At 48.9% G+C, this 230,686-nt stretch carries 192 protein-coding genes and 8 tRNA genes (2 of these 200 running past the window's edge); 106 read left to right on the top strand and 94 right to left on the bottom strand.

Features of this window, described 5'->3' with window-relative positions; genetic code table 11:
• From DYD62_RS02875 to DYD62_RS02865, 3 genes are all read left to right on the top strand, one after another.
• On the top strand, nucleotides 1-150 hold the 3' portion of the coding sequence (locus tag DYD62_RS02875) for a hypothetical protein (RefSeq protein ID WP_132038601.1). It extends 99 nt beyond the left edge of the window; only the last 150 of its 249 coding nucleotides appear in the window; the start codon falls outside the window, past its left edge; it ends in the stop codon at nucleotides 148-150.
• A gap of 169 nt (nucleotides 151-319) precedes the next feature.
• The gene (locus DYD62_RS02870) at nucleotides 320-826 is read left to right on the top strand and encodes an SMI1/KNR4 family protein (protein ID WP_115225988.1); all 507 of its coding nucleotides are present in this window, start codon (nucleotides 320-322) and stop codon (nucleotides 824-826) included.
• Between the two features lie 134 nt (nucleotides 827-960).
• A complete protein-coding gene (locus DYD62_RS02865) occupies nucleotides 961-1,230 on the top strand; it encodes a transporter substrate-binding domain-containing protein (RefSeq protein ID WP_115225987.1) in 270 nt (89 codons plus the stop codon).
• 77 nt (nucleotides 1,231-1,307) lie between these two features.
• Here DYD62_RS02865 and DYD62_RS02860 read toward each other — a convergent pair whose 3' ends face one another.
• Nucleotides 1,308-2,921, bottom strand: a complete 1,614-nt coding sequence (locus DYD62_RS02860; RefSeq protein ID WP_165928588.1) for a methyl-accepting chemotaxis protein — start codon at nucleotides 2,919-2,921, stop codon at nucleotides 1,308-1,310.
• A gap of 322 nt (nucleotides 2,922-3,243) precedes the next feature.
• Nucleotides 3,244-4,707: an amino acid permease gene (locus DYD62_RS02855; RefSeq protein ID WP_115225985.1), complete on the bottom strand. Its 1,464-nt coding sequence runs from the start codon at nucleotides 4,705-4,707 to the stop codon at nucleotides 3,244-3,246.
• A gap of 226 nt (nucleotides 4,708-4,933) precedes the next feature.
• Here DYD62_RS02855 and DYD62_RS02850 point away from each other — a divergent pair, with 226 nt between their 5' ends.
• The 4 genes from DYD62_RS02850 to DYD62_RS24195 all read left to right on the top strand — a co-directional run bounded on the left by DYD62_RS02850 (nucleotide 4,934) and on the right by DYD62_RS24195 (nucleotide 9,164).
• A complete protein-coding gene (locus tag DYD62_RS02850; RefSeq protein ID WP_115225984.1) occupies nucleotides 4,934-6,247 on the top strand; it encodes a Na+/H+ antiporter family protein in 1,314 nt (437 codons plus the stop codon).
• Nucleotides 6,248-6,969: 722 nt separating this feature from the next.
• Nucleotides 6,970-7,800, top strand: a complete 831-nt coding sequence (locus DYD62_RS02845; RefSeq protein WP_115225983.1) for a purine-nucleoside phosphorylase — start codon at nucleotides 6,970-6,972, stop codon at nucleotides 7,798-7,800.
• Between the two features lie 2 nt (nucleotides 7,801-7,802).
• Nucleotides 7,803-8,999 (top strand): MFS transporter TsgA, encoded by a 1,197-nt coding sequence (gene tsgA, locus DYD62_RS02840; protein ID WP_115225982.1) that lies wholly within the window; start codon nucleotides 7,803-7,805, stop codon nucleotides 8,997-8,999.
• A gap of 39 nt (nucleotides 9,000-9,038) precedes the next feature.
• Nucleotides 9,039-9,164, top strand: coding sequence for a hypothetical protein (locus DYD62_RS24195; RefSeq protein ID WP_267896105.1), 126 nt, complete (start codon nucleotides 9,039-9,041; stop codon nucleotides 9,162-9,164).
• 8 nt (nucleotides 9,165-9,172) lie between these two features.
• On the opposite strand, the gene DYD62_RS02835 is transcribed toward DYD62_RS24195, so the two are convergent.
• From DYD62_RS02835 to DYD62_RS02825, 4 genes are all read right to left on the bottom strand, one after another.
• Nucleotides 9,173-10,216: an FUSC family protein gene (locus DYD62_RS02835; protein WP_115225981.1), complete on the bottom strand. Its 1,044-nt coding sequence runs from the start codon at nucleotides 10,214-10,216 to the stop codon at nucleotides 9,173-9,175.
• 86 nt (nucleotides 10,217-10,302) lie between these two features.
• Nucleotides 10,303-10,707 carry a peptide-methionine (R)-S-oxide reductase MsrB gene (gene msrB, locus DYD62_RS02830; RefSeq protein ID WP_099399261.1) on the bottom strand — a complete coding sequence of 135 codons (405 nt, stop codon included), beginning with the start codon at nucleotides 10,705-10,707 and terminating at the stop codon, nucleotides 10,303-10,305.
• 229 nt (nucleotides 10,708-10,936) lie between these two features.
• Nucleotides 10,937-11,074, bottom strand: coding sequence for a hypothetical protein (locus tag DYD62_RS23560; protein WP_165928587.1), 138 nt, complete (start codon nucleotides 11,072-11,074; stop codon nucleotides 10,937-10,939).
• A 70-nt stretch (nucleotides 11,075-11,144) separates the two neighbouring features.
• The gene (locus DYD62_RS02825; protein WP_115225980.1) at nucleotides 11,145-11,960 is read right to left on the bottom strand and encodes an alpha/beta hydrolase; all 816 of its coding nucleotides are present in this window, start codon (nucleotides 11,958-11,960) and stop codon (nucleotides 11,145-11,147) included.
• A gap of 62 nt (nucleotides 11,961-12,022) precedes the next feature.
• Here DYD62_RS02825 and DYD62_RS02820 point away from each other — a divergent pair, with 62 nt between their 5' ends.
• From DYD62_RS02820 to DYD62_RS23555, 3 genes are all read left to right on the top strand, one after another.
• A complete protein-coding gene (locus tag DYD62_RS02820; RefSeq protein WP_115225979.1) occupies nucleotides 12,023-12,349 on the top strand; it encodes a hypothetical protein in 327 nt (108 codons plus the stop codon).
• A gap of 125 nt (nucleotides 12,350-12,474) precedes the next feature.
• The gene (gene htpG / locus DYD62_RS02815; RefSeq protein ID WP_115225978.1) at nucleotides 12,475-14,376 is read left to right on the top strand and encodes a molecular chaperone HtpG; all 1,902 of its coding nucleotides are present in this window, start codon (nucleotides 12,475-12,477) and stop codon (nucleotides 14,374-14,376) included.
• A gap of 261 nt (nucleotides 14,377-14,637) precedes the next feature.
• Nucleotides 14,638-14,775 (top strand): hypothetical protein, encoded by a 138-nt coding sequence (locus DYD62_RS23555; protein ID WP_165928586.1) that lies wholly within the window; start codon nucleotides 14,638-14,640, stop codon nucleotides 14,773-14,775.
• Between the two features lie 145 nt (nucleotides 14,776-14,920).
• Here the strand turns inward: DYD62_RS23555 and DYD62_RS02810 are convergent, their stop codons facing one another.
• From DYD62_RS02810 to DYD62_RS02800, 3 genes are all read right to left on the bottom strand, one after another.
• Nucleotides 14,921-15,499, bottom strand: a complete 579-nt coding sequence (locus DYD62_RS02810; RefSeq protein ID WP_115225977.1) for a hypothetical protein — start codon at nucleotides 15,497-15,499, stop codon at nucleotides 14,921-14,923.
• A gap of 79 nt (nucleotides 15,500-15,578) precedes the next feature.
• The gene (gene hisC, locus DYD62_RS02805) at nucleotides 15,579-16,652 is read right to left on the bottom strand and encodes a histidinol-phosphate transaminase (RefSeq protein WP_115225976.1); all 1,074 of its coding nucleotides are present in this window, start codon (nucleotides 16,650-16,652) and stop codon (nucleotides 15,579-15,581) included.
• Between the two features lie 105 nt (nucleotides 16,653-16,757).
• Nucleotides 16,758-16,842, bottom strand: a tRNA-Leu gene (locus DYD62_RS02800).
• Nucleotides 16,843-17,133: 291 nt separating this feature from the next.
• On the opposite strand from DYD62_RS02800, the gene DYD62_RS02795 reads away from it, so the two are divergent.
• Nucleotides 17,134-17,634: a hypothetical protein gene (locus DYD62_RS02795; RefSeq protein WP_115225975.1), complete on the top strand. Its 501-nt coding sequence runs from the start codon at nucleotides 17,134-17,136 to the stop codon at nucleotides 17,632-17,634.
• Nucleotides 17,635-18,075: 441 nt separating this feature from the next.
• On the opposite strand, the gene DYD62_RS02790 is transcribed toward DYD62_RS02795, so the two are convergent.
• A complete protein-coding gene (locus DYD62_RS02790; protein WP_115225974.1) occupies nucleotides 18,076-20,076 on the bottom strand; it encodes an LTA synthase family protein in 2,001 nt (666 codons plus the stop codon).
• A 204-nt stretch (nucleotides 20,077-20,280) separates the two neighbouring features.
• Here DYD62_RS02790 and yiaY point away from each other — a divergent pair, with 204 nt between their 5' ends.
• The 6 genes from yiaY (at nucleotide 20,281) to DYD62_RS02765 (ending at nucleotide 25,488) form a co-directional block, all read left to right on the top strand.
• Entirely contained in the window at nucleotides 20,281-21,432 is a 1,152-nt protein-coding gene (gene yiaY / locus DYD62_RS02785) for an L-threonine dehydrogenase (protein WP_115225973.1), read from the top strand.
• 225 nt (nucleotides 21,433-21,657) lie between these two features.
• Nucleotides 21,658-21,861, top strand: a complete 204-nt coding sequence (locus tag DYD62_RS02780; RefSeq protein ID WP_115225972.1) for a hypothetical protein — start codon at nucleotides 21,658-21,660, stop codon at nucleotides 21,859-21,861.
• Nucleotides 21,862-21,959: 98 nt separating this feature from the next.
• Nucleotides 21,960-23,264: a 23S rRNA (uracil(1939)-C(5))-methyltransferase RlmD gene (gene rlmD / locus DYD62_RS02775; protein ID WP_115225971.1), complete on the top strand. Its 1,305-nt coding sequence runs from the start codon at nucleotides 21,960-21,962 to the stop codon at nucleotides 23,262-23,264.
• Between the two features lie 138 nt (nucleotides 23,265-23,402).
• On the top strand, nucleotides 23,403-23,546 hold the full coding sequence (locus tag DYD62_RS23550) for a hypothetical protein (RefSeq protein ID WP_165928585.1): 144 nt from the start codon (nucleotides 23,403-23,405) through the stop codon (nucleotides 23,544-23,546).
• Nucleotides 23,547-23,565: 19 nt separating this feature from the next.
• Nucleotides 23,566-24,132, top strand: coding sequence for an ankyrin repeat domain-containing protein (locus DYD62_RS02770; RefSeq protein WP_115225970.1), 567 nt, complete (start codon nucleotides 23,566-23,568; stop codon nucleotides 24,130-24,132).
• Between the two features lie 933 nt (nucleotides 24,133-25,065).
• On the top strand, nucleotides 25,066-25,488 hold the full coding sequence (locus DYD62_RS02765; protein WP_115225969.1) for an META domain-containing protein: 423 nt from the start codon (nucleotides 25,066-25,068) through the stop codon (nucleotides 25,486-25,488).
• A 166-nt stretch (nucleotides 25,489-25,654) separates the two neighbouring features.
• Here the strand turns inward: DYD62_RS02765 and bioH are convergent, their stop codons facing one another.
• The 4 genes from bioH to DYD62_RS02745 all read right to left on the bottom strand — a co-directional run bounded on the left by bioH (nucleotide 25,655) and on the right by DYD62_RS02745 (nucleotide 31,493).
• Complete coding sequence (gene bioH / locus DYD62_RS02760; RefSeq protein WP_115225968.1) at nucleotides 25,655-26,434, bottom strand: pimeloyl-ACP methyl ester esterase BioH; 780 nt, start codon at nucleotides 26,432-26,434, stop codon at nucleotides 25,655-25,657.
• Between the two features lie 165 nt (nucleotides 26,435-26,599).
• Complete coding sequence (gene bioF / locus DYD62_RS02755) at nucleotides 26,600-27,751, bottom strand: 8-amino-7-oxononanoate synthase (RefSeq protein ID WP_115225967.1); 1,152 nt, start codon at nucleotides 27,749-27,751, stop codon at nucleotides 26,600-26,602.
• Between the two features lie 308 nt (nucleotides 27,752-28,059).
• A complete protein-coding gene (locus DYD62_RS02750) occupies nucleotides 28,060-28,554 on the bottom strand; it encodes a putative pterin-binding protein (RefSeq protein ID WP_115225966.1) in 495 nt (164 codons plus the stop codon).
• 20 nt (nucleotides 28,555-28,574) lie between these two features.
• Complete coding sequence (locus tag DYD62_RS02745) at nucleotides 28,575-31,493, bottom strand: HD domain-containing phosphohydrolase (protein ID WP_115225965.1); 2,919 nt, start codon at nucleotides 31,491-31,493, stop codon at nucleotides 28,575-28,577.
• 712 nt (nucleotides 31,494-32,205) lie between these two features.
• Between DYD62_RS02745 and DYD62_RS02740 the strand changes: the two genes are divergently transcribed.
• Nucleotides 32,206-33,261, top strand: coding sequence for a M35 family metalloendopeptidase (locus tag DYD62_RS02740; RefSeq protein ID WP_115225964.1), 1,056 nt, complete (start codon nucleotides 32,206-32,208; stop codon nucleotides 33,259-33,261).
• A 66-nt stretch (nucleotides 33,262-33,327) separates the two neighbouring features.
• Here the strand turns inward: DYD62_RS02740 and DYD62_RS02735 are convergent, their stop codons facing one another.
• Nucleotides 33,328-34,815, bottom strand: coding sequence for a glycoside hydrolase family 13 protein (locus DYD62_RS02735; protein ID WP_115225963.1), 1,488 nt, complete (start codon nucleotides 34,813-34,815; stop codon nucleotides 33,328-33,330).
• Between the two features lie 115 nt (nucleotides 34,816-34,930).
• Nucleotides 34,931-35,728: a MerR family transcriptional regulator gene (locus tag DYD62_RS02730; RefSeq protein ID WP_115225962.1), complete on the bottom strand. Its 798-nt coding sequence runs from the start codon at nucleotides 35,726-35,728 to the stop codon at nucleotides 34,931-34,933.
• A 217-nt stretch (nucleotides 35,729-35,945) separates the two neighbouring features.
• Here DYD62_RS02730 and DYD62_RS02725 point away from each other — a divergent pair, with 217 nt between their 5' ends.
• Nucleotides 35,946-36,431 carry an RNA polymerase sigma factor gene (locus tag DYD62_RS02725; RefSeq protein ID WP_115225961.1) on the top strand — a complete coding sequence of 162 codons (486 nt, stop codon included), beginning with the start codon at nucleotides 35,946-35,948 and terminating at the stop codon, nucleotides 36,429-36,431.
• Nucleotides 36,428-37,399 (top strand): FecR family protein, encoded by a 972-nt coding sequence (locus tag DYD62_RS02720; protein WP_115225960.1) that lies wholly within the window; start codon nucleotides 36,428-36,430, stop codon nucleotides 37,397-37,399. Before DYD62_RS02725 ends, DYD62_RS02720 begins: the two co-directional genes overlap by 4 nt.
• Before the next feature lie 34 nt (nucleotides 37,400-37,433).
• Here the strand turns inward: DYD62_RS02720 and DYD62_RS02715 are convergent, their stop codons facing one another.
• Nucleotides 37,434-39,065, bottom strand: coding sequence for a methyl-accepting chemotaxis protein (locus tag DYD62_RS02715; RefSeq protein ID WP_115225959.1), 1,632 nt, complete (start codon nucleotides 39,063-39,065; stop codon nucleotides 37,434-37,436).
• A 315-nt stretch (nucleotides 39,066-39,380) separates the two neighbouring features.
• On the opposite strand from DYD62_RS02715, the gene DYD62_RS02710 reads away from it, so the two are divergent.
• From DYD62_RS02710 to DYD62_RS02660, 11 genes are all read left to right on the top strand, one after another.
• A complete protein-coding gene (locus tag DYD62_RS02710; RefSeq protein WP_165928584.1) occupies nucleotides 39,381-42,287 on the top strand; it encodes a TonB-dependent receptor in 2,907 nt (968 codons plus the stop codon).
• Nucleotides 42,288-42,472: 185 nt separating this feature from the next.
• Entirely contained in the window at nucleotides 42,473-45,379 is a 2,907-nt protein-coding gene (locus DYD62_RS02705) for a TonB-dependent receptor (protein WP_165928583.1), read from the top strand.
• 109 nt (nucleotides 45,380-45,488) lie between these two features.
• On the top strand, nucleotides 45,489-46,070 hold the full coding sequence (locus DYD62_RS02700) for a biliverdin-producing heme oxygenase (RefSeq protein ID WP_115225956.1): 582 nt from the start codon (nucleotides 45,489-45,491) through the stop codon (nucleotides 46,068-46,070).
• Nucleotides 46,070-47,209 (top strand): TonB family protein, encoded by a 1,140-nt coding sequence (locus DYD62_RS02695; protein WP_115225955.1) that lies wholly within the window; start codon nucleotides 46,070-46,072, stop codon nucleotides 47,207-47,209. The genes DYD62_RS02700 and DYD62_RS02695 overlap by 1 nt, the downstream gene beginning before the upstream one ends.
• Before the next feature lie 633 nt (nucleotides 47,210-47,842).
• Nucleotides 47,843-48,277: a DUF2846 domain-containing protein gene (locus tag DYD62_RS02690; RefSeq protein ID WP_115225954.1), complete on the top strand. Its 435-nt coding sequence runs from the start codon at nucleotides 47,843-47,845 to the stop codon at nucleotides 48,275-48,277.
• Between the two features lie 586 nt (nucleotides 48,278-48,863).
• Entirely contained in the window at nucleotides 48,864-50,252 is a 1,389-nt protein-coding gene (locus tag DYD62_RS02685) for an amidohydrolase (RefSeq protein ID WP_115225953.1), read from the top strand.
• Nucleotides 50,253-50,554: 302 nt separating this feature from the next.
• Entirely contained in the window at nucleotides 50,555-51,301 is a 747-nt protein-coding gene (locus DYD62_RS02680; protein ID WP_115225952.1) for a substrate-binding periplasmic protein, read from the top strand.
• Nucleotides 51,302-51,326: 25 nt separating this feature from the next.
• On the top strand, nucleotides 51,327-51,842 hold the full coding sequence (locus tag DYD62_RS02675; protein ID WP_115225951.1) for a GNAT family N-acetyltransferase: 516 nt from the start codon (nucleotides 51,327-51,329) through the stop codon (nucleotides 51,840-51,842).
• A gap of 36 nt (nucleotides 51,843-51,878) precedes the next feature.
• Nucleotides 51,879-52,217: a hypothetical protein gene (locus DYD62_RS02670; RefSeq protein ID WP_132038600.1), complete on the top strand. Its 339-nt coding sequence runs from the start codon at nucleotides 51,879-51,881 to the stop codon at nucleotides 52,215-52,217.
• 23 nt (nucleotides 52,218-52,240) lie between these two features.
• Nucleotides 52,241-53,056 (top strand): polysaccharide deacetylase family protein, encoded by an 816-nt coding sequence (locus tag DYD62_RS02665; RefSeq protein WP_115225949.1) that lies wholly within the window; start codon nucleotides 52,241-52,243, stop codon nucleotides 53,054-53,056.
• A gap of 52 nt (nucleotides 53,057-53,108) precedes the next feature.
• Nucleotides 53,109-53,474: an MmcQ/YjbR family DNA-binding protein gene (locus tag DYD62_RS02660; RefSeq protein WP_115225948.1), complete on the top strand. Its 366-nt coding sequence runs from the start codon at nucleotides 53,109-53,111 to the stop codon at nucleotides 53,472-53,474.
• Here the strand turns inward: DYD62_RS02660 and DYD62_RS02655 are convergent.
• The 3 genes from DYD62_RS02655 to DYD62_RS02645 form a co-directional block, all read right to left on the bottom strand.
• A complete protein-coding gene (locus tag DYD62_RS02655; RefSeq protein WP_115225947.1) occupies nucleotides 53,464-54,273 on the bottom strand; it encodes a substrate-binding periplasmic protein in 810 nt (269 codons plus the stop codon). The genes DYD62_RS02660 and DYD62_RS02655 overlap by 11 nt on opposite strands.
• A gap of 163 nt (nucleotides 54,274-54,436) precedes the next feature.
• Nucleotides 54,437-55,831, bottom strand: coding sequence for a branched-chain amino acid transporter BcaP (bcaP, locus tag DYD62_RS02650; RefSeq protein ID WP_115225946.1), 1,395 nt, complete (start codon nucleotides 55,829-55,831; stop codon nucleotides 54,437-54,439).
• Nucleotides 55,832-56,210: 379 nt separating this feature from the next.
• A complete protein-coding gene (locus DYD62_RS02645) occupies nucleotides 56,211-57,449 on the bottom strand; it encodes an MFS transporter (RefSeq protein WP_165928582.1) in 1,239 nt (412 codons plus the stop codon).
• A 50-nt stretch (nucleotides 57,450-57,499) separates the two neighbouring features.
• On the opposite strand from DYD62_RS02645, the gene DYD62_RS02640 reads away from it, so the two are divergent.
• A complete protein-coding gene (locus tag DYD62_RS02640; protein WP_115225944.1) occupies nucleotides 57,500-58,267 on the top strand; it encodes an AraC family transcriptional regulator in 768 nt (255 codons plus the stop codon).
• A gap of 209 nt (nucleotides 58,268-58,476) precedes the next feature.
• The gene (locus DYD62_RS02635; RefSeq protein WP_132038599.1) at nucleotides 58,477-58,719 is read left to right on the top strand and encodes a hypothetical protein; all 243 of its coding nucleotides are present in this window, start codon (nucleotides 58,477-58,479) and stop codon (nucleotides 58,717-58,719) included.
• A 92-nt stretch (nucleotides 58,720-58,811) separates the two neighbouring features.
• On the opposite strand, the gene DYD62_RS02630 is transcribed toward DYD62_RS02635, so the two are convergent.
• The 9 genes from DYD62_RS02630 to DYD62_RS02590 all read right to left on the bottom strand — a co-directional run bounded on the left by DYD62_RS02630 (nucleotide 58,812) and on the right by DYD62_RS02590 (nucleotide 67,316).
• The gene (locus tag DYD62_RS02630) at nucleotides 58,812-60,929 is read right to left on the bottom strand and encodes an ATP-binding response regulator (RefSeq protein ID WP_115225942.1); all 2,118 of its coding nucleotides are present in this window, start codon (nucleotides 60,927-60,929) and stop codon (nucleotides 58,812-58,814) included.
• A gap of 4 nt (nucleotides 60,930-60,933) precedes the next feature.
• On the bottom strand, nucleotides 60,934-61,404 hold the full coding sequence (locus tag DYD62_RS02625) for a putative pterin-binding protein (protein WP_115225941.1): 471 nt from the start codon (nucleotides 61,402-61,404) through the stop codon (nucleotides 60,934-60,936).
• 256 nt (nucleotides 61,405-61,660) lie between these two features.
• Nucleotides 61,661-62,803: a glycerophosphodiester phosphodiesterase gene (locus DYD62_RS02620; protein ID WP_115225940.1), complete on the bottom strand. Its 1,143-nt coding sequence runs from the start codon at nucleotides 62,801-62,803 to the stop codon at nucleotides 61,661-61,663.
• A gap of 230 nt (nucleotides 62,804-63,033) precedes the next feature.
• A complete protein-coding gene (locus DYD62_RS02615; protein WP_115225939.1) occupies nucleotides 63,034-63,438 on the bottom strand; it encodes a hypothetical protein in 405 nt (134 codons plus the stop codon).
• 267 nt (nucleotides 63,439-63,705) lie between these two features.
• Nucleotides 63,706-64,167, bottom strand: coding sequence for a pentapeptide repeat-containing protein (locus tag DYD62_RS02610; RefSeq protein ID WP_115225938.1), 462 nt, complete (start codon nucleotides 64,165-64,167; stop codon nucleotides 63,706-63,708).
• Between the two features lie 35 nt (nucleotides 64,168-64,202).
• On the bottom strand, nucleotides 64,203-64,802 hold the full coding sequence (locus DYD62_RS02605; RefSeq protein WP_115225937.1) for a hypothetical protein: 600 nt from the start codon (nucleotides 64,800-64,802) through the stop codon (nucleotides 64,203-64,205).
• A 96-nt stretch (nucleotides 64,803-64,898) separates the two neighbouring features.
• Nucleotides 64,899-65,357, bottom strand: coding sequence for a type II secretion system protein GspG (locus DYD62_RS02600; RefSeq protein WP_115225936.1), 459 nt, complete (start codon nucleotides 65,355-65,357; stop codon nucleotides 64,899-64,901).
• A gap of 105 nt (nucleotides 65,358-65,462) precedes the next feature.
• A complete protein-coding gene (gene gltS / locus DYD62_RS02595) occupies nucleotides 65,463-66,665 on the bottom strand; it encodes a sodium/glutamate symporter (RefSeq protein WP_115225935.1) in 1,203 nt (400 codons plus the stop codon).
• Between the two features lie 282 nt (nucleotides 66,666-66,947).
• Nucleotides 66,948-67,316 carry an Mth938-like domain-containing protein gene (locus DYD62_RS02590; protein ID WP_115225934.1) on the bottom strand — a complete coding sequence of 123 codons (369 nt, stop codon included), beginning with the start codon at nucleotides 67,314-67,316 and terminating at the stop codon, nucleotides 66,948-66,950.
• 160 nt (nucleotides 67,317-67,476) lie between these two features.
• Here DYD62_RS02590 and DYD62_RS02585 point away from each other — a divergent pair, with 160 nt between their 5' ends.
• From DYD62_RS02585 to thrC, 3 genes are all read left to right on the top strand, one after another.
• Nucleotides 67,477-68,715: a pyridoxal phosphate-dependent aminotransferase gene (locus DYD62_RS02585; RefSeq protein WP_115225933.1), complete on the top strand. Its 1,239-nt coding sequence runs from the start codon at nucleotides 67,477-67,479 to the stop codon at nucleotides 68,713-68,715.
• A gap of 14 nt (nucleotides 68,716-68,729) precedes the next feature.
• Nucleotides 68,730-70,040, top strand: a complete 1,311-nt coding sequence (locus tag DYD62_RS02580; RefSeq protein ID WP_115225932.1) for a homoserine dehydrogenase — start codon at nucleotides 68,730-68,732, stop codon at nucleotides 70,038-70,040.
• Between the two features lie 106 nt (nucleotides 70,041-70,146).
• Nucleotides 70,147-71,559, top strand: coding sequence for a threonine synthase (gene thrC, locus DYD62_RS02575; protein ID WP_115225931.1), 1,413 nt, complete (start codon nucleotides 70,147-70,149; stop codon nucleotides 71,557-71,559).
• Between the two features lie 289 nt (nucleotides 71,560-71,848).
• Here the strand turns inward: thrC and DYD62_RS02570 are convergent, their stop codons facing one another.
• The 10 genes from DYD62_RS02570 to DYD62_RS02520 form a co-directional block, all read right to left on the bottom strand.
• Nucleotides 71,849-72,412, bottom strand: a complete 564-nt coding sequence (locus DYD62_RS02570) for a hypothetical protein (RefSeq protein WP_115225930.1) — start codon at nucleotides 72,410-72,412, stop codon at nucleotides 71,849-71,851.
• A 273-nt stretch (nucleotides 72,413-72,685) separates the two neighbouring features.
• Complete coding sequence (locus DYD62_RS02560; RefSeq protein ID WP_115225928.1) at nucleotides 72,686-73,786, bottom strand: ABC transporter ATP-binding protein; 1,101 nt, start codon at nucleotides 73,784-73,786, stop codon at nucleotides 72,686-72,688.
• Nucleotides 73,787-73,874: 88 nt separating this feature from the next.
• Nucleotides 73,875-74,714: a carbohydrate ABC transporter permease gene (locus DYD62_RS02555; RefSeq protein ID WP_233702860.1), complete on the bottom strand. Its 840-nt coding sequence runs from the start codon at nucleotides 74,712-74,714 to the stop codon at nucleotides 73,875-73,877.
• 18 nt (nucleotides 74,715-74,732) lie between these two features.
• Nucleotides 74,733-75,608: a carbohydrate ABC transporter permease gene (locus DYD62_RS02550; RefSeq protein WP_233702129.1), complete on the bottom strand. Its 876-nt coding sequence runs from the start codon at nucleotides 75,606-75,608 to the stop codon at nucleotides 74,733-74,735.
• 97 nt (nucleotides 75,609-75,705) lie between these two features.
• Nucleotides 75,706-76,950 (bottom strand): ABC transporter substrate-binding protein, encoded by a 1,245-nt coding sequence (locus DYD62_RS02545; protein ID WP_115225927.1) that lies wholly within the window; start codon nucleotides 76,948-76,950, stop codon nucleotides 75,706-75,708.
• 179 nt (nucleotides 76,951-77,129) lie between these two features.
• Nucleotides 77,130-78,392: an ABC transporter substrate-binding protein gene (locus DYD62_RS02540; protein ID WP_115225926.1), complete on the bottom strand. Its 1,263-nt coding sequence runs from the start codon at nucleotides 78,390-78,392 to the stop codon at nucleotides 77,130-77,132.
• A 491-nt stretch (nucleotides 78,393-78,883) separates the two neighbouring features.
• The gene (locus DYD62_RS02535; protein ID WP_115225925.1) at nucleotides 78,884-79,624 is read right to left on the bottom strand and encodes a GntR family transcriptional regulator; all 741 of its coding nucleotides are present in this window, start codon (nucleotides 79,622-79,624) and stop codon (nucleotides 78,884-78,886) included.
• A gap of 20 nt (nucleotides 79,625-79,644) precedes the next feature.
• Entirely contained in the window at nucleotides 79,645-80,523 is an 879-nt protein-coding gene (locus tag DYD62_RS02530; RefSeq protein WP_115225924.1) for a glucosamine kinase nucleotide-binding domain-containing protein, read from the bottom strand.
• Between the two features lie 326 nt (nucleotides 80,524-80,849).
• Entirely contained in the window at nucleotides 80,850-81,533 is a 684-nt protein-coding gene (locus tag DYD62_RS02525) for a phosphoadenylyl-sulfate reductase (protein WP_115225923.1), read from the bottom strand.
• Between the two features lie 24 nt (nucleotides 81,534-81,557).
• Nucleotides 81,558-82,334, bottom strand: coding sequence for a sulfite exporter TauE/SafE family protein (locus tag DYD62_RS02520; RefSeq protein ID WP_115225922.1), 777 nt, complete (start codon nucleotides 82,332-82,334; stop codon nucleotides 81,558-81,560).
• Between the two features lie 184 nt (nucleotides 82,335-82,518).
• On the opposite strand from DYD62_RS02520, the gene cysB reads away from it, so the two are divergent.
• From cysB to DYD62_RS02465, 11 genes are all read left to right on the top strand, one after another.
• Nucleotides 82,519-83,454 (top strand): HTH-type transcriptional regulator CysB, encoded by a 936-nt coding sequence (cysB, locus tag DYD62_RS02515; RefSeq protein ID WP_115225921.1) that lies wholly within the window; start codon nucleotides 82,519-82,521, stop codon nucleotides 83,452-83,454.
• Between the two features lie 83 nt (nucleotides 83,455-83,537).
• Complete coding sequence (locus tag DYD62_RS02510) at nucleotides 83,538-84,353, top strand: hypothetical protein (protein ID WP_115225920.1); 816 nt, start codon at nucleotides 83,538-83,540, stop codon at nucleotides 84,351-84,353.
• 89 nt (nucleotides 84,354-84,442) lie between these two features.
• Nucleotides 84,443-84,988, top strand: a complete 546-nt coding sequence (locus DYD62_RS02505) for a GbsR/MarR family transcriptional regulator (RefSeq protein WP_115225919.1) — start codon at nucleotides 84,443-84,445, stop codon at nucleotides 84,986-84,988.
• 84 nt (nucleotides 84,989-85,072) lie between these two features.
• Nucleotides 85,073-85,462, top strand: a complete 390-nt coding sequence (locus DYD62_RS02500; RefSeq protein WP_115225918.1) for a thiol-disulfide oxidoreductase DCC family protein — start codon at nucleotides 85,073-85,075, stop codon at nucleotides 85,460-85,462.
• A gap of 46 nt (nucleotides 85,463-85,508) precedes the next feature.
• Nucleotides 85,509-85,796, top strand: a complete 288-nt coding sequence (locus DYD62_RS02495) for a hypothetical protein (RefSeq protein WP_115225917.1) — start codon at nucleotides 85,509-85,511, stop codon at nucleotides 85,794-85,796.
• Between the two features lie 105 nt (nucleotides 85,797-85,901).
• On the top strand, nucleotides 85,902-86,117 hold the full coding sequence (locus tag DYD62_RS02490; protein WP_115225916.1) for a hypothetical protein: 216 nt from the start codon (nucleotides 85,902-85,904) through the stop codon (nucleotides 86,115-86,117).
• The gene (locus DYD62_RS02485) at nucleotides 86,114-87,373 is read left to right on the top strand and encodes an SDR family oxidoreductase (RefSeq protein WP_115225915.1); all 1,260 of its coding nucleotides are present in this window, start codon (nucleotides 86,114-86,116) and stop codon (nucleotides 87,371-87,373) included. Before DYD62_RS02490 ends, DYD62_RS02485 begins: the two co-directional genes overlap by 4 nt.
• Before the next feature lie 138 nt (nucleotides 87,374-87,511).
• Nucleotides 87,512-87,979 carry a DUF2269 family protein gene (locus DYD62_RS02480; protein ID WP_115225914.1) on the top strand — a complete coding sequence of 156 codons (468 nt, stop codon included), beginning with the start codon at nucleotides 87,512-87,514 and terminating at the stop codon, nucleotides 87,977-87,979.
• 22 nt (nucleotides 87,980-88,001) lie between these two features.
• Complete coding sequence (locus DYD62_RS02475; RefSeq protein ID WP_115225913.1) at nucleotides 88,002-89,444, top strand: TIGR01777 family oxidoreductase; 1,443 nt, start codon at nucleotides 88,002-88,004, stop codon at nucleotides 89,442-89,444.
• Nucleotides 89,444-89,974, top strand: coding sequence for a DUF4166 domain-containing protein (locus DYD62_RS02470; protein WP_115225912.1), 531 nt, complete (start codon nucleotides 89,444-89,446; stop codon nucleotides 89,972-89,974). Before DYD62_RS02475 ends, DYD62_RS02470 begins: the two co-directional genes overlap by 1 nt.
• A gap of 596 nt (nucleotides 89,975-90,570) precedes the next feature.
• Entirely contained in the window at nucleotides 90,571-93,021 is a 2,451-nt protein-coding gene (locus tag DYD62_RS02465) for a PEP-utilizing enzyme (protein ID WP_115225911.1), read from the top strand.
• Nucleotides 93,022-93,114: 93 nt separating this feature from the next.
• Here the strand turns inward: DYD62_RS02465 and DYD62_RS02460 are convergent, their stop codons facing one another.
• Nucleotides 93,115-93,966: a penicillin-binding transpeptidase domain-containing protein gene (locus DYD62_RS02460; RefSeq protein ID WP_115225910.1), complete on the bottom strand. Its 852-nt coding sequence runs from the start codon at nucleotides 93,964-93,966 to the stop codon at nucleotides 93,115-93,117.
• Between the two features lie 203 nt (nucleotides 93,967-94,169).
• On the opposite strand from DYD62_RS02460, the gene DYD62_RS02455 reads away from it, so the two are divergent.
• Entirely contained in the window at nucleotides 94,170-95,729 is a 1,560-nt protein-coding gene (locus DYD62_RS02455; protein WP_115225909.1) for a hypothetical protein, read from the top strand.
• A gap of 26 nt (nucleotides 95,730-95,755) precedes the next feature.
• Here the strand turns inward: DYD62_RS02455 and DYD62_RS02450 are convergent, their stop codons facing one another.
• Nucleotides 95,756-96,355 carry a TIGR02117 family protein gene (locus DYD62_RS02450; protein WP_165928581.1) on the bottom strand — a complete coding sequence of 200 codons (600 nt, stop codon included), beginning with the start codon at nucleotides 96,353-96,355 and terminating at the stop codon, nucleotides 95,756-95,758.
• Nucleotides 96,356-96,768: 413 nt separating this feature from the next.
• Here DYD62_RS02450 and DYD62_RS02445 point away from each other — a divergent pair, with 413 nt between their 5' ends.
• From DYD62_RS02445 to DYD62_RS02430, 4 genes are all read left to right on the top strand, one after another.
• On the top strand, nucleotides 96,769-97,320 hold the full coding sequence (locus DYD62_RS02445) for a cysteine hydrolase family protein (protein ID WP_115225907.1): 552 nt from the start codon (nucleotides 96,769-96,771) through the stop codon (nucleotides 97,318-97,320).
• A 260-nt stretch (nucleotides 97,321-97,580) separates the two neighbouring features.
• Nucleotides 97,581-98,477, top strand: coding sequence for an EamA family transporter (locus DYD62_RS02440; protein ID WP_115225906.1), 897 nt, complete (start codon nucleotides 97,581-97,583; stop codon nucleotides 98,475-98,477).
• A gap of 67 nt (nucleotides 98,478-98,544) precedes the next feature.
• On the top strand, nucleotides 98,545-99,510 hold the full coding sequence (locus tag DYD62_RS02435; protein WP_115225905.1) for a GlxA family transcriptional regulator: 966 nt from the start codon (nucleotides 98,545-98,547) through the stop codon (nucleotides 99,508-99,510).
• A 423-nt stretch (nucleotides 99,511-99,933) separates the two neighbouring features.
• On the top strand, nucleotides 99,934-100,767 hold the full coding sequence (locus DYD62_RS02430; RefSeq protein WP_115225904.1) for a hypothetical protein: 834 nt from the start codon (nucleotides 99,934-99,936) through the stop codon (nucleotides 100,765-100,767).
• A 123-nt stretch (nucleotides 100,768-100,890) separates the two neighbouring features.
• Here DYD62_RS02430 and DYD62_RS02425 read toward each other — a convergent pair whose 3' ends face one another.
• The 4 genes from DYD62_RS02425 to DYD62_RS02410 all read right to left on the bottom strand — a co-directional run bounded on the left by DYD62_RS02425 (nucleotide 100,891) and on the right by DYD62_RS02410 (nucleotide 104,107).
• A complete protein-coding gene (locus DYD62_RS02425; RefSeq protein WP_132038597.1) occupies nucleotides 100,891-101,844 on the bottom strand; it encodes a hypothetical protein in 954 nt (317 codons plus the stop codon).
• 95 nt (nucleotides 101,845-101,939) lie between these two features.
• Nucleotides 101,940-103,022: a DUF3667 domain-containing protein gene (locus tag DYD62_RS02420; RefSeq protein ID WP_115225902.1), complete on the bottom strand. Its 1,083-nt coding sequence runs from the start codon at nucleotides 103,020-103,022 to the stop codon at nucleotides 101,940-101,942.
• 187 nt (nucleotides 103,023-103,209) lie between these two features.
• The gene (locus DYD62_RS02415) at nucleotides 103,210-103,404 is read right to left on the bottom strand and encodes a YgaP family membrane protein (protein WP_115225901.1); all 195 of its coding nucleotides are present in this window, start codon (nucleotides 103,402-103,404) and stop codon (nucleotides 103,210-103,212) included.
• 130 nt (nucleotides 103,405-103,534) lie between these two features.
• Complete coding sequence (locus DYD62_RS02410; protein ID WP_115225900.1) at nucleotides 103,535-104,107, bottom strand: 3'-5' exonuclease; 573 nt, start codon at nucleotides 104,105-104,107, stop codon at nucleotides 103,535-103,537.
• Nucleotides 104,108-104,264: 157 nt separating this feature from the next.
• On the opposite strand from DYD62_RS02410, the gene DYD62_RS02405 reads away from it, so the two are divergent.
• Both DYD62_RS02405 and DYD62_RS02400 read left to right on the top strand, forming a co-directional pair.
• Nucleotides 104,265-105,476: an NAD(P)/FAD-dependent oxidoreductase gene (locus DYD62_RS02405; protein WP_115225899.1), complete on the top strand. Its 1,212-nt coding sequence runs from the start codon at nucleotides 104,265-104,267 to the stop codon at nucleotides 105,474-105,476.
• Between the two features lie 50 nt (nucleotides 105,477-105,526).
• A complete protein-coding gene (locus tag DYD62_RS02400) occupies nucleotides 105,527-105,817 on the top strand; it encodes a putative quinol monooxygenase (protein WP_115225898.1) in 291 nt (96 codons plus the stop codon).
• Between the two features lie 26 nt (nucleotides 105,818-105,843).
• Here the strand turns inward: DYD62_RS02400 and DYD62_RS23545 are convergent, their stop codons facing one another.
• The gene (locus DYD62_RS23545; protein ID WP_172476475.1) at nucleotides 105,844-106,008 is read right to left on the bottom strand and encodes a hypothetical protein; all 165 of its coding nucleotides are present in this window, start codon (nucleotides 106,006-106,008) and stop codon (nucleotides 105,844-105,846) included.
• Nucleotides 106,009-106,105: 97 nt separating this feature from the next.
• Between DYD62_RS23545 and DYD62_RS02395 the strand changes: the two genes are divergently transcribed.
• The 12 genes from DYD62_RS02395 to DYD62_RS02335 all read left to right on the top strand — a co-directional run bounded on the left by DYD62_RS02395 (nucleotide 106,106) and on the right by DYD62_RS02335 (nucleotide 119,569).
• Nucleotides 106,106-106,594 (top strand): MarR family winged helix-turn-helix transcriptional regulator, encoded by a 489-nt coding sequence (locus tag DYD62_RS02395; protein ID WP_276527783.1) that lies wholly within the window; start codon nucleotides 106,106-106,108, stop codon nucleotides 106,592-106,594.
• Between the two features lie 136 nt (nucleotides 106,595-106,730).
• Nucleotides 106,731-107,150, top strand: coding sequence for an organic hydroperoxide resistance protein (locus DYD62_RS02390; protein WP_115225897.1), 420 nt, complete (start codon nucleotides 106,731-106,733; stop codon nucleotides 107,148-107,150).
• A 224-nt stretch (nucleotides 107,151-107,374) separates the two neighbouring features.
• Nucleotides 107,375-108,166 (top strand): substrate-binding periplasmic protein, encoded by a 792-nt coding sequence (locus tag DYD62_RS02385; RefSeq protein WP_115225896.1) that lies wholly within the window; start codon nucleotides 107,375-107,377, stop codon nucleotides 108,164-108,166.
• Between the two features lie 303 nt (nucleotides 108,167-108,469).
• Nucleotides 108,470-109,201 (top strand): YebC/PmpR family DNA-binding transcriptional regulator, encoded by a 732-nt coding sequence (locus DYD62_RS02380; protein WP_115225895.1) that lies wholly within the window; start codon nucleotides 108,470-108,472, stop codon nucleotides 109,199-109,201.
• A gap of 90 nt (nucleotides 109,202-109,291) precedes the next feature.
• On the top strand, nucleotides 109,292-111,124 hold the full coding sequence (locus DYD62_RS02375) for an adenylate/guanylate cyclase domain-containing protein (RefSeq protein WP_115225894.1): 1,833 nt from the start codon (nucleotides 109,292-109,294) through the stop codon (nucleotides 111,122-111,124).
• Nucleotides 111,121-111,636, top strand: coding sequence for an SH3 domain-containing protein (locus DYD62_RS02370; protein ID WP_115225893.1), 516 nt, complete (start codon nucleotides 111,121-111,123; stop codon nucleotides 111,634-111,636). The genes DYD62_RS02375 and DYD62_RS02370 overlap by 4 nt, the downstream gene beginning before the upstream one ends.
• Before the next feature lie 2 nt (nucleotides 111,637-111,638).
• The gene (locus tag DYD62_RS02365; protein ID WP_115225892.1) at nucleotides 111,639-112,499 is read left to right on the top strand and encodes a M48 family metalloprotease; all 861 of its coding nucleotides are present in this window, start codon (nucleotides 111,639-111,641) and stop codon (nucleotides 112,497-112,499) included.
• 503 nt (nucleotides 112,500-113,002) lie between these two features.
• A complete protein-coding gene (locus DYD62_RS02360; RefSeq protein WP_115225891.1) occupies nucleotides 113,003-114,298 on the top strand; it encodes an aminopeptidase P N-terminal domain-containing protein in 1,296 nt (431 codons plus the stop codon).
• A gap of 432 nt (nucleotides 114,299-114,730) precedes the next feature.
• Nucleotides 114,731-115,900: an FAD-dependent monooxygenase gene (locus DYD62_RS02350; protein ID WP_115225889.1), complete on the top strand. Its 1,170-nt coding sequence runs from the start codon at nucleotides 114,731-114,733 to the stop codon at nucleotides 115,898-115,900.
• A 320-nt stretch (nucleotides 115,901-116,220) separates the two neighbouring features.
• The gene (locus DYD62_RS02345; RefSeq protein ID WP_115225888.1) at nucleotides 116,221-117,990 is read left to right on the top strand and encodes an ABC transporter ATP-binding protein; all 1,770 of its coding nucleotides are present in this window, start codon (nucleotides 116,221-116,223) and stop codon (nucleotides 117,988-117,990) included.
• 81 nt (nucleotides 117,991-118,071) lie between these two features.
• Nucleotides 118,072-118,827, top strand: a complete 756-nt coding sequence (locus DYD62_RS02340) for a substrate-binding periplasmic protein (RefSeq protein ID WP_115225887.1) — start codon at nucleotides 118,072-118,074, stop codon at nucleotides 118,825-118,827.
• A 316-nt stretch (nucleotides 118,828-119,143) separates the two neighbouring features.
• Entirely contained in the window at nucleotides 119,144-119,569 is a 426-nt protein-coding gene (locus tag DYD62_RS02335; protein WP_132038596.1) for a UPF0158 family protein, read from the top strand.
• Here DYD62_RS02335 and DYD62_RS02330 read toward each other — a convergent pair.
• Nucleotides 119,559-120,470 (bottom strand): LysR family transcriptional regulator, encoded by a 912-nt coding sequence (locus tag DYD62_RS02330; protein WP_115225885.1) that lies wholly within the window; start codon nucleotides 120,468-120,470, stop codon nucleotides 119,559-119,561. The two genes, DYD62_RS02335 and DYD62_RS02330, sit on opposite strands and share 11 nt — an antisense overlap.
• A gap of 101 nt (nucleotides 120,471-120,571) precedes the next feature.
• Here DYD62_RS02330 and DYD62_RS02325 point away from each other — a divergent pair, with 101 nt between their 5' ends.
• Both DYD62_RS02325 and DYD62_RS02320 read left to right on the top strand, forming a co-directional pair.
• Nucleotides 120,572-120,826, top strand: a complete 255-nt coding sequence (locus DYD62_RS02325) for a DUF2798 domain-containing protein (protein WP_115225884.1) — start codon at nucleotides 120,572-120,574, stop codon at nucleotides 120,824-120,826.
• A gap of 1 nt (nucleotide 120,827) precedes the next feature.
• A complete protein-coding gene (locus DYD62_RS02320) occupies nucleotides 120,828-121,259 on the top strand; it encodes a carboxymuconolactone decarboxylase family protein (RefSeq protein ID WP_115225883.1) in 432 nt (143 codons plus the stop codon).
• A 232-nt stretch (nucleotides 121,260-121,491) separates the two neighbouring features.
• Here the strand turns inward: DYD62_RS02320 and DYD62_RS02315 are convergent, their stop codons facing one another.
• From DYD62_RS02315 to metE, 3 genes are all read right to left on the bottom strand, one after another.
• Nucleotides 121,492-122,679, bottom strand: a complete 1,188-nt coding sequence (locus tag DYD62_RS02315) for a hypothetical protein (RefSeq protein ID WP_115225882.1) — start codon at nucleotides 122,677-122,679, stop codon at nucleotides 121,492-121,494.
• 217 nt (nucleotides 122,680-122,896) lie between these two features.
• Nucleotides 122,897-123,403: a GAF domain-containing protein gene (locus tag DYD62_RS02310; RefSeq protein ID WP_115225881.1), complete on the bottom strand. Its 507-nt coding sequence runs from the start codon at nucleotides 123,401-123,403 to the stop codon at nucleotides 122,897-122,899.
• A gap of 501 nt (nucleotides 123,404-123,904) precedes the next feature.
• Nucleotides 123,905-126,247 (bottom strand): 5-methyltetrahydropteroyltriglutamate--homocysteine S-methyltransferase, encoded by a 2,343-nt coding sequence (gene metE, locus DYD62_RS02305; RefSeq protein ID WP_115225880.1) that lies wholly within the window; start codon nucleotides 126,245-126,247, stop codon nucleotides 123,905-123,907.
• A gap of 414 nt (nucleotides 126,248-126,661) precedes the next feature.
• Between metE and DYD62_RS02300 the strand changes: the two genes are divergently transcribed.
• The 3 genes from DYD62_RS02300 to DYD62_RS02285 all read left to right on the top strand — a co-directional run bounded on the left by DYD62_RS02300 (nucleotide 126,662) and on the right by DYD62_RS02285 (nucleotide 130,854).
• Nucleotides 126,662-127,597: a LysR family transcriptional regulator gene (locus DYD62_RS02300; protein ID WP_115228178.1), complete on the top strand. Its 936-nt coding sequence runs from the start codon at nucleotides 126,662-126,664 to the stop codon at nucleotides 127,595-127,597.
• A gap of 322 nt (nucleotides 127,598-127,919) precedes the next feature.
• Entirely contained in the window at nucleotides 127,920-129,449 is a 1,530-nt protein-coding gene (locus tag DYD62_RS02295) for a thioredoxin family protein (RefSeq protein ID WP_115225879.1), read from the top strand.
• A gap of 553 nt (nucleotides 129,450-130,002) precedes the next feature.
• Nucleotides 130,003-130,854 carry an AraC family transcriptional regulator gene (locus DYD62_RS02285; RefSeq protein WP_165928580.1) on the top strand — a complete coding sequence of 284 codons (852 nt, stop codon included), beginning with the start codon at nucleotides 130,003-130,005 and terminating at the stop codon, nucleotides 130,852-130,854.
• Nucleotides 130,855-130,915: 61 nt separating this feature from the next.
• On the opposite strand, the gene DYD62_RS02280 is transcribed toward DYD62_RS02285, so the two are convergent.
• The 4 genes from DYD62_RS02280 to DYD62_RS02265 form a co-directional block, all read right to left on the bottom strand.
• Nucleotides 130,916-133,471 carry a TonB-dependent receptor gene (locus DYD62_RS02280; protein ID WP_115225876.1) on the bottom strand — a complete coding sequence of 852 codons (2,556 nt, stop codon included), beginning with the start codon at nucleotides 133,469-133,471 and terminating at the stop codon, nucleotides 130,916-130,918.
• Between the two features lie 310 nt (nucleotides 133,472-133,781).
• Entirely contained in the window at nucleotides 133,782-135,659 is a 1,878-nt protein-coding gene (dsbD, locus tag DYD62_RS02275; protein WP_115225875.1) for a protein-disulfide reductase DsbD, read from the bottom strand.
• Between the two features lie 143 nt (nucleotides 135,660-135,802).
• Nucleotides 135,803-137,638, bottom strand: a complete 1,836-nt coding sequence (locus tag DYD62_RS02270) for a sensor domain-containing diguanylate cyclase (RefSeq protein ID WP_207916276.1) — start codon at nucleotides 137,636-137,638, stop codon at nucleotides 135,803-135,805.
• 229 nt (nucleotides 137,639-137,867) lie between these two features.
• Nucleotides 137,868-141,302, bottom strand: coding sequence for a DUF748 domain-containing protein (locus DYD62_RS02265; RefSeq protein ID WP_115225874.1), 3,435 nt, complete (start codon nucleotides 141,300-141,302; stop codon nucleotides 137,868-137,870).
• 361 nt (nucleotides 141,303-141,663) lie between these two features.
• Between DYD62_RS02265 and DYD62_RS02260 the strand changes: the two genes are divergently transcribed.
• The 6 genes from DYD62_RS02260 (at nucleotide 141,664) to DYD62_RS02235 (ending at nucleotide 146,960) form a co-directional block, all read left to right on the top strand.
• Nucleotides 141,664-142,779 (top strand): hypothetical protein, encoded by a 1,116-nt coding sequence (locus DYD62_RS02260; protein ID WP_115225873.1) that lies wholly within the window; start codon nucleotides 141,664-141,666, stop codon nucleotides 142,777-142,779.
• A 64-nt stretch (nucleotides 142,780-142,843) separates the two neighbouring features.
• Nucleotides 142,844-143,377 carry an ATP-dependent protease subunit HslV gene (gene hslV, locus DYD62_RS02255; RefSeq protein WP_115225872.1) on the top strand — a complete coding sequence of 178 codons (534 nt, stop codon included), beginning with the start codon at nucleotides 142,844-142,846 and terminating at the stop codon, nucleotides 143,375-143,377.
• A gap of 218 nt (nucleotides 143,378-143,595) precedes the next feature.
• Complete coding sequence (locus DYD62_RS02250; protein ID WP_115225871.1) at nucleotides 143,596-144,411, top strand: response regulator; 816 nt, start codon at nucleotides 143,596-143,598, stop codon at nucleotides 144,409-144,411.
• A gap of 133 nt (nucleotides 144,412-144,544) precedes the next feature.
• Nucleotides 144,545-145,510 (top strand): biotin--[acetyl-CoA-carboxylase] ligase, encoded by a 966-nt coding sequence (locus DYD62_RS02245; RefSeq protein ID WP_115225870.1) that lies wholly within the window; start codon nucleotides 144,545-144,547, stop codon nucleotides 145,508-145,510.
• Nucleotides 145,507-146,247: a type III pantothenate kinase gene (locus DYD62_RS02240; protein ID WP_115225869.1), complete on the top strand. Its 741-nt coding sequence runs from the start codon at nucleotides 145,507-145,509 to the stop codon at nucleotides 146,245-146,247. The genes DYD62_RS02245 and DYD62_RS02240 overlap by 4 nt, the downstream gene beginning before the upstream one ends.
• Nucleotides 146,244-146,960: an SPOR domain-containing protein gene (locus DYD62_RS02235; RefSeq protein ID WP_115225868.1), complete on the top strand. Its 717-nt coding sequence runs from the start codon at nucleotides 146,244-146,246 to the stop codon at nucleotides 146,958-146,960. Before DYD62_RS02240 ends, DYD62_RS02235 begins: the two co-directional genes overlap by 4 nt.
• A gap of 29 nt (nucleotides 146,961-146,989) precedes the next feature.
• Here DYD62_RS02235 and DYD62_RS02230 read toward each other — a convergent pair whose 3' ends face one another.
• The 10 genes from DYD62_RS02230 to gmk all read right to left on the bottom strand — a co-directional run bounded on the left by DYD62_RS02230 (nucleotide 146,990) and on the right by gmk (nucleotide 155,193).
• Nucleotides 146,990-147,316, bottom strand: coding sequence for a hypothetical protein (locus DYD62_RS02230; protein WP_115225867.1), 327 nt, complete (start codon nucleotides 147,314-147,316; stop codon nucleotides 146,990-146,992).
• Nucleotides 147,313-148,662: a flagellar assembly protein T N-terminal domain-containing protein gene (locus tag DYD62_RS02225; protein WP_115225866.1), complete on the bottom strand. Its 1,350-nt coding sequence runs from the start codon at nucleotides 148,660-148,662 to the stop codon at nucleotides 147,313-147,315. Before DYD62_RS02225 ends, DYD62_RS02230 begins: the two co-directional genes overlap by 4 nt.
• Complete coding sequence (locus tag DYD62_RS02220; protein ID WP_115225865.1) at nucleotides 148,663-149,073, bottom strand: LPP20 family lipoprotein; 411 nt, start codon at nucleotides 149,071-149,073, stop codon at nucleotides 148,663-148,665. It lies immediately after the preceding gene.
• Between the two features lie 390 nt (nucleotides 149,074-149,463).
• Entirely contained in the window at nucleotides 149,464-150,144 is a 681-nt protein-coding gene (gene trmB, locus DYD62_RS02215; RefSeq protein WP_115225864.1) for a tRNA (guanosine(46)-N7)-methyltransferase TrmB, read from the bottom strand.
• Nucleotides 150,145-150,413: 269 nt separating this feature from the next.
• Entirely contained in the window at nucleotides 150,414-151,202 is a 789-nt protein-coding gene (locus DYD62_RS02210; RefSeq protein ID WP_115225863.1) for a thiazole synthase, read from the bottom strand.
• Between the two features lie 67 nt (nucleotides 151,203-151,269).
• Nucleotides 151,270-151,470: a sulfur carrier protein ThiS gene (gene thiS / locus DYD62_RS02205; RefSeq protein WP_115225862.1), complete on the bottom strand. Its 201-nt coding sequence runs from the start codon at nucleotides 151,468-151,470 to the stop codon at nucleotides 151,270-151,272.
• A 59-nt stretch (nucleotides 151,471-151,529) separates the two neighbouring features.
• Nucleotides 151,530-151,880: a DUF3147 family protein gene (locus DYD62_RS02200; protein ID WP_115225861.1), complete on the bottom strand. Its 351-nt coding sequence runs from the start codon at nucleotides 151,878-151,880 to the stop codon at nucleotides 151,530-151,532.
• Between the two features lie 62 nt (nucleotides 151,881-151,942).
• Nucleotides 151,943-154,132 (bottom strand): RelA/SpoT family protein, encoded by a 2,190-nt coding sequence (locus tag DYD62_RS02195; RefSeq protein ID WP_115225860.1) that lies wholly within the window; start codon nucleotides 154,130-154,132, stop codon nucleotides 151,943-151,945.
• A 51-nt stretch (nucleotides 154,133-154,183) separates the two neighbouring features.
• A complete protein-coding gene (gene rpoZ / locus DYD62_RS02190; RefSeq protein ID WP_046351075.1) occupies nucleotides 154,184-154,390 on the bottom strand; it encodes a DNA-directed RNA polymerase subunit omega in 207 nt (68 codons plus the stop codon).
• Nucleotides 154,391-154,569: 179 nt separating this feature from the next.
• A complete protein-coding gene (gene gmk / locus DYD62_RS02185) occupies nucleotides 154,570-155,193 on the bottom strand; it encodes a guanylate kinase (RefSeq protein ID WP_444542814.1) in 624 nt (207 codons plus the stop codon).
• Nucleotides 155,194-155,478: 285 nt separating this feature from the next.
• Between gmk and DYD62_RS02180 the strand changes: the two genes are divergently transcribed.
• The 7 genes from DYD62_RS02180 (at nucleotide 155,479) to DYD62_RS02150 (ending at nucleotide 164,622) form a co-directional block, all read left to right on the top strand.
• The gene (locus tag DYD62_RS02180) at nucleotides 155,479-156,894 is read left to right on the top strand and encodes an efflux transporter outer membrane subunit (RefSeq protein ID WP_115225858.1); all 1,416 of its coding nucleotides are present in this window, start codon (nucleotides 155,479-155,481) and stop codon (nucleotides 156,892-156,894) included.
• A gap of 261 nt (nucleotides 156,895-157,155) precedes the next feature.
• Nucleotides 157,156-158,259 carry an efflux RND transporter periplasmic adaptor subunit gene (locus DYD62_RS02175; RefSeq protein WP_207916273.1) on the top strand — a complete coding sequence of 368 codons (1,104 nt, stop codon included), beginning with the start codon at nucleotides 157,156-157,158 and terminating at the stop codon, nucleotides 158,257-158,259.
• A gap of 767 nt (nucleotides 158,260-159,026) precedes the next feature.
• A complete protein-coding gene (locus DYD62_RS02170; RefSeq protein ID WP_115225857.1) occupies nucleotides 159,027-162,077 on the top strand; it encodes an efflux RND transporter permease subunit in 3,051 nt (1,016 codons plus the stop codon).
• A gap of 68 nt (nucleotides 162,078-162,145) precedes the next feature.
• Nucleotides 162,146-162,697 carry a DUF723 domain-containing protein gene (locus tag DYD62_RS02165; protein WP_115225856.1) on the top strand — a complete coding sequence of 184 codons (552 nt, stop codon included), beginning with the start codon at nucleotides 162,146-162,148 and terminating at the stop codon, nucleotides 162,695-162,697.
• 248 nt (nucleotides 162,698-162,945) lie between these two features.
• On the top strand, nucleotides 162,946-163,200 hold the full coding sequence (locus DYD62_RS02160; RefSeq protein WP_115225855.1) for a hypothetical protein: 255 nt from the start codon (nucleotides 162,946-162,948) through the stop codon (nucleotides 163,198-163,200).
• Complete coding sequence (locus DYD62_RS02155) at nucleotides 163,193-163,744, top strand: GNAT family N-acetyltransferase (protein ID WP_233702859.1); 552 nt, start codon at nucleotides 163,193-163,195, stop codon at nucleotides 163,742-163,744. Before DYD62_RS02160 ends, DYD62_RS02155 begins: the two co-directional genes overlap by 8 nt.
• Before the next feature lie 2 nt (nucleotides 163,745-163,746).
• The gene (locus DYD62_RS02150; protein ID WP_115225853.1) at nucleotides 163,747-164,622 is read left to right on the top strand and encodes a polymorphic toxin-type HINT domain-containing protein; all 876 of its coding nucleotides are present in this window, start codon (nucleotides 163,747-163,749) and stop codon (nucleotides 164,620-164,622) included.
• A 294-nt stretch (nucleotides 164,623-164,916) separates the two neighbouring features.
• Here the strand turns inward: DYD62_RS02150 and DYD62_RS02145 are convergent, their stop codons facing one another.
• The 6 genes from DYD62_RS02145 to DYD62_RS02120 all read right to left on the bottom strand — a co-directional run bounded on the left by DYD62_RS02145 (nucleotide 164,917) and on the right by DYD62_RS02120 (nucleotide 172,583).
• The gene (locus DYD62_RS02145) at nucleotides 164,917-167,598 is read right to left on the bottom strand and encodes an EAL domain-containing protein (RefSeq protein WP_165928579.1); all 2,682 of its coding nucleotides are present in this window, start codon (nucleotides 167,596-167,598) and stop codon (nucleotides 164,917-164,919) included.
• Nucleotides 167,599-168,112: 514 nt separating this feature from the next.
• Nucleotides 168,113-168,871 carry a ChaN family lipoprotein gene (locus DYD62_RS02140; protein ID WP_115225851.1) on the bottom strand — a complete coding sequence of 253 codons (759 nt, stop codon included), beginning with the start codon at nucleotides 168,869-168,871 and terminating at the stop codon, nucleotides 168,113-168,115.
• A gap of 530 nt (nucleotides 168,872-169,401) precedes the next feature.
• Nucleotides 169,402-170,043 (bottom strand): NAD(P)-dependent oxidoreductase, encoded by a 642-nt coding sequence (locus tag DYD62_RS02135; RefSeq protein WP_165928578.1) that lies wholly within the window; start codon nucleotides 170,041-170,043, stop codon nucleotides 169,402-169,404.
• 99 nt (nucleotides 170,044-170,142) lie between these two features.
• Complete coding sequence (hutX, locus tag DYD62_RS02130) at nucleotides 170,143-170,640, bottom strand: heme utilization cystosolic carrier protein HutX (RefSeq protein WP_115225849.1); 498 nt, start codon at nucleotides 170,638-170,640, stop codon at nucleotides 170,143-170,145.
• Nucleotides 170,641-171,115: 475 nt separating this feature from the next.
• On the bottom strand, nucleotides 171,116-172,405 hold the full coding sequence (gene hutW / locus DYD62_RS02125; protein WP_115225848.1) for a heme anaerobic degradation radical SAM methyltransferase ChuW/HutW: 1,290 nt from the start codon (nucleotides 172,403-172,405) through the stop codon (nucleotides 171,116-171,118).
• A complete protein-coding gene (locus DYD62_RS02120; protein WP_132038594.1) occupies nucleotides 172,377-172,583 on the bottom strand; it encodes a hypothetical protein in 207 nt (68 codons plus the stop codon). Before DYD62_RS02120 ends, hutW begins: the two co-directional genes overlap by 29 nt.
• A 340-nt stretch (nucleotides 172,584-172,923) precedes the next feature.
• On the opposite strand from DYD62_RS02120, the gene DYD62_RS02115 reads away from it, so the two are divergent.
• The 5 genes from DYD62_RS02115 (at nucleotide 172,924) to DYD62_RS02095 (ending at nucleotide 179,702) form a co-directional block, all read left to right on the top strand.
• Nucleotides 172,924-175,059 (top strand): TonB-dependent hemoglobin/transferrin/lactoferrin family receptor, encoded by a 2,136-nt coding sequence (locus DYD62_RS02115; RefSeq protein WP_165928577.1) that lies wholly within the window; start codon nucleotides 172,924-172,926, stop codon nucleotides 175,057-175,059.
• A gap of 430 nt (nucleotides 175,060-175,489) precedes the next feature.
• Nucleotides 175,490-176,536, top strand: coding sequence for a hemin-degrading factor (locus DYD62_RS02110; RefSeq protein ID WP_115225845.1), 1,047 nt, complete (start codon nucleotides 175,490-175,492; stop codon nucleotides 176,534-176,536).
• A 4-nt stretch (nucleotides 176,537-176,540) separates the two neighbouring features.
• Nucleotides 176,541-177,350, top strand: coding sequence for a heme/hemin ABC transporter substrate-binding protein (locus DYD62_RS02105; protein WP_115225844.1), 810 nt, complete (start codon nucleotides 176,541-176,543; stop codon nucleotides 177,348-177,350).
• 312 nt (nucleotides 177,351-177,662) lie between these two features.
• The gene (locus tag DYD62_RS02100) at nucleotides 177,663-178,685 is read left to right on the top strand and encodes a FecCD family ABC transporter permease (protein ID WP_115225843.1); all 1,023 of its coding nucleotides are present in this window, start codon (nucleotides 177,663-177,665) and stop codon (nucleotides 178,683-178,685) included.
• Between the two features lie 228 nt (nucleotides 178,686-178,913).
• On the top strand, nucleotides 178,914-179,702 hold the full coding sequence (locus DYD62_RS02095) for a heme ABC transporter ATP-binding protein (protein ID WP_115225842.1): 789 nt from the start codon (nucleotides 178,914-178,916) through the stop codon (nucleotides 179,700-179,702).
• Nucleotides 179,703-179,846: 144 nt separating this feature from the next.
• Here the strand turns inward: DYD62_RS02095 and DYD62_RS02090 are convergent, their stop codons facing one another.
• The 3 genes from DYD62_RS02090 to prs all read right to left on the bottom strand — a co-directional run bounded on the left by DYD62_RS02090 (nucleotide 179,847) and on the right by prs (nucleotide 183,220).
• The gene (locus tag DYD62_RS02090) at nucleotides 179,847-180,800 is read right to left on the bottom strand and encodes an MBL fold metallo-hydrolase (RefSeq protein ID WP_115225841.1); all 954 of its coding nucleotides are present in this window, start codon (nucleotides 180,798-180,800) and stop codon (nucleotides 179,847-179,849) included.
• Nucleotides 180,801-180,896: 96 nt separating this feature from the next.
• A complete protein-coding gene (locus DYD62_RS02085; protein WP_115225840.1) occupies nucleotides 180,897-182,363 on the bottom strand; it encodes a nicotinate phosphoribosyltransferase in 1,467 nt (488 codons plus the stop codon).
• Nucleotides 182,360-183,220, bottom strand: a complete 861-nt coding sequence (gene prs / locus DYD62_RS02080; protein WP_115228175.1) for a ribose-phosphate diphosphokinase — start codon at nucleotides 183,218-183,220, stop codon at nucleotides 182,360-182,362. Before prs ends, DYD62_RS02085 begins: the two co-directional genes overlap by 4 nt.
• A gap of 184 nt (nucleotides 183,221-183,404) precedes the next feature.
• Here prs and DYD62_RS02075 point away from each other — a divergent pair, with 184 nt between their 5' ends.
• Entirely contained in the window at nucleotides 183,405-184,088 is a 684-nt protein-coding gene (locus tag DYD62_RS02075) for an NUDIX domain-containing protein (RefSeq protein ID WP_115225839.1), read from the top strand.
• A gap of 80 nt (nucleotides 184,089-184,168) precedes the next feature.
• Here the strand turns inward: DYD62_RS02075 and DYD62_RS02070 are convergent, their stop codons facing one another.
• Entirely contained in the window at nucleotides 184,169-185,035 is an 867-nt protein-coding gene (locus DYD62_RS02070; protein ID WP_115225838.1) for a YicC/YloC family endoribonuclease, read from the bottom strand.
• An 85-nt stretch (nucleotides 185,036-185,120) separates the two neighbouring features.
• Between DYD62_RS02070 and DYD62_RS02065 the strand changes: the two genes are divergently transcribed.
• The 5 genes from DYD62_RS02065 to DYD62_RS02045 all read left to right on the top strand — a co-directional run bounded on the left by DYD62_RS02065 (nucleotide 185,121) and on the right by DYD62_RS02045 (nucleotide 190,068).
• Nucleotides 185,121-186,089 carry a serine/threonine protein kinase gene (locus tag DYD62_RS02065; RefSeq protein ID WP_099398207.1) on the top strand — a complete coding sequence of 323 codons (969 nt, stop codon included), beginning with the start codon at nucleotides 185,121-185,123 and terminating at the stop codon, nucleotides 186,087-186,089.
• Entirely contained in the window at nucleotides 186,086-186,991 is a 906-nt protein-coding gene (locus DYD62_RS02060) for a PP2C family protein-serine/threonine phosphatase (protein ID WP_115225837.1), read from the top strand. The genes DYD62_RS02065 and DYD62_RS02060 overlap by 4 nt, the downstream gene beginning before the upstream one ends.
• Complete coding sequence (locus DYD62_RS02055; protein ID WP_115225836.1) at nucleotides 186,991-187,668, top strand: heparan-alpha-glucosaminide N-acetyltransferase; 678 nt, start codon at nucleotides 186,991-186,993, stop codon at nucleotides 187,666-187,668. The genes DYD62_RS02060 and DYD62_RS02055 overlap by 1 nt, the downstream gene beginning before the upstream one ends.
• Nucleotides 187,669-187,849: 181 nt before the next feature.
• Nucleotides 187,850-188,566, top strand: a complete 717-nt coding sequence (gene rph / locus DYD62_RS02050; RefSeq protein WP_115225835.1) for a ribonuclease PH — start codon at nucleotides 187,850-187,852, stop codon at nucleotides 188,564-188,566.
• Nucleotides 188,567-188,799: 233 nt separating this feature from the next.
• On the top strand, nucleotides 188,800-190,068 hold the full coding sequence (locus DYD62_RS02045; protein WP_115225834.1) for a nitronate monooxygenase: 1,269 nt from the start codon (nucleotides 188,800-188,802) through the stop codon (nucleotides 190,066-190,068).
• An 80-nt stretch (nucleotides 190,069-190,148) separates the two neighbouring features.
• On the opposite strand, the gene tgt is transcribed toward DYD62_RS02045, so the two are convergent.
• The 3 genes from tgt to queA all read right to left on the bottom strand — a co-directional run bounded on the left by tgt (nucleotide 190,149) and on the right by queA (nucleotide 193,380).
• Nucleotides 190,149-191,264, bottom strand: a complete 1,116-nt coding sequence (tgt, locus tag DYD62_RS02040) for a tRNA guanosine(34) transglycosylase Tgt (protein WP_115225833.1) — start codon at nucleotides 191,262-191,264, stop codon at nucleotides 190,149-190,151.
• A gap of 216 nt (nucleotides 191,265-191,480) precedes the next feature.
• Nucleotides 191,481-192,326, bottom strand: a complete 846-nt coding sequence (locus DYD62_RS02035; protein WP_115225832.1) for an HDOD domain-containing protein — start codon at nucleotides 192,324-192,326, stop codon at nucleotides 191,481-191,483.
• Nucleotides 192,327-192,351: 25 nt separating this feature from the next.
• Nucleotides 192,352-193,380 carry a tRNA preQ1(34) S-adenosylmethionine ribosyltransferase-isomerase QueA gene (gene queA / locus DYD62_RS02030; RefSeq protein WP_115225831.1) on the bottom strand — a complete coding sequence of 343 codons (1,029 nt, stop codon included), beginning with the start codon at nucleotides 193,378-193,380 and terminating at the stop codon, nucleotides 192,352-192,354.
• Nucleotides 193,381-193,585: 205 nt separating this feature from the next.
• Between queA and aroQ the strand changes: the two genes are divergently transcribed.
• From aroQ to accC, 3 genes are all read left to right on the top strand, one after another.
• Nucleotides 193,586-194,041: a type II 3-dehydroquinate dehydratase gene (gene aroQ / locus DYD62_RS02025; protein WP_115225830.1), complete on the top strand. Its 456-nt coding sequence runs from the start codon at nucleotides 193,586-193,588 to the stop codon at nucleotides 194,039-194,041.
• A gap of 47 nt (nucleotides 194,042-194,088) precedes the next feature.
• On the top strand, nucleotides 194,089-194,550 hold the full coding sequence (accB, locus tag DYD62_RS02020) for an acetyl-CoA carboxylase biotin carboxyl carrier protein (protein WP_099398199.1): 462 nt from the start codon (nucleotides 194,089-194,091) through the stop codon (nucleotides 194,548-194,550).
• 78 nt (nucleotides 194,551-194,628) lie between these two features.
• On the top strand, nucleotides 194,629-196,005 hold the full coding sequence (gene accC / locus DYD62_RS02015; RefSeq protein WP_115225829.1) for an acetyl-CoA carboxylase biotin carboxylase subunit: 1,377 nt from the start codon (nucleotides 194,629-194,631) through the stop codon (nucleotides 196,003-196,005).
• Nucleotides 196,006-196,050: 45 nt separating this feature from the next.
• On the opposite strand, the gene DYD62_RS02010 is transcribed toward accC, so the two are convergent.
• Both DYD62_RS02010 and DYD62_RS02005 read right to left on the bottom strand, forming a co-directional pair.
• A complete protein-coding gene (locus tag DYD62_RS02010; protein WP_132038593.1) occupies nucleotides 196,051-202,563 on the bottom strand; it encodes a response regulator in 6,513 nt (2,170 codons plus the stop codon).
• 265 nt (nucleotides 202,564-202,828) lie between these two features.
• Nucleotides 202,829-203,017, bottom strand: a complete 189-nt coding sequence (locus tag DYD62_RS02005) for a hypothetical protein (RefSeq protein ID WP_115225827.1) — start codon at nucleotides 203,015-203,017, stop codon at nucleotides 202,829-202,831.
• Between the two features lie 91 nt (nucleotides 203,018-203,108).
• Here DYD62_RS02005 and DYD62_RS02000 point away from each other — a divergent pair, with 91 nt between their 5' ends.
• Nucleotides 203,109-204,035, top strand: a complete 927-nt coding sequence (locus DYD62_RS02000; protein ID WP_115225826.1) for a LysR family transcriptional regulator — start codon at nucleotides 203,109-203,111, stop codon at nucleotides 204,033-204,035.
• Nucleotides 204,036-204,117: 82 nt separating this feature from the next.
• Here DYD62_RS02000 and DYD62_RS01995 read toward each other — a convergent pair.
• From DYD62_RS01995 to alr, 9 genes are all read right to left on the bottom strand, one after another.
• Nucleotides 204,118-204,192: transfer RNA gene (locus tag DYD62_RS01995), tRNA-Glu, on the bottom strand.
• A gap of 52 nt (nucleotides 204,193-204,244) precedes the next feature.
• Nucleotides 204,245-204,321: transfer RNA gene (locus tag DYD62_RS01990), tRNA-Arg, on the bottom strand.
• A 23-nt stretch (nucleotides 204,322-204,344) separates the two neighbouring features.
• Nucleotides 204,345-204,419: transfer RNA gene (locus DYD62_RS01985), tRNA-Glu, on the bottom strand.
• A 51-nt stretch (nucleotides 204,420-204,470) separates the two neighbouring features.
• Nucleotides 204,471-204,547, bottom strand: a tRNA-Arg gene (locus DYD62_RS01980).
• A 71-nt stretch (nucleotides 204,548-204,618) separates the two neighbouring features.
• Nucleotides 204,619-204,693: transfer RNA gene (locus tag DYD62_RS01975), tRNA-Glu, on the bottom strand.
• A 51-nt stretch (nucleotides 204,694-204,744) separates the two neighbouring features.
• Nucleotides 204,745-204,821: transfer RNA gene (locus DYD62_RS01970), tRNA-Arg, on the bottom strand.
• 8 nt (nucleotides 204,822-204,829) lie between these two features.
• Nucleotides 204,830-204,922 (bottom strand) — tRNA-Ser (locus DYD62_RS01965).
• Nucleotides 204,923-205,171: 249 nt separating this feature from the next.
• Entirely contained in the window at nucleotides 205,172-206,398 is a 1,227-nt protein-coding gene (locus tag DYD62_RS01960; RefSeq protein ID WP_115225825.1) for an aspartate kinase, read from the bottom strand.
• A gap of 330 nt (nucleotides 206,399-206,728) precedes the next feature.
• Complete coding sequence (alr, locus tag DYD62_RS01955; RefSeq protein ID WP_115225824.1) at nucleotides 206,729-207,802, bottom strand: alanine racemase; 1,074 nt, start codon at nucleotides 207,800-207,802, stop codon at nucleotides 206,729-206,731.
• Between the two features lie 299 nt (nucleotides 207,803-208,101).
• On the opposite strand from alr, the gene lplT reads away from it, so the two are divergent.
• The 3 genes from lplT to DYD62_RS01940 are packed head-to-tail and all read left to right on the top strand — an operon-like array spanning nucleotide 208,102 to nucleotide 213,555.
• Nucleotides 208,102-209,394 (top strand): lysophospholipid transporter LplT, encoded by a 1,293-nt coding sequence (gene lplT, locus DYD62_RS01950; RefSeq protein ID WP_115225823.1) that lies wholly within the window; start codon nucleotides 208,102-208,104, stop codon nucleotides 209,392-209,394.
• Complete coding sequence (locus DYD62_RS01945; RefSeq protein WP_115225822.1) at nucleotides 209,387-210,502, top strand: efflux RND transporter periplasmic adaptor subunit; 1,116 nt, start codon at nucleotides 209,387-209,389, stop codon at nucleotides 210,500-210,502. The genes lplT and DYD62_RS01945 overlap by 8 nt, the downstream gene beginning before the upstream one ends.
• Nucleotides 210,499-213,555, top strand: a complete 3,057-nt coding sequence (locus DYD62_RS01940) for an efflux RND transporter permease subunit (protein ID WP_115225821.1) — start codon at nucleotides 210,499-210,501, stop codon at nucleotides 213,553-213,555. Before DYD62_RS01945 ends, DYD62_RS01940 begins: the two co-directional genes overlap by 4 nt.
• Nucleotides 213,556-214,090: 535 nt before the next feature.
• On the opposite strand, the gene DYD62_RS01935 is transcribed toward DYD62_RS01940, so the two are convergent.
• From DYD62_RS01935 to DYD62_RS01915, 5 genes are all read right to left on the bottom strand, one after another.
• Nucleotides 214,091-215,404 carry a sodium-dependent transporter gene (locus tag DYD62_RS01935; protein WP_115225820.1) on the bottom strand — a complete coding sequence of 438 codons (1,314 nt, stop codon included), beginning with the start codon at nucleotides 215,402-215,404 and terminating at the stop codon, nucleotides 214,091-214,093.
• Nucleotides 215,405-215,641: 237 nt separating this feature from the next.
• Complete coding sequence (locus tag DYD62_RS01930) at nucleotides 215,642-216,955, bottom strand: sodium-dependent transporter (protein ID WP_115225819.1); 1,314 nt, start codon at nucleotides 216,953-216,955, stop codon at nucleotides 215,642-215,644.
• Nucleotides 216,956-217,299: 344 nt separating this feature from the next.
• The gene (locus DYD62_RS01925; protein WP_165928576.1) at nucleotides 217,300-218,616 is read right to left on the bottom strand and encodes a sodium-dependent transporter; all 1,317 of its coding nucleotides are present in this window, start codon (nucleotides 218,614-218,616) and stop codon (nucleotides 217,300-217,302) included.
• A gap of 487 nt (nucleotides 218,617-219,103) precedes the next feature.
• Nucleotides 219,104-221,878, bottom strand: coding sequence for a collagenase (locus DYD62_RS01920; protein ID WP_115225817.1), 2,775 nt, complete (start codon nucleotides 221,876-221,878; stop codon nucleotides 219,104-219,106).
• 169 nt (nucleotides 221,879-222,047) lie between these two features.
• Nucleotides 222,048-222,638: a HutD/Ves family protein gene (locus DYD62_RS01915; protein ID WP_115225816.1), complete on the bottom strand. Its 591-nt coding sequence runs from the start codon at nucleotides 222,636-222,638 to the stop codon at nucleotides 222,048-222,050.
• A gap of 90 nt (nucleotides 222,639-222,728) precedes the next feature.
• Here DYD62_RS01915 and DYD62_RS01910 point away from each other — a divergent pair, with 90 nt between their 5' ends.
• The 4 genes from DYD62_RS01910 to DYD62_RS01885 all read left to right on the top strand — a co-directional run bounded on the left by DYD62_RS01910 (nucleotide 222,729) and on the right by DYD62_RS01885 (nucleotide 229,716).
• Nucleotides 222,729-223,073: a YkgJ family cysteine cluster protein gene (locus DYD62_RS01910; protein WP_115225815.1), complete on the top strand. Its 345-nt coding sequence runs from the start codon at nucleotides 222,729-222,731 to the stop codon at nucleotides 223,071-223,073.
• A gap of 481 nt (nucleotides 223,074-223,554) precedes the next feature.
• The gene (sbcD, locus tag DYD62_RS01900) at nucleotides 223,555-224,766 is read left to right on the top strand and encodes an exonuclease subunit SbcD (RefSeq protein ID WP_115225813.1); all 1,212 of its coding nucleotides are present in this window, start codon (nucleotides 223,555-223,557) and stop codon (nucleotides 224,764-224,766) included.
• Nucleotides 224,763-228,161, top strand: a complete 3,399-nt coding sequence (gene sbcC, locus DYD62_RS01895; RefSeq protein ID WP_115225812.1) for an exonuclease subunit SbcC — start codon at nucleotides 224,763-224,765, stop codon at nucleotides 228,159-228,161. The genes sbcD and sbcC overlap by 4 nt, the downstream gene beginning before the upstream one ends.
• A gap of 529 nt (nucleotides 228,162-228,690) precedes the next feature.
• Nucleotides 228,691-229,716 (top strand): SPM autocatalytic domain-containing protein, encoded by a 1,026-nt coding sequence (locus tag DYD62_RS01885; RefSeq protein WP_132038592.1) that lies wholly within the window; start codon nucleotides 228,691-228,693, stop codon nucleotides 229,714-229,716.
• A gap of 83 nt (nucleotides 229,717-229,799) precedes the next feature.
• On the opposite strand, the gene mgtE is transcribed toward DYD62_RS01885, so the two are convergent.
• A protein-coding gene (gene mgtE / locus DYD62_RS01880; RefSeq protein WP_115225809.1) for a magnesium transporter crosses the window boundary here: on the bottom strand, nucleotides 229,800-230,686 show its 3' portion. Its footprint extends 490 nt past the window's final position; the window shows 887 of its 1,377 coding nt (coding positions 491-1,377); the start codon falls outside the window, past its right edge — the gene reads right to left on this strand; the stop codon is at nucleotides 229,800-229,802.

Genomic DNA, 230,686 nt, shown 5'->3' with positions numbered 1-230,686 from the left:
GCAGGAGCAGATGTGTTTGCTGAAGGAAAAAATGGAAATAATTTACTTCAGGAAACCAAAAACATGGGCAGCAAAGGGTTTAAAAGATTTATACGTTCAGAATTTAAACGCCGTGCGAATGCGGCTAAAAAAACGGTTGATAAAAACTAATAAGTTTTATCCTTTCCTGCCTGAATTTACACCAAGGCCTTTCTCATCAATAAAGCGGGGGAAGCAGACATTCAACCGCGATTTCTGAACCACAGCCGAAGCCGGCCCTCCCTTTGCGCTGAACGTAAGCTTGACTCATCCAATCAAGCCATATCACAGGAGAAAAGAAGTGTTTGATAAAATATCGCTGATCAATGATGCAGCCAAACTTTTTCTGTCATCTGAGTCTGAAGTTGACGAAGCAGAGGTAAAACTGGGAATTTGCTTTCCATCCGGCTACCGTGAATACGTCACCCGCTTCGGTGAAGGGATATTGGGTGGTACCTACGTAAGAATCTATCCGCCCCATCGTATCCTTAGCGGAATCAACAACAACGAAGAGTGGCGTCAAAGAATCATGCAGTACTGGTTTTGGGACAATGGCAGAGACACTCTTTCTAAAGAAACCGCACTTGAGAGCATCATCATTGGAGATACGTACGATGGTGATGAGCTGATTGTCCACGCTAGCCATCCTGAAAGGATCCACGTACTTCCAAGATATAGCGAAGATATTCATATCGCTGGTAATGGTCTGGCAGAAGCAATGGAATGGCTTTGCTCATCTGGGGTGCTTACAGAAGCATTTGATGACAGGATCTTTGAACCATTCGATAGCCGAGCACAGAGAAGTTGAGACTCGATCTGATAGTCCTCATATTGCTTCAGGCAAGATTGTCAGATCAGGTTTGAACTTCTACGCCAGATTTTTTTAAACATCCGCAAATCAAAATTATCGAGGCCACCATGCTGGATTGGGAATCCTCAAATATGAAGTTGCTCGCGTCTGGCCGACTGGATGCAGTGTATTTTTCCAGCTCGGCTACGGCCTTGTATTTTGCCAAATGGGCCTGTGTGCCAGTACGTATCCTTGCTTTGCCCACCCCTCATATCAAGCTTTACGCTGCATTTGCCTTAGGTCAGGAGAGCCTGCGCGACCGCTACAACGCAATTGCCCGGCGGGCTTTTGCCGAACACAATTTTGATACTTTCATGAAAGAATATATCAGGCAAATCAAGATACCCGCGGGCGGTTTATAACCGGCTTGCAAGTGAAAAGGCAGGGAGTGCTGCAAGCTCCCTGCGGTATCTTACAGGCCCAATTCTGAGCCCATGCATTACACCCGATAATAAGCAATCGCCTCATCCAGCTCGCTGCTCAGCTGCCGCAGGCGGGCACTTTCGTTTGCGGTATTCTGGGCAACAGAGCTGCTTTCCTCTGACATCTGCGCCACTTGCTCTACCTGCTGCGCCATCATATTGCTGGCCGAGCTTTGCTCACGCATAGAGTCACTGATTTCACTGACCTGCTCCACCACCTGATCGGCGTTCTTACGAATACTGGCAATGGCCGTGCTTGCTTCCTGGGCACATTGCACGCCATGCTCAACTTGTTTAACCGCATGTTGCATGCTCAGAACAGTCGCATTCGCTTCACTTTGAATCGCACTCACGGTAGAAACAATTTCTTGCGTTGAAAGGCTGGTTCGCTCGGCAAGCTTGCGCACTTCATCTGCAACCACAGCAAAGCCACGGCCCTGCTCCCCTGCCCGCGCGGCTTCAATTGCCGCATTAAGTGCCAATAAATTAGTCTGATCAGCGATCTCTTTAATCACATTCACCACGCTATTAATGCTAGCGGTGCGCTCTTTCAGTGATTCAATTTGCCCGGCTGAAACGCGTACATCTGCGGCAATTTGCTGAATACTCTGAATCGTACTTTCAATCACATCCCCCCCACTTGCAGCCATCCTGCCTGCTTCACGCGCGGTGCGGTCACACTGGCTGCTCCGATCTGCAACTAGGCCGATGCTTACAGTCACCTCTTCAACACCCGCTGCCATACTGGATGCGGCTCCACTGACATGCTGAGATGCATTAGACAGCTCATGGCTGCTTTCAGACAACTCACCCGCCGTGCCCGTTACATCCCGGCCAATACGGTGCAGCTGCTGCAAGCTGCCTTGCAGTGTATCCAGCAGGCCGTTTAAGGCAATTAAGGATTCGGCAATTTCATCATTCCCGCTCACTTTCATACGCCGGGTAAAATCGTAATTTGTGCCTAAATCAACTAAAAACTGACGTAAATCCTGCAGTGGTTTTTTAATCCCAAGGGTAATCCAGATTCCTAAGGCAAAAGCCAGAAACAATAAGATACAGCCCACCGTTAAAGAGGAAGCAATGGCGTTCGATATCTGTGCTTTAACATCGCGGCTGGCTTCTTTGGAATAATCACTGTTATGCGCTTTTGCAGTACTTAAGGCCGCTGAAAATTTTTCAGCCTGCGGCGTAACACTTTTAGAAATATAACTGCGTGCTTCATCTGGCGGCAGGGTTAGCGAAAAACGAGCGCCTTCTGCAATCAGCGGTTTTAAAATGGCCAGCTCTGCCACGGCTGCAGCTAGGTTTTTCCGATCCGTATCATCATCTGTAAATTTTTCATAGCTTTGCAAAAGGCGGTCGACCTCTGCCAGAGAGGTTTGCATTTTATTGATCTGGGCCTGCTTTTGCTGAGGATCGCTTTCAATAATATGGCTTAATTCCATACGACGTGCGGCCATAAAGGCCAGCTCGGCATCATTGAGCGTTTCTAATGAAGGCATCACATTAGCCACCACCTCTTCTACCAGCACATTAATTGCACTCAGCTTTAAAAAGCTGACCGTAATCAACAGCAAGATGGATATGGCTGTTGTAGCCACTAATAAAGTAAGCCGGTGAGTAATTTTCAAGGTTATTTCCAATGAGTAAATGATTAAAAAATACACCTCACAATCTAATCTTAGCTTTTCAGACTTTCCCTGCAAGATATTTAATTTCACACTGCGTACAGTGGTGCATGTCTTTTTTAGAGCGTTATATCCTCTTTATTAAAAGAAGGCGCTGATTCATCCGGCGGGCGCATTCCCGCTCAAACAACAAACCCGTATTTGCACGGCCATCACGATAAAATATTGGGCGATAACTGGGGCAAACAAAAAAGGGCGGATAATAAGAGCTAAAAAAAACGCCCCAATCACAGACTGGGGCATTTTGCTTGAGCGAGGCTGACGCTTAATCACGCTGGCTGTCTAAATCCATTGTAGAGAGCGATACAAATTTGCTTTTGTTCTTATATTTATAAGCAAACCAGATTACTAAAAAGAGCGGAATGCCAATATAGGTTGCCGCAACGCTGGCCCAATCAATTTTGCCGGCCATAAAAGCCTGATAATTCTGGCCCAGCATAATCACCATACAAAGCGCAAAAGCAAACAATGGCCCCATAGGATAAAAGCGGGAGCGATAAGGCAGCGCCTTTAAATCACGCCCTTGGGCAATATAGCCTTTGCGAAAGCGGTAATGACAAATGGCAATACCTAGCCATGCAATAAAACCCGTCATCCCTGAGGTATTTAACAGCCACAGATACACTGTTTTATCACCAAAAATAGAGGCAAAAAAGCATAGCATCCCCACCACGGTGGTGGCATAAAGCGCGTTTCTTGGCACACCATTACTGGATAATCGGGCAAATATTTCAGGTGCTTTACCTTCGGTCGCTAAGGAATACAGCATACGGGTAGAGGCATACATGCCTGAATTACCTGCCGATAAAATGGCCGTTAAAATCACGGTATTCATTAAGCTGGCGGCAAAAGCAATCCCGGCGTTTTTAAACACTAGGGTAAAAGGGCTTACCCCAATATCAGAGACATCACCCTTTAATAGATTTGGGTCGGTATAGGGAATCAAGAGGCCAATAATCAAAATGGCAAACACATAAAACAGCAGAATGCGCCAGAAGACCTGTTTAATCGCACGAGGAATATCTTTTTCCGGATTAGCCGATTCGCCCGCAGCAATACCGATTAACTCGGTGCCCTGAAAAGAGAACCCAGCAATCATCGCCACCCCGAGCATGGCGGGGAATCCTCCTACAAAGGGTGCGTCGCCAAGGGTAAAGTTTTCCAGCCCAACCGTATGGGTGCCCTTCATGATGCCAAACACCATAAAGAGACCGGTGCCGATAAACACAATCACCGTCACCACTTTAATTAAGGAGAACCAGTATTCTGCCTCGCCAAAGCCTTTGACCGAGATAAAATTCAGCGCAAACATAATCGCTAGAAATATCGCACTCCAGAGCATGCCGGGGCTGTCAGGAAACCAGAACTTCATCACCATACTGGCCGCAGCTAGCTCTACGGCAATAGTCACCGCCCAGTTGTACCAATAGTTCCAACCCAGCGCAAAGCCAAAGCCTGGCTCAACAAATTTAGCGCCATAAGTAGAAAAAGAACCGGAGACCGGCATATAGGCGGCCATTTCCGCCAGGCTGGTCATCAAAAAGTAAACCATCAGCCCGATAACAGCGTAGGCAAGCAAAGCACCACCCGGGCCTGCCTGTGCAACCGTTGCACCAGAAGCCACAAACAGCCCCGTACCAATCGATCCGCCGATGGCGATCATGGTGAGATGTCGAGCGCGTAAATTACGCTTTAAGCCATGGCCCTGACCTGTATCTTCTCCAATCATTACATCTTCCTTTTCTAGCATTAAAGCACTTCAAAGCATTGCAAAATACAGCAGAAAAATCCGCCCAAGAGGCTGCGGCGCGTGATGTTAGCACCAGAAAAACATTTCTTACACAGATAAATAAGCGATCGGGAATAACACCGTTTTGCGGAAAGTTCCTTAATTCCCTGAGCAAAAATTTCCATCGCGGGTTAAAGTCCGGTTTTTTTCCCTGCCGAATCCACTTATGAATGCCGTCTTAATTGCCGTCACACTGATGCTGGCACTCTCTCTTAGCCGCGTGAATGTGGTAATCAGCATTTTAGTCAGCGCCATGGCAGGGGGCCTGTTTGGCGGGCTGAATATTGCTCAGACACTGACCGCTTTTAATTCTGGCCTGGGTGGCGGCGCAGGCATTGCTCTGTCTTACGCTCTTTTGGGCGCATTTGCACTCGCGCTGGCCGAATCAGGCCTGCCGCATGCCATGGCAGATGGCTTAGCTAGGCTGGCGCAGCAAAGCAGCACCGGCACAAAAGTAAAATGGGGGATCATTCTAGCGCTACTTGGCCTTGCCATTGCTTCGCAAAATATTCTGCCTATCCATATTGCCTTTATCCCGCTGGTGGTCCCCCCCCTGCTCTACACCTTAGCAAGGCTGAAAGTGGATCGTCGTTTGCTGGCCTGTATCCTGACTTTTGGTTTGGTCACCCCCTATATGGTGTTTCCTGTGGGTTTTGGTGAGATCTTTCTGCAACAAATTCTGCTCGGCAACATTGCAAAATCAGGCTTAGACGCCAGCCATGTGGATGTAATGCATGCCATGGCGCTGCCTGCGTTGGGCATGGTCACGGGTTTGCTGATCGCCGTGTTTATCAGCTACCGTAAACCCCGCCAGTACAATATTGATGCCATTGCAGCTGTAGAGCGCGAAGACGTGCACTACAGCCGCCGCAGCCTTTCAGTAGCGGGGCTGGCAATGGCGGGCACGTTTATCACCCAGCTCTATGCCGATTCCATGCTGTTTGGCGCATTAGCCGGGTTTGTGATTTGTGTAGTGGGCGGTGCCGTGCCGCTCAATAAAGCGGATGGCATTTTTGCAGAAGGCATGAAAATGATGGCCGGGATTGGCCTGATTATGATTGCCGCATCCGGCTTTGCCGAAGTGCTTAAAGCTACTGGGGACGTCACCAGCCTAGTTGAGCATTCCATGCAATACATTGGTGGCAATAAGCCGCTAGCAGTGTTTCTAATGCTGCTGGTGGGCTTGGTCGTAACGCTGGGGATTGGCTCTTCTTTTTCTACTGTGCCTATTCTTGCCACCATTTATGTACCGCTGGCCATCAAGCTGGGGCTGAGCCCGGAAGCAATTGTCTGCCTGATTGGCACGGCTGGGGCGCTGGGGGATGCGGGATCGCCCGCTGCGGATTCCACCCTAGGGCCAACTGCAGGTTTAAATATCGACGGCCAGCATGATCATATGTGGGATACCGTGGTGCCCACCTTCCTGCACTTTAATTTGCCTGTACTCGCATTTGGCTGGGTCGCGGTAATGAGCCTTTAAATGATCACAACAATGCCTCTTGCCCGATCAATGCTGTGCAAAAAGTTCTTTGGCAGCAAGATGAAGCAAGAGGCAATATCTGCAAGATAAGCAAGGTGCTAAACATTCATTTCCCTCTTTCTAAGTGGCAAATAATTAAAGCTGCAATGGCATACTTTCCTTAGAAATGCCCTTTATTAAATATTGAAATAGCCACTATGTTATTGATTACATACGGCATACTTAATATGAGAGACCCAATTAAGTAGTAATACTACTTTTTTCAAAAAATTAAATACACCTTTAGCGCCCGGCACCATCACCAATCAATATTTAAAATAACAAACAATCAGGCATCAAATAAAATTGAGCCGTAAATATTTAAAAACCATTGATTACTATCAATAAGCATAAGAAATATACCCACGCCCGTCGGATAAAATATTTAGCTAATCCATTGTATTCTATGACCTATTTTTTCAAGCGCGGATCAGCGTAATTAGTTCACCTTATGCCAGTCAGTTTACTGATAATAGAGAATCGCCCCTTCAAAAAAATCGACCATTCATCTGTCTGTTCATTTAAGAAACAAAATACCGTACAATCTGAATCAGACAGACTTGATTTAAAACAACTCAGGTTTTAAATCAATCGATTACAAATACACCATTGAAGAGCTTAAAAAAACCAAGTCATTTTTAAAACACACTAAATAATTAATACACAACAACAGGATTTCAACCATGAATAACGTTCGTCATGAAGAAGCCAAGCTTTCCGCAGCCCATTTGCAAAAAGCATTCAGCCATGCCATCCCAGAAACAGCAGTTATTCTGGGCTCTGGTTTAGGCGACTTCACCAAAATCGTTAAAGTATTAGAAAGTATTTCTTACGGCGATATTCCACACTTCCCGCAATCATCCGTAGCTGGCCATAAGGGCAAGCTGACGATTGCTGAAGTAGCAGACGGTAAAAACGTACTGATTATGGAAGGCCGCTTTCATTACTATGAAGGCTACACCCCACAAGAAGTAACTTTCCCGATTGCTGTGTTTAAAGAGCTGGGCATCAAACAGCTGATCGTCAGTAATGCGGCAGGTGGCTGCAACCCAAGCTTTACCGCAGGTGACATCATGATTATTGATGATCATATCAACCTGACCGGCAACCACCCGCTGATCGGCAAAAATGACGATGCATGCGGCCCGCGTTTCTTAGACCAAACTGCGCCTTACTCACCACGCCTGATTGCTCTGGCTGAATCGCTTGCGACTGAATCTGGCGTAGCGCCTAAGAAAGGCACCTATGTGAAGATGACAGGCCCAACTTACGAAACCCGCGCTGAAATTAAAATGGTTCAATCCTACGGCGCAGATTCAGTAGGGATGTCGACTGTTTATGAAGTGATTATGGCTAATTACTTTGGTATGGAAGTGCTGGGTATTTCCTGCATTACCAATATGGCGACGGGCCTGGCTAAAACGCATCACAACCACGCTGCCGTGGTGGATGTGGCCAACAGCGTATCCGAGAAGTTTTCTAAGTGGGTTAAAAACATTGTGGTGGCTCTGTAATCATGGACGTTCAAAAAGATTCTAAGAAGAGATTAAATCTGATCGCTTACGTGTGCTATTTCTTCACTGGCGCTTTAATCACCACACTGGGCCTAGTACTTGGCCCGGTATCAACGGCATTTCATAAAGACCCTGGCTTTATCGGCCAGATGTTTACCCTGCTGAATTTTGGTCTGTTTGTGCCGATTCTGGTGGGCGGTGTACTGATGCAGAAATACAGCATCAAATCACTGCTGGCGATTGCTTCGGCCGTCACCATCGCACTGACCGTGGTACTGACCGTTGTGCCATCGATCACGCTGTTTGGCTTTACCGTGCTGATGATTGGCGCTGCGGCCGGTATCACCATGGCCGTGGGTAGTTATTTAGTGGTGCGGATTAATCCGGATCCTAAAGATCGCTCATCCAGCCTGATTTTTACCGACTTCTTCTTCAGCTTTGCCGGTGTGGTATTGCCGGTGATTCTGGGCTATCTGTTCAAGCACAACGCCAGCTGGTTGGTGATGTACTTCCTGATGTCGGCTATTTCATTACTCTTGATTGTGTTGATCGCTAAGGCGAAATTCCCAACCGTTGAGCGTGAAGTAAAATCGACCGATGGCACTGCGGTTAAAGAACCTTGGGGCAAAGCTATTTACTACGTGTGTTTTGCTGCCTTTGCGTTTATTTACGCCGAGCTGGTATTCACCATGTGGCTGCCAACTTACCTGCAGGATGCTGTAAAACTGCCGGTAGATACCGCCGCACTGTACGTTACGCTGTACTGGGGCTCTAAGGCCACTGGCCTGTGGCTGAACCACTACACTGTGCGCTATGTACAACTGCGTACCTTCCTGATTGCTTCGGCCATCGTCGGTACAGCCAGCATTGCAACGATTGCAAATGTGCCACAAGCCACTGTAATCGGCGTAGCACTGGTTTGCTTTGGCTTCTTTAACTCAGGTATTTACTCTGGCCTGATCAGCTACGGCAGCTTGCAAGTGAAAGTGTCTCCACCAAGCCTGATCTCTACTATCCTGACTTGCGGTTCGGTTGGTACACTGATTTTTGCTTCTGTATCAGCGTATATCTTCTCGAATTACGGCCTGCACTGGGCGCTGAATTCTTCCGTGATTGTGTATGTATTCGCGCTGATCGGGATTATTCTGGCTGGCTCTTGCAGCAAAGCAGAAGAACTGCACGGTAAGCTGGGCCTCTAAGCACCGCTTCACCCCATAAAAAACGCCCCATGAGAAATCATGGGGCGTTTTTTTAGCTATGTCAGCTGCGCAGCCTCTGCATATGCTGCGCGGGGTAAGCCTGGGGCTACATCCAGCTTGCCCGCCTGCCATGCGCTTGCAGGCCTGATGAAGCCGCTTAATTAAACGGCGCCCTACTCTTCTGCCCTGATTCTTTTCTTCACTTTCTTATTAAAGTAATCAGGCTTTAAACGAATAAAGAGCAAAGACCCAAGGCCGGATAAGATGCAGGCCAGAATGGTGTTTTCTACCCGAGCACGCACCAGCATATGGTGCTCACCCCCAAAATCAAGCAAGACCATTACCAGTGCTGTAATCGGAATCACCGCCAGCCAGTAATTGCGCTCCAGGCAAATCGGGGTAACCGCCGCCAGAATCACCACCAGCGCAGCCAGTTGCCATTCGGCCTGAAAGAAATGCAATATGGCCCAGCCCAGTAAAGCGCCAATAATGGAGCCGATTAAACGCTGCACCATACGATCAATCGTCAGCTTATTATCGTAAACCGTCACCAGCACCACGGTCAGCGGCAGCCAATAAGCGCGCTCCAAGCCAAGGCCATAGCCAATTAGATAGGCCAGCACCACTTTGGCCGCAAAATAGAAGGCAAAAATAGAATTATTATGATCACGGCGTAAAAGGCGGCTCATTGCTTCATACAGCATGGGGCCGTTTTTAGCCTCGGGCGAGCGAAAGATAAACCGGTCCAGCAGCACGGCAAAAATGCCCGAAGCCCCGCCTAACAATAAATAAGTACCCGCCAGAGGTGATAGTAAGGGGGCACTGTCGCCAAACAAAAAAGCAATCAGCCAGTACTTGCTCATCATTTCGACAGAATTACCTGCGCCCTGCAGCCAGCCGGTAAAGATCGCAAACGCCAGCAGAAAGGCCAGCGGCGCACCCTGCACATAGTGCCCGGCAACGCCTGCAATTCCTGCCAGCAGCATGCCTACTGTCATATACACCATCACGGTGATCCGCTCGGATGTATTGCCACCATTATCCACAAACATGGTGTAAAAGCCTGCTACCGCACCATACACAGCCGGTAAAAACTCGCCCCGCAGCAGCGCAATGCCCAGGGGTAAGCCCACCGCAATCATCACCCGCAACACCCGTCTCCACGGAATACCCTGCTGCGGTTTAATCGCCAGCATCTGAACCAGCTGTGTCTGCATATATAACCCTTTCAATAAGGGGGAGAATTTTACTGCTTATGACGATTCAGGCTGTACTGACGATGAAGGTAAAAATAACACGAGCATTAATCGCTGCCATGCGGTTTAAATTCAATGGAAACCGAGTTAATACAATAGCGCTCACCAGTAGGCATGGGCCCATCCGGGAAAACATGGCCCAGATGGGCATCACAATGACTGCAGCGTACTTCCACCCGAATCATGCCGTGGCTACCATCCCTGATCCGCCGGATATTGGCGCCTGCAGCCTCAGCCCAAAAACTCGGCCAGCCGCAGCCCGCATCAAATTTGCGCTCGGATTCAAATAACACCGTGTCACAGCAGATGCAGTGATACTTGCCGCTGCCTGTCTGGCGGTAATGCTCGCCCGAAAAAGGCCGCTCGGTGCCGCCCTCTCTGGCCACCCGATATGCTTCGGCGCTGAGTTGCTCACGCCACTCTGCGTCACTTTTCTTTACTTTTTCGCCCATCTTTAAAACTCCACTACGTCTGGTATAAGTATTCAATCAAAACATCTTCTCAAAAATTCTGCGGGCACAAAGACCGGTAAGGGCAGCACACAGAGAAAACCAACCCCTAGGGCAAGTGTTGAGCAAATTCAATCTTCAGGATAAGTCTGCTCCAGCCAATCATGTATTTCCTTAGCCACTTCTGTTTTATGAAAATCCGCCGTTATAGCATCGCCGCAATCCCTTACTTTCAAACCGCTTCTGGATAAGTCAAATCCAGCCAATCATGTATTTCCTTAGCCACTTTTGTTTTATGAAAATCCGCCGTTATAGCATCGCCGCAATCTCTTACTTTCTCACCGCTTCTGGATAAGTCAAATCCAGCCAATCATGTATTTCCTTAGCCACTTCTGTTTTATGAAAATCCGCCGTTATAGCATCGCTGCAATCCCTTACTTTCAAACCGCTTCTGGATAAGTCAAATCCAGCCAATCATGTATTTCCTTAGCCACTTCTGTTTTATGAAAATCCGCCATCATGGCGTGGCCGCAATCTTCAATAATGATTGCCTTGGTATGCCAGGCACTGGCGCAAGCGTGGCTGTCGCTTGGCGGGATCAGCTGATCAGCGCCCGCCCCCAACACCAGACAGGGCAATTTGGGGCAGTTTAAACCGGCAAAAAGATGAGGAATCGCCATTTCAGTTAAGGCCAACATCGATTCAGGCTGGGCACGGGCAGCAAAGTGATCCACCATTTCCCGATCTGTTTTAGACGAAAACAAGAGCTCGCGCACAAAGCTTGGGTTGCCTGCTGCTGCCGCACCATGCCACTGAAACTGACCCAGATTCCACAATAACCCCGGTTGAGAAGCCACAAGGTGAGCAAAAGAAGCGGCTACGCCATAAGGTGCAACGCTGGCCAGCAGCACCATGCCCGCCAGCTTTGCTTGCCTAGCCACCCGCTGCGCCACCAGACCGCCCATCGAGTGCCCAATCAGCACCGGCGGCTCTGGCATATCGGCAATCATCAGCAAAATATCTTTTACATAATCATCAATGCCAAAGTGATCGAGTCTCTCTCTGCCCATGCTGCCCGCATGGCCGCGTAAGCTGGGCGCAATGACATCCCAGCCTGCTTCTGTAAAATAAGGCAGAAAATAACTCTCCCAGCACCAGGAGCCTGCGTAAGCACCATGAATCATCAGTAAGGGTGGAGCATTTTTTCGCTTCTTTACTGCGTCAGCCTTTAAAATCTCAAGTTTGTAAACGCTCATATATACTTTTTTCCCTGCCCGCTTAAACTAAATACGCAGCTCATCATTAATAAGGATCCACAATGCCCTACATCACACGAGATTTAAACGGCCAAATCAGCGCGGTTTTTCGCGATGCCAATACAGCAGCCAGCGAGTTTGTTCCGCAAAACGCGCCAGAATTGGTGAGTTTTATCGGGGCCCCTGCCAACACCGAATTATTCCATTCATTAGACAGCGATTTAATCCGGGTGATTGAAGACGTTATTGATGCGTTAATTCGTAAAAACTTACTATTACTGACTGATCTTCCTGCTGAAGCACAAACCAAGATTCTGGCCAGACGTAATTTAAGGCAAAGCCTGCCACAGAGTACCAGTATCTTATCGCCGAACGACGGTTTAATTTAATCCGGCAAAATATGCCCGGGCCATCACAGTGCAATGTTGAAATTTAGCACCTGCGGACTTGAACAGCGGCCAGCTGGCCCCACTTATCAACACATCTTTGTTCAACTTATAAGCAGAGCACTTCAATGGCAAAAGAAACACTAGGCTTCCAAACCGAAGTTAAACAGCTTCTACAGCTGATGATCCACTCTCTTTACTCTAATAAAGAGATTTTCCTGCGTGAGCTGATCTCTAATGCATCCGACGCCTGCGACAAGCTGCGCTTTGAAGCACTGAATGATGCAAGCTTATATGGGGAAGACAGCGAGTTAAAGATCAGCCTTTCCTTTGATAAAGAAGCACGTACTCTGACATTAAGCGATAACGGCATCGGTATGAGCCGTGACGAAGTCGTGAAAAACATCGGTACCATTGCCCGCTCTGGCACCAAAGAGTTTTTTGGCAAGCTCTCTGGCGATGCTCAGAAAGACGCTAATCTGATCGGCCAGTTTGGTGTGGGCTTCTACTCCGCCTTTATCGTGGCCGATAAAGTCACCCTGACATCACGCCGCGCAGGTGAAACCACCGCCACCCAATGGGAATCCGCGGGCGATGGCGAATTCACCCTAGAAGAAGTAGCTAAAGAAGGCCGTGGTACCGAAATCGTACTGCACCTCAAAGAAGGCGAAGACGAATACCTGTCGGACTGGAGCCTGCGCTCGATTATCCGCAAGTATTCCGACCACATCACCCTGCCTATCTTTATGCCAAAAACAGCAGGCTACGATGATGAAGGCAATATCACCCCGGCAGAGGGCGTTGAAGCCGTTAACCAGGCTTCCGCACTGTGGGCGCGTCCAAAATCTGAAATCAGCGACGAGCAATACACCGAATTCTACAAACATGTGTCGCACGATTTTGAAGCGCCACTGGCATGGAGCCATGCCCGCGTAGAAGGCAAGCAAGAATACACCGAGCTGCTCTACATCCCGCAACGCGCCCCCTTTGATATGCACGACCGTGAGCGCCGCCATGGCATTAAGCTGTATGTGCGCCGCGTATTTATCATGGAAGATGCAGAAAAGCTGCTGCCACAATACCTGCGCTTTGTACGCGGCCTGATCGACAGCAGCAACTTACCGCTGAATGTGAGCCGTGAAATTCTGCAACACAGCAAAGACATCGAGCAGATTAAGCAAGGCTGCGTGAAAAAAGTGCTAGGCTTACTAGAATCCATGGCCAATTCTGACGATGCCGCCGAGCAAGCCAAGTATGTGACTTTCTGGGAACAATTTGGCCGCGTGATGAAAGAAGGCGTTGCCGAAGACTTTGCCAATAAAGACCGCATTGCCGGCCTGCTTCGCTTTGCCTCATCGCATACGGATTCCGCAGATCAGAATGTCAGCCTTGCTGCCTATGTGGGCCGCATGAAAGAAGGCCAGGACAAGATCTACTTTATTACCGCCGACAGCTTTGCTGCAGCTAAAAACAGCCCGCACCTCGAAGTCTTCCGCAAGAAAGGTATCGAAGTGCTGCTGATGAGCGAGCGCGTTGACGAGTGGATGATCTCTGGCTTAACCGAGTTTGACGGCAAGAAATTGCAATCTGTGACTAAAGGTGAGTTGGATCTTTCTCAGTTTGAAAATGAAGAAGAGAAACAGCAACAGGAAGCCGCCGCCAGCGAGCTGAAAGACGTGCTGGATAAAGTGAAAGCGGTACTAGGCGACAAAGTAAAAGATGTTCGAGTAACCAACCGCCTGACCGACAGCCCAGCCTGCATCGTGGTAGAAAACCAGGATATGAGCGCCAACTTAGAGCGCCTCTTGAAATCTGCTGGCCAGGATGTCAAAGGCAGCAAGCCGATTCTGGAAATCAACCCGGAACATATGCTGGTGAAAAAACTAAAAGCCGAGCTGGAAGGCGAGCGCTTTGGCGACTGGACCGAACTCTTGTTCGATCAAGCCCAGCTGGCCGAAGGCGCACAGCTGGATGACCCAGCGACCTTTGTGAAGCGTTTAAACAGCCTGATGATGTCGGTAGCTGCTTAAAGTAAGAATGGCGTAGCCAAGCTGTGTTGACTTGGCTACGCCTTTAGTAAGGCGTTGGGATGAAACAGGCCCTAAGTACAATAACAACACTTTCGGCGCAGGGCTTTGCCCCCACTGAAAACACGCTTCGCTCCGAACAAGCAGTCAAATCCCTTCCCAGCCAAGCCATCATTAATCACATCCAAACAATACTTTTACCCTTACCCCCCAATATCGCGTAGGCTGGCTGCGCCACATGGCATAACAGCAGGGATAAATATCATGGCTAAGGGTCAGGTACGCAGCAATCGCGAAACTAAAAAACCAAAGAAAGAAAAAGTAGCCACTACACCCGTCACGACATTTGGCAATGCGGCAGCCCAAGCCAGTGCTCAAATAAATGAAGCAAAAAAGAAATAATTACCGGCGTACATCTGTTTAAGTCTGGAAAAATACAGCCTGAGCTTGCCTCATATTGATCACGCAAGCGATGCGCTATCCATAATACATACGCAAAAAAGGCCGCTCTCTCAAAGCGGCCATTTTTATATCAAATTTAAATCGATTAAAACAGTTCGATATCCCCCGATTCCGGCCCCGTACTCTCATCACTGGCCACCGGCACCATGCTGGCCGCCATAGACAAAGCCTGACGAATATCCATACCATTTAAAATATCATCAAATAGTTTTTTCTCTTGCTCCATCGAATATTGCGAGCGAATCCTGTCTTGCAAAGCCATCCATTCCGATGGAACGTAGAGCCGGTTGCGATCAGAAACCAGCTCGGCCAATCCACTAATCGTGCCGCACACATGATCCAAACGCTGCGATAAGCGATCATAAAACTGAAATGCAATCACAGCCTGCATATTGCGCTGGCCAATTTCTGCAATTTTGCTGTCTAAATCAAGCTCGGCGGGCAGAGATGAAGCCTGCGCTAATAAATCGTTGCGTAAAGATTCAATCCGATCATGGGTATCCGCAAAAGAAAAGGCCAATGCATTTAGCGATGCATTACTTTCTGCTACAGCATGCTTTACTTGAGCCACAGCAATACCCAGCATCAGCATTGTTTCACGCACCTGACTCCAATCCAGATCCGGATTGCGTGCGGCAGAACCACCAGCAGGAAGCTCGATCATTTAAGTATCACCAAAGAATGGCAGAACACTCAATTTATAGATTTAAACCGCCATGCTTGCCCAAAATATTGGCTTGGCTTCATCGCACCACGGATAAAGACAACAACGCGTGTAAGGCTTCTATCAGGGCCGCGCATTCTTTATCTGTACCTATGCTGATACGTAAAAACTGATCGATACGATTTTGCTTAAAGTGCCGCACGATAATCGATCGCTCTCGCAAAGCGGCCGCCAGCTGCGCCGCATCGTAATCCGGGTGACGGGCAAAAATAAAATTAGCGGCTGAAGGCAAGACTTCAAAGCCCATCTGCTCCATTGCCTGGCTTAAATGCTCACGCGTCGCAATAATGGCCCGGCAGGTTTGCTGAAAATAGGCCTCATCTGCAAAAGAAGCCGCCGCCCCCGCTAAGGCAGCCTTATCCAGAGGATAAGAGTTAAAACTATTTTTAACCCGCTCCAGCGCCTCGATTAAATCTGCATGGCCAATGGCAAAACCCACACGTAGACCGGCCAAAGAGCGTGATTTAGACAGCGTTTGCACCACTAACAGATTGGGATAGCGATTCACCAGAGCAATCGCGCTCACTCCGCCAAAATCGATATACGCCTCATCGACCAAAACCACTTGCTGCGGATGACGCTGCAATAATGTTTCTACAGCTTCCACAGAGAGCAATTTAGCAGTGGGGGCGTTAGGATTGGGAAAGATAATCGCGCCGCAAGGCTGATCATAATCGTCGATATTAATCGCAAAATCAGCCGTCAGCGGCACAAGGCGATAATCAATGCCATACAGACCACAGTAGACCGGATAAAAGCTGTAGCTGATATCAGGAAACAGCAGCGGCGCATCGTGCTTAAGCAACGCAGCAAAAGCATGGGCCAGCACTTCATCCGAGCCATTGCCCAAAAAAACCTGAGATTTATCCACGCCATGATACGCGGCAATGGCCGCTTTTAAATGATCACCATTCGGATCCGGATACAGGCGCAGGGTATCGCCCAGCTCGCCCTGCATGGCTTGCAATACTTTGGGCGATGGGCCATAGGGATTTTCATTGGTATTGAGTTTAATGAGATTGCTCAGCTTGGGCTGCTCTCCCGGCACATAGGGAGTAAGCGTTCTAACCAGCGGGCTCCAGAATTGGCTCATATCTCAGACTCGTAAGGGATCGGGCCCCTATCTTATCAGCTGGCGTGCAAATGCAAAAACGCCAGACTCTTTTGTAAGAATCTGGCGTTTTTATATTCTGTTTTTTGGTGCCGACAGAGAGACTCGAACTCTCACGACCTAAGTCACTACCCCCTCAAGATAGCGTGTCTACCAATTTCACCATGTCGGCATTCAAATACTTGCTTCGTCAGAAGCAGAGAGGGACGCATAATAGTATAAAAATTGAGGCTCGTCCATAGCTAAACTAAAAAAACATTAAAAAAAATCAAGTCGGCTGATTTTTTGCAAATCTCATCAAACAGAGCGGCGATGTTTGAATTTATCATTTCTATCTGCTGATGCTTAACATTAGAATGAGAACGGGCATAAGTATTCCGCCTTACTTTTATAAAATTTAACTTCACAAGACCAATACACCAGCCCTGCTCTACCGATATTAATAAAAATGAGGAGTCACAATATGAGTCAAACACAGACCTACACCCTGATCGCCCAAGCATGCAGCCAGCTGCCAGAAAGCCTGCGCCAGAATGAGGGCATCCGCCAGGCCATTATCAGCATTAAAGAGCGCTACCCTGAATGGCTGCAGCTCACCGCCCTTGATATTCAGGAGTTAAGCCAGGTCTCTAAAACACTGGGCCGTGCCTTTAGCAAAAGCAGCACAGGGCATGTCACCCTGCAATTTGCCGCATTATGCGAAGTCTCTAGCGAGCTGTTTAAAGAAGTAAAAGACATTCGCAAAGAAATTAAAGACATCATCAGCGATAACGAACAAGCGCTGCTGGATGATAATGTGGGCGCATTAGCCTATGTACCCGAGTTTCGCCGCTGCATGGGCCCGGCACTGGCCCGCTCGATTGTATTAAGAAACTTCGCCAATATGGTCGACGCCGTACTACTCGCGCAGATTCAGTATTCTGATGAGAATGTGGAAATCGAATTACTGATTGAAGCGGCGTAATTTACGCTTGCACGCACAAACGCCACCTTGATGAGGTGGCGTTTTTATTGGCTGCTGAGGTTACTCAGCGATCATCTTTTTAGTGCCTTCGGCACATTGATTTTGGAGCGGTAGCCACAACGGGGCCTTCCTTTCTTGAACGGCCAAGAAACGAAGCCAAGCCGCAACCTCAAAAGCACGAAGGCCCCTTGCGGTCCAATCGGGTCGGAGGCTGGCGGGATTGGCTCGCTGTCTCGCTCCCAAGCGATCCCCCGCCCCGCTTGTTCGGAGCTTGCGTGTTTCAAGAGGACTTTAAAAAGCCCAGCGCCATCAGCAGCGATAAAAATTGCTGGTTTTGAAAATACTAAACTACTCAAACACTCAAAACTTTATCTCAAGCCTTGTTCTCCGTGAAACTACGTGTTCTCTGTGTTCTCCGTAGTTCAGGATTTGGGTTTGTTATTACTTCCCCCCGCTATGCGTCAGCATGTAATCCGATACCGTGTAGTAATCCCTTAACTGCTGCTTCATTCTGGCGGCAATATCCGGGTGCTCGCTGGCTTTATCGACCGATGGGGTATTGGATTTCATATCAAACAAGCCACCACTTTTTTTGCTGACTTGCATAATGTAATACCAGTCCTTATCCAAGATACCAATCTCGCCGCCTTCGTCGGGGTAAATCGTAAAGGCAAAGCGGGAGGCATCAAAGCGCGGATCAAGCAAATCGCGGCCCATGCCTTTGTTTATATAAGACAAATTAAACAAGCCAGCAATGGTTGGCAAAATATCAATTTGCGAGGCAGTTTTATCGTATCGGGCAGGTTTTAATAGCTTAGGCGCGTAAAGAATAAAGGGCGTGTGCACCGAGGATAGTTTTAAATCCTGAAACGCACGCGGCACATTCGGGCCTACATCGTGGCCCATAGCGCGAATGCCGTGATCGCCAAAGAATACAAACACCGTATTATCAAAATAGGCTTCTTTCTTAGCCGCTTCTATGAATTTTTCTATGCAGTAATCCATATAGCGGAATGAATTATATTCATCCACCGCAGCAAAGCCATTGGCATGCAATTCGGCAACACTTGGATTTTTTAATTTAAAATCAGTGTCTTCTGCCGGAATGGTATAAGGGCGATGATTACCTGAAGTTTGAATCACGGCAAAGAAGGGGGATTTTTTCTCGCGAAATACTTTATTTGCTTCATAGAACAGATTTTTATCCGAAATACCCCACACATCATTACGCGGGGCACTATAGCTGCCCTCTTCGTGAATCTTCAGCCCGTCAATATTTTTGGTCAGCACGCCGCGCACATTGGCCCAGGTAGTGCTACCGCCAATAAAATAATCTTTCTCGTAGCCTTTAAAGGCATTAATTAATACATTTTGATTAACTGCAGCAGGATTACGACTGGAGGTATCTCTTAAATCCACATCAGGCACCCCCGATAAGCCCGCAAAAATACCGCGAGCCGTACCAAAGTGCGGAGTATAGAGATTATCAAACCAAATGCTTTCTTTAGCCATTTGGGTAAAAAATGGCGTGGTCTCCAGCGGGTTGCCATAAAGGCTGGTTTTGTAGCCGGAGAACGATTCCAAGTAAACCATCACCACATTCGGCTTACCCTTAAATGCAGTGGGCTTAGGCTGAATGTGGCGCTCAAAATTCAGCGTTTTAGCATCGGGATGATCCACCCCTAAATATGCAGCAATCGCAGGGTAAGCCGCCCTTACATCGTCAATTGAATAGGTGTCTTTGGTATAAGACATCGTGTCGAAAAAGTTTAAAACTGGATTCAGCGCCACAGCGGCAGCAAAGCTGTTTGTTGTGTAATAGGCATCGCTCCAGCGCAGCGGATATTGCGAAAACTTGCCGTGTATCCCCAGCAAAGTAGCCAGTAAGGACACCAGCACCAGCAAGCTGGTTTTCCATTTACCCACTTCCCAGCCTGCAAAACGCGAAACCCAACGCATCAGCCCCGCCACGCCCCATGTCAGCAAAGATACGGATAAGGCCCAGACCAGCGTTAGCTTGCCCACGGGATAGGTAGACCAAACCATGCCGGCCGACTCATCCAGGTTGTATAAGAAATTAAGTACACTGGCAGAAAGCTTAACGCCCAGATAGGAGTAATGGGCAAAATCGACCATATGGCTAAAAATCAGCACGGCAAATGCCAGCGCAAACCACACTAGCCACAGCCGTCTGGCCAGCCCTTCTTTAAAGGGCGTGGTGAGTTTAAAACCGCCCAGCAGCAGCATCGGTGCAAGGCTTAGCAGGCCCAAGCGCAAGTCAAAACGAGCCCCCAGCAAAATGGATTCCGCCAGTAAATGGCCGGGCAAAGGATCTGCTTTGTTACCAAAAGCCGTTGCAAAGCCCAGACGGATCAGTATCCCCAGAGCAATAAAGGCCAGCAAATAGACAACGGTAAAGCGAAATAAGCGAGGGATGCGCATGGGCTGTATGGGGTTTATTTTCCGGAACAGCGATTCTACCCCATGCTTTTAGTCAGTTTTCGCTACAACTGTATAGAAAATGTATTTGGGTATTATTGTACCCACTGGAATCACTGCTCAGAGCCCATCTTTCTTTGATCTGACACAAAACCTGCAATATACAAAATGGTTAAGCTCAAATTTTGACCTGCAGGCAGATCCGCCATGACTACTACCGCATTCTTTATTCCAGCAGTAAATCTGATGGGTGCTGGCTGTCTTAAAGACGCAGCAAGCACCATTCAATCCTACGGCTTTAAAAAAGCACTGATCGTGACCGACGCCGTGCTCAATAAAATTGGCATGGTGGCTAAAGTATCCGAGCTGCTTGGCCAGTATGGCGTGGTATCGGTGGTATTTGACGGCGCTCAGCCCAACCCCACCATCGGCAATGTTGAGGCAGGTTTAAAATTACTCAAAGAAAACGACTGTGATTTTGTGATTTCTCTGGGTGGCGGCTCACCGCACGATTGCGCCAAAGGCATTGCCCTTTGCGCCAGCAATGGCGGCAATATCGCTGATTACGAAGGCCTAGATCAATCTAAAAAACCACAGCTACCCTTGGTTTCCATCAACACCACAGCCGGTACAGCCAGTGAAATGACCCGCTTTTGCATTATTACTGACGAATCACGTCATGTAAAAATGGCGATTGTAGACAAACACACCACGCCTATTCTGTCGGTGAATGACCCGGAACTGATGCTGGATAAACCCAAAGATTTAACAGCAGCCACCGGCATGGATGCACTCACCCACGCCATTGAAGCCTATGTTTCCACCATCGCTACCCCCATTACCGATGCCTGCGCGCTGAAAGCGGTGACTTTAATCAGCGAAAACCTGCGCCACGCCGTGAATGATGGCCACAACTTGCACGCCCGCGAACAAATGGCTTATGCACAATTTCTTGCTGGTATGGCCTTTAATAATGCATCGCTTGGCTATGTACACGCCATGGCACACCAATTAGGCGGTTTTTACGATCTGCCACACGGCGTATGCAATGCCGTGCTGCTGCCGCATGTACAGAAATTCAACTCCCGCATCGCCGCCAAACGCCTGGGTGAAGTAGCCCATGCCATGGGCTGCGACGTACGCTTCTTATCTGACGAAGCCGCCGCCGAAGCTTGCTTGGCCGCTATTCGCCAACTTGCTGCTGATGTAGGCATCCCGGTTGGCCTGATCGAGCTGGGTGTTAAAGAAACCGACTTCCCAACCCTCACCGCGAATGCACTGAAAGACGCCTGCGGTTTCACCAACCCAATTCAAGCCACAGCAGAAGAAATTACTGCGATTTATAAAGCAGCAATGTAAAACGCAAGCAAAATAAAATCGCCTGAAATCATTAGACAACGCCGCATGCAAAGATCATTTGCTTGCGGCGTTTTTTATTATTTACAGGTGCTGTGCATCAAAACCCAAATCTTGAAACACAGAGGCCACAGAGAACACAGGGTTTCACGGAGAAAAACAATAATATAAGGCGAAATAAGTTACATGGCATAACCCAACTTCCATCAGAAAAATTAAGGTTCTTGAATGGAAAACTTAGTCCATGCTTTAATTATTGCTTGTAAACACATTAATGCTTCTACGAGCACAGATCCTGATAAAGATATTGAAGTATTAGAATCTATTGCGGCAGAATTGCATAACTTATCATCCATAGAGAAAGAACTACTAATTGATGTGGCAAAAAAATTAGGCATGGAAAACTGGTTAAATGAAATTGGCCTACTTTAAATATATATTCATACCGCCTTGAGAGTACCCGATATTCCGCGCCATACTCCCCTCCCCCAAGCCTGCTATAATCCGCCGTTTTACGCGATGGCCTTACCATGACTGCTCCTGCCCTGATTGAATCCTTAGACTTTGAAGGCCACGGCATTGCGCGCGTAGAAGGGAAGACGATTTTTATTGATGGCGCCCTGCCTCGGGAAACCGTCAGCTATAAAAGCTATCGCATTAAGCCGCGTTTTGAAAACGCCGAAGCCACGCAAATCTATACCACCAGCCATATGCGCGTTAATCCGCCCTGTCCGCACTTTGGTGTATGCGGCGGTTGCAGCATGCAGCATCTGGAATTCTCTGGCCAAGTGGCGGCCAAGCAGCGGGTGCTGGAAGACAACCTTAAGCGTATCGGCAATGTAAAAGCCGAAATGATGTTGCCAGCGATTTACGGGCCGGAATGGGGCTATCGCCAGCGAGCGCGTTTATCTGTGTCTTATGATGCGAAGCAAAATGAAGTTCGGCTGGGCTTTTTTGAGCGGCGCTCTAAGGTCATTGCGGCGCTGAATGAATGCCGTGTATTGCCACCGCATATTTCCAAACAAATCTTGCCGCTGCGCTCGCTACTTAAAAGCTTATCGATAAAAGACCGCATTCTGCATATCGAGCTGGCTGTCGGGGAGCATGTGGATATTCTGGTGCTGCGCACGCCCATCGCCCCCAATAAAGCCGATCAGGCTTTGATTAAAAAATATGCGGATCAGTGGAAAGTACAATTCTGGCTGCAGGCAAAATCTGTTGAAGCAGCCACGCCGTTTTACCCGCTTGATGCACCACAGCTGAGCTATAGCATTCCTGAATTTGGCATTGTGATGCGTTATAAGCCCACCGAATTTACCCAGGTAAACCACCGCATCAACCGCACGCTGGTGGCGCGGGCGATGGATTTACTTAAGCCACAGGCCGGTGAAGTGATTGCTGACTTTTTCTGTGGCGTGGGTAATTTCACCCTGCCGATAGCAAAAAGCGGTGCAAAAACGCTGGGCATGGAAGGCTTGCAACAACTGGTAGACAGGGCGAATGAAAGCGCCAGCGATAATGGCCTGAGTAGCAATACAGATTTTAAAGTGGCCAATTTATTTGAAATGACGACCAGCTGGCTGAAAAAACTTGGGGCTTTCGACAAGATGCTGATCGATCCGCCAAGGGATGGTGCGCACGAGCTGTGCAAATCCATCAGCGCCCAAAACGGCCCCAAACGCATCGTCTACGTATCCTGTAATCCATCCACCCTCGCCCGCGATGCCGATGTGCTGGTGCACGAAAAAGGCTACACGCTCAAAGCCTCAGGGATTGTAAATATGTTCCCGCATACAGCGCATGTGGAGAGTATTGCGTGGTTTGAGAAGGGCTAAAGGTACCTTTATTTTATTGATTAAAGACGCCTGCTGTAGCGTTTACAAACGGATATTTATACACGGCTGGAAATGAATCATTCCACCGTGAGCGTTCTGAGTGAGCAATTACAGCAGCACTGTTTGCAGCAAGCCTAAATGGGGCATGACAAAAAGGCGGTATTGGCAAGGGAATTTCTCGACGCCCCAGTCTGGATGGTATTTCTCACCAATACCATCCAGCAAAACACTCAAGCCTATCTTCCCATTGTTGCCGTTAATTTTGCAAATGAAGTAAACTAATTAGAGAAATGAAGAGCATATGCGCAAATTAACTCAATTAATAATTACGTCGCTTGCTATTGCATTTTCATTTTCTCCATGGCTGCTAGGCTGGCATCTCATTATGTCTTTTGGACAGGAAAATGGCACGCTTATACGTGCGCAAGTGCAAAACCTAGAGAGCGTTGATGTAAAAAAAATGATTAAAATACATGATTACGGAGACCTGAAATCGGATGGCGGGTTTAACCCATTGTCAGAAGTGATCTTATATTCAAAACCGGACCCTGAGTGGTTAGAATTAATTGATGACCTAGTTAAATCCGGCGCAATAGTTAATGAAATAACAAGCCTTCATACACCATTACAAACTGCTGTGTACATAAACAATACAGAGTTCATTAAATCATTGATTAAGCATGGTGCTGATGTCAATTTTCCTAACTGCGACGGCGAAACACCATTGGCGTGGGCATCAGAACTCGGCCGCAAAGAGGCCATTATCGAACTTCTCAGTGCCGGAGCCAGCAAAGAACACAAAGACAAGCATGGAAAAACGGCAATAAACTACACCAAAAATAATGAAATAACCAATCTATTAAAATAGAATAAAAGACGATGAAAAACACAAATGACTCCATCATTATTCAATGGATTATGTTGGCTTTAATTCCATTAATAATTTGTTTCTTCAATTTTTACACCACGAGCTATCACAGCATAAAAACCTATCAATCATGCACCTCAGAAAAAATATATTATTTACCGAGCAAAATAGTAGGTACCTGCTGCGTTATTGCTGAAAATTATAAAAACAGACCAATAAACAACAGGGACAGGCTATTAATACCATACTCAGATCATATCCGTATTTTCTGGAAGAATATGCATACAATATCTTCGATTTTAATACTTTTATTTCTAACCCCTAACCTGCTTTATATTTTCTCATTCGCACTAAAAAATCATCGAGAAACCATTAATAAACTTGCAAAAAATACATTGATTTTTACCTATATTTTTATAGTTTCATCTTGCACATATATATTTAAAGACAGTTAAAAATAAAACTGATTTTTTCCTATTTTTTAACAATTAAATAAAAATTAGGCTCTTGCAAAGATTGCCATACATTTGGTTGCCTGACGACGCCTATTGTTCAATCATCTATGTGTAAATGGACTCATTGAGAGCTGTGCTCGATTATTGAATTTGTAGGGCGGGTGAACCCCGCGAGCAAAGCTGAATAAATACGCGGGTTGCAGCCACCCTACGATATTTATAATGAATTTGAATAAGAGACATAATCAGGTTTGGTTTTTTATCACGCTTGTAGAAAATACTTCTTGATTTAAAAAAGCTGGCCTATTAAAACAAAATGCGAAGCAGGTCTTCGCGTTTTTCTATTTCGGGCGTATCAACGGCAAATACTACCGAATGCCACTTAATACCTCGCCCCAGGCGCAGCAACTCAACTAAGCTTTAAGCGGTTTAAATTGATGCTGAGCATCTTGCCAGCTGCACTCTATGGATATCAAATATGCGTAAATTATTGCTTAGCTCTGTTGTTGCCCTATCAGCCTGTGCCAGCGTAATGCCATCTTCCCCTGCATCCCCAAGTGCGGCTGCCCGCTTTGATGGCGAGTGGAATATCGTCAAAGTGAACAATAAAGCCGTCAGCAACAATAGCAAGGCCACGCTGGCTTTTGACGCAAAGACCATGCGCATTACGGGCTTTGATGGCTGCAACCGTGTAATGGGTAGCCTAAAAGACGAAAATCAACAACTCAAAGGCATGCTGGCTTCCACCATGATGGCCTGCATGGGCGACGAGAACAGCGCCATCAGCCACGCAGTGGGCCAAGCCTTTGCCAATGGTGCAGAAGTGAGAGAACTGGAAGCCGGTAAGCTGATCGAGCTAAAAAGCAAAGACAGCTCGCTGACTTTGGGCAGAAAGCAATAAAAAGAATGCAGCGGTTTGCATAGGCGTCGCTTTAGCCCATAGGATGCGCATTCGTTTTTCCTGCGCACCGTGCTGTGCCGCGTGGACGGTCGGGCTAGCCCCTCTTCAATTGACACACGGGTTTCTCCCCTTACAAGGGGAAACGCTTGCGCAAAAGGAGTATCGACTACATTCCCGCCAGCAAAAACCGCCGCTGAGCCGCAATAAAATCATCCGGATGCGAAGCAAACGGCACGTGGGCTGCGCCGCTGTGAACAATCAGCTCGGCGTGGGGCAAAGCCTCTGCCAACCATGCTCCTGCACCCGGCGGAGTGAGCGTATCGCGGTTGCCAAACTGCAGTAAAACCGGGCATGTCAGCTGGTTTATTTGCTGGCGTAAATCGGTATCGCGCAAGATGGCCAGGCCTTCCTGCAATGCCGCAAGGCTTGGCTCGCCGTGCAAGAATAACTCCTGGCTCAGCGTTTTTGCCAGCGCCCGTGCCTCTGCGCCGCCTTGCACTTGCAGGCTGATAAAACGTTTTAAAGTGCCTTGCCAGTCTGCGGCCAAACTTGCGGCAAACTGGCTCATCGTGGCTGGGGCCATGGCGTGCTGCCAGTCTTCCCGCTGCATAAAACAAGGTGTGGAGGCGATCAAGCTGAGCGAGCGGATTTTATCCGGCGCAGCCATTGCCCAACTGCTGGCCACCGCGCCGCCCAAAGACCAGCCCACCACCTGTACCGGCCTTGGAAATGCGGCATCCAGCTCCGCCACCATATGTGCCAGCGATAAAGGCTGGCTGCTGCTGCTTTTGCCATGGCCGGGTAAATCAACCAGATGCAGGCAAAAATCATCGCTCAGCGCCTCAGCCACACCGCGCCAAACCGTGCTATTCATCGCCCAGCCATGCAGCAGCACCACATCAGGCCCACGGCCGGTTGATTCGATATGTAAAAAATTGCTTGTCATGCTTGGCAAAACCTTTCAAATTAAAAACAATATTCAAATAAACTAGCTTAACGATGATTGGCTTAGACAAATTCTTTGCCCACACAAAGCCCCGAATCACTATCCGTATAAGTTTGATGCACTTGTCCTCCCTTTGAAAAAGGGGGAGGCTGCATAAACTGCCACCTATATATCAGCCACCAGCAACGCTTTTAGCTCCTCAATCAAAGCCGCAATATCCTCATCAGAATGCGCCGCCGATAGGGTGATGCGTAAGCGTGGCGTGGGCACGGTGGGCGGGCGGATTGCGCCTACCCAGATGCCGCGCTCAAACAGCGCTCTGGCGATGCGGATGGTGTTGTCATTATCGGGCAGCAAAATCAGCTGAATCGCCGTATTGGAATCAAGCAGCTCACAACCATCCTGTAAGCCCGCTCTAAAGGCCGCAATATGCTTGGCCAGGCGCTGCCGCCGCCAGGATTCTGTCTCAATTAAATCTAGGCTGGCCTGCATGGCACAGGATAAAAGGGGCGGCATGGCGGTGGTGTAGACATAGCTATGAGCGGTGTTCAGCAGCCAATCGCACATCACCTGCTCCCCCGCTACAAAAGCCCCCGACACGCCAGCGGCCTTGCCTAGGGTGGCCATATAGATAATGCGGGGTGAAGAAATACCAAACTCGGCCAGCGTGCCGCGCCCATCGCCTAACACACCAAAGCCATGTGCATCGTCTAAAAACAGCCAGGCATCGTAGCGCTCCGCCAAAGCTAAGAGCGCCGCCACCGGGGCAATATCGCCATCCATACTGAATACCGCATCGGCCACAATCAGCTTACGTGGCGCGGTACTGGCGGCCAAGAGGCGCTCCAGCGCGGCCATATCCTGATGCGGATAGCGCTTGAAATCGGCCCGCGACAGGGCCACGGCGTCATTCAAAGAAGCATGATTCAGCTTATCGGCAAACACGGCATCACCGCGCCCCACCAGCGCAGTAATCACCGCTAGATTGGCCATATAGCCGGTAGAAAACCCCAGCGCAGCGGGCATACTGACAAAAGCCGCTAGGCGATCTTCCAACGCCTGATGCGGGGCAAAATGCCCGGCCAGCAAATGCGCCGCGCCGCTGCCCACACCCCAGTCTGCCGCACCTTGCTGCGCGGCTTGCACCACGCTGGGGTGATTGGCGAGACCCAGATAATCATTGCTGCAAAAATTAATCAGCTGCCGCCCACCGATCTGAATATGCGCGCCCTGCGGGCTATCAATCTGACGCCGGCTGCGCAGCAAACCCGCTTGCTGGCGCTCGGCCAGTTTGTCGGAAAATTGGGCAAATGGCATAAGAAGATCCGGCAGAAGAAAGCGGCAATTCTAACAGCTGACAGGTGGTAGATGCGCTGGCTGAAGGCCAGGAAGGCTGACGATATCAATTGTAAAGCGGCGGTCCTAGCAGCTTATCGTTAAATAGCAGCCTGTCGGACTTAAGACTGTCCTACTGCGAAAACGCCGGATTTGGCCATATTTCGAGCTTTTTTTCGTTAAATAGCCCGCTATTCGCCTCAAAAAACCTAAAAATCTATCTCAAACCGAATGCTTTCTCGCTACGGACGCTCAAGCCCGACAGACTGCTAGCACGCGCAGTGGGCGGCCTATTCAATCACCAGTGATTTAACTTGCCACGCCGAACGGTCGTAATAAGGCTTGGTTTGCAGCTCTGGCTTTGTATCGTAAGGGTAAACAATAAATAACGGCCCTTTAGTGCGAGCAGGAATGGCCTGACCATTCATTTTATGCGCCAAAATCATATCAAACCGATGTGTGTCACTGAAAGGAATGTCCGTTTTGTAATCATTAATCGCCACGGCTTTAATCACGTTGCCACTGGCCTTGGCCGCCGCCAGCACATCGCGTAAATAGGGGCCGCTAAACTTAACCGGCAGCGCTTCCCACGGGGTTTGGGTGCGATAGCTTTGCTGCGGCAGTTTTTCCAACATGGCCAGATCAAATACTGCGGTATTGCCTGCGTTTTTCTCCCCCACCTTGCCGCTTAAAGTCAGAATCACCTTTCCTGCCGGGGCATCCAGCGCCAGCGCGGGCCAGCTAAAGAGCAAAACCAGCAGCAGATATACGCGGCAAACAGGCATAAAAGTAACCTCGCATGGGCTTAATTTTTAAGTTCTGCCGGTTTACTTCGGGGCGGAACCTGCTCTTCCTTTATAGGTAGTAATTTTTCGATTGCTGCAATATCCACGTCATCAATCTGTTCTTTACGCATAAATTTCCCGGCAAAGACCAGCCATAATTTGCTGTGTAAGAAATACCGGAACAGCTCAGCATCGATATGCTGATCTTTGGCCATAGACGCCATAATTTTCAGCGATTCAGTCAGTGTTTTCGGGGATTTATACGGGCGGTCTGCGGCAGTAAGCGCTTCAAACACATCGGCCAGCGCCATCACCCTGTCTGCCGTGCTGAGCTGATCGGCCGATAAGCGCCGCGGATAGCCCTTGCCATCGAGTTTTTCATGGTGAGTAGCGGCAATATCCGGCACTTTTGCCAGCCTAGCGGGCCATGGCAGCCCGCGCAGCATAATCAGTGTCTGCACAATATGATCGTTGATTTTAAAGCGGTCTTCTTCGGTCAGTGTGCCACGCCGGATAGATAGGTTGTACAGCTCGCCCATATTTTGCGCGTGCTTTGGCAACTCCATATCAAAGCCATGGTGATTATTCGGGTCGCCTTTTTCTACTGCAGGCTTACGCTCTCCCCATGGCACGACATGGTCGCTGCGATCCGCCAGCAGCAGCTCTGCGATCGGCAATTTTTCGGGCACATAGTCACCCAGCCTGCGGTTTTCGTCTGCAGACAAGCCCAACTGCTTATCAAAATAACGCAGCCATGTTTTCCGGCCTATTTGCTGAAGCCGCTGTATATCCTCATCGGCCATAAATTCGCCGCCCACATTACAACGGGCCACAAAAGAAAAATCATCCTGTAAGACTTGCTGGTGCTGTTTCAGCATGGCAAAAGAAGCCTCTTCATCCCCGCCAAAAGCCACTGCCCGCCAATGATCCAGCTCGGCATCGCGCCACATCACCTCAAAACGCATACGTATCTCGTGGATGCGGTTGTAAATGGTTTCTAGTTTGGTGGCTTTATCAATAATGTGCTCGGGGCTGATCACCTTGCCACAATCATGCAGCCACGCGCCGAGGTGAAACTCGTAGCGCTGATCTTCACTCATTTTAAAACCGGCATAGGGGCCGCTTTCTTCCCGCCCCATTTGATCGACCAGCATGCCGGCCAGCTCTGGCACGCGCTCGCAATGGCCTCCGGTATAAGGGCTTTTGGCGTCAATCGCATCAGCCATCAGCCTGATCACTGCATCCAGCAGTTTTTTTTGTGCATCAATCAGCTGACGTGTTTCTATCGATACGGCCAGCATGCCAGACAGCTTATGCACAAACCCGGTAAATGCACGATCAGCATGGCTGTCATCATCCTGATACTGCAAAATCAGCAGCCCTTCCAGCATGCCACTGCGGCCGCGCAGCTCAATCTGCATTTCAACCACGCCCTCAGCCACCTGATGTGTTTCAGGAATCGCCTGCTGCTGATCGGTATACATAAAACACTTTTCTTCATGCCCGCACAAATCACCATGTGCTGCGGCCCGCTCCATTTTATGGCTGGTGTGATTCAGTAAATAAACCACGCCTGCCAAGCAGCGTGTGGCCATCACCATCTGATCCAGCACATTATTCAGCATGTGCTCTACTTTGGGCTCGGTGGCCATATCTTGGCTGATTTGTAAAAAAGTCTCGATGGTCTGGCCCATATCGTGCATCACGCCAGACAGATCATTCACCTCCTGCACCATGGTATTTTTAAGCTGGCTTTGGCTGAAATCAAAACGGCTCATGCGCTGTGCCTGAGCCGTTAACTTATCCATACTTTTGCCAATTTTTGCCCCGGCCCACCAGCCCAGCGGCATTAAAAGCAAAGCCAGAACCGCCACCACCACGATCAGATGTAGCAGTTTGCCGCGCAGCCCGCCCAGTAAATCATCGCTGGGCGCGGCCACCAGTAAGCGCATTCCATCCGATTGCCACACATCAAAGGGCAAAGAAGCCCCCAGCCATTCCTGCCCGTTTACTTCAAAAGCCGCCACCTTGCCCTTATCCAAACCCAGCGCATTGAGCTTGCTCAGGCTGGGTACAGCAAGACCATCCACCGTGCTAAATTCAAATTTATCCCCGCCTTTAATCAATACTTTTTGCATATCGGGGTAAGCCAGCACTCTGCCTTTTTCATTCACCAAGGCCAGCTGGGTATTAGGCGATATTTTCAGCCCTTCCAGACTATTGGCCAAATCATCCAGCACCACATCAATACCAAAGATCGCCTTACCATTTTGGCTGGCCTGGCTGAGTGTTACGCCTATTTGCCGGGAAGAAAAGAAAATATACGGTTCAGAAAGCTGCGGTGCTGCTGTTAGCTCAGAAGCTTTATACCAGGGACGTGTGCGGGGATCAAAACGGTAATCTGGCTCGTTGCGGCGCTCTAGCAAGGTGCGGCTTGCATTAAAAAATAAAAACTCGCGTTTAAACTGGCCATTGGGCTGGCTTTGCACCGATTGCACCATAAAATTCGACATGGGCGGCGCATTAAACTTTTTGCGAATCTCCTCCCTGTCCAGCGGACGAACCAGCATAAATGAGCCATCGCTATAGCCCACAAAAACAGACGACATCAGCTCATTGGCCGTCAGCACATCAGACAGCGTGCCCAGCCTGAGCAGCCGGTCTTCTAAATGAGTTGCACTTGCAATGGGATCGGCCACCAGCATGCGTAATGTGGCTTGTGCCGGCTCCAGCATACGGCGGGATTTTTCTGTAATCAGCTGGCCGGCATCTCTTGCCGTTCTGGCGGCAGTATCAAGCAAGGTGCTGCGTGCGCCACTCCAGCCAATGCCAATCACCCCGACTGCCAGCACCAGCATGCAGAGCACCACCACCGTAGCGATTGAAAGCTTAATGGGCCAGCTATGCCCCCGCGCTAAAGAATGCGGCCCCTTGCCCATCCTCTTCTTCCCTTTAAAGTTGAAGAAAAACATGCCGTTTTTATTGACTGGCGTTCCGTGAAGGCAGAGCTTTGGCTTTAACGCAGTTTGTTTTTATTATTTCAGTACTCAGGCAAGCCCTCCCCGCCGCCATGCAATCCCATTCCCCTACAACCGGCCATATCTTTTTAATGCTAGACCATTGCTTTCTTTATTTACAATTTAAAACATCATAAATTGTAATTATTCATTAAAATTTAAAGAAGAAAAGACAGAAAATTCTATAAATACGGCTTTTAAACCGCTTACAAACGCAGAGCAAATCAAGCGTTGCCCGCACTGATCATCTTGCTGGGCGGTGCAAGCTAAAAAATACTTAAATGCCCAGCTTTAAATGCTTTAACGGAGATTCAGCGTAAACCCATCCCTGTGATACTCAAAACCAGCCATGCTATGCAAAGGCTAAAATAAAACTTGTAAGACAATCACTTATTAGCAAAAAAATAAATTATCACCCAGCCTCAAGATATAAAAAGCATCATTTCTATTCCATTAAGACCATTACTTGTTTTTATTCATCACCAGCATGTTTATTTGCTAATGTGATCAGGCACAGCCACCTGTCTTTTTTTAAACATTAACTTTCTATTGCGTTATTTTTGGCGCGATAAAGGCCTGTGCTCGGCGTTTTATTCCTTGTTTTAATCAGTCATTTAAATATCTGGAGTAAAGAATGAATATAAAAAATGGATTTAAGATCTGCGCCGCAATATTGGCAGCTTTTTTGTCTTTTAGCGCCAGTGCAGAATCTAAAGAGATACAGGTCAGCCTAAGCACTGACAAAAACACATTAGTTGAAAGCGATGATGTATTTGTGAATGTTACGATGAAAAACACCTCATCAGCACCACAATACATTTTAAAGTGGCATACCCCTTTTATTGCCGCACAAACCGAATTATTTGATGTATATCGTGATGGCATCAAAGTCAATTACCTTGGGCCCATGGTAAAACGCGCGGCACCTAAAGCCAGTGATTACTTTGAATTAAAACCCGGTGCAAGTTATCAGCAAAAAGTGGAGTTATCTGCACTTTACGATATGCGCGTAACGGGCAATTACACCATTCAATATCATCTTGGTACGTCAAGCGATGCAAAAGGCTTTGTAAGTACTGAAGCTGCCGTTGCACCGTCAGATGCTATCTCGATATGGATAGATGGCAGCCTGCCACGAGGCACCATCAGCAGTGAGCCCGTCCAGCCCAGCCTTGCCGGAGGCAGCTTATCCTTTAATAAATGCTCCGCATCGCAATCTGCACAGGTAAAAACAGCATTCAGCGCAGCGCAAACCATGTCGGCCAGCGGTGATGACTATATGTCGACGGGCGCGAGCAGCGCTCGTTATTCCACATGGTTTGGTAAATATGATTCATCACGCTACGCCACAGTCAAAGCGCATTACGTGGCGATTAAAGATGCTTTCTTAAATAAGCCGGTGACCGTGGATTGTGGCTGCACAGATTCTTACTTCGCCTACGTTTACCCTAGCCAGCCTTACAAAATTTACGTGTGCAACGCCTTCTGGACAGCCCCGATGACAGGAACTGATTCTAAAGGCGGCACTTTGGTGCATGAAATGAGCCATTTTTATGCAGTGGCTTCAACAAAAGACAATGTTTATGGGCAATCCGGCGCTAAAAGGCTGGCCATCAGCGATCCGGCCAAAGCCATTATGAATGCCGATTCACACGAGTATTTTGTTGAAAACACACCAAACCTGCCTTAATTGAAGTGCTGGCGGATCAATCAGGCGTCTGGCTGATCCGCTTAAAGTATTTACTTAGCGCCAGACTCAGCGATTTCTGGCTTTAAAAAAGCGGTAATGCTGGTAAGGCTCGCCGGGCAGATAGATCGCCGCAGCTTGCGCCGGAATATCCAGCAATACGCTGCCTGCCTGCACTTTGGTATCCGCGGCATGACCCAACGCATCGTGCAAAGGCACGCCGTCATACCAGTGTGAGTAAGGGATTAACAGCCTGGTTTGTAATGGCCGATCAGATAAATTAACAATCACCAAAGCCGCCTCGCCAATCACCTCAGTTGCACGCAAAAACACCAGCGCATTGCCTGCCAGCCTGTCGCCCAATACCTGCACATCACCGTACTGAAGCGCCGGATGATTCTGCCGAATCGCAATCAGCTGCTGCACAAACTGGCGCTGTGCATGATTCCAATCGGCCTGATTCCAGCGCATGGGGCGGCGGCAATCCGGGTCTGCCCCGCCTTCCATACCGATTTCTTCGCCATAATAAATCAGCGGGATACCGGGTAAGGTGAACTGCATAATCATAGCCAGCTGCGCTTTTTCTAGGCTACCCACAGTAGTCAGCAGCCTTGGCGTATCGTGGCTGGAAAGCATATTCCACGAGCAAAGCAAGCCGCTCAGGCCGTAAGCTTCTCTGGCGTCTTTCAGCGCATGATTCATTTGCAGCGCATCAATCTCCCCCGCCAGCCAGGCGAGCGTGGCAGTGCGATACCAGTAATTCATCATGCCTTTAAAGCCGCCACCTGCCTCAAACCAGCTGCCTGAAAAACCATTCAGCTCGCCTAGTAGGCCGGCCTGAGGGAAACGCTGTGCCACAATGGCCGCCATTTCCTGAGCCACGGCAATCCCCACATCCTGCGCCACATCAAAGCGCCAGTTATCCACGCCCTTGGCCAGCCAATGCTGTACCAAACTATCTGGCTGGCGGTATAAAACATCGCGAACGCTTGGCTTGCTCAGATTCAGCTCCGGCATCAGGCCATAATCCTGCCAGCACAGATAACTGCCATCGTCTTTAAAACTAAACCAATCACGCTTACTTGCATCCCCTGCCTTAGCCGCCAAAAACCAAGGATGGCTGTCGGATACATGATTGAGCACCGCATCCAGCGTCAGGCTCATGCCCTTGGCGTGTAATGCCTCAATCAGCCTCAGCAAGGCAGGCTCGCCGCCAAACATAGGATCGATGCTAAAAAAATCCACCGCATCGTATTTATGATTACTGGGCGCGGAGAACACCGGCGTTAAATACACGCCGGTGACGCCCAAGTCCTGCAGGTAATCCAGCTTGTCGCTAATGCCATCTAAATCACCACCAAAAAACTGCATGCCCCATGGCTGATCCAGCGTGCTGTCGTCCCAACCCCGTTTCACCACATCCGGATGTGAATACGCCGCCTGCGCCAGCTTCTCGCTACTTGCAAGAGCGCCACCGATGGCAAAACGCTCAGGAAAAATCTGATAAATAATCTGACTCGCCATTTGCTTGGTGGCGGCATCTAGGGTGGTTTTCATAATGGGCTCGGGCAAGAAAAATACAATAAACCCTATCAGCAAACTGACGCGGGCACGATGGTTTGATTATTGAATAAAAAGCCCAGCCCTGCGCGGCTAAGTCATCTGAATCTGATTAAATTGGAATAAATAGCTCCGTCACTGAATCCGGGTGATCCGGGGCCAGAAAACGCTGATCCATATATTCAAACTCGATACTATCAAGCGCTTTAAGCCCTGCAGCGGGCAGCCAGCTGCTGTGAATGGATCGAAAAGTCTCTGCAATGCCACTTACCGGGCCAATATGTTCAAAGCGGGCATAGCGTTGCTCTGGCACTTCCAGCGCCACCATGCCATCAGGAACCGGTGCATCTGCCGCTACTTCCAGTGCGGCCAGATAGCGCCACTGCCCATCGGCTAAAGGCTGGCAAAGCCCATAGCTGCTGCCGGGGCGAAGATCAGCAATTTCATGTTCACGTTGCAAAAACCGCCCCCACATCTCAGGGATACTGCCTTCATCTTTAGGGCTCCATGCAAGGCCAATCACACGAAAAGCGGCACGGGTAATAATCTCAGGGGTTTGCATAGCGGCAGGGCTCCTTTGGGCTTGGCTAAGGTAAATCTGAATTTGGGTGATCTGCTCCTGCTTATCTTTGATCTCACTTTGCAGCCGTTCAGAGTGGGACTGTAATAGCTGGCGCAAAGCCTGATCATCTGTACCGCCTTGCCATAACTGGCGAATTTCTTCCAGCGGCAAACCAAACTGGCGCAGCCGGACAATCTGCCCCAGCTCTGTGACTTGGGCAGGCAGATAATAGCGGTAGCCGTTATCGCTGCCGGTAAGCGCAGGGCTGAATAAACCAATGCTGTCGTAATGCCTCAGCGTTTTAGTGCTCAGGCCATAGCAGCGGGCAAGTTGTCCAATTGTAAGCATGGGTGTTCTCGTAAGCAGATGCCTAAGTATCAACCTTCCCGCAGGGGCAAGGTCAAGAGGTCAATTTCAAAAATATCCTTTTGCAGCGACCATTTTTTTGTGCACAGCCTTACCCCAACTTACAAACCACTTGTCATTGTTATAAACAATAATGATTCTTGTTATCTTTCATTTCAAACGGTATGATTCGCCGCTTTTCTGCTTTGGGTTGTGTTCGGTGTTTGAGCGTTATTATCACGATTTGCATCTGTTTATTTCCCGCTCGATTGGCTGCCGCGATAAGGCACAGGATGTCGTGCAGGAGGCTTATGCGCGGGTGCTTGCCAGTAAGCAGGTTTCGCAGGATGGCGGGGCAGGTTTAGGGGCTTTGCTCTACACCACGGCTAAAAATATCGTGATTGATCAATACCGCCAGAATCAGTCACGCCAATATGATAACTATGAACACGTTGAGCTGCCCGCCTCCCGCGCCGATGAGCCGGAGCACCGGGCTGCGGGCAGGCAGTCAATGAAGCTTTTGCTGGAGCTGATTGATAGCTTGCCCCCGCGCAGCAAAGAAGCCTTTGTACTGTATAAGTTTGAGGGCTTAAGCCATGCGGAGATTGCTAAGCAGATGGGCATTTCGATTAATATGGTGGAAAAACACATTATTAACGCCATGGTAAGCTGCAAAAAAGGCATGGCTGAGCGGGGTGGTAAATGAGCAGCTCAACAGAGATGACGCAGATTGATCCAGATACCGCAGCAGCACAATGGTTGTTACGTCAGGAACAAGGGCTTTGCCCCGCTGAAAAACTGCATTTTAAAGAATGGCTGAGCAGCCATCCGGCACATCAGCAGGCATGGCAAGACATGCAAAACATCGATCGCCTGATCAGTGAAATGCCCCCCTCTTGCAGCCAGCATTTTGCAAAGCAGCGCAAGCAACTTGCCGCAAAGGCAAGGCGTGAGCGTTATAAGCAGCTGATTTCTGCTTATTTCACGCCGCGCCTACTTGCAGGCTGTGCGCTATCGGTACTGGCCTGTAGCTATTGGTGGCTGAGCTTGCCCAGCTACCAGCAGCAAGTACAAACCGCACGCGGGCAAATGCTAGAGCAATATTTGCCCGATGGCAGCCATGTAGAACTCGATACCGACAGCCAGCTAGAAATAGCGCTGTACCGAGATAAACGTGAAGTCCGTTTAATCAAAGGCCAAGCCATGTTTCATGTCAGTAAAGGCAGGCCTTTTCATGTCATCACAGATCAAGCCAAAGTCAGCGTACTGGGCACACAGTTTTCAGTCAGAAATACCCAAAAGCAGATTCAGGTTGCGGTGCAGTCTGGCAAGGTGGCTGTTCAGCCCAAACCAGCCGCATTGCCCGGGCTGATTTTGCATGCTGGGGAAGTGGTCACGCTGGCAAATAATGCATTGAGCCCTGTGCAATCAATTGCTCCGGCAGCGGTAGGCAGCTGGCGCCATGGCAGATTAAACTTTGATAACACCACGCTGGCCAATGCCATTGCCGAGTTTGAACGCTATACCCCTACCGGCCTGCGGATTTCTGATCCTGATATAGGCGGGCTGCGTATATCCGGCAGCTTTGAGATTAAAAAACTACAACAGTTTACTCAGGCTTTACCGCAGGTTTTGCCAGTAAAAATCAACAATGGTGAAATAAGCGCACCTTAAGCCTGCAAGAGCACCATGATTTAAAGATCCCCATTTATGACAGCCGAAAACGCTGCATTTGTTTTTGTAACTGCAGGCTGATTTCAAATAACTGGCTGCTATCTTGGCTGGCTTGCTGAGTAATACGCAGATTACTATCGGCGGATTGAGAAATTGCATCCACACTATTGGCAATCGCCTGGCTTTCAGCCACTTGCTCGGAGATATTTTGACTCAAAAGATCCAAATCCACGGAGGCCTGGCTCGCCCCTTGCTGTAATTGGGTAAGGGGGTCCACAATTTCACCGATCATTGCCACCGCCCGCGCCATTTCATTTCTCCCTTGGTCAATTTGAAAAATAGCCTCACTGGTTTGCTGATCCATCGCTTCAATCACACTATAGATTTCGCGGGTAGCGCCAGAGGTTCGATCCGCCAGCCTTCTTACCTCGTCCGCTACAACGGCAAAGCCTCGGCCAGCTTCACCGGCACGAGCTGCCTCAATCGCCGCATTTAAAGCCAGCATATTCGTTTGTTCGGCAATTTCGGTGACGGCACTGATCATCGTGCGCATCGAATTAGCCCTTTGCCGCAAAACATCAACGGCATCCGCACTGTTTTGAATAGTTCCGGCAATCGCAGCAATTTCCCGCGAGGCGGTTTCAATCAGCTGATGGCCCCGTCCTGCTAAACTGGCCGCGTGCTGAGATTGCTGCTGGGCTGAACAGGCCGTTTTTTCAGCAAAATGTAGTTTAGTGACAAAATCTCCTACCACCCGATGAATCTGGGAAATCTCCAGCTGCTGGCTGGCTACACCGTTCGCTACGTCTGTAGCGCCCTGCTGGCCCGACTGTGCGGAGCTTGAAATTTGGTTCGCCGAATCGCGTAGCTCCAGCACCATAGCGGCCAGACTAGTCTGCATTTTTTGCATTTGCATCAGCATCATGGCAGTTTCATCACGGCCATTTATGGTCAGCTGGCAACGTAAATCGCCAGCGGCCATACCCGCCATCGCTGCAACACCATGATCCAGCGGGCGAATAATGCTGCGCGTCACTGCCCAAGCAAAAAAGGGCCCGGTCACTAAAGCGCACAGGCTCAAAATCCAGAGTAATGAACGCGTCTCACTCATACGCTGCAATACGCTAGCTAATTCTTCAGCCATGCTGGTTTGCTGCATCGCGGCTAATTCAGCAGTTCCTTTAAGCAAGGCATGCAAAGATGGCTCTGTGTGGCTGGCATACTGTTGGGCCAGCGTGGCCTGATCTCCCAGCTCAATTAAATCAACCGTGTCAGTAAAAGCCTGAAGATACTTTTCGCGCAGCGTGACTAAATTTTGTAGTGATGCAGCCCTTTCCCCAGACCAAGGCAGACTTTGCAAATTTTGAAACGCAACACTGGCTTGCTTGCCTGCCAGATCCATCGCGGCATAGAGAGGCACACGAGCCAGACGCTCGGGCGTTGTCACAATTTGCAGCAATAACAAAGCGGCATTTTGCGAATGCCGGTCTAATTCAGCGGTGAAGCTTTGTTTTTTTGCCTCAACCTGCACAATTTGATGCATGGCCTGATCAATACTGGATAAACCGGCCCGAACACTCAGAAAGAGGATAAATATAAACGCCAGCATCACCATAAAAGCCAGCGTTAATCGCACACCAATTTTAATTTTATTCAGGGAATCCATTAATTTGCCTCTGTTTATGTGTTCAAAGTAAGCATCACTTCATATGCAAACAGCCCCCTTTACTGAAACGTAAATCCAGTTACTCGCTAAGCCAAACAGAACACACATAAGGGTAGTTGAAAATCTTGTTGTCAGTATTAAGCCAACAGAATTGATCAAATGCTAAGCAATGGTGGTCCCTATCCTTTCATTCCCCCACTAGCCCCTCTTGAGGGCCATACAAAATTTTTCTTTTGCTACGTCAGGGTGAGGTCGCTTCATTCGTTTTAATTGAGAATGATTATTAAAACTATTAAAGCGAGAGAGTGTTACCCGATGCAAACATCCAGCCGCCGCATGGCAATCCGCCCTTTGATACTGGCCTTAAGCCTCGCCTTTACAGCACCTGCTGCCAGCTATGCAGCCCAAGCTGCCCCAATTGAATTAAATATCACATCCCAGCCGCTGAGCAGCGCCCTTAACGAGCTAGCCCGCCAGACAGGCATGGTATTGCTGGCCGATGCCAAGCTGACCGTGGGCCGCCAAAGCCCTGACTTAAAAGGCAGCTACAGTCTGCGGGATGCGCTGCGTCAATTACTCAATGGCAGCGGTTTACGGGCCGATATTCAGGGCAAAGACACCATAATTATCAAAGCTGTACCTGTCACCACCGGCAATACGGTGAGCATTGGGGCCGTTCGTGTGAGTGGTGAGACCGCAGGATTTTTAAACGATGAGCAGATTGAAGCCAGTGACCGGCCCTATCTCAAGCCAGGCTCTTCCGCCCATATCAGCCGCGAAAATATTGACCGTTTCCGTGGGACTTCTCCTGCCGATATTTTCAAAGGCACACCCGGCGTGGTGGTGGGCGATGCGCGTAATAGCGGCGCAGTGGATATCAATATTCGCGGCATGCAGGGCCAGGGCCGCGTGCCCGTGCTGATTGATGGCAGCTTGCAAACCACCACCATTTATCGTGGCTATTCTGGGGTGGCAGACCGCAGCTATATTGATCCGGAAATGATCAGCGAAATCAATATCACCAAAGGCCCAAGCCTTGGCGCAGAAGGCACGGGGGCGATTGGGGGTTTAGTAAGCATGAGCACGCTAAAACCTGAAGATGTGTTAAAGCCGGGCGAGCGCAGCGGTTTCAGACTGCGCACCGGCTTACAAAGCAATAGTGTGGAAGCGCGTCATGAATATGAGGCCACACCAAGAAGCAATCGCAACAGCATTCTGGACCCGCGTGATGGTTTTATCAGCTTGGCCTATGCCCTGAAAGAAGATGACTTCGATCTAGTCGCAGCCATCAGCCACCGCCAGAGCGGTAACTATTACTCGGGTAAAAACGGCTACACCAGCTATCAGAACATAAATGAGTGGGGAAAAGACGAAGGCCTAACTCAGTTTTACAACGCCGGGGATGAGGTATTCAACACCTCCAATATCAGCAACTCCGCCCTGCTCAAAGGGACCTACCGTCTTAGCGAGGATCAAGCCTTAGAGCTGGGCTATCGCTATTACAAGAGCAATTATGGCGAGATTATGCCCTCGCAAATCTGGCGCAGCGACTCGAATGTGTTACATGATTTTAAAGCAAGCGAAGTCAGCAGCGAGGCATGGACGGCCCGTTATAAATACGCCCCTGCTGATAACCCGCTGGTCAATCTGAAAGCGGGGCTGTGGTACACCGATATGCAAACCGCCGCCCGCAATGGCGATGTATTTAGTAACCCGCTAGAAGGCAAGCCACACCCTGGTGATGGTGATTGTGAGGCTTGCGTAGATGTAGTGTATCTGGCTAAAAACCAGGCCCAGCGCTATGGCGCGGATCTGAGCAACACTTCGCGCTTTGATACGTCCCTTGGGCCGGTGCAATTGAACTATGGCATTTCTTTACAAAAAGAAGATATCGCCCCAGCCGATAGCGTTAAAAAAACTCAGGAAGACTTCGATAAAAACAACACGCTGCGCAGCGGTATCCGCAATGAACAAAGCGCTTTTTTAAATATGCAATGGCAGGCCAGCGACCGCCTCTTACTGGAAGCGGGTGGGCGATATATCCATTACAACAGCAAAGACCGCAATGTGATTTCCTCCCCTATACGGGAAAAAACAGGCTGGCAACATATTAATATGTGGGACGCAGAGGGTAATGAAATTGGCTACACCATCTGGCGTCAGGATGAGAATGGCGAGTTTACTGATGCGACCAATCCATTAAAAAATGGTAAGGGCACCCTGATACCTAAAAACGAAGGTGAAAAAGGCGAACCAATCGATCTGAGCAAGGTTGACTATTGGGACACGACCGGCCTTGTGAATTACGACAAAATTCCAGGCGCCTTTACCCGTACAGCACCGATTGAACGCTCCGGAGGCGGTTTTGCCCCGGCATTCAGTGCCACCTTTAAGCTGACCGATACCACCAGCACTTATCTGCGCTACACCGAAGGTCTGCGCATGCCCAGCATGTTTGAATCCACCGTTGGATTTTCAGCACGCTACTCCTCGCCGCTAGAGCCTGAACACAGCAAAAACTGGGAAGCCGGTATTAGCTTTGTAAAAGATGGCGCATTTAAAGCAGAAGATAAGCTGCGCTTTAAAGTGGCCTATTTCAATAACAACACCGAAAACTACATCACCCGCAGCCAATTTAATGGCGAATCAGGGATGCAAAATTTCACCATGGCTAACATGGATAGCTACAGCATCTCTGGCTTTGAATTCCAGTCTTCCTATGACCGAGGTGATTTCTTTACTGAGTTAGCAGCCACCCTGAATCAAAAGAGCATGATTTGCGATGCCAAAGTGGCAGACTATTACCGGAAAAAAGGAGAAAACTGGCCAGAATTCAGAGAAACACCTGACTGCTCATCCGTTGGCTTCAATACGTCTTATGTCAGCAATATGATTCCGCCCAAACTCATGGCAAATGGTACTTTTGGTTCACGCCTCTTGGATCAGAAGCTCACGCTTGGCCTGCGCGCCAGCTATGTCAGTGGCCCGCTCAATGTGACTGAAGACAAAATCTGGACCAATTACACCGGTACATCAGTGCAGATTAAAACCCTGCCCTACACCTTGGTGGATCTGTTTGCCAGCTACAAAATCAATGCCGATACCCGCGTAGATATGACGGTGGATAACGCCACTGACCGCTACTACCTCGACCCGCTCACCCTCAGCCTGATGCCAGGGCCTGGGCGTACTGTGCGGATGTCTTTTGCCGTTAAATTCTGAAAATATACCTCTTAACTTAAACAAAATAAGGGCACTCCTTCATAGAGCTGTCCTTATTTACACGGGCCAGTACGTATCCGCGTGCCCGCTAAAAAAATATTTTCATTTCAACGTCAGGGTTTATCAGCCTCATTCGTTTACTTGGTAATGATTCTTAAAATCACTACCAAATGAGGCCTAATCCCATGAGAGCATTCTGCCGCCGCGCAGCGATCCGGCCATTAATTCTGGCCTTAAGCCTTGCATTTGCAATGCCAGTACAAGGCATTGCTGCCCAGCCCACCGCGTTTGAATTGAATATCAGCTCCCAGCCCCTGAGCAGCGCATTAGGCGAGCTGGCCCGCCAGTCGGGCATGGTGCTGCTCGTGGATGCTAGGCTCACCGCAGGGCGACAAAGCACGGCACTTAAAGGCAACTACAGCCTGCGTGATGCGCTACGCCAACTACTGAGCGGCAGCGGTTTGCGTGCAGAAATAAACAGCGATGGCACCATTGTTTTAAAGCAGGAGCCGCAAGCTGATAAGGCCGTTGCCATTGGCGCGGTTAAAGTCAGTGGCGCGGCAGCGGCGTTTTTAAGCGACGAGCAGATAGAAGCCCATGACCGCCCCTATATTAAGCCGGGCTCTTCCGCCCATATCAGCCGGGAAAACATTGATCGCTTCCGTGGCACATCCCCTGCCGATATTTTAAAAGGCACACCGGGTGTGGTTGTAGGCGATGCACGCAATAGCGGCGCAGTGGATGTCAATATCCGTGGCATGCAGGGCCAGGGCCGTGTGCCCGTACTGATTGATGGCAGCCTGCAATCCTCTACCGTTTACCGAGGCTACGCTGGAGTTGCCGATCGCAGTTATATCGATCCTGAGCTGATCAGCGAAATCAATATCGCCAAAGGCCCAAGCATGGGCGCTGAAGGCGCAGGCGCGATTGGCGGCCTAGTCAGCATGCAAACATTGCGTACTGAAGATATTTTAAAGCCGGGTGAGCGTAGCGGTTTCAGAATCCGCACGGGCCTACAGGACAATAGCAAAGAAGCCCCCACTCATTTTGAAACCACGCCGCGCACAGACCGCAACAATATCCTAGACCCGCGCAGCGGTTTTCTGAGCCTTGCCTATGCAACACGTCAGGATGATTTTGATCTGATTGCCGCCATCAGCCATCGCCGTACCGGCAATTATTTTGCAGGTAAAAATGGCTTCAGCAGCTACCAGAATATCGATGAAAATGGCGATGATGATGGCATCACCCGCTTCTATCATGCTGGAGACGAGGTTTTAAATACCTCAAATACCACCGATTCTGCCCTGTTAAAAACCACCCTAAACCTGAGCAATGATCAGGCCTTAGAGCTGAGCTACCGCTACTTTAAAAGTGCTTATGGCGAAATCATGCCTTCGCAAATTTTGCGTAATAGCACCGGCATTATCAAGCAATGGAAGCCAAGCGAAGTCAGCACCGATGCCTGGACGGCCCGCTATAAATATCAGCCTGCTGATAATCCGCTGATTAATCTAAAAGCCAATCTGTGGCACACCGATATGGAAAGCGCCGCCCGCAATGGCGATGTTTTCCGCAACCCGCACGAAGGCAAGCCCACCAGCTGGGAACACGAATGCGAGCAATGTGTAGAAACACTCTATCTGGCGAAAAACCAATCGCAGCGCTATGGCGCAGATTTAAGCAATACCTCGCGCTTTGATAGTGCCTACGGTGCTTTCAGCCTGAACTATGGCTTTTCGCTGCAAAAAGAAGATATCGCCCCTTCCGACCGTGTAAAGATCGATATGGATGATATCAATCATAACCGCAACTTACGCAGCGGCACGCGTCATGAAGAAAGCGCCTTTCTGAATATGCTGTGGCAGCCCTCAGACTGGCTGACCGTAGAAGCCGGTGGCCGCTATTTGCGCTATCGCAGCAAGGACAGAAATACCACGGCCACCCAACTTGAAGAACCACTGGGCTGGAAACGGATGTACTTGTACGACGACCAGAGCAATCAGATTGGTACAGTTTTATGGCATCAGGATCAGAACGGCCAGTTTAGTGATGCAACAAATCCACTTAAAGCCAGCACGATTGTGCTGGAGCATGACAAAGACGAAGACCCGGTAGAAATCAGTCGCAGCCAGGTGCACGAATCCACTGTCGACGATATGGTTTTTCACAACGAGATTCCCGGCGCATTCAGCCGCAGCGCACCGATAGAGCGTGAAGGCAGCGGCTTTGCGCCTGCATTTGGCCTGACTTTTAAACTGAGCGACAACATCAGCAGCTATCTGCGCTACACCGAAGGCCTGCGCATGCCTAGCCTGTATGAATCTACCGTTGGCTTCTCGGCGACATTCTCTTCGCCGCTCGAGCCTGAGCACAGCAAAAACTGGGAAACAGGGATTAGCTTTATTAAAGATGGTGTATTTAGCGCAGAAGATAAGTTGCGCCTGAAAGTGGCTTACTTTAATAACACCACGGATAAATACATCACCCGCATCCAGATTTCCGGCAAAAAAGCTTGGGAGCAGAATTTCTCTATGGCCAATATCGACAGCTATAGCGTTTCTGGCTTTGAGCTGCAATCGTCATACGACAGGGGTGATTTCTTTGCTGAATTAGCCACCACGCTCAACCATAAAGCCATGATTTGCGATTCAAAAATGGCGGGCTATTTACGCTCCAAGGCCCAATACACATCCAATATGAGTGCAACGCCTGACTGCTCGCCAGTTGGCTTCACCTCATCTTATGTCAGCAATATGATTCCGCCAAAAATCAGCAGCAATGCCACCTTTGGCACACGTTTACTCGACCAGAAACTCACGATGGGTTTGCGTGCTAGTTATGTCAGTGGCCCTTTAAATACCTCAGACCCAGATGCAACTTGGCAGCATTCCAGCGGCACCGCAGTGCAGGTTAAAACCCTGCCCTACAGCCTAGTGGATCTATTTGCCAGCTACAAAATCAACGCCGATACCCAAGTCGATATGACCATCGATAACACCACCGATCGTTACTACCTTGATCCGCTCTCGCTCAGCCTGATGCCGGGCCCGGGCCGCACAGTAAGGATGTCTTTGGGAATGAAGTTTTAACAAGCATGCCCGTGCGGCGGGCAAAGCCCTAGCCGCACGCGTCAGCACCGTTTTTCCCAAAATAGATTTTTTTAACCCCGTTTTTTATTACCTGAGCAAATACACCACTATGAATGCTGTAGCCGAACTGAGCCGTACTCAACAACTTAAAGCCTTAACCACAGACACACACGATCAGCTGGATAAGCGCATCATGGCCAATAAGCCTTTTGCCAGCGAAGACAACTACGCACGTTTTCTGATTGCCCAGTACGGCTTTTTAAGAGATTGCGATCCCCTTTACGACAACCCGGATCTGGCTGCCCTTTTCCCGGATCTGGCCGAGCGCCGCCGCTATGACCGCATCGCGGCAGATATCAGCGATCTGAAACGCGCACTGCCAGCGCACGATACTTTGCCAACGCTTGCGCATAAGCAAGATATTCCCACTGCTTTGGGCTGGATGTATGTCACCGAAGGCTCTAAACTCGGCGCGGCGATTTTATTAAAAATGGCCGGTGCGCTCGGGATGTCCGAAACATTTGGAGCCCGCCATCTGGCAGGCGCACCAGAAGGCCGCGCTAAAAACTGGCGCGAATTTACTGCGGTGCTTGATGGTGTACTACTCTCAGAGGAAGAAGAAGCGCGTATGGTGGCCGGAGCCAAAGCCGCTTTCACACGCATGAATAATCATTTGGATCAGGTGTATTAATGCATCAAGGCGGACTGCACGCACCATTACGCTGGGGTTACACCATTCTGGGGTGCCTAATGGTGGTGCTCGGCATTATCGGCGCGATGCTGCCCGTGATGCCCACCACGGTTTTTTTACTGATGGCGCTGGCTTGTTTTAGCAAATCGTCGCCTAAGTTTGAGCAATGGCTGCTGCAGCATCCGCGTTTTGGTGCCTCTCTGCGCGCTTGGCGGGCCAACCGCCTTGTGCCCAAAAGCGCCAAAATATCAGCCTGCCTAGGCATGATGCTGGGGCTGATCATCCTCGCCCTCACCCCCGCCCCAAGGTGGGTGGTGGCGGGCGTGGCAGTTTGCGAGCTGATCGTGGCTATTTATCTGATCCGCCGCCCCTCAACCATTGAAGAGGCGGGCAGCCCTGCTGGCTGCCCTGCAAAACCCACATCAGGAATCAGGCGCAGCTTGGCCATCAGCTTCTTATTACACCTTGGCCTGCTCAGCTATTTTGTCAGCAACTGGACCAGCACGCCCCCTCGTCCGCAGCATGAAAGTGAGCAAATAGAAGTAACGCTTTTAGAAGCCACAGCACCTGCGCCTGCTGTTCCGCTTGAGCAACACGAAGCCAGAAAGGTCAGCAAAGCCGCTGCGAAACAAGCCCCGGCGCCTGCCCCAAAAGACAGCAAACCCACGCCACAAACCCAGCCACAACCCAGTATTGTGAGCAAAACACAGGCTGAATCGCCGCTTGCCGCCGCCGCTCAGCCCAAAACCACGGAAACTTCGGCCAGCAAAGAAACAGGCCCGCTAAATAAAACAGCAGCCATCGCCGCCGCCCCGCCCGCACCACCGGCCTCTAATCAACAGGCCAGCGGGGGCAGCAATAGCTGGGAAGGCAAAGTGCTGGCCCGCCTAGAGCGCTTTCGCCGCTACCCCACCGCCGCCCGTATGCGAGGCGACGAAGGCGTGGCTTATTTGCGAATGATGATTAATCGAGAAGGCCAAGTGCTCAGTGCCAAACTAGAGCGCAGCTCCGGCGTGCCCGCACTCGACAAAGCCGCCATGGAAGCCCTCAACCGAGCAGCCCCCCTACCCCGCATCCCCGCCGATCGGCCAGATGAGCTGGAACTACTGGTGCCGTTTGAGTTTTTTATTGCAAATTGAGAGAAATACAGCAGTTAATTTAATTAGCAGCCTGTCGGACTTGAGCGTCCGTAGCGAGAAAACATCCGGTTTGAAACAGATTTTGAGGTTTTTTGAGGCGAATAGCGGGCTATTTAACGATAAAAAGCTCGAAATATGGCCAAATCCGGTATTTTCGCAGTAGCGACAGTCTCAAATCCGACAGGCTGCTCTAGCATTGTTGCTCCCATATCAAAATGACACTGAACCAGCGATTTGTTGTGACCGTCCCACCCATTGAACTGGCAGCAGAGGCTACAAAATTGTTACGCCTCCTTGCCACCTGCTTTGGCCACTCACATGAACAGGGCCATGGCGAATAAGCAGCAGGCACTGACCGAATTGTTTTTGGAGTAATTAACGCTGCCATGAGCCGTATCCATACCAGCACGCCAATAAAACATAAAATGACGCAAAAAGCCCACCCAAGCCTCTATTGCATATACAAATTGATAATAATTGATCAGACAAAAATCTTTCTATCGACGAAAGAAAAAAATGACGATAGAATATCCACTCAGTCTGTAGAGAATATGTTTCATATTTATTTAACCACTCCTTGTTTATTTAAATATTAAAATTTAAATAATATTTGCCTATTAAAGAGAAAGTCTGATGAAAAAATTATTACTTGCTGCAGTGATTCTTTCTGGCTTAGTTGGTTGTGCCTCTGTTCCTAAAGGTGATACAAAGCAAGATATCGCATTAAAAACATTTACTGTACCTGCAGATAAAGCTGGCCTCTATATTTTCCGAAACGAATCAATGGGTGCTGCAGTTACAATGGATGTTGAGCTCGATGGTAAAGAACTAGGCAAAACAGCAGCAAAAACATATCTGTACAAAGAAGTAGAGCCAGGCAAACATAGTATTGTTTCTAAAGCTGAAAACACAGAGACACTTGAAATTGAAGCAAAACCTGGTACTTTAATTTATGTTTGGCAAGAAGTAAAAATGGGGCTGCTATATGCACGCAATAAGCTGAACTTAGTGAATGAAGCAGAAGGAAAAAAAGGTGTTCTAGAAACAACCTTGGCAATTACTAAATAATCCGCCGCCAGATTTTGCCATAAACCGTGGCAAAATCTGGATTACTGCATGGCATTCAGAAAAACACTGATTAAAACCACACCTCAATTCTTTACTTTAAATTCAGCATGATTATGATGTGCCGAGAGCAGATGGATAAAACTCAGACAACAATCTGTACCCAATGTAAAACCACATTATGGCGTGTATAAGATTGAGTGATAATTTTGCAAAAGCTTTAACAGTAAATTTGCCAGTCGCAGGTCTGCCCAATCATTAACTTGGCATCTTTATAGAATCGGTTTTTTTATTTTGGAATAGCAATCAGAGACTTAACTAAAACAGGCCTATGGCGCTCCTCCAAAAAACTAAGCACTTGGCAACGTTATATTCGCGCCCCCTCAAAATAAACCACACCATAAAAGCCTGAGCCCCTGTTCCAAAACGAGGCATAACACACGGCACTTCAAACACTCTCCTCGACAATTTCTTACAAATTCTTTCATAAAACTCGCATTAAAATTTGCTCTTGTTTAAACTAGGACAAAGTTTTGCCCTTAAAAAGCACTTATGCTGAATCATGTCTACTCCCCGGCCAAGGAACACCATGACCCTTACTCAAAAGCTCCTCCCGCTTGCGATCAGTGTTTTACTATCTGCAGCCCCCTTGATGGCCGCAGATGCGCCTGTTGCGAAAGAAGCCATTGCCGCTGCACTGATTAGTAAAGTGAATTCGGCAGTAGATGCAGATACAGCAAGGCTAACCCACATTTTTAAAGACCTGCACCAGCACCCAGAGCTGGCCTTTACCGAAACCCGTACGGCAGGCATTGTGAGTAAGGAGCTGAAAGCCTTGGGCTTTAGCGTGACTGAGGGCATAGGAAAAACCGGCGTTGTGGGCGTGCTTAAAAATGGTGAGGGGCCAACGGTATGGTTCCGTGCTGATATGGATTCCAACGCGGTACGTGAAACCACCGGCCTACCCTATGCCGCCAAAGCCAAACAAAAACAAGCCGATGGTAGTGAAATCGATGTCATGCATGCCTGTGGCCACGATGCGCACGTAACTTGGATGCTAGGCCTTGCCAAAACGATGGCGGCACTAAAGTCTGACTGGTCTGGCACGCTGGTGGTTTATGCCCAGCCCGCAGAAGAAGTCGGCCTAGGCGCGCAAGCCATGGTGGACGATAAACTCTGGGAGCGCGGCTTTCCCAAGCCTGATTTCGCCTTTGGTACCCATACCGCTCCAGGGCCAGTTGGCGTGATTTCCAGCTCCCCGGGGGTACGCATGGCGGGCGTCGATCAACTCGACATCACCTTTAATGGCCTTGGCGGCCATGGCTCCACCCCACAAATGACGATCGATCCGGTAGTCATGGCATCACAAGCGGTGCTGGCCTATCAAACGATTGTGAGCCGCAATCTTGATCCACAGGCTGCCGCTGTATTATCAGTCGGCTCTATCGTCACTGGCCGCGATAATAATGTGATTCCTGAAACCTCAGTACTGAAGCTGAATCTGCGCTGGTTTACGCCTGAAGTGCGCACACAGATGCTAAAGCGAATTGATGAAATCAATAAAGGCGTGGCAATTGCGGCAGGGGTAAGTGCAGAAAAAATGCCAACCCGCGTCATGAAAGGCAACTCTGGGCCACTGATCAATGACAAGCTATTAGTTAGCCGTATTAATCCTTCACTTGAAGCGCTGATGGGCAAGGGCAAGGTGATTGATCATTTCCCTGCTGTGATGGGGTCAGAAGACTTTCAGGAAGCATTTAAACCCCTCAATACTCCCTATGTATTTATGCTGGTAGGTGTAGCCCCCCCCGCGCTCTTTCAAGAAGCACAATTAATGGGCCGTCCCTTCCCTTATTCCAATCACAACCCGGATTTCTTTGTTGATTTAGCCGCGATTCCAATTGGAGCAAAAGTAAATAGCGTTGCAGTGCTGAGTATTATGGCAAAACAAAACACATCAAAAAATACGGTTAATTAATAGCAAAAGTGCGGGCATGGGCAGTAGCCCATTCCCGCACACATGCAACCTAAATAACACAAAAACAATAAATATCATTTAATAAAAATATTTGATAAGTAATGATATTACTTAATGAAAAATGCCATATGATGGCAAATGATTGGTTTTTCGAGGCTTCACTCTCGTATGACTTCAGTATCCCTATGATGAACATGGTGCAGATAGCCTAGCACAGCTACACTCAGTCATTAACTTATCATCTTTATAGAATAAAATAAGGCTCATTCCCCTGCTAAGGGGGTGGTACTTTATGAGTCAATATGGTTATTTATAAGAAAATATATTATTTTATTATTATTTTACACATCAGTATTTATGCTCAGGCGGCAGAACAGCTTAATGCATTAACCGAATATTTGCCGCCTCTTAATTACGAACAGGATGGAAAAGTAACCGGGTTTTCAACTGAATTACTGGATTTAATTGCCCTTGATTCTGGCATCACTCTAAAAAAAGAAATACTGCCATGGCCTCGGGCCTATAGCCGGGCGCAAAAAGAAGCGAATACGCTGATTTATTCTATGGTGCGCACGCCAGAGCGTGAAGGGCAATTTCAGTGGCTGGGCCCGATCAGCTCGCGGCGCATCCTGCTTTACAAGCTGGCAAAACGTAAAGATATTGTGGTTAATAAATTAGATGATGCACGCGCTTATCATATTGGTGTGGTCCGTGAATCCGCAGCAGCCAGAAGTTTAATACGACAGGGTTTTGATCAGCTTGATTTAGCAAGCGATGATGAAAACAATATGCGTAAATTAAAGCATGGCCGGTTCGATCTGCTGCTTTCTCTTAATTGGGCTGCAGCATACAATGCAGAAAAATTAGGTATAAAAAACGAAATAGTGCCTGTACAGCTGGTCGCAGGACAAACAGACTATTGGTATGGCATCAGCCTTCGCACACCTTCTGCTATTTTGCGTAAAATGAACAGAGCATTAAATACAATTCGTAAAGATGGCCGCTTAGACAGGCTAAGACAAAAATATATCTCTGATTTTCAAAATTAAAACTCATCATTAAAAGCGATCTGCGATGATTTCCCTTGTTCAGCCTGGCGATGCCTTTTTAATTCCTGGCCTTTGCAGCCTGTTAAAGGATGCCGTGGATGGTGGCGCATCGGTCGGCTTTCTTGCCCCGCTCTCTATGGAGGATGCGAATCAATACTGGCAGCAGGTTTTTCCTGCACTGCAAAGCGGTCTTTATTTATGGGTCGCGATTAAAGACGAAAAAATAGTCGGGTCGGTGCAATTAGCATTATGTGGCAAACAAAACGGCCAGCACCGTGCCGAGATTCAAAAGCTATTTGTATTGCGCGAATATCGCGGCCAGGGTGTTTCCAGCAAATTAATGAAAGCGGCGGAAAACTTTGCATTTCAGCTTGGCCGCAGCCTGCTGGTACTCGATACCGAAGCTGGCTCAGATGCAGAATTAATCTACCTGCATTCAGGCTGGAAAGCAGCAGGCAGCATACCGGACTATGCAAAAAGCCCCAATGGTGAGCTGCGCCCCACCGTGTATTACTACAAGTTCATTCAGCCCAATGTTTAAATCAGCAATTCATCATTCATGCCACCCGGGGCCTTTATGCTTGATATTCTGAATAATTATATTTTGCCCGCCTGCTTTTTATCCGTATTGCCAGTGCTGTTTGTGTATTTATATTTGTGCTGCCATTTACACACTATTTTTAAAGATTCCTACCCACAACTGCTGTCGGCCAACAACGGGGCAATGGATTCAAATATTGGGATTGAATTTCAGGCACTGCACATTATTCCGCCACTAATCAGATCTGATATCGTGCAGCAGCTGCCCAGCCAATACCATCAGAAATTATGCAAAGCCACACGGCTAACAGGCTGGTTGCTCATTCTTTTACTATTCATTATTGTCGCCTCTTTTATAATTATGCCGAAAAGCTAATCACCCGCCCAAAAGGATAAGCAATGAAAAAAATCAGTCGAATCGTCATGGGATTATTAGTCTCTGTCGGCATGGCCAATGCGCAAACCCCGCCCCGGCTGCGTACGCCTTTTGTAGAAAACTGGGGGCAAATCCCCCCGGCAGTGCTGGACAGGCAAGCGAAAGAATTTGCCGGGACTTATTTTCTGGAAGGGCCGGGAGATCGCAAGGAAATTGCCTTTACCTACGATGATGGCCCCAGCCTTGATACGCCAGCCCTGCTGGATTTACTTAAAAAAGAAAATGTAAAAGTCACCTTTTTTTGGCAAGGCAGCCAGATTGAGCAATTCCCAGAAACCGTGCGCCGTGCGCTGGCAGAAGGCCATACCCTGGCCAACCATAGCTATAACCACCCCGATTTAAGCAAGCTGGAAGACGGCGGTGTATGGTGGCAGGATCAGCTGGAAAAAACCCAGCAGGCTTATCAAAAAGTGGTGGGATTTCAACCCACCATGATGCGCCCACCCTATGGTTTTTTAAATGACAGCCAAATTAAAAGCCTGCAGGGCAAAGGCATGAAAGCCATTTTATGGTCGGTAGACAGTGCCGACTGGTTTCATACCCATCAAAACAAAATGGACGAGTTGGCCAGTAATGCTATCGAAAACGTCATTCGCCAGTATATTCACCCAGAAGCCATTGTGCTGATGCACGATTCCGGCGGGCGTGGCCGCAAACCCACTATTTTGGCGACTTCGCGCTTGATTCCAGAGCTAAAAAAACAGGGCTATCAATTTACCACCGTTGATAAATTACTCAATATCCCGGCAAAACTGGCATCTGCGCCTGCCGCTAAATAATGGCATATCACGCTGCGCTCCTTTCCTAAGGAGCGCGCGCACAAAGTGAGCAATGGATATAGAAGCCACAAAGAACTATTGCCGGTCACTGGCAGGTGCCAGTGAAAAAATATTTGCTGCCCCGGCCAATATTCATGTTTTTTATGTAGGCGATAAGCAATTTGCCTATTTTAAAACCAGCCAGCCCGAGCAAGGCCGCTTTAGTATTCGTGCAGCCCCTGAGCGCTTTTTAGAGCTGACTGATCAGGAAGGAATTAAGCCTGCCCGCTATATGCAGCGCTTTCACTGGATCAGCATCAGTGATTTAACATCAAAAGAAAGCAGTTTTATCAGAATGCTGATTGATGAGTCCTACCAAAAAGCATTCAGCAATCTAACTAAAAAAGCACAGAAAACAATCAAACCCCTTAATTTTTAGTGCCATTTTCAAAGACCAGAGTACGATAAAGATCATTCATGCCTTTCACTCTTTTCATAAATATTTCTTTAAATTTTCCAGCCTTCAACTTCGCATTTAATTCAGCGCCCAAAAATAATCTGTCTTTTTCCTGCATACTGGTTTTAGACAAATAAAAGCCAGAATTAACAACAGGAATGGCCGCGATCGGAACAGCATGTAATTTTGATTCTAAATGATATCTTTCAAACGATTTTGCAAATGCGGATATCCCCCCAACCGTTGCATCACACCTTTTTTCAAGCATTTTACGGGCAATAATATCGGTATCCAGCACGTCTTCCAGTTTATTTTTTTGCTTTAATAGTGCCATCAAGGCCATGTACTCCGGCCCCAGATTAAAGCCCCGCACCACATTCACCTGCAGTTTTCCCTGCATTAATGCATCAAGCGGCGTGGCCGCATCAGGGTGATCTTTTGGTAAAATCAAACTGGTCTGCTCAGAAATCACATTGATATAATCGCCTACCGCATCCCGTTTATCTATTTTTGATGCAGCAATGATGTCAACTTTTCCTGCTTCAAACATCAGCAGCGCACGTATTCTGGGCATCACTTCGTAAACAAACTGGCAGCCCGTTGTTTTTGAAATTTCAGTTAAAAAATCAGGCACCAGACCGCTGACACGATTTGACTCATCAATTTCCATAAAAATACTGATCGGGCTGCTTGCCACAATCAAGGGCCTGGAACAACCAGCTGCCGCTACAACATGCCATTGCACCAGCAACACACAGATTACAATGCGTAAGGAATGCATAGGCTACCTCGATTCTGAGCCATTTTTACCACACCGTGATGTTGTTCAGCATAGCTTATGCTTCAAGCGCTGCACTCAGACCTTTCAGACCGTTTTTCATGGGGTTTACACAATAAAAAACGGCGCAGCATAAAAAGCTGCGCCGTTTTTTGCTGATCAGGCTTTATGCCTTATGCAGCAATGAATGGTGGCGTGAATAGCCAAAATACACAATCAACCCCAAAGCTAACCAGATGGCAAAACACAGCCAGGTCATTGCAGACAACTGAGTCATCAAAAACACGCAAAAGATCACCGCTAATGCCGGCACATAGGGCACGGCCGGGCAGACAAATTTGCGCGGTAAATCCGGCTCGCGCTGACGCAGCACAATCACGGCAATAGCAATCAGGGAAAATGCGGCCAGCGTACCGATATTCACCAGCTCGGCTAGGGTATGCAGCGGCACAAAGCCAGCAATCAGCGCAATCATTGTGCCAATCAGCCAGGTGGCTTTATAAGGTGTGCCGTAGCGGGGGTTAATCTCAGAGAAAATCTTCGGCAAGAGGCCATCGCGGGACATAGCCAGCAGGATACGGGTCTGGCCGTAGGTCATCACCAAAATCACCGTCATCATGCCCAAAATAGCGCCTAAATCGACAAAACCAGCAAACCAGTTGAGCTTGGCCACCTGCAGCGCAAGCGACACAGGGTGATCAATACCTGCAAACTGAGCATAAGGCACAATGCCGGTCATAATCGCGGCCACAATCACATAGAGCAGAGAACAAATGGCCAGCGACCAGATCACGCCCTTAGGGATATCTTTAGCCGGGTCTTTTACTTCTTCAGCCGCACAGGTCACCGCATCAAAGCCCAAAAAACTAAAAAACACGATGGCCGCGCCATGAAATACACCAGAAAAACCAAAGGGCAACGCCGGGCTCCAGTTCACTGGCTCTACATGCCATACGCCAATCGCAATAAAGAGCAGTACAACGGCCACCTTGATCAGCACCACAATATTATTGACGCGCTTTGATTCTTTAATCCCAAAAGCCAGTAAGGCGGTAATCACCATCGCAATGGCAAATGCAGGCAGATTAAAAAACGTGCTCTTGCCTGGCACGGCACCCGCTGCCGCAGTCAGCATATCAGGCAAGTAAATCCCAAACCCGCCCAGCAGGCTCTGGAAATAACCAGACCACCCTACTGAAACAGCAGAAGAGGCCAGCAGGTATTCCAGCATTAAATCCCAGCCTATCATCCAGGCAATCAGCTCGCCCAAAGTAGCATAAGCGTAGGTATAGGTTGAGCCTGAAACCGGCAGCATGGAGGCAAATTCGGCATAGCAAAGTGCAGCAAAACCGCAGGCCAACGCGCCAATGATAAATGACAGTACAAGGCCCGGCCCTGCAACCGTCGCCCCTGTGCCCGTCAGCACAAAGATGCCTGTGCCAATAATTGCACCAATCCCCAGCATAGTGAGGTCAAAAGCAGACAGCTCCCTGCGAAGCGCCGTGGACGTCTGGGCAAATACCAGCATGTCCTGAACGCTTTTCTTGCGCATCAAACTCATATTCCCAATCCCATTTATAGCCTGCAGCTTGCTGCCAGCTCAGCAGAAGATACACAGCGATCAACTAAAATTCGCGGGCTGGCGATGTGTTTTAAACACGCTCAAACCAGTGCAATAAAAGGGGCGGGATATTACAGTAATCACTTATGAGTGCAATCTGGTGAAAGCTGTATGCAAATGGGTTTTATCCTAAAATATAAAAATATTTTAGTTTTTTATATTAAAAAACAATCAAAAATTAAAATTTAAAACCACAAAATGCCGAACACTACGTCACAAATCATGCGGATCAAACCTTACAAAACAACACTCTGCCTTTTTAAAAACAGAAGGGGGAAATGCTTTTTTTCTGCCCGAACGGCAGCAGCATCCCCCCTGCTTAATGTGCCTTTTTCATATCAGGTAAAAACAATGCAATCATCCCCCCGAGTGGCAAGAACGCCGTAAAGTGGTAAACGCTGGCAATCCCGTATTGATCTGCAAAACTGCCTATCACCGCAGCACCTATCCCCGCCACACCAAAAGCCAGCCCAAAAAACAGGCCCGATACCATGCCCACTCTTCCGGGCAGCAGCTCTTGCGCCAGCACTAAAATCGCCGAAAACGCCGACGACATCACCACACCAATCACAAAACTCAGCGCAATCGTGCCGTTTAAATCCATATAGGGCAGCGCCATAGAGAACGGTGCCGAGCCTAAAATAGAAAACCAGATCACCCGCTTGCGGCCTATCCGATCACCAATCGGCCCGCCCAGAATCGTCCCTAGGGCCACGCCAAATAAGAAGATAAACAACATCAGCTGCGCCGCTTGCGCGCTGAGGGCAAAACGCTCGATCAGATAAAATGTGTAATAGCTATGAAAGCTGGACATATAAATATACTTGGTAAACACCAAGGCAATCAGCACCGCCATCGCGCAGAGCGTCTGGCGCTGTGGCAAGGGCTGAATTACAAGATGCGCTTTGCTGCCGGCATTTTTTTGCTGATGCGCTTTCCAGATGCTGATCTGCCAAAGCACGGCCATGGCCAACAGGGCCGCAGGTGAAAACCACGCCAGACTGCCCTGCCCCAGCGGAATCACAATCAAAGCGGCCAACAAAGGCCCGCAAGCACTGCCCGCGTTGCCCCCCACCTGAAAAATAGACTGCGCCAAACCATGTTTGCCGCCCGAAGCCAGCCTAGCTACGCGGGACGATTCTGGGTGGAAAATCGCCGAGCCGGTGCCGGTCAGCCCTGCCGCCAAAAGCAATAGCCCAAAAGTGGACGCTTGCGAGAGCAATAACAGCCCGCACATTGAAAAGCCCATTCCCAGCACCAGCGCAAATTTCTGCGGATGCTTATCGGTAAAGCTACCCACCAGCGGCTGCAAAATCGACGCCGTAATCTGGTAGGTAAGCGTCAGTAAACCAATCTGGGTGAAGCTGAGGTGATAGCTGCCTTTTAGCAAGGGATACAGCGCCAGAATTAAGGATTGCAACATATCATTTAAAAAATGCGCGCTGCTGATTGCCGCCAGCACGCGATAGCGCGTGGCCCCGATTGCAGGCTTGATCCCCATCATTGCCGTGGTCATGACGTTTACCTTTGTTGTTTTATGGATGCATGTTAAGGTCATTCATCACGCCTGTCTTACGCAGATAAGGCAGCAACTATAGTGAAAACGACATGACGCCAAGAATAGAAAACTTAGGGCCGCCGCGCGAATTGGGCAATGCACTACTGATAGGCAAAGCCGGCGAGCGCGAGTCGGGCAGCAGTACCATTCGCCATCAGCACGAAGTGGCGCAATTGCTGTACGGCATCAGTGGTGTGATGCGGGTGATTACGCCTTACGGGCAGTGGATCGTGCCGCCCAACCGGGGCATCTGGCTGCCGGCCGGCGTATGGCATGAAGTATATATGCTGGCTTTTGTAGAAATGCGTACGGTGTACATCCACCCCGATGCCCTGCCCAATCTGCCCTGCTGCGTGCTGGCGATCACCCCGCTGCTGCGCGAGCTGATTCTGGCCGCAGTGAACTTTGATCAAGCTTATCCGGACGACAGCCGCGAAGGCCGCATTATCCGGCTGCTGCTCGACGAAATCATCAGCATCCCCACCCTGCCCATGGTGCTGCCCATGCCGGAAGACAAAGCCCTGCGCCAGATTTGCGACGAGCTGCTCAGCTCGCCGGATGATATTCGCAGCAGCAGTGATTGGGCGTTAAAAATGGGCGTAGATGCCAGAACACTGCAGCGCCGCTTTAATAAAACCACCGGCATGACTTTTGGCGAATGGCGACGGCAAGCCAGATTATTAAAAGCGCTGGAGCGCCTCGCCAGTGGAGAGCGCGTGATTGATATCGCCCTCGATTCTGGCTATGCCAGCCCAAGCGCCTTTAGCGCCATGTTTAAACGCCAGTTTGGCGTGGCACCGAATGCATTTTTTAAATAAGGAGAGTGGCGGGGGAATTACATAACAGAAATGAAAGAAAGAATATGCCGAAGAAAAAGACAGCGATAACACACACAGAAGCACCTCAATCTCAGCATTACAATTGCATAAATTGCCAATATGTACGATTAAATTAGCGTCAGTTTGTGACTAAACGCAAATCAGCAGCCCTCGTATAGTGGTGTAATCCGATGAACGTCGAGGGCATCATGCAAATCACTCATCTTAAAACCGCCGAAGTATTTTCTATCCGCGCAAAATCATGGATTCACTGCGCTGCTGGCCAGCTATGGCTCAGCCATGATGGCCACGATGTGATCTTAGAGCGCGGGCAAAAATGGCCGATTGACGACACAGATCTGGCGGTTATTCAGGCCCTGCAAAACAGCCACTTTATGCTGCTTGCCAGCGAGAAACTCTCTCCTGCAGAGCAAAACTTCGTATTAGCATAAAGCGCAGGCGAGCAACCTGTCGGATTTGAGCGTCCGTAGCGAGAAAACATCCGGTATTTTCGCAGTAGGACAGTCTTAAGCCCTACAGGCGGCTAGCTGGCATGGATTGCCTGCAGCTTTTCCAGCTCATTAAACGTGGCAACACGCAGCTGACTTAGCTTATTCAAGGCACTATGTTCTGGCGATGCTTCAAGCGAGGCCCAATATTGGCCCAGCGTTTCTGCGCCAATTTGCAAGGCAATCCCTTTGGCGCTGTGTGCATAGCGGGCGGCCTCGCTGTGCTCCCGCTGCCCAATTGCTTTTTTATACAGCTCTTCTAATTCTGCAATTCTGTTTAAGCCCTTGTGGCTTAAGGCTAAGTACCGGTCTGATTTAAATCCCAATGACGCCATTGCCGCATGGTGGTCTAACAAGACCTGCTTAGAATTTAAAATAGATTTATAACGCTTACTCAATAAGCGAATAAGTTCATCAATCCTGAATGGTTTTCTTAAATGCCCGCTGAATGCGCTAAAACCCGCCGCATGCTGCAACTCTTCTATCGGGCTGGCAGAAACCAGATAAATGGGTTTTTTCCATTTTTGTTCGCGCAAAATACCCGCAGCAGTCATGCCATCCATTTCCGGCATTTGGTAATCCATAATAATGCTGTCAATTTCCGGGTGCTGGCTTACTTGCAAAATAGCCTCCAGCCCATTACCTGCTTGCAATGCACGGGCTCCAAAATCCTGCAAAATACCGCATATCATTTCCCGGTTAATGGTTTCATCTTCTACCACCAAAATGGTATGCCCGCATAACGCTTGCTGCTGAGGCTGAAAAATACGAGCTGGCGCTGAAGAAGCAAATACAATTTGTGATTCAATAAAGACACAAAACTCGCTACCTTTTCCTTCCTCACTGCTAAAAGTAATATCCCCCTGCATCAGCCTTGCATAATCCCGGCTTAAAGATAAGCCTAAGCCTGTGCCGCCAGCCAGCTGCCCTTCTTTGCTTTGCTCAAAAGGTGAAAAAATACGCGGATGATCTTCTTGTTTAATGCCACACCCCGTATCGGCCACCACGGCATTTAAACGATAGCAATGAGAAAGCAACTCGCCCGATAACGTTAAAGTAATCGCTCCATATTGAGTAAATTTAAGGCTGTTACCCAATAAATTAATAAGGATCTGCCGTAGTTTACCCGCATCCAGGCTCAAATTTTCGGGCAGACCTTCACTTAAAATAACTTTAAAACCTACTCCTTTTTCTTTAGCCATCATATCAAACATGACTTCTAATTCATTCTTCAACTGATTCAGATTAATTGTTTCAATAATCAGCAAAACCTTATTGTGTTCAGATTTAGATAAATCCAGAACATTATTAAGCAAACTTAATAAATGATTACCACTGTTTGCAATATAACCAATTTCTTTTTTTTCCTCTTCGCCCATGTTTTTATTACGCAATAACCGATCGGCATAGCCTAAAATAGACGTTAATGGGGTACGAATTTCATGGCTGATATGGGCTAAAAAACGGCTCTTTGTGGCATTGGCAATTTCGGCCTGCTGCCTTGCTTCTTGCAATGTTTCAGCCAGCTCGGCAAGCTTTTTACGATTTTGCTCTGATCGCCATAGCGCATAAAGCCCGAATGCAGCACAAAAGATTAAGAATAAAATTTGAGTCGTTGCCAATAAAATACGCAGCTCACCCCAGTGGGTAATATTTTTTCTGTATTCATCAACGGCCAGCGCATCCTGAGTGCGAGCCTCCTGCACTAAATTATTAACCGCATCCTGCTGCAATTTTGTTTCTTTTTGAAATTTCACCCATTCTTTTTCCGAAGTAAAGCCCAGGCTTAATTGCTTTTCACTATCATGAATATACTGAACCAAAGGCATCAGCAGCCTGAGCTGCAGTTTCTTATCTTTAAAAAGTGCAGAAGCTTCAATTTCATTTTTAGCAAAGCTGTCAATCCGGCTGTAGTAAATATCAAAGCGCAAATTAACTTTATCTAGCTGATCACGCCGGCCATAAGCCACTACTTCACGCAGGCGATAATACTCATTGCTCAGCTGAAAAAACTGCCATAGCTGATTATCCATGCCAAATTGATTGGCACGGTCAAGCTCCCTTTTTTGCTCTAATTCAAAATGAACAATCAGGCTAAAATTGGCGATTAATATTATGCAAATAATGCTTAATATTCTTTTGAATCGTGTCATTGTATTATTCTGCCGTGATGCTGTTCAGCTGCCAGCTGCAAAGGCGGAAATATTGAGTTTTAATCAATTCTTTATGCTTATGAAATGGATACATTAAAAACAACGGGCCTTTTTCACGTAAAGACATCACTTTGCCATTATGCTTACGCGCCAGAATAACATCGTATTGCAGTGCATCGCTAACTGGAAAACTAATCGCATAATCATTCAGGGCCTTTATTTTAACATTGCCGCCCTCAATACCGGCCAGCTTTAATACATCACGAAGCAAGGGGCCTTCAAAAGTCTGCGGATTAGGATACCAGGGCGTTTGTACCGTCATCCTAACTTGGGGCATCTGCTCAAGACGAGCAGCATCAAATTGAATATCAGAGCTGCTTTTACCGCGAACTGTAAGAATAATTTTATCGTTTTTTGCAATAGCCGGATAAGCAAACAGCATCAAGCATAAACTCAGAAAAATAGCACGAAACATTTAATACTCCCAGCCCGGCATTAGCACTGAAGCATTGTAATGTAAAAATTGAGTTCAGGTCATTGCAATAAAATAGAAGAAAGCCGCCTGCACCGCTGTAATAGTGCCTTGAATTTATGTTTAAATACAAAAAGGCAACACCTTTTGGTGTTGCCTTTCATTATTAAACCAGACCAGCTATTAGCACAGCTAGGCAGCAGATTTAATCAAGCAGCTCCGAATCTATTTAACCCAATAAATCCGAAGCTGATTCGATTTATTTTTTCCCCAAATAAGCATCAAGCGCCGCACGCCCCACCGCAGGATCATCAGTAAAAAAGCCATCAATACCCGCTTGTAAAAACACAGTCAGCTCGGCAGCCAGATCACCACGCTCGGTCAGTGATTTCACATCGCCTTTGCGTAAATTAGCCGGTAAAAAAGGATTTTCCGGGCGGAATGTATAAGGATGCAATACTAAATTAGCGGCATGGGCATCTTTAACCAAGCTAGTCGGTGTGCCCAGATTATTATTGGCGTCCCGCGGAATAATCATGTCTTTAGTTGGGCCAATGCCATTTGCGTAAGTTGCAACTTCTTTCAGCCCGGCAGCAGTGGCGATATCCGCATAGCTGCGTTTATCCCCTGCTAAGCGAAAATCCTCCGGCTGGCCCGTGCCCGATAAAAGCTGAACAATCGGTAAATCAGTTAAGGCACGAATTTCTTTCAGATTGGCCACTTCAAAAGACTGAATAAACACCGGCGCTGTTTTGCCCTTATAGCCATTGGCATGAAGCGCATCCACTAGGCGTTTTTCAAGCGGCAGATTAATCGATTTAAAATAGCTGGGGTGTTTTGTTTCTGGGTAAATGCCAATCGTGCGGCCGGTTTCTTTGGTCTTGGCTTTAGCCAAATCCATGACTTCCTGGAAAGTAGGAATCTCAAACTGCCCATCGTATTTAGCATTTTCCGGGCGATTAGCCGGAATACGCTCTTTGGCACGTAATGTTTTAAGCTCGGCCAAAGTAAAGTCTTCGGTAAACCAGCCTGTGATACTTACGCCATCAATGATTTTGGTGGCTTTGCGGCTGGCAAATTCCGCCTTATCCGCCACATTGGTCGTACCGGAAATTTCATTCTCGTGCCGCGCAACCAAAACGCCATCTTTGGTGCTCACCAAATCAGGCTCAATCACATCTGCACCAATCTCGATGGCCTTGGTATAGCCCGCAATCGTATGCTCCGGCCGCAAAGCCGAAGCACCACGATGGCCGATCACCAGCTTCGCAGGAAGAGGCTTAGCCACCGCCTGAGTCACAATAGGCAAGGCCTCAGTATCATCACTACTGCATGCACTTAAACCCAGCGCAGCAGCAAATACTGAAACGGTAGTCAGAATAGAAAATTTAATCAGCGACATAGGATAGGCGGCTAAAAAAGAAGATGCCTCAATTTAAGCGAGCGCTGTGACAGTGTTGTGACGCGGAATCGATAATTAGAAAAAACAAGCAAATAAGGAAAAAGATATTTAATGATGAACTCTAAACTCGATATTCATCACAAACAAAGTTACAATTGACAAAGATAGCCTGCTTGACAGGCTTTAGTTCGGATTGATAAAACTAGCCTTCCCTATAAGGCTACATAATTTCACTGAAACAATATTGTTACCTTCTCATTCCGTTTTATTTTATTTCCTATAGACTCATTAATGTTCATTACCCAAACACCGCTTTCTTCTTTTATCACTAAAGAAATTGAACCCTTATTTTCATCAAAATAACCTACCACTACGTTCAGATCTGAGACGTTTCCTTGCACACTAAATTTACACTGGATGGCTGAGCCATGGTTAACCCACAGTAACTTTCTTTGAGAGCCACCTGAAAATATATTATTAAAAATCCAATTCTTTCCATTATTGGACTTACAATCCACACGATCCAACCTGTATTTGGATTGATTAACAACACTCAAATCTAAACTAAAAAAATAATATATAACACTTATAAATATCGAACTCAAAACAATTAGCACAAGCATTGCAATTTTCATCGATACAGCTCTCCCATCGGCTGCGGGAATAACTAAGGTCAGGGTGAATTTAAATCTCCTTTCTTTGGCTATAGGAGTCTTAATCGTACTAGGATTTAAATATGTTCTAACCTCAGCTATTATTTGTAGGAATTGCTGCTTACTTCACCACTGACTTAGGCTTCTCCACAGGCTTCGTAGTTATATTGTTTTATTGCATTTACGGTATCATTCACCAACATCCAATTGGTGTAGCCAAACAAAAAAACAGTCGGTTGACAATAAATGCTAATTATTTATTTTTAACAATCCCATTTGAAACTCTGGAAAAAATTCTGCTGGAAATATTGTGTTTTCATCGTAAAAACAACCATCAAAAATGGCGCCATCCAATTGGGAATGAGTAAAATTTGCACCACATAAGTCTATACATCCTCCCATATTATCTTTAAGGAAGGAGGCTGATCGAAGATCTGCACTGGCAAAGCAAACCTGCCCAAAACTGCCCCCTATAAATTTTGCATTCTTTAAAACAGCAGCTGAGAAATTAGCACCTGAAGCCAGACACATATAAAACTCAGCTTGGCTTAAATCTGCGTCAGAAAAATCGCTGTGAAACAGACAAACTCCTTCAAAATTTGCATTTATAAAACTTCCGCCACTTAAATTGCAATCATCCAGACAACCACCGCTAAACTTTGGCCCATGGCATATTCCTGCATGGCCTTCTTCAACTTCAAACCCATTCAAAATATTCTCCCCAATTTATATTGAACACAACACTTTCACCACCTGAGCAAATGAGCTTTCTGTGCCGCAACAACTTTTTCTGATGGGTTTGTAATAAACTTAAACAGTGCAGTTCTTCCATCCATATCATCAAGATGCCAGGGATTAGTTTGATCTTGATAGACACGCTCATCAGAAGTCATTAAGTCAATTAAATCCTTTTCTGACAGAGTTGCTAATCGATGAGAAAAAACAACACCGCCCTCAATCGCCTGTTCCCGTGCGGACCAAAATGAACGGTGAAGCTCTGTATCTGACAAATCACCCTTGGCCCTTAATTTTTCTAAACTAACTAAGATTTGAGTTAGCTTATTATTAAATTCCCTGTAATCAACAAGCAGCTGCCTTAACGTCACACGTTCCCATTCATAGGGAGGCCTGGGCAGAGATTCAAAATATGCCTGCGCTTTCATTCTTAATACGGAAATTGCGTCATCAGAACTTTGCCCATTGCACTGAATACCACCAACGACCTCTTCTGAATCCTTCCGAAAAACAGTGAGCCGGGCCACCCAATTATCTGGCCTTCGTTCATAGGCAGAAATTTTTGCTAAATAATATTTATCATTAAATTCACTGCAATGAGTATGATACATTTTTTCCACACAAATTTAATGAAATTTTATCCTTACCTGCTTCATTCCATTTTGCATAATATATAAGCAGCACTATTTTCAATAATATTGAAAAATTTATTTATAACTTTTTTTATTTATTGTATACAAAAATATTAACACCAACATTAATATAAAAAACAACACCGCGGTTAGTATAGAAAAATCCCATTCATCACCTGACGGATGCGGCCTTATATCATCCCCCATCCCTCCATCATCAACTTTGTCAGCCCCAATAGAGTACAGATAATAAGCACCCCCGTTATTCTTATATATAAGCTCATTACCATTTAAATCTTTGAAGGTCTCATCAGCAGAAACATATGGTCCTTTCCAATTTATACTTCCGATACTATTCACATGCAAATCATTCAGCGCTCCCGAATTTGGGTAATAGCCAAGATCCCCCTTAAACCGCTCGACACCAACAACAATTTCATCCAGATTATGTCGCTCAGCCTCATACTCACTTTTATTGGCATGAGAAGCTGAAGAAACAACAAAAAACACCATTAAGAAGATTTTATTCAGCATATCCACCTCCTTTATATTTTATATAATCCAGTCAATTTACCATAAAAAAAGCCCCGCCAAATGGGCAGAGCTTTTCTCTTCTTGTCTTTCTGCTATTAAAACGAATCACCCATAAATCGGCAGCAGCAAAAATAGCTTAATCAAAATCGCATTGGCGATATCAATAAAGAAAGCGCCTACCATCGGCACAACCAGGAAGGCGATGTGGGATGGGCCGAAGCGTTCGGTTACGGCTTGCATATTGGCGATAGCGGTAGGTGTAGCGCCTAGGCCAAAGCCGCAGTTACCGGCGGCCAGCACCACGGCATCGTAGTTTTTGCCCATCACGCGGAAGGTTACAAAGATGGCAAAGAACGCCATCACACTGGCTTGCAGCGCCAAAATGCCCAGCATAGGCAAGGCTAATGAGCCTAATTCCCACAGGCGTAAGGTCATTAAAGCCATGGCTAAAAACAGCGAGAGGCTTACATTGCCCAGCACCGATACGCCGCGATCAAAGACTTGGTAAAGGCCTAATGCGGATAAGCCGTTTCTGAGTACCACGCCAATAAATAGCACGCATACAAAACCCGGCAATTCAAAGGCCGTGCCTTTTAAGACCGTGGCCAACGCCGATCCGGCCATCAGGCTGATGGCAATCAGGGCCAGTGTTTCGATAAAGACTTGGGGGGTAATCAGGCGCACAGCGTGCGGCTGCTCAAAGGTTGTGGGCGTGTCATCGCTATTATGTTCAGAGCCGGGGATCGTTACTTTTTTAACCAGATAACGCGCAACCGGGCCACCGATCAGCCCGCCCATCACTAGGCCAAATGTGGCACAAGCCATGGCGACTTCGGTAGCCGATGCTAGGCCGTATTTCTCACCAAATACCGTGCTCCATGCGGCCCCCGTGCCATGCCCACCCGACATGGTGATTGATCCGCCCAACAGGCCAAGCAGCGGGCTGATGCCCATGGCGCTGGCAGCGGCAATCCCGACGATGTTTTGCATCACCAGCATGGAAACCACCACACCCGTAAAGATAACAAGGGTGCGGCCGCCTTTTTTCAGGCTAGCCAGATCTGCGTTTAAACCAATACTGGCAAAGAAGGCGAGCATCAGCGGCGTTTGCATGCCGGTATCAAACTTTACTTCTGCACCAAAGCTCATCCGTCCAAGCAGCAATAAAACAGCAACCAGTAAGCCGCCAACCACAGGCTCAGGAATGCTGTAATTACGCAGCGGCGCAGACCATTCCACAATTTTGCGCCCGAATAATAAAACCAGCGATGCGGCGACCAGGGTGCCATAAAAATCGAGTTGAAGCATATTCATCCTTATTGTATTGATATATTCAATGACACTGCAATATTACATAAGAATATTTTGCCAATTTATTCAGATTGCGATTAAACAAGTCATCCTTATTAAATACAAGCGCGGAAAACCCGACTTAAATCTGCGAATTTGTCATAAAGGTAAAATAACCGTGGATAAATAATGCTATTGATCTTTTTTATGCAATCACCATGTTTTTATCATTTCATTTATCCAGATAAAATATTTATATGGAATTTAATTTATACCTTTATCCTCTCAAGCTCTGCCCAATTAATTGTGCACAATCAGCGCCACTACTTTTCGATCTTCGGATGTCAGGATATTAAAGGTGCGGCACAGCGCGCCGGTATCCATCACATCCAGCCCGATATGCGCGGCGGCTAATGCACTATAGAGGCGCGGATGCGGAAAGCGAATGGTTTTGCCTGTGCCCAATAAAACCACCTCAGGCTTATAGGCCAGCACAGCTGTAAAATCGGCCTCAGTTAAATCATCAAAGCCGAGTGGCCGCCAAACATGGACTTCTGTCCCTGTTACCAGCACATTACCCTGATATTGCTCGGTATTGACCCGCACAAAATCCTCACCATAGCCCGAGAACTGATTCAGATTTTCGACAGCGGTATGTTGTAATTTCATGATGATTTCCCAATTAAAGACCCCGTATTTTAACTTAAGCGCTGATGTATAGGTTTTAACAGCGGCTTTGTATTCATTTTTTTGTTTTCGTAATCACAATAAGTGCAGTACAGCGCAATCTTTCGTTAGAATATAAGGTCCTAGCCCATAAGCCGCTGCCATGACTACCATTCTTAAATCAAACAAATTACAAAATGTCTGTTACGAGATTCGTGGGCCTGTTCCTGAGCGAGCGCGTCAGATGGAAGAAGAAGGCCAGCGTATTATCAAGCTGAATATCGGCAATCTGGCCTCTTTCGGCTTTGATGCCCCCGAAGAAGTCGTACAAGACATGATTCGCAACCTGCCTAATTCTGCAGGCTATGTAGATTCCAAAGGCCTGTTTCAGGCTCGTAAAGCCGTCATGCACTACACCCAATCCAAAAATATTGCGGATGTAACTGTAGACGATATTTATATTGGCAACGGTGCATCTGAGCTGATTGTGATGGCCATGCAGGGCCTACTTAATGATGGCGATGAAGTCTTGGTGCCGATGCCAGATTATCCACTCTGGACAGCCGCAGTCAGCCTAGCGGGTGGTACGCCGCGCCATTACCTGTGTGATGAAGCCAATGAATGGTATCCGTCGCTGGAAGATATTCGCAGCAAGATCAGCGCCAAAACCAAAGCCATTGTGATTATCAACCCGAATAATCCGACGGGTGCTTTGTATCCGGATTCGCTGCTGAAAGACATTATTCAAATTGCGCGCGAAAACAATCTGATTATTTATGCCGATGAAATCTACGACAAAGTGCTTTACGACGGTGTAACGCATACCTCGATTGCATCGCTGGAATCAAAAGAGAAGGATATTTTATTCGTAACCTTTAACGGCTTATCCAAAAATTATCGCGCCTGTGGTTTCAGGGCGGGCTGGATGTTTGTATCCGGCAATAAGAAAATAGCCAAAGATTATATCGAGGGATTGAATATCCTCGCTACCATGCGGCTCTGCGCCAATGTGCCTGCCCAATATGCCATTCAAACCGCGCTGGGCGGATATCAGAGCATCAATGATTTAGTAAAACCTACAGGCAGGCTCGCTAAGCAACGCGATCTGGCCTACAAGCTGCTCACGGAGATCCCGGGGGTAAGCTGTGTAAAACCAAGAGCAGCGCTCTATATGTTCCCCAAGCTTGATCCGGCTATTTACCCGATTGCCGACGATCAACAATTTATTTTAGAGCTGTTACAAGAAGAGAAAGTGCTGCTGGTACAAGGCACAGGCTTTAACTGGCAACAGCCTGATCATTTCCGTGTGGTGTTCTTACCCAATCTGGATGATCTAACTGACGCCATTGCCCGTATTGCCCGCTTCTTAGAAAGCTATCGAAAACGTCACGGCACAGCTTAATTCAAGGAAAACAAATGAAACCCATCAATGTAGGTTTATGCGGTGTAGGCACCGTAGGCGGCGGAACAGTTACTGTTCTTAAGCGTAATGCAATCGAAATTAGCCGCCGTGCAGGCCGGCCGATTGTGATTACCATGGCGGCCAACCGTGATCTGGTCCGTGCTCGTGAGCTATGTGGTGAAGGCATCACCCTAACAGACGACGCTATGGATGTAGTGAACAACCCGGAAATCGACATTGTGGTAGAGCTCATTGGCGGCACCACCATTGCCAAAGATCTTGTACTGGCGGCCATTGCCAATGGCAAGCATGTAGTCACCGCCAATAAAAAACTGATCGCCGAATACGGCAATGAGATTTTTGCCCGCGCCACCGAAAAAGGCGTGATGGTTTCATTTGAAGCCGCCGTAGCAGGCGGCATTCCGATTATTAAAGCACTGCGTGAAGGCCTGACCGCCAATAAAATTGAATGGGTGGCCGGTATTATCAATGGCACATCTAACTTTATCCTGACAGAAATGCGCGATAAAGGCCTCGCCTTTGCCGATGTATTAAAAGAAGCGCAACGCCTAGGCTACGCAGAAGCCGATCCTACTTTTGATATCGAAGGCCACGATGCCGCGCATAAGCTCACCATCATGAGCGCGATTGCCTTTGGTATTCCGGTGCAATTTGATAAGGCTTACCTAGAAGGCATCAGCAAACTGGCCGCCATTGATATCCAGTACGCGCAAGAGCTGGGCTACCGCATCAAGCTGCTCGGCATGACCCGCCGCCGCGAACAAGGCATTGAGCTGCGCGTTGCCCCAACGCTGATCCCTGCTAGCCGCCTGATTGCCAATGTAGATGGCGTGATGAATGCGATTCTGGTGAAAGGCGATGCTGTCGGCGCCACCATGTATTACGGCCCTGGCGCAGGTGCCGAGCCAACCGCGTCTTCCGTCATTGCCGATCTGGTAGATATCACCCGCCTGCACACTGCAGACCCTGAGCAGCGCGTGCCGCACCTGGCTTTCCAGCCTTCGCAAATTGCCGACCTGCCGATTCTGCCTATCGCAGAAATCGAAACCTGCTACTACCTGCGCATCAACACCGAAGACAAGCCAGGCGTGCTGGCCGATATCACGCGCCTACTTGCCGACAACGATATCTCGGTAGACGCCATGCTGCAGCGCCCGATTGCAGGTGAAGCACGTGCCGATATCATTATCATCACGCATCTGGCCGTGGAAAAACGCGTCAACACCGCCATCAAAGGCATTGAAGCCCTGCCAAGCATCACCGGCGCAGTCATCCGCTTACGCCTTGAGCATTTAAACGGCTAAGCAATATGTAGGGTGGGCACCCGTGCCCACGTTAAGCCTCTTCCTTAAATCTTATCGCGTGGGCACAAAAACGTGCCCACCCTACGGCCATTAGGATTTAAAAATCATGCGCTATATCTCTACTCGCGGCGGTATGCCGCCTAAGTCTTTTTCTGAAATCCTGCTTGGCGGTTTAGCGCCTGATGGCGGCTTGGTGATGCCTGAAGTGTGCCCTCGCCTCACACAAGCCGCTTTAGAACGCCTCGCACCCCTGCCCTATGCTGAGCTGGCTTTTGAAGTGATCCGCCTGTTTGTGGACGATATCCCAGAAGCGGATTTAAAAGCACTGGTCTCCAAAACTTACACTGCCGAAGTATTTGGCTCGGCCGATATTACACCGATCAAAACACTGGCCCCTCATTTGCATCTGCAACAGCTCTCTAACGGCCCCACGCTGGCTTTTAAAGATATGGCAATGCAGCTGCTCGGTAATCTGTTTGAATATGTGCTGGCGCGTGACGACAAAGAAATCAATATCGTCGGCGCAACCTCAGGCGACACCGGCTCGGCGGCGGAATACGCCATGCGCGGCAAAAAGGGCGTGAATGTCTTTATGCTCAGCCCCGCGGGCAAAATGAGCCCCTTCCAGCGCGCACAGATGTTTAGCCTGCAAGACACCAACATCCACAATATCGCGGTAAAGAGCATGTTTGATGCCTGCCAAGATATGGTGAAAGCCATCAATAACGATGCCGCGTTTAAGCAGGATTACAAAATTGGCGCGGTGAATTCGATCAACTGGGGCCGCGTTGTCGCGCAGATTTGCTACTACTTCAAAGGCTATTTTGCCGTAGCCAAAACAGTCGGCGAGCCGGTGGATTTCTGTGTACCATCGGGCAACTTTGGCAATATCTGTGCGGGCCATATGGCGCGGCAGATGGGCCTGCCGATTCGCCGCCTGATTGTGGCCACCAATGAAAATGATGTATTGGATGAGTTTTTCAGCAGCGGCGGCTATCATCCACGCGGCCTTGACCGCACTTTCGAAACATCCAGCCCTTCGATGGACATCACCAAGGCCTCTAATTTAGAGCGCTTTGTATTCGATTTACTAGGCCGTGATGCAGGCAAATTATCCGCCCTGTGGAAAGGCATTGATGCAGGTATCGGCTTTGACTTAAGCGCGGATGATTTCACAAAAATGCGCGAGGTGTATGGCTTCAGATCCAGCCGCAGCACGCATCAGGATCGCCTAGATAATATCCGCAGCGTATTTGAGACTTACGGTGTAGAAATCGACCCTCATACCGCCGACGGCTATAAAGCAGCCATAGAGCACAGAGATGCCAACGTCGCCATGGTCATCCTCGAAACCGCCCTACCGGCTAAGTTTGAAGACACCATGGTAGAAGCCATCGGCCAAAAACCACAACGCCCGGCTGCCTTGCACGATCTTGAAGATTTACCACAGCGCTTTGATGTACTGGAAGCCAATGTGGCGGCGCTGAAGGCGTATTTGGTGGCGCGGATTAAAGCCTAAAGCACGGAGACCCCAGACTTAAAATTTTGCTTGAGTTCCCCCCTTTGTAAAAGGGGGCTAGGGGGGATTTGCTGTTGGGCTTAAAGGCAAATCCCCCTCAGTCCCCCTTTTTCTAAGGGGGAAGCAAAGCCAGCCCCGTAATCCCTGTAGGGCAGCTTAGCCAGATGAGTAACCCGCGATTCAGGGGTGAATTCAGCGTAGCAATATGTAAATAAACAAGGGATTTGTACTGCTCAACCATCGTTCAGGCGGGTTGATAAACTTCCCCCTACATAGCTAATTATTCTTATTACGGATGAGTGAACTCACTGCTACTTGCTCCAGGACGAAGAAGATTTCCAATTATTGTCCATGTGTTTTGAGTTTGGTCGTTCGCCCCGAAGAACCACAGAGCTCCAAGTGAGGTTCGAGGCATTACTAGCTTGGATAGATGAACGGTGGCGGCTCTGTTAATGTGTATCGCAATGACCAAGTCTTTAGAGTCAGCGTATTTTTCAAGTTTGTTCAGTTCCGATTGCAAGTTGGCATGAGGATTCAGTTCCTCTGGGACAAGTTCTTTCATCTGAATTGGTGCGTAATGAAGGACTTCATCTTTCTCAAATCTTGCAACAAAATCGTAATCAGCGTGTTCGTACTGAGCGTACACAACCTTCCTTCCCATGATGTGGCTTAGCCCTTGGCAAAACAACGCACACTGTCTACTTTCCCCGAACGGCCGCAGTTCGCGCTTTCGCAGTGACGCTATTTCGTACGGAAGCTCGTACAGGGACTGCGTGGTTGCGAACTTGCGAAGGGCAATCAGCGCTCGCTCGGGGTCGATGAACTGAAGCTTTTCCCACTCGCGAACTATCACCGCTACTCCTCCGAAAGGCCTAACAAAAATTTAGCCCCCCTAAAATGGCCGAATCTCCACCACCTACGGCACATAAAAAAAGCCCCCCCTTGAAACACCTCACCAAGCTTTACCTGAATTATTCCATGACGTCATACTACTCCAAATTGAACCAAGACTTACACCACATCTCTGCTGCCAATAAGAAAAATAAAGTTAAATCCAATTATTTCAGCGCAAAAAAAAGCCCGGCAATCAATTGCCGGGCTTTTTTTTGCGTATCCAAATAAAGAATTAAACGCGTTTTAGTGCAATACCTTGTGCATCAAACAAGAGGCAATTCTTTTCTGGGAATACCACATGGATATTGTCGCCAAATTTAATCACATCCGATTCGGCAGGCAATTTCATGCACAGGATTTCGCTGATGCCTTTCACTTGGATATAGGCCAATACGATATCACCCAAGTGCTCTACCAGATCAACACGGGCAGGCACCGAGTTTGCGGCGTCAGCGGTTGCCAGCTGCATATGCTCAGGGCGAATACCGATGGTGACTTTGTCGCCCACTTTGCATGGTGATGCATCCACAGCCGCGCGAATCTGAATGCCATCCGGCAGACGAACGTGGGCAGAGCCTTTTTCAACAGCCACCAGATCGGCTTCCAGCAAGTTCATCTTAGGCGAGCCTAAGAAGCCAGCGACGAAGAGATTCGATGGGTTTTCATACATTTCCAGCGGCGAGCCAACTTGCTGAATCACACCAGCGTTAAATACCACGATGCGGTCAGCCAGCGTCATCGCTTCCACCTGATCGTGGGTCACGTAGATCATGGTGGTTTTAAGGTCCTGATGCAGCTTGGATAGCTCAACACGCATTTGCAGGCGCAGAGATGCATCCAAGTTAGACAAAGGCTCGTCAAACAGGAATACCTTAGGGTTACGCACAATCGAGCGGCCAATCGCCACACGCTGACGCTGACCGCCAGACAATGCTTTTGGCTTGCGATCCAGCAGGTGTGTCATTTGCAGAATTTCTGCAGCGCCTTTAACACGCTGATCAATTTCTTCTTTTGGCGTACCTGCCAGCTTCAGCGCAAACGCCATATTGTCGTACACGCTCATATGCGGGTAGAGGGCGTAAGACTGGAACACCATGGCGATACCACGCTTGGAAGCGTGCAGGTCATTGGCCACCACATCGCCAATTTTCAACTCGCCTTCGGTGATGTCTTCAAGGCCGGCAATCATGCGCAGCAGGGTGGATTTACCGCAGCCCGACGGGCCAACGAAAACCACAAATTCGCCATCTTTAATTTCTAAATCTACACCTTTAATAACGCATACATCTTTGGTGTAGTTTTTCTTGATTCTACTTAGCGTAACCGAAGCCATATCTCGATTCCTTGCGAACTCTATTTCTAAATGGGGGCCTGCAGGTGCAGGGTTATGTTGCCCCGCCGGGGCAACAAGCATCGCTTGTTTACTTCACCGCGCCATCCAGGCCACCAATAAAGTAACGCTGGGTAAAGGCAAAGAAAATCAATACAGGGATAACCGTCATTACGATCGCCGCCATCACCATGCTGTAGGAAGTGGCAAACGGGCCGGTCAGGTCATTAAACACACCAACTGCCAGCGGTAATTTGTCTTTGGATGAGATCACAATCGAAGGCCAGAGGTAATCATTCCAAGCATTCACCAGTGAGAAAATCGCCAGCGATGCAATGGAAGGGCCGGAAACCGGCACCATCACACGCCATAAGATTTGCATCTCTGTAGCGCCATCTACCCGTGCGGCATCAACCAGATCTTGAGGCACGGCTTCAAAAGCCTGCTTCATCAGAAAGATACCAAAGGCGGTAGACAGATTAGGAATAATCGCGCCCAGCTGAGTATCTAACAGACCCATATGCTTCAGGGTAATAAAGTTAGGAATAATCGCGACTTCGGTCGGCATCATCATCGTGGCCAGAATCGACACAAAAATGAAGTTACGCCCAGGAAAGCGCAAACGGGCCAGCGGATAACCCGCCAGGATGGATAACACCACCACGCCTACAATCGTTTGCAAGGTCATCCAAGTGGAGTTTTTCATGTAAGTCATAAACGGCATTTCATCAAATACACGCTTAAACCACATCAGGCTGACATCGGTAGGCCAGAATGAGCGGGGGAAAAGCCAGGTATTAGAAGGATCAGCCGACAGCGCCACCGACAAAGCCCAGATAAAAGGGAATGTAGTGAAGATACCAAAACCGATCAGGCCGGCGTACTGGCCAGTCATTGCCAGCACGGTTCGCAGTTGTTTACCCATTGCCATGATTTCTTATTCCTCGAATTATTTCTTTTCGCCGAAAAAGCGAAACTGAATGGCCGCAAGAATCATGCAGAAGAAGGTGACAACCAGCCCCGCCGCAGCGGCACGGCCAAAGTTGTAATTGCGGAACGCCTGATCGTATACATAGAACAGGGCCGTGTAGGTATCCGCCTGACCTTTAGTCAGCACCACGACTTCCTGGAGAATCTTCATCGCTGCAATGGTAGACATCAGGCTGCAAAGCAAGATGGTTGGCTTTACCATCGGCACAGTGATTTTCCAGAAGCGCTGGAATGCATTTGCACCATCCAGAATCGCGGCTTCTTCTACTTCCTTAGGGATGGCTTGCAGGCCGGCAAGGTAGAGCACCATAAACCAGCCGATACCACGCCAGAAGGTAAACAACATCACGCCAAATAAGGCAATTGCAGGGTTACCCAGCCAATCAACCTGCCCTTCGGAGCCTTGTGGGATCAGATGCAGAGCTTGCAGAAACCAGGTGAGAATACCGTCGTATTTATATACGTTAACCCAAACCACACCGGCAATTGAAATGGCGGTAATGACAGGAATATAAAATGCCGCACGGAAGAATGTCATTCCGGGCAATTTGTTATTCACTAATTTGGCCAGCAATAAAGCGCAAATCTGAATAACCGGCACAATCAGCAGAAAAATTAAGGAGTTTTTCAGCGCATTGTGAAATAACTCTTCTTTATAAATATATTTAAAGTGCTCGAAATTATTCCAAGTGGCGGCACCGTCTGCGATGCTGTAATCGTTAAACGCTAAATATGCGTTATACCCTACCGGCCAAAAGGTAAATATACCCATCAGAATAAGGGCCGGCGCCAAAAATAAATAGGCAATGCCTGTATAGCTGCTGGAGTTTTTCACGGCGCTACTCGACTGTAATTATAATAATTCGGGGAGAAAACGGAATTACCCAAGGGGGTAATTCCGTTCATTAACACACAGAACAGCTAATTATTTTTTACTTCTTTAGCTTTTCGTTCCATGCAGCAGCCGCTGTATTCAATGCATCTTTCACAGATTTACGGCCTTCAACTGCAGCTTGAATTTCTTCCTGCAGTTTTTTAGTCATCACAACTTCATCTGGCAATGTTCCAGGAGCCAGTGTCAGTGTACGTGCGTTGTCCATTGATTTAGCTGCAACGGCACGTGCACGATCCACTACGTCTGCGCTCTTAGCACCAGACTGGAAGTATGGATCCAAGTTTGCTTTCTTAGTAGAAGGCATAGTGGATTCAGTGGCTTTAGAGAAAGCCAGCTGTTGTTCGTCGTTAGTCAGGAACATACCCAGTTTAGCCGCAGCAGCTGGATCTTTTGTGCCCTTAGGAATAACGAAGTCCATCATCCATGAACCCAGGTTCAGCTTACCGGCATCCAGTGGGAATGGCGCAACTTCAGTTTTGTCGTAGATGGCTTTAGCGTCTGTTTCAGTACGCTTCAGGCCTTGAGCAGCCGTGGTCATCATGGCAATCTTGCCGCTGTTATAGGCAGCGATTTCTTGCTCAAATGCCATTTTGAATACATCTTTAGGCATTACGCCGGCTTTGTACAAATCAGCAAAGGTCTGAACAAAAGCAATGTGCTTAGGCGAGTTAAATACGGCTTTGCCATCTGTTACAACTGGCAGGCCAGCGTAATAGAAGAAGCCAATCATATCGCTCATTTTAGGAGCGAAAGCGGCCTGGCCGGTTTTTGCTTTAATTTGCTTGCCCATGGCCACAAATTCAGCAAAAGACTTAGGCGCAGCTTTAATACCGGCTTTAGCAAAAATGTCTTTGTTGTAAGCAATGATTTGTGTGGAGTTGTACCAAGGGAAGGCAAACATCTGGCCTTTCACTTGTACATCTTTCACTGCATTGGTGGAGTAAGCTGCTTTAGCTGCACCCAGATATTGATCAACAGGCAAGATGAGGCCTTGCGCTGCAAACTCGTGTACCCAAGGCACATTGAAGTTAACCAGTGCAGGAGGATTGCCGGCAGCAATCGAAGCAGTCAGCTTAGGCTGAATCTGATCCCAGTTCATGTCTACCCATTTAGCTTTAAAGCCTGGGTTAGCTTCATTGAACTTCACAGTCGTTTGTTCAAAATAAGAATTAAACTTTGGAGCAAGATTCATTGTCCAAAATTCTAATTCTGTATCTGCAGCTTGTGCATTAACACCCGCAAATAATGCGGCGCCAACGATCAGCATTTTTTTGAGCTTCATCTTGTCTTTCCTCTTGGGTTTTTCGACAAATATTATATGGATTTAAATCCACACTTTTATATTACCGCATTTAATTAATTGCTATTCCAATTAATCCTGCGGTTTTTTTATTCTTCCGGGTAATTTTAGCAACAAATTACCCGGAAGAATTTGATTCAAAACAGAATCAAATCAGATCATTATTTTTTTACAGTTGCAAACTTTTCATTCCAGAATGCAGCCGCTTCATCCAATGCGGCTTTAACTGGTTTACGGCCAGTAATTGCCTCTTGAATTGCTTCATTTAATTTTTTATTCATTGACACATCATCAGGCAAGCCAGTCACAGTCAAAGTACGTGAAGCTTTAATATGTGTTGCCGCAACAGCAGTGCCTTTTTCTACCGGATCAGCAGATTTTGCACCCGCTTGGAAGTAAGCATCATCCAGCGATTTATTGGTAGATGGGAATGTAGAAGACGCTTTAGCAAATACCAGCTGTGCATCATCGCTGGTCAGATATTTACCCAGCTTAACCGCTGCATCAACGTTTTTAGCGCCTGTAGGTACTGACCACATAAACAGGAAACCACCCAATGGGGTTTTGCCACCCGCAATTGGGAAGCCTGCTACGCCTGTGCCATCATAAACTTTAGGTGAATCGGTTTTAGTCCGTTTGATCGCATGTGCACCATCGGTGAACATGGCCAGTTTTTGCGCGCCATAAGCCGCAATACGGTCTTCAAATTGCATTTTGAAAACATCTTTCGGGAAAGCACCCGCAGCATAAGCAGCTTTGAATTGCTCAATATATTTCACATGAGCCGGGCTGTTAAATACAGCTTTATTATTTTTTACAACATCCAGACCTTCATACAAAAACCAGCCAGAAGTATCTTCATCAAGTTTTGGTGCAAAACCACTTACACCCGTTTTTAATTTAATCTGAGTTGCTACTTTCAATAAATCGCCAAATGTTTTTGGCTCTTCTTTAATGCCTGCTTTTGCAAACAGATCTTTGTTATAAAACAGCACGCCGGTAACCTGATACCAAGGCATACCGTAAATTTGTTTATCGCCCACATACGTTGCATCTTGGAGTGCACCGGTGGTGTAAACATTTTTAAAGCCAGCAACTTGCTTAGTAATAGGCTGAATCATTTTTGACTGAGCAAACTGATCCATCCATGGCTTAGGCAAATTCACAAGGCCAGGTACATTGCCGCTGGCTACAGCAGTAATGACTTTTTGCTGGAAAGCATCCCAGCCCACATCAACCCACACTGCTTCTACATCGTTTTGCGATGCATTGAACTTAGTGGTGAGCTCTTTCATGGTTGCGTCGTATTTTGGCGAAAGGCTGTTAGACCAATACTCGACTTTTACTTTTTCTGCTGCTAATGCACTCATGGTGCTGGCTGAAAAAACCGCTGCGGATACGGCTAAAATGAATTTCAATTTCATTACTGCATCTCCAAAGTAAAACGTTTGTACTGGCAAGACTGGCGCGGCAACCATAATAAAAATTTACGATATGCGTCAATCAATTTAAAAAACCGGAAAAAGTGGCTCTAAGCGCGCTTTACCCTCTTGTCATCAGGCGTTTCCCCAGCTAATCCTGCCTGCTGTCGGTTTAACGCCTTCGGCCAAAGTGGTATCAAGCTGGCGAATAGTAAACTGATTAAAAGTGGCTTGAAATAAGACTTTTCATCGATTAACCATTAAAAAAACACTCAAAACTGGACTTAGTGTTTTTACTTACGCGGACTCAGATTACAACAAATTAACGAGATGGTGAATAGCCAGTACAAAGGAGAAGTGGCATAAGGAGCAGACAAGCGGGGAGGCGGGTAAATGGCCCACAAAAACAAAATGTAGGCAACAACGAATATGATTGATTGGAAACTACAAATTTAATACTTCACAAAATAAATATAAGTTTATACAACAAACACTTACTTATTAAGCTCCACTACAAAATCGTAGTAATCATTGCGAAAATAGGAGTGAGTTAACTCAATTGCAGTACCGTTCTCCAGATAACCGATACGCGTTAAATGCAGCATAGCGTCCCCCGGTGCTACATCAACTAATTCTGAAATAGCCTGAGTTGCATTGATTGCTGCAATGTTTTGTATCGCACGTACAACAGACAAACGTGCTCCGCGCATATAAGCATATAAGGAATCACCCACTAAATTGGGGTCAGGCACAAAAGTAAAAGGCAGCGTGGTTTCTTCCAATGCCATCACCACATCATTGGCCATTCGCACCCGCTGCAAGCGGCTTACACGGCTACTGGATGAAAGATTAAGCTTGAGCTGCTCTTCGGCATTAGCCAGCGCGACTTCACGTTTTATCCAGCGCGAGCCCGGCGTAAAGCCGCGCTGAATCAGCATCTCGGATAAATTGGTCAGCTTATTTAATGGCTGCTCTAATTTGGGGGTGATATAGGTGCCTGCACCATGCCGCCGGATAATCAGGCCATCGGCCAGTAAAATATCCAGCGCTTTTCTGGCTGTCACCCGAGAAACACCGAGGATTTCACATAAATTGCGCTCTGATGGCAATGGTTCATCGGCCAGCCAGAAGCCCGCATGAATCGCCGCTGCCAGCTTGTGGCCCAGTTGTAAATAAAGAGGCGTTGCACTATCTGCATCAGGCCGGAGAACCAAAAGTTTTTGTTGCGGCAGCATGATCGCCTCTTTAAGTAAAATTAAGCTAAAGCTTGGTAAATCAGAATTAAAGCACCTGCACAGGAATCTTTCTGTGGGCGCAGCGTACTGGCAAGGAAATCAGCCGGAATATAAGGCCGCAGCGCCTCAGATAAGCCGCCACCGCAAATAGCCAATGGCAAATCGGCATGGTGTGCGCGCAAAGCCAGACCAATCTGCTCAATTTCCTGACCTGCCTCTTGCAAGAAAGCGCGAGCATACTCATCACTGGCGCCAAACTCCATCACAACAGGTGATAATGAAGCACATTCGCCCTGCTTCATCTGCCCCATCCAGTTAAAAATCTCAGCTTTCGTCTGACCGGTAATTGAGAGTAATTTACGACCAAACTCAGTAACAGGGCGACGCCCGTCAATGATGCGCTGCACATGATTAATTGCTTTTAAGCCCAAAAATGCGCCGCTGCCTTCGTCTGAAGTTGGAAAACCCCAGCCGCCCACTTCAAGCCGCTGACCATCTGGCAACCATGCCTCACCAATCGAGCCTGTTCCAATGGCAATAATCCCGCCATGCTGGCCATTGGTTGCACCGAGCAAAGTAGAGAAGCCATCCGTCTCAACGACAATTTTGGCAAAGCCCGGGTTCTTTTGCTTAAATTCTTCCGCCCATGCCGGATTGTGTACGCCCGACATCCCTAAGCCTACAGCACATTGTGCAAAATCCGGCTCATCAATCCCCAAGGCGGCAAAGCCTGCCTTAATGGCTTGACTAATATTGAGCCAGGCTTTATCAATGCCCTGCCCTAATGCCGATGCACCGCCATCGCTGCGCACTTTTTCGATACCATCCGGGCCTGCGATACAAATACGTGTGCCCGTGCCGCCGCCATCCACGCCGATTAAATATTGAATCTTGCTCATTTTGGGTCTCTTCATCTTGTTGTGGTTTTATTTTAATACCAATTAAAACAATAGGTAATACCAATTCAACACCGTACAAACCGTGAAAATCGCTTATTTTTTGCGAAAAAGAGCATAGAAACAGCAGATGTACCGTACCAATCTAGCCAGACAGATAAACCATGTCAATGGGATGGTTCGGACATTCTGCAGTAAGTTATAAAAAAACCACTTGTTTAACGGGCTTTTGCGCCATGAACGCTTTGCCATAGCCCATGCACGCAGCTTAAAGAACGGAAGTTTTTTCTTCTGCCCAAAAAAATGCCCGCTTGATGCGGGCATTCGTTTTATTTTTTTACATGTAAACCACATTCTTTATTAGCAGGATCTTCCCACCACCAGCGGCCTGCTCTGACATCTTCGCCCATAGAAATCGCACGCGTACAGGGCTCACAGCCAATGGATGGGTAATGCTGATCGTGCAAAGCGTTATATGGCACATTGTTCGCTTTGATATACGCCCAGACTTCTTTTTCTGTCCACTCAATTAGCGGGTTAAATTTCTCTAAGCCATTACCGCTGTCATATTCCTGATTACCCAAATCAGTACGTGTTGGCGATTGCTCACGGCGCAAGCCCGTGACCCATGCTTTTTTCCCGGCCAATGCCCGCTTTAACGGCTCCAGCTTACGAATCTGGCAACAGGATTTACGCAGCTCAACGGATTCATAAAAAGCGTTAATACCGTACTGATTCACAAAATCTTCAGTGGCCGCTGTTTGCGGAAAAAACACGCGAATAGGATGGCTGGCGTATTGCTCTGCCGTTTTTTGCATCAAGGCATAGGTTTGCGCCGGAAGACGCCCCGTATCAAGACTGAAGACCTCGATGCCCACCCCAGATTTGGCGATTAAATCAGTGATCACCATATCCTCTGCGCCAAATGAATTGGCAAACACGGCCGGGCTGTATTCAGCAGCAATTTTATGCAAAAGTGCAATCGTATCGGCCAGTTTTTCTTCGAAACTCATTTTCAAACCTCCATTTTACGGCACTTAAAAAACCAGTTTACTGCCAATGACGGCCAGCATCACCGCCAAGCAAGGGCGAAGCACCGCTTCAGGCACCCGGCCTGTCAGATGGCTGCCAAAATAAATACCCGGCAACGAGCCCATTAATAGAAAAGAAAGTAAGTGCCAGTCAATATGTCCCAAACCCGCATGGCCCAAGCCCGCCACCAGCGTGAGTGGCACGGCATGTGCAATTTCAGTGCCCACAAGGCGCGAAGTAGGAATCAACGGGTAGAGTAAAAATAAAGCGACAGTCCCCAGCGCACCGGCGCCGATAGACGATAAAGTCACGATTGCGCCGAGTACCACACCTACCAGCAAGGTCATTCCATTGAGCTTGGCAGGTGGTAAATGAAACCAAGATTTAGCATGCTTTTGCCCCCATTGCAGCAAAAGCGGCTTAAAAATAATGGCAATTGCAGTCAGTAAGAGCGCAACACCCAGCGCTTGCTTAATCAAAGCGTTGATGACTTTCATATCTGTATGCAGAAACTTTAGCAAAAGCAAAGTGGCCACAGCAGCTGGCACGCTGCCTGCTGCTAGCCAGCCAGTAATCTTCCAATCGATATTTTTCTTTTTATGATGCACAAAAATACCGCTGCCCTTGGTAATGGCCGCATAAAGTAAATCTGTACCTACTGCTGTAGCCGGGCTGATTCCAAACCAGAGTAAAATTGGCGTCATCAGCGAGCCACCGCCCACGCCTGTCATGCCGACAATAAACCCCACCAGCAAGCCAGCGACAATATATCCGTATTCCATGGTGTCGCCTGAAAACTAAATAGTTCGCAAGCATAGCAACTCGTTTTATAATTCTATAGACGAATATGTTAAGATTTTATACGAATGGGTTATGTAGGCATGATTTTGTTTTTTGTATGCGCCATCTGCGTAGCACAAAGCATTGTTATGCTCGGGCGATGTTATTTTTGTGAAAGGATTTGCCATGAAGTTGCAACAGCTACGCTATCTGGTGGAAGTGGCCAAACAAGGCTTAAATGTTTCGGAAGCAGCCGAGAAACTCCACACCTCTCAACCTGGCATATCCAAACAGATTCGCCTTTTAGAAGACGAGCTGGGCGTACAAATTTTTATTCGCAATGGTAAACGCGTCGTAGACGTGACTGCACCCGGTAAAGAAATCCTGCGTATTTCTGAGCGGATGCTGATGCAGGCGCAAAACTTAAAACGTATCGGTGAAGACTTTATTAATGTGGAAGGCGGCAGCCTGACCATTGCCACCACGCACACCCAGGCTCGCTACGCCCTGCCCGCCACCATCCATAATTTTATGCTGCGCTACCCCAAGGTGCGCCTGTCGATCAAACAAGGCAGCCCCACACAGATCAGTGAAATGGTTGTAGAAGGCGCTGCCGATATCGCCATCGCCACCGAAGGGATTGATCATTATTCCGAGCTGGCCATGCTCGATTGCTATCACTGGAACCGCAGCATTGTCGTGCCTGTTGGCCACCCGCTAACCCAACTCGATCACAAAATCACGCTGGAAGACGTAGCTGCTTGGCCTTTGATAACTTACGATTTTGCCTTTGCAGGCCGTAATAAAATCAACCAAGCCTTTGAGTCGCGCGGCCTCACCCCCAATGTGGTGCTTACCGCCATCGATTCAGACGTCATTAAAACCTATGTAGGTCTTGAGCTGGGCATCGGTATTTTAGCCACGATGGCGTTTGAAGCAGATCGAGACCTGCAGCTGGTTGCCATTGACGCATCGCACCTTTTTGATGATTCCACGACCCGTATCGGGATTCGTAAAGATGCTTATCTACGTGGCTATGCCTACGACTTTATCGAGCTATTCGCCCCGCACCTTAGCCGTAAAGTCGTACAAGCGGCCCTGATGTGTGATACCGAAGAGTAATAAGCGAGGGCGGGCAAACCCCGCCCTCTATCTTGCATGCTTAATAAACTTCGCCCTCTTTCGCCAGCCCATCGCTTCCTCTCATGCAGCCATTTAGCTCCCCCGAAAAATACGCCCTATTAAGTTCGCTCTCTGATCTGGAATCAGGTTCAGTACGGCAATGGTTTTTTTTGGAGCTGGCCGCAACAGAAACCAAAGGGCCACGCACGAAACGCGCCCGATGCTGGATGGTTTTGCTGGCAAGACTGGGGCCTGCACTGCTTGCCCCTAGCCTCATCCAGCGAGGCTTACACGGCGCAGCGCTTTACCTGCCCGCCAGCCAGCATCGCTTTCAATTAATCAGGCAAAGCCTGAATGACGCTCTACTACTGGGAGTCAGCCTTATCACCCTGCTGGCAGGCTTTAACCGGCTTACCGCATCGATGCAGTTTTCCCTGTGGCTGCTGGCCATTACAGGTGCAGCATGGCAAATATGGCGAACCCGTATTACGCAGCCTACAGAACCAGAAAACACCCTGCCCGGGGCGGAGGCCAGCCTTGGCCTTTACGGTATTTTAATCGCCAAAGAGCTGGAGCCAGCACTTGCACTAAGCCTGATTAAAGGCTTACGCCAGGATATAAATACTCACCTAGCCGCATTACAAAACCAGCTACCAGAGCTGGCACCTTCCTCAACAAGTCGATATGCAAAGGCCTTTAAAGCCAGCAGCTGGCTACTTTCCCTTATCCCATCTACTTGGCTACTCGGCATACTCCCCGCCGCTTGGGGTTGGATTGTTTGCTGCCTACTGCTGATCGGCTTGTCCTACCTGATCAACCGCCACTGGCAAACCCCCGCCCTGCTCGCACTCAGCGGCCTTTGTGTTTATGCGCTAGCCAAACTGGCACATTGGTTGTAGCCAGTTAATCCACAACTTTCTACATTTCACTTGCATTACATCTGCATTCGGCGTTTAATTTCTCTCAATACAGAAATAAAGGAAACAAGATGAAGCTCAGCCCAACTATGGAGAAATACATCGTTCACTGGGGCGAGATGGGGACGAAATGGGGAGTGAACCGCACGGTAGCCCAACTTCATGCCCTGCTATTTCTGGTTAATAAGCCACTGAATGCAGAAGAGATTGGTGAAACACTCGGCGTAGCCAGATCCAATGTCAGCAACAGCTTGAAAGAATTGCAAAGCTGGGGACTAATTAAAATACAGCAGGAAATGGGCGATCGGCGTGATCATTTTGTTGCCCTGCAGGATGTTTGGGAAATCTTCCGTGTCATCACCGAAGAGCGCAAAAAACGCGAGCTGGACCCTACACTTACTGTGCTGCGCCAATGCGCTATTGAAGCCGAAACCGACACCGAAATTGAAGCCGCCACCCGGGTCAAAATGGATCAGGTGCTGGAATTTTTAGAAGTGCTGCTGCATGGCTACGACGACTTTAAAAACCTGCCACCCAGCGTATTACTCAAGCTATTAAAAATGGGCGGGAAAATTGGCCAGCTGGCCGCGATGTTTGGTAAAGATGAAGAGAAGTGATGAGTAGGCAGCACCCCTGCAGTTAGCCGGAACACTTGCCCTCCCTACAAAGCAACATATCACTAAGAAATAAGGAACAGCACCATGCCACGCTACGAATTATTTTATGATCACGCCTGCCCGATGTGCCGTTTTGAAATGCTCAGGCTTAAACAACGCGATAGCAAGCAGTGCTTTACCCTGATTGATATCAGCGCAGCTGACTTTGATGCCAGCACAGCGGCAGCCAGCTTGCCAGAGATGCAAACTTTATTGCATATCCGTCGAGACGACGGGCAGATTTTAGTCGGCATTGATGCCATTGCCGCAATCTATGAGGCCATAGGCCGCGATTGGTGGACAGGGCCTTTAAAATGGCAGGCAACACGCGGGATATCAGCCTGGATTTACTCACGCATCGCCCGCCATCGCTACCGTATCAGTGTATGGCTGGGTTTTACTGCAAGGTGCGATAGCAAATCTTGCCGGATTTAAACGTTTGCCCATAAATTTCTCTTTATACAGAAATAAAGGAAATAAAATGTCTGCCATCAGCTACTTTCTTGCCATTCTTGCACTCAGCCTACTCAGCAGCGCACTGTTAATCAGCTGGCAACAACGCGCCCTTGGGCCACTACTAGAAGCGAGCTGCCCTGGCAGTGGCGCACATTACTGGCGTCACACACTAGGGTCTGTTGACGTTTCATTCACGGCTGCGTTGGCTGCAGTTTTGGGGCTGAACAAGGCAAAAGACGCGACATGGTACGAGTACCATGAGCGTCTTTTAACGCCGTACAGCCCCAAAAATGTAGCCAACCCGAAGGGCTGAGTCGGAAAACGGCCATCCACTGCGTTATGCTCCTCGGTAATAACTCGTTATTGCCTTCGTCGCATGCCTTGTGGCTAGCCATTTTCCGACTCAGCGCAATTGTGAATGAACCGTCAACAGACCCTAGCTGCGCTGCAATTGCTCATCCCCATGCTATTGGTGCTTTGCTTTGCCAGCCAGCAGAGCGGCGATCTGGTCAATGAATTGCGGATGGCGATTGTGTGGCATTTACTCGGGCATCTACTGGCCATCTTGGCGATTGCCAGAATGGTCTGGAAGCGCCTAGTGCCACAGCAAGCGGTGCCGGAGCTTGAATCATGAACATCTTATTACTCGGCAACGGCCTGATTGGTAGCCATTTAAGAGATGCCCTGCTCATGCGGGGCCATCAAGTGCGCTTACTCAGCCGCCATGCTCTGGCTCATCCTGAATGCCAAGTGATACAGGGCGATTTTGCGGCGCTGCAAAACGCGGCTGACTGGCTGCCGCACCTGGCTGGCATCGATACCGTGATCAACACGGTGGGGATTTTTGCTGAATCGGGCGGGCAATCATTCACGGCTTTGCATCATGCAGCACCACAGGCGCTCTTTGCTGCCTGTGAGATCAGCAGGGTTACAAAAGTGATTCATCTCTCTGCGCTGGGTGCAGCAATTGATGCGCCAACGGCCTACTGGCGCAGCAAGGGGCTGGGGGATGAGGCCTTGATGCAATCAAAACTAAATTGGACCATCGTTCGCCCCTCGCTGATTTATGCACCAGATGGCGTAAGCAGCCGTGCTTTTTGCACCCTAGCCAGCCTACCCCTGCTGCCCGATTTACAAGGTGTGGGTAAAGTGCAGCCGGTGCATTTACATGATGTTTTAACGCTACTCGTTCTACTTACCGAGCAGCCCGTGGCAAAGCAAGCAATCATCAATGCCCTTGGCCCACAAGCGATGCCGCTCACCAGCTGGTGGCAGCAGCTCAGACAAGGCATGGGTTTGGGCCGTGCGATCACCCTGCCTATTGCTGCATGCTTACAAAACTTAGCGGCAAAATCGACTCTGCTGCCGCTATTTCAGCCCGATAGCTTGGCCATGCTGCGGGCTGGTAATTACAGCGATACCGCTCCTTTTGCTGCAATCTTAGGCCGCGCTCCGCAGGCTGCCGCGCCAGTCAATGGCATGGCAAGGGATGCCTTACTCGGCTGGCTGCTGCCACTGCTTAAATTATCCATGGCGCTGGTTTGGCTGTGCACAGCCGCCGTATGCCTCTGGGCCTGGCCTCGGGCAGATAGCTACCAACTATTGGCTGACGTTGGCATTCCCAGTGCATGGCAGCCACTGCTTTTTTACGGCTCGGTAGCGATGGATAGCGTGTTTGGGCTGCTGTGCTTACTGGATTTACTGGGCGTGCCAACACGCAGCTGGCGGCTGCAATGGCCGTTGGTTTTGGCTTACAGCATCATCATCGCCATCAAGCTACCGCAGTTTTTATGGCATCCCTTTGGCCCGCTGCTTAAAAACATACCCATCATGGCGCTGCTGCTGATGCTGGATCTACTTTCACCAAACAAGACAAAACCCAAATTTTGAACCACAGAAGACACAGAGAACAGTTTCACAGAGAAAACCAAGGGCTTAAATCGAAATCAGCAACACTTAATCCGCATCTTCAGCCTTCTCTGCAAATAAAAACTCGGTTTATCAAAACATCTTAATAGGCAAAGCAAAATGGATTACTACCTGACTTTCAAGCTGCTACATATTTTGTCCGCCACGCTGATGTTTGGCACGGGCCTTGGCACGGCGTTTTATATGTTTGTGACGAATCGCAGCGGCAATGTGCAAGCCATTGCCGTGGTATCCCGCTGGGTAGTACGGGCGGATTACTTATTTACCACGCCTGCTGTGATTTTCCAGCCCATCTCAGGATTACTGATGGCGCACTGGCTGGGCTATCCACTGACAGCCAACTGGCTGTGGATTTCGATGTCGCTATATGCATTGACGGGCGCTTGCTGGCTGCCGGTGGTATGGATTCAAATCAAAATGCGCGATATGGCGCAAATCGCCGCCAAAGAAAATACCGAGCTGCCCGCCCAATACTGGCGCTATGAACGAATCTGGACAGCGCTTGGCTTCCCCGCCTTTATCAGCCTGATCGTGGTGTATTGGCTCATGGTAAATAAACCTTTTTGATCGCAACCTGAAGGAGCAAATCATGCAAATCATTCTGTATTTATTGCTACTGCAAGGACTGATGGGCGCTTTTGACACAATTTACCATCACGAGCTGACGGTTGCCCTGCCCGGCAAAAAAGCAGCTCAGCGCGAGCTGCGCCTACACGCTATACGCTCCAGCCTGTACGCGCTGGTATTTGCTGGCCTGGCTTGGTTTGAGTGGCACGGCCTGTGGCTATGGGGATTAGCCTCGCTGATTTTGATCGAAATTGTACTCACGCTTTGCGATTTTGTAGAAGAAGACAAAAGCCGCCTACTGCCCGCCACCGAGCGCGTTACCCACACCATTTTAGCCATGAACGGCGGCGTGCTTTTTGGGCATTGGGCCATCAGCGTAGCCCCAATTTGGGCCAGCCAGAGCACCAGCTTACAGCTCGTTCATTACGGCCTGCTCAGCTGGGTATTAAGCCTGTTTGCACTCGGCGTGGGTTTGTCGGGGATTCGGGATGGATTCGCCAGCTTTAAACTGTATAAAGAGGCCAAAATCATGAGCAGTAATCCCTTTCTCAGCCTGTCGCAGCAACGTATTTTAATCACCGGCGGCACCGGCTTTATTGGCGCAGCACTTTGCGAGCAACTACTTGATGCTGGGCATAGCCTCTGCCTGCTTAGCCGCAATCCACAGGCCACCACTATCCAGTTTCAAAGCAAAGTACGCGCTTTTGCCCTCTGGGAGGATCTTTCTGCTAAAGAAGAATTTGATGCCATCATCAATTTAGCCGGCAGCCCGGTGGCTGGTCCGCGCTGGAGCGATGCGCGAAAAAAAGCATTACTGGCCAGCCGGATAGGCACAACAGAAGCCTTGCTTGGCTGGCTGGCAAAGGCCAATCACAAGCCCAAGGTATTAATTAATGGCTCGGCGATTGGCTATTACGGCTGCCGTGGCGATGAGCCACTGGACGAAAACGCAGGCACGCAAAACGAATTTATGTCGCAGCTTTGCAGTGAATGGGAAGCCGCAGCATGCAAAGCTGAAGCCTTTGGCTTGCGCGTAGTTCGGCTACGCCTTGGCCTTGTTTTTGGCCCCGGTGGTGCCCTGCCCAAGCTGCTACTGCCCTTTTATCTAGGCCTTGGCGGGCGTATGGGCGACGGGCTGCAAGTTGTAAGCTGGATACACAGAGACGATGTGTTAGCCGTGATTGCACAGGCCATTTGCAATCCGCAATTGAGCGGCGCTTACAACCTCAGCGCCCCCGAAGCGGTAAGCCAGGCGCAATTTGCTAAAACAGCCGCAGGCCTCTTACGCCGCCCCCACTTTTTTACCACCCCAGCCTGGCTGATCAACACACTCGCCGGAGAAATGGGTGCACTGTTTACCAAAGGCCAGCGGGTGACTCCTAAACGCTTACTCGATGCGGGCTATCGCTTTAAATACCCCGATCTACAAAGCGCATTGCAAGCCCAGATCAAGGGCTGCCACTGATGCCACTCCTATATCAGCAGATGCTAGGCAAAGACTTTGGCTTGCTTAGTCCGCTGCTACAAACCCTGCACGGGGCTGAGCAGCGGCCTTGGCTGGGGCAGGCCAATGTAAAGTGGGGCAAGCCCATATTTATCCGCATCCTACTTTACCTTGCAATGCGCTTAGGTATTTTGCCAGCCGAAGGGCAGAATGTGCGCTGCCAAGTTAAAATCCAGCAAGATGCAAAAGGTGAAATCTGGCAACGCCGCTTTGCACAAAATCCCATGCAATCCCGCCAAAGCTGGCGTAATGGCGGGCTTTGGGAGCAAATGGGCCCGCTGGCGCTGCAATTGCATAGCCATGTTAGCGAGGGCCAGCTCTTACAAAGCAGCCAAACAGCCCGCTGCTTCGGCCTGCCTCTACCCTTGCAAGTTAAAGCCAGAGAATGGGCCATCGATGAAGTCATGCATTTTGACGTTGAAATTGGCTTTAAAAAAGGCGGCATGATTTTGCATTACACAGGAGAGTTAAGGCAGGTGGCTGAGTGTTAATAGTTGAAACATAATTGAGTGGATACCTACGCTTTTATAGGGCGTGCAAGTCGTTTTTCTTGCGCACCGTTTTTACCGTGATGCGGTATTGCCACTAAACAAAAAAGACCTTATTAGTGCCTACGGCACGTTAATTTTGGAGCGGGAATCCCCCGCGAAGTCTGTGATTTCTGCTTCGCCAGAAATCTTAGTACGCAAAGAAGGCGACCCCACGAAGCACGAAACCCCTCGCTGCGGACAATCAAGGCGGCGGCTGCGGGACTCGCTTCGCTCAAACAGGATCAAAGAAACCCCGCCCCGCTTGTTCCTCGCTTCGGCGTGCTTCAAGGGGAAAATTTAAGCCCCGTGCAAAGAGCGCATTTATTGCACTCCTCGCTGTTTGCTAATAAAAAAACCTTAATTTCGGTTTTAAACATTTTATGCAGACATAACCTTTTACAAAAAAAAGGAAACTCAAGCAAAACCGCTTAAATGAACAGCATTACTGTAGGGTGAGCAGGTTTTTATGCCCACGCGGCAAGTTTCGTGTAAATGCGATCTGTGGCCTCTGCGTTTCAAGATCCAGGTTTTGCTCTGTCACTTCAACAAAGAACCTCATGAAAAAACTATACCTACTGGCCGGCAATGGCAGTGCAAGCGACTGGTGGGATGATGTCTTGCCGCATTTCACGCAATATCAGACCATAGCCATTGAGCTACCTGGCTTTGGTAACAATCGCGATCCGCTTCCCGATTCCTTGCACGGCCTGTCGCTGGCGCTGGAGCAACAGCTGGAACCTGGCCACGCTATATTGGCGACAGGGATCAATGCCCTGCCGGTTTTGCATTTGCTGGTAAGGCGCCCCGGTTTTTTTTCACGCGTGGTTTTGCTCTCACCTGTGGGCGTTTTGCTCTGGAAGCGCCGCTTGCCACGGCTGATGGCCCTGCCCGGCTTATTAAGGCTGGTGCACGCCCTGCTCTCCCATGCTCCCAAGCTATTTTCTGGGCAATTTGCCAGCGCTGGCTTTGGCCCGGATTACACAAGAATCGCCAATGGCTATCGCCGTTGCCGCGCTTTTAAGCCTTATTTTCGCTGGGTACAGCCCGATTCTGCCCTCACCCTCTTCGATCAAATTACCGATCGCATCGAGCTGATCTGGGGAGAGGCAGATAAAATTGTCAGCCCCGCTCACGCCGCAGCATGGGAAGCCGTGCTCTGCCGTGCCGAGCTATCCATCACCTTTCAGGCTGGCTGGGGGCATTATCCTTTTTGGCAATATCCGGCCGACTTTACCCAGTGGCTGGAGGCTGGCCCCGCTGGATTTGCCGCGCACACAAAAGCAGGGCGTTTGCTGCTGGCCAGCCACGCCCATTTGCCCGTACCTGCGCTAATCTGCATCGAAAACAGCGCAGACCCACGCCTTGCGCCCTTTTTGCAGCAAGCCGCGCCGCACGGCTGGGCAGTGCGCTCATCTGGGGACGATGAAGACGGCATTGATATTGCCAATGCCGGACGCCACCAAACTTTTCTGCGTGTCGCCTCTGCAGATGTAGCCCGGCGTAGCACAGAGATTTTTGCCAGCGGTGTGCGATGCGTTGCAGTGCAGCGCATGATCCACCCCAGCTTATCCGGCGTGGCCTTTGTGCGCCCACTTTCGGCCCAAATTGAATGGGTGGAGGGCCATCTGGAAGGTCTGGTTGAAGGCAGTGCTCATCCATCGCAGCTGCTGCTTTCCCGCATGGGTGGTGGTTGGGGCGCACAGCCTAAGCCCACTTCGCTCAGCCCAGATGCCCCTAGCCCTAGCCAAACCCAGCTATGGGATTTTCTGCAAGCCATTGTCGCGGCGTTTCATCAAGCCCATTTAGATATCGAGTGGGCATGGGATGGAAAGCAGTTCTGGATGCTGCAAGCGCGGCCTGTCACCGTCTACCCTTGGCAACGCTGGCTTACATCCGCCAATATCGACGAGATTCTGCCTGAATCTCCCAGCCGCTGGATGGAAATGGCTCAGCGCGGTGCAGCCAGCAGCATTCCTCACGTTTATGCCCGCTGGGATAAACGTGTGCTCAACGATAATGAGAAATTTAGCGCGCTCTATCAAGATGCCAGCTATATCAATAGCGATCTGTTTTTGGCCCGAATGTTCGATTGGGGAATGGATGGTGCGCAATACGCGCGCGAAGTAGGCGGTAGCACCCCCGCCATGCCGATACGCCCCCTGCGCTGGCTGGCCTCTTTACCGGTTTTTATTCGCATGCTGTTTGCCAGCAGGCAAGCCATCAATCAGCTGGATAAAGGCCTATCCCAATGGCAAGCCGAGCTACACACACTCAGCCAAAGCCCCGATCAAAGCGATCAAACCGAGCAACTAGCCCGCTGGTGGCTGCGTTTTTATTGCTGGCTGGTACAGCAAAATCTCTGCATTGCTGCGGCACTGGCCAGCAGTGGCGGTGATTTCTTAGGCCGCCCCGCAACAGTCTACCAAGCCCTCACTGCCAGCCCGCACCGCCTGCCTTGGGAAACAGACCCCGCCACACCGCGCCCACAAAGCCCAGCCCCCTCTTTGCAAACCCTAGAACGCTGGCCTGCGGCCATTCGCCTTGCTCACCGTCTTGGCCTGCCCGGCATGCGTGGCTACTACAGCCAAGTGCGCGAGCATTTTCGCGATCAACTCATGCGGCTATTTTTTCAAATGCACCACGCGATACCCGCCGAGCAAGCGGCTTACTGGTTCAGCCCTGTAGCCAGCCCCAGAAATCGACGCGGCAGCTTCTGGCAAACCGGCTCTGCTGAGCTGGGCCAAAGCGCGGCGCTGCTGATTTACCCCGGAAAAGTCAGCGGCATACTGGGCAGCGATATTTTGCTGGTTGATACGCTAGACCCTGGCCAGCACGCCCATTACCGCCAAGCCCGCGCCATCATCGCCCGCTCCGGTGGCATTTTGTCGCACGGCTCCACCCTGCTGCGCGAGCTGAAAATCCCCTCTGCCATCCTGCCAAATATTTCCTCAGAGTGGCTTGGGAAAAGGGTATGTTTGAATAATGGGCAGCTGAGTTTGATTGAGTAATTGATGAAAACAATCATCAGGGTGTGCAATGCTGATTGCTCACCCTGATGATTGAGCTTACTTAAAATAATTCGCTCATTTAGTGAAATAATTTCATTTATCAGAAAAATAACTATTTAATAATTGTAGTGATATTTCTTTGGCAATGGGGCCGCCCATTTGCTTGTTACTGGCCTCTGGCTGAGTTTTATCCGTAATATTACTCACAAACAAATATTCTTTACCTGCGTTTTCTACCATGCCGATATACCAGCCATCACGCATTTTGCCATTATTCTCGCCATGATCATTTCTGTTTTTCCAACCGCTGCCTGTTTTACCATAGTAATCTGCACCCTGATATAATTGACCTGCATAAATAATTTTCTTTGTTTCAAGCATAGCCTCATTACTGACAGGTAAAGACCTGTTTGCAAATCTTTGCAATAAACTCATTTGCTCTTTTGCAGATATTTTTAAACTGCTGCTTAACCACGCATTAGTCAGGCCATTGTTTTTACCCGGGTCGCCGGTAAAGTCCTGATTACCGTAATTAAACTGAGCCAGGTATTTTTTTATTTTAGCCAGCCCAAGCTCTGGTGCAATTTGCTGAGATACCCAGACAACAGAATATTTTTCCCAGCTGGCCGGGGTTTGATCGTTGCTCCAGCCTGGTAATTCATAGGGCTTGCCATTCCATTTATAAACACTGTCTTTTTTCATTATTCCATCATCAAAAGCCATTAAAGCCAAAGGGAACTTGAATGTAGAATTAGCCGGAATACGCTCGGCACAGCGTTGATCAGGGTTATATTCAGCCACCATTTTTTTGCTGCTATTATCATAAAGCATAAAACAGCCATCATAGCCTTTAAACAATTTTTGATAATCTGCATCAAAGGCTTGAGCAGACCCCATTACTGAAAACATGACAGCGACTACTAATAATCTATTCTTCACAAACATAATCTATTTCCCGCACTGATCAAATAATGATGTGATGCATAGTAAATAATACTGCATCACCGGGTAAACATGCTATTTTGTAACATATGTAACATTGCTATAAATAACTTAATATACAGAAAAGAATGCTGATTACTTCTTTTTAAGTGCTACTCTATTACTGATTTAAAATTTTATTCATTTTGCATTTCACTACCACACTCATGCATAACACAGCGTCAGGCTCACAGCCCCCCATCGTAATTGAATTGGCCCCGCCCTATGCCGTGCAAGGCGAGCCGGTGCGCTATCAGTCGCTCTGGTTATTGCTGCGTATCATTTACGCCCGGCAGATTGAAAAACGTCCGCTCTCCGCCGCCACGATTCGGGCTTTTTTTCCGCAAGCGCAATCAATCCGCATGATTATTTCGCGCGCATTTGCAGAATTTTCCCGCCTTGGCATTACCGTGGGCTGGGGCCATGATCAGCAAATTGATCTGGCGTTGCTCAAGCTTTCACAGCGTAGCCGAGGGCCTTTTTGGCTGCAGGCAGATACCCTAGAGCGCTTTGAATTTACCCAGCAGGGTAGGCACGTTTCTGTAGATGAGCTGGGGCCTTTTTTAGGTTTACACGCATCTGCCCTGCCCCCAATGGGCATGGCAGGCGAGCGCAGCGGTGTGGATTATGTGATGCAAGATATGCGCTTCTGGCAGCATCTCACCCAAGGCATGCGTGAAGGGCATGACGGCTTTGTGCGCCCGGCAGAATTACGCCAAAGTGATCCCTTCTTACTTGCGCAGCAATATGCCCAAAATGATTTTCAGCAGGCTCTGGCTTTGATGAAGGCCAGCTTGGCATGGCGTCGAAGTGATTTACTTGCTGAAAGTAAGCAGGCTTTAAGCCGCTTTGAGCACCTAATTGCCTTGGGACAACTGGCCAGCGCCCGGCCCACTTTTGCCGCCATGGCGCAAATTGTGCACGCATGGGACCGCTACACGCTGGGCGATACCGAAGCCGCAAGAACATTGCTGATGCAGCTGGAAGCCTCGGGCACACTTGGCCCCGTGGTGTGCTACAACCCGCGGGTACGGTTTGAATTTCTCAATTTAAGTGCCCTGCTTTATAAATTTGACGCCATGGCCGAAGGTGGTGCGTTGCGGCAGGAATCGGCCGATGCCGCCTTGCAGGCGCTCAGCTATGCACTGGAGGCCGCTTGCGAAGCCGATTCTATTGATGCCGTGCAGCATGCGGCTGCGAATATCGGCTGGTGCTTATGGCTGTTTCGCCAACTTGATTTATTAGATCAGCCACTGCCAGCGGTACAAGCCCAGGCTATGCGCTGGCTGGGTTTATCTGAGTGGATATGCGATCGTTTTGGCGTGGGCAGCGCCTCGGCGTGGAATACCATTTTTATCCTGCGCATTGCACGCGGCAATTGCCATGGAGCCAGCTCGCTGGGCGCATTTCGCGCGCAACAGCCCATGTCTTTAAGCAAGGCGGCCCTAGCCCTGCAGCCTTTATCTGCCCCCTTTGCGCTTGGCTTTCACCATTGGTTTGCATGGGCGCAATTTACCTTAGAAGAATACGATAGTGGCCGTCTGCGCTTCCCGCCTTTGCAACTGGCTAATCTTTTATTAGAGGCAGCATGGTTTTGTGTCTTTGAGCAGGGCGCAAGCCTGAAAGCCTATCAAATTGTGGAGCGATTACGTACCCAGCTGCTGGAATTACGCCCAGGCGAGCGGGTATTTTTTCGCGATGCATTAAACACAATTCCACTGCCCTGATTGAGCCCTCTGAATACCTAGGCAAATTACTGGCATTGCTCAGGCAAATCGGCAATTGCATTCATTACACTGCTGGCAGTAAATTTAAAATAGGGCCAAATGGGTAAATCCAACTGAGCTAATTGCCGGGCAGTCCAGCTATTGCAGGTATTAAACACATGATATGCGCCTAATGCTGCATAAAACTCGCTATCCCCATATAGGCCTTTACCCAAAGCACGGACAGATCCGCTGCTTAAATCAAAGCTTTTTTCCAAATTCTGGCTTAAATGTTCTAATTGCACGCTGGAAAGGCAGATTTCTTTTATCTGGCTATTTTTAAAATATTCTCGGGGATCATAGGGCACGGCAACCAGATGAATAATCGACCCGGACATCCCAAGCATTGCCCGCACAGCAATCCCTGCAGTGACATTTTTTTCCTGATAAAAGCCTTTATCACCCCAGCCCATTTCCAGATAAGGCACCTCGCCAAAACGCTGTTTCAAGCTGGGAAACTGCTTTAATACCGTAGCAGGTAATACCAAACCCGTATGCCAGCCATTATTAATAATATATACAGATGCTTGATTGGCTGGGACAGGCTCAACGGCATAAGTAGAATGACTTAAAAAACAAATAAACAAAAAGCATATTGTAATTAACCTGGATAAAACCAATTTTCTGATACTCCAACTATTTATAAATTAAATCAGATTGTAAATGAACAGATTACCAGCCGGGTTTATATTTCTGCAGCAAGGACGATTCAAGCACTAAGCCAGCGAGTAATTGAGCGACAGACAGATGCCCGTACAAGGAGCAGCACACCCAATACACAGAGCCATGCATATCAGCCATCCTGCCCAATAGCAAAACACTGACATTCAATCCCAAAAATAGCCATAACGCAGCCAAAATTCAGGAGCGGGCTATCATCCGGGGTTTACTCATCAAACATGGCGTAATCCGTCCCTATCCTGGCATAGCCCGCCATGAATATTTTGTTTGATTCAGGCTATTCTCTAAGCTGTCTAACGCAATAAAGCAGAGAATAGCCATGTCAAACACTGCCCTGATCGTGATCGATGTACAGCAATCCTTTTTGCACCGCCCTTTTTGGTGTGAGGACGATGTACCTGAGTTTCAGACAAACATCAGCCAGCTTATCGAGGCTTGTGTGGCAAAAAATGTCCCTGTCGTGCGGATTTTTCATGTCTCCAGCGGGCCGTTTGCGCTGGAATCGGGCTTTGTGAAGCCTTTGGACTGGATGCCACCCCAGCATGATGTGGTGTTCCATAAACACGTACACAACGCCTTCAGCGATACCGGCCTAGATTACTGGTTGCGCACACATAACATCAGCAAGCTGCTGATCACCGGCATCCGTACCGAGCAATGCTGCGAAACCACGGCAAGGGTGGGCAGTGATATGGGTTATGAAATTGATTTCATTACCGATGCCACCCTGACCTTTGCCATGACTCACCCCAACACCGGCCGTATTCTGAGTGCCAGCGATATCAAAGAAAGAACAGAAGTCGTGCTGGCCGGGCGATTTGCCAATCTTGTGAGCACGGCCGGGGCGATCAAGGCTTTAGCAGCGGTGTGATTAGCTGAAAAAAACATCACTTTCAGCTTGCGGCCTGAGCAGCGAAGATCTTTCACCAGAAAGAAGTTCGCTGCTGATGTGCCCTTGCAAAATACATCAAAATCCTTTATTAAATAATAAGGCAAGGGTAAGCTGGCAGCCACATCTCTATTTAAACGCCCTCTTGGCCTGCTCAGCGGGTTTAAAGAATTAGCCCTGCAGCCGTATCTGTTTTTATACTGCCAAATACCCTAACGCCCCCCCCCTTATCAGGCCCCAAAATGAAACCTGCAGACCTGTTACTGGCCCTATTTATTGTGCTGATCTGGGGGCTTAATTTTGCGGTAATCAAGCTGGGGCTGAACGGAATTCCTCCTCTTTTACTTGGGGCAATGCGCTTTGTGCTGGCCTCACTGCCTGTACTGTTTATTCCCCGCCCTAAAGTGCCACTAAAGCTTTATCTGGCTTATGGATTAACGATTTCAGTCGGGCAATTTGCCTTTTTATTTTGCGCAATTCATCTGGGTATGCCTGCGGGCCTTGCCTCAGTGGTTTTGCAGGCTCAGGCTTTCTTTACGCTGATTTTATCGGCGCTGCTGCTGAATGAGCGCTGGCATAAGGCGCAATTAGCGGGACTTATTCTGGCCAGCACAGGCTTGGCTTTTATTGGCTCGGCCCATGGGCTATCCATGCCGCTGACAGGCTTCTTGCTCACGCTCAGCGCCGCCTGCATGTGGGCGCTGGGCAATATCATTACCCGTAAAGTTGCCGCAACGGGGCCGGTGAATATGTTTGGTTTTGTGGTGTGGGCCAGCCTTGTGCCGCCTCTGCCTTTTCTGGCGCTGTCTTTTGCCTTTGAAGGTCCCGCCGCCATCCAGGCCGCAATTGCCCACTTGAGCTGGGGCTCGCTCGCCGCCGTGGCTTACCTCAGCTGGATCGCCACACTACTGGGTTATGGTTTATGGAGCCACCTGCTCAGCCACTATCCGGCCAATAAAGTTGCGCCCTTTAGCTTACTGGTGCCCGTAGTAGGCCTAATCACTGCCTACCTTGTATTTGGTGAAACACTGAGCCCGCTGCAATGGGCAGGCACTTTACTGCTGATGTCCGGGCTGCTGATTAATCTATTTGGCGTGCGGATAAAGGGGATTATTTTACTGAAGCTGAAACGAGCTTAAGCAAGTGTTGCTTAGCGCGTACGCGGTAAAACCCGTCCTGCATCAACCGAGCAAGTTAAATCTCCCCATGAACCGCTACCCCATTTACTTTGTCCTTACCCCGCAATTTTTATTGCTCGATTACGCAGGCCCTGCCGAGGCATTCAGAATTGCGGCAGGGCTGGGTGCGCCTTTTGATTTGCATACGGTATCCCCAACGCCCACGCTCACCAGCTCGCTGGGACTGGATATCAGCAACTTAGCGCCCTTACCAAAGAGCATTCCGGCAAATGCCATGGTGGTTTTATGTGGGGTTGTTAAATCAGCTGAGCACTATCAGCTAGCCGAAGCACAAACAGTCGTCGATTGGCTTAAAGCAATACAAAGCCCCGATCTACGCATCGCCTGTATTTGCTCGGCAGCCCAGCTGGCCGCCCGCGCTGGCTTACTTGACGGCCGTCGCTGCACCACGCATCACAGCCTGATCGAGCGTTTACGCCAGCAAGCCCCCCTAGCTAGGGTGGAAGACGACCGGATTTTTATCGAGGATGGCCCGGTTTTCAGCAGCGCTGGCATTACGGCGGGCATTGATCTGGCGCTGTTTTTGATCGAAAAACTGGCAGGTGCCCCAATGGCGCAGGAAGTCGCGCGGCATATGGTGATTTATATGCGCCGCAATGGCCAAGATGCCCAGCTCTCGCCGTGGCTGGCGCACCGCAGCCACCTGCACCCTAATATTCACCGAGTGCAGGATGCCATCAGCCGCGCCCCTGAAAAACACTGGCGCGTAGCCGATCTGGCCGCGATTGCCCTGATGAGCGAGCGCAACCTGAGCCGCCTGTTTCGCCAGCACGCAGGCGTAGGCATGGTGGAATACCAGCAAAGCCTGCGCATTGCCCATGCCAAAAACCTGCTCGAAAATCCAAGGCACAGCATAGAAAAAGTGGCCGAATTAGCAGGCTTCAGCTCAGTCAGGGATTTCCGCCGCGTTTGGGCCAAATTTGAAAAAAACTTGCCAAGGCAGGCTACCAGACAGGGCAATTCAGCGGGCTGAATTTAAACGCTTACACAATATTGGGTTTATCTGCACAAAGCTGCTCCTTACAAAATTGCAACTTATACCAAACCTCTTTCCGATTGATTGCCTTTACCTAAACATAAAATCAAATACGCACTGATTAATTCTGGGCTCTTATTTCCATGTAAGGGTAGCCTGATCTTTATATTAGATGCCTGTGGCTTCAATCATTTCCTGATTTTTCAAGAAGAAAATTTTTTAAATCAATATAAAAAATAATTAATCAACAAAAAACAATAAGCAAAACACTCTACAAAGATCATCTAACAAACAGATCAATGCATAAATAAAAACCCTAGGAAAACACGACAAACAAGTAAAGTTATAAATAAAAGTATTTACCGTAAGTAAAATATTTAAAAATAGACTTACCTGCAAATAAAACATAGTGCATGATGAATGCTCAAAGTAATAGTCACACCCGCAGAAAACACTTTATTTTTAAAAACTAATTTTAATAACGAGAAATACCCAATGCATCATCTATTAAATATTGAAGCTAAAAAACCATGGGCTAAATTAATTGGCGGCCTTTGCTTACTCAGCCTGCTAGCAGCTTGCTCCGGCATACCCGCGCAACAGCAAGCAACAACCTCAAGCGCACAGCTTGGCACTCAGTGGGGTGAAGGGCTGGAATCCAGCGTGCAAAATATTGAAGCCAGCCGTATCAGCCCGCAGCAGGCAGAGCAGGTGGCCTCAATCACTTATCGCGATGCTAAAGCGCTGAATCAAGCACTGCCCAATGCCGCACGCCAGCTCAATCTGCCGCTACTGCAAGGAGCCATTGAATGGTCTGTGCTGGATGAAAATGACCGCCCTATTCCGCTTTTACGTACAGCGCAAGGCCAGCTCATGCTGGGTGGCACAAATGGTGCGCGCTACACACTCAAATTTCAAAACCTAAGCAACCGTGATTATGAAATTGTAAGCACCGTGGACGGGCTAGATGTACTTAATGGCCAAGCAGGCAGCCTGAACAATACCGGCTATTTGCTTAACGCACACCGCTCACTCACCATTAAAGGCTTTCGCAAAAGCCAAGATGAAGTCGCCGCGTTTCGCTTTGCAACGCCTGATCTGTCTTATGCAGCCAATACCCCGGCAGGCGACACCCGTAACCTTGGCGTGATTGGCGTCGCTGTTTTCCGGGTTGCCCTGAAAGACCAATCCAAAGCAATGCAGGCTAATCCATTTCCGGCAGACAGCACTTATGCACAGCCACCGCGCTACTAAGCATGAGTCTTAAGCAGTAATCAGACGCTGATCAAGCCGCAACATCTGCTAGGCCCTGCTGAGCTACTTAAAATCTCAGCAGGGCTTTGCTGGCATTTTTTATCCCGGCCCAGCATAAAAATACTAAAACTCAGGCGTTGGGTTTTTACCGCTGATTAAGCGATATTCTCCCTGCTGATAACGAAACAGCTGTTGCTGTTTAACGGGCAATAATGTTGAATCTACAACGATAGTGGCTTCGTCCCCATCACGCTCTGCTGCGATATCTTCCACTGTGTTTTGCTTTTCAATAAAACCAGAAAAACGAATCAGTAAATCACCCGGATTTTTACCGCCCGCTTTAATCTGCCAGTCTCCTTTTACAGCAGCACAATCAAATGATGATTGCTCACTTTCTGCATAATGGTGACGAATCACTTTATTTGGGGCTTGTTTAAAAATTTGCTCGCAATCGCCTCTGGCCCCTAAGGTATCGGCTTCAATACGAAGCCAGTGTTTCAGGATACTTTTAACTTTGTCATTCCCCAATTCATACAGCATTAAATCTGCAAAGCATTGCCCGCTGTAACAATCACCCGATTCAAGCCCAAGGGCAAATTGGCTCTGACTCAGCTTCACGACTTTGCTTTTGCCAATTGAGCCAATTGTCCCTACCCAATCAACCTGAGTCTGCTGACCATCAGCGTACCAGCGGCCCTCTGTTTGTTTAAACCAGAATGCACTCAATAAACCTGCAGTTGTATGTAATGCGACAGGCTCATCTTGCTGATTAACTGGTTTTCCTGACGTAATTAACACTGCACGATGCTCATTCAAGCGAATAAGCTGCTCTGCAGAGATTTCAAAAAGATAGCCTGATGGCTCTTTCCCTTCTGCTGTTGCAACTAAAGACTCAGGGATTTCACCCTCTCTCTCATCCAGATCCAGGGCCTGTATTTGCGGCTCCTTTTGTTTTTTCCATGAAGGAAAAACCAATTTCATTAGCAAATCCCGATCCAGTTTTTCGCTGGATGGCGCTTTTTCAGAGCAGGCAATTAATGAGATTGATAATAAAATAATCGTTAAATATTTGAACAAAAAAATTAATCCTTTAGTCGTATTTTTGTATTTTTCAAAGATCACTAAGTCTTTCATACCTGCTTATATTAAATCAGAAAAAATTAAAAAATATATCACTTCAAACCCATTAACAATACAAATAATATAAACAAAACAAAAGCCGTGCTGGTTACCCCAAGCAATGCCATAGTACGCCAAGCTGCAGAGCCATTACTTAATTGATAAGTACCACGTAATTGATTAAACATATGCACGGGTGGCACGCATAAAAAAAGCGCAACGGCCAATTCACCAAGATCTAAACGAGCCAATATCGCAAGCAGGGAAAATAACAGCGACATAAACGACATTGAATAAAGCGAGAAAATAGCATGGTCGTACATCGCAACGCCCCGGCGCCAAGCAAACATCAGCCATATAAACGGCAGGGTAATCGGCAGTAACATAAATGAAAATTTATAAGCAGTATTTTTAATTTTGTAGATTGCTAAATCAGGATTTTGTGTTGCATGGTAGATCGCAAGATCTATTAATTGAACACTGGTATATGTTTTTTTATCATTCATCTTTGCACCCATACTTGCTTGGGCAGACGTATCTTTTTCCAAAGTCCCTGCTTCAAATATTGCTAATATTTTCTCAACTATCTTTAATTCAACCTTTGCTTCGATTAAATCGCTTTTATCCCAATCACCCTCTTTATTTTTGAGAGCAGCCTCAATTGAGGAAACTTTAGCTTTTTTTTGCTCCCGCTCTTTCTCTATCTCAATTCTATCCATCGTTGAGATATTTGCTTCTTGCGTGATACCGATAAGCTCACCATTATTCGTCCACGAAAACACAAAAAACATAAAGAAAATCATAAATAGAAACAGCGCCAAGGGAGACAGATAGCGCATACGCTGGCCGTCGATATAGCGGCGAGTTAATTGGCCGGGCTTTAATAATAAAACTGGAATAGTGCGCCAGCCCTTGGCATCAAAATGCCAAATGCCGTGTAAAACTTCTTCAACTAAATGTGAGAGCGAATGATGAATATGTGCAGATTGACCACAGTGATGACAAAAATCGCCATTAAGCGCTGTATGGCAATTGGCACAGGCGTGGCCACGATCACCCTCCAGCTTAGACTCAGCTTCTATTTCATGCGCAATCAACCCTGCAGTTGCCAGTGCCCCTGCTGCTTCTACATCCATCGCCCGCCCCTTGTTTAAATTCAACGTAAGTAATTAATAAAATTAACGTCAGTTAAATTGGCAAGCATAGCAAGAATATTAGCAGGTGAAAATTCAGAAAGCATAGACTGTGGTAAAGATAACCCTTGCAGAAGCTGGAGACCTTGCCGGGCTCAGCATCAGCCGGCTGCAAGGGCTATCTCCAGCCTTACTCGCTGTTTTTCCTTAAAGGGCAGGAGTTGAAGCCGATGAGTTTATAAGCCGGGCAAAACCTGAACAGCCCGGTTGCTAATGGCACGATGCCGATAAAACCCCAAGCGCCAATTTGCCCAAGCAGCGCCAGCACGATCAAAATCAAGCCTGCTGCAATCCGTAAAATACGATCAACACCGCCTACGTTCATGATCTTGCTCCTGACTTATCAATCGGATGCAGAGTAATGCAAACCACATTTACTTTACATCTTTACAATATATTTAAAAATATATTGTTAGTCAAGGAGCCCTCACATTTATCTGACAAACTGCTTCGCATTATTTCAATGCCAACCACCTGCGATACACCAGCAGTGCCACATGCGCATCATCTGCCGCATATTTAATTTGCCGCTCATTTAAAGGCGACGCCGCCCAGTTGGAGGTAGAGACCTTTTTAGACTTTTGCAGCCGCAGGCCAAAATACTTCGCTACCGCCGACCGAGCCCCCAAATCGCCCTGACCTTTTTCACGTAGCGCTCTGGATAAATCGAGTACATGCTGAGGCGTAACGCCTAGTTTGGCATGCAGACGTTTATGATCATCGCTTAAACCAAAACCTACTTTCAGAATAGTGGGCGACTCAAGCAGCGCTTTGATTGTCGCCGAGCTGTGGCCTGCAGTCACCACAGGGAATAAAAACACCTCATGATCAGTAGCAAGCTGAATTAAATGCGGCCCGGTGGATTGCTGGCCCTTAAAGAAAATGGGCTTGGATTCGGTATCAAAGCCCAGCACATCCGCCACTTGCAGCACCACTAAAGCGCGTTCAGCATCCGCTACGGATTGCACTATATGCACATGATCAAGGGAAATACCGGGATAAGGCGGAAGAATAATGTCTGGGTTCATGGGCAGTTTTAAGAATGGGTTTATAAAAACTGCGTAAATTCTAAGCAGGCAAATCAAAAAACAGAATTGTATTCAACTATAACTGATTTCTACAGAATGACTGACTTAGCGCTTGCCTGCAATAAAACAGACTACTCATCACGCAAAGGGAGAAGATATGTTTGACATTGTCATTATTGGGGGTGGAGCCGCTGGATTAGGTGTAGCTCAGTCTATTTATAAACGGCAAAAAAACTTAAAAATTGCAATTACAGAGCCCGCCTCACAGCATTTTTATCAGCCCGCCTGGACATTGGCAGCTGCTGGCGAAACCGATATCAGCCAAAGCGTTAAACCCATGAATAAAGTGATGCCACACTTTGTAAAATGGATTAAATCCGCCGCAATGGTGTTTGATCCGGACAACAATTGCATTACTTTAGAAAACAAAGAAATTTTGCACTATCGCGCGCTGATTGTTTGCCCCGGCCTTTGTTTAAATTGGTCTGCCATTGAGGGCCTTGAAGAAACATTGGGCAAGAACGGGGTTACATCCAATTACCGCAGCGATTTGGCCCCCTATACATGGCAGATGGTGCAGCAATTAAAAAACGGCACAGCCCTTTTTACCCAGCCCGCCATGCCTATTAAATGTGCAGGTGCACCGCAAAAAGCCGTTTATTTATCCTGCTTTCACTGGGAAAAACATCAGGTATTAAAGAATATTAAAGTGCAGTTTCATCATGCTGGTAGCACGCTGTTTGGGGTTGAATATTTTGTGCCCATTCTTAAGCAATATATGGACCGCTATCGGGTTGATTTAAATTTTTCCAGCACATTAACAAAGGTAGATGGCGCTAACAAAATAGCAACATTCAGCCGTACAGATCTAAATGGCGATATTATTTCAACAGAAACGGCCTTTGATATGCTGCATATTGTGCCGCCCCAATCTGCCCATCCTTTTATTGCCCATAGCCCGCTGGCCAATGCCGCAGGCTGGGTGGATGTAAACCCCTTAACCCTGCAGCATATCCACTACCCCAATATTTTTTCGCTGGGTGATGCGGCATCCAGCCCTAACGCAAAAACGGCTGCGGCTATTCGCAAACAAGCGCCTGTTGTTGCCATCAATATCATTCGTTATTTAGCCGGGTTAAATTTAACAGCTCAATATAATGGCTATGGCGGCTGCCCTTTAACTGTAGAAAACGGCAAAATTGTACTGGCAGAATTTGCCTACCAAGGCGTGCTTGATCCTACATTTAAATGCCTTACCCCGAATATCCCCAGAAGATTTAACTGGTTTATAAAGCGCTACATCCTTGCGATTGTATATTGGCATGGCCTATTAAAAGGCAGAGAATGGCTGGTTAAAACAAAACAATAAAAACCTGCACGCTTCACTTAATTTTTTTAATCACCCCAAAAGGATTTGCCATGAGCAGCCCGCTTTTTGTTTTAGCCACCATTATTGCTAAACCCAACCATGCCCGGCAAGTCTCTGATGCCATTCAATTGGTGCTGGCCCCATCCCGACAGGAAGAAGGCTGCTACCGCTATGATTTACTGCAGGACAATAGCAATGACCATCGCTTTGTTATCCAGGAACAATGGCAGAATAAAGCCGCATTAAATGCCCATATGCAGACCGCGCATTTTAAAGCGCTGGTTGAAAGCATTGCCCCACTGGCGAATATTGATGTGGCGGAATTAAACTTGCTAGCATAAGTGATGATCAGTCATACAGGGCTGGTTTAGTCAGGCAGGAGCAGCTTTAGCCGCAATTTTTTAATACACAGAGCTTTCATAGCGATAGCCACTCCTGCGAAAAACATTCTGTCTTCTGGTTTGCTTAAGCGATCAGACTGGGCTTTACCCCATAAGTAATAAAAAGCCATTTTCTTATTTACAGCAAGCACTTAGCGCTGCTTTTATGCCCGCAGATAGGCTGGTTTACGCCATCATTGGGCCGGATCAGAAAGCATCCTCGTTAATTTGCCTGTATCCCTCTGCAACATGCTTGCTAAACTGGCATGGCCCTATTTTCCGACTAAAAAATTTATGCCATCAGATTCAGACCTGCTTCGCCTCGATAAGCAATTTTGCTTTTCTTTATATTCAGCCTCTCTTGCGATGACCAAGGCTTATAAACCGCTGCTCGCCAAAATTGGCCTTACCTACCCTCAGTATCTGGTGATGCTGGTGCTGTGGCAGCAAGACAATATTTTGGTCAAAGACATCGGTGAAGCGCTGTTTCTTGATTCGGGCACGCTCACACCACTATTAAAACGCATGGAAAGCGCGGCGTTGATCAGCCGCCAGCGGGATACAGAAGACGAGCGCCAGGTGCGGATTACGCTGACCGCCAATGGCAAGGCACTTAAAGAAGCCGCTAAAGAAATCCCTGTACAGCTTTTATGCGCCAGCGGGCAAAGTGCAGACACACTGATGCAGCTTCGCAGCCAGCTGACACAAATTCGTGATGATTTAAGCACCTCCGCGTAAAACTCCAGCAGCCAGTAAGCCAGATTGCCACGGTAAATTCCGCAAATAATCTGCTTTTTACACAATTAAATTGTACGCAATTTAATTGTGTACTATAGTTATCACATCGAAGGTATTTCCAACCAAGGAGCATCACATGCAAATTCTTTACACAGCCAATGCAACAGCAACAGGGGGCCGCGATGGCCGCGCCACTTCTGATGATCAAAAACTGAATGTGCAATTAAGCACGCCTAAAGCGCTAGGCGGCGCAGGTGGCGAAGGGACCAATCCTGAGCAAATGTTTGCCGCCGGTTATTCCGCCTGCTTTATTGGCGCAATGAAATTTGTAGCTGCTGCTGAAAAAATAGCACTGCCCGCAACTACATCGGTGAATGGTCTGGTAGGTATCGGCCCGAATGGCAAGGGTGGCTTTGGCTTACAAGTCGCGCTGAATGTGTCTATACCGGGGATGGAGCGCAGCGCAGCTGAAGCACTGGTGCATAAAGCGCACGAAGTTTGCCCTTACTCCAACGCCACCCGTGGCAATATTGAAGTGACGCTGGCTGTTTTATAAAGGCATCTCACTGATTTAAGGGGCAGGGCAATCAAATTTTTTGCCTGCCCGCTGATCTACGCATATTTGAATGCGCATTTCCAAATGCCTAAGCCCCAAAGCCGCTCTTGCGGCTTTTTTCTTATTCAGGCTTTATACATAATATGGATTACTTGTCACGGCGGCGCGTGATCAGGATACTTTAATTAAATGTTGAATTAATTAAATAAAATTCTGGAACAATCATGGGCCACTATTCAGCATTTCAAATCAGCCATGCAGCCACCCAAGCAGCCGCTTTAAATGCTGAGCGCCTAAGCGTGCGAATTTTATTTCTGGCGGCCCTTCTCTGCCTCTACGGCAACGCCCACGCCAGCAATACCATCCAAATATGCATCGGTGATTTCCCGCCCTATAACAGCCGCAGTCTTCCCAAAAACGGCCCTGTTATCGAAATAGCCACCGAGGCATTCCGGCGCTCTGGCTACCAGATGCAATTTAAATTTATGCCATGGGCGCGGATCTTAAAAGAAGGTGAACACGGACAATGTGGCATTTTAGGCATCTGGCGAAATACAGAGCGTGATTTAATTTTTGAATACTCCCAGCCCATTGTGAAGCAAGAGCTTGGTTTTTTTGCCCGGCGTGGCAGCCAGTATCAGCTTGGCAACAAAAAGGTATTGGAATCCCTTTCAATTGGTGCAGAGCGCAGCAGCTACTTACCCCCTATTTTAAACAACCCGCTATTACACTTTGATCTGGCATCCAGCTTGCACACCAATCTGCTAAAACTTGCCAAAGAGCGTGTAGATATCGCTTATGGCAATAAAGCAGCAGGCCTTTATATGATTAATACAGATCCAAACCTGCAAAATATAGAATGGCAAAGCCCTGGCCTAGAAATCAAAGAAACTTATCTGGCTTTTGCAAAAATCCACCCAGAAAAAAAAGCGCTGTTGAAAGCGTTTAACCGTGGACTCAACAGCATGAAAGCCGATGGCAGCTATAAAAAAATACTAAATGCTGCAAAGCTATAATCTAAGCAGCACTTAATTTAATTAATTGAAGCAAATAGTGCGTTTCATAAGAGGCCATTTTCCAACGCGGAAACTCTGTTTTTTAAAAAAATCGGGGCAAAGGCCGCGCCTGTGTGCTTTCTGCACAGATTTGAAAGGGTGCGCTGTAAGCCACAAGGAAGACCACCATCTTTGCCCCAGATCAAGCAAATAGCCGCATTTTTTTGCCCAATCCGCAATAGCCAACCCCTCCCCCTCTCCTCCTTCTGCCCTCTCTCTGCTAAAATCCGCCATTAAACTTCGGCTTTAACAGGACATTCGAGCATGGCAGGTCACTCAAAGTGGGCAAATATTCAGCATCGTAAAGGTCGCCAGGACGCCAAACGCGGCCAGCTCTTTACCCGTCTGATTAAAGAAATTACCGTTGCGGCCAAAATGGGCGGCGGCGAAATTGAAACCAATCCGCGTTTACGTCTGGCCATTGATAAAGCCTACGACGCAAATATGCCTAAAGATAATGTGCAGCGCGCAGTTGAGCGTGGCTCAGGCAACCTAGAAGGCGTGGATTACGTTGAATGCCGTTACGAAGGCTACGGCATCGGCGGCGCAGCCGTCATGATCGACTGCCTGACCGACAACCGCGTACGTACCGTGGCCGAAGTGCGCCATGCCTTTGCCAAGTGCGGCGGCAATATGGGCGCGGATGGCTGCGTATCGTTCCAGTTTAAACACTGCGGCACGCTGATTTTTGCCCCTGGTACGCCAGAAGACGCCTTGATGGAAGTCGCGCTGGAAGCCGGTGCTGAAGACATTATCACCAATGATGACGGCTCCATCGAAGTGATCACCCCGCCTTATGAATTTATTACCGTAAAAGAAGCGCTGGAAAAAGCAGGCTTTAAAGCGGAAATGGGCGAAGTCACCATGAAACCACAGGCCGAAACAGAGATCCTGGGCGACGACGTAGCCAAAATGCAAAAACTGCTCGATATGTTGGAAAACCTAGACGACGCACAGGCGGTGTACACCACCGCCGTGATGGACGAAGAAGAGTAATTCCCGCATATCAAGAAAAAAAGCCCGCTGAAATGCGGGCTTTTTTTTTGAGCGCTATAAAGATCAGGAAGCATCTTTACGGGCGCAGTCATGCTGCAACGCTTTTCCTATCTTACAATCTTTATTCTATTAAGCAGCTTACTGTTATCAGATTACGGCTGGCTGAATTTTAGCGCCGTGATTGATGACCGAAGCGGCGACTGGCTGCTGGAAAAAAATGCCAGCCGCCGTGCAGCATCTGCCGATATTGTCATTATCGATATTGATCAAAAAAGCCTAGAAAGCATGAATGAAGTCGCGGGCAGCTGGCCTTGGCCACGCGCTATTCATGCCGAGCTACTCAGTGCGATTGCCGCGCAACAGCCCAAAGCCATTGTGTTTGATGTGTTATTTAATGAGCCCGATACCTTTCGCGCCGATAGTGATCAGCTGTTCAGAGACACCGTTTTACAACTGCACAATATTTACCTGCCCAGCACCCTGCTGGTAGATGGGATCGGCACACGACTCGCCGATTTACCGGCTGTTTATGGCTTGCAAAAAACGCAAGATGCTAAACCCGATGCCCGTGCTCCTCTGCTCTTGCCGCTGGTGCTACCGCCTGAAACCTGGCGTGGCGGCCTGATCAATTTTAAAAAAGACGCCGATGGAATAGGCCGCCATTACTGGATTTACACCGAAACCCAGGGCTGGCGCCTCCCCTCCCTGCCCGCCCGCATCGCGGCAGACTTTAACTGGCCCATGCCACAAGGCAGCGACATCCGCATCAATTGGTCAAAAGCACATCAGCACATCAGCTACAGCGATCTCTATTTTGATTTCAACCGCGAAAAACCACAGCGCCCTGCCAATGAATTAAGCGGCAAAATCGTTATTATCGGCACCGCCGCACCAGGCTTGCAGGATTTGCGCCCTACGCCGCTCTCTGCCAACTACCCTGGTGTCGAGATTTTAGCCACGTCCATCGATAATCTGCTGCATGGCGACTGGCTAAAAACCCCAGCCCGTGTCTATTTTGCACCACTGGGCCTGTTGCTGATGCTGCTCTTATTTCTAAGTTTTCAGCGCAAAGTAAACACCCTATATTCAGGTGGCGCACTGCTGCTTGCTACGTTTCTGGGCCTTGGTATTTTCTGGCTGGGCCTTGGCCACAAACAATACTGGCCCATTGCAGCCGCCATCGCCTGGGCATGGGTCTATTACTGGCTGGCAGCGCTGTTTGCCTATCTGGCCGAAAAAGCCCAGCGCGAGCAGGCCATCCATTTGTTCGGCCGATTTTTGGACCAGCGCGTGGTCCGGCAGCTGGTGGCGCAAGGCGATATTCACAGCAGCCAGCAGGCTGAATCGCGTGAGCTCACCATCTTGTTTTCTGATATTCGTGGCTTTACCACCTTGTCTGAAACGCGCACGCCAGAATATATCGTCGGCCTGCTTAACCGTTACTTCTCCCAGCAGGTCGAGATTATTTTCCGCCACGGCGGCACTTTGGATAAGTTTATTGGCGACGCCATTATGGCGTTTTGGGGCGCGCCGATGAATGACAATGAGCACGCCCGGCACGCCGTTGCCGCAGCCATTGAAATGTCCGCCGCGCTGGTTAAATTTAAAACCGAGCTGACTGATCTGGGCGCTGATTTTGATATCGGTATTGGCCTGCACACCGGCCCCGCCGTGGTGGGCTTTATTGGCTCGGATGCGCGCTTGGATTACACGATTATTGGCGATTCAGTGAATCTGGCCTCCCGTATCGAAGGACTGACCAAGGGCATCTCCCGCGTGCTGATCTCCGACGCCACCCGCCTAGCCTGCAATGAACATTTTCAATTTGTACCGCACGGCAGCTTTCATGTGAAAGGCCGTGAACAAGAAGTCGAGCTGTTTGAACCCCGTTTAAATTCTGACGAAGTAAGGAAGACATCATGAAAAATGGACTATGGCTGCTGCTCGCCTTAGCAAGCACCACCTGGGCCGAGACGGCCAGTGTGATTCGCGATTCTGATTTACGCGATAAACCTTTTCTGGATGCGGCCGTGATTGGTCAGCTCAAAAAAGATAATGTGGTAGATATCCAGATGCGCCAGGGCGCATGGATGCAGGTCAAAAGTGAGAACAAGCTTACAGGCTGGATTAAATTACTGAATGTCAGAACAGGAAAAGGCAGCGAGGGCGGCAGCACTCTGGCTTCATTAAATCCATTTAAAACAGGCTCTTCCGGCAGTACCGTCACCACCGGGGTAAAAGGGCTGTCCGCCGAACAGCTGCAAAATGCCCAGCCCAACCCGGAAGAGCTGGCCAGGCTGAAAAACTTCACCGCCAGTGAAGCAGAAGCACAAAAAAGCGCTGCCAAAGAAAAACTGATCGCGCAGGAAGTGGCGTATATCGTCATGGAAAAAACCCCAGCCTCTGATGACAGCCCAAAAAGCAGGAGAAACTAATCATGCGTATCCGCCTGATGATACTGGCCAGCTTATTGCCAGCGGCCGCTTTTGCCTTTGATTTTGGCAAACTGGATATCAGTAATTTAATTGAAGGGGTAAAAAACACGGCCGATGCCATGCACAAGGCAACGCCAGCGGAAGAAGAAGCGATTGGTGCAAGCGCTGCCTCACTATTACTGGGCGCCGCACCTTTAGTGGCCAATCACGCCTTGCAGCAGTATGTAAACCAGGTAGGCATGTGGATTGCCAAGCAATCTGAGCAGCCCGACAGAGTGTTCCACTTTGGCGTGATAGACAGCCCCAATATCAACGCCTTTACCACCCCAGGCGGCTATATCCTGATCACTAAAGGGCTGTTTGATACCTTTCGCAACGAGGCAGAATTGGCCGGTGTATTAGCCCACGAAATTACCCACACGCTAAAACGCCACCATATGCAAGCCATTGAATCCGGAAAATGGCAAAAGGTAGGCAGCAATATCGCCAAAGCCGGTGCAGATAATGTGAAAAACAGCACCGCCTCACAGCTCGTTTCACTCGGCAGTAAAAATGCACTAGAGCTGTTTGTAAGGGGCCTCGATAAGAGCGATGAATATGAAGCAGACATCGGCGGCATGGTTTTAGCCGCCAGAGCGGGCTACAACCCCTATGGCTTAGTCTCGGTATTACAAACGCTGGGAAGCATCAACCCACAGGAAGGCACCGTAGCACTGATGTTCAGCACCCACCCCAGCCCAAGCGACAGGCTCAACACCATTGAAGAGGTGATCGGTGACAAACTCGAAAACTACGCAGGAGGCGCAGAAAGCACCAAGCGCTTTCAGGCCATTAAAGCATCGTTGGCTGCGGCAAAAAAATAAGCATGGCAGCACTTAGGGCAGGTGAAACCCGCGAGCGATGCTGCATAAATACTCGGGTTTCATCCATGTGCGCTAAGCAATTTGTTTTTTCATTAGAAACCAGCGAGAAAGCACAATAACCACGCTCTCTGCATAGGGCTTTACAGTCCCCTTGAAACACGCAAGCTCCGAACAAGCGGGGCGGGTGATCGCTTGGGAAGGAGGATCCAGCCAATCCCGCCCGCCGCCGCCTCGATTGGACCGCAGCAGGGGCCTTCGTTTTTCGTGTGGAGGCCTTCTTTGGCTTCGTTTCTTGGCCACACAAGAAAGGAAGGTCCCGCGGGACGTCCGCACCTAAATCAACGCGCCGAAGGCACTAATAAAAAAGGGCTTTAGACTTTGGTTAACGCACACGCTGGTTTCTCCCTTCCCAACACAATAAGTAAAATCCACAAGTAAGTAAAAACACGTGCTGCGCTGCACCTCGCCGTATAATTGGCCTACCTTATTTGGGAAATCCATCCATGCAGCCTTACGTAACCCGCCGTGCAACCTTGTCCACACGCTTAGCTGCAGGTGTGGTTATTGTGCCTAATACCACTGAAATCATTCGTAATGCCGATACAACTTATCCGTTTCGTTACGATTCCAGCTTTTATTACCTCACTGGTTTTAATGAGCCGGATGCCGTTTTTGTGCAAATCATTAGCGAAGGCGGCACACAAAATATCCTGTTCTGCCGCCCTAAAGATTTAGAGCGCGAAATCTGGGATGGCCACCGCCACGGCCCCGATGCCGCCCGCGAGCTATTTGGTTTTGATGCTGCTTATTCCATTGAAGAACTCGACAATAAAATGGTCGGGCTATTACAAAATCAGCCCCGCCTGCATACCGTTTATGGCCACAATGCTGCGTGGGACAGCCGGGTTTCAGGCTGGGTAAACGGCGTACGTGCAAAGGTGCGCAGTGGTATCACCGCCCCGAATGAAATCACGGATGTGCGCGGCACCCTTGCCGAGATGCGTTTATTTAAAGATGAGTTTGAAATCGCCCTCTTGCGTCAGGCCGGACAAATTAACTCTGCCGCCCACGTTCGAGCCATGCGTTTTGCCCGCCCTGGGCAAATGGAATACGAAGTAGAAGCCGAAATCCTGCACGATTATTATCGTCAGGGCAGCCGCTTTCCTGCTTACTCCAGCATTGTGGCATCAGGCGCGAATGCCACCTGCCTGCATTACGGCGACAATAATCAGCGCATGAACGATGGCGATTTACTATTGATTGATGCGGGCTGCGAGATCGGTGGCTATGCCTCTGATATCACCCGTACCTTCCCGGTCAATGGCAAATTCAGCGGCCCGCAAAAAGACGTTTACGAAATTACCCTTGCCGCCCAATACGCCGCGCTCGATGTTTGCCGCGCAGGTCAAAGCTGGAATGCCCCCCACGAAGCGGCCGTACGAGTACTGACTCAGGGCATGATCGATTTGGGTTTATTACAAGGCTCGCTTGATGGCGCGCTTGAATCGCTCAGCTATAAGCAATTTTATATGCACAACACTGGCCACTGGATGGGGCTGGATGTGCACGATGCAGGTGCTTACAAAATCAAAGGAGAATGGCGCAATCTGGAAGCCGGCATGGTGATGACGGTAGAGCCCGGCTTTTACATCCGCCCCGCCGCCAATGTGCCCAAGCACTTTGAAAACATCGGCGTGCGTATCGAAGATGATGTGCTGATCACCCGAGATGGCATGGAAAACCTAGACGCCAGCTGCCCGAAAACGGTGGCAGAAATTGAAGCGATTATGGCAAGGTAGGGTATGTGTTTTTTGTATGGCGGGTGAAAGCCGCCATATGCTAAGCAAGATCAAAAACATCTTTTTAGTGCCTTCGGCACGGTTATTTTGGAGCGGTAGCCACCGCGGGGGCCTTCCTTTCTTGTTTCGCCAAGAAACGAAGCCAAAGAAGGCGCCCCCACGAAACACGAAGGCCCCTGCGCTGCGGACAATCGAGGCGGCGGCAGGCGGGATTGGCTCGCTAGCTCGCTCCCTGACCGAAACCCCGCCCCGCTTGTTCCTCGCTCCGGCGTGTTTCAAGGGGACTTTTAAAAGCCCCATGCAGAGAGCGCAGTCATTACATTTTTTGGTTATTTGCTAATAAAAACAATTTTGTGAGCGCGTATGGGGTTTCACCTACCCTGCTTATGACCTTAAACTCATCCCTTGCCTTAAATTTTTCCTCAGGTCGATATGCTCTTAGAAAAACTCCCCCTCCATGTAGACTTGCTGATTGTTGGCGGTGGCCCGATTGGCGCTTTGGTGGTGCAAAGGCTGGCTGCAGCAGGTGTTGATGCGCTCTTAGTCGATGCAAAACCTAAAATCGACGCCGATCCCCGTGCTTTGGCTTTATCCTGGGCCAGCTTTGAGGCACTGGATCGAGTGGGTTTATGGGGGACCGAACTAGCCGCAACACACATTACCCAAGTCCATATCTCGCAGCAGGGCACATTCGGCCGCACCGAGCTCTTAGCCAGCGAGCTGGGCCTGCCCGCTCTGGGCTTTGTGGTGGACTATGACAAACTGGCCCGCCGCGCGTTCAGCACGCTCAGCCAAAGCCCTGCCAAAGTAGCACTGGGCTATCGCGTTAGTAAAATCACGCGGCTGGCCCGTTTTGCCCAGATAAAAATCGACGGCCCTCATGGAGAGGAGCAGCTCACTGCCCGCCTTGTGGTGCTTGCCGATGGCGGCCAGCTGATTAGTCAGCTGGACGATATTATCCAGACTGTTAAACCATACCAGCAGCACGCCATCCTCGCCAAGCTCACCCCCACCGAGCCGCATGGCGGTATCGCTTATGAGCGCTTTGCTGACGATGCCACGCTGGCACTGCTCCCCAATGGCAAAGATTTCACCCTCGTCTGGCCGCAATCCCCCGAGCTTGCAAGCGAGCGCCTTGCCATGAGTGAGGATGATTTTTTGCAAGAAGTCAGTCAGCGTTTTTCTGGACGCATCGCAGGCTTTAGCAGCGTGGCTACGCGCGCCAGCTGGCCGCTGGCTTTAAAAACGCTTAATTCCGTAGTCGGCCGCCGTGTGGTTTTGATCGGTAATGCAGCGCAAACCTTGCACCCTGTGGCAGGCCAAGGCCTGAATCTCGGCCTGCGCGATGCCACCACGCTGGCCGGGCTCATTATCGCAAGCCGCCAGGACGAAATCGGCGAGCCAGAACAACTTGCCCGCTACGCCCGCCTCAGGAAAAAAGATGCGGGTCTAGTTACCTACTTTACCGATGGCCTGATCACCTACTTCGACCACCCCGGCCCCATACTCAAGCACGGCCGCAGCCTAGGCCTCATCGCCATGGACCAAATGGGCTGGCTAAGAAAAGGCTTTGCAAAGCGGATGGTGTTTGGGGCGAGGTAATGCTCTAACAGAACATAAATATGCTACACAATTTTAGGCAGCACTTCGGTACTGCAGCCTCCCCCTTTGGCAAAGGGGGCTGAGGGGGATTTGCCTTTAAACGGGCTTGCTACCATGAAGATATGCAATGCCCAATCTGCCTGACCCCTTTTTCAGAATAAGAAGAGCAAACCGCATATTTTTTAGCATCACATGCGGGTTTCACCAGCCCTGCAAACCAACTGTATTTCCGTAAACGCTTCCCCTCCCACCTCAAAACTTTCTCCACATCCAATTGATATTCATTTAGCATTGTCCTTTTATTTCTCCAAGCTGATGCCATGCCTTCACTTCGCCGCTTGTTTCAATATGCTGGGCAGTATCGCCGGGATGCTTTCTGGGCCAGTGTGTGCTCGGTGGCCAATGTGTTTTTCGATATCCTGCCGGAGATTTTGATTGGGATAGCGGTCGATGTGGTGGTGAATCGTGAGACTTCTTTTATCGCCACGCTGGGGGTCACAGACAGCTTTCACCAGCTGCTTTATCTAGGTGTGATCACGGTTTTTATTTGGGGTGGCGAGTCTTTATTCCAATATTTTTATCAAATCCGCTGGCGTAATCTTGCGCAAAACTTGCAGCATGATCTGCGTTTAGACGCTTACCGCCATGTGCAAAAACTGCCCTTGTCTTACTTTGAAAACAAGAGCACTGGCAAGTTAATGTCGATTTTGAATGACGATATTAATCAGCTAGAGCGCTTTTTAAATGGCGGGGCCAATAGCATTATTCAGGTACTCTGCTCCACGCTGATGTGCAGCGCGGTGTTTTTCTATATTGCACCGCAGTTGGCCCTGATTGCGCTTGCGCCTGTACCGCTGATTTTATTTGGCGCATTCTGGTTTCAGCGCCGTATTGCCCCCCGCTATGCGGCCGTGCGTGAAGCCGCCGGTGTAATCAGCGGGCGCTTAAATAATAATCTGCTGGGCATTGCCACTATCAAAGCCTTTACCGCCGAAAAATTTGAAGCCGCGCATATTTTTGACGCCAGCAATCATTACCGCCAAACCAATGCCGCAGCGATTCAACTCTCGTCGGCCATTATTCCTATCATCCGCATGGCGATTTTGTCTGGTTTTGTGGTGACGCTGGTTTACGGTGGCTATCTGGCACTGCACGGCCAGATTGGCGTGGGCAGTTATTCGGTGCTGGTGTTCCTTACCCAGCGCCTGCTCTGGCCGCTCACTGGGCTTGCCGATATTGCCGATCTTTACCAGCGCTCGATGACCGCCATTGAGCGGGTGCTTAATCTGCTCGACACCCCCATCCATATCCATTACGAAGGCAAGCCGCTCGGCCAAATCAAGGGTGCACTGAGCTTTGAGCACATCCACTTTGCCTATGGCGAACAAGCCGTGCTTAAAGATATTTCCCTGCATATTGCAGCAGGGCAAACGGTGGCTTTTGTGGGCGCAACCGGCTCGGGCAAAAGCACGCTGCTCAAACTATTGCTGCGCTTTTACGATGCCAGCAGCGGCAATATTAAAATCGACAGCATGGAAAGCAAAGATATTGCCCTGCTCGATCTGCGCCGCGCCATTGGTTATGTAGGCCAGGATGTGTTTTTAAGTGATGCCAGCATTGCGCAAAATATTGCTTACGGCCAAAGCGATGTGGATATGACCGCCGTGATCGCCGCAGCACGGGCCGCCGAAGCACATGAATTTATCGAGCGCCTGCCACAAGGCTACGACACCCAGATTGGCGAGCGCGGGCAAAAACTATCGGGCGGGCAGCGCCAACGCCTAGCTCTGGCAAGAGCGATCTTTAAAGACCCTAAAATCCTGGTACTGGACGAAGCCACCAGCGCGGTAGATAACGAAACCGAGGCGGCTATTCAAAGATCGCTGGATAAAATAGCTAGGGGCCGCACCACTCTGGTGGTGGCACACCGCCTTTCTACGGTGCGCAATGCGCACTGCATTTATGTGATGGAGCAGGGCGAAATTGTTGAAGCGGGCACGCACGAGATACTGCTCGCAGCCAATGGCAGCTATGCGGCACTCTGGCGTTTACAAACAGGTATAAGAGAAACTGAAGCGGCACTAATTTAAAGCCCAATCTATAGAAATAATACGCAGCTAAGCATGCTATAAATCAGAGGTAAATAATGTAATTGATAATAAGGTAAAGATATGCGATTCATCGGCCTTTACTTTGTAAGCATTGTATTTTCTGCTTCGCTTTATGCTGAAACTGTCACCATCAATGCAGAGGACGATTGGGCGCCCTTCTCTTCCATGACCCGAAATAAACAGGGGGTTGAAGGGCTTTCCCCCTCACTGATCAGCGCAGCTTTTCACACCCAGGGCATTGAGGTTAAATTTAATCCCGTGCCCTTTGCCCGCTGCCTTTATGAGGTTGAACGCGGCAAGGCGGTGGCCTGCTTTGATACATCCATTACCGAAGAAAACAAAAACAAATACATCTGGCATAAAACCCCCTTATTTGAAGAAGGCCTCTCTATTTTTGCCCTGAGCGATTCAAAAGATAAAAATTTAACCGTCAAAGATTTAGAAGGAAAAACAGTCAGCATTACCCATGGCTACTCTTATCCCAGCGTATTAATGGATAATACAAGAATCATCAAAGATGAATCACCGTTTGATGATACCCAGCTCAAAAAAATCCTGCTGAAAAGAGTGCAGTATGGCGTCATCAACACCACACCCGGCACTTTAATGATTAATGCCAATCGTAATTACAAGGGAAAAATAAAAATAGTTGGGCTAATTGAAACAAGTGTTTTTTATCTTAATTTTTCTAAATCGCATAAAGACGGTCAGCGCATGGCTGATATTTTTGAAAAAGGCCTGCAAGAAATAAAAATAAACGGCACATACAAGAAAATAGAGCGGGATTTCAAAGAAAAAAATGGTTTAATTAAGTAATAATAAATCATTCTAGTATTAAATTAAACCAGCCTTACTGACATGGCCACATAAGCAAATCATTTATCCTGCAAGCATGTTCAGAGGTTTTTCCTTTCATGGCCCGATGCGATCTGCTTTAAGCCCCCCTACTTGCCGGCTGTACATAAGTCATTTTTATACAATTACTCATAAGCTAAGCTGAAATATTTATTGCACTCCGGGCAAAATGACGGGTATATTAATACCCTCTTACTTTATCAGTATTTTATTAATTAGTTTAAACACTGATCACAAACTATCTCTTAAAAAAAATACAGATAGCGGAGCAATAGCTGTGAAAGTTAAATTAAGCGATATCATTGAAGCCATTGATTTTATGAGTGGCGATCCTTTCCAAAGCTGCGAAGGATTTATTCATATTGAAAGTGGCAAAATTTATTTGCGGTCTGAATACTTAGATGCGATTGATCTGGAAGAATTACCCGGCAACCTAGATGATGCGGATCTTTACCTGCCTTTACCCACAAAAAATGATTTGGGCTTAGGCAACCAATTGCCCGTTTGTTTTGCCGAAGAATATGCACCTGATTTATATAATGAAGTGCAGGCCATGTTCAGGCATCAGGGTGCTTTTGGCAGGTTTAAAGATTGGGCAGACCGGCATCAATTGCTGGCAAGTTGGTATCGCTTTGAAAAAGAATGCAGCGAAAGAGAAATCAAAGCCTGGTGCAGTAAGCACCATATTCAGTTTATTGATTAAGCCCTTCTGCCCCATTCAGCAATGGCTCCTGCGCTGCAAAAGCCAAAAGATGTTCAAGTAATGCACGCACTCTGGCAGGCAGATAACGTTGTTGTGGCCACACCGCATACACAGCACGGGAATCGGCCTGCCATTGTGGCAACACTTCCTGCAAAGCGCCGCTCGCCAGCTCTTCGCAGCACACGGTGACCGGGCAGGATAAAATCCCCACGCCCTCTTTAGCCATATGCACCGCCAAAGCCATCTCGTTAACCCTGAATCGCGCTTGGCCCTGCACAATACATTCTTCCCCGCTCGTCTTATGCACAAACACCCAGCCCGTCATCGGCTCTGCCAGAATCAGCTGATGCTGGTGTAAATCATCCGGTGTAAGCGGCGCACCGCTGCGCTGCAAATAAGCCACAGCTGCCACCGTCACCCAATGCACCTCGCCCAGACGGCGCTGATTAAAGCTGGAATCCTGTTGCTCCCCCGCCCTGAGCGCCAGATCAGCACCACTGGCAATCAAGTCTTCCTGCAAATTACTCAGCTTTAACTCCAGCCTTACCTCAGGATACTTTTGCATAAAGCTGGCCCAGCAGCTACGGAAAATACCATTAGCCAGATTAATCGGCGCCAATACGCGCACCAGCCCGCTTACGCTGTGCTGAGTGGCATCTAATGCCTGCGTGGCCTGTTGCAAGGCTTGCAGCAGGGGGCGGCATTGCTCGTAATACTGCTGGCCCTCGCTGCTTACCTGCATACGGCGAGCGCTGCGATTAAGTAAGCGGCAGCCCAGCTGCTGCTCCAGCTTTTGCAAACGACGGGTTAGCGTGGCGGGCGGCAGAGCCATTTTCTTTGCCGCAGCGCTTAAGCTGCCTGCTTCCACAATACAAACAAACAGCGCCAGATCATCGAGCATGATTTCATTTTTGGAATTTAACTTTGATTTTATGATTGTATTTTCATTTAATCGCTTTTGCTATGCTCATCTTCATTCAACACACACAAGAGCCAAGCAAGATGTCTGATACGCAAAAATTCCGCTGGGTTTTCTCTTTTCTGATGTCGCTGCTGATGTCCGGCGTGATGAGCGGCTGGGTCACCTGGATTGTAGCTGGCCTAAATGACCACTTTTTTGCCAGCTGGGGCCGCGCCTTTATCACCGCCTGGCCCGCAGCCTTTACCATCGTCATGCTCTGTGCACCCAGCGTACAGCGGCTTAGCCAGCGCATCGTGATGAGCCGCCATTTACCAGCCAATCAACCAGGAGCTTAAAATGACCCAACTACGCCTGCCCTACTTTGATTTATCCACCGAGGCACTTACGGGATTACGCAGTGTTAAAAACTATTTAGAAAACAGCGCATTAAATAAAACACTACTGGAATGGGTGTATTTGCGTGTATCGCAAATCAACGGCTGCTCGTTTTGCCTAAAGCTGCATAGCAAAGCTTTAAGAGCAGCAGGAGAAAAAGAAGAGCGCTTGGATAGCCTAGCAGGCTGGCACAGCAGCCCGCTCTTTAGCGAGCAAGAACGCGCGGCATTTCAATGGGCCGAATCACTCAGCCAAATCGCCACCATCCACGCCCCCGATGCTGATTTTGATCTTTTAAAGAAATACTTTAATGATCAAGAAATATCAGATTTAACCTTTGCCATTGCCAATATGAATGCCCTGAATAGGGTGGCGATTGCAATGCGGCAGTGAGGTGGATGGTTATCAAAAAAACCTCAGATCTGTAGACACAGAGGGCGGCAGGACAAAGCGAGGTAGAAGACTTATACAAAGGCGTAAGCCACCATTCTGACCCCGACATCACAGTAATGAAGGGCGGGTTAGCTGAAGGCATAACCCTCCAAACAAACTCCAGAATAACAACGACTAATCAGGGAATTTGATAAAACTAACCCGCCCTGCACGGCTAGAATTCGGAATATTGCTAAGCTGGGCCATCACCAACAAGGAATAAGTGTTCGCTACAGAATTTGATAATTTCTTTAATTTTTAGCGAATCATGAGTCAATACTTGATCTTGTTCATTTTTCATTTGCTCTGCAGCAATAAAATCAAAACTTGAAGAGCCGGCCCATCGCATGTATGCAAACAACTGCAACCGACTATACGATAATTTCCATTCTTTGCAGTTATAATAGTTTTCAGAATATACATTTTTTGCTTCTTCGTCACTAAGCAGCCAATTAATCCCCTGAATTGATTGTGCTTTATCTAGGATTGGAATCCCAAATTTAATTGTATCTTCAAACATCCAGTTAATTTCTTCTGCACTTCTGCAATAGCTGGATGAATTACTCCACCCCGTACATAGTCCCCGTACCGACCTGAGCTTAAATAAAATAAATTTCCATTCCTCTTGATCAAAGCCTTCATCCAATGAACTACCTTTAAGCCAACTTCTAAAGTTATGCCTAAACTGTCCATAACGATAACTATTGATAGAAAAAGAAATATCAGTAGAGACCTCACCTGCTCTCCCACTAGGCAAAGCCCAAATTGTTTGATTGCCACCTTCAATATCACGCTCAAAATAGAATAAAAAACCATCTTTCAATTTTTCCCGCACAGGCACAAAACCATACTCAGCCAAAGCTGGCGTTAATTGCTCAGCAAAATGCTTGGCGACTTTTGCCTTGGTGTATTTCACTGGATTAGCGGCAATCGGATCTAATTCATACCACATTGCCGTTTTTGCTTCTGGAATCACATAGCTACGCAACATATCATGGCAATAATAGGTTTCCATTTCTAAATCAAATACATCCAAACGCAATTCACGCGCCAGCGGTAATAATCGACGTAAAAATGCGTCAGATTGATCAGAATAAATCTGTATCGTCCACGCTTGGCAAGGTAAATCACGCACTGCATGAATTGGATTTATACCATTCCATAACGAGGATTTTTCTGAATTGCTTTCTAATGGAAAATCCACCAGCAGCCGCTTGGCCAAGCGAGATAATCTAGCCGACTGATCTGCATTTGCAGGCCGAGTTTCATCCATAAAAACGGAGAGCATTTTCTTTGCCCCACCGATGGTCTCAGGAAACCAAAGAATATTGGATGCAACGTTGTGGTTCTCTCTGTCGAGAATGGCAATTGTGTAACTCATCAAGAACTAGCCTTATTTTTAATTAAATTTTTTTATGCATAACATTGAAGGTGTATTTTTTTCCCCCTCATCAGCCATAGGCACGAACCATAAAGTGGTTCTTATGTTCAAGAGGCTTAGTGGGAAAGGAAATTAATTCACTTAATATTGCAAGAAAGCTTGCTTTGAACTGAGATTGGTACGAAAGCCCCGCTATTTGTTCCTGCAAACCGCTCACCTAAATCGCCACCACCTCAGCCTTCGTCCACTCCAGCTCCTGCACGACCAGCCTGGCCATATCGGCCAGCATTTCTATTTCAAAATCCTGCAGTTTTCGGGGGGCTGGGTCGATCAGGCAGAGCGTGCCGAGGTTCATGCCATTGCGGGCTTTTAGGGGTGCTCCGGCATAGAAGCGGATTTTTGGCTCGCCAAGCACAAGTGGATTATCAAAGAAGCGCTCGTCTGATCGTGCATCTTCAATCACAAACACTTCATCCTGCAAAATAGCGTGGCCGCAAAAGGAGATGTCGCGGGCCGTTTCTTTGGCGTCCAGCCCGCAGGCCGATTTAAACCATTGCCGATTTGCATCTATCAGGCTAACGACGGCAATTTGCACACGAAAAAATGCCGCTGCGGCGCGAGTGAGGTTATCAAAACGCGCTTCAGGCGGCGTATCCAGAATCAGCAGCTCACGCAGTGTTTCTACACGCAAGGCCTCATCGGGAGGGAATGCAGGCACCTGCATAACGTATCCTGTCTGGCACATAACAGATGCCATTGTACTCTTGAAAGCTGGTAACTGGTCAGGCCTAAGATGGCACTAGGTCGGGAAAAGTGGGTGCCAGACAAAGCCCAAAGGCCTCTTTTAGTGCCTTCGGCACGTTGATTTTGGAGCGGTAGCCACCGCGGGGCCTTCCTTTCTTGCTTCGCCAAGAAACGAAGCCAAAGAAGGCGACCCCGTGAAACACGAAAGCCCCTGCGCTGCGGACAATCGAGTCGGCGGCGGGCGGGATCAGCTCGTTCCTCGCTCCCTGGCCGAAACCCCGCCCCGCTTGTTCCTCGCTCCGGCGTGTTTCAAGGGGGCTATAAAAAGCCCTATGCAAAGTGCGTGGTTAACATGTTTTCCCGCTGTTTGCTAAGGTAAAAGCAAATTGCTTAACTCGTATGAGCTTACATCCGCCCAGCGATAATTCAATCTTGAGTCATTAAAAAATGTCCCACTCTTGGGTAGAGAGGGACAAAACGCTTAGTGGCAAGCACACGCCCCATGTACATGCGGCTGTGCGGGAATGCTGGCAAAGCTTGGCAGCTTGCCATGTTCGGCTAAATGCTGACGCGCCTGGCGGGTGGCTTCCAGCATATTGGCCAATGCGGCTTCGGTTTCTGGCCAGTTACGGGTTTTTAGGCCGCAATCCGGGTTCACCCACAACAGCTCTACTGGCACCACTTCGGCGGCTTTGGCAATCAGGCGCAGCATGTCTTCCACAGGGGGAATACGCGGGCTATGAATATCGTACACACCTGGGCCGACTTCATTTGGATACTTGAAGGTGCCAAAGCCAGTGAGTAACTCCATATCCGAGCGACTGGTTTCAATGGTGATTACGTCGGCATCCATGGCGGCAATGGCAGGCAGAATATCGTTGAATTCCGAATAGCACATATGGGTGTGAATTTGCGTTTGATTGGAAACCCCAGATGCAGAGATGCGGAATGCCTCGGCAGCCCAGTGCAGATAAGCGGCCCAATCACTCTTTTTCAGCGGCAAGCCTTCACGGAAAGCGGGCTCATCAATCTGGATAATGCCAATGCCTGCAGTTTCTAGATCCACCACTTCATCCCGAATCGCTAGGGCAATTTGCTGCGTAGTCACAGAGCGTGGCTGATCGTCGCGCACAAACGACCATTGTAAGATGGTGACCGGGCCAGTCAGCATGCCTTTCATGGGCTTTTGCGTCAGGCTTTGCGCGTACTTTGTCCACTCTACCGTCATCGGCGTTGGGCGGCTTACATCGCCAAATAAAACTGGCGGTTTGACGCAGCGGCTGCCGTAGCTTTGCACCCAGCCAAACTGGGTAAAGGCAAAGCCCGAAAGCTGCTCACCAAAGTATTCCACCATATCATTGCGCTCGGCTTCGCCGTGGACCAGCACATCAATCCCTAAGGCTTCCTGCTTTTCTACCGCAAGACGAATCTCGGCTTGCATCTGTTCTACATAATCGTTTTGCGCCAGAGTGCCTTTTTTAAACGCTGCACGCGCCGCACGGATTTCCTTGGTTTGTGGGAACGAGCCGATGGTGGTGGTAGGCAATGGTGGCAAGTTAAAGCGCAATTTTTGCTCTGCCTGACGGCTAGCAAACACAGCATGGCGGCGGGCATCGCCCTCGCTCAAGGCTTGAATACGGGCGCTTACCGCTGGATTATGAATCCGTGGCGATGCCGCGCGTGAGGCTACTTTTGCGGCATTCGCGCTGAGCTCCGCACTGACATCCGCCCCATTCAGGGCGCGTTTTAATACGCTGATTTCTTGTAGTTTTTGCTTAGCAAAAGCCAACCAGCCTTTTAATTCATCATCGAGCTTCGTTTCTTGCGCTAAATCGACCGGCACATGCAATAGCGAGCATGAAGCGCTCAGCCAGATATTGCAGCCTTGCAGCGCGGCTACCCGTGCCAGAATTGCGGATAAATCGCTCACCCAGATATTGCGGCCATCCACCACGCCCAGCGATAACACCTTGCTGGCTGGCCAGTTGCTCGCAAACACGTCTAATTGCTGCGGCGCACGCACCAGATCAAGATGCACACCGGCTACCGGTAAATCACGTAGCAGTGCCACATGGGCTGCAACCGATTCAAAATAAGTGGCGAGTAAAATTTTGGGGCCGGTATAGGCAAAGCTGCGGTACACCGGCTCAAAAGCCGCCAGCCATTCGGTTTCTAAATCTAAGCCCAAAATTGGCTCATCCAGCTGCAACCATTCCACTCCTAATTTTGCCAGGCGCTCCAGAATGCGCGCATAGGCCGCCACCACTTTGGGCAAGAGGCTGAGCTTATCAAAGCCCGCTGTTTTGGCTTTGGCCAAATAAAGGAAGGTGATCGGGCCGGGTAAGACCGCCTTCACTGCGTGCCCAAGGGAGCGTGCTTCTTCAATTTCATAAAAGAACCAATCCACCCCACCGGCAAAATCAGTGTTTTCATCCAGCTCTGGCACCAGATAGTGGTAATTGGTATCAAACCATTTGGTCATTTCTTGTGCTGGCTGTGCTGCATTGCCACGCGCCAATTCAAAATATTGTTTCAGGATTAGATTTTTAGCATCAAAGCCAAAACGTGCAGGCAAAGCGCCCAATAGCGCGGAGGCATTCAGCATCTGGTCGTACCAGGCAAAATCGCCCACGGTAACAAAATCTAGATCTGCCTCTTTTTGCCATTGCCAGTGCTGGCGGCGCAAAGCATTACCCGTTTGCGCCAAAGCGCTTTCATCAATCTCGCCCTTCCAAAATTGCTCAACCGCAAATTTAAGCTCGCGCTGTGCACCAATGCGCGGAAAACCAAGAATATGGGCCTTTGTAGTATGAGTGGTAGTCATCGCAATCTCTGTTTGTCATGAATATGATTTGTATCATGCCAGTGGTTTTGCTATGATTCAAATTCATTATTTTCATAACAATGATGAAATACTCTCAACAACAATGATGTCGTTTACAACGAGCAAAACCCAAATCTTGAAGCACAAAGGGCGCGGAGAAAACCTGAGCTTTGTAAAGGAAACGCCAAAGCCACCATCCCTGAGTGCCTTTGTCGGGAATATAGCCAAGACACTGGTTTCCCGAACAAAACACTCGGGAATGACGACATAACGCAGTTTTCAAGGACGGCTAGAAACGTTCTGCATTAAAGAAATAAATAATGGCTTAAGGAAAAAAGGTTCTGTCTTTCTCCGTGTAACTCCGTGTGCTCTGTGGTTCAAGACTTGGGTTTTCAGTTATCAAAAAAGGCCACCATGCAATCCTTACTCGAACTTCGCCACCTTAAAACCCTGCTCGCGATTCGTGAATCGGGCAATCTAACCCGTGCGGCAGAGCGTTTGCACCTGACACAATCGGCGCTGTCGCATCAGATTCGCCTTTTAGAAGATCATTACGCACTGCCGCTCTTGCTGCGTAAATCCAGCCCGGGTAAATCCAGCCCGCTGAAACTCACCGCAGCGGGCGAAAAACTCGCCCAGCTTGCCGCCGAGTTTTTGCCGCGCATCGATCAGGCCGAGCGGGATATCGCTAAATTAAGAGAAGGCGAAGCGGGCCAGCTGCGTATTGCGGTGGAATGCCACACCTGTTTTGACTGGCTGATGCCCGCCATGGATGACTTTCGCGGCCACTGGCCAGAGGTTGAGCTGGATATCGTGTCCGGCTTTCATGCCGACCCGGTGCAGCTTTTATTTGAAGACCGAGCCGATCTGGCGATTGTGTCCGAGGCCGCTGATGAAGCGGGCATCAGCTATCAGCCACTATTTAGCTACGAAATGATCGCCCTGATCGCCAAGGATCATCCGCTGGCAGGAAAGCCCTTTTTAAGCGCCGAAGATTTTGCCAATGAAACGCTGATCAGCTACCCCGTGCCGGACGATATGCTGGATTTAATCCGCAAAGTATTAAAGCCCGCAGGCATCAACCCTAAGCGCCGTACTACCGAGCTAACCGCCGCCATCTTGCAACTGGTCGCTAGCCGCCGCGGCATCGCCGCCCTGCCCAGCTGGAGCGTGCAGCATTATCTGGAGCGCGGCTACGTGGTGGCCAAACCCATCACCGAGCAAGGCCTGACATCCGACCTCTACGCCGCCATCCCCCTTACCCAAACTGACACCGCCTTTGTGAAAGACTTTGTCACCACCACCCGCGAGGTCAGCCGCATCAGCCTGCCGGGGGTGACTTTGTTGTAAGCTTTTTAGAGAAGAATACACAAGCGATCTGAAGCCAGCGTGTGTTGGCTTTTTCTCGTTCAGCGATCTATGCGGTACTTGTATTATTCACCGATAATGCAATGCACCACTTCGCTCAACCTCTAAAATCTTAGCCAGCTCGCCAACACTCATTTGTATCCTGAGCAAGAGACTATTCTGCATCGCAAAAATCACAGAGTGACCCAGCCCAGCCTTCCAGCAAGCTGTCGTCATATCGCAACAAATACGCTTAAACCCCTAAAATCTTTTATTCCAAATAAATATATAAGATAAGATACATTCATCAAAATACACATAAAGAATGCGCACCGTGAAACTCGCCAACTCCCTTGCTTTGCTCTTGATCAGTGGCAGCACTTTTGCCGCTTCTTCCTCTGCTCCTGCCGGTATCGCATGGGAGCAAGGTGATGTGGCTGCGGCTTTTGCCAAAGCCAAAGCCGAGAAAAAGCCGCTGTTTTTATACTGGGGTGCAACATGGTGCCCGCCTTGCAATCAGATTAAAGCCACGGTGTTTAATCAGCAGCGCTTTATTGATCGCACCAAGCAATTTATTCCGGTGTATATCGATGGCGATAGCGCAGGCGCGCAAAAGCTGGCCAGCCAGTTTAAAGTGCGCGGCTACCCCAGCATGATTTTGTTTAAGCCTGATGGCTCCGAAATCACCCGCCTGCCAGGTGAAGTAGATGCAGACCGCTACCTGAGCACGCTGGAATTAGGCCTCTCTAACGCCCGCCCAGTTAAAGAAACACTAAGTAGCGCGCTGGCGGGCGGAAAACTCAGCAGCGATGACTGGCGCTTACTGGCCGATTACTCATGGGATTCGGATCAGGCTCAGCTGGTACCCGAAGATCAGCTGGCTGCCACACTGAAAACCCTAGCCAAATCTGTACCGGCCGCTGAAAGCTATGCCTCAACTCATTTGCAGCTGAAAGCCATAGCGCAAGCAGCGGGTGATGATAAGACAACAGGCTCGGCAGAAGAGCTGACGCTGGTGCATAAAGTGCTGGCCGATAAGCAGCAAACCCGCGATAACTTTGATGTGCTCGTCAATAGCGCCACCGAAATTGTCGGCTACCTAAGTAAGGCGCAAACCAGCGAGCGCAGCCAGTTAAGCGAAGCTTGGAATAAAGCCTTGCAACAACTGGCGCTGGATAAAACCCTATCGGCCAATGACCGCTTAAGCGCCCTCACCAGCCAGGTGGCGCTGGCCAAGCTGGATGCAGCCAAAGACAGCAAGCTGGCAGCCCCCATCATTAAAGAAGTGCTTGAACGCGTGGCAGAGGCAGACAAAACCACCACCAATGGTTACGAGCGCCAGTCGGTGATCAGCACTGCGGCTTACACACTTAGCGAAGCCGGCTTGCTGGATGAATCGGATGTCTTACTTAAAGCCGAGCTAAAACGCTCGCACGCGCCTTACTACTTTATGCTTTCCTTAGGCTCTAATGCCAAAAAACGCGGCGATAAGACGGGTGCCTTAGGCTGGTACGAAGAAGCGTATAAAAAGTCCGAAGGCCCGGCCACCCGCGTGCAATGGGGTAGCAGCTATGTAAGCGCACTGGTTGATCTGGCACCGCAAAATGAAGAGCGCATCGAACAGACAGCGCAAAGCATTTTGAAAGAAGTCGCCGTTACACCGAACGCCTTTTACGAACGCAGCCGCCGCTCTATTGAAAAAATCGTCAATAAGCTTGCTACTTGGAATAAAGACAAGCAGCACGATGCAGCAGTTGGCCGTGTACTGACCCAGCTAAATGGTATCTGCAGCAAGCTGCCAGCCAGCGATCCGCAGCGTGGTATTTGCCAAGATTTACTCAAGCCTAAGGCTTAATCAGCAACGACAAAAAGCGGGCACTGCCCTAATGCCGTTCACTTAAGGTATTGGTTTTGCTTCCCCCTTTGTAAAAGGGGGATTGAGGGGGATTTGCCTTTGGTTTTTTGCTTATAAAGCTCAGCGTCTACTGCAAATCCCCCCTAGCCCCCCTTTTTCAAAGGGGGGAAATTAAGCAAAATCGCTTAAGTAAACGGTCTTAGGGCACTGCCCGCTTTTTGCTGACGCGTTTTACCACAGGCAGCAACGCCTTCACCCACCCAAATACACTGCAATACCAGGCAAAACTTCTGCGATCTAGGCCCCAATAAGCTTCTGATCTGTTAACTGCAGCAACTGCTCCTTACTCCCAGCCCCAAACTTTTTCCCTCCCCCTGATGGTCTGCATTTATTCCTCCTCATTTCCTGACCACATTGCCAACTCATCACGAGCAATAACGCAGACCAAACATTTATCTGTATCACTCGCCCTAGCGCATCTGGCAGAATCTCCTCAAAACTTAGCAACCTATATCAATCGTATCTGCTTAATCTGTGAGGCATGGAGAGAGGGATGAGAAAACCAACGGTAGAGGATTATGGGCGGCGGCTGATGCGGGTGGTGAATACCATCTGGCAAGACCCCACAGCGTCGTATTCAATTGAGCAATTAGCGGGCATTGCGCATTTTTCGCCGTTTCATTTTCACCGTATTTATCGTGAAATGATGGGCGAAACGGTCAACGCCACTCAGCTGCGTATGCGTTTGATGTATGCGTCGCGGCAATTAGCCCAAACGAATGAAACCCCCTTAATCCGCATTGCTCAGCGTGCGGGATATCAAAGCAGCGCGGCCTTTGTGCGCTCTTTTGCTGCCGCGCACGGCATGCCACCTGGGGCTTACCGCAGGCAAAGACTCAGCCACATCCATTCTCAAATTAATCAGGAGCTTGGTATGTATAACGTTGAATTTCGTAAACTTGATACGCCGATTCACTTGGCCGCCAGCCGCCATCATGGCTCTTATCTGAAGATTGGTGAGGCCTTTGCACGGCTGCAATTATCTAAGACAGCACTGCCTGTTGATCCGCAACAAGTGCGCTGGTTTGCCCAATATCATGATGATCCGCAGAGTGTGGCCGAGGCAGATTTACGCTCGGATGCCTGCGTAGAAATCAAAGCCGATGGCGTTTTGCCTGATGAGCTGGCACGCACGCAAATCCCCGCCGGGCGTTACGGAGTGATTGAGCATCGAGGCCCCTATAGCGAGCTGCAGCAGGCTTATCACTGGCTGTTTGGGGTATGGCTGCCACAAAGCGGCGAGCAGCCCGCCAATGTGCCCGTTATCGAGCAATATCTGAATCTGCCACACAATACCCCGCCTAAAGATTTACGTACCGAGATTTGGGTGGCGCTAGCCGCTTAATCAGATCTAATCATGACCCGCATAGCAGGCCCGGCGGCCTGCTTTTTATTTTAATGACTCTTTAAAGTTTGTAATCAAAGCCAATAAATCCGTAGCGGCCTGATGTGGTACCGTTATATCCGCCACCATCAACAGAATATGGTGCAACTTTATCAAACAGATTATTCACGCCCAATACAAAAGAGGTATTTTTATTGAGCTGATAACCCGCAGATAAATTAAACACGGTATATGAAGGCAAATAGCCATCCGGATTACTGCTGTTTTCTGGCAGATCGGCAGCATCATGCACACGGGCATACGTTTTGGCGGTTAAAGTGGCATCGTATTCTGCATACTGATAGCCCAGCGAAATCCGGTTAGACCAGTCAGGATTATTATATCCACCCGTACGCTCTACAGGATCTGTTCCTTCCAGATCGGAGCGCTTATAACTTAACAAGTAGCTGAATTGATCCCTGAATGTAAACTTGCCCCAGCCATTGGTTTTATAGGCAAAATTGAAATCCACATCGATACCTGATGTATCAATCTGGCCGATATTAGCCAAAGGCAAATCAACCACTTCAATTTTCCCCTTAGTTAAACCTGGGTAATTTTTTAATTCATCCGGATCCAGCGCCAGGCGCTTAATTAATTTTCCCATAGCAGGATTGCTGTCTTCGTGATCAATCACATACTGCGGATCCAAGCGTGCAATTGCATCATTTTGCTTGATACTGTACCAATCAATGCTCAGAGATAAGTCTTTTAGTGGCTGAAATACAAAGCCCAGCGTTAAGTTATTGGATGTTTCAGGTTTTAATTCTGGATTGCTGCGGCTGTTTAAATCAACCCTGCCGATGCATTCGCCATTTGGAACACCCATTGGCTTGCAGCGGGCCCAGTCATTATAAAAGTAATAGCTTGGAGTAGGCGACATTCCTAATTGCTGCAAGCTGGGCGCTCTGAATGTACTTGTGGCCGATCCGCGTAATAACAGAGATTCAACAGGGCGATATGCAACAGCGACTTTAGGCGATGTTGCCCCACCCACATCGTCGTAATGGTCATAACGCAATGCAGCTTGTATTTCCAGATTTTTTAATACCGGAATATTTAATTCTCCATAGATTGATTTAACCCAGCGGCTGCTCTCTACAGTGCTGTCTTCTACTGCTTTTTCTTTTAAAATATTCACGCCGGCTGCAAAACCAACATCCCCCCCCGCTAATTGAAATAGTGAAGAATGAGATACACGCGCATCACCAATTAATAAAGATGCAGTGCCTTCACGATAACGGGATGTAATTAAGGCTTTGGCTAATTCAACCTGATTATTGGCCACAAATGGATCATATCCGCCCTTTTTAAAGGCAGCAGTAATTTTTGCCGCGTCAGCGCGATCTCTCGCCTGGCTGCTTTTATTGCTACTGTAAGTTAAAGCAGTTTCACCATCCCAGCCCCCCAGCGAGGCTTTGGCCCCTAAAACAGCACGCAACGTATCGCTATCTACATTATTTTGCGCTAAACCTGCTTCATAAATACGCCGGGTAATGGTGATATCCTTGCCATTTGTTTTTACACCGTTAATCACATCTTTATACGCCGCATCACCCGCTTTAATGACTGCTTGTGCCGCGGGAATAGAAAGCGGCCAGCTTTCAAATGCTTGTCTGTCTTGGCCAATGCCCAGCTCGGCAAATAATAATGCATCATCACTGATCTGATAGTTATAAAGCGCATTGGCATTTAAGCGCTTTATATGTGCACTGCGGTAAAGATTTTCATTAGAAAAGCATTTCTGATTGCCAAATGGATCAGTCACAATTTCGCCATTGCCTTCGCAACCTGGCAACAGAGTAGTTGTTCCCCCTTTAATTTTATAAGCGCCACCATGCAAACCGGTAAAGCGATTATCTGCCCCGCCTAATCCACGCTTATCCAGATTTTTAGTTGCATCATGCTTATTATCAAGAGTCGGTTTTTTCTCAGTTACATCCAGCGTCACTAATAAATTCTGATTATCTTCATTTAAATTACCAAAGCCAGCGGCAATGCCCAATACTAAATCCTGGCCATCGCCCGCAAAGTTTTGCCCGTATTTACCCGTAATCGAAACGCCTTGAAAATTGCGCTTGGTTTTAAAGTTAATCACCCCTGCCACCGCATCAGAGCCGTAAATAGCCGCTGCACCATCGTAAAGCACTTCAATTTGCTCGATGGCAGAGAGCGGAATATTGTTCAGGCTGACCGGGCTGGTATCCACATCGGCAAAGCCATTTGGCGCAAGACGACGGCCATTCAATAAAATCAGCGTGTTTTTAGCGCCCATGCCCCGCAGGCCCACGGTACTGGAGCCCGGTGCAAACCGACCGCCATCGGTGGCAAATTCTAAGGAAGCTTTAGGTAAAAGATTATCCAGCGCTTCGACCACGGTGGTGGCACCGGATTTTTCAATTTCATCGCGCTTGATAATGGTGACCGGCGACGGGCCTTCCTTATTTATACGTTTGATATTGGAGCCCACTACCTCAACGCGTTCAACCTTATTCGTTGGAAGATCTGCAGCGTAAGCCAGAGTAGAAGCCGTGATCTGAGCAATCACAATCGCCAGTAGTTTTGGTCTGAAATGCATGTCGTCCCCTTTGACGGATAAAAAGCGCTCGCTATTTATACCTAGAAGTTATGAAAAATATGATTTATATACCAATAACCAAAATTTATCATAAAGGTGAAGAATGATGACAAGCAAATAATTAAAAACCCTGGGCATTGCAATAACACTTTGATTTATATATAAAAAAATTTATTAAAAATTTGCATTACTGCAACAATGGTTTATTTAATGCAGGATAATCGGTAAAAAATAAAAACCCCGCCAGATTCGCAATTGCGATGGCGGGGTTTTATATAAAAGAAAATATTCTATAGATAGATTAAATGAGTTATTTAGCCAGCACCTGATCCAGTAATTGCTTAAATGGTTCGGCAGATTTAAAGCCAATACTGCTTTGCAGCTCTTTACCTTCTTTATTAAAGAAAATAATTCCAGGCGGGCCAAATAACTTAAAGCGCTTTAATAATGCTTTATCGTTATCTGTATTAGCGGTGACATCCACCTGTAATCGTTTCATTTGCCCCATCCTGGCAGCGACTTCCGGATTTGAAAAAGTCAGCTTTTCCATTTCTTTACAAGAAACACACCAATCCGCATAAAAATCGAGCATGACCGGCTGATTGGTTTGCGCCAGCTCACGCCCTAATTGGGCAAGTGAGGAAACCTTACTGAATGCTGGATAAGACTCTGCTTTAGCCTGTGCCTGCAGGCCTTGCAAAGGCTGCAGCGGATCACGCCCGCCGCTGAGTGCACCAATCAATAGTGCAGATCCTGCCAGAAGTGCAATCACCCCCAGCCCTTTGCAAAAGCGCGGCCAGCCTTTACTGTCTGCCGGAAGCGGATCAATCGCCCGCAAAAAGATGGCAGAAATAATCAAGAGCGCAGCCCATGCCAGCATGGCAAATACCGCGGGCAATACTGGGGATACCAGCCAGATCGCTACAGCCAGCAATAAAACACCGAATACTTTCTTAATATTTTCCATCCATGCCCCGGCACGCGGCAGGGCCGATGCGGCGCAGGCCACCATAATCAGCGGCACGCCCATACCCAGCGCCATCACAAACAGCGCCGCCCCTCCCAACACTGCGTTATGCGTTTGCGCGATATAGAGCAGTGCGCCTGCCAGAGGTGCAGCCACACAAGGCCCGACAATCAGCGCAGATAAGGCGCCCATAATCAGCACACCCAGCATAGAGCCACCCTGCTGGCGATTTGCACTGCCAGAAATTTTGCTTTGCAATGATGCGGGCAATTGCAGCTCATAAAAGCCAAACATCGATAAAGACAGCAGCACAAACACCAGTGCAAACGCGCCTAATACCCAGATATTTTGCAAAGCGGCAGAAAGCATAGAGCCCGATAAGCCTGCGGCCACGCCTGCCGCGGCATAGCTGACCGCCATGCCCAGCACATAAAAAAGCGATAAAACAAAGGCGCGTTTTTTGCTGATCTGATCACCGTGGCCAATAATAATCCCCGATAAAATCGGCATCATTGGAAACACACAGGGCGTTAAAGCCAGTAAAAGACCAAAACCAAAAAAGCTAAAGAGAATGAGTGTGAGATTGCCACTGCCCAGCAATGAATTGATTTGCCCGGTATCACTGGCCTGCGCCAAAGGGGCTGCTACGGCCGGGGCAACCGCAGTAATCAGCACGGCTGAAGCTACACTGGCGCTGGCAAGTGTCTCTTTAGCAAGCTCTTTAATCACAGGGGTTTCAGTATTTACAGCAGGCTTAATGGCAGAGGCCAGCACCGCCACCGCCGAAGCTTTGCTGCGCGCCAGAGCAGCCAGCTTTATATCTGCAATCTGGGTAATAGGCGGATAACAGAGGCCCGCATCTGCACAGCCCTGTGCAATCACGGTTAATTTAAATTGCTGAGCTGCCGGGTTTTTAATCTGCACTGGCAGGACCAATTGCCCGCGATAGGTTTCTACCTTGCCAAAGTTAGGGTCATCGTGCGGCAATGAGGCAGGAAAATCGATCTCTCCCAGCTGCACGCCCTGATCCGCAGAAATTTTCAGCTTATTTTTGTAAAGATAATAGCCCTGAGCAATCGCAAAGCGCACTTCCACCGTTTGGTGATCGCGTGCGCTGGCGCTCATTTTAAGGGCCTGCTCAGGCTCTAAAAACTCGGTATCAGGCTCTGCCCATGCCATCATTGAGATGACACACAACAGCGCACTGAGGATCTTCAACATGGGGTTTTCTCTCTTTAGCCGGTAAACAGGCATAGAGTGTAATTGTTATTATATTTTTAACACTAAGACTTTTTGGTTATTTAAAAGCGATAATACTTAAATAAACAAGCAGAATACTTGCACTCTCTATCAGAAAACTCAATTCAGTCTTTCAGCGCATCCAGCAAAACGACACAATTCTTGCCCTGATGTTTGGCCTGATAAGTGCCATCATCCGCCCTTTTCACTAGGCTCTTAGCATCATCGCCAACCACAAACTGGCTCACACCAATACTGACCGTACAATGTAAAACCAAACTCGGAGCTGGCCTTTGAATCTGATCTTCAAAACGCTGCCTCAGGCGCTCTGCCACATTAATCGCATCATCACTGCGCGTTTCGGGCAACACCACAATAAATTCTTCACCACCATAGCGATAAGCGCTGTCCATTTCCCGCAAACAGCCCCTGATCACCATGGCCAGAGATTGCAGCACTTTATCGCCTTCCAAATGCCCATACTGATCATTTACTTTTTTAAAATTATCAATATCCATTAAAAGCAGAGAAAGCGGCCTGCCATAACGTCTTGCCCGTTCGATTTCTTTTTCTATGCTTTCATAAAAGTGCCTGCTATTGAATAAGCCAGTCATACCATCGGTTATGCTTAGATCCCGGTAGCGGGCCTCACTGGCTTTTAAAGCTTCTTCAGCGAGGCGGCGCTCGTTCATATCCTGCAATGTTTCTATGGCTCCCACCACTTTGCCATCCAGATCGCGCAAAGGTGCGGCCGTAAAAAAAACCCATTTGCCTTCGGTGCCAAAATGGGCGAAAAAATCCTCTGCCTCAAAAACGCCTTCTATCAGGCGTGAAGGACGAAATTTACCGTGATAAAACTGATCAACATCGTCCGCCATCGCACCATTCATAATTAAATCGGCCATCACGGGGCGCTCGCTCGGGTAAAAAGCCCGCCACTGCTCATGCGTGCCAATCACATCACTTGCAGCAAGCCCGGTCAGCGCTTCGCACGCCCGGTTCCAATGCGTGACGGTGTGATCGCGATCAATCACAAAAGTCGCCACCGAGCTGCCATCAACAATCTGCGCTAAAAAAGCTTCACTTGCCTGAAGCGCCGCTTCAACCGCATGCCTGCGGGTGACATCCTGCAAGGTTTCCATGGCGCCCACCACCTTGCCGCAATCATCCCTGATCGGCGTAGCCGTGAAATAGATCCACCTGCCGTTTTCGCCCATATGCGCAAAAAAATCTTCAGCCTCAAACACACCTTTATTATTCGAAGAGACAGAAACCTTGCCGGGATAAAAGGCCTTCACCTTCTGCTCTAAAGCATCTTCAAGCATTAAATCAGCCAGCACAGGCCGTGGCTCAGAATAAAAAGCCTGCCACTGATTAGAAGTGCCAATCATTTCAAATGCTTTTTTGCCTGTAAACACTTCACAAGCCTGATTCCAGTGTGTGACCTGATGATTGCAATCAATCACAAATGAAGCCACCGGGCTGCCTTCTACAATCTGGCTTAAGCTCAGCCTGTGCTCAATCATATTCAGCTCTGCACTGGTCCGCGCATGCTGCTCCCGGCTTTGATTAATGACCCGCAATAACACAATAGGCAGCAGCGCCAAAAAACCGCCCTCAGCATCCTTAATCAGAAAGTGCTCATTTTTTAATTGCACAGCCTGCTTAATCCATGCCTCACGCCCTGCTGGCGCCAGCATCACAATGGGCAGATTCTGGCTGATCTGGATTAACTGCCGAGCGTATTTAAGATGGCTTTCAGCCAGATCAATCACCAAAACATCGATAGAAAAATCTTTCGAGCTGAGCACATGATCAAGCTGCATTAAATCCCGGCACTCATGAATTGTGCAGGGCAGATCACTATCCTGCATTCCCCGGATCAATGGCGCACTATCTGCATCCTGGCCAAGCAGTAAGAGTATTCTGATTTGTGAAGGCGATTCACCATACAACAACATAAAAGCCCCAATGCGCGTCAAATCTAGGGAAAGAAACACCTGTATAAATCCCAAAACTAAGGAGAATACCTCATCAGTAAAGGTGCTTTTAAGTTGCATTACAAGCAAAAATCTATTGAGCGTTAAATACTGGCTCTTTTTATGCCCATTGCTAATCCAAAAAATCTGCCCAAACAGCCTGTAAGCTAAAATAGCCGCACTGCTGATTAACTGGCTCAGGCATTTAAATCTATTTTAAATCAAACTTTACTTGCGGCTTTAACTCTGAGCCCTGCCCAATCAGTGCTTTCACCATAAATAAACGTGCTTCATCTACACCTGCAGCCTGCAAACTGGCTTTAACTTGCAGCGCACGCCTCTGACCTAGGGCGTTTAAATCATCGTTTTTAATATCTGTATGTTCAAAAATCAGCTTTTCCATTTCAGCTACAGACAGTGATTTATCCATACCAATAAAATTAGCTGGCTTATCAAATTTCTCACGCTTATAAACTTTTTCCAGCAAATCCGGATATTCATCTTTGCCAATGATAAACTCCTTGTCGTCTTCGCTCAGCTTATTGCCAAGACTAGACAATTTGATCTGCCGTATTTTTCTTTGCAAATCTTTAGCCTTTAACCCTTCTGTATCCAACACCGGATTCAGCACGCTTTGAATATCTAATTTTAATCCTGGTCGCTCTGCCAGTACTCCAGCAAGTTGTTTGATACTAAGATCCGCCTTAGCATCCATTTTCTCGCTGCCTGCAGCAAACTCAATATGCGAAAGCGTTGCTCCCTCATGCCCCAATGCATTAGCCAGCGCATCAAAAGGAGAGGTCACTATTTTTTCTAATACATTACCCACCACCTGCCAAAGTATGCCTGACACGCTAAACTGAGGATCTTCTAATGATCCCTCAATCGGCAAATTTAAATTAATCTGGCCTCGCCGATCAGTTAATAAAGACAGCGCCAATTTAACAGGCAAGTGAGTGGCATCAGCACTCTCTATTTTTTCTTCACTTAAAGTAAGCTGGTCTAAAAATATTTTATTGCTGGCTAATAATTTACTGCCTTCAATTTTATAGGCAATATCCATCGACATCTTTCCTTTCTCCACGCCATAGCCTGCATACTTGGCCGAATAAGTTGAAGCCGATGTCAGGTCGTAATTTTTTACCCCTCCTTTTAAATCCAAAAATATACTTTCGGATAAAGGATTAAGCGTACCACTCACTTGAATAGGCGCTGTTTTATCTACAAAGCCATGTAAATCCAGCTGAGCCCTGGCACTTTCTTCACTGGATAATCCATAAATTACCCCTGCCATCTTATTTAAATTAGCCGTAAAGTTAGGCTTAATAAAAAAATCGCTGTAACGGATATCTCCGTTACTGAACATTACTTTTTTGATATTAATAGGCGGAAGCCGCTTTGAAACAGCTGCAGTTGCAACAACACTGGCCGTATTGGCCTGAGCAACAGAAACCTCTTTACCATCATGCACCATAATATCTTGTAAATTTAATCGCCCGGATGAAGACAAAATAAGACGTGAAAAATATTTATCCAACGCAATTTCAGCAATATCAACTTTCAGAGGCACAAGCGAAGCATCAATTCCTTTAACATCCAAACGATTCCATTTTAAAAATGCAGCAGACGTCTGTTTATCTAGGGCATAAAAATGATTAACGCTGAATGCACCGCGATAGCGGCCATTAAACTGCGGCTTCGTTGCTAATTGCAAATTACCCTTAGCATTTAATAAGCCTCTAGCTAACGCAATATTGAGGTATTTAGTAAAATAGGGTTGTACAAATGCTGCATCTGCATTGCGTAAATCAAGCGCAATTTGTGCAGAAAAAGGCAATGGAATAATCCCTGCATCCACATCGATCAAACCACGATTTCCCCAATGGCCACTGAGCTTTAATTTCCCTTTGCTGCTAGGCTCAGTATCAAAATGATCAAATAGCAGAGAAATATCCCGGATAGGAACAGGAGGTGCTTTTACTATCCGCTGATCAGAAAAATCAAGACCCCAATCTTTCATTGCAATATGACTAATTTGCACACGCCATGGAGCAGTAGGCTTTGCTGCGGCCTGCTCAGCCGGTAAAAGCGCATTAAAATTAAACTGACCATTAGCTAACCATTCTGCGCCTAATAATCCTCCTTCACTTTCAATCACCTGAGCCTGCAGCGATTTTTCAGTGGAATCTGAATGAAGCCCCTGCACTAAAAAATGATGGACTTTTAATAATGATTTATTTTGTTCAGGCAAATGCAGAGCAAATTGATTCAGCCTGATCTCTGTTTCTTTTACAGACCAGGCCAATGGCTCTGGAGAAAAATGTATGGTGCTATGTACATCAAGCCGGCCATCACTGATTTCTCCTTTAAAATAGGGTGTAAGCAAAGCACCATATTTTGCCAGTGCAGCAGCCTGAATATCCAGCTTTCCATCAACGAGTAAAGGTTGTGCTGATATCTTTAAATCTGCAGAGAATTGCTCTCCATCATCGGTTTGAGCCGAAAACTGCACAGGGCTGGTTTTTCCCGGTTTACTTGAAAATGCCGATAAATTGAGTTTTATGGCATTGAACTGATAATTCTGGTAGCGAATTTTGCTGTTTAATACAGTTATTTTTCCTATTTCTAAATCGACCTTGCTCTGATCAGCACTTGCCTTACTTTCTAATGCCTGCTGCCAATTCAACTGGCCTTGTTTATTTTTTTCAATCGCAGTATCCAGCCCATCCAGACGGATATCCGAAAAATAATACCGGCCAGACAATGGCTCTATATTTTTTAAATCAACAGATAAGCTGTCTATATTAATGAAAGGCTGATCCTGCAGAGAAGCGCTGAGATGATCGAGCTGCAAAGGGCCACTGATACTCAGTTTTGTTTTTTCTTTTTCTATATCAAAATGTAAACTAATCTGCCCGGATAAAGAGGCGGACAATAGTTTTATATCATTGGGAAGCCTGACGTACTGAGTGTATTGCTGCAGATTTAAGTTTTTAAAATCAAAAGTAAACTGAGTATCTTTACTGCTTGCAAAAGGTTTGCTTTTTGCATCCAGCTGAAACCGGGTACCATTCAGCTCACCAGACAATCGGGGGGAAATATACTCATCCACACGGTGGGCCAGCGTAGAGATAAAAGGCAGTGCTAGCTCTAAGTGCTTTATTTTTTGCTTTTCATGTAAAAACTGATCATCAAAATCAATGGATCCATTTTCAATTTTTATATTATTTATTGCAAACTTCGCCAGCTCACTCTTTGTATTTTTATCTTTTGTAAAACGATCAATTAAGTCAGAAAAATTATACTCATGCTCTTTTATTCTGATGATTTTTACAACGGGTGAATGAAGTGTAATTTCTCTGATGACAGGGGCTCTTTTCCATAAAGAGGCCCATTCAAAATCAAGCTCTAAAAAATTAAAATCAATAAATGGGTCAGTATTTTCTTGAATACTGACATTTTGTAATGTTGCAGTGAGCGTGAGTGGATTAAAGTCTATTTTTTCAATCCGCACATGACGATGCAAAGCTGCAGATGCAAAAGTTTCAATCTTAGGCCTCGCCCACTCAGGAAGGATCAAACCCGCAACCAAAACGAGCACGGTAAGTAAGCCGCCCCAAAGCAACATCCAGCGTTGGATTTTCATGCTTTTTTACGCTCCGTAAGTAAATGCTCTGTGTTCTTAACTACCATTTTAGGCCCATGCTAAATCATTGCCTATTCACACATAAACAGAAACCCTGCTATTGCGAGCGACAGCAGGCACTTTAAGTCCGGAGGCACAGCACTACAAGCCAAAAACTTACACGTTATTAAAAAAACAGGCACAGGCCTCAAAAGAAACATGACGAGCAATGAAAGCAAGAGTGCAAATAAGCACTTTCCCCTCTCTGCTGCAGGCCTTTACTTTGCTTTAAACAAAAATAATCCGCAAAAAACATGCTAAAAAGCTTAGAATTAAAAGGCAATTAAACCGGCGGCACGCCTATTCATACTGGATTATCAAAGTGGCATTTTCATTTATCCGTAAGAAATTTACCCCAAATGTACCCGCGCATTTATCCGCAGTTGATGTTAATGAAAACACCCGCACGCCAACTGCAGAGCCGGATTTTAATCTTGCACAGCTCAGCATTGAAGTGATCGATAATGAATCTCAGCTCACACCGATTCAGGAAGAAGCGGCCATGCTGCATAGCGGCGGGCAAAGCGAATTAGCCTTACAACTATTACAGACAGAAATAAAAAAAATAGCGGGATTGCGCCAGACTGAAACCTGGTTAATGCTATTTGAATTATTACAACAACATAACAATAAATCACTTTTTGATGAAATTGCTTTGCAATTTGTTTTGGAATTTGAAAAAACACCGCCCGCTTGGCGTGAAGTTAGTACGCATAATGACAGCGAGCAATCCAATTACTATCTGTTTCCGGCGGTTTTAAGCAGCCTGCAAATTGATCAGGAAATCGCTTCATTTGAGGCTGCTTGCAAAAATTGCCATCACTTGCGAATGGATTTAGCAAGGGTCACCCAGATTGATACCATTGCCGCGGCAGAATTACTCGCGCTGTGGCAACGTTGCGCCAAAAATAATATTCGCCTGCAACTATCAGGCCGGACAGAAATAGAGCAGCTGCTGCGTAAGCGCATTCAAACAGGCCGGGCTATTCCAGCGGAAGCGCCACTTTGGCTGCTTCTGATTGAATTACAGCAAATTCAGGGCCTGCAAGACGAATTTGAAAATCTGGCCGTTGATTATGCAATTACCTTTGAAGTTTCCCCTCCTTCATGGATTGCTACAGATCGCTTACCCGATCTTCCTTTGCCCGCTGAAATTAATTTACCCGCCCAGCCAGCAGACCGCTTGCTGATCACGGGAGATTTGCTCAATATCAAGCCAGAAAAAATGGCTATTATTCGTGATTTTGTACGCTTGCATGAATTCCCAGTGCTTGATTTTAACGCCGTACGCCGCCTTGATTTTGATTCCGCCGGGCAACTTCTGGGCCTTTGCATGGATAATCCGCAGCAAATTACCTTTTGTAATGTCAATGCCTTGGTGCTGGCCTTGTTCCGCATCATGGGGATTACCGAGCTTGCCGTACTGTCCTTATCCTGAAGCACTTGTAATTTAGCAACCCTGCCGCCACATCAGGCTTATACGATTTTTGCGGATTAAAAATATGGAACAATTTGATGGCACAACGATCGTCTCGGTTCGCCGGGGCGATCTGGTTGCAGTAGGTGGCGACGGGCAGGTTACGCTGGGCAATGTAGTCATCAAGGGTACTGCGCGTAAAGTACGTAAGCTTTACAACGACAAAGTGATTGTTGGCTTTGCCGGCGGCACCGCCGATGCATTTACCTTGTTTGAACGCTTTGAGGCAAAGCTGGAGAAGCATCAGGGCCATTTAACCCGCGCAGCAGTAGAGTTGGCTAAAGACTGGCGTACTGATCGTATGTTGCGCCGCCTTGAAGCCATGCTGATCGTTGCAGATAAAACCGCCACGCTGATTATTACAGGCAATGGCGATGTTTTAGAGCCCGAGCACGGCATTGCGGCCATTGGCTCTGGCGGTGCTTTTGCCCAGTCTGCCGCCCGTGCCCTGCTGGAAAACACCGATCTTGCACCTGAAGTGGTCGTTAAAAAAGCACTGGAAATCGCCGGTGATATTTGCATCTATACCAATCAAAATCACACGATTGAAACGATGTAACTCACTGGCTTTGTGACTTTGTGCAACAGCCTGTACGGCTACGGATCAAAGCTAGCCCCATGCAATGCCCGTGTAAATCATTACGCGGGCATTTTTATTTTTAAAAATAACCCCGTGTTTGACGGACATACCATTTCTAAACTTTGACAGATATTTATTTTATCTAACAAAACGGTGATAGCCAGCTATAAAGAAAAGTAATTTTTGGATGAGAAATCATGGCTAAACACTTTTCTATCAGCGAGTTACGGGTTATTTTGCTGGAGCCTTCAGCAGCACAAAATAAACTGATTACTGCCAAACTTAAATTACTGGGGATTGGCGATATCATTTCTTTTGAGCTGGCGTCTCAGGCCCTTGCATCACTCAAAATAGATAACAGCCCCAATTTAATCCTGAGCGCCCTCTATTTAAAAGATATGACGGGCATTGATTTACTGATCCAGCTGCGTAATAACCCGGATACCCAGGATATTGCTTTTGTACTGATTTCAAGCGAAACCCAGCCCAAAGTACTGGAGCCTCTGCGGCAGCTGGGGGCCTGCGCCATTATTCCCAAGCCCTTTACCTCTGAAAACCTTGATCACGCACTTTGTGTTTCCCTTGATTATCTTTCCGAAGATTTAACGCTGGATCAGGATGATCTGGATTTAGATATGTTGAGAGTGTTACTGGTAGATGATTCAAAAGCCGCCCGTAATTATATGAAGAAAGTATTGGAAAACTTGGGCGTTCGTAATATCAAAGAAGCAGCCAATGGTCACGAAGGCGTGCAAATGCTGGAAGAGTCAGTATTTGATTTATTAATCACCGATTACAATATGCCCGAAATGGATGGCAAAGAGCTGATCGAGTTTGTGCGTAAAAACAGCTGGCAAAGCAATATTCCCATTTTAATGGTTTCATCTGAAAGCGACGGAGGCCGGCTTGCCGCAGTGACTCAGGCAGGCGTTTCCGGCATCTGTGACAAGCCCTTCGAGCCATCGGTTGTGCGTGGCCTGCTGGAAAAAATCCTGCGTGATCAGCAACCATAATCGGGGCTAAAGCGATCTGAAGCCCCGTAGCAGATCAGTTTTAGCGCCCCTTTTCCGACTCATTTAAGCCTCCTTTACGCCTTATACAGCCAAGCAGGTGGAGCTTAGCTCTGCTTGCCGCTAGAATGTCGCCATGTTGCATACACTTACACTTCTTCGTCAGCTTAAAGCCCATGAATTTACCTCTGGGGAAGCCATTGCCAGGCAGCTGAATATCTCCAGATCCGCAGTTTCAGGTGCGCTGACACGCAGCGGCGATTACGGCGTTGAGCTGGAGCGCCGTCATGGCGTGGGCTATAAACTGACTCAATCCCTTGAGTGGCTGGATCATGATCAAATCAGCCGCCAACTCAATCCCCACACCCCTTTTACGCTGCAATTAACCGATGAAATTGATTCGACCAATCGGGCGCTGCGCCAAAACAATGCAGCCCCGGGCACCGTGCTGGCTGCCGAATGGCAAAACGCCGGCCGTGGCCGTCTGGGCCGCCAATGGGTTGGCAGCTTAGGCGGCAGCCTTTTATTTTCCCTTGTCTGGCGCTTTAGTGGCGGCATGACCCGGCTGGCGGGTTTAAGCCTTGCCGTTGGCATTGCGCTCACAAGGGCGCTTGAGAATAAAGGCTACGCGGGCATGGGGCTAAAATGGCCCAACGATGTACTCTGCGCAAAAGGCAAACTGGCGGGCATTTTAATTGAGTTGTCAGGCGATGCCCTTGGCCCTGCCGATGCAGTCATCGGGATTGGCTTAAATTTGCGCCTCTCTGATGATGAGCGCCTGAATGCCGATCATGCCGCCGACCTCAGTGATTGCCCCGGCCCTGCTCCAGATAGAAATGCCCTGCTTGCCGCCATATTAAACGAGCTGGCCGATATTCTGCCCCGCTTTGATCAGGATGGTTTTGCGCCGCTTCGCCCCGAATGGGAGGCGCGCCATCTGTGGCAAGGCGAACAAGCGAGATTAATTTCACCTGATGGCAAAGAAAACCGTGGCCGTATTATTGGTGTGGCAGAAGATGGCGCATTAAGAATGGCAGGAGAAGATGGCTTAAAAATCGTCTATGCAGGCGATGTAAGCTTACGCAGAGAAAACGCATCATGAAAATGCTCTTAATTGATCTGGGTAATACCCGTATTAAGTGGGCCTATCGCGAAGGCGATATTCTTTCCACAGAAGGCTTTATCCTCAATACCGATTTTAATCAGCTGCTACAGCAATTAAGCGCCCTGCCCCAGCCCGATATTATTCATGGCTGCACGGTAGGCTCGCCCGAACTGGCTGGCCGGCTGGATGAGTTTTGCAGGGCACAGTGGCAGCGTACCATTGAATGGTTGCAAGTCAGCCGTGAAGCACTGGGTATTCAGAATGGCTATCGCTATTTAGAGCAGCAGGGGCCGGATCGCTGGGCCGCTGTTTTAGGTGCACGCAGTCTGTTTCCTGATAAAGCCCTGCTGATCGCCAGCGCGGGCACTGCACTGACGGTGGATGCACTCACCGAAGATAATGAGTTTTTAGGCGGCATGATTCTGCCCGGTTTGCGCCTGATGAAATCTGCATTAGCACAGCAAACAGAGCGTTTAACGGTCAGTGATGGTGCTTTTCATGATTTTCCGCGCTGCACAACCGATGCGATTCAAACCGGCTGCTTAAGCGCCCTAGCTGGCAGTATTATGGCTATGCATGCCCGCTTGTCTTTACGGGGCGACACACCGCTTTGTATTTTATCGGGCGGAGATGCCGCCGCGATTGCTCCGCTTTTAAGCGCTTATCAACCCATCATTGCCGAGCAGCTAGTGCTGCACGGCCTTGCTGCCCTGGCCCGGAATAACGCTTCATGAAATGGTTTTTTGCTCTGTTACTGGCTGCCAATCTAATGCTTTGGGGCTACCCTTCACGGCCCGTTGCCGCACCGCGCTTAAATGCTGAGATCAATGCAGATAAAGTAAAGCTGATTGCCAGCCTGCCTGTACAAGTTGTCAATCGGCCAGCCCCACCTATTGAGGTGCATGAAGTTGCAGTAGCCAGCGCTGCCATTGCAAAACCCACACCCACGCCTGCCCCAACACCACCCCCCACGCCTGCACCCAAAGCTGAGATCGTAACGGCCTGCATGCGCTGGAATGGTATTGGCCAGGAGCAAACCGATACGATGCGAGCCCGCTTAAAAGCACTGGGCATCAGCAGCACAGAAACCGTCGTCAGCGGCAAAGTATGGGTTTATATCCCGCCGCAAACAGATATTGAGCTTGCCAAGAAAAAAGCACAGCAGCTTAACGATCAGGGCGTACAGGATTATTACGTCATCAATAATGGTGGCCGCTGGCAGAATGCCATCTCACTTGGGGTATTCAGCAGCCGGGAAGGTGCTGACCGTCGTCTGAATGAGCTAAAGGAGCAGGGGGTGAAATCTGCCGTTGTCAGAGAGCGCGACGACAGCCCTTCCCATGTCACTTTTGCTTTACGCAAGGTTTCTGCAGATCAGCAGCAAAAGCTGGAAAAACTGAACAGTCAGCTCAAAGGAGCACAGTTACAGCAAAGCAAATGCTCCTAGCGGCTTAAAGCGAGCTAAGCAGAACCCTGCTAAGGGTAGCTGTATAAACGCCAGCGCAGCTCGTTTTCCTGGCTAGTGCTTAATTTTGGCTCAGCAACCGCAGGCACAGCCCCTGGCATCACGGCAGCACGGGTCAGCATTGTAGCGGGCAAGGTTTGTACATGGGGCTCTGGCCTCGCCATCACAACGGGCCCGTTGTTTCTAGGGGCACCATGCGCTGCTGCAGGCGCATGGCTTGCTTTGGCCCGTGAATACCCGGGCTTTCTTATGTGGCGGCTCGAGCTATAAGACGACGCTTCAACGCAGCTCATGATTAGTAATAAACTAAGCGCAATTGCAACACGCAGGGAATTCATCTTGATTCCTTCATACTAAAACGCACGTAATCACCTACTTCCGGGCGGATACTGCCATTTTCTAAAATTGCAATCGCAAATAAAGGCTGGACTTGGGTAACGGTCACCGCACTCAGCAGCAACTCTGGCGTGCCTAATGACATACTGCTGTCCCCATTCACGGCGGCCACTAATTGGTTAGGGCCGCTTACCCTGAATAATTGCAATTTATCGCCTTTATTTACCCTTGCCGTGCTGCCAGCATCGATATAAATACGGTCTTTTTCTACCCGGCTGATCCTTGCTGCAAAAGCCTGGCAGGCCAGAACATCATCCACACCTGCCACAATCTGCTCCAGCTGCTTTTCAACCATTTTGCCAAAATCCGTGTCGTAAAAGCGGCGAGAACCAAACACATTATCCCTACTTTGAATCACATCCCCGCTCGCCGAATCACTAAAGCGCTGCTGCTTTAATAATGCCCCGCTGGCACCATCAAACACATAGACATCAGCCTCAAAACGGCGAGAGTAAGGGCTGATCTTTACGCCCAGCTCGGCCAATGACGGCACCCAGCCATTAAATTTAAGCATGGGAATATTCGGGCTGATTTTACGCTCGCCGGTACGTATGTCATTTCCCCATGCAAGCCCAATCTGCTCACCCGAAGCACCCAGATCACGAATCACCCCACCCACCACAAATTGAGTGCCATAGCGACGCGCCAGCTCTCTAACCCGCTCTGGCTGCAAAACTGGGTCATAAAAACCAGGTTGCAAATTAAAAGCAGCCTCATTCACCGTACGCTGCGGCAAATAATGATCCGAGGCCGATAGCATACGGCTCAGCTCTTGCTGCAAACCATCCTGAAAATGGGAAATATCGTTGGCGTCAACGGGGTTTTGCAGCTGAAAATGCGCGAGCAGCAATTTTTTGCGGTAAGCAAAATCAGATTGCGCACATTCACGTACAGGCTGTCTGGCCAGCGCCCCCTGTGGTGCGCTGTCTGCTATTGCAACGGCGGCCGGTGCAGAGGCCACCATTTTTTCTGCAGGCACTGGCTCTGGCTTAGGATCTGTTTCTATCATCACATGATAAAAACTCCCTTCACGCCATTCGCGTAATAATTTATACCGGTCCAGCGTCTGTACAGGGTAGACGCGCTGCAGCTCACTGACCCGGCCATTTTCAACGTGGCTGCTCGCCTCAACTTTAGCCCCATTCCACAATGAAGCTTGCATCAGGGCATCCTGAATGGCCTCTTGCCTCGCCATGGGAATCCCTCCCACGCCGATCGCAGATAAACCTTCAATTTCTGCAGCGCAGGCATGAAAGGCTAGCAGCAAGAGCACACAGGCTTTAAGCAATTAGCGGCCCCGCATCGCAAAATAATTTTGGTTTGATGATTCTGTCACCAGCTTAGACATATCTAATTCTAATACGGTCTCGTAAGCGCCCTCTGGCAAGGCATTCATCGAAACCACCCGCGCACCACGCAGATAAGCATCAACATAAATACGGAAGCTATCGTTTTGCACCGACAAAGCCGCGACCGTACTGTTACCTGCCAACCTGAATCCCTGCACTGTTTCGGCCAGCGCACGATAAGCATCCAGCTTTGAGGCACGCATCGACATCAGGCGGCGCTGAGCGCCGGACAAGCCCTCGATCTGAGGCGGCGCACCATAACCAGCAGCGCTTACCAGCCCTTCTTCAGCAAAAGAAGTGCTCACCGCCAGCAAAGTCGCAAGCGACACCAGAATATGTTTGATCCGCATTTTTATACCGCCTTATCTTTAGAGCTGAATTAACTTTAGCATAAGGGCCGCCCTGCATTATCTGACTAAAGAGCAGGCCCATCACTGCGTTATCGGCAAGAATCAGGAAAAATAAAGCCGTTTTCTGCGAAATAAACCATTAAGCGTAGGAAAAGCGGAAATTTTGGAGGCAGCTTTTGTGTTATCACCTTAATCATGTAGGCGAGTGAAACACCAGATGCACTGAGTAATTTCTTAGCGAAGCAGAAATCATAGACTTCGCGGTGGCTACTGCTCCAAAATCAACGTGCCGAAGGCTCTAAAAAGATCTTTTTTACTTTACTGAGTACAACCCGCTGTATGAAATTGCAATGCAACGAAACCAGCGGGTTTCACCGGCCCTACAAATGATTAAATCTTACGGAATACCAAGTCCCAAACGCCGTGGCCCAGCTTGATACCGCGGTTTTCAAATTTGGTGAGCGGGCGATAATCCGGGCGCTCAGCATACGTTTCTGCAGTATTTTTTAAGCTTGGTTCATTGGATAAGACTTCCAGCATTTGGATGGCGTAGTCTTCCCAATCGGTAGCCAGATGCACATAGCCGCCGCTTTTAATGCGTGAGCACAGCTGCTTCACCAGATCAGGCTGAATTAAACGGCGCTTATTGTGACGTTTTTTATGCCAAGGATCAGGGAAGAAAATATGTGCGCCATCGAGGGAATCTGCTGCGAGCATTTTCTCCAGCACTTCAACCGCATCATGCTGCACGATGCGTACATTTTGCAGGCCCTGCTCGCCCAATAATTTAAGCAGGCTGCCCACACCCGGTGTGTGCACCTCTACGCCAAGGTAATCGGTTTCTGGCTTATTCGTGGCAATCTCAGCCGTCGGGCCGCCCATACCGAAACCAATTTCCAGAATTTTAGGACCAGTACGGCCAAATGCAGCGTTCAGATCAAGTAGCTCTGGCTGATATTTAATGCAAAATTGTTCGCCAAACTCAGCGATAGCCCGCTCTTGGCCTGAGGATAAATGCCCTTGGCGCAGCACAAAGCTACGAATACGGCGCATGTAATTTGGGTGTTCCATTTCTCAATTCCTTGCAAACAAAAACGCCGCATCGCGCGGCGTATTTTCTAGTTAAACCTATTTTATAACAAAACCCAAATCTTGAACTCAAAACCCAAATCATTAAGCACGTAAGACACAGAGAAAACCGATGAGAAAAGCAATTCAAGTTTTATTGATTTTTCATAAGATGATTCCCTTAGAGCGACAAGGCTAGAGGTTTACGCCCTTAAGTGGTTTTCTCCGTGAAACGCCGCGTTCTCTGTGGTCCAAGATTTAGGTTTATTTATTTACTTCGCTGCAATCAAACCCGATACCGGTGAGCTTGGGTCTGCAGTGTAGAGCTTTCTTGGGATGCGGCCCGCCAGGAATGCATCGCGCCCAGCCATGACCGCCAGCTTCATCGCCCGGGCCATCAGCACGGGATCTTTTGCCCCGGCAATCGCGGTATTCATCAAAATACCGTCGCAACCTAACTCCATGGCAATCGCAGCATCAGAAGCCGTGCCTACGCCTGCATCAACCAGCACCGGCACTTTGGCCGATTCGATGATCAGGCGCAGATTCCACGGGTTTAAGATACCCATGCCCGAGCCAATCAAAGACGCCAAAGGCATGATGGCGCAGCAGCCGATGTCTTCCAGCTCTTTAGCCACAATCGGGTCATCCGATGTATAAACCATTACATCGAAGCCTTCTTTGACCAGCGTTTCTGCAGCAATCAGTGTTTCGCGCACATTTGGATAAAGCGTATTGGCGTCCCCAAGTACTTCAAGCTTGACCAGCTTATGCCCGTCCAGCAACTCCCGCGCAAGGCGCAGAGTGCGGACAGCATCGGTGGCGTTATAGCAGCCAGCGGTATTGGGCAAATAGGTAAATTGCGACGGCGGCAAATACTCAAGTAAAGACGGTTGGCTGGCATCCTGGCCAATATTGACGCGGCGAATGGCCACCGTAATAATTTCTGCCCCAGAAGCATCAACCGCAGCACGTGTTTCTTGAAAATCTTTATATTTACCGGTGCCAACAATCAATCTGGATTGGTAAGCTTTACCCGCAATTTGAAATTGATCCGACATAGACACCTCTTATAAATGAAGACAATACCGGGCTGCGCATACGCTAACCCGAGCTGCGAAGTAATAATCAGCCCCCGCCAACAGCCACAACCATTTCTAAAACATCACCTTCGCTTAGAAAGGTAGTGCCATGCTGGCTTTTAGGAACGATTTCGCCATTTTGCTCGATTGCAATTCGTTTGCCCTTGAGTTCAAGCAAATCAATCAGATCAAGCAGGGAAAGAGGGGCTAAAAATTCGCGGGCTTCGCCATTAATTGAGATTTTCATGATCGCGGCTTCAAAAGATTAGGCCGTAATTTTAACATGAGCAGAGCAAATACATGCTGCTAAAGCAAATGAATACCAAACCTTCGCACGATCAGGGCAAATACAATGAAACACACCACCGTTAGCAGCACACTGATCAAAATGGCCAGCCAAAAATTAAATCTGCTCAATAAATAAGGGAAGGCGAGGAACATCGGCAGGGTCGGCACCACATACCAAAAAGTGTAATAGGCATGATTAGCGATGCTGCTTTTCGATGCGCCTTCTATATAAAGCCAGAATAGGGTGAGCAGCGTGACCAAATGCAAAGAAGCGACTAAAGCACCTAATTTATCGCTGCGCTTGGCAATCTCGGAAATCAGCACCACCAAAGAAGCGGTAATCAAATACTTTAAAATAATAAAACGCATGATCGCTCTGCACCATTAATGCAAAAATTGTAAAGCATAATGGGGAATCTTTACCTAAACGCTTATGAACGCATTCTTTGAATGCGATAGGCCGAAGGCAATTGGCGCAGATTTTTCATCACCTTAGCCAAATGCGTGCGATTACTGACCTGCAAGGTAAATTGAATCTGCATATAGCGCTCAGAAAAGCCCTCAGGCTCTTGCGTGGCCACTGCAGTGATATTGGCATCGGCCTCTGCAATGGCCGTGGCAATCGCCGCCAATGTGCCCCTGTCGTTTTGCGCCAGAATACGTACGGGCACATCAAACAAGCGATTCACATCGGCATCCCATTCCACATCAATTAGTTTTTCACTATCGATACGGCCATGGGCAATTTGCGGGCAATCGTGGGTATGAATCACCAGACCCTGATCTTTTTTAACAAAGCCTAGGATAGGATCGCCTGGAATCGGGTTACAACATCGCGCACACTGAATCGCCATGCCTTCACTGCCGCGCACAGCCACGGCGGCCACTTTGCGTCCGCCAACTAATTCTTCCTGCCAATTACCGGCTAATTGCAATAAACGCTTAGCCACCACCATCGCCAAGCGTTTACCTAGGCCTAATTCGGCTTTCACCACTTCACGGGACTTCTCGCCATTTTCTTTTAAATAGCGCTCCCATACATCGTCACTTACCTGCTGCAAAGGCTGATTTAAACTGGCAAAACCCTGAGCCAGTAAACGATCGCCCAGTAATACGGATTCTTCAAAACGCAGGCTTTTTAGGAAATGGCGAATATGCGAGCGCGCTTTTCCGGTTGTCACAAAAGTGAGCCAGGATGGATTAGGGCGGGCATGTACGGCAGAAACAATTTCTACCTGATCGCCATTTTTTAAACGGGTGCGTAATGGTACTAATTCATGATTAATTTTTGCGGCAATACAGCTGTCGCCAATATCTGAATGCACGGCATAGGCAAAATCAACACAACAGGAGCCTGCTGGCATATTAAAAATCTTGCCCTTAGGCGTAAATACATACACCTGATCGGGGAATAAATCGACTTTAATATGCTCTAAAAATTCAACCGCATCGCCCGATTCGGTTTGCATTTCTAATAAAGATTGCAGCCATTGATGGGTTTTCTTCTGCACATCAGAAAAACCTTCATCACCGCTTTTATACATCCAATGACTGGCCACACCCGCATCGGCAATACGGTGCATATCACCCGAGCGAATCTGAATTTCAATCGGCGTGCCATAGGGACCAAATAGCGTGGTATGCAGGCTTTGATAGCCATTAGCTTTGGGAATCGCAATATAATCTTTAAATTTGCCAGGAATTGGCTTAAACAAAGCATGCAATGCGCCCAGCGTGAGATAGCTGGTGGGCACGTCTTTGACGATTACTCTAAATGCGTAGATATCCAGCACTTCAGAAAAACTGAGTTGTTTTTCCTGCATTTTGCGATAAATGCTATAGAGGTTTTTTTCGCGGCCCGTTACGCTGGCTTCAATTTTAGCCGCTGCCAATTTATCTTTAATTGAATCTAATATCTTACCCACCACTTCGCGGCGATTACCGCGGGCGGCTTTTAATGCCTTGGATAAAACACCATAGCGATTAGGGTGCAGATATTTAAAGGCCAGATCGTCTAATTCTTGATACGCACTATTCAGACCAATACGATTAGCAATTGGCGCGTAGATTTCCATGGTTTCGCGGGCAATGCGCTTTTGCTTATCCGGACGCATGGCATCCATGGTGCGCATATTATGCAAGCGATCAGCCAGCTTGATCAGCATCACGCGTAAATCACGCGCCATCGCCAACAGCATTTTGCGGAAATTCTCGGCCTGTGCTTCTTCTTTGCTTTGAAACTCCAGCTTGTCGATTTTGCTCATGCCATCGACCAGCTCGGCAACTGTTTTACCAAACTTTTCAGTCAGTTCAAGTTTGGTAACACCGCTGTCTTCCATCACATCGTGCAGCAAAGCGCCAGCCAGCGCCTGCGCGTCGAGCTTCCATTGAGTAAGAATGGTGGCCACCGCAAGCGGATGGGAAATATAAGGCTCGCCAGAGCGACGGACCTGGCCCCGGTGCGAGGCATCAGCAAAGCAAAAAGCCGCAGCCAAAAACTGCCGGTCTTCCAGCTTTAAATAGGAGGTATTCAGGGAAAGAAAGCGATTTGCATCGGCGAACACTTCCGGGGCGGTACTCGCCAATTCTGGTAAATCAATATCCGCCAGCAGCATTTCCATAATCGGGCCCAAAATAAAACAGGCCCGGCATACAGCCGGGCCGGAAGAAGCTTAAGAGCGCTTAATCAGAATATCGCGGCTAACCAAACCTGCTGCCACTTCACGCAGTGCAAGTACAGTTGGCTTTTCACGGCCATTGTGCTCGATCTGTGGAGTAGAACCATTTGCAATTTGGCGAGCGCGATAAGCTGCTGCTAAGGTCAAATCAAAACGATTTTCGATGCGGTTGAGGCAGTCGTCTACGGTAACTCGAGCCATGGCGTTGTCCCTGGAAATAATATGGATGATGCGCACAACCGTGCGACTAACCCTTGATTCTATCAGAAAACCATGCAATCCGTCAGCGATTAGCCCTTACCTGCGCAAAAAAACAGCTGATCACGCCATCAGGCCAGCACTGCGAGCCTAGCCAATGCCTGTAACAGCAGGCTGAATCATCACGCTTTTAAGCTGCTGATCAGGGTTTGATGACGCGTACTCTGACGATGCAGCTTCAGGCGCTCAGCCCTTACTGCGCTCACAATATCGCGCACGGCTTCATCGATATGCTCGTTCACGATCACATAATCGAACTCTTCAACATGGCTGATTTCTTCTTTTGCCACACGCATACGGCGCTCGATCACTTCATCGCTGTCTTTGCCACGGTTTTTCAAACGCTGCTCAAGAATCTCTACCGAAGGCGGCAAAATAAACAGACCAATCGCTTCCGGGAACAGACGGCGAACTTGTGCAGCCCCCTGCCAGTCGATTTCTAAAAGAATATCCCGGCCCGTATCAATCGCCGTATTGATCCATGTTTGCGAGGTGCCGTAATAATTACCATACACCTCGGCGTGCTCCAGAAAATCACCGTTATGGATCATTTGCTCAAACACTTCACGGCTTACAAAATGATAATCCTTTCCGTCTACTTCACCTGGGCGCGCGGCACGGGTAGTGAAAGATACTGAAAGCTGTACATTTTGGTCTGCGGCAAGAAGCGCTGCGACCAGTGTGGTTTTTCCAGCACCTGAAGGCGCAGTCACCACAAAAAGATTACCTTTTGCCATCGAACAAATCCTGTAATAAAACTACACGAAGATTAGCATTAGACGCCAAATCAGGCGAGCGCTTGCCACATTTAAATTTACAGCACGGGGCAAGATAAATGATTAGCCCTGTTTATTAAAACATAAGCATGCACTGCATACGCAATAATATTTCTTTATCTGTAAGAATAAAAATATATTTAATAAAAATCAAACCTTGGTTGCCTGACACTGGCGACTCAATTAGCATACTGCTGGACATAAATCGTGCCCAAAAATAGTATCATTCCAACCGTATGTCGTCTGGGGTTTTGTATGTTGCCTGCATTACACAGCCTAACCATCAAGCAACTGCACTGCTTAGCCAGCCTGAGCCTGCTTACTGGCTGCGCCGTTAATATCCCCAAACCCACTCCCCAGGAATTAGCCCCGGCCGCAAGTGCATGGAATAGCCCTCATCAGAGTAGTGTCTCTGTACAAAATAGCTGGGCGAGCTGGCAAGATGCAAGCCTGAATACTTTACTCGCACACACACTCGCCTCACACCCCAATATTGCGCAGGCCAAGGCCAAAATTAGCGAAGCACGCGCAGAGGCTGCCGCCATCGGCGCGCACCTCTGGCCCAATATCAGCGCCACGGCAGGCTATAGCCGGGGGATGAACTCACTACCCAATGCGGAATCGGCTAAAAACTTAGCCAATGCAGGGCTGGATGCTCGCTGGGAGCTTGATCTTTGGGGCGGCATTGCCGCAGCCCGGCAAGGCGTCTATGCCAACCTAAGCAGCAATGAAAACGCCTATGAGCAGGCTGCGGCCAGCCTAGCTGCAGAGCTGGCAAACACCCTGACCGCTTACCGGGCGTGCAAAGGGCAAGAGGCCATATCCACACAGATTTTAGAATCCCATATCCTCAACGCCAAGCTGATGCACAGCAAGCTGGATGTGGGCTTGGCCAGCCTTGTAGATGCGGCCAAAAGTGATCACGAGCAAGCCGAAGCCCGCTTTCAAGCCAGCGATATCGCGACCCAATGCGGCGTTACGCTCAAAGCCTTGGTGGCCATAACGGGCATGCAAGAAGACACACTTAAAACCATGCTTGCGCCAGAAGCAGGCATGATGCCCAGCCGCCCCGCTCTGGCTGTTAAAAGCATCCCTGCCGAAGTGCTTGCAGATCGGCCTGATATTAAAAACGCCGCCTTATTACTGGAAACAGCCGCTGCAGAAGTGGCCGTCAAAGAAGTGGCCCGATATCCATCGGCCTCTTTACTCGGCATGATTTGCGTGGGCTGCCAGCTCAGTGAAGGCATTAATTTAGACAGCCGCAACTGGTCGTTTGGCATCAACTTTAATATCCCTGTGTTTAATGCAGGTGAGCTGAGCGCCAAACAAGATGCGGCCATGGCCCGCTATCAGCAAGCGATTTACAGCTATCAGCAGCTGGCAAGGCTAGCGGTGCGTGAAATTGAAGAAAACATGCTGCGCCTGGATGACAGCCAGCGCCGCACCCAAGTGCTGCAGCAGCAGCTCAGCCTTGCCCGCGTGCAGCTCAAAGCCAGCCATGCACTTTATAAAGTGGGCAGCGCCAGCCAGCTGCAAACAGCAGAAATAGAACGTTACGAGCTGGCCGCCCAAAACCGCCTGCTTACTCTGCAAAGAGAACAAAGCGCCAACTGGATTGCACTTTACAAAGCGCTGGGCGGAAAAGCGCCGAATATTGAAAAAAATCTGTAGACACGAAGAACAGTAAAAACACAGCGCACACTGAGAAAAACGTGAGAACACCATCGATTGTCATAGGGTATGCAAGTCGCTTTTCTTCTGCACCGGCTTTTTAGCATCAGCCATCGGTGCGTAACGACTTCGTCGTTTTGCACCCTATTACTGCAAAGCGCCCAGTTTGTAACGCCAGCAACACATTTAGCCGTGCCCGAAGCACCGTACGCCAGATAGTAAATACATCAACATGCCCCCGATAAATTGGAGCTGCACCCCATGCGTATCCTCAAGCAACACCCCAAGCTGACTGCGATCTGCGCCGGCCTTGTGCTTTGCGGGGTGATCGCACTGATTGCCATGCCTAAAAGCATTGCCAAGGCCACCGCAGCCACACGGCCCGCGATGACCGTAACGGTGGTTTCACCAGCGAAGCAAACATGGCCGGTAGTGGTGAGTGCCAATGGCAATATTGAAGCATGGCAAGAATCCATCATTGGTGCAGAAATTGGCGGCTATGCACTGGCCGAGGTGCAGGCGCAAATCGGCGATGTGGTGAAGCGGGGCCAAGTATTAGCGCAGTTTTCCAGCGACACGCTCAAAATCGAACTGGCTCAGCAGCAAGCCGCTCTGGCAGAAGCAGAATCGGCATGGAGTGAAGCCTCAGATAACGCCGGACGCATTCGCAATCTAGATAGCAATGGTGCGCTCAGCAGCCAGCAAATTAAGCAATCTGTTTTACAAGAACAAGCCGCAGCAGCCCGCCTGCAAGCCGCCAAAGCCCGCCTTGCCGCCCAGCAATTACGTATTAAACAAAGCCAGGTAAGCGCCCCGGATGATGGCGTGATCTCTGCACGCAGCGCCACGGTTGGTGCGGTTGTGCAGCCTGGGCAAGAGCTGTTCAGATTAATCCGGCAAAGCCGCCTAGAATGGCGGGCCGAAGTCAGCGCAATCGATAGCGCACGAATCAAAAACGGCCAGCAAGTCAGCCTTACCCTGCCCAATGGCCAATCGGTCAATGGCAAAGTCCGCAAAGCCGCCCCCACCGTGGATGCCCGCACACGCAATTTGCTGGTGTATGTGGATCTGCAAAACGCCTCGCTGGATACCGCCAAACCCGGCATGTTTGCCAAAGGCGCTTTACAAACCGGCCAGGGCGATGTGCTCACCCTGCCCGGCAACAGCATCGTCATGCGCGACGGCTTTGCCCATGTGTTTGTGCTGGGAGCCAACAACAAAGTCAAAATGCAGCGCGTGACATTAGGCCGGCAAGACAGCCAAAGCGTGGCCGTCAGCGGCATCAGCAAAGACGCCCAAATCATCGCCAGCGGCGCAGGATTCTTAGCCGACGGCGATGTGGTGAAAGTAGTGGCTGCTAAATAACAAAACCCAAATCAAAAAACCTAAATCAAAAAACCTAAATTTTGAACCACAGAGGGCACAGGGAACACAGAGTTTCACGGAGAAAGGCAAAGGCGGAGGAAAAACTTTTGAGTTGGGTTGAGTTGGGTTGGACTTATTGTCAGCACTCAACCATTAAAAATTAATTCCGCAGCTCATGGCACGGGGCTTGAGTCTCCCCTTGAAGCACGCCGAAGCGAGGAATAAGCAGCTCGGGGTTTCGGAAAAGGGGTAGCGAGCTTGCTCCCGAGCAGCCTTTTTCGCCGAGTTGATTATCCACAGTGAGGGGTTTCGTGCTTCGTGGGGTCGCCTTCTTTGCTTACTTTCTTGGCGAAGCAGAAATCAAAGACTTCGCGGGGGATTCCCGCACCTAAACACCGTGCCGAAGGCACTAAAAAGGCCTGTTTGTTTTTTTACTAAATAGCGGTGAAGTGTCATGGCGGGTTACAGCCGAAATGTATTTGCGTCCTAATGAGCATCAAGTGCGGCCTAACCCACCCTAAGATGATCTGGTCAGAGTCGCCTTCTTTGGCTTCGTTTCTTGGCCGTTCAAGAAAGGAAGGCCCCCGCGGTGGCTACCGCTCCAAAATCAACGTGCCGAAGGCACTAAAAAGATCTTTTTGACTTTACTTAGCTTGGATGGTGAAACCCGCCGAGCTTTGCCATTAAATGATAGGAAAACGGCGGGTAAGCACCCGCCCTGCAAAAACACATAGCAATCCCCTAAGCCACGCCCTTAAGGATAAGTAATGAATTTTTCTGCCTGGTCGATCAGAAACCCCATCCCGGCCATTATGTTATTTGTCTTACTGTCTTTAGCCGGTGTGCTGTCTTTTCAAAGCATGAAGGTGCAGGACTTCCCAGATATTGAGCTGCCGATGGTCACGGTAACGGCCATACAGCCTGGGGCTGCGCCTGCTCAGCTGGAAAGCGAAGTGGCCAGAAAGCTGGAAAACTCCGTTTCTGCCTTACAGGGGGTCAAGCACGTTTACAGCAAAATTCAAGACGGCACCGTTATGCTCACGGTGGAATTTGTACTTGAAAAACCCATCAATGAAGCCGTAGAAGACGTACGAAATGCCATCAGCGGGGTGCGTGGTGATCTGCCCAGCGATCTAAAAGACCCCATTATCGGCAAGGTAGAATTCTCCAGCGTGCCCTTTCTGGTGTTTACCGTTGCATCCGGCTCCTTAGGCGAAGAAGCCCTTTCCTGGCTGGTAGATAACAAAATCAGCAAGGAAATCCGCTCTGTTTCTGGCGTGGGCAAGTTCTCCCGAGTCGGGGGGATCAACCGGGAAATTCGCGTAGAAATCGACCCTGCAAGGCTGGCCGCACTCAACGTCAGTGCGGCCGATGTTTCCCGCAGCCTTGCACAAACTCAGCGTGATTCATCCGGCGGGCGCAGCGATTTAATTGGCAGCGAGCAGGCGATCCGCACGCTATCTACCGTGCAAAGCGCGGGTGAATTAGGCCAGATGACACTACCTCTGAACGATGGCCGCAGCATCCGCCTCGATCAGGTTGCCACCATTACCGACACCACCGCCGAGCGCCGCTCGATTGCCCTCCTTGATGGCAAGCCTGTGGTGGGTTTTGAAATCAGCCGCTCACGCGGGGCAAGTGAGATTGAAGTCGCCGCAGGCATTCACGCTGCGCTGGAAAAGATCAAAGCCGCCAACGCGGGCCTCACCATCACCGAAGCCTACAATATGGCCGAGCCGGTGCAGGAGTCCTTTGACGGATCGATGAAGCTGCTATGGGAAGGCGCCCTGCTGGCCGTGCTGGTGGTGTGGTGGTTTTTACGCGACTGGCGCGCCACTTTAGTTTCTGCCGCCGCCTTGCCGCTCTCCATCTTGCCTGCTTTTATTGGCATGGCCTACCTTGGGTTCAGCCTGAATACGGTCACGCTGCTGTCTTTGGCGCTGATTGTCGGGATTCTGGTGGATGATGCGATTGTAGAAATCGAAAATATTGTCCGCCATTTACGCATGGGCAAATCCCCCTATCAGGCCGCCATGGAAGCAGCGGATGAGATTGGCCTTGCCGTGATCGCCACGACGTTTGCCCTTGTTGCCGTATTTTTGCCCACCGCCTTTATGGCGGGCGTGCCTGGAAAATTCTTTAAGCAATTTGGCTGGACAGCCGCACTGGCGGTTATGGCATCCCTGATTGTGGCGCGTTTACTCACGCCAATGATGGCGGCTTATATCCTCAAGCCCATCACCCACGAACATAAAGAAGGCCGCATTATGCAGGCCTATTTGAAGCTGGCACACTGGTGCTTAAGGCATCGCAAGCTAACTACCCTCTTCTCACTGCTGTTTTTTATTGGCTCGCTGATGCTGGTGCCCCTGCTGCCCACCGGCTTTATTCCGCCCGATGACCGATCGCAAACGCTGGTTAAAATTGAATTACCGCCCGGTGCCACGCTGGAAGAAACCAGCAGCGTAGCCGAACGCGCCCGCCTGCTGTTAGCGGGCGAAAAATCAGTGATCCGCATCTATACCGCCATTGGCGGAGGCGGCGCAGGCGCCGATCCTTTTGCTGCGGGCATTACCGAAGTCAACAAAGCGAATCTCACCTTAACGCTGAGCGGGCGCACTGAGCGGGATAAAAAAATCATTATTGAATCCCGTTTACGAGACTTACTTAAAGATATTCCCGGTGTACGCCTGAGCGTGGGCCTTGGAGGATCAGGTGAAAAATTTCAGCTCATTTTGCTAGGTGATGATCCGGCAACCCTCGTAGCCACAGCACAAAATGTAGAGCGCGATATGCGCACCCTTCAAGGCGTAGGCGCGGTGACCTCAAGCGCCAGCCTAGTGCGCCCCGAAGTCAGCATCCGGCCGGATTTGGCTAGGGCAGCCGATTTAGGCGTCAGTATTGCCAGTATTTCGGACACCATTCGTATCTCTACGGTCGGCGATTTTGATACTCAGGTCGCCAAGCTTAATCTTCCCGAGCGGCAAATCCCCATCGTTGTGCGCCTGCCCGACAGCACGCGCAAAGATTTAGAACAAATCAAACAGCTGAAAGTACCGGGCAAAAATGGCGATGTGATGCTGGGCGAAGTCGCCAGTGTTGAGCTGTCTTCTGGCCCCAGCCAGATTGACCGCTACGACAGGGCAAGAGACGTGATCTTTGATATAGAGCTGAGCGGGCGCTCGCTTGGGGACGTGAGCGCAGAAGTCGATCAACTGCCCAGCCTGCTGCAACTGCCCAAGGGCGTAGAGCGTGCAGCCTTTGGCGATGCAGAAGAAATGAAAAAACTCTTTGCCAGCTTTGGGATTGCCATGCTCACCGGCGTGCTCTGCATTTATATGGTGCTGGTGCTGCTGTTTAAAGACTTTATGCAGCCCGTTACTATTCTGGCGGCTTTACCTTTATCCATTGGTGGTGCATTTTTGGCGCTGCTCATCGCCCAAAGCTCATTCTCCATGCCCACGCTGATTGGCCTGATTATGCTGATGGGCATCGCCACCAAAAACTCCATTTTGCTGGTGGAATACGCCATCGTCGCCCGCCGTGAAGGCATGAGCCGCTTTGACGCGCTAATGGACGCAGGCTTAAAACGCGCCCGCCCCATCGTCATGACCACCATCGCCATGGGCGCAGGCATGTTACCGATTGCACTGGGCATCGGCATCGACCCCAGCTTCAGATCGCCGATGGCCATTGCCGTGATCGGCGGCCTGATCACCTCCACCCTGCTCAGCCTCTTGGTGGTGCCTGTGGTATTTACCTTTGTGGATGATTTTGTGCAGTGGCTGGGCAGGCGGAGAAAAGCTGAACAAACTTAGAAAAGCGCTAAACCATTGGCACAACATATTTAAAAAATTAAAGCGAAGCAAATATATTTTGAGGACTTATGGCACTTAATCTTTCAACGATTCAAGCTCGATTTGACAAAAAATTTCCATCCTCGGGCATCGTGCTGAGTGACTTCACCCGTACAGACGCCCCGATCACGTTAACCTGCCCTATCCATGGGAAAATCCAAGCATCGAAAGCGTCCAATATTCTTGCCTCAAAACACCCCTGCCCCCAATGCGGCAACGCCAAGTCCGACAAGGCGGGAATTGCTCACATCAAAGGAGCGAACAGAGGCGTGCTGACTGAAGAAGGGATCAAAGGACTGCAGGCCCTGCTGGACACGGCCCCCGGCGCGGCCTGCACGATGACTGGAAAGACCTATAAGAACGACGCGGGGATGTATGTATATGAATTCGCCTGCGTTCTTCATGGCCTGCAAAGCAGAACCAAAGGGGAGACGGCGCGAGGCTGCCCCGTGTGTGGCCAAGAAAGGAAATTAGCGACGTTCAAACGACAAGGCCAAGCCGTAAAGACCATGTACGAAAACCTCCGCAACGCAGCCATCAAGTATCCGTATAGCCTTGTAGGATCCGTTAGGGCAAAGTGATACCCATCAAAACACTGCTTTCTTGATGGGTATCGTCAAAATCGCTAAGCGAGGCAAACTTAGTTCAAAAAAAACCATCCTACGAAATCATAACCAACACATCAGAACTAGGCGCTCATCTTGATTTCCCGCCACACAACTTCGTCATTCCCGCATGCCTTTGGCGGGAATCCAGCTGCGCGGCTGGATCCCCGATAAATACATTCGGGGATGACGGTTTTGTGTTGATAAATCACCAAGGACACCCCATGAAATACATCGCACTAAGAGTTCGCACCGCCATGCTGGTTCACGGCTATACCGCCGAGAACAAGGAAATCGTCGAAGAATTCCATGACGAGCCTTTCTTAGAAAAACTGATCGCGATTGAGCGAATTCAATCTGTTACCGAGAAATATCTGCTAGTCAGCTCATCGCATGGCCGGGTGATGTATTGGGAATATGAGGGCGATTTAGATTCGATCGCGCAAAGATTAAATGCGGCGGGCTTACTCATTGCCTGATCATGCTCAATCCCCCTTCCCCCTTATTCAAACACCGCGCTTAAACCTGCGTGAATTGGTGGCCGGCGACGCCGCCGCGATCTTTGCCATTCATAGTGATGCAGACGCCATGCGCTGGTTTGGCTGCGATACCATGGCGGATCTTGCTGCAGCAAGCCAGTTGATTAAGATTTTTGCAAGCTGGCGCACCATGCCCAATCCTGGCACGCGCTGGGGCATTGAATATCAGGGGCAAATTGTTGGCAGCTGCGGGCTGTTTAAATGGGATAAAAATGCTAAGCACTGCCATATCGGCTACGAGCTGGCACAAAGCCACTGGGGCATGGGCCTGATGCGCGAAGCCTTGCTGGCGATCTTGGCTTGGGGCTTTGAGCATATGGCACTTAATCGCATTCAGGCCCAAGTACATCCGCAAAACTCAGCATCCATTAAATCTCTAGAGTCGCTTGGTTTTGTGCAGGAAGGCTGCTTTAGGGAAGCAGGATTCTGGCATGGGCAGCATCATGATTTATTGCAATACGCGCTGCTCAAAAGGGATTGGTAAGCATGAGAACGCTAAGCAGCGCTGATCTTATTTTAGAACCGCAAACGGCAGCCCATGCCGATGAAATGTTTGCCACTCATAGTGATACAGATGCCATGCACAAAGAAATTGAATATCAGAAGCCGCTTACCAGTAGTTGCGAACTATTTAATTGGGATAAAAAAGGCAAGCATTTGCCTAAGCAAGTGGGCGGCTGCTTTATTGCCGGGACGCTGGTACACACGGATCAGGGGCTCAAACCCATTGAAAAAATCCGGATCGGTGATCGCGTGTTATCGCAGCCGGAAGGTGGCGGTGAGCGGGTCTACAAACAAGTTGTCAATACCTTCACTTACGACGACAAAGAAATCTGGGTCGTTAAATATACGCTTGCAGCAGAAGATCATTTGAAACGCGATCAGCCGATCCACCATTTGTATGCCACGGCGAACCATCCATTCTGGGTGGATGGCGAAGGATGGACTGCGGCTGGGGAATTAAGGGCAGATCAGCAATTGCAGTTGGCTGATGGGGGCATTGCCATCGTGCAGCAAGTGTGGCCGGTTTGGCGCACACCGGTGGCAGGTATGGGCTGGGTGCGAACCGATATTCTGGGCATTCCAGACAACGAGAGTGAAGCGCATATTGTCACTTTCGACGCAGGCAGTGATCTCTGGGCATATCCATATCGTTGTGAGCGTGACGTTGCTGTACCCTATTCCTACCCAGGAGATTTTGATTGCAAGGTTTTTGATCATAAAGCAATGCTGTCGATTATTTATGACGAAGGGGATCGCGCATTTAAATCTCGCGTTTACAATCTGGAAGTAGAAGATTGCCACACCTATTATGTTGGCGAAGAAGGCGTCTGGGTTCGCAATAAAATGACTAAGGGCTAGAGAGATTGCATGAGGGGTAGCGCATCAAAATTTGTGATGAAACAAATTGCAATATGCCTGTTAAAAAAGAATCACAAAATATAGCTCAAAACAAACCGCTAACGACCTAACAAGATAAAGCCGTCATCCCCTAGTGCTTTTATTGGGAATCCAGACGCATCACCGGATTCGCAGCAAAGGCATACGGGAATGACGATGTTTCGTTGCAGCAAATGAATAATCTGTGCAAGCAACAGCCAATCAATTAAGCATGTTAAACCCGGATACGGATGAAAACGCCATGGTCCTCAGCGTTCAGGCAAGTGGCCCGGCTTTACCCGTGCCACACCACGCTTGAGGCCATTCTTCCAAAGGCGCCGGACGGCCAAAGTGATAGCCTTGGGCGCGCTGGCAGCCTAGCTCGTACAATCTTTTAGCTTGCTCGGCGGTTTCTACGCCTTCAGCCACCAGAGGTACATCAAACCCTGCAGCTAGGCGGATAATCGCGGAAATAATGGCTTCGCTCTTATGATTATCCAAAAAGCGGCTTACAAAAGACTGATCAATTTTCAGGCAATCAAAGGCAAACTGATGCAGATAAGACATGGATGAATAGCCCGTACCAAAATCATCAATGGCAATGGATACACCCAGATTTCTGATCCGCCCAATCAAAGTAGCAATCACATTACTGTCTTCAATCAAAATAGATTCAGTAATTTCCAGCGTTAAGTTATGGGGTGGTAAATGATACTCAAGCAGGATGTTTTCCAGATTCTGATAAAAATCAGACTGAATCAGCTGCCGCACAGAAACATTAACATGCACATCAAAATTACTGGCCCAGCCATTTCCCAACCGTTCAGCAATCTGGCGGCATGATTCACGCAGCACCCAATTACCAATTTGTAAAATCAAACCTGATTCTTCAGCTAAGGGAATAAATACTCCGGGCGCAACCAAGCCACGCTGGCCGCTTTGCCAGCGCACTAATGCCTCTGCCCCAATGACCTGGCTGTCATTTAAACTGACAACAGGCTGAAAATATATTCTGAATTCATTTTTCTCTATGGCTGCATTTAATTCAGCAATTAAATGTATTTTTTTAGCTGATTGTTCAGCCATGCTGCCCTGAAATACTTCATAAGAAATTGGGCCTTTTTCTTTAGCCTTACTCAATGCCATACTGGCATTGCGCATATTTTCAATCAAATCGTCATGATTAAAAGGGGTGCAGACCACGCCTAAACTGGCTGTAATCAAAACCTCATCATATTGCAAATTAAATGACTGCGAAAAACTGCCTTGAAAGCTATTAATCAAATGGTCAAGGCTGGTTTGATTAAAATCGATGGGCAGGCACACCACAAATTCTGTTTCTGCCACGCGTGCAAACAATGCTTTTTCCGGCAAATACGGCTTTAGATTATTGACAATAGCGCAGAGCAATTCTTCGCCCTGCTCATAACCGATACTATCGTGAATGCTGCGGTAATTATCCAGACCGATTAAAAACAAAGCATCCCATTTCATATCTGGCGATTTTTTAACCAGCTCAAGCATTTCCTCAAGCAAGCCTTCCCTGCTCAGCAGCCCGGTAATATGATCATGGCGGATACGGTAATTTAGCTGATCAAAAGAGCAGGATAAAGCGTTCGACATTTCATCAAATGCATTGGCCAGTAATTTAGTTTCTTTAAGCTGCAGCCCGCCTGCAATTGTAGGCTGCCATTCTTGTTTTGCCAAAAGCCGGGCGGTTTGTGCTGCAAGCAAAATAGGCTTTGTAATACTGGCAATGGTTTTCCACGCCACCAGTGCAGCAAACAAACCAATAATTAATACAATAATAAAGGTAATCAGCATATCTTTTTTAAGCGTGCCTAATAAATCACGCTCCGGAATTAAAACAACAATACGCCAATTTAAACCATTACCATCCACTACCGGAGAAACACGGCCATATATTCTTTCACCATTCAGATTAAATTCAAAATCTTTCACATCTTTTTTTAATAAAAGTGGCGCACTGTTTTTTACCATCAGATTTGAGCTGTCTTTAGGTTTCAGCAGCTTGGCACTTTCCTGATTTGGCAATTTTAATAAGGGCATGCGCGGCAAAGGGTCTTCATGGGTGGAGTGAGAAATAAGCTCGTTATTTTCCCCGACAATATAAATTGCCCCGTGGCCAAGATTAGGGCTGGCCCGCAGATAGTCATCAAAATTATCCAGCTTAATATCGCTAGCCACCACACCAATAAAATGAGCCGCCCCATCATATAGCGGGCTGCTAAATGAAACAGTAATCCCCTGCACCGCATCGTAATCCTGATAAGCCGCTGTCCATGATGGTTTTTTACTTTTTCCAACAGGGGCATACCATGGCCTTGGCCTTGGATCATAATTTGCAAATTGATTTAAAATGGGATCAGACGATTGCAAGCCTTTATAAAAGTTTAAATAACCATTCGTTCTGCGGTCTTTAAGCAGCAGAGAAAATTGATTGGTTAAAATTTCCCGGCTGATTGCAATATATTCACCATGCACAGAGCCAAATGAAATCAGGCTCAGTTGTTTTTGATCGGGGAAAACCTCACCCAGAATATGGGCAAACGGCACTTCAAACTGTGATAAATCTTTATCCAGAGGCGAATACTGCTCTCTCATCAGCACGGCCACCATTCGGTTTGCCAGTGCCGGGGCGCGCAGAAAAACATTTAAATCGCTGCGCACAGCCGCTACTTCAGCCGAAATCACTTTACTGCTTAAATCTTTAAGCATTTTGGATTGATTGCGCATTTGCAAACTAATAATCGAACCAAGCGTTAATGCCAGCATAATGATAAAAGTAGCAGTAACGGCAAACTGGAGTGACACCCTTCCGCGCAGTTTCAAATTTTCTAGTCCCAAAGCATGCCTCAACTTTTTAAGAATTTCACTGCGCAGCAAAACATCATCTGCCAAGCGCTGCGCCCAGCAAGAACGAGGCCTTCGTGCCATCTTACGATCATGCACCAATGTGCAGCTGATCATTCAATTTGTTTTAGATGGCTTACAAAAAAACAAGTGTTTATTTCAATTTAAGCCGATATTTGTTGCGGCTTGTTCAGTGCAATAAACCGATTTAAATGGGGAAATACCGGATTCAGCGCCGTATATTACTAAATTCTAATGTATATGACTACAAACCCTATGCAGAAACAGCAAGCGATATGCCATCAGGCACTTTAAATCAGCAACTTATGCATAGCCATTACATTAAGATACATTCTTATCCCACACTAAATCCTAGATCTAAAATTTTGCTTCTACAACATGACTCTTATTGTTACAAGCATAAAAAAATCGTAATGAAGTTAAGGCTTCAGTACGATTTTTTTTAACGTTTGCTTAAGGATTAATACAATCAGCCACAAAATCTATTCATCATTTAAATCCACAGCAGCAATGATTAATTGAAAAAAATAAATTGACTGCCCGCTCCAGTTTCACACCGGGCGGCAGTTAAGCATGCTTAAAAGCCCGCGCAAGGATCAGTCCTGTTTGCTGGGGCAATCAGCTGCTCCTGATCAAAAGCCCCCTGCTGACTACTTTCAACAAAGCCCACAGACAGTGTGTTGGGCAACCAAACCGGTACACCCATATCACGGCGCACATGGCCATTGCCCGCCAACAGCACCACGCCCCGCGCCTGATAAGGCTTCATCACTTTGGCCATCACGGCATCGCGGGCAATTTGCGCCAGCGCCATGCCATCGAGTAAGTTTTCTGGTAGCTTATTGCAATGCCCCACGCGCACTTCTTCACGCTGTGCTGCCAGCAAACCATCAGGTAACTGAGTTAGGCCCAACGCTTTGGCATCTGGCAGCGAAGAAAGGCCGGATTTCACCACTTTGCCTGCATCCTGGCGGGATAAATTAGCCGCAATAATCGGTAAATCGTAACGCATGGCCATTGCGATCACAGGGCGGTAAAGTGGCCAATCCCAGCGCTTGCCACCCATTTTTTGAATTAAATAATCAGGATTATCCGGCTGCTCCAGACGCGCCTGATCCAAATCTGCTTGGCTCTCCACATCAAACTGCTCCATGGCAATCGCCGGGCGCCAGCCTGCCTGCACCGCTTTTTCTAAAGCCTGAAAACGAGCCTGATGCCCGAGGGCGTTATCGTGCACTTCGCCCATCAAGACATAAGATTTACCCGCAAAAGGGGCGCTAGCAGGGCTGCTGGCACAGGCGCTTAAAACAAGTGCTGCACAAAGGGCAGGGAGGATTTTTTATACATGTGTGCCTTAGCAAATGAATGGTGGTGACAAATCTGTGAATCTCTTAGGGCGGGTGAAACCCGTCTAGTTTGGGCATGAAATACCAGGGAAAACGGCGGACTACACCCCATATGCGCAAACCATTTTGCTTTTACATTAGCAAACAACGAAAAACCATAACCACGCTCTTTGCATAGGGCTTTAAAGTCCCCTTGAAACACGCCGTAGCGAGGAACAAGCGGGGCGGGGTTTCGGCCAGGGAGCGAGGCAGCGAGCCAATCCCGCCTGCCGCCGACCCGATTGTCCGCAGCGAAGGGGTTCTCGTGTTTCGTGGGGCGGCCTTCTTTGGCTTCGTTTCTTGGCCGTTCAAGAAAGGAAGGCCCCCGCGGTGGCCAACCGCTCCAAAATCAACGTGCCGAAGGCACTAAAATGGTCTTTTTTATTTTGGTTTGCACACATGGGGTTACACCCGCCCTAAGATTCATGCTTATAAATGAGCGGCAGCTGGGCTGTGCCCAGCCTTCAAGTGTTAAGTAGAATCAAGCAGGATCTGCCGGCCCCAGAATGGTCCACGCTTTATAGAGGCGCTCATCCTCGGCAAAGATTTCTAGCATGGCACTGGCAACGTCTGCTCTGGGCAAATAATTGCCCGCATCATCGCGCCCTGCCAGCACTCGATACTGGCCGGTGGCGGGCTGATGACTCAGGCCTGCAGGCCTTGCAATCATCCAAGTTAAAGCGCTTTGCTCTAAGCGCTGTTCGGCCTGATTTTTAGCTTTAATTGCCTCGCCCAACATACGCTGAGCCCCTTCCGCTAATGAATCCCATTGATCGCCACAGCCCAAAGACGTGCCTAGTAAAAACCTTGCCTGAGGTGCAGCCACTTCTATAGCCTCGATCACATTTAAATTGCCTAGGGCATCAATCCGCTGCCCTGCTGCATTTTTACCGCCCAAAACACTGATCACCCGTTTTGCGCCAGCCTGTTGAATGGCGGCGATGCAGTCATCTAGGCTGAAAGCATCCCCCCTAATCAAGGTCATACCCAGCTCGCTTAAAGCGGCAGTATCGCTATCCGGCCTGACCATGGCGGCCGCCTTTTCACCGCGCAGCACACTGGCCCTGGCAAGGCATAATCCTAGCCCGCGGCTGGCGCCAAAAATCAATACATCGTGTATCACTTGAATGGCCTTTCAAAATTGTAAATAACAATCATCATCATTTAAACATTACAGCATTCCCTCCTCCTCTAGTAGCCCAAATAATGCGCATCATGCTTTTTAGACAGCCGCGACTTCAAAAAACCGATGCAGTGCTTCAAGCTGGCTGGCTGAGATTTCTCCTTTGCTATCCCTGCCTAAAAACACCTTAAACATCACGCCCCCCTCGTGATTGGTAAACAGCACAGAGGCTGTATCGCGGCCCATAAAGGGGCGCTCTATTACGTAAATTGCAGCGCAATTGCCCACCCTTAAATGCCCGTGCAAGCCGGTTGGCCCAGGCAAATTAAAAAACCCGTGGCTGAACTCCCCCGCAGGAATCGGCCCGGTGAATTCCATAATCACATCGCTGCTGTGCATAATCACCGTCACATCGCCCCAGTTGGCCATGTCCAGTAATAACTCAGCCATTTTTTCACCGGCAAGGCGCTGCCACATTGCAGCAGGCAGGCATTCAATCACCTCATTCATAGGCAGTGCAGCAGAGGCGGCTAAGCCTTCCAGCACCACGCCGGGATTTTTGCTAAGACGTTCACGTAAGGATTGGGTGTTGTTCATAGTTTGTTCCAAAAGTTAAATAAAAATGGCAAAAGCATTCAGTCAGGCCAATGCCAATGCCATGCGATGTAAATTGTGTAAGACGAGTTTCACCTGATATGTATTAAGCAAAGTCAAAAAGACCTTTTTAGTGCCTTCGGCACGTTGGTTTTGGAGCGGTTAGCCACCGCAGGGGCCTTCCTTTCTTGAACGGCCAAGAAACGAAGCCAAAGAAGGCCGCCCCACGAAACACGAAGGCCCCTACGCTGCGGACAATCGAGTCGGCGGCAGGCGGGATTGGCTCGCTGCCTCGCTCCCTGGCCGAAACCCCGCCCCGTTTGTTCCTCGCTCCGGCGTGTTTCAAGGGGACTTTAAAAAGCCCTATGCAAAGAGCGCGGCCATTACATTTTTTTGTTGTTTGCTGAAATTAAAACAAATTCAAAAAAATACTTTTAAATTGATATTTTCCTCCGTGAAACTCCATGTTCTCTGTGGTTCAGGATTTGGGTTTTACAACAGAGTAATCCACCAAAGCCCGCGCCATGCTTGGCCCCCAGAAACGGGCCAGTGGGGCGATGTGCCATAGTGAATTTTGCAGCGGCGTAATCAAGCCCTGCTGTTGCCAGCTTTGCAGCAGGGGCAGGCAGGCGACGGGTAAAAGAGATGCATCGATCTGGCCAATTTCGATGCTGCCTTGCAAAGCCGCAACCCAGTGCTGGCTTGGGTCTGAGCGGGAGACACGGGCGATTGCGGGCGATGCGGCATCCAGATAGCGCTCTAAATCAGACTCAATGGAATAGGCATAGCCTGCATGGCTACCGCCCCCGCCCGAGCCAAAAGCCAAGCAGCTATGGCCTGATTTAATCGCTAAGTTATAGCGATTACGCTCTCGCCCTTGGCCCGAGCCAAAATGGCTGTTTGAGAGCTGTTGCCAACCCGCTGCGGCAAAGCGATCCAGCGCCATTTGGTAAAAACCCAGCTGCGTGGGCAAGCCACTCATCGGTGGGAACACGCCTTTCTCCAGCATGCGCTGAATGGGTAGGCCGGGAAACAAATTAAAGGCATAAACATCAATGCCATCTAAGCCCAAGCCCAGCGCCACATCCAGATCATTCGCCCAGATGGCTGCATCTTGCCCAGGCAGGCCAAACATCAGATCGGCCACGACTACGGCTTCTTGCCCGGCAGCCAGTGCAGCCAAATAGGCGGCCGCCTCTTCTCCACCATGCTTGCGGCCTAAACGGCGGCGCAGCGGGGTATGAAAAGTTTGCACGCCTATCGAAAAACGATTCGCCCCTGCCGCAAGGCAAGCGTCGATTTTGGCGCGATCAAAATGCGAAATGCGCCCTTCTACGGTGATTTCGCAATCATCAGTCAGCGGCAAATACTGCTGCAAGGCACGCAGCAAGCGCGCCAGATCCGGCCCGGATAGTGCTGTAGGTGTTCCGCCGCCCAGATACACGGCAGCAATCGAGCCACCCGACACTCTGCTGGCTGCAGCATGCTGCAAATCTGCAATCACCCGGTTTACATAGGGAGTGCCATGCTCTTCTTTCCATGCGTTTTTATAAAAACCACAAAATACGCAACGATTAGCGCAAAAAGGAATATGCACATAGGCCAAAGAATTCGCAGGCAAAGGGGTTTGATTCATCTCTTGCCATGCAAGAGGCCATGCTTCGGCATCCAGCGCTTGCTGCCCCCAGAAAGGCATTAAGGCCCGGCGCTGACTAAAGGCAGTGGCAATAGCTTGGGTTTTATTGGGTTCTGAAATAAGGGTTTGCAATGGGTTTGCCTTTTATTTTATCGATAATGATTATCGTTAACACAAAAAAAGAAGGCCAGCCCAACTTACTCATATGATGATTTACATCAAGATTAAGACCATTTAAATATTCTGCCTGCAGTAAAAAAGTGCCTAAAAACGGCCATGATTCATTTAAAAACGCTAAACCAGCAGCCACAACCACCTATTTAACTAATTGAAAAATATAGAATAAACCGCCAACAGGCCACGCAAGACAAACGAGGTATCAACAGCTTGCCTCGCCATGATCTGAACCCTTTTTACCCGTTTTAAAACCCCTCCTATATTTTTACAAGAAGTGAAAGCATCTTACACATGGCTATTTTAGGTAAAATTCCATTGATAATGAGAATGACTATTGTTACGATAGTTGTGCTTATTGCATGCCCTATTCAGTACGCATCGCAATTTCAAACCGCAGCCTTCAGCAACACTTCGCGCCCATGGTCTACGCCGCCAGTGATGACTTCAATCGCAGGCATTTATCAGGAATCAGTATGCAACGCCGCACTCACGCTATCGCGCTCACTCTTTTAGCCGCCACCTTGCAAAGCGCATTCGCAAACAGTAGTAATTCTGCCCCCGCCGCTCAGTTAGAGCCTGTGGTGGTCACCGCAACGCGTACCGATAAAAAACTCGATGAATTGCCGCCATCGGTCAGCAGCACCGATCGCTCCGAATTGGATCGCAGCTTTATCAAGAATTACCGCGATTTAGCCAGCGAGGAGCCAGGCATTAATATCAGCCGCAATGGCCGCTACGGTTTATCCAGCGTGAATGTGCGTGGCTTAGAGGGCAACCGGGTGCTGATGCTGGTGGATGGCATACGCCTGCCCGATGCTTTTTCTTTTGGGGCCTATCTGAATAGTGGCCGCGATCAGGTTGATTTCAGCCAGCTCAGCGCCATCGAAGTGGCACGTGGCCCTTCATCTACGCTGTATGGCTCAGATGCTTTGGGCGGAGTGGTTGGGCTGCGTACCACGTCCCCCAGCGACATGCTGCGTGGCCGAGGCCATTTTGCGGGCCAGGTTAAATCAGATTACGACAGCAGCGATCAGGGACTGAGCGTACAAGCCGCCGTGGCCGGTGCATTTAATCAGGATACTTTCTGGCTGCTGCAAGCAGCTCAGCGCAAAGGCCATGAGTATGAAACCCAGGGCACAGTTGATAGCCAGGATTACCGCCGCACCACGGCTAATCCGCAAGACACCAATAAACGCAGCGTATTGGCAAAGGTAGAGCACTACTTTGAAAACGGCCACAAGCTAGCCATGGCAGCAGAAAACTATCGCAGCGAAGTAGATACCACGGTTTACACCGATATTGGCGCCCCCATGACGCCGTCGATTACTGGCAGCCAGGCCAATGATATCCAGACCCGCAGCCGCGTATCGCTGGATTACAGCTATACCGCAGCGTCGCAAGGATTGATCGACGCGGCCCAAGCCAAGCTGTATTACCAAACCCAGAATAATGAGCAAACCTCCACACAACAGCGGCGCAATGTAGCCAGCTGGCAGCGCTTATCTATTTATGATCAGGATATGGTGGGCATCTCAGGCTTAATCGAAAAACGCATCGCAGGCCCAATCAGCCAACATTGGACCCTTGGCGGTGAGTGGCTACAAAATGATTTAGCCGCCCTGCGCACCGGCACCATCGCCCCTGTGCGTGATGTCCCTAAAACCCAAACCACCCAATGGGGTATTTACGCCCAAAATGAGATGGGCTGGGATGAAGGCCGCTTTACGCTGACCCCGGCACTGCGCTATGACGCCTTTAAACTGCGCCCTAAGCTTGACGCAGAATTTATCAGCCAGGGTGGCAAGGCCGTTGCGCTGGATGACGCCAAGGTATCGCCTAAGCTGGCCGCCAGCTGGAAAATCGCCGAGCAAATCACCCTGTTTGGCCAATATAGCGAAGGCTTTCGTGCCCCAAGTGCAATGGAGCTGAACAGCAGTTATGTATCGCCCATGGGCTATGCCGCCATTGCTAATCCTGATTTAAAACCGGAAACCAGCCGTGGTGTAGAGCTGGGCGCACGCTTAGGCAACAGCACAGTGGGCGGCAGTTTCACGGCTTTTGATAATCGCTACAAAGATTTTATCGAACAAGTCAGCATTTCCTGCCCCGGCAACCCACTATGCGTACCCGGTACCAATATCACCTTCCAAAGTCAAAACCAAAGCCGTGTCCGTATCTACGGAGCAGAAAGCCGTGCCCACTGGCAGATCAATAAAGACTGGCGTACATGGGGCAATATGGCCTGGACGGTTGGCCGTAATGAAGATACTGACGAATCACTCGACAGCGTTGCACCATTAAAAGCAGTGTTTGGCCTTGAATACAGCAAGGAGCAATGGGGCGGCAACGCGCTGCTCACCGCCGCCAGCGCCAAAACCCGAGTATCCAAGGATAGCTATTTCAAATCACCCGGCTATGGCACCGTCGATTTAGCCCTCTGGTGGACCCCCATCAAGGATCTAAAACTATCCGGCGGCGTATTTAATATTGCCGATCAAAAATACTGGATAGACAGCGATGTGCGCTTTTTAGCCGCCAACAGCAGCACGCTGGACCGCTACAGCCAACCGGGCCGCAATGTGCGGGTGTCGGCAGATTGGCGGTTTTAAAAGCTAGCGTATGTTGTTCAGGAAAACCCAAACCTTGAAACACGGAGGCCACAGAGAACACGAAGTTTCAAGGAGAAAAACAGGCTTTGAATTAAGACATTTTCCATTGTGTTTTAAGTATTTCTGAAGCCTAAATAATCTGGCGTTTCATCACGGCTAGTTGCACGGGGCTTAAATCTCAATCCTGTCAACTTAACAAGATTGGGTTTGATTTTTATAGGGTGTGCAAGTCGTTTTTCTTGCGCACCGATTTCGGTGCAGAGCGACTACGTCGTTGTGCACCCTATAAAAACTTAGCTCCTGAGTTGTTTTTCTCTGTGCTCTTTGTAATCAACTTGCCGAAGACACTTAAAAAATCTTTTTGACTTTAGTTAGAGCACCTAAGGTGCCCCCGCCCAAAGCCATATCAACCGATCAATAAGGACACACCATGCACGCACTCTCTACCCAGGAACGCAACGCTGTACTGAAAGCCAACTACGAAGCGCTGGCTGCGGCCGAGCCTAAACTTCGCGCCCGTGATCGCGCGGCCCGCCTGCAAGTATCTGAAGCCGAGCTGGTTGCGGCGCAATGCGGCGTAGAAGCAATTGCCCTCACCGGCACACCACAGGAGATTTTTATCCAGCTGCAAAACTTAGGCGAAGTGATGGTGCTCAGCCGCAATGACTGGTGTGTGCACGAGCGCCATGGCCGCTATGAGGAAATCCACGCAACAGGCCTAGTAGGCATGGTGCTGGGTAAAGATATCGACCTGCGGATGTTTTTTAGCTACTGGAAACATGCTTTTGCCGTGAATGAAAACGGCCGCCGCAGCGTGCAGTTTTTTGATGGCGCTGGAGAGGCCGTTCATAAAGTTTACTTAACTGAAAAAAGCGATGCTGCCGGCTACGATGCCTGTGTCAGCCAGTTTGCCGCAGCTGAAATCCCAGCCATGCAAATTGAGGCTTACCCCATCGACACCAGCCGTGGCGATTGCCAGGATAACGCAGCCTTGCGCGAGCACTGGCTTAGCCTGACCGATACCCACGGCTTTTTCCCTATGCTGGGCAAGCATAAAGTCACCCGCCTAGCCGCCTTAAAAGCAGCAGGGGATGATCTGGCACAACGCGTGGCGATTGATGCCACAGAAATCATGCTGCAGCGCGCTGCTACCGAAAAACTGCCGATTATGTGCTTTGTCAGCAACCGTGGCATGGTTCAAATCCACTCTGGCCCGGTAGAAAAATTATTACGCACCGGCCCTTGGTTCAATATTCTGGACCCGATGTTTAATCTGCACCTCAACACCACCGCCATCAGCGAATGCTGGGTGGTGAATAAGCCAACCAGCGACGGCTGGGTGACCTCACTTGAGGTTTACACCGAAGGTGGTGAGCTGATTGTGCAATTCTTTGGCGTAAGAAAACCAGGCGTGCCTGAGTTGCCAGAATGGCGCAAGCTGATGTGCGATCTTTGTAGCACCCCTTTGGCAGGCTGATCCCATGAAAAAATGGCTTATCACGTCTGTTTTACTGACGCTGCTTCAACCTGCACTGGCCGCTGCCCCAAAGAAAATCGTGACCTTAGGCGGCCCCATCACAGAGATCGTTTACGCACTGGACGCTGAAGCGCGGCTGGTAGCGGTGGATCAATCCAGCGTTTACCCGCCTGCAGCCAATAAATTGCCCAAGGTAGGTTACTACCGCGCTTTTTCGGTGGAAGGCGTGCTGTCGCAAAAGCCTGACTTGATTCTGGCCTCTGATCAGGCTGGCCCGCCGGAAGCGTTGGCAAAGCTACAACGCACCGGGGTGCCTGTGATTGTGCTGCCAAGCGCGCCTAATTTGGCCGCACTGGAAAAACGCATCACCGGCATCGCCAGCGCTTTACACGAGGAAGAAAAAGGCAAGAGCATCGTGGCCAAGCTAAAGCGTGATGTCATTGCAGCCCCGGCCAGCAACACCCGCGCCCTGCTCCTGATCAGCCGCAGTGGCAGCCCCGAAGGCGCTGGCAATGAAACCACTGCCGACGCCATCTTGAAATTAGCCGGTTTAAACAATGTACTGGCCAAACAACAGGGCTACAAACCGCTGTCCATGGAAAGCATCGCCGCGCTGCAGCCGGATGTCATTGTGCTGTCGGGAATGTCAGTCCAAAACCTTGGCGGCCTAGAAAAAGTACTCGCCATGCCAGGACTGGCTCAGACCCCTGCGGCCAAAAACAAGAAAATTGTAGTGATGGATGACCTGCTGCTGCTCGGCTTTGGTGTACGTCTGCCAGAAGCGTTGCAACAGTTAAAGCAGGTGTCCAAGTAGGAGAACCTCATAGGTGCCAAGCAAACAGCGAGGAATGCAATAAACGCGCTGTTTGCATGGGGCTTAAATCCTCCCCTTGAAGCCGCTACACGAGGAACAAGCGGGGCGGGGTTTCTTTGATCCTGTTTGAGCGAGCGAAGTAAGTCCCGCAGCCGCCGACTCGATTGTCCGCAGCGCAGGGGTCTTCGTGTTTTTGGTGTTGTCGCTTTGGTTCTTTTCTTGGCGAAGAAAAGAACGCCCCTGCGGTGGCTACCGCTCCAAAATCAACGTGCCGAAGGCACTCATCTTTTTCCCCTTGTACCAGGATTGATCATGACCGCAATAAGCCAGCCCCGCACAACCTTGCCGCAGTTTTCAAACTGGCTGCTGTGGGCCTTAGGCGGCTTGCTTATTTTGCTGATGATGATTTCAGCCAGCAGTGGCGCTGTTGCCATTCCGCTTAGCGAGTTACCGCAGTTAATCTTCAACCCCCGATTTGAAATCGGCACCGAGCAGCAGCTCTGGCAAAGCGTTTTGCTGGATATGCGCCTGCCGCGCGTTGTATTTAGCGCACTGGCCGGGGCGGTATTGGCGCTCACTGGCGCAGCCATGCAAGCTTTATTCAGAAACCCGCTGGCCGAGCCTGGCCTGTTGGGCATTACCTCAGGCGCATCCTTAGGGGCAGTCACGGCCATTTTATTTGGTGGGGGCAGCTTAATGGTGCTGGCCCCGGCGGCCTTTCTTGGCAGCCTGATTGCCACGGCGCTGGCTTATCACTTGGGCAAACATTATCAGGGCATTGCCGGGCTGCTGCTGGCGGGGATTGCCATCAATGCCATCTGCTTCAGCCTGATCGGGCTGATGACCTATATGGCAGATGATCAACAGCTGCGCAGCCTGACCTTCTGGAGCATGGGCAGTCTGGCAGGTGGCACATGGTCTTTGCTTAGCGTGCTAAGCCCTGTCCTGCTGATGATTTCGGCGCTGATTCTGCGCCACTGGCGCGCCATGAATGCACTGCTCTTAGGTGAGCGCGAAGCACAGCATTTAGGCTTTCCCATGAAGGCCATCCGTCGCAAGTTAGTCTTGCTCACCGCACTATTAATTGGCCCGCTGGTGGCAGCAACCGGCGGAATAGGCTTTGTAGGGCTGGTCGTACCACATTTAGTCAGAATGGTGCTGGGTGCTGATCATCGGCGTTTATTGCCCGCATCGATGCTGGCCGGTGCCATTGCCCTTGTCGCCGCCGACTGCCTAGCCCGCCTTGTGGCACAACCCGCCGAGCTGCCAATTGGCATCGTCACCAGCCTGATCGGTGGGCCGTTCTTTCTTTGGTTGCTGATTTCGCGGAAATAAACCGTACGGGCGATGACTCTTGGTATGCACATAAAACCTAAATTCTGAACGACAGAGGGCACAGAATGACACGGAGGATACCAAGAAAAATGATCCGTTTTTTATGCCTTTTGTGTTTTAGCGAACATCTGCTTTAGCGCTCTGTGACATGACCCCTTTTAAAGAGCAGACGCGATCAGCAGAAGTGGCTTCAGCCGCAAATGCCCTCTTACCCGTGTGGAAAAACAAATGCCCAGCTTATTAAACACTCAGAATCTTTACTTTAAACGCGGCAAGCAGCTGATTTTGAATGATGTTTCTCTGACGCTGCGTGCCGGTGAAGTCACGGCCATTCTGGGTGCCAATGGTGCAGGCAAGTCCACGCTGCTGTCGCTGCTGTCTGGCGAGATCAAGGCCGATCAGGGTGCTATCTGCTTAAAAGGGGAAAATATCGCTGATATGCCAGCGGCAAAACTCGCCCGTCAGCGTGCTGTGCTGCCGCAAAACCCGAATCTCACTTTCGATCTTGGGGTCGAAGAAGTCATTGCCATGGGGGCTTACCCCTTTGCAGAGCTGTCACCCCATACCGTGTACAACTTAAGCTTAAAGGTTTTACAACTCGCCGATATCAGCCATCTGGCCCAGCGCCGTTACACCCAGCTATCCGGTGGTGAGCAACAACGCGTGCAATTTGCCCGCGTGCTGCTGCAAATCCTCGCGAATCCAGGCCAGCCACGGTATTTGCTGCTAGATGAGCCCACCGCCAGCCTAGACCCACGCCATCAGCACGATTTACTTGCCGTAGTCAGCCGCCTGGCGCAGAGCGAAAATATCGCCGTAGCCGTCGTCCTGCACGACGTAAACCTCGCCGCCCGCTGGTGCAACCATTTGCTGCTGCTTAAAAACGGCAGCACCGTCGCCTGCGGCACACCCAAGGAAGTTCTCACCCCCAGCCTGCTCAGCACCGCCTACGGCATTGCATCCACCGTCATCCCGCATCCTAAGCATGAGGAGCGGTGTTTGGTGTTGTTTGAATAAGGGATGAAGCGCAGTACCCCCAAAAGCTTGAACCACGAAGAACACAAATTTTCCATCACAGAAACATAGTGATCCGTAAATCAAAAATAAACTTTCAATAAAAAAAGCCGAATTGCTTCGGCTTTTTTTTGCGCCCTACCCTGCCTACTTCCCATACATAGGCGAATAATTCACCGGCAGCCATTCATAGCCCTTATCCGCTTTCCGTAAATGCCCAAGCCCCGGAAAAGAAAGGTGAGCAGAGCCGATTAAATAGCCCTGTTTAGCCGCTTCGGCATAAGCTTTTTTACGCTCTATAGCAGCAGCCTTACTGTCAGTATCAAATTGAATCGTTACACTGGGCTGAGCAAATTGCACAGCAGCAACGTGCATTAAATCGCCCCACAGCACCAGCGTTTGTCCCTTACTTTCTACCTTATAAATACTATGCCCGGCGGTATGACCATGCGCTGCCACCGCTTTAACGCCGGGAATTAAATCTGTATCACCATTAAACGTCTTCAGCTTTCCCGCTTTGATATAGGGATTCACCGAAGCCATTGCGCCTTGAAAATATATTTTGGCGTCTGCAGGTGCAGCATCCATATTGGCCTGGCTCAGCCAGAAATCCACATCACGCTGATCCAGCCGCAATATGGCATTTGGAAAAGCCAGCTCTCCGCCTGCCATCAGCCCGCCCATATGATCGCCATGCAAATGGGTGATATAGACTTCATCAATTTGCTCAGGTGAATAACCCGCGGCCTTCAAACTTTCACCAAAATGCCCCAGCGTTGGGCCAAATAAACCCGCTGCGCCGGTATCCACCAACACCAGTTTCTCACCGGTGTTAATTAAATACGCATTCACGGAGGTTTCTAAAGGGCTGGATAAAAAATATTTGGCCAAAGTTTTTTCAACTTTAGTCTTGCTGGTATTCGTAAGAATATTGCTCACCGGCAGTGAAACGGTGCCATCTGATAAAGCCGTTATTTCAAAATCACCCAGCATCACCCGATAAAACCCTGGTGCCGAAGTTTTTACCACAGGCGCTGCCGCCCCGGCCTGAAACGTAGTTAAAACCATTGCACCTAACAGCAAACGTTGAAACGAATTCATCGCTTTCTCCTGTAATGAATCAATGAAATAACAGCGCTTAAAAAAAGGGCGAGACTGGCTCACCCTTTTTATTTCACAACTCACACAATCCTAACATTAATTTGCAGCTAATCTGGCTCTGATCTCAGCAAGGCTGGCTTCATTTAGGATTTTCCCGTTTTCAAATACGGGGATAAACTCGCAGTTATAAACATCGCTCCAGCTGGCCTGATCTTTTAAATAAAACTCGCCCTGTTGGTTTTTATATACAGCCACCAAGCCTTTGGCCGAATTTTTTGTGCCATCACCGGTTTTGGGCGCTTTAAATATTTCTTTATCGGCCCCAGCAATTTTTGCAAACGTCGCTTTTACCGCAAAGCCATCCGTATCACGAGTGACATACTGATAGGTATAGCTGCCAATACCAAACACCACATTGGTCGAAGCAAAGCCTTTGGCTTTTAAACCTGCACAAATCGCTTCGGCAATTTCAATGGTAATAGAATCGCCATAAATCAAACCCACATGCGGATCAAGTTGTTTATAGCCTTTACTGCTTTCAGTACCACCAAATACTTCCCATAGGCATTCAATTGCACCTTTATATTCAGGGCTACCTGGCTGTGCCGTGGCATCACCACAAATCATTTTTACGGGTGATCCGGTATCAGGCCTGAATACGACTTTACCATTACGAGCCATAATTTTATCTTTCAGCTGCACGGTAAAATCAGTCATCACCTGCCAGAAATCCCATGAATCAGAAACAATACTCACAATTCCGGCAGGGTAAATATCTTCAACTAAACGGCGGAATGTTTCTAATTCATTCTCCATTCCTCCTGCACACATCACCGAATGCTCAGTAGCTGCCACACTGCCACCCACCAATTCCTTATCGCTATCGGCTAGGTAATAATCTTCCAGAAAATCAATGGCCGGAATGGTATCCGTGCCGGTAAAACTTAGTAAATGGGCTGCACCACTCATTGCTGCGGCCTCTGCACCAAACATCCCTCTGAAGCTGAAATCATGGCCTTGCCAGTTTACAAAATCAGTACTGCCATCGGTTTCCAAGGCATATCGGGTGAGAATTTTTTTATACTCGTGCGCCGTTGTCGCGCTGGTACACATTCCCCAAACATTGGTCGAAAGAATCGTTTCTAGATAATTAGTCAGCCAGAAAAAACGCTCATCTGTATTAAAAATCACTAGGCAAGGCACACGCAACGGGTAAACCGATCCTTCTGGCAGAGCCATAATTTTAATCGGCAGATAACCCAGATCGTGCAAATCTGCAATATGCTGAGTACCCACATTATTCGGACCCAGATAATTATTAATACGGCGCTCAAAACGGCTGATAACGGCTTCTTTAGGCTGTTGAAAAAAATCAGCATTCCAGCGCTTAATCAGAAAATCTTTAATAAAATACTGCAGACCAAAAAATACCATTTTGTCGGTATATGTTCTGCGCGTAGTTCTGGCGGTTAAGTTGCTAAATACAATTTCAGTCTGATCAGGATATTGTCTGCGATGGTCTACTTTATAGCCATCAATCGCAGTAACTGGATTTAAGTTCATTTTGATTCTCCTTGAAGCGGCATAAAGGACCAAATATCTTTTACGGTAATATAATCAGTACTAATCATATTTTTCAGGCTATTGCTTGTAAAGACAGCATCAATACCACTGGCGCGCAGATCGCCCTCGTTTGCCACGCCTTCATAATGCGAAACAATTAAAATAATCCTGCCACTATTTTTAGCTTTTAGTTTTTTAGCTAATTCCATAAAAGTGCGGCCACCAGCACAGATATCATCAATAATAACGCAGGTTTTTCCGCCCAGATCATCACAATACACTTCGGTATCAATAATCCTGCCATTACTGACATCACGCACTTTATCTGCCCTGATCACTTCCAGCCCACCCAACTGAACGGATAATTCAAATATTTTTTTATTTGATCCAGCATCGGGCGAGATTAATACCATTTCTTCTGCTATTTCAGCAAGCACCTGTTTAATCAGCTGATGATTTTTTACCACCCGGGCCTTATTCAATACCGCCGCTGTTACATCACTATGCGGGTCAAATATAAATACCCGATTAAAATTTTGCTGATTAATCATATCCGCATACACTTTTACAGAAAGTGCTTCTCCCTGATTGCACACCCTGTCTTGCCTTGCGCCGGGGAAATAAGGGATATAAAGATCAATCACTTCTGCGCCATGCCGCTTTAAAGCATCCGTTAATAAGAGCAGCTGAATAATGGATTGATCACCTGAATAGCGAAACATAATTTCAGCATGGCGGCTGATCGGAGATAATATTTGAAAATGACTTTCACCTGCGCCAAATTGAAACTGCTTATATTCTGCCCCCATGTTTTCTGTGCGGGGTAAATAAAAACGACTGGAACATCCATCCATCATGATCACCCAATAAGGCTGCAACTGGTTAAAAGACTGTACTGAAAATATGATTTAAATGCTGAAGCAGTGATAAGCATGTTAGTGTCTCTGTGACACTATGTCAATCACTACGACGTAAAAATCCGTCAAAACAAGCTAAGGTATATGCTTTATAATGTCCCAGAGACACAAGTTAGGCATCTGAATGAGTACAGAATATACAAATCCATTGTTCACCGTTGACAGCGTGCTGTTTACGGTAAAAAACGGGCAGCTGATGGTGCTGCTGGTAAAACGCGCCCAGGCGCCCTTTACAGGTGCTTGGGCCCTACCTGGCGGCTTTATTGACGTAGAGCAGGATACCAATACCGATGCCACGGCAAGCCGTAAGCTGGAAGCCAAAACCGGTTTAAAACCCGCTTATCTGGAACAATTGCAAGTCATATCAGGGCCAGATAGGGACCCGCGTGGCTTTAGTGTCACCCTTGCCTACTTTGCGCTCGTGGCCTGCCAGGATGTCAGCCCCCAAATCAGCAGCGTAGAATCTGCCAGCTGGATTGCGGTGAGTGATCTGGAAAAAACAAACCTGGCTTTTGATCATCTGCAAATTATTCAAATGGCAAAGCAGCGCTTGCAGCAAAAAACGCTCTACTCAATGACGCCCATATTTTGCCTGCCCGCGCAATTTACCATTGCCCAGTTAAAAACGGTCATTGAAGCCATTATTGAAAAACCCATACAAAGAAAAAGCCTGATGCGCCGGATCGAAGCATCCCGCATCTTTGAAATCAGAGAAGAAAAAGTCTCATCAGGCGGGCGCATGGCCCAGCTTTACACGCTTAAGCCGGGGGCTGATTTGGTGAATTTTGAGCGGAATTTAAGCCTATAGTGCGGCAAAAGAGGAACACTTGTTAAGAAAAAGCCCGGCAAGATCCGGGCTTTGGTTTTTTACAAGCAGAGGCACCAACACTATTCAATATTCTGAATTTGCTCACGCATCTGCTCAATCAATACTTTAAGCTCAATCGAGGCGCGGCTGGTTTCGGCGCTGACTGATTTGGATCCAAGGGTATTGGCTTCACGGTTAAGCTCTTGCATCAGAAAATCGAGGCGCTTACCCACTGAGCCGCCTTTTTCCAGAATGCGACGAATTTCGCTGAAATGTGCATTCAGACGTGAAAGCTCTTCGTCGATATCAATTTTTTGCGCAAAGATCACAATTTCTTGGCGCACTCTATCGTCGTCCATCGTACCCAGTGCATCTAAAAAGCGCGCTTTCATGCGGGCTTCGTAAGAGGCGGCCAGCTGCGGAATCAGCGGGGTTACTTCATTCACAATGGTTTGCATTCCCGCAACACGCTCTAAAAGATGCGCTTTGAGCTTTTCACCCTCACGGCCACGGCTGGCGCTAAAATCAAGGAGTGCTTCGTCCAGCACTTCAAGACAGGCTGTGCCCAGTGATTCTGGTGCGGCAACTTGCGCAGATAAAACACCCGGCCAGCGTAAAAGCTCGCCAAGCTGCAGCTCGGAAGCGAGGGGAGCAATTTTTTTTGCGACTGCAGCGGCGGCTAAAAGCTGCTGTAATAGTTCTGTATTCAGCTGTAAAGCGGCCTCTCCACCGGCACGCGCGTTCCAGTTTACCCGGCACTCTACTTTGCCACGGGCTAGTTTTGCAGATACACGCTCACGAATCCCGCCTTCAAACGGGCGGATTTCTTCCGGAGTTCTGAGAGTAAGGTCTAAAAAACGGTGATTAACCGAACGCAGCTCAATACTTAAGGTGCCGCCTGTCAATTCACGTTGAATTGAGGCAAAACCAGTCATACTTAAAATCATTAGAGCTCCTTTATGGGATTTGCTTTACATTCCATCAAGCTGAAATCAAAATTAACAGATACACAAGTATAACGAAAAGACACGCATGGCAACCCCAAGCAATCAACCGCTCGCACGCGGCTATCAACTTCAGAACTACACGATCGCTAAACTGCTGTCCGCAGGAGGCTTTAGCATTGTGTATCTGGCGCATGATGAAAAAGATTATCCAGTCGCCATTAAGGAGTATTTGCCCAATTCTTTAGCCCTCCGAACAGAGGGTGAACTGGTGCAAGCACGCAGCGAAGACAGTATTGCCTTGTTTCGTCACGGCTTAAAATGTTTTTTTGAAGAAGGTAAAACTTTAGCCCATATTCAGCACCCAAATATTATCCGGGTTCGCAACTTTTTCCGCGCAAACGATACCGTATACATGGTGATGGAGTACGAGCGCGGCCGTACTTTGCAAAAAGAAATTCAGCTAAAACACAGCAGAGGCGGCGTAGATGAAGGCCTGATCCGTCATGTGTTTTATCATTTACTCAATGGTCTGCGTGAAGTGCATCTGAATAAGCTGCTGCATTTAGATATCAAGCCTGCCAATATTTATATCCGCAAAGATGGCTCGCCGGTGCTGCTGGATTTTGGCTCAGCCCGCCAGACACTGGCTACGGAGCAAAGCAAACTCACCCCGATGTATACACCGGGTTTTGCTGCCCCCGAGCAATACAATAAAAAAGATCCTCACGGGCCCTGGACCGATATCTATGGTGTGGGCGCCAGCTTATTTGCCTGTATTGCGGGTACAGCACCACAAGCGGCTGATCAGCGATTAAAACTCGATAAAGTGGTCAAGCTGCACGACCGCTATGGAGACCGTTATTCACCAGAGCTGATCGAGCTTATTTCTTCCTGCCTGAATTTAGATCCGGGCAGCAGACCACAAAGCGTACCTCAGCTTCAGAAGCAACTTTTAGAGCGGGGCTCTGCCCCTGTTAAACGTAGTGGCCTGGTCAGTATTTTGCGCCGTAAGTGGACAGAGTATTCAAACAAAGGCCAGCTGGAAACAGAATGAAATTTACCGTATACCAAAATAGCCGCCAGGGCGGCCGCCAATATAACCAGGATCGTCTGGGCTACTCCTATAGCCGCGATGCGCTCTTACTCGTTGTGGCCGACGGCATGGGTGGGCATCTGCACGGCGAAATCGCCGCGCAAATTGCGGTGGAGCTGCTAACCGATCTGTTTCAGAAAAAAGCACAACCCATCCTTAAAAGCCCCAATCAGTTTTTAAACGATGCATTACTTAAGTGCCACGCCGCTATTTCTGATTACGCCAGCAAGCATCACCTGCTTGAAATTCCCCGTACCACCGTTGTGGCCTGTGTGATTCAGGATGGCATTTTATTTTGGGCACATGTGGGCGATTCACGTCTGTATTTACTGCGTAAAGGTGAAATCCTGCTGCAAACCAAGGACCATTCTAAAGTCCAAAAATTACTGGATAGTGGCAAGATCACCGCTGAAGAAGCCCTGATTCACCCAGAGCGCAATAAAATTTATAACTGCCTAGGTGGCAGCATCAAGCCAGAAATCGAGCTGGGCGGCATTATTGCACTCTGCGACAGCGATACCCTGCTGTTATGCACGGACGGGCTGTGGGGCGGTGTTACAGAGAACCAGCTAGTCCACTTTTTATCTTCTTTTCCTGTCCTGTTTTCGATTCCTCAGCTGATGGATCAGGCCGAATTACATGGCGGCAAGCAGGCAGATAATATCAGTGCGCTGGGGATTAATTGGCACGATGCTGAAGATCAGTTTATTTCTGAAAATGCTTTTGTTTCCACACAAAAACTCGATCTCAATACCATCAGTACCCATATTGATCCATCCACCATCGCGGCCGATATTACGGATGAAGATATCGAAGCGGCGATCGCCGAGATTCAGGCGGCCATCCAGAAATACTCTAAATAATGCCTGCAGCCAGCCGCAAACCCCTGCCCGATCTACTCAGGGGCATTGCCGTGATTTTGATGGTGTTTTTTCATTTTTGTTTTGATCTGGCCTATTTCGGCAAACTGGCCGTCCAAACCAATATCGACCCTGAATGGGTTGCACTCAGAACCCTGATTGTGACCCTTTTTGCCGCTGTTGCTGGCTTGTCTACCGCAGAGAAAATCAGCCCCAAACGCCAGCTCAAACTCCTCGCCTGTGCAGGAGCGGCCACCTTGGGCAGCTGGTTTATTTTTCCTCATGCAGTGATCTGGTTTGGTGTTTTGCACTTCTTTTTTGCAGCCGGCCTGCTTGCCCCGTTTTTTGTGGGTAAAACTTCAACCAGTTTGCTGCTGGGGCCTCTGTTTATTTTACTGGGGGCTTATTTTCAAGCACCGCTGTTTAATCACCCAGCACTCGCCTGGCTGGGTATGATGACTTACAAACCCATGACCGAAGACTATGTGCCGCTCCTGCCCTGGTTTGGGGTGGTATTACTGGGTGTTGCTGCACAGCGGCTTATTCCTGCAGCATGGCTGAGCATGGGCAGTGCCGGATTCCTTGCCGCCATACGCTGGATGGGCAAGCATAGCCTGATCATTTATTTATTACACCAGCCCATTCTCTTTGCCATCCTCGGGCTGATTTTCAAAAAATAGACTGCAAATTTCAATATAAAACAGCAGAGTAAGCGTTTATCAGCCCCGCTTCGCCATATATTAGTCATATGGTCACTGTAATGTGTCAGTGTGACTTATTGCAGGGTCAGCCATTGCTAAGCATTAGAAATGCCTTGGCAAAGGTATAATCCCTGAAACTTACATCTAAATGAGACTCGCCATGCGCCCTTCCTCACGTCGTCCCGATGAACTTCGCAGCGTTCGTATCACCCGTCAATACACCCGTCATGCCGAAGGCTCGGTACTGATCGAGTTTGGTGACACCAAAGTACTCTGCACCGCTTCAGTCGAAGAAAACGTACCTCCTTTTTTAAAGGGTAAGGGCCAAGGATGGGTCACAGCGGAATACGGCATGCTGCCGCGCTCTACCAATAGCCGTATGCGCCGTGAAGCGGCTCAGGGCAAGCAAAGTGGCCGCACACAGGAAATTCAACGACTGATTGGCCGCTCATTACGCTCTGTGGTTGATATGGCGGCCTTGGGCGAGCGCCAGATTGTGATCGATTGTGATGTAATCCAGGCCGATGGTGGCACCCGTACCGCCAGCATTACCGGCGCATTTGTCGCCCTAACCGATGCAATTAACGGCCTGATTGCGGCAGGTAAACTCAGCGCCTCACCGATTCGTGAACACGTTGCAGCAATTTCGGTTGGTATTTATAAAGGCGCAGCCGTGCTGGATCTGGATTACCCAGAAGACTCAGACTGCGAAACAGATATGAATGTGGTGATGACCAGCAGCGGAAAATTTGTAGAAGTACAAGGAACAGCCGAAGGTGATGCATTTAGCAGAGAAGAAATGAATACATTATTAAATTTAGCTGAAAAAGGGATTCAAGACCTGATCACCATGCAGGAAAAAGCATTAGCCCTCTGATTTAGAAAGAAAATTAAGCCAATATTGGCGAGATATTTTCCTTAAATCGGTATGGCGGTGGGGATAAAAAGCGCAGAAAATAGCGGTAAAGCAACAATTACCCGAATTCAAATGCTCATTTTAATTTGAATTTACCAGCAAAATCCCCACCCTCGTGGTGATTATCACGATAAAGAATAGACGGTGCCGATAAGGTTTAGCCCCTTTTTGATTACTTGGTTAAAGTACAAACGATGAAACGTGTAGATGATTTCCGCCTTCGCTTCGGTAAAAAAGAACTCGTACCGATCATGATTGGCGGTATGGGTGTCGATATTTCCACTGCCGATCTGGCACTTGAAGCAGCTCGCCTCGGTGGTGTTGGCCATATTTCAGATGCCATGATCAACACAGTGACTGATCGTCGCTACAAAACCAAGCAAGTAAAAGAAAAACTTCAGCAGTACAAACACAATGTAGCCAACTCGGATAAATCCGAAGTTCAGTTTGATTTAGGCCGCCTAGAAGAAGCCACCAAACTGCACGTGGGTAAAACCATGGAAGCCAAGCGTGGTGATGGCCTAGTCTTTATCAACTGCATGGAAAAACTCACCATGAATGCCCCGAAAGAAACACTTCGGGTGCGTTTAACAGCAGCACTGGATGCGGGCATTGATGGCATTACGCTGGCGGCCGGTTTGCATCTGGGATCGATGGGGCTGATCGAAGATCACCCGCGCTTCAGAGACGCAAAGCTGGGGATTATTGTTTCCTCTGTGCGCGCCTTGCAATTATTTCTGCGTAAAAACGCAAAGCTCAACCGCCTGCCAGATTACGTCGTGGTTGAAGGCCCGCTGGCGGGCGGGCACTTAGGCTTTGGCATGGATTGGGCGCAATACGATTTAGCCACCATCGTGGCCGAAATCCGCCAGTTTATGCTCGACGAGCACCTAGATATCCCGATTATTCCTGCCGGTGGTATTTTCACGGGCACCGATGCGGTGTCTTTCCTGGAAGCCGGTGCTGCTGCAGTACAAGTTGCCACCCGTTTTACGGTATCAACTGAATGCGGCCTGCCTGCTGGTGTTCAGCAGGAATACTTTAAAGCCAGCGAAGACAATATCGAAGTGAATCAGATCTCCCCAACGGGCTATCCGATGCGCATGTTAAAAAACAGCCCATCCATTGGTGCTGGCATTCGTCCAAACTGCGAGGCTTATGGCTATCTGCTGGATGCGAAGGGCAGCTGTAGCTATATCGAGGCATACAATCGTGAAATCGCCATTGCCCCCGATGCAAAGCGCATCAAGGTAATGGATAAAACCTGCCTTTGCACCCATATGCGTAATTTTGATTGCTGGACCTGTGGGCACTATACCTATCGCCTGAAAGACACCAGCCATAAACACGAAGATGGCAGCTACCAGATTCTGTCGGCTGAGCATATTTTTCATGACTATCAGTACAGCACAGACCATAAAATTGCGCTGCCAGCTAAAGTAGAGCTAGAGCTAGCCAAATAAAACGACGCACCCATAAAAAAACGGCATAGCTTAGGCTATGCCGTTTTTCCTTGCTAGCGATCGCGTGAACCCTAGCGCTATTAATCTACCCCGCGCGCACGATCAGCATGGAATTGCGCCACATGGCTGCTAAATTGATCCGTTTCAATGGCTGCGCGCATCTCTGCCATCACCACTTGATAGTAATGCAGGTTGTGGATGGTATTCAGTTGAGCAGCCAAAATCTCGCCGGTGCGGAATAAATGATGTAGGTAAGCACGGCTGAAGTTTTTGCAGGTGTAGCAGGTACAAGTCTCGTCTAAAGGACGCTTATCGAGCTTGTGTTTGGCATTTTTGATTTTTACATCGCCAAAGCGGGTAAACAACATGCCATTCCTTGCGTTGCGGGTGGGCATCACGCAATCGAACATATCAATACCCTGACTCACCCCATACACGAGGTCTTCAGGCGTGCCTACGCCCATTAAATAGCGCGGCTTGTTAACCGGTAATTTAGGTGCGGTATGGGCCAGAATGCGCTCCATATATTCCTTAGGCTCGCCCACCGACAGGCCACCAATGGCCATCCCATCAAAACCAATTTCTAAAAGGCCCGCAATCGATTCATCACGCAGGTCTTCATACATACCGCCCTGCACAATCCCAAATAGCGCATTCGGGTTTTGCTGCGCATCAAATTCAGCGCGTGAGCGTTTGGCCCAGCGATAAGACATCCGCATCGAGTCGCCTGCTTGTTTACGATCGGCAGGATACGGTGTGCATTCGTCAAAAATCATCACGATGTCAGAATTGAGCACCGTTTGGATTTTCATTGATTCTTCAGGCGTTAAAAATAATTTATCGCCATTCACCGGGCTTTGGAAAGTCACGCCTTCTTCGGTGATTTTGCGCATCGCGCCCAAGCTGAATACCTGGAAACCACCCGAGTCGGTGAGGATGGGTTTATCCCATCCCATAAATTCATGCAAACCACCAAATTGCTCAACCACTTCCAGACCAGGGCGCAGCCACAGATGGAAAGTGTTGCCGAGGCAAATTTGCGCGCCAATTTCTTTTAAATCGCGTGGGGTCATGGCTTTTACCGTGCCATAAGTGCCCACAGGCATAAACACCGGCGTTTCAACTACGCCGTGATTTAAAGTCATGGTGCCGCGACGCGCGCCACCACTGGTGGCTTTTAATTCAAATTTCAACATTATTTTTCCTAAACGCCGCCGGAAACACAGTCCGGCACGGGCCGCAAGATTACCGCCAAGCCAGCAGCAAAGCAATGTCAGTGCAGTGCAGTGTGAAAATAGCGGGCATTCAATGATAAACAACGCTGATCCAACTTTTGAAAAACACAGCCATCTAACTTTTTCGATCTTTTTAAAAGCTGTGTCCTTGCTGGATAGACAGAATCTTCGGGCCCGTCAGTGATTCAGCTTTTGCTGCACAGAATCCTGCAAGTCTTCCAGCTCATCCTGACTAAGGCCAAGCAGCCCCCGCAGCAGCACTTCCGCTTGCGGCCACCCCACCTGCTCAGGTAAATGCAATGAACGCTGAACAATATGTTCAGCCAGCTGGGCCAGTGCAATTAAAGTGCAGACATGCGGCCATTGCGCAGCGCGCTCTGAAATATCGCCATCGTGCAAATGCAAAATAGCAAGGCTGCTTGCTACGGGCAAATACCATGCGCGGGCCAGTAAATAGCCCACCACATTATGGCTGACACGATACTGCTTCTCTTCCCGGGTGATTAAGGCCTGGTTTGTACAATGATCATCAACAGCATGCTGCAGCGTGTAGCCCGGAAAACGCAGAGCCATCAGGGGCTTGCCACAGTTCAGAAACAAACCCAGCGTATATGCTTCATCACTGGACACACCGTGCACCGCCTCTGCTAAATAAGCCGCAGCCATCGCAACAGATGAAGAGTAATCCCAGAATTCGCTCATATCCCCAAGTGATGCGGGGCTTAGTACCTGCCGCAACACCAGTCCCTGCACAATATTGGCTAAGTTTTTTAAGCCCAGCAGCTGCAATGCCTGCTGCACCGAATTAACCCTGCTGCTCAGGCTAAAAAACGGCGAGTTCACTGTTTTAATGACCGCCCCTGATAAAACCATATCTGCACTGATTAAGCGGGCAATCGCTGCAAAATCGGGGGTTTCAGAATGCTGAGCATCTTCTAAAGCCAGCAAAATATCAGGACGTGGGGGAATGACCATACCACGCATCAAAGCTTTTGCATCTTCAGGACTGATTTCACTAAACACAATAAACCCCTACTCTATGTGTGGCTTACTTCAGAGTAGCAGGCTCCAATAGCATCGCATCGCCATAGCTGAAAAATCTGTATTCTTGCTCCACTGCATGCTGATAAGCGGCACGCATTGTGTCGTAGCCTGCAAACGCCGCGACCAGCATTAATAAAGTGGATTTGGGTAAATGAAAATTAGTGATCAGGCGATCCACCACGCGGAACTGATAGCCCGGCGTGATAAAGATATTAGTATCCCCTTCCGGCTCGGCCAATAAGCCTTGCTGAGACGCCGCTTCCAATGCACGCAGGCTGGTGGTTCCTACTGCAATCACACGGCCGCCCTGCGCCTTAGCGTCCTGAATCAGGGCCACTGTTGCTGCCGGAATGGAATAACGCTCATGGTGCATTGTATGTTCGGCAATATTATCCACCCGCACCGGCTGAAAAGTGCCTGCGCCCACGTGTAAAGTCAGGTAGCCTGTTTTAACACCCATCGCTTGTAACTGCGCGAGCAAATCCTCAGTAAAATGCAGACCTGCCGTAGGCGCTGCCACGGCACCTGGGTCCCGCGCATAGATAGTCTGATAACGCTTAGCATCTTCATCATCAGGGATATGAGTGATATAGGGAGGCAAAGGCAGCTGCCCCGCCTGTTCTAGGATATCTAATACGCTTTCTTCACCATCAAACTGCAATTTAAACAGATCATCTTTGCGCTCGGTCATTGTCGCCGTCCAACGATCTGCAAAAATAAGCCTCGCTCCAGGCTTGGGAGCTTTGGATGAACGGATGTGAGCCAGTGCGCTGTGCTCATCCAAAACGCGTTCAATTAAAGCCTCAATTGCACCGCCTGATTCTTTTTTACCGAACACCCGGGCCTTAATCACCTTGGTATCGTTAAAAATAAGTACATCACCTGCACGCAAAAACTGTGGCAATTCGCGAAAATGTGAATCTTGCCGTGTAAGGCCATCTACATGTAATAAACGGCTTTCCCCACGTGCATCAGGGGGAAACTGTGCAATCAGAGATTCAGGCAAATGGTAATCAAAGTCAGCTACTTGCATGTAAAAACAAGCCTTTTTTAAGATGTAACAAAACTACAAGGCGTGTATCACCTTGTACGATAAAACCCGCATGTAGATTGGCCTGGCGGACTTTCAAACAAGTGTTTTAGAATGCAAATCGCCGAAATTACCCACTTTTTCTGGACAAATTCGCACATACTGCGGCAAACTTCGCCCAATGACAGGCAACAAAAGTGAGTAGCGGATGCAAAACACACGCAATATCCTAGTACTACATGGCCCAAATTTGAACCTGCTAGGGTCAAGAGAGCCGCAGCACTACGGTGCTGATACCCTAGAGACAATCAATTCTAAGCTCATTGAACTGGGACAACAGCGTGCTGCCCGCGTTGATGCTTTCCAATCGAATCGCGAATACGAGCTAATCGATCGCATTCATGCTGCCCGTTTGGACGGCACGGATTTTATCATCATTAACCCCGCTGCGTTTACACATACCAGCATTGCTATTCGTGATGCGCTGGCAGGGGTACAAATTCCTTTTATTGAAGTTCACCTGTCCAATGTTCATGCTCGTGAATCATTCCGGCACCACTCCTATTTTTCCGACCTCGCGGTTGGCGTTATCTGCGGCCTGGGCGCATTCGGCTATGAATGCGCCTTGGATTTCGCACTCCGTTTTACTCCCAAGGCCCCCTGATAATTAATCAACGCCAATAAATTCTCATATACAGAGAGGAGACCCCTATGGATTTGCGCAAACTTAAGAAACTGATTGATCTGGTTGAAGAATCTGGCATCGCCGAGCTTGAAGTAACCGAAGGTGAAGAACGCGTTCGTATTACCCGCGTCAATCAGAATATCCCGGCCTATGCACAAGCCATGCAATACCAGCTGCCTCCTGTAGCCGCTCCTGCTGCCGCAGCAGCACCGCTTGCCGTCGCTGTTGCCGCAGAAGTAGAAGCGCAGCCAGAAGGCTTTATTGCTAAATCCCCGATGGTGGGTACTTTCTACCGCGCTTCTTCCCCTGAAGCAAAAAACTTTGTTGAAGTTGGCCAGCAAGTCAATGTGGGCGACACTTTATGCATCATTGAAGCCATGAAGCTCCTGAATGAAATCGAAGCCGACAAGGCAGGCGTGATCAAATCGATCCTGGTCGAAAATGGCCGCCCTGTTGAATACGGTGAGCCACTATTTATTATTGGCTGATTTGGTAAGGCTTAAAAAGGGAAGAACAGGGTTAAACCCCTGGCTTCCCTTTCATCCTTACTCCTCACGGAGCTTCCCATGTTTGAAAAAATCCTGATTGCAAATCGCGGTGAAATTGCGCTGCGCATTTTGCGCGCCTGCCGTGAAATGGGCATCAAAACGGTTGTCGTGCATTCTGAAGCCGACCGCGAAGCAAAATACGTCAAATTAGCCGATGAATCGGTATGTATTGGCCCAGCCTCCTCCACATTAAGCTATCTGAATGTGCCAGCACTGATTGCCGCAGCCGAAGTCACAGAAGCGCAGGCTATTCACCCAGGCTACGGCTTTTTAAGTGAAAACGCCGACTTTGCCCAACGCGTTGAAGAATCCGGCTTTGCCTTTATCGGCCCGCGCCCGGAATCCATCCGCCTGATGGGCGACAAGGTTTCTGCCAAAGACGCCATGAAAGAAGCAGGCGTACCTTGCGTACCCGGCTCTGATGGCGCTTTACCAGACGATCCTGCTGAATTAATGAAAATCGGTAAAGCCGTTGGCTACCCGGTCATTATTAAAGCAGCTGGCGGCGGCGGTGGCCGCGGCATGCGTGTGGTGAATACTGAAGAAGAATTGGTCGCGGCTGTAGAGCTAACCAAATCAGAAGCAGAAAAGTTCTTTGGGAATGCCATGGTTTACATGGAAAAATACCTGCAGAACCCACGCCATATCGAGATCCAGATTCTGGCCGACCAACATGGTAATGCCATTTATCTGGGCGAGCGTGATTGCTCTATGCAGCGTCGTCACCAAAAAGTGATCGAAGAAGCACCTGCTCCAGGTATTACCGAAGCACAGCGTAAACAAATCGGTGAAAGATGTGCTGCTGCCTGCCGCAAGATTAATTACCGTGGCGCAGGCACATTCGAATTCTTATTTGAAAACGGCGAATTCTATTTCATTGAAATGAATACTCGTGTTCAAGTTGAGCATCCGGTAACTGAAATGATTACCGGCATCGATATTGTGCAAGAGCAAATCCGTGTGGCGGCTAATTTACCGCTACGCTATACGCAAAAAGACGTCAAACTCAAAGGCCACGCCATTGAGTGCCGGATTAATGCAGAAGACCCGCTGAAGTTTATCCCCAGCCCGGGCAAGATCACCACTTACCACACCCCTGGCGGTCCTGGTGTGCGCGTGGATTCACATGTTTACCAAGGCTATACCGTACCATCGCATTACGATTCGATGATCGGTAAAATCATTACCTATGGTGATGATCGCGCTCAAGCCATGGCCAGAATGCGAATTGCATTGTCTGAAATGGTCGTACAAGGGATCAACACCAATATCCCTTTACATCAGCAGCTTTTATTAGATGAAGCCTTTATTAAAGGCAGCACCAGCATTCATTATTTGGAGCACAGAATGCCGGAAATCAGAAAGCAATTAGAAGGCAAACTCGCGCAGCCTTAAAACAAAAACACCGCAGCAATGCGGTGTTTTTTATATGAAGATTAATTACTGATCAATTTGCTCAATGGCACGACACAGCAGCTGAAGAGACTGATCAAGCTCATTGATATATCGATATAACACATCGCCTCTTTCTCCCTGACGCAATAAAGACTCAACCTTGGCCGCAAATTGCGTTATATCATTGAACGACAAATTTGCAGCAGCACCTTTTAAAGAATGCGCCGCTCTGGAAGCACTTTCAAAATCTCCCTGTGCTAGTGCGGCACGAATTCTTTCCGGGTTGTCCTGCTCGGTCATGACCAGTTGCTGAATGACCAGCCAATACAATGCAGCATTCTGCCCCAGCCTTGCCAGTCCATCATCCATATCCAAACCAGCCACACCCGATAATAATTTCAGCTTATCCAATTCAGATAAATCCTTCGATCCGGATAAAATGACTTCAGCGGGCTTGGGCTCCTCTGGAGGTGTTTTAGTGGCCGGTTCCTCTGGCAAGAGATCGCCAATATAAATACGTGTACTGCCATCAGCGGATAAACGATGCTGATGCCAGTATTGCAAACGCTCAAATAATAAAGCCGGATCAATTGGCTTGGTGATATGTTCATTCATCCCTTCAGCTAAACAACGGGCTCTTTCTTCATTAATGGCATGAGCCGTCATTGCAATAATAGGCAGGGTATTAAACACTGCATCACTGCGAATTACAGCTGTCGCTTCATGGCCATCCATTTTTGGCATTTGCAGATCCATTAATACGCAGTGATAATGCTTAGGACCAAATTCCACTATTTTTTTAATCGCTTCATGGCCATTATTTGCAATATCAACCTCAATAGCCGCAGAGCGCATTAACTCTAAAGCGATCTGCTGGTTAACTAAATTATCCTCTACCAATAAAACACGCATGCCTTTTAAGTAAGGAATAATATCGGTACGGGTAAATGATGCTATATCTCGCAATAATTCAGGCGCAAAGATTGTTAATAAAGTATCCACAACCATTGATTGATTAATTGGTTTAAATAAAAAACCATCTACATGCGCCGCTTGTGCTTCTGCGCGAATATCTTCACGGGTATAAGCCGTCACCAGTACAAGCGATGGCGTATGACACAGTCTTTTATCCAGATTAATTCTGCGGGCTAATTCAAGGCCATTCATTTCCGGCATATGCCAGTCTGTAAAAACCACGCCATAGGGTTGCTGTTTTGCATCGGCACGGTGCAAATTGACTAGCGCATCTTCTCCGGAAGACACAGCATCTACTACAAAAGTAAGACTTTGCAGTGATTCCTGCAAAATCTCACGGGCAACCGAATTATCATCCACCACCAAAATACGCATGCCATGTAAATGGTGAGGTAAGCGTGTAGTGTTGTGCTGCTGAGCGGTTTCATGGCCAAAAACACAGCTAAACGCAAAAACAGAGCCCCGTTCTGGCACGCTTTGCACTTCAATTTCCCCGCCCATCATTTCAACCAAGCGCTTGGAAATCGACAATCCTAGGCCTGTACCACCAAATTTGCGCGTGGTTGTACTATCCGCTTGGCTAAAAGGTAAAAACAGTTTTTTTACCTGTTCTGAACTCATGCCCATACCCGTATCCCGGACAGAAAAGCGCAAAACCACCTGCTTTTCATCAGAACGGATTAACTCACAAATTACATGTACTTCACCTTTTTCGGTAAATTTAATTGCATTACTCACCATATTCAGTAATACCTGCCCCAAGCGCAGTGGATCACCAACTAAATATCTCGGTACATTCGGGTGCACTTGAAAAAGATATTCAATACCTTTGTCTTCTGCTTTGCCTGATGTCAGAGTCGCAATATTGGCAAAGACCTGGTCAAGATTAAAATCAATTTTTTCAATAGATAATTTACCCTCTTCAATCTTAGAAAAATCTAAAATATCGTTAATTATTCCCAATAAAGACTGACCTGCGTAATGAATTTTCTGCACATAATCACGCTGACGCTCATTTAAATTTGTTTTCAATGCTAAATGAGCCATACCAATAACCGCATTCATTGGTGTTCTGATTTCATGGCTCATATTGGCCAGAAATGCACTTTTTGCCTGTGTTGCCGCCTCTGCAGTTTTTTGTGCCAATTTTAATTCGGTAATATCCATCGCAATTCCCCCAACAGCATAAACACTGCCATCCGCATCCCGCAGGGGAAATTTATGCGTTAAAAAGGTATGTAATCCATCAGCAGTCATGATTTCTTCCTCAACCCGCTGAGGTGCATTTTCTGCAATTACCCGCTTATCCTGAATCAAGAAACGATCTGCTGTTTCCGGCCCCGCAATCTCTTCATCGGTCATCCCTACCAGAGATTCACCTGCCCGATTAAATAATTCAGCAAAACGCAAATTGTGCCGCAAATAGCGGCCATTTAAATCTTTTAAAGAAACCAAAGCAGGGGAGAATTCTAAAATGGATTCCAGTACATTCCGATTACGCTCAAGCTCTACCTTGCGCTTGGCCACCAATGATTCAAGCTCCTGATACATTTGTGCATTTTCAATAGAAATGGCAGCCTGTGCAGACAACCACTCTAATACCTGCCTGCGCTGCATAGAAAATGTATTACTGATCGTGCTGTGCTCTAAATACAATACCCGGCGTCCGGCACTGCTGCGCCCCAATGCACGACAAAGAATAGAAGCAGGACGATACTGCGTAAAATAAATATCTCCCCTGAATTCAGAAAACTGCGTTAGCTCATTTAATAAAGTGGTTTGCCCTGTATTAAAAACAAAACGCAATAAACTCTCAGGTAATACCGGCTGTACAAAATTAAGAATCGCCTCAATTTGCAACTGATCACCGTCACGCACCACAATGGCACCACGATCAGCACCTGCGGCTTCGATAATAATTTTCAGTAAACGCCCTAATAATGGCTGCACGCCCACTTCACTGGAAATCGCTTGAACTGCCCGCAAAATAGCCAACGTATCAAGGCTATCTAAGGCATGCAGCGCATCCACATCGTTTTGAATAACCTCCAGCTCCTGCCTTGGCAACACTTTTAAACGCAGCTCAACCCGCCCCATCAGCGCTAATGCATGGCACTGCCGATAACAGGTTGCCGCTTGAGTTAAAATTTGCTGAATAGGCTCAAAAGCGCAGGCTCTTTCCTCCAGCCATAATCCAAGCATTTCATAAAAATAGGCCTCATCCAGCAAAAAACCTCTTTGTTGAGCAAGGCGAATAGCATGCCAGTATAAAAGCTCAGCATCCTCAGTTCGATTATCCAGACGCGCCTGCTCGGCACGTAAAAAAACCAGTTTATGCTCTACATTTTCAGGCGTTCCCTCTTTAGAAATTTGCTCAAAGTATTCGCTGATGGCCTCCATGGCATCAATATAAGCCTGTCGTTTTTTTCCAGAGTTCTTTCTGGCTAAAGCAGCCAGCGCCAAACCATGGGAAAACTTCCAGACTAAATTTAATAAATAGGTTGATGGATAATCTTTGCCTATTTGCTCCGCCAATAACAAAGCTGCATCATATTCCTGTGAATAAATATGCAAAGAAAGTTGTGCAATATGCAAACCTGCCATGACAATGGGCACACTACCCCAGATTTGCCGAAATGCCTGTACATCAAAATGCTCGCTGTTTAAATCGCTCAAGGAGCCGCTTTCCCCATGTAACACCCGGGCTAAAGCTTCAAAAGGCTGCGCCAGCGTTACAGGAAAAATTACATCATGCGTTAAACAATATTGCCCCAGTTGCTGATTGCTGGAAATCACATCGAGCATACTGCGGCCTAATAAAAAATGACTCCATGGCTTGGCCACTAATACATAAGCACCATAAACTAAATCATGTGCTTTCAGTGCCAGATTATAATTTTCATCTAAAAGAGGTAGCGTAGTCTCAGCGTGCAAAGTCCAATGATTAATATTCCATGTGTAATAAGTAAATGCACGGTTATAGCCCCATAAATCAAACAGTTTTTCTCTGCTTAACTTTAAACCAGCATCCGCAATATTGCGGGCATCCTGATAATTATTAAATTGTGAAATCATTGTAATACCCAAAAGGGTATAACAAAAAGGAGAAAGCAGTGCATTACCAAATGCAATCGAGCGGTTAACGCCAAGAACAGAAATTAGCGAAAACAAAGGATAATGAGTAAAAATAGCAGATTCAGAAATAGACGCAATAAGTTTTAAAATAATATCTGTTTCTGCATCATGCGCAAAAGGTAAATTATATAAATCAGATAATTTTTTATCTGAAAAATAATTTCTGAACATCACCATTTCACTTTTAAAACGTTCATTCATTCTATAGTGATCATTTACTTCAGGGATATCCATACCAAATAAAATCAAACCAAGCCGGCCTGCTTCAAGGTTTTCGGCCATCCTGCCTTTGCGGCTGTAATAAATACTTTGTCTGATCCGTGCATGGGCTTTATCTAAAGCGCTCTGCCCCTTAGATAATAAAGTTTCAACCAGTAGCTCAAATCGCTCATCCAGATTACATAAATCGCAAGCTTCTGATGCATTTAGGTAAATATCAAAGCTAAGTTGATAATGTTCTGACCATGAATTTTCGGGTAATAAGAAAATAGCCGTATCTAAATATCGCATGGCGGCCTGATAGGCCATTGCCTCTCTCGCTTTAATACCTGCCCGTAAATTAAGCTGAGCGTAGGCAATTCGCTCCAGAGGCTGCCTAACTTTGTCCAGACCAAAATTAAGTTGATCCACAATTTCAAACAATGGCGCTTCGGTCGCCTCAGCAGATATCTGCTGCAATAAACAGCGACCAATCTCTAAATGCAGGCTGTTTAAATTGCGATCTAAAGTAACAGAATAGGCGGCTTGCTGAATCCGGTCATGGGCAAACTGAAATACTTTTCGCTCACCTCCCTCATGAACAGCAAGCAGCAACTCATCATGCAGAGCAGGAGCCAATAATGTAAGCGCAAAAGATTCGCTTATATTTTCAACAATAGCCAATAATGATAAATCAAAGCGCTTTCCAATACAGGCAGCCGTTTGTAATACAGTTTGAGTTTCAACTGAAAAGCGATTTAAACGCTGCATCATTAATTCAACTACATTATCTGCAGCATCTTGCAGGCGGGCTAGGTCTAATTGCCAGTGCCAAGTATTGTCAGTAAAATCAAAAAACAACTGCCCTTTAGCCTGCATATTTTTAAGAAACTGTCTTGCATAAAATGGATTACCTTCCGTTTTGCTCATCAGTAAATAGCTTAACTCAGCCACATTCTGAATATTGCGGCAGGTATCCTGAATCAACTCACTTAAATGCTCAGCATGCAGAGGCTGTAAAGCTAGTTTTTCAACACAAGCCTTGCTTTTAAGTACCTCATTTAGCATATTAACTAATGGGTGATTCGCATCGACCTCATTATCACGATATGCCGCAATAATCAGTATGTGAGCTGCCATACTGCTTTTAGCAAAGGACTGAATCAAAGCAAGCGAAGCAAAATCAGCCCACTGTAAATCATCTAAAAATATCGCCAACGGATGCTCTTTACTGGCAAATAGCGCCACTAACTGAGCAAACAGTTCATTAAACCGGCGCTGAGCCGCAAGGCCACTTAGCAAAGGTGCAGCGGATTGTGGGCCAATTATTTTTTCTAAATCAGGAAGAACATCAATAACAATTTGTGCGTTTTCACCCAGTGAGTCTGCGATTTTCTCACGCCATTGTGCTAACTCTGCCTGTTTACTGGCTAATACCTGACGAAGCAGTGACTTAAAGGCTTCTATTAATGCTGAATAAGGTGAATCACGTCTGAATTGATCAAACTTACCAACAATAAGCCGCCCTCCCTTATTTTGGACTTCATCCCGAATTGAAAGTGCTAAAGTGGATTTTCCTACCCCCGAATACCCGCCTAACATGCAAATAATCGCTTGCCCCTGAGCCGCTCTTGAATATAACTGCTGCAAATAATCAATTTCTTGTTCCCGGCCATATAAATGATCCGGAATCATAAATTGTGATCCTGAATCTGTTTCACCCAATATAAATAAAGCAATATAGCCTGCTGTTTTTAATTGCTGAATACACAGAGCAAGATCCGCAGCCAAACCTTTGGCTGTTGCATATCTAGCTTCCGGAGATTTCGCCAAGAGCTTTAAAATAAGATGAGAAATCTGTAAGGGTAATTGTGGCTCCAGAGAGGCTGGCGCAACAGGTAATGAAGACATTTGCTGATGAGCTAAATCAAGTAAATCATCAGCAGAAAAAGGAAGGCGCCCTGTAATCCACTCATAGAGAATAACGCCCAGAGAGTATAAATCACTGCGCTTATCAAATTGCGCTAAGCGACCAGCCTGCTCTGGCGAGGCATAACGCAGGCAAAGCAGGCTAAGTGCAAGTTCTTCCTGATGTGCAGGGCTGATACTGGCACCTGAATCTGTAAAACTAATATATTCAGGCCGTAAAGCGCCATGTACCCCTTTTTTTTCATGCCAAACAGCAAGCTGCTCTGCTAATTGCAAAGCTTTATTCAAAACAATCAGTAAGTCCGAAAGGGAATGATTCATTTTAGCCAATGTGCTTTCCACCCTGTTCGCCAACAACAATCGCTAAAAGTAAACTTTTAGAACCATTTTTTTGCAAACTAAAAGATACCCTTCATTTTATGAAAAATTCAGGCAAGCTGCCTAAAACCTTCATTGACTCAGAGTGTCCCACAGAGTTGTTGCTGCACAGCCAGGTATTATCCCTGATCAGATGCATCGCTTTATGGCAAACCACATGAAAACTATATTTTATGGACTGAATTACCCAACCTTAGATCGATGACGGCTAGCGGGAACGCCAGCGATCCCGCACACGCTCTAATGCCTCAATTTCATCCCTTAATGCCTGCCCGCAAGGCAAGAAACCCCGCCACCAAAAACCAAGCAGCGCAGTCACGGCTCGTTTCAGATAAAAAGTTATTTGCACAGGCCGCTGAATACGGGCGTTAAAAAACTGACGTAAGATCGCAATCATTCTGGCACCATCGTTTTATTTAATTGACAATGACATAGTAATTGGCAATTAAATTGCGATAAACTAGCTAAAAACGACACACTGTTTGCATATGAAAACAATGCTCCCACCTGATGCCTTACTCGCCTTCGATGCGCTTGCACGCACTGCCAGCTTTACCGCCGCGGCTGACTTACTTGCTTGCACTAAAAGCCATATCAGCCAAAGTGTAAAACGCCTAGAGGCAGAGCTTGCTACCCTGCTGGTGCTCAGAACCACAAGACGGGTATCACTCACAGAGGCGGGGATCAGGCTGGCTGTGCATGCTGCTGCATTACGAGAGATGCTGCAGCAATCACGCAGGGATATTGAAGGACTGCAGGCAACGGTAGAGGGGCCACTTCGTATTAGTGCCACTCAAGCCTTCGGGCAAACCATACTGGCCCCCATCCTAGTTGAATTCAGCTTGCAATACCCTGCCATACGCCTTGAATTAGACACGGATCACAGGCTTAAAAACCCCATCGCAGATGGTATTGATTTTTGCCTTAGATCAAGAACAGTGGGAGATGAAAATCTGGTGGCAAGGCATCTGGGCTTATCACAAAAAAGGATTTATGCCTCAGCTAGTTATCTTGCACAGGCAGGACGGCTGGATCATCCTTGTGATTTAATGTCACACCGTGTTTTACTCGAATTACATCAAGAGCAAGAAGGCAGCTGGCTACTGGAATGCGAAGGAAAAATCGAGCAAATTGAGCTACATAGCCAGTTCTCTATTGATAGCTATGCCAGCACAGCCAGCGCTGTTGCTGCTGGCTTTGGTGTCGCTTTATTACCTGCCTATATTGCAGAGCCTCTGGTCAGTAAAGGTGAAATCCAGGAGGTTTTACCAGGCTGGCAACCAGCGCCCTACCCCTTTTATCTGGTCTACCCCTACCATCACCCGCTACCCAAAAAATATGAGGCGTTTATTCAATTTGTTGTGCCACGTATCCAAGCACGCTTGCAAAACAATTTAAGCAAACCGCTTCAATAAGTCACACAAATTTCAGGCGTAAAAAAACCACTCAACCCATGAGGTGGAGTGGTGATTTATACAGTATGCATCATGCAATACTTGGCGTTCCCACGGGGAATCGAACCCCGGCCGCCGCCGTGAAAGGGCAGTGTTCTAACCGCTAAACTATGGGAACATTTTTTAAAACTACTTAAATATCACTAAATCAAAAGACTCAAGGTATTTAATGGTGCGGCTGAAGAGATTCGAACTCCTGACCCTCTGGTTCGTAGCCAGATACTCTATCCAACTGAGCTACAGCCGCATACTTCTGTATATACTAAATTTTGGCGTTCCCACGGGGAATCGAACCCCGGCCGCCGCCGTGAAAGGGCAGTGTTCTAACCGCTAAACTATGGGAACATCTTTAAAACTACTTAAATATTACTGAATCAAAAGACTCAACGTATTTAATGGTGCGGCTGAAGAGATTCGAACTCCTGACCCTCTGGTTCGTAGCCAGATACTCTATCCAACTGAGCTACAGCCGCTCTGCAAGTTCAAAAAATAAAAAAACCGGCTTAGCCGGCCTTGATATTCCGAACTTACGTCTTACAAATTCTGGCGTTCCCACGGGGAATCGAACCCCGGCCGCCGCCGTGAAAGGGCAGTGTTCTAACCGCTAAACTATGGGAACATCTTTAAAACTACTTAAATATCACTGAATCAAAAGACTCAACGTATTTAATGGTGCGGCTGAAGAGATTCGAACTCCTGACCCTCTGGTTCGTAGCCAGATACTCTATCCAACTGAGCTACAGCCGCAACATGCTTGGCGGAGAGCAAGGGATTCGAACCCTCGATACAGGTTTTGCCCGTATGCTCCCTTAGCAGGGGAGTGCCTTCGACCACTCGGCCAACTCTCCGTCAAGGACCCGAATACTACGCAAACACCGCAAAGCCGTCAACCGCTAAGCTGAAAATAATTTAAGTTTCATTAGCTATTTCTTACAGTACGGCATCAATCAAAAGCTAGTGTTTTGTTTTGTAAGGTAAAAAAACAAGAAGGTGCAGAATAAAAAATTCTGCACCTTTTTAAAAAATCAGATATCACGGTCAAAAACATAACAAACATTGTTTTAGGACAGAGTCAGATTCTTTATTCTGAGCTGATTTTACTCAATTGTATCCAGACCAAACGCTTTATGCAGCACGCGCACAGCAAGCTCAAGATACTTTTCATCCACCACAACTGAGATTTTAATCTCGGAAGTAGAAATCATTTGGATATTGATCCCTTCTTCAGCAAGCGTGCGGAACATTGTTGAAGCCACACCGACATGCGAGCGCATGCCCACACCCACGATCGATACTTTACAGATCTTATCGTCGCCATTGATCTGGCGGGCGCTGATCTGGCTTTGTGCGCCTTCTAATACTTTAATCGCACGGCCCAAATCATTTTTAGGGACGGTAAAGGAGAAATCAGTTGTGCCATCCTGGCCCACGTTTTGGATAATCATATCAACGTCGATATTAGCATCCGCCACTGGCCCTAAAATTTGATAAGCAATGCCCGGTTTATCTGGCACGCCGATCACATTGATACGGGCTTCATCACGGTTAAACGCAATGCCGGAAATAACGGGTTTTTCCATCTTACTGTCTTCCTCGAAGGTAATCAGCGTGCCATCGCCCTCTTCTTCAAAAGAAGACAAGACACGTAACTTCACATTGTATTTACCGGCAAATTCAACCGATCGGGTCTGTAATACCTTTGAGCCTAAGCTGGCCATTTCCAGCATTTCTTCAAAAGTAATCGTGGAAAGCTTGCGTGCCTCTGGCACTACGCGCGGGTCTGTGGTGTAAACGCCATCCACATCGGTGTAGATCTGGCATTCGTCAGCCTTAAGTGCTGCGGCCAGCGCAACACCTGTGGTGTCGGAGCCACCACGGCCCAAGGTCGTGATATTGCCCTGTGCGTCTACGCCCTGAAAGCCCGCAACAATCACAACCTTGCCAGCGGCCAGATCGCTGCGCATTCCGCCATCGTCAATATGCTGGATGCGCGCCTTGGTGTGCGCGCTGTCGGTCAGGATCTTGACCTGACCACCGGTGTAGCTTACTGCATCAACGCCGATTTCTTTCAGCGCCATAGCCAGTAGGCCAATAGTGACCTGCTCACCGGTAGAGACAATGACATCCAATTCACGAGGATCTGGGTTGGCCTGAATTTCTTTAGCCAGTGCGATCAGCTTATTGGTTTCGCCGGACATCGCAGAAACAGCAACGACTATATCGTGCCCTTCTGCTTTGAATTTAGCCACGCGGCGAGCCACGTTTTTAATCCGCTCGGTAGTACCTACCGAGGTGCCGCCATATTTCTGGACAATCAATGCCATGGATCAAACCTGCTGCTTGGGTAGGTTTTAAAAGGAAAGATCATTGTAATGAAAGCCGGCGATCTTTTCGAGCAAGAAAACAGTTTAAGTCATTATTTATTCATGAATTGTTATGCTGTTTAGGCATAAACATCACAAGCAATGGCTATATGTTTTAAACACATCGCCCTGAGCCTGCTATTTAGTGCAAAGAACAACAAAAAACCAACATAGAAAAAGCAAACACACTCAAAAGAAATAAATCGTGTTAAACAAAAAAGGCGCAAAACTAAAGCTGACTGATAAGCTTTGTTTGCGCCTTTATGCATTGCGGTATGGTTAAAGCCCGGATCAGAACTCGACAAATACAGGCACCCGGGCCGCTACTGCGCACATCAGCTCATAGCCGATGGTGCCTGCCGCAGCGGCAACATCATCAACCGGCAAGTTTTTGCCCCATAGCTCAACCGAGCTTCCCACACCAGAGCTAGGTAATTCGCTTAAATCAACAGCCAGCATATCCATCGATACCCGGCCTATCAGCCTGCTGCGCGCGCCATCCACCAAAGCTGGGGTTCCCGTTGGTGCGTGGCGCGGATAACCATCGGCGTAGCCGCAGGCCACAATCCCTATCCGCATTGGCCTTGCTGCAACGAAGCCGGCGCCATATCCGACGGTATCGCCTTCTTTAAGATCCTGAACAGCGATCACTTCAGCACTTAAAGTCATGGCCGCCTGCAAACCCAGCTCTGCAGCACTTTTTTCGCTAAAAGGGGATGAACCATATAAAACAATGCCGGGTCTTACCCACTGACGTTGTGTTTCCGGGTAAGCCAGTAAAGCGGCCGAATTAGCAAGAGAAACAGGCAGCGCCAGCCCGCTGCATGCCGCGTCAAAACGTGCGCATTGCGCGGCCACCCCCTGCTCCGGATCATCCGCTGTCGCAAAATGTGCCATCAGCGTAATACTTGCCACATTACTGCAATGTTGCAGGCGCTCAACTAAAGCCGGCGCTTTTTCGGCCGGAAAGCCAAGCCGGTTCATGCCGGTATTTAATTTTAAGAAAATATGCACAGGACGGCTTAAATCAGTGTTTTCTAGCCAGCCTATGCCGCGCTCATCATGCACTGACAGCCAGAAATCGTGCTTGGCGCACAGCTGCAGCTCGGCAGCAGAAAATACACCTTCTAATAATAGAATGGCTTGCTTTACCCCTAACTCTCTTAAGGTCAGTGCAGAAGGCATTTCTAAAGTAGCAAAAGCATCTGCACCGGGCAGCGCAGCTGCCATATTTGCAATGCCATGGCCGTAGGCATTCGCTTTAACAACTGCAAAAACTTTACTATTTGGTGCGCATGCTTTTACATGCGCATAATTAGAAGCAAGTGCTGCCGTATGAATCACAGCACGAATCGGGCGGGTCATGACAAAACCATGGCAAAGGAAAAGCGTAGAGTATAAACCTTGTTGATGACATGTAAGACGCAAAAGCGACAATGCTTTACTGATGGCAAGCTGCAGGGCTTAGGATCTGTCAGCGTAAAAATCACCTTCCTAGCCTTGTACTTAACTGCTTATATTGACCAATGCCTCACATTTACGCTGTAAATCCGGCAAAATCTGATCCTGATCATGCAATTTTTTGCATCGGCCACCTAAGTCCGGCAGGATGCCTGCATTTCGTGATATAAACCCCACACTATAAAAAAGGGTACTGTTCCAAGATGGATCGTGGATTTTTCATTATTCTTGGCGCGCAATTTTTATCTGCGCTTGCTGACAACGCCCTCTTCTTTGCGGCCCTTGCGCTACTAAAAGAGCAACACTCCCCCGAATGGCATTTATCCATGCTACTTTGGTGTTTTACAGTGTCCTATGTAGTGCTTGCCCCCTTTGCCGGCTCTTTTGCCGATTCCATGCACAAGGGCAAGGCCATGATGATTTGTAATGGCATCAAACTGGCCGGTTGCCTTGGCATGCTTGTGGGCATCCCGCCGATTATGGCCTACGCCCTTGTCGGCTTTGGCGCTGCAGCCTATTCCCCTGCCAAATACGGCATCATTACCGAATACTTACCTCACGAAAAACTGGTTGCCGCCAATGGCTGGCTGGAAGGCGCAACCGTCAGTGCCATTATCTTTGGCACGATATTAGGCGGCTTACTTGCTGGCTCTCACGTTGCTCCCTGGCTAAACAGCACCGTGCTGGGGGCTTTCTTTACCCCGGCAACCTTTGCGATTGCTGCAATTATTTTGCTCTATCTAGCCGCATCTTGGCTGAACTGCTACATCCCTAAATTAAATATAGAGCTCAAACCCTTGCAGCTGCAGCCTGTCGCGCTGATTAAAGAATTCTGGGGCTGCGTAGCCAAGCTTTGGAAAGACCCTCAGGGCCAGTTATCCCTTGGTGTTACCACGCTATTCTGGGGCGCGGGTGCCACCATGCGCTTGGTAGTATTGAACTGGGCCATTATTTGGTTGAACTTTTCCATGGAGCAAGCGACTCAACTAGTCGCAGTCGTTGCATTTGGCATTGCGGCAGGCGCCATTCTTGCTGGGCATTATGTTCCGCTCAAAAAAGCATTTTGTGTTTTACCTGCGGGTATCGCCATGGGCATTTTGGTGATCGGCATGCTGTTTGTTCACAATACCTGGCTGGCTGCGTTTCTGATGTTTATTGTTGGCTGCCTGTCCGGCTTCTTTGTGGTGCCATTGAACGCAATGTTGCAACACAGAGGGCATACACTGATGGGTGCGGGGCACTCTATTGCCGTGCAAAATTTTAATGAAAATATCGGTATTCTGGTCATGGTAGGTATACATGCCATGATGGTGAAATATTTCAGCCATCCCATTACCGACAATGTGAGTAAAGCGGTAGCCCACCAATTCCAGGCCAGTGGAATTCCTCCTATGTACGCCATTATTACCGGCTTTGGCCTGATGGTGGCCCTGACTATGATTGCGATCACCGTACGATTTCGGCGCGGTGTTCGTGCTGGAATTATGAATGACTAAATTTAGCCTGACCCTGATTGCCCTGATCCTTGTGGGCTGTGGTAAAGAAACAGTAAAAGAAAAAACTGAGCGCCCTCCCCAGCAAGTAACGGCCACCACAACGCAGACGGCGGACATTGCGCTGAATTTAAGCGCACAGGGCCATGTCAGCCCGCTGGATCAGGTGGAAGTCCGCCCGCAAACAAGTGGCTTGATTAGTAAAGTTCATTTTAAAGAAGGTGATCAGATCCAGGCGGGCCAGCTTTTATTCAGCCTAGACGCCAGGACCGAGGAAGCCAATGTGCGCCAGGCCATTGCTAAACTCGCACAAAGCCAGGCCCAGCTAGCTGCCGCAGAAAGGGATTACACCCGCTCTAAAGAGCTAGCACTTCAAAGCTTTATTTCCAAAACCGCACTCGACAATGCCCAAAGCAAATTAGAAACCCTGCAAGCCACACTCGCTGCAGAGCGTGCGGCGGTGGATGCGGCAAAAATCAACTTATCTTATTCGCAAATCAAAGCACCGCTCAGTGGCCGTGCGGGTCTGGTTGAAGTGCATACCGGCAGCTATGTGCAGCCAAGTATTGCAATTCCACTGGTGACCATCAGCCAGCTGGACCCCATCACCGTGGCATTCAGCCTGCCTGAGCGTGATTTAAGTCTTTTACAAAACGCACCTCAGCCTATTTTAGTCAGCGCCCGCTTAGCCGACGGCAATAAAATGCAGGGCAAGCTGAGCTTTATCGATAATGCCGTTAACTCAAGCTCGGGCACCATCGCCTTAAAGGCAGAATTTTCCAACCCCAAAAACCTGCTCTGGCCTGGCGCTTTTGTACCTGTGCAAGTGGCTGCGGGCACGCTTAAAAACGCCGTAGTCTTGCCGACTCAGGCGGTACAAACCGGCCCAGATCATCGCTTTGTTTTTGCCATTCAGGCAGATCAAACGGTTAAATCGATACAGGTTGAATTGCTGCAAGTCGAAAACGAGCGCGCCGTGGTCAGCGGCATTGGCAGCAATATCAAAGTAGTGAAAGAAGGCGGGCAAAATCTGCGTGAAGGCAGCAAAGTACGCGAAGCCAAAAAACGTGACGCAAGTGCGCCAAAAACTGCCGCCAGTGCCGCAAAATGAACATTTCCTTACTCAGCATTAATAAGCCCATCGCAACTACACTTCTGTGGCTGGCAGTGGTGGTGGCAGGGGTAGTGGCTTGGTTTAATCTGCCCATTTCTGCCCTGCCCTCTTTTAATATGCCCACCATTGAGGTGTCTGGCAGCTTGCCTGGTGCCAGCCCGGAAACGATGTCCACCTCGGTGGCAACACCGCTTGAAAAGCAATTTTCAACCATTCCCGGCCTTGCCGTCATTACCTCGAGCAGCACTCAGGGCAAGGTATCGCTAACGCTGGAGTTTGACGCCAACCGCAATATCGACGATGCGGCCGTCGACGTACAAGCCGCGCTCTATCGCGCATCCCGCAGCCTGCCTAAAGACATGACCAGCCCGCCCAGCTACCGCAAAGTCAACCCTGCGGATGCACCGGTGCTGATGGTGGGGATTAACTCGCCATCGATGAGCCTCGCTGAGCTAAACGATTACGGCGACAACCTGATTTCCCCCACACTTTCTACCCTCAATGGCGTGGCACAGGTGACGGTTTACGGGCAAAAACGCTTTGCCGTACGGGTGCAAGTTAACCCAGAGCTATTGGCCGCAAGGGATATGACACTGGCAGAGTTATCCGCAGCGCTTAAATCTGCCAATGCCAACAGCCCGGTTGGCCAGCTCGATGGCAAGCGCCAGGTGCTGGCGCTGCAAGCCAATGAGCAGCTTAAAAATGCCGCTGATTTTTCCAACTTAATCGTTGCACAAAAGAATAAGCAAGCGGTGCGCCTCGCCGATGTCGCCACGGTAGAAGATAGCGTGCAAGACGTAAAAAGTGGCAGCTGGATTAACGGTGAGCGCTCTATCGTGCTGGCTGTGATGCGCCAGTCCGATGCCAATACCGTAGCCGTGGTTGACGCCATCAAAGCCGCCCTGCCGCAATTAAAATCACAAATGCCCGCCTCTGTGAATGTGCAGGTTTTAAACGACAGATCACAATCGGTGCGCGAAGCGATTCACGACGTCAACCTCACCATGCTGCTCACCATGCTGCTGGTTGTGGGCGTGATTTTACTGTTTCTACGCCGTGCTGCTGCTACGCTGATCCCCGCTTTATCGCTACCCATCTCACTGATTGCCACCTTTGCACTGATGCACTGGCTGGGTTATAGCCTCGACAATATCTCGCTCATGGGGCTGACCATTGCCATTGGTTTGGTAGTAGATGATGCGATTGTGGTGCTTGAAAACATCATGCGCCACGTTGAAAACGGCATGAAGCCTTTGGCAGCGGCGATTCAAGGAGCGCAGGAAGTGGGCTTTACCGTGGTCTCGATTTCGGTATCGCTGATTGCCGTGTTTATCCCGATTTTCTTTATGCCCGGCACCATTGGCCTCTTATTTCATGAGTTTGCCGCTGTCGTCACCTTAGCCATTATGGTGTCTGCCGTAGTGGCACTGACGCTGATCCCTATGCTGGCAGCGCGTTATATTAAGCACGAAGCCCCTGACGTCCATGTGCCCGCATGGAGCCGTTTTTTTGAAAAGGGCTTTCATAAAGTGCTTGGCGCGTATCAGCGCACGCTGGACTGGAGCTTGGGCCGCCGCAAGCTGATGCTGATCATTGCTCTAGCAACTTTTGCACTTACCGGCTGGCTGTATCAATCCATGCCCAAGGGCTTTTTCCCCGAAGAAGATATCGGCCAGATTCAGGCCAGCTCTGAGGGCCCGCAGGATATTGCCTACCCGGCCATGCTTAAACTGCATACCGAAGTGGCCGAGCGGATTCAAAAAAATCCCAATGTAAATGTGGTGGTTTCCAGCTTATCCAGCGGCAACCGTGGCCGAATGTTTATTACCTTAAAGCCTCGCAATCAACGGCTTTCTATGGAAAAAACCGTAGCTAGCCTGCGTAAAGACACCAGCGGCATTACCGGCATATCAGTGTTTTTTAACCCGACCCAAAACTTGAAAATTGGCGCACGCAGCTCCAAAAGCCGCTACCAGTACACCCTGCAAGCCGTGCAATCGGACGAATTAAGTGATTGGTCAGACAAGCTGATGCGCGCCATGCGCCAATCGCCGATCTTTACCGAAGTCACCTCCGACACCGAAAAACGTGGCCTGCAAGCAAGGCTCAATATCGACAGAGACAAGGCCCAAACCTTGGGCATCGATATGCAAAACCTGCGCGAAACCCTGTACGGCGCGTTTGGCGAGCGCGAAATCAGCACCATCTATCTGCCGCAAGACAGCTACTCGGTACTGATGCAGCTCTCTGACGAATATCGGCGTGATGAATCGGCGCTCAATAAACTCTATGCCCGCAGTAATAGTGGTGTATTGGTGCCGATCTCGGCGTTTTCCAGTGTTGAGCGCATCATGACCAATAACGCCATCAACCACCAAGGCCAGCTGCCTGCGGTGACGCTATCGTTTAATATGGCCGAAGGCAAAACGCTATCTGAAGCCGCGGCCAAAATTGAATCCCTGAAGCAAGAAATCCAGCTGCCATCCAAAGTATTTGGTGCTTTTGCCGGGGATGCAGCCGTATTCCAGCAATCGCAAAATACCCAACTCTGGTTGATTCTGGTGGCCGTGGCGGTGATTTATGTAATTCTGGGTGTGCTGTATGAAAGCTGGATTCACCCGCTCACTATTCTGGCGGGCATTCCTTCTGCGGCCGTGGGGGCGCTGATTGCGCTGGATATTGTTGGCCTGCCGCTCACCTTTATCGCCATGGTCGGGATTTTGCTCTTGATTGGTATCGTCAAGAAAAACGCCATTATGATGATCGACTTTGCGCTGGAGGCCGAGCGTAAAGAAGGCAAAGCCCCTGAGGACGCCATCCGTGAGGCCTGCTTGCTGCGATTCCGCCCGATTATGATGACCACGCTGGCCGCCATTATGGGGGCGATGCCCATCGCCATCGGTATCGGCGCAGGTGCTGAGCTGCGCCAACCCATGGGCGTGGCAGTAGTTGGCGGCTTGGTGCTCTCGCAACTCATCACCCTCTACATCACCCCCGCGCTTTATCTGAGCTTTGACAGCTTACAAAAGCGCTGGCAGAAAGCCAGATAAAAGATAAGCTGATGAGCAGGATTCTTCAGTTAGCCTTGATAGAGCGCTAAACCCTTAACCACAGAGAACACTGAGGGCACAGAGTTTCACAGAGAAAACAAGAATTCGATGGTTTTCTCTGTGGCCTCGTTTTACGCTGTGGTTCAAGATTTTGCGCCCTCAGCTTAAAGCTAAAGCAGCTTGATCATCAGGAAGGATAAAGGCCAGCAGAGATGCTGGCCTTTATCTATTGTCATGGCTAAAAGCCAGCTTGCTTAAAATTTAATCAGCAAAAAAAGCCGCCTACAGAACAAAGACTTGCCCCACTTATCCACAGAGCACTCACAAGCTTGTGCTCCTTGAACGGGGATAAACGGTAATGTTTTCGGCGGGTTTCACTCACCCTACAAAACTGTGGCCTGCTTAGCGAAATATCCTTTGCATTTAAACCCTCATTCCCGAGTGCTCCTATCGAGAATCCAGTGCTTGTGCTGAATTCCCGATCAATGTATTCGGGAATGACGGGCCAATGAACTTGGGAAATGAAACAAGCCCCTTACAGGTTGTAAACCAAGATCAAAGCAATCAAGGCCGGGGCTACGATGCGACACATCCACTTCATGCCAACGTTTAAAACGGGGCTAAGTTCCAGCTCGGCTTCGATCACGGGCCAGATTTTCCAGCCTGCAAACAGCGCCGTGCCGATCCCACCCAGTGGCAGCAGGATATTAGATGCGCTGTAATCCATCAGCTCAAACACATTGCGACCAAACCATTTATATTCGCCCAGCACGCCAAACGAGAGCGAGGCAGGAATACCAGCCAGAAACACCAAGAGAGTAATCAGGCCAGTGGTGGCTTTACGGGGCAGATTCCATTCATCAATTGGATACACCGCCACCAGCTCAAGCAAAGAAACGGATGAGGTCAGTGCTGCAACTAAGAGTAACGCAAAGAACGCCACCGCAAAGAATTGGCCAAAAGGCAGATGGTTAAACACCACCGGCATGGTCATATAGGTCAGGCCTGGGCCTGCTGCGGCATCCAGGCCAAAGGCCGTAATGGCCGGGAAAATCATCAGGCCAGCCAAGATGGAGGTCATGGTGGTTAAGCCCGTCACCCACATGGCCGCATTGGTGAGCTTTACATCACGCCCCAGATAAGAGCCATAGGCCAGCATGCAGCCTGCGCCTACTGATAGCGAGAAAAATGCAAGGCCTAGCGCATCGACCAGCATTTTTGAGTTTACTTTTGAGAAATCCGGCGCTAAAAAAGCCAGCACGCCCGCCCCTGCGCCCGGCAGGGTAAGAGAGCGGACAATCAGCCCCAGCATCAGCAAAAATAAGGCGGGCATCAAGATTTTACCTGCGCGCTCAATGCCTTTTTGAATACCGGACATCACCACAATCAGAGTAAGCAGGGCAAACAGGGCGTGGGTGATAATCGGCTCAACCGGGCTGGAAACATACTGCCCGAATAGTGCGCCCAAGGCTTTCGGATCGTTACTCATGACACGGCCATCAATGGCGCGCAGCAGATAGCCGATTGTCCAGCCGCCGACCACGCTGTAGAAGGAAAACACCGTTAAGCCGCAAAGTACGCCGATATAGCCAACCGCCGACCAGCCCTTGCCACCGAGCTTTTTAAATGCGCCCACAGCACCACAAGCCGCAGCACGGCCAATGGCAATTTCGGCCAGCATCAGCGCAATGCCTAGGGTAAAAGTGATCAACACAAATATCAGCAAAAACGCACCGCCGCCATTCATGGCGGTCACGTAAGGGAATTTCCAGATTGAGCCTAAGCCGACGGTTGCCCCTGCGGAGGCAAGAATAAAGCCGAGTTTAGAGCTCCATTGCGAACGAGACATGCGCTATTCCTGGTAGCGACAAATGAGCCCATAGCCATTTGCCAAATATATCTGCCACCGAATGCGCGAGCTAAAAACAAAGGCCGCCCTTTCGGCGGCCCCATAGATCAACGGTGCCGCTTAAATTAGAAGCGCCACCAGCCTGTAAAAGAGTTGATCATATTTGTATTCATGCTTTTAAGAATGCCTTGTAAGCTGACTAATAGTCAAGCAGTAATTTTGCGTTGCAGCACGTGTTTACAGATTTTTCACCAGCACCGTGGTAATCAGCACAGGTGCAAGGTAGCGGCAGGTAATCAGCCATGCTTGCCTTTTCCAGCCTTGCAGGCCCACTTCATCCACCAGCGTGTCGCCTTTCCAGCCTGCCAGTAGCGCGAGGCCAATACCGCCAATAGGCATGGCCAGATTGGATACAAAGTAATCCATCGCATCAAAAATGCTTTTGCCAAAGATGCGAGCATCAGACCAGATACCAAACGACCACGATGCCGGGATACCGCAGAGGAACACCGCCAGCGCGATGCCGATCAATACAGGACGGCGCGGCAGCTTCAGATCGTCAATAAACCAGATGGCGATCAGCTCTAGCATCGCCACCGATGAAGACAATGCGGCCATTGCAAGCAAAGCAAAAAAGGCAATAGCAAACAACTGGCCAAAGGGCAGGTGCATAAACACCACCGGCATGGTCATAAAAGTAAGCCCCGGCCCGGCCGCTGGGTTTAAGCCAAAAGCCGCCACGGCAGGAAAAATCATTAGCCCGGCAAGAAGCGCAATCATCACGGCCAGAAATACCACCCACAGTGAAGCAGAGAGAATTTCTTCGCTGGAATGCATATAAGAGCCATAGGCCACCATCGCCCCCACGCCTAAAGACAGCGAGAAAAATGCCAGCCCTAAGGCTTCCACCACCATGGCGGGATTAACGCGGCTCCAGTCTGGCGCTAAAAACTGCACCACCCCGGCCCATGCGCCCGGCAGCGTTAAAGAGCGCAGCATCAGGATCAGCATAATAATAAACAGCGCAGGCATCAGCACTTTGCCCGCCCGCTCAATGCCCTTCTCAATGCCGCCCAGCACAATACCTAAGGTGGCTAGGGTAAACAGTGCATGGGTAATCAAGGGCTTAATCGGATCAGATACAAAGCTGCCAAACATCGCTTCTAATGCTTTTGGATTGGCGCTCATTACGCTGCCATCAATGGCCTTGCCAAGGTAGGCAAAAGTCCAGCCGCCCACCACGCTATAAAACGAAAACAGAACAAAGCCTGCGATCACGCCCAAGAGGCCCAGGAGCGCCCAGTGCTTGCCGCCGATTTTTTTAAACGCGCCCACCGCACCGTTAGTAGCTGAGCGGCCTAGGGCAATCTCGGCCATCATCAGCGCCAGCCCTAGGGTAAAGCTAAAAATCAGAAACAGCAGCAAAAACGCCCCGCCGCCATTCATGGCCGTGACATAAGGAAACTTCCAAATCGCACCCAGCCCAATGGCCGAGCCGGCCGCCGCCAGAATAAAGCCCAAACGCGAGCCCCAAGCATTACGTGTTGTCATAAAACATCCTGCGTGTTTTTAATAAATGAGCCTAGGTGGCTCTATGCAAATCTAAAGCAAGGCTTTTTTAGTGCCTTCGGCACGTTGATTAGGTGCGGGAATCCCCCGCGTGGGACTTACTTTCTTGCTTCGCCAGAAATCCTAGTACGCAAAGAAGGCGACCCCGACCAGCACGAAACCCCTCACTGTGGACAATCGAGGCGGCGGCTGCGGGACTCGCTTCGCTCAAACATCCTCGCCGAAACCCCGCCCCGCTTGTTCCTCGCTTCGGCGTGCTTCAAGGGGGATTTAAGCCCCGTGCTATCAGCAACGATACGAATTCAAGTTACATAGTTTTGATATGCTCAAAGATTTTTCACCAAAATCACCGCAATGGATAAAGGCGCGACCACGCGGCAGCTCCATTTCAGGCCGAAGAGGGGCAGGCCAGCCAGACCAGAATGCTCTTCCAGCAGCGGCCATACGCGCCAGCCTGCGAACAGTGCCACGCCGATTCCACCTAGTGGCATCATCACATTGGAGACGCTGTAATCCATCAGGTCAAAAATGGTTTTGCCAAAGAATTTAACGTCCGCCCAAGGGCCAAAAGACAGTGATGCGGGAATACCACAGAGGAAAACAGCCAGTGATAAACAAAGAATCACTTTGCGGCGTGGCAGTTTGTATTCATCCAAAAAGAGCGTTGCAATCAGCTCGAGCATAGAAACAGATGAGGTCAGTGCGGCCACCGAAAGCAGGGCAAAGAAGGCGATGGCAAAGATTTGGCCAAAGGGCAGGCTGGCAAACACCACTGGCATGGTCATAAAGGTCAGGCCTGGGCCTGCACTAGGGTCGAGCTTAAAGGCAAACAGCGCTGGGAAAATCATCAACCCGGCCAAAATCGCCACGGTGCAAGAAAGGCCAACCACCCAAGCCGCCGAGTGCAATACCGGTGTTTCTTGCTTCACGTAGGAGCCGTAAGCGATCATGCCGCCCGTGCCTAAAGACAGCGAGAAAAACGCAAGGCCAAGGGCATCAACCACCATGGCGGGTGTCAGCTTAGAAAAATCTGGGGCAAAGAAAGCCACCACGCCCTGCCATGCGCCGGGCAAAGTCAGCGAGCGGGCGATCAGAATCAGCATGATGATAAAGAGGCCCGGCATCAGCAATTTGCTGGCGCGCTCAATGCCTTTTTCGATGCCGCCAATCACAATACCCAGCGTTGCCAGCACAAACACGCCGTGGGTCAGAATCGGCCAGAAAGGATTAGATACATAATGCTCGAAAGTGTCTTTGAGTACCTTGGTATCTGTAGTCAGCACCGAGCCATCCATGGCCAGTGCTAGGTAAGCCAGCGTCCAGCCACCCACCACGCTATAAAAGCTGTACAGCACAAAGCCCGCAAAAATACCCATCATGCCAATCAGCGGCCAGGATTTACCCGCCAGCTTGCGAAACATCCCCACTGGCCCGGTTTGCGCGCTACGGCCTAGGGTAAATTCCACCACCATCTGGGCTAGGCCTAGGGTGAAGCTAAAAAATAAAAACAGCAGTAAAAACACGCCACCGCCATTCATGGCCGTCACGTAAGGGAATTTCCAAATAGCGCCAAGGCCAATGGCCGAGCCTGCCGCAGCAAGGATAAATCCCAGCTTAGAGCCCCAGTTAGAGCGAGTAGTCATGATGCGGTCCTTTTTTTGTAAATCTCAAGAACCAACAAATCAGGCGGGCCAGAATGCAACAAGGCCGCCTGATTTGGCGGCCTTGGATGGTTCATTCTGTGTACTTTAAATGAACGCGACCCATCGGGCTGCCAGTGGGCAAGCCAGATAATAATAAGAAAAATAAACGCGGGTCAGATTCAGCATAGTGGGGCATCTTCGGCCGTGCAGCGGTGGGCTGTCAAGCCATGGGCTTACTGAAGCGGGGCCATTTTTTCATTCATAACCCTTGCTTAACGGCCAATTTAAAAGCACTAAAAAATCTTTTATTACAAGCAGTTAAAACCATTAAACACCCACGCAAGGGGTTAAAAACAGCCTTGATATGTCCTCATGCGCAAGGCTGTTTATGGTAATAAAACCCAGAATAAACGCCGATCTGGCAAATGATGCTCTGCAATAAAAAATGAAACCAGGGCTACACCTGCCCTGATTTCATCCAATACGCTTAAGCCCCGGCCCAGCAGGCCTCTTCACTTTGATTCACAGGTTTTGCATCCAGCACCACTCGGATATCTTTAAATTGCGTACCGCGCTGCAGGCGAACAGTAATGCTGTCTGCCAGCCCTGCTTGATCGGCATCGCGGCGGTAGGTGAAGCTGCCATATTCTGCAAAATTAATCCGCCCCAGCTTGGCTGAATTCACCAGCACAAAGCGATCGACCTGTTGATTAGCGGCCAATATAACCCGCAGACAGCGCCCAGCACTGCTAAAGCGTGTTTGTAGCAAGGCCAGATTATTTGGATTAACAGGCGGCAAGGTTGGCACCGTAGTTGGCACTGCGGTAGGCCGGGTTGGCGGGCTGGTCGGCACAGATGTTGGCACCGCCGTTGGACGAGTTGGCGGGCTGGTCGGCACAGGCGTTGCAGTTGGGCGTGTTGGCGGCGCAGTAGGCACAGCCGTTGGGCTTGGCCCAGTGCCATTGGCTAGCGGGCCTTCGCAGCGCAGCGCTGCACGATGCGCATCCAGCTGATAATCGCTGGCAAAGCAATTAAGCGCCAGCATATTATTGGCGCTGCCTTGCAAGTTTTTCAGTGCATTATTCAGCAATACATCGCTTTCCTGATGTGCTGCTGTCAGCGTACTGGCACGAATAGCGGTTTGACCTGTGCATTCAAAACGACGCAGCTCACTGCCCGCGCCCTCTGCCCATACACGGCAGGCCAGCGGCAGCACTTTGCCCATTAAGGATTGAATATGCGCCACATCACTGAGCTGCCATGCCGATTGCGCCAGCCAATCTTGGCCCTCGATGGTAGAGGTATCCCCCAGCTGACCTGCCTTTTGCAATGCAACTTGCTGCCCTACAAAGTCTTTAAAGCGTGCACTTAAAGCCGCATCTGCGCCAAGGCGTTTCACCAATGCATCAAAGCCTTTTACATCATCGTTACGCAATTGCTGCAATACATCAGCCAGAAGGCCCGGCTCATTGCGATGCAAGAAATAGAACCACAGCGCCGAATGGCTGTAAAAATCCCAGCCATCGCTATAGCTTGAACGCATAATTTGCGCTGGCGTCTGAAAACTAGCTGGCCAGTTATTTGCCACGACATCCACTACATGGCCACGTACTTTAATGCCCTCACGCGAGGTGCTCCACGCCATAAACTCGGCAAAGCCTTCGTCATACCAAGGCATACGGCGGCTGTCGCGGAAGAATTCGCTGGAGCCCCACATACCCGGCTGAATAAAGCGGCCCGATAAATAATGCACGTATTCGTGGCGAACCAGCTCTTCTAAAGACAGTGTGCTTTCCTGGCTGGTGCGCTCAAAGGTATAAAAAGTAGCGCCGTTTTCAATATAAATACCCCCGTTATCGGTAGATAAATCATTGAGTAAGCCCTGGTAGCGGCCGTAATCGGTTTTTGTACCGTAAATCACCATGCGTAAACGTGCATTCGGATCATCTTTTACCGGCTGGCTTACGCCACTTACCCGCTTAAGCTGAGCCTCAACCTGCTTCATGGCGTAATAAAGCGGCTCTACCTGCTTGCGGCTAAGCGGCGTTTCAAAAACCAAATTGCCATTGTCAAATGACCAGCGATTAGGAAATAAGCGGGCTTTAAGCTCAGCTTCGGCATTGCAAATGTTGTATCGATCGCAAGGCACTTTGGCGATTTTTTTCAGCGCATAAACCGCCTCGGCCCATGCTGCAGAATAACGCTCTGCATTTAGATGCCCAGCCACCGCAGGCTCAGCAATCGGCGTGGTTCTTGGGTAAAGCATAAAACGGCCGGTTTCACGCAGTGTATTTAAAAACATCTGCTCATCTGCAAAAGCAGAGCGGCCCTGGCGCACAATCGCCGCCAGAGACTTAACTAATCCATCAAGCTGACCTGCTTCAACTTTTTGATCAAAGCCACCCTGGCTATGCAAATTAAACAAAGTAGTTTGCATAGGATGCAAAGCATATTGAGCATAGCTTTGCTTAAACTGCCCCTGATAGCGGCCAAAAAAAGCGCTTAATAATGGCAATGCATATTCAGGCTGACGTACCGAATCGGCCAGAATCATGGTTTCGCTGACACTTTGGCGCGCATCATTCTGGCGCTCCCATGCCTCACTGGATTGAGATTCATCCTCTGCTGGGTTTAACCAGATCGCCGGATTATCTGCCAGCGCACTCACCACCTGCATAACGGGCTGATCCACCGTGCGCCCATATTCGCCCACTTCTCTGGCATGGCTGTACTGGGTGAAATAGCCCGCTTTTAAAAAAGTAGCCAATGGCCAGAGCCCATTGGGCTTGGCCGGGTTCCACTGGCGAGCGCGCAAGCGAGCTTCTTTTGCCACGGCCTGCATATTTGCAGCCGAAATTACCGGGTAAGTTGCCGCATCGGCCTCAAAAAGTCGGTTAATACAACGCCCTTCCACCGTTGCCACATAGCTGGCCAGTGCCGCGCCCGATAAAGAAAACAATCGCTGATCGCATTCAGCATAAAGCGGCGCTGCCGCCACGCCTTTTTGCAGAGCAGATACCTGCGGATGATCAGACCCTCCTTTTGCGCCAGCCTGTGGCGGCAGGCCAAACGGATGGCTGGGAGGCTCACCCAAAACAGGGGCATGCTCTGAATTCCCCTGCTGGCTGGCAGCGGGTGGCGGAGCAGATTCTGCCGTGTTTTCGCCTCCCGTTGTCACACATGCAGCCATGATGCTGGCAAGAGCAATTGCCAATACGCCAGCCTGCGTGCTTCGCTTATTTATTACTTTTTTAATGCGCATAAGTCAGCTCCAATAAGTAATGCTTACAAAATTAGAACATCATTATGTGCTTATGATTTATTTAAATAAACATATTTAAATAATCAAGAAAGAAAACTCTAATTAATTAGAAAGTAAATACATAAATTATTGTAAGCATAATTACTTATTAAGAAATTTATTTAAGCGCTCAATCAACTTTAATTAAATCAGTAAAAAAGAGACACACCTCCCCATAAGGCACCAAAAGCCATTCACCTGCATCGTCAGCACTTAACAACAAGCTATCCATCGCCTTTAAAACAAACTGCTGCCCGCCCTTCTGGCATAAAACAGATTCACCTCCGGCCAAAAATAACAGGCCACTTTCACCCGCAAAAGCCCATGTTTCCGGCATGCTGAACACCTGCTGGCGCAATAAATGGCGATAGCTGCTACGCCTTGTCATCACATTAAAATCAATCACTTCGCCCTGCAACAGACGGGCATACACCTTAGCCTCGCCGGCAAAACGCAGCGGCTGATCTTTGGGCATCAGAGTCTGCGGCCCACCCTTGCCAAATTGCAGGCTGACCCCCTTTCCCGCAACCATAGCGAGGCTGCGATCTACACCTGCAAATTCTGAAAAGCCTCCATCAAGCCCGATCGTAGCCATGCTGATACGCCAGTCAAAATGATCCAGCGATGCCTCTTTCGGAAAAATAACAATTTCTGACGTCACCCCTCCACCGTTTTTCCAAGCTTGCACGGGTAAATCTTTTTTTTGTATTATTTTGGGCATTTTAAATTTCACCTATTTAAGTTAATCCACAATACACTGTCTAAAACCTGACAACCATCATCATCTGATCAGCAGACTCAAATACAGAACATGAGCGATCATTGCCAAAACTGTGGCGCATGCTGCGCCCATTACAGGGTTTCATTCTATTGGGGTGAAAGCGATGCGGCCCAGGGCGGCAGCGTGCCAGCCCGCTTAACCATCCCCATCCATTCTATTTATGTTGCCATGCGCGGCACAGACCACCACCCTAGCCGCTGCGTGGCCTTAACAGGAAAAATAGGAGAAGCGGTGAGCTGCAGCATCTATGAGCAGCGCTCCAGCACGTGCAAAGAAGTTATGGCAGGGGATGAGCAATGTAATAAGGCGAGGCAGGCTTACAATCTAAGCCCGATTATTGATCAGCCCAAAGAAACTGCCGAAGTATTTTGCTGATGTTAGATTAGAGAACTGATGTTACGCAGAGATCATCTTTTTAGTGCCTTCGGCACGTTAATTTTGGAGCGGTTGCCCCCGCAGGGGCCTTCCTTTCTTGAACGGCCAAGAAACGAGGCCAAAGAAGGCAGCCCCACGAAACACGAAAGCCCCTGCGCTGCGGACAATCGAGTCGGCGGCAGGCGGGATTGGCTCGCTGCCTCGCTCCCAAGCGATCCCCCGCCCCGCTTGTTCGGAGCTTGCGTGTTTCAAGGGGTGATTTAAGCCCCGTGCCATGAGCAGTGATACGAATCCTAATAACAGGGTTTTAACACATTCAAAACCTAAAAAATAACTGAACTCAAGTCATGTTTTCCTCCGTGAAACTCCGTGTTCTCTGGGGCCGAAGTGGTTCAAGATTTGGGTTTTAGTGCCTGTAAGCAAGACACCCTCCCCGCCAGCCTTCATAATCTCCTTCATCCTGAATCACCACTCCCCACACATGAAAATCATCCACACCTCGGACTGGCATCTGGGCCAGCATTTTATGGGCAAGACGCGCCAGGCTGAGCATCAGGCTTTTTTAGACTGGCTGCTGGCAAGCGCAATCACCCACAATGCCGATGCTATTTTGGTGGCTGGGGATATTTTTGATACAGGCTCGCCGCCCAGCTATGCGCGCGAGCTTTACAACCACTTTATTGTGGCCCTCAGCAAAACCGGCGCGAGGCTGATTATTTTGGGTGGTAATCATGACTCGGTAGCTACTTTAGGCGAAAGCAAATCGCTGCTTGCTGAGCTAAACACCAGCGTGATTCCAGGCGTGGCTGCAGATGCAGGCGAACAGGTTTTGCTGCTCAAGCAAAAAGACGGCAGCGCCGGGGCGGTGTTATGCGCGATTCCCTTTATCCGCGCACGCGATGTGCAGCAAAGTGTGGCGGGGCAAAGCAGCGATGAAAAGCAGCTCAGCTTGCAAGCAGGTATTTTTCAGCACTATCAAACGCTGTATCAGCGTGCTCTGGATGAGCGAAACCAGCTTGGATTGCCCACCCTGCCCATTATCGCCACCGGCCATCTCACCACTGTTGGCGCAAGCGCCAGTGAATCGGTAAGAGAGATTTATGTTGGCGCACTAGAAGCCTTCCCCACCAGCGCCTTTCCACCTGCTGACTATATTGCGCTGGGACATATTCATCGCCCGCAAAAAGTCGGCGGCTTTGAGCATATCCGCTACTGCGGCTCGCCGATTCCACTGAGCTTTGATGAAGCCAAGCAGGCCAAAGAAGTACTGCTGGTTAGCTTAGATCATCAGGGCCTGCAAGCGGTTGAGCCGCTCGCCATCCCCCGCTCCCAGCAACTGATCTCTCTGCGCGGCAATCTGGCCGAGTTGGAATCGGCCATCAGCGCCCTTGAAAAAAACGAATCAATCTGGCTGGAAGTGCTGGTCAGTAGCGATGATTACCTCAGCGACTTACAAAGCCGCATAGAAGTGCTGACTAAAGACACGCAAATAGAAGTGCTGCGCATCCGCAGAGAGCGCGGCAATGCGGCCAGTACCTGGCAAGCAGACAGCAAGGAAACGCTGGCCGAGCTAAGCCCTGCCGATGTCTTTGCCCAGCGCATCGCCAGCGAAGAAATCGAAGCGCCGCTCCTAATCGAGCTGGAAAAACGCTATGCACAAACCGTCACCTTATTGCAGGAGGCCAAGGCATGAAGCTGCTTAGCCTGCGTTTAAAAAACCTGAATTCATTAAAAGGTGAGTGGAAAATCGATTTCACTGCCGCGCCCTTTAAAGATAACGGCCTGTTTGCCATTACCGGCCCTACCGGCGCGGGTAAAACCACCCTGCTGGATGCCATTTGCTTGGCGCTTTATCACCAAACTCCGCGCATGAGCAGCATTTCGGCCAGCAGCAATGAGCTGATGACTCGCCATACCAGTGATTGCCTTGCAGAAGTGGAGTTTGAAGTGAAAGGCAGCCGCTATCGCGCTTTCTGGAGTCAGCGCCGTGCGCGTAATCTGGCCAGCGGCGCATTGCAAGCGCCCAGAGTGGAGCTGGCAGACGCCAGTGGGCAAATTCTCACCGATAAAATCAATGAAAAGCTCAGACTCACCGAGGCCCTGACCGGCCTTGATTTTGGCCGCTTTACCAAATCCATGCTACTGGCACAGGGTGGCTTTGCGGCCTTTTTAAATGCCGCCGCCAACGAGCGAGCCGAGCTTTTAGAAGAGCTGACCGGCACCGATATTTACGGCCAGATTTCACAATCTGTATTCGAGCAAACCCGCAGCAGCAAGCAAGCGCTCGATCAGCTGCGCGCCAGGGCTTCCGGTGTAGAGCTGCTGAGTGATGAGCAGCGCAGCAACTTAAACCAAGAAGCGAATGACTTAGCCCATGCTGGGCAAGCCTTGCAAAGCCAGCTCAGCCAGGTGCAAATTAATCGCCAGTGGCGCGAAGCGCTAAGCAGAGCCAATCGTCAGCATGCTGACGCTCAAACCCGCCAGCAAGAAGCCCTTGCTGCGCTGGCCCGCGCCCAGCCACAGCTGGATCAGCTTGCCCGAAGCGAGCCAGCGGCAAAACTGCAAGTGCCTTACAGCGCATTAAGCCAAGCCACAGAGGCACTCGCCCATACCAAGCAAGAGCTGGTGCAGCTGAGCACAGAACAAAACAGCGCCCTTGAAGAACACCGAGCTAGACTCTGGCAGGCGCAGCAGCTGGCGATGCAACTCAGCCAGCAGAGCAGCGCTCGGCTCACCCAAACCCAAGCCGCGCAGAGCGCATTAATCAGCAACCAACATCCCGAGCATGCAAAACTAGGCGAGCAGCTGGTGGGCTGGCGGGCGCAGTTTTTAAGCTTAAATACCCTCGCAAGCGGGATGAGCAAGCTGGAAGCCGAGATCAATCAGCAAAATATCCAGACACTGATTGAGCAACACGCGGCAAGCATTCTAAGCGTCAGCAGCCAGCAAGCAGAAAGCCAAGCGGCTGGGCGGGCAGAAAACACAGCGCAAGCGGCATGGCAGGCTTTGCTTGCAGGCAAAGACGAAGCGGCTTTTTGGGAGCAAAAACAAAGCTTACTTGAGCGTGGCGCAGATATCGCTAGGCTGGCCGAGCTGGAAATCAGCCGCCAAAAAACACAGCAGCAATCTGCACTACTGGCCACAACGCTGGCCGAAAAACAGACCATGGTCAGCCAAAAAAATCAGGCACTGGCAACGCTCAGGCTGACATTCAGCGATTTAAAACAACAGCTGAACGATAAGAAAAAACTGCTGGAACAAGAGCAACGCATTCAAGGGCTGGAAGCCTATCGCCAGCAATTACAAGCCGGTGAAGCCTGCCCGCTCTGCGGGTCTCATGAGCATCCGGCCATTTTGGATTACCAAGCGCTGAATGTTTCTGCCACCGCCGCAGCAATGGAGGCCAAACAGGCCGAGCTGGAAAAGCTCACTGAAGAGGGGCAAGCGCTCAAGCTTGATCTCACCCGGCTGGAAGCCGAAATCAACGCCCTTGAATCTCAACAAAACAACTGCTCAATACTCGCCGCAGAGCAGATGCAGCAATGGCATCTGCTCTGCAACAAGCTGGCCGCTCACACCCCTGATTTAGCCGCACTCCGCCAGCAACACGCCGCAGCCTTGCAGGATGCAGACACCCGCTTAAACCAGCTAGCCCAAATGAAGGCTCAGCTAGAAGAAGCGCAAAAAGTAAGACTGGCCGCTGAAAAAAAACTGGCAGAGCAACAGCAAGCTTTGCAATTGCTGACGCAAAAGCTGGAAAACGCACAGGCGCATCTGCAAGATTTAAACCAGAGAAAAAACAGGCTGGCCGAGCAAATCAGCACAGAAACCGAAGCACTGCGGTGCTCGCTGCCTGATCAGCTGCCTTCGGACAGCCAAGCATGGCTGCAGGCGCAAGAATCACTATGGCAAAGCTGGCAAGCCGCAGAGCTACAGTTGCAACAGCTGGCACAAGATTTAATGGTCCAGCAACAAGCGGTAAAAGCAGCTGAGCAGTTAGAGCAAACTTGGCAACGATGCTGGCAGGAAACGGGCGCAGCCCCGCAAGCGGCACAGGCTAACTCTACCCAGCCCGAGGCCGATTTAGCCGCTTGCACCGTGCAGATCAGCAGCCTGCAAGAGCAAATAAGCCAGCAAAAGGGCCGAGAAATCACCCTGCAAAAACGCATGCAAGAGCATGAGGAGCAGCTGCAACACGCCAGCAGTACATGGCAAGCCGCGCTGGCTGCCAGCCCTTTTCAAGACGAAGCCGCATTTATGGCCGCACGCTTGGAAGACGATCAGCGCAATGTATTCAGCGCGCTCAAACAGCAGCTCGATACCGCGCTGATCACCGCCAACACCCTGCTCGGCAGCGCGGAACACATTTTAGCGCCGCTGCAGGCAGAGGCCAAAACCACGCTTGAAGCCCCCGAGCTGGATGAGCAGCTGGCCAGTCTAAGCGCAGAAATCAGCCAACTGGCCCAGCGCCAGGGTGAAATTCGCGCGGTATTGCTGGGGGACGATACAAAGCGCAGCAGCCAAGCCACGCTGTTTGCTGAGATTGCAGCCATGAGTGTGGATTACGATTACTGGCAGCACCTTAACAGCCTGATTGGCTCGGCCGATGGTGCAAAATATCGCAAATTTGCACAGGGCTTAACGCTGGATCATCTGATTCATCTGGCCAACCGTCAGCTGGAGCGCCTGCATGGCCGCTACCAGCTGATGCGAAAAAACACAGGCGAGCTGGAGCTGGGGATCATCGACACATGGCAAGGCGATGTGGCACGAGACACCAAAACATTATCAGGCGGCGAAAGCTTTTTAGTCAGCTTAGCGCTGGCCTTGGCGCTGTCTGATCTGGTGAGCCACAAAACATCGATTGATTCGCTGTTCTTAGATGAAGGCTTTGGCACGCTGGACGGCGAAACCCTAGAAATCGCCCTCGACGCGCTCGACCACCTCAACGCCAGCGGCAAAATGATAGGCATCATCAGCCACGTAGAAGCCCTGAAAGAACGCATCCCCGTGCAGCTTAAAATCCATAAATCAGCAGGGCTGGGGCTGAGCCAGATGGATAAGCAGTATGCGTTTTCAGGAGGGTAAATGTAGGGTGGGCACGGGTTTTTGCCCACGCGCCATTTAAGCCAAAGGCATGTAAAGCATCTTTTGTAGGGCGGGTGAAACCCGCCAGATTTTGATATGAAATTACGAAAACGCCTAGTTTCACCCCAGATGCGAAGCAAGATCTAAAAGATCTTTTTAGTGCCTTCGGCACGTTGATTTTGGAGCGGTAGCCACCGCGGGGGCCTTCCTTTCTTGAACGGCCAAGAAACGAAGCCAAAGAAGGCCGCCCCACGAAACACGAAGACCCCTGCGCTGCGGACAATCGAGTCGGCGGCGGGCGGGATTGGCTCGTTGCCTCGCTCCCTTGCCGAAACCCCGCCCCGCTTGTTCCTCGCTCCGGCGTGTTTCAAGGGGACTTTTAAGCCCTATGCGCAGAGCGTAGCTATTACGTACTTTCATTGTTTTCTGCGTATTGGGTAAGACACAATTTTGTGCCCACCTCTCATCCCCTCTGGCATACATCATGCTGATCGCATCTTTCCTTCTGCATTCACTAAAGGGAAATATCATGCGTATCGAGCAGAGCGATTTAAAGCTCACCAGCCACCAGGCCAGCAGCAGTGAAAGCTGGAAATCCTTGCAAATAGCGGAAGGGTCTGCTTCGGCGGATCCGTCGCAAACCCCATTTTCAGCCTTTTTTAATCAGGAATTATCCGCCCTTGCCCGCTTTATGCCGCAAACAGACGCTAAGCAGGAAGAAGCCATGAAGGAGGTGGATAAGAGCCAGACTCAGCGTTTTCAGTCTTTATGGGAAATGCTGTTTGGCAATCACACCAGCAGCCAATCTACGCCAACTTGCCCGGAAAAACCCACTGCGGCAGCCACCGCAAACAGCCCTTTATCAACAACAGCTAAAGCCCAGCCTATTACGCTGCAAGTCATGGCTATTGAGCACAGCAAGAGCAGCGAAAGCTGCAGTTTTAATGCCAGCGGCAAGGTTTGCCTGCAAGATGGCAGTACGCGGCAATTTGACGTTGCTTATCAGAATGCCCAAAGCAGCGAGAGCACGAAAATACTGGGTGCAGAGTGGCTTACATTAAAAGACCCGCTGGTGATTGATATGGGGCCGGCCACCACGAAGCTCAGTCAGCAAAGTGTAGATTTTGATTTAGATAATGATGGTAAAAAAGAAAGCATGCGCTTGCCTGATGCCAGCTCTGGCCTGCTGTTTTTAGATAAAAATCATAATGGCGTGGCCGATAATGGCAGTGAGCTATTTGGCCCGCAAAGCGGTAATGGCTTTAGTGATTTGGCTAGGCTGGATGACGACCACAATGGCTGGATAGACGAAGGCGATACGGCTTATAAAGACTTAAAACTCTGGCAGAGCGGTGATCAGCCAGCCGGACGAGTGCAAACGCTGGCGCAGGCAGGCGTAGGAGCCATGGCCACCACCAGTGTGCAAACGGAATATGGCATTAAAGAAAACGAGCAGCTACTTGGCCAGATTCGCGCCAGCAGTGTATGGCTTGGTGAGCATGGCGGCGCAGGCAGCGTGCGGCAAATTGATTTGGCGACCAAGCCGCTGGCTTGAAATGTGATTCCATTGAAGATAAGGCAAAGGGGCGCAAGTGATTGCGCCCCTCTGTAAAACAATCGCTTTGGCTTAACTAAATATTACTTAATCAAATGCCCAAGAAAAGCATAAGCAAAGCCAAAGTAAATAAAGACGCCCAGTAAATCCATGATGGATGTAATCAGTGGCGCACTCAGCGTGGCCGGGTCCGCACGCATCAGGCGGGCACCGAAAGGCAGCAGCGCACCAATAATGCCGCCTGCGGCAGTACAAACCATCATGCTCAGACCAATCACCATCAGGATGTCAAAGTTCATGGCGTCCTTGCTGAAATACGCCAGTATGGTTTCCAGAACACCAATCACGATGGCAATCGCCAGTGCAACAGGGATTTCGCGCTTAATCACAAACCAAACATCTTTCCAGCAGAGGCGGACCTCACCCAATGCCATGGCGCGCAGCACCAAGGTGGCAGACTGGCTGCCGGTGTTACCCCCCATATCCACAATCGGTGCCAGAAACGCCGCCAGAATAATCACTTCGCTAATTAAGTCTTCCTGCTGCGATACAAAGGTACTGGTGATGATGCCAAAGCCAGTCAAAATAATCAGCCACAGCACTCGCACCTTAAATAATTGCTTGATGCTGGATTCCCTCAGGCTAAGATCTGCCCCGCCGCCCGATGCGGTACCGCCAAACTGAGACAAGCGCGTAACGTCCTGCTCTTTTTCAATATCCATTGCATCATCAACGGTCATGATGCCGATCATGCGCTCGCTCTGATCCAGCACAGGGATAGCCAGCAGATCATAGCGGCGGATCAGCTCGGCAGCCTCTACGGCTGGCCAGTCTGCACGGGCAAACACCGAGTTCGTTTTCATCAGCTCATCAACCCGCATCCCTGGCTTGGCCAGCACCAATTCCCGTAAAGAAACCGTGCCCAATAATTGCCTGTCGTCATTCACCACATACACCACATAAATGGTTT

The organism is Iodobacter fluviatilis (assembly GCF_900451195.1).
Taxonomy (GTDB): domain Bacteria; phylum Pseudomonadota; class Gammaproteobacteria; order Burkholderiales; family Chitinibacteraceae; genus Iodobacter; species Iodobacter fluviatilis.
This window is presented reverse-complemented; position numbering and strand designations above follow the sequence as displayed.

Excerpts from the sequence above, each read along its gene's own strand:
- DYD62_RS02525 (WP_115225923.1), bottom strand. The coding sequence starts at position 81,533 with ATGAGTTTCGAAGAAAAACTGGCCGATACGATTGCACTTTTGCATAAA.
- DYD62_RS02855 (WP_115225985.1), bottom strand. The coding sequence starts at position 4,707 with ATGATTGGAGAAGATACAGGTCAGGGCCATGGCTTAAAGCGTAATTTA.
- DYD62_RS02175 (WP_207916273.1), top strand. The coding sequence starts at position 157,156 with ATGCGTATCCTCAAGCAACACCCCAAGCTGACTGCGATCTGCGCCGGC.
- DYD62_RS02460 (WP_115225910.1), bottom strand. The coding sequence starts at position 93,966 with ATGTTTGTGAAGAATAGATTATTAGTAGTCGCTGTCATGTTTTCAGTA.
- DYD62_RS02200 (WP_115225861.1), bottom strand. The coding sequence starts at position 151,880 with ATGCGTTTTATTATTTTAAAGTATTTGATTACCGCTTCTTTGGTGGTG.
- DYD62_RS01945 (WP_115225822.1), top strand. The coding sequence starts at position 209,387 with ATGACTAAATTTAGCCTGACCCTGATTGCCCTGATCCTTGTGGGCTGT.
- DYD62_RS02390 (WP_115225897.1), top strand. The coding sequence starts at position 106,731 with ATGCAAATTCTTTACACAGCCAATGCAACAGCAACAGGGGGCCGCGAT.
- DYD62_RS01940 (WP_115225821.1), top strand. The coding sequence starts at position 210,499 with ATGAACATTTCCTTACTCAGCATTAATAAGCCCATCGCAACTACACTT.
- DYD62_RS02320 (WP_115225883.1), top strand. The coding sequence starts at position 120,828 with ATGACCCAACTACGCCTGCCCTACTTTGATTTATCCACCGAGGCACTT.
- DYD62_RS02110 (WP_115225845.1), top strand. The coding sequence starts at position 175,490 with ATGCACGCACTCTCTACCCAGGAACGCAACGCTGTACTGAAAGCCAAC.
- DYD62_RS02380 (WP_115225895.1), top strand. The coding sequence starts at position 108,470 with ATGGCAGGTCACTCAAAGTGGGCAAATATTCAGCATCGTAAAGGTCGC.
- DYD62_RS02820 (WP_115225979.1), top strand. The coding sequence starts at position 12,023 with ATGCCCTACATCACACGAGATTTAAACGGCCAAATCAGCGCGGTTTTT.
- DYD62_RS02325 (WP_115225884.1), top strand. The coding sequence starts at position 120,572 with ATGTCTGATACGCAAAAATTCCGCTGGGTTTTCTCTTTTCTGATGTCG.
- DYD62_RS02465 (WP_115225911.1), top strand. The coding sequence starts at position 90,571 with ATGAAAAAACTATACCTACTGGCCGGCAATGGCAGTGCAAGCGACTGG.
- DYD62_RS02695 (WP_115225955.1), top strand. The coding sequence starts at position 46,070 with ATGCATCAAGGCGGACTGCACGCACCATTACGCTGGGGTTACACCATT.
- DYD62_RS02235 (WP_115225868.1), top strand. The coding sequence starts at position 146,244 with ATGAAATGGTTTTTTGCTCTGTTACTGGCTGCCAATCTAATGCTTTGG.
- DYD62_RS02850 (WP_115225984.1), top strand. The coding sequence starts at position 4,934 with ATGAATGCCGTCTTAATTGCCGTCACACTGATGCTGGCACTCTCTCTT.
- hutX (WP_115225849.1), bottom strand. The coding sequence starts at position 170,640 with ATGAACAACACCCAATCCTTACGTGAACGTCTTAGCAAAAATCCCGGC.
- DYD62_RS02160 (WP_115225855.1), top strand. The coding sequence starts at position 162,946 with ATGAAATACATCGCACTAAGAGTTCGCACCGCCATGCTGGTTCACGGC.
- sbcD (WP_115225813.1), top strand. The coding sequence starts at position 223,555 with ATGAAAATCATCCACACCTCGGACTGGCATCTGGGCCAGCATTTTATG.
- DYD62_RS02795 (WP_115225975.1), top strand. The coding sequence starts at position 17,134 with ATGAGTCAAACACAGACCTACACCCTGATCGCCCAAGCATGCAGCCAG.
- DYD62_RS01925 (WP_165928576.1), bottom strand. The coding sequence starts at position 218,616 with ATGACTACTCGCTCTAACTGGGGCTCTAAGCTGGGATTTATCCTTGCT.
- DYD62_RS02645 (WP_165928582.1), bottom strand. The coding sequence starts at position 57,449 with ATGACCTTAACATGCATCCATAAAACAACAAAGGTAAACGTCATGACC.
- DYD62_RS02265 (WP_115225874.1), bottom strand. The coding sequence starts at position 141,302 with ATGAAAATCCAACGCTGGATGTTGCTTTGGGGCGGCTTACTTACCGTG.
- DYD62_RS02675 (WP_115225951.1), top strand. The coding sequence starts at position 51,327 with ATGATTTCCCTTGTTCAGCCTGGCGATGCCTTTTTAATTCCTGGCCTT.
- trmB (WP_115225864.1), bottom strand. The coding sequence starts at position 150,144 with ATGGAACACCCAAATTACATGCGCCGTATTCGTAGCTTTGTGCTGCGC.
- DYD62_RS02605 (WP_115225937.1), bottom strand. The coding sequence starts at position 64,802 with ATGTATCATACTCATTGCAGTGAATTTAATGATAAATATTATTTAGCA.
- alr (WP_115225824.1), bottom strand. The coding sequence starts at position 207,802 with ATGACCCGCCCGATTCGTGCTGTGATTCATACGGCAGCACTTGCTTCT.
- DYD62_RS02500 (WP_115225918.1), top strand. The coding sequence starts at position 85,073 with ATGCCACGCTACGAATTATTTTATGATCACGCCTGCCCGATGTGCCGT.
- DYD62_RS02045 (WP_115225834.1), top strand. The coding sequence starts at position 188,800 with ATGAAACGTGTAGATGATTTCCGCCTTCGCTTCGGTAAAAAAGAACTC.
- DYD62_RS02055 (WP_115225836.1), top strand. The coding sequence starts at position 186,991 with ATGCCTGCAGCCAGCCGCAAACCCCTGCCCGATCTACTCAGGGGCATT.
- DYD62_RS02440 (WP_115225906.1), top strand. The coding sequence starts at position 97,581 with ATGAAACCTGCAGACCTGTTACTGGCCCTATTTATTGTGCTGATCTGG.
- DYD62_RS02720 (WP_115225960.1), top strand. The coding sequence starts at position 36,428 with ATGAGCAGCTCAACAGAGATGACGCAGATTGATCCAGATACCGCAGCA.
- DYD62_RS02245 (WP_115225870.1), top strand. The coding sequence starts at position 144,545 with ATGTTGCATACACTTACACTTCTTCGTCAGCTTAAAGCCCATGAATTT.
- DYD62_RS02560 (WP_115225928.1), bottom strand. The coding sequence starts at position 73,786 with ATGGCTTCGGTTACGCTAAGTAGAATCAAGAAAAACTACACCAAAGAT.
- DYD62_RS02540 (WP_115225926.1), bottom strand. The coding sequence starts at position 78,392 with ATGAAATTGAAATTCATTTTAGCCGTATCCGCAGCGGTTTTTTCAGCC.
- DYD62_RS02740 (WP_115225964.1), top strand. The coding sequence starts at position 32,206 with ATGAATATAAAAAATGGATTTAAGATCTGCGCCGCAATATTGGCAGCT.
- DYD62_RS02735 (WP_115225963.1), bottom strand. The coding sequence starts at position 34,815 with ATGAAAACCACCCTAGATGCCGCCACCAAGCAAATGGCGAGTCAGATT.
- DYD62_RS02790 (WP_115225974.1), bottom strand. The coding sequence starts at position 20,076 with ATGCGCATCCCTCGCTTATTTCGCTTTACCGTTGTCTATTTGCTGGCC.
- aroQ (WP_115225830.1), top strand. The coding sequence starts at position 193,586 with ATGCAAAACACACGCAATATCCTAGTACTACATGGCCCAAATTTGAAC.
- DYD62_RS02195 (WP_115225860.1), bottom strand. The coding sequence starts at position 154,132 with ATGGAAATGCTGCTGGCGGATATTGATTTACCAGAATTGGCGAGTACC.
- DYD62_RS02665 (WP_115225949.1), top strand. The coding sequence starts at position 52,241 with ATGAAAAAAATCAGTCGAATCGTCATGGGATTATTAGTCTCTGTCGGC.
- DYD62_RS02405 (WP_115225899.1), top strand. The coding sequence starts at position 104,265 with ATGTTTGACATTGTCATTATTGGGGGTGGAGCCGCTGGATTAGGTGTA.
- DYD62_RS02635 (WP_132038599.1), top strand. The coding sequence starts at position 58,477 with ATGCAAATCACTCATCTTAAAACCGCCGAAGTATTTTCTATCCGCGCA.
- DYD62_RS02145 (WP_165928579.1), bottom strand. The coding sequence starts at position 167,598 with ATGGCACGAAGGCCTCGTTCTTGCTGGGCGCAGCGCTTGGCAGATGAT.
- DYD62_RS02210 (WP_115225863.1), bottom strand. The coding sequence starts at position 151,202 with ATGTCGGATCAATTTCAAATTGCGGGTAAAGCTTACCAATCCAGATTG.
- tgt (WP_115225833.1), bottom strand. The coding sequence starts at position 191,264 with ATGTTGAAATTTGAATTAAAAGCCACCAGTGGTGGCGCGCGTCGCGGC.
- htpG (WP_115225978.1), top strand. The coding sequence starts at position 12,475 with ATGGCAAAAGAAACACTAGGCTTCCAAACCGAAGTTAAACAGCTTCTA.
- DYD62_RS02600 (WP_115225936.1), bottom strand. The coding sequence starts at position 65,357 with ATGCTGAATAAAATCTTCTTAATGGTGTTTTTTGTTGTTTCTTCAGCT.
- DYD62_RS02150 (WP_115225853.1), top strand. The coding sequence starts at position 163,747 with ATGAGAACGCTAAGCAGCGCTGATCTTATTTTAGAACCGCAAACGGCA.
- DYD62_RS02395 (WP_276527783.1), top strand. The coding sequence starts at position 106,106 with ATGCTTGCTAAACTGGCATGGCCCTATTTTCCGACTAAAAAATTTATG.
- accC (WP_115225829.1), top strand. The coding sequence starts at position 194,629 with ATGTTTGAAAAAATCCTGATTGCAAATCGCGGTGAAATTGCGCTGCGC.
- DYD62_RS02220 (WP_115225865.1), bottom strand. The coding sequence starts at position 149,073 with ATGCGGATCAAACATATTCTGGTGTCGCTTGCGACTTTGCTGGCGGTG.
- DYD62_RS02075 (WP_115225839.1), top strand. The coding sequence starts at position 183,405 with ATGAGTACAGAATATACAAATCCATTGTTCACCGTTGACAGCGTGCTG.
- DYD62_RS02780 (WP_115225972.1), top strand. The coding sequence starts at position 21,658 with ATGGAAAACTTAGTCCATGCTTTAATTATTGCTTGTAAACACATTAAT.
- DYD62_RS02280 (WP_115225876.1), bottom strand. The coding sequence starts at position 133,471 with ATGCATTTCAGACCAAAACTACTGGCGATTGTGATTGCTCAGATCACG.
- DYD62_RS02230 (WP_115225867.1), bottom strand. The coding sequence starts at position 147,316 with ATGAATTCCCTGCGTGTTGCAATTGCGCTTAGTTTATTACTAATCATG.
- DYD62_RS02330 (WP_115225885.1), bottom strand. The coding sequence starts at position 120,470 with ATGCTCGATGATCTGGCGCTGTTTGTTTGTATTGTGGAAGCAGGCAGC.
- DYD62_RS02340 (WP_115225887.1), top strand. The coding sequence starts at position 118,072 with ATGCGATTCATCGGCCTTTACTTTGTAAGCATTGTATTTTCTGCTTCG.
- DYD62_RS02095 (WP_115225842.1), top strand. The coding sequence starts at position 178,914 with ATGCCCAGCTTATTAAACACTCAGAATCTTTACTTTAAACGCGGCAAG.
- DYD62_RS02000 (WP_115225826.1), top strand. The coding sequence starts at position 203,109 with ATGAAAACAATGCTCCCACCTGATGCCTTACTCGCCTTCGATGCGCTT.
- DYD62_RS02660 (WP_115225948.1), top strand. The coding sequence starts at position 53,109 with ATGGATATAGAAGCCACAAAGAACTATTGCCGGTCACTGGCAGGTGCC.
- DYD62_RS02430 (WP_115225904.1), top strand. The coding sequence starts at position 99,934 with ATGCTCAAAGTAATAGTCACACCCGCAGAAAACACTTTATTTTTAAAA.
- DYD62_RS02070 (WP_115225838.1), bottom strand. The coding sequence starts at position 185,035 with ATGATTTTAAGTATGACTGGTTTTGCCTCAATTCAACGTGAATTGACA.
- DYD62_RS02545 (WP_115225927.1), bottom strand. The coding sequence starts at position 76,950 with ATGAAGCTCAAAAAAATGCTGATCGTTGGCGCCGCATTATTTGCGGGT.
- DYD62_RS02435 (WP_115225905.1), top strand. The coding sequence starts at position 98,545 with ATGAACCGCTACCCCATTTACTTTGTCCTTACCCCGCAATTTTTATTG.
- accB (WP_099398199.1), top strand. The coding sequence starts at position 194,089 with ATGGATTTGCGCAAACTTAAGAAACTGATTGATCTGGTTGAAGAATCT.
- DYD62_RS02520 (WP_115225922.1), bottom strand. The coding sequence starts at position 82,334 with ATGGAATACGGATATATTGTCGCTGGCTTGCTGGTGGGGTTTATTGTC.
- queA (WP_115225831.1), bottom strand. The coding sequence starts at position 193,380 with ATGCAAGTAGCTGACTTTGATTACCATTTGCCTGAATCTCTGATTGCA.
- DYD62_RS02845 (WP_115225983.1), top strand. The coding sequence starts at position 6,970 with ATGAATAACGTTCGTCATGAAGAAGCCAAGCTTTCCGCAGCCCATTTG.
- thiS (WP_115225862.1), bottom strand. The coding sequence starts at position 151,470 with ATGAAAATCTCAATTAATGGCGAAGCCCGCGAATTTTTAGCCCCTCTT.
- DYD62_RS02270 (WP_207916276.1), bottom strand. The coding sequence starts at position 137,638 with ATGTTGTTGTATGGTGAATCGCCTTCACAAATCAGAATACTCTTACTG.
- DYD62_RS01920 (WP_115225817.1), bottom strand. The coding sequence starts at position 221,878 with ATGCGCATTAAAAAAGTAATAAATAAGCGAAGCACGCAGGCTGGCGTA.
- DYD62_RS02625 (WP_115225941.1), bottom strand. The coding sequence starts at position 61,404 with ATGTTTCGTGCTATTTTTCTGAGTTTATGCTTGATGCTGTTTGCTTAT.
- DYD62_RS02115 (WP_165928577.1), top strand. The coding sequence starts at position 172,924 with ATGCAACGCCGCACTCACGCTATCGCGCTCACTCTTTTAGCCGCCACC.
- sbcC (WP_115225812.1), top strand. The coding sequence starts at position 224,763 with ATGAAGCTGCTTAGCCTGCGTTTAAAAAACCTGAATTCATTAAAAGGT.
- DYD62_RS02730 (WP_115225962.1), bottom strand. The coding sequence starts at position 35,728 with ATGCTTACAATTGGACAACTTGCCCGCTGCTATGGCCTGAGCACTAAA.
- DYD62_RS23550 (WP_165928585.1), top strand. The coding sequence starts at position 23,403 with ATGGGGCATGACAAAAAGGCGGTATTGGCAAGGGAATTTCTCGACGCC.
- metE (WP_115225880.1), bottom strand. The coding sequence starts at position 126,247 with ATGACTACCACTCATACTACAAAGGCCCATATTCTTGGTTTTCCGCGC.
- dsbD (WP_115225875.1), bottom strand. The coding sequence starts at position 135,659 with ATGTTGAAGATCCTCAGTGCGCTGTTGTGTGTCATCTCAATGATGGCA.
- DYD62_RS02060 (WP_115225837.1), top strand. The coding sequence starts at position 186,086 with ATGAAATTTACCGTATACCAAAATAGCCGCCAGGGCGGCCGCCAATAT.
- DYD62_RS02770 (WP_115225970.1), top strand. The coding sequence starts at position 23,566 with ATGCGCAAATTAACTCAATTAATAATTACGTCGCTTGCTATTGCATTT.
- DYD62_RS02825 (WP_115225980.1), bottom strand. The coding sequence starts at position 11,960 with ATGAGCGTTTACAAACTTGAGATTTTAAAGGCTGACGCAGTAAAGAAG.
- rlmD (WP_115225971.1), top strand. The coding sequence starts at position 21,960 with ATGACTGCTCCTGCCCTGATTGAATCCTTAGACTTTGAAGGCCACGGC.
- DYD62_RS02285 (WP_165928580.1), top strand. The coding sequence starts at position 130,003 with ATGAGAAAACCAACGGTAGAGGATTATGGGCGGCGGCTGATGCGGGTG.
- DYD62_RS02865 (WP_115225987.1), top strand. The coding sequence starts at position 961 with ATGAAGTTGCTCGCGTCTGGCCGACTGGATGCAGTGTATTTTTCCAGC.
- bioH (WP_115225968.1), bottom strand. The coding sequence starts at position 26,434 with ATGACAAGCAATTTTTTACATATCGAATCAACCGGCCGTGGGCCTGAT.
- DYD62_RS02085 (WP_115225840.1), bottom strand. The coding sequence starts at position 182,363 with ATGAACTTAAATCCAGTTACTGCGATTGATGGCTATAAAGTAGACCAT.
- yiaY (WP_115225973.1), top strand. The coding sequence starts at position 20,281 with ATGACTACTACCGCATTCTTTATTCCAGCAGTAAATCTGATGGGTGCT.
- DYD62_RS24195 (WP_267896105.1), top strand. The coding sequence starts at position 9,039 with ATGGGGCGTTTTTTTAGCTATGTCAGCTGCGCAGCCTCTGCATATGCT.
- DYD62_RS02680 (WP_115225952.1), top strand. The coding sequence starts at position 50,555 with ATGGTTATTTATAAGAAAATATATTATTTTATTATTATTTTACACATC.
- DYD62_RS02480 (WP_115225914.1), top strand. The coding sequence starts at position 87,512 with ATGGATTACTACCTGACTTTCAAGCTGCTACATATTTTGTCCGCCACG.
- DYD62_RS02710 (WP_165928584.1), top strand. The coding sequence starts at position 39,381 with ATGCAAACATCCAGCCGCCGCATGGCAATCCGCCCTTTGATACTGGCC.
- DYD62_RS02360 (WP_115225891.1), top strand. The coding sequence starts at position 113,003 with ATGCAGCCTTACGTAACCCGCCGTGCAACCTTGTCCACACGCTTAGCT.
- DYD62_RS23555 (WP_165928586.1), top strand. The coding sequence starts at position 14,638 with ATGGCTAAGGGTCAGGTACGCAGCAATCGCGAAACTAAAAAACCAAAG.
- DYD62_RS02455 (WP_115225909.1), top strand. The coding sequence starts at position 94,170 with ATGCATAACACAGCGTCAGGCTCACAGCCCCCCATCGTAATTGAATTG.
- DYD62_RS02715 (WP_115225959.1), bottom strand. The coding sequence starts at position 39,065 with ATGGATTCCCTGAATAAAATTAAAATTGGTGTGCGATTAACGCTGGCT.
- DYD62_RS02350 (WP_115225889.1), top strand. The coding sequence starts at position 114,731 with ATGCTCTTAGAAAAACTCCCCCTCCATGTAGACTTGCTGATTGTTGGC.
- DYD62_RS02640 (WP_115225944.1), top strand. The coding sequence starts at position 57,500 with ATGACGCCAAGAATAGAAAACTTAGGGCCGCCGCGCGAATTGGGCAAT.
- DYD62_RS02005 (WP_115225827.1), bottom strand. The coding sequence starts at position 203,017 with ATGATTGCGATCTTACGTCAGTTTTTTAACGCCCGTATTCAGCGGCCT.
- DYD62_RS02445 (WP_115225907.1), top strand. The coding sequence starts at position 96,769 with ATGTCAAACACTGCCCTGATCGTGATCGATGTACAGCAATCCTTTTTG.
- DYD62_RS02470 (WP_115225912.1), top strand. The coding sequence starts at position 89,444 with ATGCCACTCCTATATCAGCAGATGCTAGGCAAAGACTTTGGCTTGCTT.
- gltS (WP_115225935.1), bottom strand. The coding sequence starts at position 66,665 with ATGCTTCAACTCGATTTTTATGGCACCCTGGTCGCCGCATCGCTGGTT.
- DYD62_RS02165 (WP_115225856.1), top strand. The coding sequence starts at position 162,146 with ATGGCACTTAATCTTTCAACGATTCAAGCTCGATTTGACAAAAAATTT.
- DYD62_RS02400 (WP_115225898.1), top strand. The coding sequence starts at position 105,527 with ATGAGCAGCCCGCTTTTTGTTTTAGCCACCATTATTGCTAAACCCAAC.
- bcaP (WP_115225946.1), bottom strand. The coding sequence starts at position 55,831 with ATGAGTTTGATGCGCAAGAAAAGCGTTCAGGACATGCTGGTATTTGCC.
- DYD62_RS02315 (WP_115225882.1), bottom strand. The coding sequence starts at position 122,679 with ATGAGTTACACAATTGCCATTCTCGACAGAGAGAACCACAACGTTGCA.
- DYD62_RS02615 (WP_115225939.1), bottom strand. The coding sequence starts at position 63,438 with ATGAAAATTGCAATGCTTGTGCTAATTGTTTTGAGTTCGATATTTATA.
- DYD62_RS01930 (WP_115225819.1), bottom strand. The coding sequence starts at position 216,955 with ATGACAACACGTAATGCTTGGGGCTCGCGTTTGGGCTTTATTCTGGCG.
- DYD62_RS02100 (WP_115225843.1), top strand. The coding sequence starts at position 177,663 with ATGACCGCAATAAGCCAGCCCCGCACAACCTTGCCGCAGTTTTCAAAC.
- DYD62_RS01885 (WP_132038592.1), top strand. The coding sequence starts at position 228,691 with ATGCGTATCGAGCAGAGCGATTTAAAGCTCACCAGCCACCAGGCCAGC.
- DYD62_RS02475 (WP_115225913.1), top strand. The coding sequence starts at position 88,002 with ATGCAAATCATTCTGTATTTATTGCTACTGCAAGGACTGATGGGCGCT.
- DYD62_RS02700 (WP_115225956.1), top strand. The coding sequence starts at position 45,489 with ATGAATGCTGTAGCCGAACTGAGCCGTACTCAACAACTTAAAGCCTTA.
- DYD62_RS02415 (WP_115225901.1), bottom strand. The coding sequence starts at position 103,404 with ATGAACGTAGGCGGTGTTGATCGTATTTTACGGATTGCAGCAGGCTTG.
- DYD62_RS02835 (WP_115225981.1), bottom strand. The coding sequence starts at position 10,216 with ATGCAGACACAGCTGGTTCAGATGCTGGCGATTAAACCGCAGCAGGGT.
- DYD62_RS02535 (WP_115225925.1), bottom strand. The coding sequence starts at position 79,624 with ATGCTGCCGCAACAAAAACTTTTGGTTCTCCGGCCTGATGCAGATAGT.
- DYD62_RS02310 (WP_115225881.1), bottom strand. The coding sequence starts at position 123,403 with ATGCAGGTGCCTGCATTCCCTCCCGATGAGGCCTTGCGTGTAGAAACA.
- DYD62_RS02690 (WP_115225954.1), top strand. The coding sequence starts at position 47,843 with ATGAAAAAATTATTACTTGCTGCAGTGATTCTTTCTGGCTTAGTTGGT.
- hslV (WP_115225872.1), top strand. The coding sequence starts at position 142,844 with ATGGAACAATTTGATGGCACAACGATCGTCTCGGTTCGCCGGGGCGAT.
- DYD62_RS02295 (WP_115225879.1), top strand. The coding sequence starts at position 127,920 with ATGCGCACCGTGAAACTCGCCAACTCCCTTGCTTTGCTCTTGATCAGT.
- DYD62_RS02490 (WP_115225916.1), top strand. The coding sequence starts at position 85,902 with ATGAACCGTCAACAGACCCTAGCTGCGCTGCAATTGCTCATCCCCATG.
- DYD62_RS02530 (WP_115225924.1), bottom strand. The coding sequence starts at position 80,523 with ATGAGCAAGATTCAATATTTAATCGGCGTGGATGGCGGCGGCACGGGC.
- DYD62_RS02495 (WP_115225917.1), top strand. The coding sequence starts at position 85,509 with ATGTCTGCCATCAGCTACTTTCTTGCCATTCTTGCACTCAGCCTACTC.
- thrC (WP_115225931.1), top strand. The coding sequence starts at position 70,147 with ATGCGCTATATCTCTACTCGCGGCGGTATGCCGCCTAAGTCTTTTTCT.
- DYD62_RS02385 (WP_115225896.1), top strand. The coding sequence starts at position 107,375 with ATGGGCCACTATTCAGCATTTCAAATCAGCCATGCAGCCACCCAAGCA.
- DYD62_RS02065 (WP_099398207.1), top strand. The coding sequence starts at position 185,121 with ATGGCAACCCCAAGCAATCAACCGCTCGCACGCGGCTATCAACTTCAG.
- DYD62_RS02745 (WP_115225965.1), bottom strand. The coding sequence starts at position 31,493 with ATGGGCAAGGGGCCGCATTCTTTAGCGCGGGGGCATAGCTGGCCCATT.
- bioF (WP_115225967.1), bottom strand. The coding sequence starts at position 27,751 with ATGCCATTTGCCCAATTTTCCGACAAACTGGCCGAGCGCCAGCAAGCG.
- DYD62_RS01935 (WP_115225820.1), bottom strand. The coding sequence starts at position 215,404 with ATGTCTCGTTCGCAATGGAGCTCTAAACTCGGCTTTATTCTTGCCTCC.
- DYD62_RS01960 (WP_115225825.1), bottom strand. The coding sequence starts at position 206,398 with ATGGCATTGATTGTCCAGAAATATGGCGGCACCTCGGTAGGTACTACC.
- DYD62_RS02750 (WP_115225966.1), bottom strand. The coding sequence starts at position 28,554 with ATGCCTGTTTGCCGCGTATATCTGCTGCTGGTTTTGCTCTTTAGCTGG.
- lplT (WP_115225823.1), top strand. The coding sequence starts at position 208,102 with ATGGATCGTGGATTTTTCATTATTCTTGGCGCGCAATTTTTATCTGCG.
- DYD62_RS02170 (WP_115225857.1), top strand. The coding sequence starts at position 159,027 with ATGAATTTTTCTGCCTGGTCGATCAGAAACCCCATCCCGGCCATTATG.
- DYD62_RS02345 (WP_115225888.1), top strand. The coding sequence starts at position 116,221 with ATGCCTTCACTTCGCCGCTTGTTTCAATATGCTGGGCAGTATCGCCGG.
- DYD62_RS02705 (WP_165928583.1), top strand. The coding sequence starts at position 42,473 with ATGAGAGCATTCTGCCGCCGCGCAGCGATCCGGCCATTAATTCTGGCC.
- DYD62_RS02685 (WP_115225953.1), top strand. The coding sequence starts at position 48,864 with ATGACCCTTACTCAAAAGCTCCTCCCGCTTGCGATCAGTGTTTTACTA.
- DYD62_RS02090 (WP_115225841.1), bottom strand. The coding sequence starts at position 180,800 with ATGAATTCGTTTCAACGTTTGCTGTTAGGTGCAATGGTTTTAACTACG.
- DYD62_RS02505 (WP_115225919.1), top strand. The coding sequence starts at position 84,443 with ATGAAGCTCAGCCCAACTATGGAGAAATACATCGTTCACTGGGGCGAG.
- DYD62_RS02655 (WP_115225947.1), bottom strand. The coding sequence starts at position 54,273 with ATGCATTCCTTACGCATTGTAATCTGTGTGTTGCTGGTGCAATGGCAT.
- DYD62_RS02555 (WP_233702860.1), bottom strand. The coding sequence starts at position 74,714 with ATGGCAATGGGTAAACAACTGCGAACCGTGCTGGCAATGACTGGCCAG.
- rph (WP_115225835.1), top strand. The coding sequence starts at position 187,850 with ATGCGCCCTTCCTCACGTCGTCCCGATGAACTTCGCAGCGTTCGTATC.
- DYD62_RS02370 (WP_115225893.1), top strand. The coding sequence starts at position 111,121 with ATGAAAAATGGACTATGGCTGCTGCTCGCCTTAGCAAGCACCACCTGG.
- DYD62_RS02105 (WP_115225844.1), top strand. The coding sequence starts at position 176,541 with ATGAAAAAATGGCTTATCACGTCTGTTTTACTGACGCTGCTTCAACCT.
- hisC (WP_115225976.1), bottom strand. The coding sequence starts at position 16,652 with ATGAGCCAATTCTGGAGCCCGCTGGTTAGAACGCTTACTCCCTATGTG.
- DYD62_RS02240 (WP_115225869.1), top strand. The coding sequence starts at position 145,507 with ATGAAAATGCTCTTAATTGATCTGGGTAATACCCGTATTAAGTGGGCC.
- DYD62_RS02010 (WP_132038593.1), bottom strand. The coding sequence starts at position 202,563 with ATGAATCATTCCCTTTCGGACTTACTGATTGTTTTGAATAAAGCTTTG.
- DYD62_RS02810 (WP_115225977.1), bottom strand. The coding sequence starts at position 15,499 with ATGATCGAGCTTCCTGCTGGTGGTTCTGCCGCACGCAATCCGGATCTG.
- DYD62_RS02620 (WP_115225940.1), bottom strand. The coding sequence starts at position 62,803 with ATGTCGCTGATTAAATTTTCTATTCTGACTACCGTTTCAGTATTTGCT.
- DYD62_RS01915 (WP_115225816.1), bottom strand. The coding sequence starts at position 222,638 with ATGCCCAAAATAATACAAAAAAAAGATTTACCCGTGCAAGCTTGGAAA.
- DYD62_RS02365 (WP_115225892.1), top strand. The coding sequence starts at position 111,639 with ATGCGTATCCGCCTGATGATACTGGCCAGCTTATTGCCAGCGGCCGCT.
- DYD62_RS02410 (WP_115225900.1), bottom strand. The coding sequence starts at position 104,107 with ATGAACCCAGACATTATTCTTCCGCCTTATCCCGGTATTTCCCTTGAT.
- DYD62_RS02580 (WP_115225932.1), top strand. The coding sequence starts at position 68,730 with ATGAAACCCATCAATGTAGGTTTATGCGGTGTAGGCACCGTAGGCGGC.
- DYD62_RS02510 (WP_115225920.1), top strand. The coding sequence starts at position 83,538 with ATGCAGCCATTTAGCTCCCCCGAAAAATACGCCCTATTAAGTTCGCTC.
- DYD62_RS02485 (WP_115225915.1), top strand. The coding sequence starts at position 86,114 with ATGAACATCTTATTACTCGGCAACGGCCTGATTGGTAGCCATTTAAGA.
- DYD62_RS01910 (WP_115225815.1), top strand. The coding sequence starts at position 222,729 with ATGAGCGATCATTGCCAAAACTGTGGCGCATGCTGCGCCCATTACAGG.
- DYD62_RS02250 (WP_115225871.1), top strand. The coding sequence starts at position 143,596 with ATGGCTAAACACTTTTCTATCAGCGAGTTACGGGTTATTTTGCTGGAG.
- rpoZ (WP_046351075.1), bottom strand. The coding sequence starts at position 154,390 with ATGGCTCGAGTTACCGTAGACGACTGCCTCAACCGCATCGAAAATCGT.
- DYD62_RS02590 (WP_115225934.1), bottom strand. The coding sequence starts at position 67,316 with ATGAAATTACAACATACCGCTGTCGAAAATCTGAATCAGTTCTCGGGC.
- cysB (WP_115225921.1), top strand. The coding sequence starts at position 82,519 with ATGAAGTTGCAACAGCTACGCTATCTGGTGGAAGTGGCCAAACAAGGC.
- tsgA (WP_115225982.1), top strand. The coding sequence starts at position 7,803 with ATGGACGTTCAAAAAGATTCTAAGAAGAGATTAAATCTGATCGCTTAC.
- DYD62_RS02420 (WP_115225902.1), bottom strand. The coding sequence starts at position 103,022 with ATGGATGTAGAAGCAGCAGGGGCACTGGCAACTGCAGGGTTGATTGCG.
- DYD62_RS02375 (WP_115225894.1), top strand. The coding sequence starts at position 109,292 with ATGCTGCAACGCTTTTCCTATCTTACAATCTTTATTCTATTAAGCAGC.
- DYD62_RS02585 (WP_115225933.1), top strand. The coding sequence starts at position 67,477 with ATGACTACCATTCTTAAATCAAACAAATTACAAAATGTCTGTTACGAG.
- DYD62_RS02180 (WP_115225858.1), top strand. The coding sequence starts at position 155,479 with ATGTTGCCTGCATTACACAGCCTAACCATCAAGCAACTGCACTGCTTA.
- msrB (WP_099399261.1), bottom strand. The coding sequence starts at position 10,707 with ATGGGCGAAAAAGTAAAGAAAAGTGACGCAGAGTGGCGTGAGCAACTC.
- DYD62_RS02765 (WP_115225969.1), top strand. The coding sequence starts at position 25,066 with ATGCGTAAATTATTGCTTAGCTCTGTTGTTGCCCTATCAGCCTGTGCC.
- prs (WP_115228175.1), bottom strand. The coding sequence starts at position 183,220 with ATGATGGATGGATGTTCCAGTCGTTTTTATTTACCCCGCACAGAAAAC.
- DYD62_RS02630 (WP_115225942.1), bottom strand. The coding sequence starts at position 60,929 with ATGACACGATTCAAAAGAATATTAAGCATTATTTGCATAATATTAATC.
- DYD62_RS02300 (WP_115228178.1), top strand. The coding sequence starts at position 126,662 with ATGCAATCCTTACTCGAACTTCGCCACCTTAAAACCCTGCTCGCGATT.
- DYD62_RS02670 (WP_132038600.1), top strand. The coding sequence starts at position 51,879 with ATGCTTGATATTCTGAATAATTATATTTTGCCCGCCTGCTTTTTATCC.